Source organism: Bradyrhizobium sp. USDA 4011 (assembly GCF_054063415.1).
The window spans coordinates 6344173-6574858 of record NZ_JBSSGG010000001.1 but is presented as its reverse complement, the minus strand read 5'-3'; the positions used below and the strand labels follow the sequence as shown (position 1 = coordinate 6574858).

Sequence of the window (230686 nt, the reverse complement as noted above, 5' to 3'; positions counted from 1 at the left end):
GCGTCATCTTCACGCTCGGCCGTTTCACGGGAGTGAAGGGCCCGGGGCTCATCATCCTGATTCCGGTGGTGCAGCAGCTGGTGAAGGTCGATCTCAGGGTGGTGGTGCAGGTGGTGCCGCCGCAGGACGTGATTTCGCGCGACAACGTCTCGGTCAAGGTCAACGCCGTGCTCTATTTCCGCATCGTCGATCCCGAGCGCGCCATCATCAAGGTCAGCGACTACATGGCCGCGACCAGCCAGCTTGCCCAGACCACGCTGCGCTCGGTGCTCGGCAAGCACGAGCTCGACGAGATGCTGGCGGAACGCGACCGGCTCAACGCCGATATCCAGGAGACGCTGGACAAGCAGACCGACGTCTGGGGCATCAAGGTCACCGCGGTCGAGATCAAGGACATCGATCTCAATGAGACCATGGTGCGGGCGATCGCCAAGCAGGCCGAGGCCGAACGGCTGCGGCGCGCCAAGGTGATCAACGCGATGGGCGAGCAGCAGGCCGCCGAGAAACTTGTTGAAGCCGGCCGGATCCTCGCCCAGGAGCCGCAGGCGATGCAGCTACGTTACTTCGCGGCGCTCCATGACATCGCCGGCGAGCGCTCCTCGACCGTGGTCTTCCCGCTGCCGATGAACCTGCTCGATCATCTGACGCGCCGAAGCGAAGCGACTTGACCCGTCAGATGCTTGGCCCGCCACGCAGGGCCCGGGCCGCGCATATAGTGCGCCTCGGGCCGGTAGCCGCCGATCGGCTCCTCGCCGATCCAGGCGAGGAATTTGAGCAGTCCTTCGGCGGCACGGCGCGGCAAGGCCGCGATGAATGAGACCGCGCGCATCTCAATAATCCCACTTCTCGCCGAGCACGACCGGTGCCCGCGGATATCTCTCGGCATCGCCGCCGAACATGCCGGCATCGAGATGGGTCCGCGCCCAGTCCTCGTGCCCGCGATGCAGCAGCAGTTCGTTGCGCAGCCGGTGGATTTTTGCCGCGGCGATGGCGCGGTGAAGCGTTCTGCAGGCGAGGCCGATCCGCCGGATGGTCCGCCGCAGCGCCAAAGGCGTCGCACCGGCCGAACCATGCGGCCGGACATCGTGTACATGGAGCAAGGTCATGTCCCACCTTCCTGTTGGCGGCGCGCGAGCGCACCGCGTCACGGCACAAGATGCTGGATGGGCCGTAGGAATTCGAGAGGACGCGCCGCGGTGCGGCATAGGAGCCGCATAAAGGTCGTCGACCGGCCACAGACCCGGGCTGCTCCCTCCCGACGAGCCGGAACGCAACGCCGCGGCCCGTGTTGACCAGCGTCCATTCGGTGCTAGCCTTTCGGCAAGCAATCGCGTCAAGCGGGTTCGATAACCGAGGGTGCAGACCATGAACCTCGTATCGCCAACTGTCGCAACCGCGGGATCCGTCGCTTCCGATGGCGTGGTCGCGGCGGGCGTCTATGTCGACGGACGGCGTATCGCCAATATCGCGATCGACGAGGCCGCGAGCTGGCGCAACAAGCCGGATCACGTGGTGTGGATCGGCCTGCACGAGCCCGACATGACGCTGCTGAGCAGCCTGCAGCGCCAATTCCAGCTGCACGACCTCGCGATCGAAGACGCCGATCACGCGCATCAGCGGCCGAAGATCGAGCAATATGGCGATGCGCTGTTCATCGTGGCACGCACCGCCCAGCTCGACGGCGAGAGCATCGCGTTCGGCGAGACGCATCTGTTCGTCGGCGAGGGATACATCGTCTCGGTGCGGCACGGCGCCTCGACGTCCTACGCGCCGGTCCGCGAACGCTGCGAGAGTTGCCCGCGCGCGCTTGCCCGGGGCGAGGACTACATCCTCTATGCCATTCTCGATTTCATCGTCGACAACTACTCCCCGGTGCTCGAGACGATCCAGGAGGAGGTCGAGGCGATGGAGGCGGAGGTGCTGGCGAGCGCGATGACGCGGGCGCAGATCGAGCGGATGTACCTGCTGCGGCGTGACCTGCTGCGGCTGCGCAACGCGGTCGGGCCGCTGGTGGAGGTCTGCCGCAGGCTGGAGCGCGACGACCTGCCGATGGTGCGCGCAACCATGCGCCCGCTGTTCCGCGACGTCACCGACCACGTCCGCACCATCCAGGAACGCATCGATTCGCTGCGCGAGGTGCTCGCCTTTGCCTTTGAAGCAAGCCTGCTGGTCGGTCAGGCGCAGGAAACGGCGATCTCCAAGAAGCTCGCCTCATGGCTTGCGATCGTTGCCGTGCCGACCGCGGTAGCCGGCATCTACGGCATGAATTTCAAGTACATACCGGAGTTGCAATGGGAATACGGCTATTTCGTCGTGATGGGCCTGATGCTGCTCGCATGCGGCGGGCTGTTCTGGCAATTCAGGCGTTCCGGCTGGCTGTAGGCCGCGATCACGACATCACGTCCTTCTGATCCGACGCAGAATGTGGCGGCGCATCGCGGCCATGCCGCAAGCCACGAGATTTCGGACAATTTTACCCTCGACCGGCGGCACGAGGGGCCGGTTTACGGTCGGCGGCAAGACCGGTAACGTTGCCCGTCAATGCGACGTGGAGACTGCCGATGCGGCCCAAGGATCAGACCAACTGGATGCTGACGGATGCGATCGAGGCGCTCGCCCGCGCCGAGCGGTTGCACCAGAGCTTCCTCAATTTGCACCCGCGCGGGGAGGGCAGCGAGCCGAGCTGGGAACCGCCAATGGACGTGATCGAGACCGAGGAGGAAATCCTGATCCTGGTCGCGCTGCCGGGGGTCGATCCCGACGAGGTCGAGGCCGCGCTCGACGGCGGCACGCTGGTGATCTCCGGCCGCCGCATCCTGCCCGCCGAGCTCCGCAACGCCCGCATCCTGCGCCTCGAGCTGCCGCAGGGCCGGTTCGAGCGCCGCATCGCGCTGCCGACCGGCCGCTACACCATCAGCCGCTTTGCCGCGCATGGCTGCGTCGGTCTGCGGCTCGGAAAATCGAGCTGAGGGACTTCGACATGGCTGCTTCAGGCGTTTCAAATCCGGCGAGTTCGGCGCCGATCCCGAGCGACGCAACGATCATCGTCCCGGTGCGCAACACCGTGCTGTTTCCGGACGTCATCATCCCGATCACGATCGCGCGCGCGACCTCGATTGCCGCCGCCCAGCAGGCGGTGCGCGAGCAGCGGCCGATCGGCATCCTGCTGCAGCGTGATCCCGAGACCAACGATCCCGGCCCCGACGGGCTCTACCGCGTCGGCACCATCGCCAACATCGTGCGCTACATCACCGGCGCCGACGACAGCCATCACCTGGTCTGCCAGGGCGTGCAGCGCATGCGCGTGCTCGACTATCTGCCCGGCACGCCGTTCCTGGCGGCGCGCGTGCTGCAGATTCCGGAGCCGACCACCACCTCGCCCGAGATCGAGGCGCGCTTCCTCAATCTGCAGCGCCAGGCGCTGGAGGCCGCGCAATTGCTGCCGCAGACGCCGCCCGAGCTGATCGCCGCGCTGCAGGGCGCGACCTCGCCGGCGACACTGGCTGATCTTGCGACCTCCTACATGGACATCAAGCCGGCGGAGAAGCAGGACATCCTGGAAACCGTCGATCTCGTGGCGCGGATGGACAAGGTCTCGCGGCATCTTGCCGAGCGCATCGAGGTGCTCAGGCTGAGTCAGGAGATCGGGCAGAAGACCAAGGCGGTGTTCGACGAGCGGCAGCGCGAAGCGATCCTGCGCGAGCAGATGGCGACCATCCAGCGCCAGCTCGGCGAGGGCGACGGCAAGGCCGCCGAGGTCGCCGAGCTGACCAAGGCAATTGCGGACGCCAAGATGCCGCCGGAGGCCGAGAGCCAGGCGCAGAAGGAATTGCGCCGCTACGAGCGGATGCCGGAGGCGGCGGCCGAATCCGGCATGGTGCGCAGCTATCTCGACTGGCTGATCGACCTGCCCTGGAGCATCCCCGAGGAGAAGCCGATCGACATCGCCGAGGCGCGCAAGATCCTCGACCATGACCATTATGGCCTGGAGAAGATCAAGAGCCGCATCATCGAATATCTCGCGGTGCGCAAGCTCGCGCCCGGCGGCAAGGCGCCGATCCTCTGCTTCCTCGGGCCGCCCGGCGTCGGCAAGACCTCGCTCGGCCAATCGATCGCGCGCGCGATGTCGCGGCCGTTCGTCCGCGTCTCGCTCGGCGGCGTGCATGACGAGGCCGAGATCCGCGGCCATCGCCGCACCTATATCGGCGCGCTGCCCGGCAACATCATCCAGGCGATCAAGAAGGCCGGCGCGCGCAATTGCGTGATGATGCTGGACGAGATCGACAAGATGGGCCGCGGCATCCAGGGCGATCCGTCGGCCGCGATGCTCGAAGTGCTCGACCCCGAGCAGAACGGCACCTTCCGCGACAATTACCTCGGCGTGCCGTTCGACCTCTCGCGCGTCGTCTTCATCGCCACCGCCAACATGCTTGACGGCGTCCCCGGACCGCTGCTCGACCGCATGGAGCTGATCAGCCTTCCCGGCTACACCGAGGACGAGAAGCTCGAGATCGCCAAGCGCTATCTGGTACGCCGCCAGCTCGAGGCCAACGGGATCAAGGCCGAGCAGGTCGAGATCGATCCGGACGCGCTGCGGCTGATCATCAAGAGCTACACCCGCGAGGCCGGCGTCCGCAATCTGGAGCGCGAAATCGGCAAGGTGCTGCGCAACGTCGCAGTGCAGATCGCCGATGGCAGCGCCAGCCATGTCACCATCGCACCGAAGGACATCGTGTCGCTGCTCGGCCAGCCGAGGTTCGAGAACGAGATCGCGATGCGCACCAGCATTCCGGGCGTCGCAACCGGGCTCGCCTGGACGCCGGTCGGCGGCGACATCCTGTTCATCGAGGCCTCGCGCACGCCGGGCCGCGGCACGCTGATGATCACCGGACAGCTCGGCGACGTGATGCGCGAGAGCGTGCAGGCCGCGCTGACGCTGGTGAAGAGCCGCGCCTCCCAACTCGGCATCGACCCCGCCGTGTTCGAGAAGAGCGACATCCACGTCCACGTTCCCGCCGGCGCCACGCCGAAGGACGGCCCGAGCGCGGGTGTCGCGATGTTCACCGCCCTCACCTCGCTCCTGACCGATCGCACCGTGCGCAGCGACACCGCGATGACCGGCGAGATCTCGCTGCGCGGCCTCGTGCTGCCGGTCGGCGGCATCAAGGAGAAGGTGGTCGCCGCCGCGGCCGCGGGCCTGACACGCGTGATGCTGCCGGCGCGCAACAAGCGCGACTACGACGACATCCCCGCCGGCGCCCGCGCCAAGCTCGAGTTCATCTGGCTGGAGCGCGTCGACGATGCGATTGCGGCAGCGCTCGGGCCCGCCAAGGCGACGCCGGCTGCAGCGGAGTGATTGCTTCCCAACAGCAAAAGGGGCGTGCAGCGACCGCTGTCACGCCCCTTTTGCTCCGTGCAACATGGGCTGATACAGCCCCAACCACGTCATTGCGAGCGCAGCGAAGCATCCATTTCGCCGCGGGCACGGAACGATGGATTGCTTCGTCGCTATCGCTCCTCGCAATGACGGGTTGCATACATATGCGCGCTCAGGTCTTGGCCATGCAGTCCGAGATATAGAACCAGCGATCATCGCCGGTCAGCCCCTTCCGCTTCACCTCTTTGCGGCAGGCCTTGAGCTTGGGCTTGTTGGCGCGCCACTGCTCCTTCATGGCCTTCAATTTCTCCATCGTCAGCTTGATCTTCGACGGCTTGGCCGTGGTGGTGGCGGCTGGTGCCGGCGCGGTCGGCGCCGCGGTCTGGGCTGACGCAGCATGAAGCCCTACGGCGAGCAGCGCGGCGGCAAGGCAAATCCGGGTGCGAAACATTGAAATCCCCCAATCCGATTTCTGTTCAAGGAATAGAGCCAATGCCGCGGGCGCCGGGAATCGGCGGCCCGCGGCGATGATCGTCGCAATCAGAGGATTTTGACCGCGCTAAGCAGCGTCATGTAAATGCCCCAAGCCAGCGGAATGCAGACGAACAGCCAGAACAGCGCCGCCCTGCCGTCCAGACCGCCCTTGCCGATGCCGAACGATCCGGTCGCGCCGTTGCCGCCGGTCGCCGTCGCCGCCTGCAGCTTGGCCACCTCGGCGTCGCTCATGTGCCACTTCGGATCGACCGGCTTGATCAGATAGTTGCAGACGAAGCCGGCGACCAGCATGCCGCACAGGATGTACATCGTGGTGTTGTAGAGCTGGTCGCGCGGCACGCCGGCGGCGAGCTGGAATTCGCGAAGGTAATTCACCACGACCGGACCGATGATGCCCGCGGTCGACCACGCCGTCAGCAGACGGCCATGGATCGCACCGACGAACTGGGTGCCGAACATGTCGGCGAGATAGGCCGGCACGGTGGCGAAGCCGCCGCCATACATCGACAGGATGATGCCGAAACCGAGCACGAACAAGAGCTTCGAGCCCATCGCTGCGAAGGTCGGCGCCAGCGCGTATAGCACGATGCCGAGCACGAAGAACGTGTAATAGGTGTTCTTGCGGCCGATCTTGTCCGACAGCGAGGCCCAGAAGAAGCGGCCGCCGATGTTGAACAGCGACAGCAGGCCGGCGAAGCCGGCAGCGATCGCCGCGATCTGCGCCTTCTGCGACGCGTCGAGCGCGTTGAAGCCGACATTGGGCAGCCCGATCAGCTTGCCGGCGAAGATCTCCTGCAGCATCGGCGAGGCCATGCCGATCACGCCGATACCCGCCGACACGTTCAAGCACAGCACCCACCAGATCAGCCAGAATTGCGGCGTCTTGTGCGCGTTGTCGAGATGGACGTTCTTGGTCGAGATCATCGCGTTGGTCTTGGAGGGCGGTGTCCAGCCGTCCGGCTGCCAGCCGCTCGGCGGCAGGCGATAGCGGAAGGCGCCGATCATCATGAAGACGAAGTAGATCGCACCCATGACGAGGAAGGTCTCCCAGACACCGACCGAGGTCGGGGTCTTGAAGTAGTTCATCAGCTTGTCAGCGAGCGGCGCACCGATCATCGCGCCGCCGCCGAAGCCCATGATGGCCATGCCGGTCGCCATGCCGCGGCGGTCGGGGAACCACTTGACCAGCGTCGACACCGGCGAGATGTAGCCGAGGCCGAGACCGACGCCGCCGATCACGCCGGAGCCGAGCCACATAAGCCAGAGCTGGTGCGTGTAGACGCCCAGCGCGCCGATCACGAGACCGCCGGCCCAGCACAACGCCGCGACGAAGCCTGCCTTGCGCGGACCGACCTTCTCGAGCCAGCCGCCCCAGATCGCGGCGGAGACGCCGAGCAACACGAAGAACAGAGTGTACATCCACCCCAGGCTCGCGACCCTCCAGTCGCAAGTCGTCGTAAACAATTCCTGGACCAGCGAGATATCGGGGCACGCCTTCGGCGCGGTCAGCCCGATCGCCCGCGACAGCGGCAGCCAGAACACCGAGAAGCCATAGGCCATGCCGATGCACAAATGGATGCACAGCGCCGCCGGCGGCACCAGCCAGCGGTTGAAGCCGGCGGTCGCGATCGTGTGTTCCTTGTCGAGGAAACCTGCACCTGCCGCGGATACGCGTGCGGCGCTGCTCACTGAGGTCATTGACTCCTCCCCTGCAGCCGCCGTTGTCAGGCGCGTCTGCGTCTTCGATCCCGTCTCAGCCCGGTCTCAGCCCTTTGCGGCCACCGTCAGGCGGCTGCTCCGCACATTTCCTCGATGCGCCGGGACCAACCACGCGCATTCCGCAAATGCTAACCCCCAATACGACCGGATATGCCAGCCGTGCAGTCCCTGATCTGGACGCAGGCCGGCCGTCGCCCGTCGATGTGCCCCTCATCCGGGCACAGCTGCATCTCCGCAACCCGGCGGAGATTATCAATTCGCGCAGAATGGAAAATAGGTGTCGATAGACAAAAGGTAGATATCAAGCCGGATCTAGCGCGTACGCGGCGCTGCAGCATTTGAATTCTCTATCATTCCATTCGCCTTCTCGATCAGGAAAACGATCCGGACGTCGCTTCGCTCGGTGATCTCGACCCTGTCGCCGGTCTCCTGGATAAGGGCCGGAATATCGATCACCGAAAGCGGATCGGTGCAGTGCACTTCGAGGAAATCTCCCGCCGTCACGCTCTTCAGGGCCTTGCGCGTCTTCAGCGCAGGCAGCGGGCATTTCAGGCCGGTGAGGTCGAGCTTTGTCGTGGTCATGGTTCGACCATGGCGAAGCCGTTACGCATCGTCAACGGCGGCACCTTCTCACCCTGTCAGCTTTCCGCCGCAGCCGAAGCGAGCACATCGTCGACCGGAATGGCGGAGCGCAGCATCAATTCGGCGACGTCCTCGATGTCGTCGAGATGCGCGACCGGCAGCCTGGTTTCGACCGCGACGTCGCTGGCGATCCCGACCACGCGCGGGTCGTCGGGGAACAGCAGCGGCTTGCCGTTGGCGGCGCGATACACCTCGATCTTGTTGACCGGCTCGCGCTTGAAGCCCTCGACCACCACCAGATCGACCTGCGCCATCTTGGCGAGCAGTTCCGGCAGCCGCGGCTCGCTGGCGCCGCGCAGCTCGTGCATCAGCGCCCAGCGCCGGGTCGAGGACACCAGCACCTCGGTCGCGCCGGCCTGCCGGTGCACCCAGGAGTCCTTGCCGGGAATGTCGACATCGAATTCGTGATGGGCGTGCTTGATCACGGAGACGCGCAAGGCCCGACCCAGCAGATAGGGGATCACCCGCGACAGCAGCGTGGTCTTGCCGGCACCGCTCCAGCCCGCGAGGCCTATCACTTTCATGCGCAATCTCCGCAGACATATAACGTCCAATGCTGCTTATATCAGCCTTGACGCAATGTCATGCCAGCCCCGCCGGCGCATGGCGATCGATCAGGCCCCAAGGGGATCGCCTTCGGAAGCCCCTGGAGCAGCTGCGCCCGCGGCAGCGCGGACGCGACCGGGCCGCCCCATAAGGGCAATATTAACGGCATTTGCCGTACCAGTTCTCCCGATCAATGGGAGGCCTGTCCAGTGCCCAATCGTGATGGTGTTAGAGACGCCATAAGCCTGAAGAACAGGGTTTTGGTCACGGCGATCTTCCTGGCATCGGGCGCGGCATCCCTGATCCTCCAGGTTCTCTGGTTCAAGCAACTGCAATTCGTGCTGGGAAGCGCGACCGTCTCCGTAAGCGTTACGGTGGCGAGCTTCTTTTTCGGTCTCTCCCTGGGCAGCGCTTTCGGGGGCCAGATCGCCGACACCGTCAGCCGCCCCCTGAAAATCTACGGCTTTCTCGAACTCGCGCTCGCCGTCATTTCCCTGGCGGTGACGGCATTCCTGTCGCACTGGTCGACATGGGTGGGCTGGCTGTCGCCCATGTTGGACCTGGAGTCCCCATTCCGGTTGCCTCTCGTGGTCGCGCTGTCGCTCGCCATCCTGTCGCTGCCGACGATGCTGATGGGCGCAACCCTGCCCTTCCTCGTGAAATTCCTGACCCGCTCGCAAACCGACCTGGCCAATCGCATCGGTCTGCTCTACGGGTTCAACACCCTCGGCGCCGCCATCGGCACCCTGGCTGTCGGCTTTGTCCTGATGGGCCTCTGGGGGATCACCGGATCGAGCCTGGTCGCAGCAGGCCTGTATGTCTGCGTCGGCGGCGTCGCCCTGCTCCTCGCGCGCGGCGCAAGCCCGCTGTCGCCGGTCACGGCGGAAGCGCCGGTGCAAACCGCCGGGCCGGGGCATCGCGGGACGTCCATCCTCATCGCGATCTTCGCGTGCTCCGGCTTCGTGTCCATCGCCTATGAAGTCGTCTGGTTCCGCTTCCTGACCAATGTCAGCACCTCGAGTGTTTACGCCTTCTCCGGCATGCTCGGCGTTTACCTGCTGGGCCTGGTGATCGGCGCCCTGATCTGCGCGAGGCTGCTCGCACCCCGCAAGGATCAACTGCTGCGGTACTTCGCCGTAACACAGCTGCTCATCGCGGTTGCGGCCACGCTGACCATCGGGATACTCGGCAAGGCGCGCACCGTAGAAGCCGCGCTGTCTCCCATCGTATCGGGCCTGGTTCCAGTCCCGGCGCAGGAGCTCTTGGGAGGTGATGTTTCATTCTTCCTGATCTGTGCCGTTGCCCTGTTGCTGCCGACCACGCTGATCGGCATCAGTTTTCCCCTGGCCAGCGAACTGACCGTGATGCAGATGAGCGCGCTCGGCCGCCGGATCGGCACGCTCTACGCCTTGAACACGATTGGCGGCGTGGTGGGCTCCCTGTCGGCAGGGTTTCTTCTGATCCCCTATCTAGGCAGCCAGGGGGCACTCACCGCCCTGATCGTTCTGAACGTCCTGCTCTTTGTCGCGACGGCCGTATCGCAACCGGGCCTTCTGAAAGAAAGCAGCCTCTGGCGGCAAGGGGCAGTCGCCGCAAGCATCATCGCTGCAGCGCTCCTGCTCTTCACCCCACACTATCTGGAACGGGTCCTGACCGCGATCGAAGGCGGCAATGTCCTCGAGCTGCGCGAGACCAAACAAGCAACATTTGCGGTGGTCGAGTATCGCGAGAAGGCGGCGGGCACCTATCAGCAATTGGTGGTGAATTCGAAGAGCTATGCCAACAACCGTCCGGAGGGCCGACGCTACATGGCCGCGATGGGGCACTATCCCATTCTGCTGCACCCGGGCCCGGTTGAAACGGCTGTCGTGATCTGCATCGGGACCGGCACCACCGTGGGTGCGGTCAGCACCCATCAGGAATTGCAATCCATCGACGCGGTCGATCTGGCCTCGACGGTTTTCGAGTTTGCGCCCCGCTTCGTGCCGATCAACAAGCAGTTCTATCAAAATCCCAAGGTCCATCAGATCGTCGCGGACGGGCGCCACTTCCTGCTGGGAACAAACGAGACATTCGACGTCATCACCCTCGAGCCCCCGCCGCCCCATGACGCCGGCGTCATCAACCTCTACACAGAGGAATTCTATGCGCTGGCAAAGCAGAAGATGCGCCCCGGCGCCGATCTCGCGCAATGGGTGCCGCTGGATTTCAACCGCGGCATTCTTCCGAAGATGATCCTCAAGGCGATGATGGGCCAGTTCAAGCACGTCTCCCTGTGGTTGCCGTCCAGAATGGAAGGCGTGGCCATCGCCTCCGATGAACCGCTGAAAATGGATGCTCGCGTGCTCGCCATGCGCATGTCGAAGCCTGGGGTGGCCGAAGACCTGACAGCCAACGGCCTGCGCTCGCCCGAAGATTTCCTGGCGACGTTCATCGCCGCTGATGAAGAGCTCGCGGCCTTTGTCAGGGATGTGCCGAGCCTCACGGATGATCGGCCGCGTCTCGAATATTACAACTGGTATCCGCTGAATTCGGTCAGCGTGGACGAACTGAAGCGCCTCCGCGAGCCCGTGGAAACTTACCTTGCCGACCAATCCATCGACGAGGCCCGTCTCGACACCGCGCGCACGGTAGCCAATGCGATTCTGGATGAGCACCAAGCCACGGCTGAGGGTGACAAGTCCGCCGCCCGTGCCGCGCTTCGCCTGGCCGTCAAACTGGATCCAGATAATTCCTATGTCGGCTTCCTGGACCGCAAGCTGCGTGAGTGATCGGGCGACCTCCTGGAGGATCGCCCTCGGAAACACCTGGAGCAGTTGCGCCCACAGCAGCGCGAACGCGATCAGGCCATGGTCGTGATATCCCCGAAGCAGTTCACGGGCCGCTGCCCGGCCCGGGCTCACCCCGCGTGGGCTCGTTATCCTGCAGGATCAGTAGGTCCGTGACCGACAGGTCGCCCCGGCTTGGCAAGCCTTACCGGTCGGCTCTCTCTCGGGGGCTGGCTACGCACCCGGAACCGCTTTCGCGGGCGCTGCGTCTCGACCGACAGCACCTCTTCCAACGTTGTGTTCCTAAAGCGAAGCCTTCTTAACATCGCACCGCTCCCTGAGCGGGTGGGAGCCCCATTGGTAGCTCAGTGACCGACGCCTTCGACAGGGCTCATGTCGGTGACGGAAGATAACCAACGACCGCACGCTTTGCTCCAAAAGAACCATTGCACCTTCGTCGCACATCAGGCGCCATCCGACTATCCAGCGGATATACCTCGAAGTTTCCAATGCACGGGGCGACCGGAACACGATAATGTGCGGTGCTGGAGCACCAGCCATGCCTCGCTCGCCTTCGATCGTGCCACACCAAATCGACCACGACACCTATCTGGTGCTGAACGATTTTGGCCGGCTTGGCCGCGCCTGGTGCGAAACCGATGAAGAAGGCAGCGACCGGAAGACGCTGATCCGCCGCCTGCTGGATGACCATTACAGCCATCCGGTCCGCATCGTGGCCTTCAATACCAGCGAAGGATGGTCGCGCGACGTCACGACCGATATTGCCGACGAGCTTCGGCGCCGCTTCGTCGAATACGATGAGGTCCCGCGCTCCGTGCTGGAGTTCGTCGAGACGGCCATGCGGCACTGAACCGGATCCGCTGTCGCACCGAGACCTGCGGCAACACAACCCGACGGGCAACTCAGCAAAAACCTGCCAATCCTCGCACGCATCGGTCCCGGCCTTCGCCGGGACGACAGCGGTGATGTCTGCAGCGTTCTTGAATCTACCATGCAGACGCCAACAATCGCCGCTACGCCGGCCTGAACCCTGCCGCCGTCAACGCGGCGCGGCCCTCATCCGATGCCAGCGCGTCCAGAAAGGCCTGCACCGCCGGCCGCTGCTTGCGCGCAGTCACCAGCGCGAAGTCGTAATGCTCTTCGGCAAGCGGAATAAAACCGAGCCCGGACGCGCGCGCGACCGGCGCGATGGTCATGCCCCAGTCGGCGCGATGCTGCGCCACCGCGGCCGCGACCGCATTGTGCGAGCGCGGCTGATTCCAGTAGCCGTCGGGCCGGCTGCCTGCCAGCAGGCGGTCGATCAGGATGCGGGTGCCGGCGCCCTGGTTGCGGTTGACCATGATGCAGGCGGGATCGGCGAGCGCGGCGCGCACCGCCTCTTCTGCACTCAAACCGGCAAAGCGCGTGTCGTCCTTGCGGAACACGATGCCCTGCATGCGCCGCCAGCCCGGCACGAGTTCGAGGCCGTCGGACAGATACGGCGTGTTGTAGGTCTCGGTCTTGTCGTCGAACAGATGGATCGGGGCGAGATCGCATTCGCCACGCCTGGCGGCGGCGAGCCCGCCGAGGCTGCCGACCGCGATCGAACGCACCACAAGGCCGGCCTGCGCCAGCGGCGCGGTGACGAGATCGAGCCCGGTGCAATGGCTGCCGACGATGACGAGATCGGGCACCCGCACATGCGGCGTGAACAGCGTCACCTCGGCGTCACTGCCGGCCGGCAGCTGGTCGGCGAGCGCTTCGATCTTCAGGAAGCCGTCGGCCTGGGCGAACGAGGTGATCGCGCCCGAGCCCTTGCCGCTGGGATAGGCGATCAGGCCGTCGGCGCCTTCGACCAACGACACCATCACGAACTCGGTACGCCCGAGTTCGGAGGCGATCCGCACCGGCACTTTCGCCGCCACCCTGGCATCCGAGCGCGGCGGCAGGCCGGCCATCCGCCGCAGCACCGGCACGATCATGTCGTGGAAGGTGAACATCGCCGAGGTCGGAAAGCCCGGCAGGATGACCACCGGCTTGCCGTCGCAGACCGCAAGGCACAGCGGCTTGCCCGGCTTCAGCGCCACGCCATGCGCGATGATGCCGGGCTTGCCGAGCCTTGCGATGATCCGGTGCGAGACGTCGCCTGCGCCCTTGGAGGTGCCGCCCGACAGCACCAGCATGTCGCTGTCCGCCAGCGCCTTGCGCATCGCAGCTTCGAGCATCGCCTCGTTGTCCGCGATCGCGCCGAGGAACGCCGCATCACCGCCATTCTCGGCAATCGCCGCGGTGACGATCGCGCCATTGGTGTCGTAGATCGCGGCCGGCCGCAGCGTCTCACCCGGCTGCACCAGTTCATCGCCAGTGGAGAGGATCGCAACGCGCGGACGGCGCACCACCTGAACGTCGGCAATGCCACAGGCCGCGAGCATGCCGATCTCGCGCGACCCGACCATCGTTCCCGCGCGCAACAGCGCCTCGCCGCGCGCGATGTCGGAGCCGGCATAGGACACGAACTGCCCGGGCGACGCCGCGCGGCGGACCTCGACGGCGCCACTGCCGGCGGGTTGGGTGTGCTCGACCATCACGATCGCATCGGCGCCGCGCGGCACCGGACCGCCGGTCGCAATCGCGGTCGCGGTGCCCGGCAGCACCGGCCGGGTCGGCGCGGTGCCGCACGAAATGATCTCGTCGTTCAGCGCGAGTTGCACCGGCGCGCCCTCGCCTGCACTTGCGAGATCGGCGGAGCGCACGGCAAAGCCGTCGACATTGGAGCGATCGAACGGCGGCACGTCGATCGGCGCCACCACGTCCTCCGCCAGCGCACGGCCGAGCGCGTCAGCCAGCGGCCGCGTCTCGGACGGCAATTGCCGCGGGAACAGCGCCGCCTCGAAGCGCGCGATCGCCTCCTCGCGCGACAGGATGGTCAGGAACTGATCCTGCTCGACGGATGGGTTGGGTTTCGGCGTGAACGTGTTGGTCATCTCGGGAACTCACTCCCGCAACATATAGGCATCGACAACCGCGCCGGCAGCGAACCCCTCGGCGGCGCCAGGCACGATCAGAAGGGCTTCGGCGCGCGCGATGGCATCGAGCGACAGGTCCCCGATCGCAAGCACCGCCCAAAAACCCTGTTGAGAACTCTGTCGAGAATCCTGCCGACGCGTCAGCAGCACGACCTCGGCGATGCCGACGCCGGAGGCGATCTTGCGTTCCAGCGGCAGGGCAAGCGATTTGCGCGGGCGCCGGCCCGACAGGCGATCGAGCACCGGAAGCGCAATCGCCCACCAGGCCGCGAAAGCCTGATCCGGCGCGCCCGGCAAGGCGATGACCGGCGTTGCATCGATCCGGCCGACCGCCGCGGTGCGCCCGGGCTGCAGGGCAATGCCGTGCGCGATCAGCGTGCCTCGCGTCGCCAGCGCATTGACCGCCGCGTCGGTATGGCCAACGCCGGTGCCACCGATCGTGATGATCAGGTCGCAGCCAGCGGTCTCGAGCGCGTTTGCAATCGCCCCCACATCGGGCGCCGCCTCGGCATAGGCGACCTCAGTTCCCGCGAGGCGCGCGACGTCAGCGACCAGTTGCGCGGTCAGCTGACCATTGCAGACGTTGACGATGCGAAGCCGAGGCCGCCGGACGCGCAACGACTCCAGTCCGGCCGCGCGCGCGAGCAGCAGGCCGCGCGGCAGCAGCGGCTCGCCGGCTGCGATCACGGCACGCCCGACCGCAATGTCGCGGCCGGCACGCCGGACGCCCTGCCCCGGGATGGCTTCGGCGAGCACCTGCGGAAGCGGACCGGAGGTGTCGACGGCGTCGGCATCGACCACGCAGTCGGTGCCGTCGGGCATCGCTGCGCCGGCCGCGACCCAGACCGGGAGTGCGGCCAGCGGCAGCGGCGCATAGGACGACGCGCCGACCAAATCATTGGCGCGCATCGCCCAGCCATCGCTGACGGCGACATCGTGCGGCGGATAGGCGCGCAAGGCCGGCATCTCGGCCGCAATGCAATGCAAGGCATCGGCCGGCGGCAACTCGATCGGCTGGACCGGCGCGAGGTCGCGCAGCACGGCAGCCAGCGCCGCATCGAGCGGGGTGAGCGAAGCCGGAAGGCGCTGGGCGGTGATCATGGCCCGCTATGGACTGAATCGGCCCCGAAAGAAACCGGCTTGCGCCGTGCTGGGGCATCGCCATTAGACCGATGGCGCGTTGACGCGGACCCCAAAGTAGTTGCAAAAGAAACCAATATGACCGGGTTCCAGAAGGCCCGGCACAACCATAATGGCCAATGCGCCAATTCAGGAGGGAGACAGAATGATCGCCACCAGACTAGCCATGTTCGGGACGCTCGCAGCCGCGCTGCTGGCCTCCTCGGCCGTATCGGCACAGGTATCCGACGACATCGTCAAGATCGGCGTGCTGACCGACATGAACGGCCCGGCCTCGACGCCGACCGGACAGGGCTCGGTCACCGCCGCGCAGATGGCGGTCGACGATTTCGGCGGCAAGGTGCTTGACAAGCCGATCTCGGTGATCGTCGGCGATCACCAGCTCAAGCCTGACATCGGCGCGACCATCGCGCGGCGCTGGTATGACATCGATCAGGTCGACCTGATCGTCGACGTGCCGGTGTCGGCGGTCGGGCTCGCCGTGCAGAACATCGCCAACGAGAAGAAGAAGCTGTTCATCACGCATTCGACCGGCGCGACCGACTTCCATGGCAAGTTCTGCTCGCCCTATGCGATGCAATGGGTGTTCGACACCCGCGCGCTCGCGGTCGGCACCGCCCAGGAGGTAGTGAAGCGCGGCGGCGACAGCTGGTTCTTCATCACCGACGACTACGCGTTCGGCCATTCGCTGGAGAAGGACGCCTCCGCGATCGTGACCAAGAACGGCGGCAAGGTGCTCGGCGCGGTGCGACCGCCATTTGCGACGCCCGATCTGTCGTCCTTCATCCTGCAGGCACAGGCCTCGAAGGCCAAGATCATCGGCATTGCCGGCGGACCGCCCAACAACACCAACGAGATCAAGACCGCCGCCGAGTTCGGCGTCTTCGCCGGCGGGCAGCAGATGGCGGCGCTGCTGGCCTTGATCACCGACGTCCACTCGATCGGGTTGTCGGCCGCGCAGGGCCTGTTGCTGACCACCTCGTTCTACTGGGACATGGATGACAAGACACGTGAATGGTCGAAGCGCTATTTCGCCAAGATGAACCGGATGCCGACGATGTGGCAGGCCGGCGTCTACTCCTCGGTGACCGCCTATCTGAACGCGATCAAGGACAGCGGCACCGACGATCCGCTCAAGGTTGCGGCCAAGATGCGCGAAAAGCCGGTCGAGGATTTCTTCGCCCGCAACGGTAGACTGCGCGAGGATAATCTGATGGTGCACGATCTCTGGCTCGTACAGGTCAAGACCCCGGCCGAGTCAAAGTATCCGTGGGACTACTACAAGATCCTGGCCAAGATCTCGGGCGAGGACGCGTTCGGCCCGCCGGACCCGGCGTGTCCGCTGATCAAGAAGTGACTGCGCAAGCAGTCATTCCGGGGCGCGCAACGCGCGAACCCGGAATCTCGAGATTCCCCGATGCACAATTGTGCATCTGAGGTCTCGTCCTTCGGACCATCCCGGAATGACCTTTGCGGAGACGCGATAACGTCTCCGCAAAGATCACTTCGTCACCCCGATCTCGCGGAAATATCTGAGCACGCCGGGGTGGATCAGATTGATATCCGGCGCGGCGGCGACGGTGTTCGCCGCCGTGGTCTCGCAGGCCTGGGCAAGCTTCTTGCAGAACGTCGCCTCGACGCCGTGCAGCGTCTTCGCCAGCCGATAGGCGACATCGTCGGGCAGGCTCTCGCGCACCAGGATGTAGCTCCAGGAGCCGACCGAGGAAATCGCCGCGGTCTGCTTCGGATAGCTGCCGGCCGGGATCGTCAGCGGCTTCAGGAAGGTGTGCTTGGCGCGGATGCGGGCGATCTCGTCCGCGGTCGGCGCGATGAAGCGGGCACCGGTCGTGCTCTCGGCCATCTTGCTGAAACCGGGCCAGCCGATGCCGGCGCCCCACAGCGCGGCGGCGCGGCCGTCCTCGACCATCGCAGGCCCATCGCCGGCGCGATCGAGATAGATCGACTTGAAGTCCTCGTCCTGCTTCAGCCCGATGCCGTCGAGGATGTAGCGCGACAGGATCGGCAGGCCGGAGCCCTTGGCGCCGAACGCGACGGGCTGGCCGACCAGGTCTTGGATCGTCCTGTAGGGGCTGTCGGCACGCACCACGAACATGCCCGGGCTCGAATACATCGCGGTGAGGATCTTCAGCTTGGTGGCCTTCGGCCGGCCGATGCCCATGAAGGCCTCATAGGACGGCTCGCCGGCAACGGTTGCAATGTCGACGCTGCCGGTCTCGAGCAGCGGAATGTTCTCGTTGGAGCCCTTGGTGTTACGCGGCTCGATCGACAGCGTCGCATCGGCCGCGTTCATCACTTCGGCGAAGGCATTGCCATAGAGCGGAAAGCCGCCGCCCGGCGTCGCCGTGGCGAAACTGATCGTGGTTTTGGAAATGGTCTTGCTCCCCTCTTGCGCCGCCGCGCCGCCCGCGAGCAGCAGCGCGCCGGCGTAAATCATAACAGCGAATTTCATCCCGAGCCTCAAGCATTGCACATGAGCGCGACTATCGTCGCACGGGCGGGGTCGTAGGCAAAGGCGGCGATTTGTGAAACCATGATGGCGACAGTCACAAGAAAATGACGGGAGAGACGATGTTCCGGTTCGCACGTGCCGCGTTGCTCGGTTTGATCTGTTGCCTTGGCTCCGTTGCCTCCTCCTCCGCATCCGACTATCCGAACCGCCCGGTGCGCTGGCTGATCGGCTTTGCCGCCGGCGGCCCGGTCGACATCGTGGCGCGCATCATGAGCCAGTGGCTTTCGGATCATCTCGGCCAGCAATTCGTGGTCGAGAACCGCGCCGGCTCCGGCGGCAACATCGCAGCCGCCGCCGCGATCAATTCGCCGGCGGACGGCTATACGCTCTTGTTCGTCGCGCCCAACAACGCGATCTCGACCTCGCTCTACAAGAAGCTGCCTTACGATTTCCTGCGCGACACCACCCCGGTCGCCAGCATCATGCAGCTCACCAACATGCTGGTGGTCTCGAACGCGATGCCGGTGAAGACGGTTCAGGAGTTCATCGACTACTGCAAGGCCAATCCGGGCAAGATCGCCTACGCCTCGTCCGGCAACGGCACCTCGGTGCATATGTCGGCCGAACTGTTCAAGGCGATGACCAAGTGCGACATGCAGCACGTGCCGTATCGGGGATCCGCGATCGCTTTCCCCGACATCATCTCCAACAAGGTGCAGCTGATCTTCGACAATCTGCCGTCGGCGCTGGAGCAGTCGCGCGGCGGCAGCGTCCGTGCGCTCGGCGTGACCTCGCCGCAGCGCTGGCCGGGCGTGCCTGACGTGCCGGCGATCGCCGAGACCGTGCCGGGCTTCGAGGCGGTCGGCTTCTACGGCATATCAGCGCCGAAGGGCACGCCGCCGGAAGTCGTCGATACCCTCAACAAGGCGGTCGGCGAGGCCCTGAAGGACCCCAAGCTGGTGGCGCGTCTCGCCGAGGTCGGCGGCATCCCGAAGGTTCGAAGAGCCGATGACCCCGGCCGAATTCGGCAGACTGGTCGCCGACGAGACGGAGAAGTGGCGCAAGGTGGTGGAGTTCGCCGGCGTCTCGGTGGACTGAGGCGCCGATCGTGGAGCGCGCCGGATGGTCACGGTAGATGGCTGCCGGGCCGGTGTTCCGGCGATGCCGTCCGTGCGACGTGGCGGCACGACCGCGATGGCGCAGGGCCCGGGGGTGGCATTGCCGAAACCCCACGCACCCTGTAAACGGAGCCCGCACCGTTGCCGGCCGCGCCCCGCGGCCCGCAAGGCGGCGGGGCCTGTAGCTCAATGGTTAGAGCCGGCCGCTCATAACGGTCTGGTTGCAGGTTCGAGTCCTGCCGGGCCCACCATTCGAATCAAAGCCGGTCGTCGCGGCGAAGATGACGGCGGAGGAGTTCGGCAACAGCATCGGCGGCACGCCGGTCGAGAACGGCGGCGGCAAGGTGATCGGCGAGCTGCGCCACCCGCTCAACACCGCCGACTTCAGTTCGGTGCTGCTGCAGGCGCAGGCGTCCGGCGCCAAGGTGATCGCGCTGGCCAACGCCGGCGCCGACATGACCAACGCGGTGAAGCAGGCGGCCGAGTTCGGCATCACCCGCGGGCAGGCACTGGTGGCGCCGACCGTGTTCCTCACCGACGTCGACGCGATGGGCCTCGCGGCCGCGCAGAACCTGCAGTTCGTCACCGCATACTATTGGGACCGCGATGCCGAGTCGCGGGCGTGGGCCAACAAGTTCTTTGAGAAGACTGGGCGGATGCCGACCCTGATCCAGGCCGGCGTCTAATCGGCCGTGCGGCACTACTTGCGTGCGGTGCAGGCCGCAAATTCCGATGATGGCCTTGCTGTCGCAGCCAAGATACGCGAACTGCCGGTTGCCGATTCGTTTGCTCGCGGCACGGTCCGCGCGGATGGCCAGTTCGTGCACGACATGTATCTGGCGCGCGTCAAGACGCCGGCGGCCTCGAGCCGACGATGGGACTACTACGACTTCGTCGCGACGATTCCCGCCGGGCAGGCCTTCCGCCCGCTCGGCAAGGGCGGCTGCGAGCTGGTCTCGCAGTGACGACGCAGGCGGACGGTGGCAAACACCATCGTCCGCCATCGCCCATGACGGCCTGTATGCAGGTTGGCGAGCGACGTCTTTTGGGCTGCGTCAGGCGGACTTTCGCCGCGGAAGGTTGAAATCGCTCGACCGCTCGCCGGCATTCAACTGCCGAAATCAGTTGCGCGCTTCCCGCCGAAGAAATTGAGCAATCGGCATCAAGGCGTCGATCGAGGGCAAACCTGCGCACGCTTCACCGTATGACGACCAGGGATAGGGGATAGCCGAAAGCCATTGCAGGACGGGCGTCTGATAGACAGCCAGCAGCACACACATGAACTCAATCTTGATGAGCAGCCGCTTGACGCGACCGTCGCCGGCGGCATCAAACTCCCAAGTGTACTCGCCGCAACCGACGCGAACGTCGCCGTCGGACTTGTTCGACATCCCCACCAGCCAGTCGCATTGAAACCGTGGAAGGCGATTGGACTCAGGGCGCGAGAGGCAGAAGGTGCGCACATTCCCATACTGCGATCCGAAGTTTCGTACGAGAACGTCGGTGACGCTCTCCAATCCATGAGCGGAGCTTGGAAAAGAGATTGCGTCGGTCAGGAGTTGCATCTGGAGCTCACACTCCTGCACGAACGCACGCTTCATGAGCTGTGGCAGGTTTCGGTCCTTTGCCTCGATGTACGTGCTGATCGCCTCGGCTGCCGTGATCGATTGGGTCTGAATCAAGTATTCTCTCCAGAGTTGCGCGACCAGATGCCGGGTGACAGCGGCGCCAACGACACCGCAGGAAACAACAAGATGGGTGCCGCCAAACCGGGCCCCACAATATACCGCAAGCCAGATTCCTTCACCCGCACGCCGCTGCGGAAGACGACCGCGATCAGGCTGCCGGAAACGCCGAGCACCGATCTGCCTGAATGGCAATGCCGACAGGCGCCCCCATTGGCCAGCGCAGAATGGCCTGCTCGCCCGGGGATCGCACCAGCAGGCGGTCCCCGGCGCACTCGATCTGAAGATCGACGTGGCCACCCTGGTAGATCTGAGCAACAACGCTGCCCTTGATGGCGCACGGCTCCTCGGGCGCCACAATGCTGAACTGCTCGGGACGGACGAACAGGTCAACCGCCGCGGACTTCTCGAGCCCGGACAGGCTCTCGCCCGGCACCTTCACCAGGGCATCGCCGAGCGCGACGGTCGCTTGCTTGGCCTGCATACCGACAAGCTGGCCACGCAGCCTGTTGTTGTCGCCGACAAAGCCGGCCACGAACGGATCCGCCGGGCTGCGGTAGACGTCGACAGGGCTTCCGAGTTGCCTGATACGGCCCTCGGACATGACAGCCACACGATCGGACATGCTCAAAGCCTCGCCCTGGTCATGCGTCACAAAGATCGTGGTCAGACCCAGCTTGCGCTGAATTTCCCGCAGCTCCACCTGCATCGAGGTCCGCAGGCTTTTGTCGAGCGCCGAGAACGGCTCGTCGAGCAGCAGGACGGTCGGATTGATGACGAGAGCACGCGCGAGCGCAACGCGCTGCTGCTGACCGCCGGACAATTGCCGCGGTTTGCGGTTCTCCATGCCCTTCAGCTTGACCAGCGCTAGCGCATCGGCGACGCGCTTGTCCCGCTCGACCCTGGGGACCCGCCGCGTCCTCAGACCATAGGCGACGTTTTCCGCCACACTCATGTGCGGAAACAGCGCGTAGTTCTGAAACATCATGCCGATGCCGCGCTGGTAGGTTGGAATGTCATTCACGCGCTTGCCTTCGATCGAGATCGAACCGCCGTCCGGCCCCAGAAAGCCCGCGGCCAGCTTGAGCAGCGTGGTCTTGCCGCATCCCGATGGACCAAGCAGCGTCACGAACTCGCTGCGGCCAACGCCGAGCGTAACGGCGTTCAGGGCCACGACATCGTCAAATCGCTTGGTCACGGCGTCGAAATGGACCGCCGCTTGTTCCCCTTCAACATTCGCAGACGGCTTCAAGATCCGTGCTCCCTAGTGAGACTGCTCGATATTGAGGACCTTGCCGAGGCCCAGGAACGCATTGGCAAAGGCGATCAAGGCGGCGGTGCCGACGATATACATGACCGACAATGCCGCCATCGACGGATCGGCGAACTCGCGCACGTAATTGTACATCGCGACAGGAAGCGTCTGGGTCCGCTGCGAAGTCACGAACAGCGAGGCCGTGAACTCGTTGAACGAGAGGATCGCCGCGAACAGCCAGCCGCTGACGAGCCCGGGCAGCAGCAGCGGCAGGGTGACGGTGGTCAGGACGCGAAGCGGTCCGGCGCCGAGGCTCGATGCAGCGTGTTCGTAGCTCTGATCGAGATTCCTCAGCGAGACATACACGCTGCGCAGCACGAACGGCAGCACCAGGATAACGTGGCAGATCACGACGACCGCAAAACCGCGGCTCAGGCCGACTTGCGCCGCGAGGATGAGAAAGCCGAGCCCGACCGTGAAGTGCGGAATCACCAACGGCGAAATCAGTATTCTTTCGATGGCGGACTTGAGCGGAAACTTGTACCGGTCGATGACAAAAGCGAACATGCCGCCAACGCACAGCGCGATCGTCGAGCTCCAGGCCGTGACGATCAGGCCGTTGAAGAGCCCTCGCCGGAAGTCTTCATAGGCGAGGGCCCGACCAAACCATCGCCACGACCAGGTCTGCGGCGGGAATGACAGGATAGGCTTGTCGTTGAACGCGGCGATCGTTACGACTGCCGCAGGCAGCACAAGAAAAGCGATGATGACGAGCACCGTCAACAATCCGACCCAGCCGAGCACTCTCTGATAGGTCGAGCGCGGAATCATCAGTGCACCTCGATCTTCTGAAGCGGTCGGGAGGCAAGCTGAAGCAGTCCAAGCACCAGGGCGGTCAAAGCCAGCCCGGCCACGCACAATGTCGCGGCGAAGGGAAAGTTGAAGCTTGAAAATCCAAGCTGGTAGACCAGATTGGAGATCATATTGACGCGGCCGCCGCCGATCAGCTGCGGCGTGGCGAATGCCGAGAACGTCCAGGCGAATGCCGTCGTGGTGCCCGCGACCACGCCGGGCAAGGACAGCGGCAATGTCACGGTCAGGAACACGCGAATCGGACCGGCCCCCAGGCTTTCAGCCGCCCGGGAATAGTCGCGGTCGATATGGGACAATCCGGCAGCCAGCATGATGACCATGACCGGCAGCGTGACATGCACGAGAGCAACCACAACGCCGAATGGCGTGAACATCAGCTGCAGCGGCTTGCCGATGAAGCCGAGCGACATCAGCAAGGAATTGATGAAACCATTGTTGCCCAGGACGATGATCCACGCATAGGTGCGAACGACCTCGCCCAGAAACAGCGGCGTCACGACAATCACGAGGAGAATGGAGCGGAGGATCGGCTGTTCGACGCGCACAAGCGCATAGGCCAGCGGATATCCGACGACCAGCGTCACGACAGCGGTCATCGCGCACACGACGACGGTATCGAGAAACACGCGCGCGTAGAGCGGTTTGAGAAGGTCGGCGAAATTCCCCAGCGTAAATCCGCCAGGGTCGAGCGATCCCGGCACGTAGGCCCTGAGGCTGTATTGCAGAACCGCAACCATCGCCGCGAGGAACCCGATCGCACAGAGCGTCGCCGGCGCCGTGAAGATGCGCAGAAATGGCTGCTGCTGATTCATGATGCGGGGCCGATCTGGCAACGGATCAGTTCATGATGTTTTCGGCGAACCATTTGCGCCATTCCGCCGTCTTGTTGGCGCGCAGCTTGGCGTCGATGTTGATCTGCTGCTTCCATTGCTCCGCCGACGTGAAGACGCCCGGTAGCTTGGCGATCTCAGGATCGATCTTCGCGTTGAGGACTGCCGGGCTCCCTTTCTTCTGCTTCGAGATCTCGGCCTGGATGTCGGGGTCGTAGAGCGCGTTGATGAACTTGTACGCGAGGTCAACCTTCTTCGACCCCTTCATGACCGCGACGGTGTCGATTCCCAGCACCGCGCCCTCTTTCGGCATCGCGAGCGTGATCGGAATGCCCTGCCCGATCATGTAGTAGGCGTTCATCGAAAGCACGATCTGCACCGGCGTCTCGCCGCTCGCGAGCAGTTGCTGGCTGTTGGCGTCATTGGTGTAGAACGCCTTGAAGTTCGGCTTGAGCGCCTTGAGCTTCTCCTCGCCTTTTTCCCAATGGGCCGGGTCGGCGCCGGCAAGAATGGCGGCGACCGCAATGATGTGACCGGGATCGAAATCCGGAGCGGCAAGCTTGTCCTTCAGCTCCGGTTTCCAGAGATCATTCCAGCTCTCGAACTTGGTGTCCTTGATGAGATCGGGGCGGTAGCCGATCGTGTAGACATAGGCCCAGGCGCCGAGGTGGTAGGGACTGATCCGCGCCTCGTCCGCGAGGTTCTTCGCATTGGGGATCTTCGAGGTATCGATCGTCTCGAACAGCCCGTCATTGGCATAGAGCCATCCGACATGCGACGTCGTGAACGTCACGTCGCTTTCGGGATTTCCCTTGGCGAGCTTTTCTTTGTTCAGCCGATCGATGGTGCCGCCGGTGATGAATTCGACAGCGACGCCAGTTTCGGCGGTGAATTTCCTGGCAACCGTCTCGGCCACCAGATCGCGCCAACTGCCGCCCCAGATACTGACAACGAGCTTGTCTTGTGCGTGAGCCGGCAATGCAATCAGAACAACGATCAACGCGAACCAAAGGCGAAGCATATCTGCAGTCTCCCTCTAGCGAGGGAATGCAGCGCCCGGCTCCAGCTGCAATCCTCGGTCATGAAATTAAACTTATCATCTGCTTAATAGTACCTTTTATCAGGCACCTCACCGACCCGCAATAGATTTGTCTTATCGACAATAGTACCTTTTGCGATTAGCCTGCGCGCCACGTTGGTTGAAATCATGGAGGCAGTCGATGACGACATCGACGGAAGTTTTAGAGGCCCATCGGCCGTCTGCCGTTCTCGATACGCTCAAGCGTCTCGGTTTCGGCACCGTCGTCTCCGTCCCCGACAGCTGGCTCGGCGAAATCCTTATTCGCATCGACCAGGAGCCGGGCATGACGCTGGTGCGCGCAACGCATGAAGAGGAGGCGCTTGCGATCGCTTGTGGAAGCCGGCTCGGTGGCGTTCGCACCGCCCTGCTTGTGCAGAATGCCGGCGTGCTCAGCATGGGTGCGGGCATGGTGTCGCTCGCACAGCGTTATCAATTTCCGCTTCTAATGCTGGTGTCCTACCGCGGCACGCCCGATGATCCGGTCTTCTATCATGTGCCGAAGGGCCGAGCGACGGAGCCGGTCTTCCGCGGCATCGGCCTCGCCCATGCCTGCACCGACCGATACCGCCCGATCGGTCCCCAGGTCGAACATGCCGCAACCTATGCGGAAGAAGCCTCATGTCCGTTTGCCCTGCTCATGGGTCGGGAGGATATCCAGTGGTGACCAATGCACGACCGACCCGGGCGGATTACTACAGAGCGCTTGCCGGCAGTCTGCCGTCCCGCGCGCTCGTCGTGACGTCGCTCGGCAATGCTTCGTATTTGTGGGCATCGCTGCATCACGCGCCCGAAAACTTCTACTTCGAAGACGCCATGGGACTGACACTCCCCCTGGCGCTGGGCCTGGCGCTCGCTCAACCGGATCGTCCGGTCATTGCTGTCGAAGGCGATGGCGCCCTGCTCATGCATATGGGCGCGCTCGTCACGATTGGTGCGATGAACCCGTCAAATCTCACCATTCTCCTGATCCAGAACGGCGTTCACGCAGCTTCAGGTGGCCAAGCCTTGACCAACGCGACGCTCGATCTGGCACAGCTGGCGCGCGCCTCGGCAATCAAGCACGCCGAGAACCTGAATGCGCCGAGCGCACTCGCCGCCGGCATCGCCGCGGCCGAAAGGCGCGATGGCGTCGGAGTCCTGGTTCTGGCGACGGTGCCCGACATCGAAGTCGTGCGGCCGCCGATCCCACTCGATCCGGTCGCGACAAAACATCGCTTCATGGCTGCGATCGAGGCACCACGTTACATCCCGACGCTGTTCGGCGGCGGGAAGCTCGAGCGCCCCTAGTCGACCAGCACTTCCCTTGCACAGATCCATGGCGGTCGGCTTCGTTGCCGAAGCGGGCTGCTCTTTTCAGCGGTCCGACATACCACTAGGCCGTCGGACGACGCTGCGATCTTAGGCACGGGACGTCGAAACTTTGATCTTGTCGGTCGTCCATCACATAGTGTGATGTATAGGACCATGGAGTATTTGCTGGTTTGCTCGCTCTTGATGAGGACGACGACAACGATGCATCGCAACCAGGACACATTGCGGATCGATGTGGCCGCGTCGATTTCCGTCGGCATCGTTATTCATTTCAATGACGACGGCTCCCCGGTCCAGCCGAATAAGTTTGGTGAGACAGCGGCTGTAAATCATCCGCAACACGGCGAGCGTCGAATGCCAGTGCCTCAGGCCTTGCTGATGTGGATTTGCTCGTCATCCGGTGAGGCATGGCCGTCCCTCGAGCTCATCCTGGGCGGCACGCTGTCGCCGCGGGACCCGGTCGGGTCTGGCGCTTCATAGGTCATCTGCTTCCGGCTTAGCCAATCGCAAGGCCCTGACACAGGTTGGCGCCATTCGCCGAGTGCCTTACATCGCCTTGACGATGTTCTCGGTGACTTTCTTGGCGTCGCCGAGCAGCATCATGGTGTTGTCGCGATAGAACAGCGGGTTGTCGATGCCGGCATAGCCGGAGGCCAGCGAGCGCTTGATGAACATCACGGTGCCGGCCTTCCAGACCTGCAGCACCGGCATGCCGTAGATCGGCGAGGTCTTGTCCTCTTCCGCGGCCGGGTTGGTGACGTCGTTGGCGCCGATCACGAACGCGATGTCGGCCTGGGCGAACTCCGAGTTGATGTCCTCGAGCTCGAACACCTCGTCATAGGGCACGTTGGCTTCGGCCAGCAGCACGTTCATGTGGCCGGGCATGCGGCCCGCCACCGGGTGAATGGCGTATTTCACCTCGACGCCTTCCTTCTTCAGGAGGTCGGCCATCTCGCGCAGCGCGTGCTGGGCCTGCGCCACCGCCATGCCGTAGCCCGGCACGATGATGACCTTGGAGGCGTTCTTCATGATGAAGGCCGCATCGTCCGCCGAGCCGAGCTTGGCCGGCTTCTGCTCGCCCGAGCCGCCGCCGGCCGCCGCGGTCTCGCCGCCGAAGCCGCCGAGGATCACCGAGATGAACGAGCGGTTCATCGCGTGGCACATGATGTAGGACAGGATCGCACCCGACGAGCCGACCAGCGCGCCGGTGATGATCAGCGCCGAGTTGCCGAGCGTGAAGCCGATGCCGGCCGCGGCCCAGCCGGAGTACGAGTTCAGCATCGAGATCACGACCGGCATGTCGGCGCCGCCGATCGGGATGATCATCAAGACGCCGAGCGCCAGCGCGATGATGGTGATCAGCCAGAAGTCGAGCGCGCTGCCCGACATCACCAGGCCGACGATGAAGAACACCAGCGCCAGCGCCAGCACGATGTTGATGACGTGGCGGAACGGCAGGATAATCGGCGCGCCGCTCATCCGGGCCGACAGCTTCAGGAACGCGATCACCGAGCCGGTGAAGGTCAGGGCGCCGATCGCAACCCCGAGCGACATCTCGACCAGGCTCTGCGGATGGATGTTGCCGGGCGTGCCGATGTCGAACGCCTCGGGCGCGTAGAACGCGCCGGCCGCGACCAGCACCGCGGCCATGCCGACCAGCGAGTGGAACGCGGCGACCAGCTCGGGCATCGAGGTCATCGGCACCCGGCGCGCGATGACAGCGCCGATGCTGCCGCCGATCGCGATCGCGACGATCACCAGCAGCCAGGCGATGCCATCGGCCGGCGGATGGCTCGCCAGCGTGGTGGCGACCGCGATCGCCATGCCGATCATGCCGAAGAAATTGCCCTGGCGCGACGATGCCGGGCTCGACAGGCCGCGCAGCGACAGGATGAACAGCACCCCCGCCACGAGATACAGAACAGCAGCCAGATTGGCGTTCATCTCAGGTCCCCCTTTGTCTTCGTCACCCCGAGGTGCACGCCGCTCACTTGGCTTTCTTCTTGTACATCGCCAGCATGCGCTGGGTGACCAGGAAGCCGCCGAAGATGTTCACGCAGGCGAAGATCAGCGCCACGAAGCCGAAGCCGCGGGCCCAGCCCGATCCGCTCGACACCATGCCGACGCCGACCGCGAGCAGCGCGCCGACCACGATCACCGAGGAGATCGCGTTGGTCACGCTCATCAGCGGGGTATGCAGCGCGGGGGTCACCGACCACACCACGAAATAGCCGACGAGCACGGCAAGAACGAAGATCGACAGCCGGAACACGAATGGATCGACGGCCTGCGCGAGATGCTCCATGGCTTCTCTCCTTACTTCGGCTGGAAGTTGGGATGGATGACGGCGCCGTCTTTGGTCAGCGCGGTGGCCTTCACCAGCTCGTCGTCCCAATTGACCGCGAGCGCCTTGCTGGCCTTGTCGACCATCGTCTCGATGAACGAGAACAGATTGCGCGCATACAGGCTCGAGGCCGAGGCGGCGACCCGGCCGGCGACGTTGGTGTAGCCGACGATCTTGATGCCGTCGGTCTCGACCACCTCGCCGGGCCTCGCGCCCTCGACATTGCCGCCGCGCTCGACCGCGAGATCGACCAGCACCGAGCCCGGCTTCATCGATTTGACCATCTCGCCGCTGACGAGCTTCGGCGCCGGACGGCCCGGGATCAGCGCGGTGGTGATCACGATGTCCTGCTTCTTGATGTGCTCGGCGGTCAGCGCGGCCTGCTTGGCCTGGTACTCTTTCGACATCTCCTTGGCGTAGCCGCCGGCGGTCTGCGCGTTCTTGAACTCCTCGTCCTCGACGGCGAGGAATTTCGCGCCCAAGCTCTCCACCTGCTCCTTGGTGGCGGGGCGCACGTCGGTCGCGGTGACGACGGCCCCGAGCCGCCGCGCGGTCGCGATCGCCTGCAGGCCGGCGACGCCGACCCCCATCACGAACACTTTGGCGGCCGGAATGGTGCCGGCGGCGGTCATCATCATCGGGAAGGCGCGGCCAAAGGCTTCGGCGCCCTCGATCACCGCCCGGTAGCCGGCGAGGTTGGCCTGCGAGGACAGCACGTCCATCACCTGGGCGCGGGTGATGCGCGGCATCAATTCCATCGCAAACGCCGACACGCCGGCGTCGGCCATCGCCTTCAGCGCGGCCTCGTTGCCGTAGGGGTCCATGATCGCGATCACGAGCGCACCGCGCTTGTACTTCGCCAGCTCGGAGGCCTCCGGCCGCTTCACCTTGATGACGATGTCGGCGTCCTTCAGCGCATCGGCGCTGACGGTGGCGCCCGCGGCCGCGAGCTCCGAATCGGGCAGCCCCGACTTGACGCCCGCGCCCGGCTCGACCGCGACCTCGGCGCCCAGCGCCTTGAACTTCTTGATGGTATCGGGCGAAACCGCAACCCGCGGCTCGGACGCATCGATTTCCTTGGCAACGGCGATCTTCACACTCACAGCACCACTCTTGAGAACCAACGAGGTCATTCACCAAATCCGCGATGCAAGCACGGCATATCCCAGAGGATCGTCCTCGATCCCAGGGTGGCCGCCCGCGTCGCAGGATTTTCCGGCTTGGCAACGCCGACGCATCAATCGCGCGGCGTCTCCAGCCCAAAGGAGACAATTCCGCCGGGCTCGAAGTCGGCTCATCGTTGCGCAAACTTGACGATCTCAGCACGAGCCTTTCGATCCCGCACCCTCATGAACGACGCGAGAAGCACCAGGCATTCGTCGGAACCCACCTCGTCCCTCGCTCGCGCCGCACCGCCCATGAGAGTCTCGTCATTCCTGCTCACCTGCCGTCATCCACCCAAGTAGGCAGATCGCACATGTTCATCGTCGATGAGATCCTTGCCGCTCCCGGAAAGAACGATCGAACCGGTCTCCAGAAGGTAGGCGTAGTCGCACATCTCAAGCGCCGAGTAGGCGTTCTGTTCGACCATCAAGACCGTCGTCCCGGATTTCCTGATGCTATCGATGATCGAGAACACCTGTTCGACGATGTTGGGCGCAAGGCCGAGCGATGGCTCGTCGAACATCATGAGCCTGGGCTTGGACATGATCGCGCGCCCGATCGCCAGCATCTGCTGCTCGCCGCCGGATAGTGTTCCCGCCACCTGATGCCGGCGTTCGGCCAATCGCGGAAACATCCCGAAGATCCGCTCCCGATCCGCCGCGATCTCCCGACGGTCGGAGCGCAGATACGCGCCCATGTCGAGATTTTCGTCGACGGTCATGTCGGGGAATACCCGCCGCCCTTCGGGGCAATGGGCGATTCCCTTGCTCAGGATTTCCCGCGCCGAGCACTTCGTAATGTCGTGGCCGTCGAACGTAATCCGTCCGGCCGCCGAAGGCAGGATTCCCGAGATCGCCCGCAACGTCGTGCTCTTGCCCGCACCGTTCGCTCCGATCAGAGCGACCAGCTGCCCCTGCCCGATCGACAAGGTGACGCCCTTGAGCGCCTCGACCTTACCGTATCGGCAAACAAGACCATTAATGTGCAGCATGCCGGCTGGCTCCTTCACCGAGATAGGCACGAATGACCTCGGGATTGCCGCGGATCGCCGCAGGCGGCCCTTCGGCGATGATGCGGCCGTAGTTGAGCACGACGATGCGATCGGAGACGCCCATGACCATGGGCACATCGTGTTCCACCAGCAGGATCGACATGCCGCGGCGGTGCAGCTTGTTGAGCAGTTCCATGAACCGGGCGGTTTCCGTCGCGTTCATGCCCGACACCGGCTCATCCAGCAAAAGCATTGATGGGTCTGTAGCCAGGGCAAGCGCAACGCCGAGCAGACGCTGGTCGCCGTAAGACAGCGACCCGGCGATCTCGTCGGCACGGCGCGCGATCCCGACGATCTCGAGCAGCTCATGCGCAAGATTCCTCAACTCCGCCTCCGCGCGCCCTTCGCGCGGTAGCGCGAGGAGCGTGTCCAGCAGCGTCGACCGGCTCCGTCGGTGCAAGCCGATCATCACGTTCTCGAAGACGGTCACGTTCTGGAACACGCTGGTGCGCTGGAAGGTCCGCGCCAGGCCGAGCGACGTGACTTCATGCGGCTTGAGGTTGCTGAGCGAGGTATTCTTGTAGCGCACCTCGCCCTTGGTCGGCCGCAGAAAGCCGGTGATGACGTTGAAGGCCGTCGTCTTGCCGGCGCCGTTTGGTCCAATCAGGCTGACAATCTCGCCCTGGTTGACGACGAAACTCATATCGGTGATCGCCGTCAGGCCGCCGAAGTGCACGGCGATATGTTCAACGGACAGAACCGGCTGCGGATCGGTGGAAGGCATGGTGTTCATGGCGTGTCGTGCATCTTGGCTTGGAGAGGCTCCGGATCGGCGCGGGTGCTAGGCGCTGCGAACCACTTCTCGACGGCAGGGACAATGCCCTTCGGCAACACGAAGACGATGGTGATCATCAGCAGGCCATAGAGGATCCACTGAATCTCGGGGGTAGCGAAAGAACGGGCGGCGACGGGAATGAAGCCGAAGATGAGCCCGCCGACGATGGGTCCCGCGAGGGTGCCCTTGCCGCCCGAGATCACCATGATCACCATCGTGACCGTGTAGAGAAACGCAAACACGTCGGGGTCGATGATCTTGAGGTAATGGGCGTAAAGGCTGCCGGCGGCCCCCGCGATGCCGGCCGAAAAGACCGCGGCCAGCACCAAATAGCGGGTGACGTCGATGCCGACCGAAACCGCGAGCGACTCGTTCTCCTTGAGCGCGATCATTGCGCGCCCGACGCGGGAATGAACCAGACGCTGGATGACGATGTAGGACACCACGAGCACAGCAAGCACGAGATAGTAGTTGGATTGCTTGCTGTAGAAGTCGAGATAGCCAATTCCGGGCACCCCCAGCGTCATCGGTGGGATCGAGGTCAAGGCGAGCGGCCCTTGGGTCAACTCGACCCAGTTTAGCGCGACCAGCCGGACGACTTCCGCAAAGCTGATGGTCACTATGACAAAGTAGGCACCCCGCACCTTGAAGGACAGCTTCCCGACGGCGTAGCCGCAGAGCGCTGCAACCAGGGTTCCGATCACAAACCCGGTCCAGACCGGCCAGGGCTCGTGAACCACACGGATACCGCCGATCAACTCGACATCGAAGCCCAGCGATACGAGAGCGCTGGTATAGGCTCCAATTCCAAAGAACGCGACGTGACCAAGGCTCAGCTGTCCGGTGTACCCGAGCAGGAGATTGAGGCTCATCGCCGCGACAATGAGGATACCCGTCGTGATGAAGGCGTTCAGCAAATACGGATCGTGCAGCCAAAGCGGGACGGATGCGAATGCGGCGAGCGCGATATAGGGGATCAATCGCTTCATCCGATCCGCTCCGCGCGTGCAAAGAGGCCGGTCGGCTTGAAGAGAAGAACGACGATGATGATCAGAAAGCCCATGGCATCGCGGTAGCCCGACGAAACGTATCCGGCACCAAGCTCCTCTGCCAACGCCAGCAAGAAGCCGCCGATGGTGGCCCCGCCGATGCTGCCGAGACCGCCCAGGATGACGATGGCGAAAGCCTTCAGCGAAGCGAGATTGCCCATTTGCGGGGAGATGACGTAGACGGGCCCGAGCAATGCACCCGCCGCTGCCGCGAGGCTCGATCCGATTGCGAACGTAGCCATGTAGATGAACTGGATGTTGACGCCCATGAGCGAAGCAGCATCACGATCCTGGAAGGTGGCACGCATCGCCTTGCCGAGTTTTGTGCGGTTGATCAGGAGATAGGACACGCCGATCAGGGCAAGGGCAGCGCAGAAGACGAACAGGCGCAACCAGGACACCGAAATCGAACCAATGACGAGCGGAAGTTCCGGGAACGGCGTCGAAACTGACTTCGCGACACCACCCCAGATGAACTGCTCACCGTTCTGCATCACGATCATGGCGCCGATCATGACCAGCATGGTCGTATCGATGTCCGCGCCACGCATCGGGCGCAGCAAGACGACCTCGATCAGCGCACCGGCAAAGCAGCCCAGCACGACGGCCACGATCAGCGCAAGGAAGAAGTTCAGGCCGAGCATAACGCCGACGAAATACAGCGCATAGGCTCCGAAGGAGTAGAGCTCACCGTGCGCGAAATTGACCACGCGCATGATGCCAAAGATGAGCGTGAGCCCAATGCCCAGCAGCGCGTAGGTGCTGCCCAGAATGAGCGTGTTGACGATGTGTTGCAGAAGCTCGGTCATGCTGATTTTTTCGGCCGAAAGGCCGCTGATCCTCTCTTCGGAGCATGTTTAATGGACGAGGCAATGCCAAGGCGCCACCAATTATGGTGGCGCCTTCCGCGATCGTCGAGCTCAGGAGCCCGACAGGATGATCTTTTCGTTCTCGATCTTGATCAGATAGAGGTTGGGCATGCTCTGGCCGCTTTCCTTGCCGGTCGGCCCTTGCTTCTGGAACTTGATCTGACCATTCAGGCCGGGAAAGTCGGTCGTCCAAAGCGCATCGGTGATCGCCGCGGGCTCTGCCTTGCCGGCCCGCTGGATCGCATTGGCGATCGTGCGAATTCCGTCGTAGCCGCGGAAGCTCTCGGTCGCGCCGGCGGTCGCATAGCCACGCTTTTTCCACTCGCCGAGGAAATACTTGGTTGCTGCCGGATCCGGGGTCTTGTCCGGATACCAGGGCGCGAAGGTCGTCAGATGCATGGAGCCGTTCGCTGCGGCACCCGCCTGCTCGATCAGCTGATCCGGATTCTGCGAACCACCGGTGGTGACGATGCGCTTGGTGATGCCGAGCGCTGCGGCCTGCTTCAACACCAGGGTGAGCTGCTCGACCGCGGTCGTGACCATGATCGTGTCCGAGTCGGTTGCCTTGATCTTGGCAAGCTGCGCGCTCATGTCCTGTGCGGCCTGATCCATGATCTCCACGAGGCCGACCTGAATGTTCTGGGCCTTCATGATCTTGCCGAAGTCCTCGGCTGATCCACGGCCCCAGTCATTGTTGATGACGAGGAAGTCGGCCTTCTTGATGCCGAGCGACGGCATGATGGACTTGAACTCGGTCGCCTCGACCGACGACGGCGGCGAGATACGGAAGATGTAGGAATTGCCCGACGTCGTGATCTTGCTCGAGGAGGAGGTCTCCACCACCATCGGGACCTTGTATTCCATGAGCTTCGGCATCACCGCGAGCGTCAGGCTCGAGCCCCAGGCGCCCATGATCACAGGCACCTTGTCGCCGGTGATCAGCTTCTCGGCGACGGCCGCGGCCTCCGTCGGATTGCTCTTGTTGTCTTCGATGACCAGCTCGATCTTGCGACCGAGCAAGCCCCCCTTGGCATTGATTTCGTCGGCGGCAATCTTTGCGCCATTCACGACATAGGTACCGGAAGCGGCGAACGGACCGGTGAGCGGCTCATTGACACCGATCTTGATGGTCTGCGCCGCCGCGCCCGTCGCCAGGGCGGTCGACATCGCCGCGGCGAGGGCCGCGCCCTTAATCAATCCGTGTGCTCGCTTCATCTTTCCTCCTGTGCTCGCATGAGCCATGCCTAGGGAACGAAACACCAGTGCAGCGCGCCAGCTTATGGGTGCTGGCCATTCGTCACCGCCAGGATGATCCTATCATCCTATTCTTAGTATCTTAAAGATACTTCTAATCCGTCGTCAAGCAGGCGCCCTGCTGTATTTTTGTTTTCGCGGTGCCCTCATTTGACGCAGCCGCTCATCATTTGCGCGATTGCTTTCGCCTAGACCAATTTCGAAGCTCCTTCGACGGACACGATGCCGCGCGTGTCGATCAAGCGTTCGCCAAATTCGCTTCCTTGTTGAACTCGATGGTGAGTTGATCCCATTCGCCCAGACTGTCCTGAATTTTGCTCCAGAAGGACTGCGAACGGCGCCGCTCGAAATCGGCGACTGAAACCCCCTGCTGCTCGACCCAGGTGTAGTAGCCGAGGTTGAAGACGGCCCGGCGCGAATGCTCCGTCAGCTCAACGACATTGTCGGAGGCGGCGCCGAGCAGGCAGGCGCCGAAGATTTCGGCGGCGTTCACCTGATCAAGGCCACGCGCGTAGTGCTTCTCTTCGAACTGCCTGCGTTCGCTGCCGTACATGGAAGCGCTGTCCGTCGCCACGGTGACAATGGCCTTCTCGGGCCCGTAGTTCATCTGCTTGGCCAGCTTGATCGAGGCGATGATGTTGGCGAGCCCGGAGATGCCGATATGGTCAAAGGCGCGCATAAGCGCGGGTTCGAGACCGCGGCGCGTCTCGAGATAATCCCGGCCCGCTCGCGAGCCGAACAGCAGGTTGAGCTGGTCTGTGGTTAGGTCCGAGACCCCGACGACGAAGTCGAGGTTCATGACATTGTGAATGAGCGGAATGTGCTTGTCGCCGATCCCCTGAATGTTGTGCTCGCCATAGCCATTGTTGAGCATCGTCGGACACTCAAGCGCCTCGACCGCTACGACTTTCGAGCCCCAGCGTCTCTTGAGAAAATCACCCGCGGCGATCGTTCCCGACGATCCGGTTGCCGAGACGAAAGCCGCCAATTCGTGATTGTCGTCCTGGTTGAACGCCTTGAAGGCATCTTCCGCCGCCCGCCCCGTGCATTCATAATGGATGAGGTAGTTCGAGAACGACGAGAACTGGTTGAGAATGACGTTGCTGTCGTCGCGCCTGAGCTCCGCGCACTTGTCGTAGATCTCCTTGACGTTGCTCTCGGTGCCGGGTGTCCGGATGATATCGCCTGGGTCCGTCACCCACTTCTCGAGCCACTCGAAGCGCTCGCGACTCATCCCTTCTGGTAAGACGGCAACGCCGCGACAGCCGAGGATCCGCGAAACGGCGACGCCGCCGCGGCAATAATTGCCGGTGGAGGGCCAGACAGCCTTCTGTTTGGATGGATCGAAGCGCCCCGTCACGAGCTGCTCGATCAAGGCGGCATACGCCGGCAGGACCTTGTGCGCGCCGATCATCGGAAAGCGATCGCCGAGCAACACGATGATCTTGGCATCGACGCCCGATATCTCCTTTGGCAGCACGATATGGCCCGGTACCAGGTCCCTGCCCCTGCGGTCTTCCGCATTGTACCAGTGCATGCGCCAGAGGTTCGCGGCGCTCGGCTCATCCGGCCCGACCGCCGCAATGTCCTCCCATACCCTGGCTGACGGAAGCGGCGGGTGCGCGAGCTGCGAGAAGGTCGGCAGCTTCAGGTTAAGTTTGCGCGCTTGCGCCGCGGCTTGCCGCCAGCCCTTCCTGTCGACAACATTCGGCTCGATTACAAACGCCATTTCCAGTCATCCCTGTTAATCTCACCGCCTCGCCCGGGTCCTTTAGCACCCGCGGATCGCATGCCCGTGCCGGTCTGCCGCTCATGGACCGCGTCAAATGAACGCTGCCTCCGAACGTCATCCGCGACGCCATACGTCGTCGTGCGCTGAAGCGGCACACGGCCTGCCGAAATGATGATCGATTCGAGCGCCTGCGGCGTCATTTCCTGGCCGTGCGAGGCGCCGGCCGACCGCGAGATACTCTCGTCCATCAGCGTGCCGCCGAGGTCGTTAACACCGGCCGAAAGGCAGTGCCGCAGCCCCTCCGGTCCCATCTTGACCCAGGACGCCTGGATATTGGTGATGTGCGGGTTGAGGACGAGGCGCGACACCGCATGCATCAAGATCGCCTCGCGGAATGTCGGCCCCGGTCGCGCCCGGCCCTTGAGATAGACCGGCGCTTCCATGTGAACGAACGGCAACGGCACGAGCTCGGTAAATCCGCCGGTCTCCGCCTGCAAGCGCCGCAGCCGGAGCAGGTGCCTCGCCCAATGGTCGTAACGCTCGATATGGCCGAACATGATGGTGGCCGTCGATCGGAGCCCGATCGAGTGCGCCGTGCGCATGACGTCGAGCCACTGCTGGGTCCTGATCTTGTCCGCGCAGAGCGTCTCGCGTACCTCATCGTCGAGGATCTCGGCGGCCGTTCCCGGCAGCGTGCCCAGGCCGGCCGCCTTCAGCTCCTGCAGGAATTCGGCAACCGAAATGCCCAGCGTGTGCGCGCCTTGATGGATCTCGAGCGGCGAGAACGCATGGAGGTGCATGGACGGGACGGCGCCCTTCACGGCCCGACAGATATCCAGATACTTCTGCCCCGTATAGGAAGGATGGATGCCGCCCTGCATGCACACCTCGGACGCGCCGCGGTCCCAGGCCTCGGTGACCCGCTGCGCAACTTCGGACATCTCGAGGTCGTAGGGACGCCCGCGCAGATTCTCGCTCATCTTGCCCTTCGAGAAGGCGCAGAACTGGCATTTGAAGGAGCAGATGTTGGTGTAGTTGATGTTGCGACATACGACGTAGGACACCACGTCGCCGTTGACGCTGCGCCGCAGTTCGTCGGCCGCCCGGCAAATGCCGGTGAAGTCGTTCTCGTGAGCGCGGAACAGCCCGACGATCTCGCCCTCCGAAAGCTCATCGCCGCGCTGGGCCTTGGCAACGACTGACGTGACCTCGCTGCCGTGCGCGCTGCGCGGAGCGGATTTCAGCCACCCGAGCTCGCGCGATGGAAGCCCACCGATGTGCCCGGGGTGCCAGTCGTCGCTGCGAGGAAATCCATCGCCATCGATGCGATCGAGGACCGACTTCAGCAGCTTGTTGTCGAGCCAGCGCGACGGATAGCGCGCGAAGCTCGGATAGATCGGCAGCCGCTTCTCGAGCCGCTTGCCGGTTGACCGCGTTGCAGCCTCCAGGAGCCGCAGATGCGGCCACGGTGCTTCGGGATTGACGTGGTCCGGCGTAACGGGCGACACGCCGCCCCAATCGTTGATCCCTGCCGCAACGACGCGTCCCAGGGCCGCCGGGCTCAAGTTCGGCGGCGCCTGAATGTTCATCTCCGGCTCGAATATCAGGCGGGCGACAGCGATGGTCCAGAGATGATCGTCCACGGATGGCGCCGGCGCATTAGCCATGCGCGTCCCAACCTTCGGCCGGAAGTTCTGGACGATGATCTCCTGCAGATGCCGATGCGCATCGTTCAGGTCCCGCAGCGCGAGCAATGCATCGATCCGTTCGGCCCTGGTCTCCCCGATGCCGATCAGGATTCCGGATGTGAGCGGAATGGCCTGCTCACCGGCAGTCTTGATCGTCTGAAGCCTGACGGCGGGCACCTTGTCCGGCGATCCGAAGTGGGGGCCGCCCTTCGCGCAAAGCCGATCGGACGCGGACTCCAGCATGATCCCCTGCGAGACCGATACCTTGCGCAGCATGGCCAGGTCGAGCTCGCTCATGATCCCGGGATTGACGTGAGGGAGCAGGCCGGTTTGCTCGAAGACGGCCCTGGCGACTTCGGCGAGATACGACAGCGAGGATTCGTGGCCCAGCCTTGTCAGCTCCTCACGCGCGACGCGGTAGCGAAGCTCGGGCTTGTCGCCGAGCGTAAACAGCGCCTCGTGACAGCCGGCCTCCTTGCCCGCCTTGGCGATGGCGACCGCCTCCTCGATCGAGAGATACGGCTTCACGTTCGAACGCGGCGCGTGGGCGAACGTGCAGTAGTGACAGACATCGCGGCAAAGCTGGGTGAGCGGGATGAACACCTTGGGCGAATAGGTGATGACATCGCCGTGCGCGGCATCCCTTCGCCTGGCGGCGGCCATTAGGAGTTCATCAATGTCAGCAAGATCGATCAGCTCGTAGGCTTCGCTTCGGGACAGGCGGCGGTCGAACGGGAGATTCAAGACGGACGTCATCAGAACAGCCTCACGGGAACGGGATGGTCGTCGATGCCGAAGCGCTCGGCAATTTTGAGCTCATCAAGAAACGAACCTGTCGTTCCGAGGTCTTGCGACGAGACCAGATACGGACCAAAATCGATTGGGCAGTCGATGTCCTTGCCGATGCCATGCGACTTGAACACGCTGCAGCTCAGTTGTCGCTGCCGCGCCAGAGCACGGTGCGCGCGGAAACTGTCTTCGCCAAATCGAGGCTCCAGCATGTCGGGTGACCGCATCGCCAGGGCATTTGTGCCGCCGTCGTAAAGTGCGGGTACGAGCACGATCGGCGTGTGGTCCAGCAACCGGATGACGTGGTCGAAGTCCTCCGGACGGGCGAACGGAATATCGGCGGGGACGACAAGAACCCGCCGCCCGCATGGTTGCAACGCATCGAGGCCACGTCGCACCGCGGCATTGACGCCGGTCTCGACCTCATCAAAGATCATGGCCGCGCCGAAGCGCTTGGCGATCGCAAACGCTTCCGGATCGGCGCTCACCACGGCGATGCCGGCCAGCGAGCGCGTATCCCGCAGGTTTCCGAGAACATCGCACAACATGGCTTGCGCCAGCTGTGTGCGCTCGGTCGCCACCAGGATGTCGCCCAGCCTGCTCTTTGCTTGACTGAACCGCTTGACAGGCACCAGGGCCCAGGTTACCGAATCGTCCATCGCTTCGCTCAGCTGTTTAGTCGATCAAGAAATCCGAGACACTGCCGTGCCAGCTCAACGCGCTCATCCTTCGAGTGCATGATCGCGTTCGTCACATGCACGGGAATGCCCATCGCATCGGCGTCGGCCTGGTCTTCGCGATCCATCACCAGACCATCGAGGAAGCCATAGTGCCTGACAATCGAGGCGCAGTTGGTCGCGACGCCGAGCTCGCTCATGATCTTTGCGGTCGGTCCCTTGATGGCGCGGCCGCCGACCAGCGGCGAGATTGCAACGATGGGAGCCTTCGCCGCGTCCAAGGCTGCCCGGATGCCGGGTACAGCCAGGATCGGATCGATGCTGAGATACGGGTTCGACGGACAGACAATGACGGCATCGGCGGCACCGATGGCCCGCAATGCGGCGTTGGTCGCCGTTCCACCGCTCGGGCTCTGGAATTCGATCTTCCGCACTTCGGGCCGCGCTTGGAGCTCGACGAAATAGCGTTGAAACGCGAGCTTCTGATCGGCCGTCACGACGATCGTCGCAAACGGATCGTCGGTCATCGGCAGGATGCTCGCCTCAATGCCGAGATGCGATGCAATCCTGCCGGTGAAATCGGTCAAGGTCACGCCGGCGCTCAGCGCGCGGGAGCGCAGGACGTGCATGGCAAGATCGCGGTCTCCTAAACGAAACCATGTCTCGCCCTTCAGGCCGCCAAGCGCCTCCATGAAGTTCCAGCTTTCGCCGGCTCGCCCCCAGCCACGCTCTTCGTCGGCAAGCTCGCCCAGCGTATAGACGACCGTGTCGATGTCCGGCGAGATCGTGAGACCAAGATGCTCGAAATCGTCGCCGGTGTTGACGATGACGGCGAGCTTGGCGCCCAGCAGGCGATTGAGACCATGGGCAAGCTTGGCGCCCCCGACCCCGCCGCAAAGCGCAACAACGTTGAGGTCAGCGCCACTCATCGAAACATGTCCTGGCTCTTGGGTCGCGCGAGCGCGGCCGCGGGTGAGACCGGACCATCAAGCGTGAGGCCACGGACGAGAATGATCGGCATCCCTTCGCCCGCCTGCCCCATCAGGAGCGAGGCCGCGCCGGCGATCTCATCGGCGATGGCGATCTCGGTGACTCGCATCGCCCGGCCGAACATGTCAGGGACGCCGATTTGGCTCAGCAGCGAGGGAATGCCGGCGGCGCCGATCGCCACGCCGACGACACCATTGCGCCAGGGACGGCCAAAGCTGTCGTTGATGATGATTCCAAGATTGAGGTCGCCCGCGGCGTCCAGCGCGACCTTCAGCCTCTGCGCGGATCCGTCCGGATCTTTGGGCAGCAGCAGGACGCGCTCCTCGCCTTCACGGTGTTCGATGTTCGATTGATCGATGCCAGCGTTGGCCATGACGAAGCCGAGCCGGTGCGCGGCGATGACGACGTTCGGCCGCGTCTTGACGACCTCGGAGGATTCGCGCAGCACGACCTCGAGGAAGCGCGGATCCTTGCCGACCGTCGCCGCGAGTTCGAGCGCCGCCGGGGAAGGTTCGACGTCGTTCAGCCGAACGTACCGCCCTTCCGATTTCGAGACGATCTTCTGCGCAATGACGAGGATGTCGCCCCGCTGCAGCTCAAGCGACATCCCGGCGAGACCCTGACTGATGAGCGCGGCAAGATCCTCGCCCGGCTCGACGCGCCGAATGTCCTGCAGGGCGATGTATTCGACTCGCGCGTCCACAGGCATGGATCAGGTACCCGGGCGAGCGGACAGGCCGGTGATGCGGATGCCGGCGCCGGGCACCTTGTAGCGCCGATTGATCCCGATCAGCACGGATGTGAGCGCCTCGGCCGCCGCCGAGTTCGCCAGCACGCCGCCGTCGATGCCGGCGGATGCAACTTCGTTCGCGAGACCAATGACGACGTCGCGTGCCGCCTTGTCGTCGCCAAAGACCAGAACGTCGCAATCCGCCCGGCTGCCCTGGTGCAGCTTGGTCGCGCCCACATTGTGGAAGGCGGAGACGACCCGCACGCCGGGTCCGAGCAACTGCTGCGCGATCTGCGCGGCCGAGCCGGCGGACGGAAGCTGGACGACGGACACTTTCGGCGGCACCAGCGGGACCGCGGCATCCACGACGATCTTGCCCTGGACCACGTCCTTGACTTCGTTCAGCGTCGCGTCATGGCTCGCGAACGGCACGGCAACGACCACGATGTCGGCAGCCCGCGCGGCGGCGGAATTGTCGTCACCCGCGACGTCGCCGGTCATGGTCTGGGCCGCGCTCCTCGCTTTCTCCGCGGAGCGTGAACCGAGAATGACTTTGTAACCGGCCGCAAGCCAGCATTTCGCGAGGCCGGATCCCAAGTCACCGGTTCCTCCAAGGATGGCAATCGTCGGTTTCGTGTTCATGTCTCGGTGGCCTTTCCGGGATTAGTCGAGGGGCATTTCGGTGAGTGGCACGAGCTTGACGCCGGCCTTCTCGAGGCCTTCCCGCACCGCACGGGCCGTGGCGACGCCGGTGGGCTCGTCGCCATGGACGCACAGCGAGTGGACCTTGCATTTGATCTTCTTGCCGTTGCGGGAGGTGATTGTGTTGTTCAGCACCATATCGAGCACCTGCCGGGTGGCGACCGCCGCATCCTTGATGACCGAGCCCGCGATCTTGCGCGATGTCAGATTGCCGTCGTCGTCGTACTGGCGATCGCAGAAGCCTTCGATTGCGACGGGAAGCCCCAGCTTGCGGCCGGCCTTCTCCATCTCGGACCCCGCGAGAGCCACATAGATGATGCGCGGATCGACGGCCTTGATGGCGCGGCCGATGGCGAGCGCGTATTCGGCGTCTTCGGCCGCCATGTTGTTGAGCGCGCCGTGCGGCTTGAGGTGGGTGACCCGCTCGCCTTCGTAAGCCGCCATCGCCTGCAGCGCGCCAATTTGATATGCGACCATGTATTCGAGGTCATCGGGGCGCATATCGATGCGCCTGCGCCCGAAGCCCCAGAGATCGTTGAAACCGGGATGAGCACCGATCGTGACACCGAGGCGCCTGGCTTCGCGCACGACGTTGCGCATCACCCGCGGGTCACCGGCGTGAAAGCCGCAGGCGATATTGGCCGATCCGATGATCTTGAGGATTCCGGCATCGTCACCGACGTCGTAGGCGCCGAACCCTTCGGCCATGTCGGCGTTCAAGTTGATCGATATGGTCATCCGTCACCTCGTCTGCTTGAGCTATAACGTACTATCGTTAGGATGACAATCTGTTTCGCAAGCAATACTTCCCGTTTTTCCGAAGATCGGCTGGAGCGACGACAGGAGGCGATCGTCTCACAGATCGCCGTTGAACTATCATCCCAATGATAGTATGTATCTTCAATCCTGGCAAGCTACGCTGCCCCGATGGCGACACGTCCGATCAGCGGCGGCAACTCCCATCAAACAACTCATCGCGAAGGCCGGTTCGAATGTTCCTGTCGAATACAAGTTCATCTCACGACCAACCGCTCGACCCGGCGGATGCCGCCACGCTGGCGCGTGAAGAAGCGAGCGAAGTCGAGCGCTTTCTCACCTTCCGACCGAACCACGCGGAAACGCCGCTGCGATCGCTGCCGGCGCTCGCCCGCGAATTCGAGGTGAAGTCCATCCATATCAAGGACGAATCGCATCGGCTCGGCCTCGGCAGCTTCAAGGCTCTGGGCGGATCTTACGCCGTCGTCAGGCTACTGCTGGAGCATGCCAGCAACAAGCTGGGCCGCGCGGTGGATATCAGCGAGATCGGGACGCCTGCGATACGCGAGATCGCGCGCGGCCTGACGGTCGGCTGCGCCACCGACGGAAATCATGGTCGATCGGTCGCGGCCGGCGCGCAGATGGTCGGAGCCAAGGCGGTCATCTTCGTGCATTCCGGGGTCACGGATGAGCGCGTGCAGGCGATTGCCCGCTTCGGCGCGGAAATCGTGCGGGTGCCCGGCACCTACGACGACTCCGTCGCGGTCGCCGACAAGGTCTGCCAGGACAATCATTGGATCGTCGTCTCGGATACGTCCTGGCCCGGCTATGAGCGCATCCCCGGACTGGTCATGCAGGGTTATACGGCGATGTTGAACGAGATCCTTCGGCAGCAGCCGGAGGCGCCCACCCACGTCTTCATCCAGGCCGGCGTCGGCGGCCTCGCGGCCGCGGTCGCCGGTTACTTTGATGTCGTCTTTGGCAAGAGCCGGCCGACATTCGTGGTCGTCGAGCCCGAACGGGCCGCATGCCTCTATCAAAGCGCCGTCGCGGGCGCGCCGATCAAGATCGCCCATGGCGAGCCGACGATCATGGCCATGCTGGAATGCTACGAGCCTTCTCTTGTTGCCTGGCGTATCCTGTCGCGGAAGGCGGACGCGTTCATGATGGTCGGCGAAGAGGGGGCCGCAGCAGCGATGCGCCGCCTCGCGCGCCCGACCGGCGACGATCCGGCCATCGTGGCCGGCGAAAGTGGCGCTGCAGGATTGGCCGGCCTTTGGCGTGCCGCCAAGAGCAGCGCCGCGCGTGAATCGCTGGGCTTGAACCAGGCGTCGCGCGTGCTGCTGATCAACACTGAAGGTGCGACCGACCAGAAGCGCTACACGGAGATCGTGGGCGCTTCGCCGGCCAGCATCCTCGCCTAGCGCGGATTCGGAACGAGCCTTACGCCCGCTCCTTGTCAGGCCTTCGTTCGCTTCTTCGACTTTTCGAGAAGATCGGAGCGGAGCGCGAAGCAACTGCGGTGATAATGGATATTGGCGACATAGACGGCGATGCCGTTGCTGTCGACCAACACCAGGCGACAATCGGCGGTTGGCTCGCCGAGGCCGATCTTGAGCAGTTCGGCCGTTTCGGGATCGGCCACGCCGATCGTCACGACCTGATAAGCATGGGCGAGCGTTATGTCGTCCATCTCCATGATTTTCGTCAGCGCGGCCGTGTGGGTGAAGCGCCTGCGGTCCTTGAGATAGAGGTTGCGCGCCAGATGGAGGTTGACGACCGAAAACGGCTCGTCCTCGTTGTATTGCACGCTTCTGAGAAAAGCGTAGCCGGCGGCGGGACGGCCTTCATGCGCGGCGAGCCGGGGCGGATCCGCATTCTCCTCGACATAGACGCGCTTAAGGACGTTGTTCCTGACGGAATCGACCATCGACTCGAAATCATTGGCCAGGTTCAGCCAGTGACGATTCTTGGGTCTTCCAGACACGAACGTCCCGCGTCCCTGCTGTGCGTCGAGGAGCCCCTCGTTGCGCAACATCTCGATCGCCTGCCGGATCGTGACGCGCGCGACGCCGAATTCGGTTTCGAGCTCCTCGATGGTCGAGATCTTGTCGCCCTCTTGCCATCGCCCGGACTCGACCCGTTGGCGCATGACCGATGCAACCTGCACGTAGAGGGGGACCCGGCTGCGCTCGTAATTTGGGACTACCTTATTCATGATAGTAAGATAGTCCATTTCATCGCCAAAGGCGAGTTTTTATCGCCGAACAACTAGGATCGTCGCAAGAGCCATCGAAGCGCTCGTCTCACATAATCCAACGCCATCGATCGCATGAGCGCGCCGGCGTCGAATTCCCTAACCATAGCCGGCTCGCCCTCGCCCCCACCCGATCGATGGGAGAGCCGCGTCTCGAGGTTCTGGACAAAGACAGCGATGATTCGTCCGGCCACATCCTGGATCAAGCCAGAGCGGCTGAACTGCGCCAGGGCCCCGGTCAAGGTGAAGCCAATGCTGAGATCGACCCTGGTTTGGTTCTCCACGTCACCCGGCTTGACGGCATAGCCGATCAAACCGCGGGTTGAGGAGTTGCTGCGCCTGTCCTTGCCTGCGCCGACAATCGTGCCCGTGCGGGTCGCATCATCGCGGGTCACATCGGCGACGCCTTGGAATTCGGCAGAGATCGGCCCGACCTTGATCTTGATCTGGCCGTCGACGTGACCGTCCACCGGCTCTCCGGCCAGCGATGCGCCCGGCAGACAGGCTGCGACCGCGCCGATGTCGGAGAAGAAATTCCAGACGTCATCGACCGGATGTCCGACGGTGAAGCTCTGCGTCAAGGTCGTTTGCGGCTTCCAGCTCGTATCCCTGAGCGAGGCTGCCGCCGCTGCCGGGGCTTCGGCCGTTTTCGCCGCTGGTGCGACGTTTGCCTTGGGCCGAACGGAGGCCGCGGCAACCGCGGTCGCGTTGCCGGAGCCCGAAGGCCCAAGACGCGTCCGGTTTCCGTTTGGAATCGCCGCGATCCCTCGCGCCCTGCGATCTGCGATCACACCCTGGATGGCACGGACGATGCCGACATAGCCGGTGCAGCGACAAAGGTTTCCGCTCATGGCCACACGAATATCGCGCTCGCTGGGGTCCTGCATGCGCAGCACGACATCGCGCGCCGACACAACCATTCCCGGCGTGCAATAGCCGCATTGCAGGCCGTGCTCCCTCGTGAAGGCCGCGCGCAGCTCGCGCGTGATCTCGTCGTCGTCGAGTCCCTCGATCGTCGTGACGTCAGCCTCCTGGCAAGCCAACGCGAAGGTGATGCAGGAGCGCGTGGGCACACCATCGACAAGCAGCGTGCATGCGCCGCAGACGCCGTGCTCGCAGCCCAGATGGGTGCCGGTCAGATTGAGCTTCTCGCGGAGAAAGTCCGCAAGATGCGTCCGCGGCTGGATCTCCGCGCTGACGGCGCTCCCGTTGACGTTGAGGTTGCAGGTGCTCATTGCGGCCGTGCCTGCTCGATCGCGCGGCGCAGCGCGGCGACATGGGTTTGCTTGTCCAGGGGATCGACCATCCCTGCCTTCTCCAGAATCTCGCCGACGGCCCCGCCGTCGAAACTGTCGCTCGGACGCGGCGCGCGGCCGTCGCCGATCACATTGCTCGCCTTGGCAATGACGATCGGACGGCTCTCCGTCGCGCCGATCACCGCGCGGCTGATGCCGCGATCGGGGTCGGTCATGAAGGCGCCGATCGCATGGGCAAATTCGCCCGTCTTGCGGCAGCTCTTGTAATAGCCCCAGCGCGCCGATTTGCTCAGTCGCGGCACCATGACGCGAACGAGAACTTCGCCAGGACGCAGGTCGGCCTCGAGGGCGCCGACCATGTAGTCCTCGACGGCCACGGTGCGCTCTCCGGCCGGGCCGCGCAGCACGACTTTCGCCCCAACCGCGGCGAGGATCGAGTGCCAGTCGGCCGACGGATCGGCATGCGTCAAGCTTCCGCCGATGGTGCCGCGATTGCGCACCGCACGATAAGCGATGCCGTTGGCCACCGTCGGCAGCGCACCGCGCGTGACGTCGGTGACACGGAGGTCCTCGATATCGGCATGCGTGACGCACGCCCCGATCGAGATTTCGTCCGCGCCGTCACTGAAACAGCGGAGCTCTTCGATCCCGGTGAGGTCGACGATCAGATCGGGCTGCACGAGCCTGAGGTTCAACATCGGCCCGAGCGACTGGCTCCCCGCCATCATCTTGACGGTTCTGCTATCGTCCGCGATGAGCCTGATCACCGCATCGACCACATCGGGACGTGCATAGTCGAAATTGACAGGTTTCACGCCGGCAACCCTTCCGCCAGTTCGGGCGCCTTCTCCTTGCGGCTCTCGGCTGCGGCCCGAATGGCCTCGAGAACACGCCGTGGCGTCATTGGCGTGTGCAAGACCTGCGCACCGAGAGGCCGCAATGCGTCATTGACCGCATTGCCGATTGCTCCGGGAGGCGCAATAGCACCGCCCTCGCCGATGCCTTTGACACCGAACTCCGTATACGGCGCCAACGTCTCCATGTGGCCAAGCTTGGGCGCGGGCACCTCGGTCGGGCCCGGCAGCAGATAGTCGGCAAAGGTCGACGCGAGCGGCTGCCCCGACGTATCAAAATTCATCTCTTCATACATTGCGGTGCCGATGCCTTGCGCCAGCCCGCCATAGATTTGCCCATCGACAACCATCGGGTTGATCAGCTGACCACCATCTTCGACGACGACGTAGTCGATCAGCTCGATATCGCCCAACTCCGGATCGACCGCGACCACCGCAATATGGGTCGCGTAGCTGAACGTGCCTGAATCACGCGCCGGCTTGTAGCCGATGGTGACCTCCAGGCCCCTCGGATCGACGGTTGCCGGCAGATCCTGCGGCCGGCGATACCAGGTGTGCGCGATTTCATCGATCTTCACGCTGTTGGATGGACCAACCACCGCGCCGTTCTCGAGCTTGACGTTCTCGACCTCGGTCTGCAGCAGATGCGCGCCGATGCCCTTGATGAGCTTGGCGAGTTCACGCGAGGCCGTCGCAACGGCGCCGCCGGACATCACCGCGCAGCGCGATCCCCAGCTGCCCGTCGAGTACGGCGTGTACTCGGTGTCGCCGTGAACCAGCTTGATGCGCGCGACGTCGATGCCAAGGATCTCGTGCGCGACCTGCGGAAGCGTGGTCTCCATGCTCTGGCCATGCGAATGCGCGCCGATGCGCAGCTCGAGGCCGCCGTCGGGGGTCATGCGGGCGGTCGCCTGCTCGTGTCCCGGAACCATCGGGATGCCCCAGCCTGCGTAGACCGACGTGCCGTGCGCGCCCTGCTCGCAATAGACTGAAAGGCCGACGCCGATCAACCGACCGTCCGGCTCGCCCTTCTTTTGGCGTGCGCGGAGACCGGCCAGATCAATCTTTGCCAGAGCCTGCCGCAGCGATTCCGGATAATTTCCGCTGTCGAAGTGCTTCTTGGTGATGTTGTCGAACGGCATCTGCTCCGGCCGCACCAGGTTCTTGAGCCTCACCTCGTACGGCTCGAGACCGCATTCGTGGGCGATGGCATCCATCATCAGTTCGATCGCATAGCAAACCCCGGTTCGGGCAACGCCGCGGTAAGGCAGGATCGGGCACTTGTTGGTGGACACCGACCAGGTGCGGCAGCGATAGGATGGAAAGTCGTACGGGCCGGGCAGGATGCTGGCGATCTGCGCGGCCTCCAGGCATGCCGAAAACGGATAGGACGAGTAGGCGCCGGAATCGACCGAGGCCTCGCACTCGACACCGCGCAACTTCCCGTCGCGATCGGCATAGACGGTGATGTTATAATGATGCTCGCGGCAGTTCGCGCCCGCCGTCAAATGCTCGCGACGATCCTCGATCCAACGCACGGGATAGCCGCAGCGCATGGCGAGCCAACCCAGACAAACATCCTCCGTCAGCACGATACCCTTGTAGCCGAAGCCGCCGCCGACATCGGGCGAGACGATGCGGATCTTCAGCTGCTCGAGATTGAGGCATTCCGACAGGCCGTTGCGCACGATGTGCGGTTGCTGATTGCCGGTGTAGAGGACGAGCTGGTCCACCCGCTTGTGCCACACCGCAACCGTGCCGCGGCCCTCCATCGGCGCCATGCTCTGCCGCGCGGTCGATATCTCGCGCGTGATCTTGATCGGAGCGTCGTAGGCCGCTTCCATGTTGATGTCGACAAACGTCTCGAGGAAGACGTTGTCGCCCCACTCTTCGTGCACCAGGGCGGAGCCCGGACGCCGCGCCAGCAGCATGTCGTGCACGGCCGGCAATTCCTCGAAATCAACTTCGACCGCGGCCGCAATGTCCTCGGCTTCCGCGCGGGTATCGGCGACGCACATCGCGATCAATTCGCCGACTTGACGGACCTTCTCGAATGCGAGGATCGGCTGGTCGGAAGGCTTGAAGCCCGGCAGTCCGGACACCGCGCGAATAGGCCGCGTATCGGCCGCGATATCTGACGCAATGAACACGCTTCTGCGGAGATGCGGCGGGATGCGAATGTCCTTGATCCGCGCATGTGCAAGCGGACTACGGACGAACGCAACGTCGCGCATGCCGGGCAAGCGAATATCGCCGACATATTCGCCCCGTCCGCGGAGAAAGCGATCATCTTCCTTTCGGGAAATGGAAGCTCCAACGCCCTGCTTTGCCACTCCGTCTCCCCTCTTGTCGTCCGTGTCCGGAGCGATCGACGGCTCGAACAATCATTCTATTATCGCAACGATAGCATCACTAGGATTAAGCGTCGAGTCTCGAGAACTCTTCCGCATGCGACAATAGCGAGTTCGCACCACCGACGCCGCCAAAAAAGGAGGGGCCCAAACCATGGGCCCCTTCCAGATCGAGCCGGCCCTCGATTACTTGGTTGGGGCGGAATTGCACCAGTCGTGGATGCTGAGCGCCATGACCTTGATGGCCGTCAGATAGTCATCGATCGACACATACTCGTCGTTCGCATGCATGACCGCCGTCGAGCCTGGTCCGAAGATCACGGTTGGCGTGTTCGCGTACTTGTTCAAGAACCGCGTGTCCGCCGCACCCTGACGCCCCGAGATCGTCGGCTTCTTGCCGGTCACTTCCGTATAGACGTCGCAGACGGTCTGCACGATCGGATGCTGGACCGGAATCTCCGAAGCTTCGGCGTCGTAGCCGACGAACTTCACCACGGGAGGATGGTCCTTCATCCAGGGATCCTGAGCCGCAACCTCGGCGATCTTCTTGACGAGACTCTGCTTGACGCCCTCGTGGTCCTCGCTCGGAACCGTGCCGATCGATCCCTTCAGGACGGCGCTCGCCGGGAAGGCGCTCGGATAATTGCCGGCCTGGAAGCTGCCGATGATGCAGGGCAAGGAATCGATGGCGCTCGGGTAGAGCGCGTGCTTGACGTTCGCGACGCGCTCGTCTTCCAGCTCCTGCACGGCCTTCACGATCTTGTTGCCGAGCTCAATGGCGCTGATGCCAAGGTAGCGCTGCTGGATACCGGCGGGCTTGCCTTCGATGTCGATCTGGAACCAGATGCGCCCGATGCAGGCCGGCTGGACGAACAGGTCGCTGGTTTCGCCGGAAATACCGGCATCCGCCTTGTATCCGCGGATGACGGTGTCGAGCGTGCCGTGGCCGCTGACTTCCTCGTCGATGACGATGTTGATCATGACATCACCCTTCGGAGTGAGCCCAAGCTCCTTCAAGTACTGGACCGCGAGCACGTGGCTGGCGACGCCGCTCTTCATGTCGCACGAACCTCGGCCATAGATGCGCCCGTTCTTGATGGAAGCGGACCACGGATTGTCGCTCCATCCCTCGCCGTTGCCGACGGGAATCACGTCGGTGTGACCGTTGAGAAGCAGCGAGCGGCCGCCGCCGGTGCCCTTCAGGGTGGCAACGATATTGGGACGATTCTCATAGCCGCGATCGACCGGGCGGTAGCCGGGATGCTTCTTGAGCTCGTCCCAATTGGTCTCCCACATGTCGACCTCCAGACCGACCTCGGTCAGGTAGCCGTGCATGTGCTTCTGGATCGCGGCTTCGTCGCCGGTCACGCTCGGGATCGCGACCATATCCTGGAGGAACTTGATCGCGTGATCCTTCGAAGCGTCGACCTTGTCGAGGATCTTCTTGCGTATGGGGTCAGTCATCTGGTTGTCGCCTGTGTTGAGCGTTTTCCGGTTTCGTTACTTGGCGCGCAGGCGCGGGATGATCTCACGCGCGATGGTCTCGACCTGGTCCGCCTGATACTTGTACGGGACGAAGATGATCTTCTGGACGCCCAGCGCGATGTGCTCGCGAAGCTGGGCGACGCATTCATCAACCGAGCCCATGATGGCGCTCTCGCGGCTGCAATCGCTGTGAGCCGGGAAATCCCACTCCTTGTTGAGCCAGTCCATCATGTCGGCTTCGACCGCCTGCCGCGATTTGCCGATCATGATCGGCAATTGCGAGGCATTCTTCAAAGTCGACGGATCCTTGCCGCCCTCCTTGGCGAAGTTGATGATCTTGTCCCAGGACTTCTTGAAGTCGGCTGGACGATAGAAGTAAGTGAGCCAGCCATCCCCATTCAAAGCCGCACGCTTCAGCACCGGATCGGCGTATCCGCCGATCAGCAGCGGAATTTGCGGCTGCGCCGGCTTGGGGTACATCACGGCCTTGGAAATGTTGTGGCGCATGTATTCGCCGGTAACCGACTCTTCGGTCCACAGCCGACGCATGATCTCGAGATTTTCATCCATGATCTTGCCGCGCTTCTCGAAGGGAATGCCGAGCGCGTCGAACTCGCGCTTGTACCATCCGGACGCCATGCCCATGATCAGCCGGCCCTCGGACAACTGATCCATGCTCGAGAGCTGCTTGGCGAGCGCCACGGCGTTGCGGAGCGGCAGAACCAGGATGCCGGTGCCCATCTTGATCCGCTTGGTGCGCGTGGCGATGCCCGTCAGCGTCGTCAACGAATCGATGATCGGGAAGTTCGGATCGACGCCGAGAAGCATGTGATCCCAGACCCAGACCGAGTCGTAGCCGAGCTCCTCGACCCGAACGCCGTACTCGACGAGCGCCCTGGCGTTGGGCATTTCGGGATAAGCGGTGAAGTTGCGCGCGGCAATACCAAACGTGTTGGCGAGCGTGGTCATCAATAGATCTCCGGACTTGGTGTAGCTTTAAGCGGTGAAGAGACGGTCGGGATCGAGCATCCGCAGCGTCTCGAGTTCGTAATCGGTCGGTGGCGACGTGACGTGGAGGTTCTCGTCGAAGTCGAGCCTGAAGCCGGTATTGTCCTGCACTTCCTCACGGCTGACGCCGGGATTGAGCGCCAGCACCTTGATGCGCCGGGTCCTGTCGTCGAAGCCGAACACGGCGAGCTCGGTAATCACGCGCCACATGCCGCCGCTGGGCAGCCCGGAGTCGCGTCGGCTGGTGCCGCCACGGATGAACCCGGGGCTGGTGATGAAGTCGACCTTTTCGACGAAGCGCCGCTTCTCGTGCTTCATCGCGACGATCATGTTGGTCAGGCTGGAGATGTCATTGCCGCCGCCGGTACCCGGCAGGCGCGTCTTCGGCTTCGCCGGGTCGCCGATGAACGACGAGTTCAGATTGCCGAACTGATCGATCTGGGCGCCGCCCATAAAGCCGACATCGACGTATCCGCGCTGCAGCAGCAGCAAGACATCGGCGCTGCCGAGGACCATGTTGGCGCGCTTGGTGCAGCGCTGGTCGTTGGTCGAGGGCGGCAATTTGCCCGGCTCGACGAAGGCGCCGACCACGCCGCCCTCGAACAGAATGGTCAGGGCTGGACAGCGGGTGCGCTGGGCCAAGGTTGCAGCGAGCAGCGGCACGCCGATGCCGGCGAAGACCACCTGCCCGTCCTGCAGCTGGCGCGCGCTCAAGATCGCGAGGATTTCGCTTGCGGTGTAGCGCTGCGCCTCAGTCATTATAGATGCTCCTGCCCTTCTGCGTTGCCTCCAACACCTCATCCATGCCGATCAGCGAGAGATATTCGTTCCAGGACTTCGGGCTGTAAAAATAGCGGTCGAGATATTCCTGCATGCCCTTCACGGGATCGGCATTGACCTGCGCGACATAGGCTTCCATGTGCCGCATCATCGGCTCATAGAGGCCGTAGCACTCGTGCGGCGCCGATCCGTAGGGAACCTCGACCACGGCGTCGACGCAGAAGAACGGGATCTTGGTCTGGTCCGGCGCGCGCCGGATCTGGTCGTTCGACACGATCCGCTCGGTCGTGAGGATCACGCTGTTGGCGGCGAGCGCGAGATCGATGTCCATGAATTGCAGGCCGTCGATCTGGGCGTTGCCGTAGGGGTCGCAGCGCTGGACGTGGATCAGCGCGACGTCGGGGTTGAGCGCGGGGACCAGCAGCAGCTTCTCGCCGGTGAACGGACAATCGATCTGCTTGGCCTCGGGGCGCTGCCCGACGATATCCGACCCCAGCATGGCGCGGGTCGGCAGGAACGGAACCCCCATGCCGCCGGCGCGAAAGCGCATGCCGACGGCCATGTGGCTCCATTCCTCATAGCGCTTGCCGCCATTTTCCACGTGATGCCGCATCACCTTGGACAGGCCCCAGAGAATCCCCTGGGCGAACCAGCTGGTGACGACGTGGTTCGCGATGCCGGATCCGAACACGAGGTCGCCGTCCGTCGAGACGATGCAGCGCGAAATCGAAAGGTCCTTGCGATGCTGGCGGATCAGTTCCCAGAGCAGCGCCATCGGCGTGCGGGACATGGTTGACCCGCCAATACCCACTTTCATGCCATCTTGGACGAAGCCTGCCGCTTCCTCGAGCGACACCACCTTTTCGCGCAGGCTGCGGTCGCGCTGCGCCATCTTCTCTCTGAGCCGCGTGTACGGCTCCACCAGGGTATCCGGCAAAACATCCTCCTTGTCGGCAATCGGCAGCGGCTGAGGAGCGAACCGCAGGCCCTTCCTGCCAATTGGACCTATCGTACTAATGTTAGTCCCATACGTCTAGCAGAATTTTCGCGACTGCCAATCCTGACGGATTCGGCAGCCGCGAGATGACGACCATGGCGAAGTAAGCGGCCATCGAAGGAACGCAGCAGTCCTTGCGGCGGGAGATGAGCTATTGCGTCCGGCGACAATTGCTCGGCGCGTCATCGCCCGCCTCCTTTGGCCGGATGGTTGAGAACATCCGAATCACCAGGCAGCTCGGCAAGGCCGATCATTCCTTGACTCGAAACAGGAAGAAGCACTTGAAATAGCGTTGCGACATCATTGTGCCGCTTGGCGATCGCAAATCATGAGTCGAACGCGCGAGCTCGCTCATGTCTCAGATGATCCGTGATGGAAGACCACAGGTCGGCTGCACGTGAGACGAGCAGCGCGCACTATTCCAACTTGACGGTCCCGCCCATCACGGTTCCGGCCATCCGCTGCGCGAGCGGACGGAACTGCCACATGGTTGACCTGGCCAGCTCAAAATGTCGGCTCGAAGCGGGGGGTACTAGGGCTATAAGGCGATAGATAGGATGTTCCACCCAGCATCACGGCTCTTGGCACAGATCGTGCTTTTGAGCCAACGTCACTTTCGAAAGCCTCGCCATGCAGCGCCCTGCTTCCATCACCCCGTTGAAGTGGCCGCTTGGTGCCGCAGCGGGCGCGGAGGCGCCAACAAGAACCAATGAGAAAGGACGGACCGTGGAGCATTATCTTACCTCGACACCAGATCATCTTCATTGGGGACTGTGGGATGATCGGCTCAGTCCCGTGATCAGAATTGCGCCTGGTGATCGGGTGACGATCGAAACGCTATCGGCCGAGCCGGATGAAGCGTTCGATCTTGTGAGTGACCTGGCCGAACCGCTTGGCTGCAGCGACATCCCGGCGTCCCACGGAGCCGCACCGCGGCTATTGACCGGACCGATCCACATCGAGGGCGCCGAACCGGGTGACGTGCTCGAGGTTCGTGTCCTCGATGTCCGCCTGCGATCGGACTGGGGTTGGAATATGAGAGCCCCGACAAGCGTTGCGCGGGAAACCTCGTTGGACTTTTGCTGCCGGCATGTCCCGCTCGATCGCGCGCGCAATATCGCGCGCCTGCCCTGGGGACGGGAGCTGAGGTTATCGCCGTGCTTTGGCAACTTTGGTGTCGCGCCGCCGGCGAACTGGGACCCCCGCAAGCCGAACGAAGCGAACGGTTTCAGCGGGCGCATCGACGACAGGGATCTCGGCGCCGGATGCATCGCCTATTTTCCAATTTTCGTCGCGGGCGCACTGTTCTCGGCGGGTCATGGCCATGCGTTGCTCGACGATGGAGCTGCCCACCTCTCCGCCATCGAAACGGCGCTCGCCGGTACGTTCGAATTTCACATTCGCCGCAATCTGCATCTTGCGACCGCTCGGGTCGAGACCACATCCGCGTCGGCTGGCTCATCGATCGTCGATGCGCATGCACCGCAAGGCCGCAGCCGACACACGAACTAGCGCTGCACGCCGCGCGCAGCGCCTTGGCTCATCGCCGCCGGCGCGATGACACTACCGTCTATTGCTGCTGCAACGCCTGCTCGACGATAGCCACGGCTTCCGCAGGAGCCTTGGCCTTCCACATTGCGATTGGTGCCGACGCACCTTGCTTGAGCGCGGCGAGAACGGGAGCCGGCGCCGGCTCTGCGATCTCAACCCCGTTGGCGCGCATGCGCGCATAATTCTCGGCCGCGCGATTGGCCAGAAGCTGGAACTGGCTTTGTTCCGTCTCGGCAGCCACCTGCATCACCTGGCGTTGAACCGATTCCGGGAGCGCTTCAAAGGCATCTGTCCTTACAAAGGCAAGCGAGATCGGGATCGCGTAATTGATCGCCGTGAAATGGGGCAGATCCTGCCAGAGCTTTCGGCCGGCCCCGCCATCGCCCGACGTCAGGATGGCATTCAGCCCATGGCTTCTTACCTTGGCGATTGCCTCGTTGAACGGAAGGTACTCCGCCGTTGCACCGACCGCACGCATCACCTCGGCCGAATTGTAGTCATAGGTCCGTGCGGCAATGGATCGCAGGTCCGCCGGCGTCGAGATTGGCTGGACACTCCAGAGGCCGGTGGACGGCCAAATGGTGATGTACAGGAGCTTGAGGCCCTGCGCGGCTAAGGCCTTCTCATAGAGTGGCCGCGCTCGTGCGTTGATGGTCCGCGCCGCCTCGATGGACTGGACGACAAACGGCAGCGACGGCAGACCAAATACCGGATCGGACGCTTCGAGCGGCCCCGCGAATGCGTCGCCACCGGCAATCCGTCCCTCTCGGGCCGCACGCAACATTTCGCCGGAGCTGATCTTCAACTCGTTGTCGAACGCATTGCTGACCGTAACGTATCCGCTCGTCTGCGCGGACACGAGCTCCGCGAATTTTGCCAAGCCAACTCCCGAGATATTGCTTCGAGGATATTCCGTCGCCATCTGCCACGCCACTTGAGCGGACGCAGGTAGGCTGGAGATGACCGTCGACACGATGAGAAGCGCCGCCATGGCAGAGCGCAGACCTGCCCAACGGGTCGGCGAAGGCAAAGCAGAATCCAGATTGAGCACCGGAAATGTCCCGCAGGCACAGTTTGACTGCGATCAGTCTTGCCTATGCTGACTGGGCCGTCAAATGGCCCAGCTGTCTGCAACTTGTCTTGCACCCGCTCCGTTCAATCAGCCAGGCTTCTCGCTTCCCTGCACATGCCGTCCTAAACCGGCGAGTGCCCGTCATCGCTTGCTGCTGCGCCGTTTCTCGGCGCGGCGCGGTGCCGCCGTTGCCGTCGCACGGGCGGCCTTGTTCGGCGTTGGCGCCTGCAACCCGTAGGCGGAGAACCCCTTCGCGGTGTCGGCGATCTCCTCGTCGCTCAGGATGATCCGCGAGTCGAGCGCAAGCGAGAGGTAGTATTGCCGCGCGAGGCTCTCGAGCTCGACCGCGAGCCACATCGCCTTATCGAGATTGGCGCCGAGCGCGATCATGCCATGATTGGCGAGCAGGCAACCATTGCGGCCTTCGAGCGCGGCAATCGCATGATCGGACAGTTCCTTGGTGCCGTAGCGCGCGTAGTCGGCGCAGCGGATGTCGGTGCCGCCGAATGCCGCTATCATGTAGTGGCAGGCCGGGATCGGTTTGCGCGCGATCGCAAGCACGGTTGCATAGGTCGAGTGGGTGTGGACGATGGCGCCGACATCGGGCCGGGCGCGCGTGATGTCGAGATGAAAGCGCCATTCGGTGGACGGCTGCAGCGGCCCCTCCCACGTGCCATAGTCGCCCTCGATCGGCATCGACGCGATCATCTCCGGTTTCATCGAATCATACGGGGTCGCCGAGGGCGTGATCAGCATCCTGTCCTTGTAGCGGGCGGAGATGTTGCCTGATGTCCCCTGGTTGAGACCCGACGCATTCATCCATCGGCACTTGGCAATGATCGCCTCGCGCAATTGTCGTTCCTCACGGGTCATACGAACTGCCTTTCTCTTCAGCACGGATTGCGTGACGGCTCGCCGATGTCTTGCACCGCCAACCGTCCTCTCTACTCTGGACCGGCAGAGGACCTCGCCGCTTCATCTCTTCTCGGCGGAGAGGAACAGGCGATAGGCCGGATTCTCGCTCTCGTTCCAGTAGGGGTAGCCGAGCGCGTTGAGCGCCTGAACGAACCGGGCGCGCTCGGAAGGCTTGACCTCGATGCCTGCAAGGATGCGTCCGTAGTCGGCGCCGTGATTTCGGTAATGGAAGAGCGAAATGTTCCAGTCGGGCGCCAGGCTCTCGAGGAATTTCAGCAACGCGCCGGGACGCTCCGGAAACTCGAAGCGGTAGATCACCTCGTCCTTGAGAAGCGGCGCGCGGCCGCCCACCATGTAGCGCACATGGTCCTTGGCCATCTCGTTCTCGCTCAGATCCAGGATCGGATAGCCCTCGCGCCGGAGCAGCTCCATGACTTCCCGCTTCTCGGCCTCGCCGCGACTCAGCGCGATGCCGACGAACAGCTGCGCCGGCGCCGTCGTCTCGGCGAAGCGATAGTTGAATTCCGTGATGGCCCGCGAACCGAGGATACGGATGAAGTGCCGATAGCTGCCCGGCTTCTCCGGCACCGTGACCGCAAGCAGCGCTTCCCGATGTTCGCCGACCTCGGCGCGATCGGCGATGGTGCGCAGCCGGTCGAAATTCAGATTGGCGCCGCTGTTGACCGCAATCAGGCTCCCGTCGCTCAGTGCGCCGCGCTCGGCATAGGCCTTGAGGCCGGCGAGCGCCAATGCGCCGGAGGGCTCGGCCACGGATCGGACGTCATCGAAGATATCCTTGATGGCCGCGCACATGGCGTCGGTATCCACTGTCACGACCTCGTCAAGCAGGTCGCGGCAGAGCCGGAACGTCTCGGCTCCGACCTTGCGGACGGCGACGCCGTCGGCGAACAGTCCGACCTGGTCCAGCGCGACGACGCTGCCCTTGGCGAGCGCGGCGGCCATCGACGCGGCGTCTGCCGGCTCCACGCCGACGACCTTGATCGACGGATTCAGGAATTTCACGAAGGCGGCGACGCCGGCCGCCAGCCCGCCCCCGCCGATCGGCACGAAGATCGCCTCGATCGGATCGGGATGCTGGCGCAGGATTTCCATCCCGACGGTCCCCTGGCCGGCAATCACATCAGGATCGTCGAACGGATGCACGAAGGTCAGGCCGCGCGCGACCTCGATCTCCCTGGCCTTGGTTTGCGCATCGTCGAACGTGTCGCCATGCAGCACAACGTCACCGCCCAAACGCCGGACGGCTTCGACCTTGATGGCGGGCGTCGTCCTCGGCATCACGATCGTGGCGGGAATGCCGAGCTCGCGCGCCGCCAGCGCCACACCCTGCGCATGGTTGCCCGCCGACGCGCAGATGACGCCCTGTCTTCGCTGCGCGTCCGGTAGCCTGACGATCTTGTTGTAGGCGCCGCGAAGCTTGAAGGAGAAGATCGGCTGGAAGTCCTCCCGCTTCAGCAAGACGGCGCGCGACAAGCGCTCCGAGAGCCGCGGCATCGGATCGAGCGGCGTCTCGACCGCCACGTCGTAGACACGGGCGGTCAGGATGCGTTGGGCGTAGTCGCGGAGCGCGTTGGCGGCAGTGGTCATCAGGTCGCTTCTGTCGATGGGGAGGCAATCCGTATCGGTTGCACCTGCCCATCGTCGGCGCCGACCTGGCGAGCAGACGGCACGGAGCCGGCCGCTGCATCCTGGTCGAACCTTCGCATGACCGGAGGCTGGAGTGAAGCAAAGACCGCCGGATCAATCGCCTGGCCGAGCGCACATGAAGTCATCGGGCCGTCGCAGGCGGCGCCGCCAAAATATCGAAAACAACCCCATGCAAAGTAGCCGGCGGCGGCCGGCGTCGACCGGGCGACTTGACACGTCGGGCAACTCAGGGATATATTTCTATTGTTCCGAAATTGCCGGCGAACGCCTCCAGCACTGCAGCTGAATCGGTGCCCCAGCCAAAAATGCCGCCGTGGCGTTGACCGCTTCACGCCATGAGACGCGGCGAATTCCATTCCCTGCCGTGGTCGCCGGGCGCTTCCCAGCCCGACTCGGAGACGATCAGCGTGTCCTCGAGCTTGATGTAGCCGCGCGCCGGATGCAGCAGCGCGGTTTCGATCGAGATCACCATCCCGCATTCGAGCGGCCGGTCGGCGTCATAGGGCGCGTAAGGCACCGGGCCGGTCGCGGCGAGGCGCGGCGCTTCGTGGCTGACAAGCCCAATACCGTGTGCGGTGAAGTCGAGCACGGCGCGATGCGGAGAGCCTTTCACGGCTGCCTCGCCCGCCGCAATGATGTCGCCGCCCATGGCGCCCGGCCGGATCGCGCGCCGGGCCACCTGCTGGATGTCCTCGACCTGTTGCAGCAACTCGCGCAGCTCGCTCTCGGGCTCGCCCAGAATACCCATGCGGCTGAGGTCGCCGATATAGCCCCGGTAGTTCCCGCCGGAATCGATCGAGATCACGTCGCCCTCTTCAAGATACTGGGTCGACGGCGCACGGTTATGGCTCTTGCCCGCGGCAATCAGGCAATATTCGAAGACGAGATCACGCTGCTGCTCCTCACGACGCAGACGGGCGACGACGTCGTTCTTGGTCATGCCCGGCGCGCAGCCCTTGAACGTCGCCATCATCGCATCGACGACCCGTTCGGAAGCCTCCCTGATCAGATCCAGTTCGGCACGAGATTTTACGGCACGAAGCCGTTCCAGCGTGAAATGGGCCTCGCGGATCTCGACATGGCCAAGACCGGCACGCAGATGATCCCTGGCATCGGCCGGCAGGAAGCCGGCCTCGATGCCGACGCGCTTGGCGGATACCCCGAGCTTTCTCACATGATCAGTGGCGAGGCCGATCGCATCGATCGTTCCCCATGCGCTCGCTTTAACGATCGGCGCCGATATCCGACCGAGTTCATGCTCGAACTTTTCCATGCGGTTGCCGATGTAGACGGAATTTTCAGGGTGCCCTTTCTGGTAGACGAAGACAGGCAGATAGCGGCTGGTACCGATCGCCTCCATGACGTAGAAGAAGAAGAAGCGATATCCGCCGAGCAGGTACTGCACATTATGACGCGAGGTGACGACCAGGATGTCGAGCCCCGCCTCATCCATCAGCCGATCGAGCTTTGCGGTATCGAACGGCGCCGCCGTTGCGATCGTGTCAGGTGCATGGTCCATCGTAAAACCTTCCGTCTTTCACATTGCGGTTTTCGCGGCCAGTGACTTCGATGCCCTGCTCGCGCCTGCGTTTTCGCCAAATAGAGCCACCGGGCGTCCGTGCGGCTCGACGCCGAGGAACGTAAAGGCGAGTCCAATCAAGAGACCCGCGCCGGCAAGAAAGAGAAACGCCGGCATCACCGCCGAGGCGGTCGCGCTGGGATGCACGACATTATCCGCGCCGGCGATCAATGCGAGGCACAGCGGCCCGACGATCTTGCCGACCCCGTTCGAGAGCTGGGCAAGGCCGACCGCGCGCCCCGACAGCTGAACCGGGAAGATCTCCGCGGGATAGGGCCCGATGTTCGAAAATCCACCGTCGAAGAACACGGCACCAATGATCAGGAAGACCAGAAACAGCGGGACCGAGCCGGCAAAATCGGCGTGAAAATAGGCCGCCAGCGCCAGCGAGATCGCGGTGCCATAGCCCATCAACTGGCCACACGGCTTGCGGCCGATCCGGTGCGCCAGAAACGCAAAGCCGGTCCGGCCAACAACGCCGGCGAGGCTGACATAAATGAACATCTTCGCCGCGTCCTGGGGCGCGACGCCAAGAAGCAGCGCCACGATCGTCGGTCCCCACAGGAAGACACCGTAATTCGCCGTGCTGGCGCCGAACCAGATCAGGACTGTCAGCCAGAAGCGCCGCTGCTCGGCAAACAGATCGGCGAATGTCACCGGGTTCGTCGGCGGCAGCGTGGGCAGGACAAATGACTCGCCGCCGATCTGATAGAGCTTTCGGATATTCGCCTCCGCCTCGCGCACGCGGCCCTTGCTGATCAGCCAGCGCGGCGATTCCGGCATGATGATCATGGTCAGAATTCCGAGGATGATCGGCAGGAATCCGACCGCCGCCAATCCGCGCCAACCGACCAGCGGCAACAGGAAGCTCGCCGTCACCGACGCCGACAGCACGCCGAAGGCGACGGGGACGACCACGAGGCTCGTGACCAGCGTGCGGTGGCGGGTCGGTGCGAATTCGACGATGGCAGGAACTGCCGCCGCCGCGCCCGCGGCAAGGCCGAAGCCAACGAAAAAGCGCAGGATCGCAAACGCAATCCAGCCGTCTTCCGGAATGAACGCGATCGCGCCCGAGGTCAGGCCACAAAGCAGAACGCCGGCCACCGCCAGCGGCTTGCGCCCGAAACGATCCGCGAGGATCCCCGCGGCGAACGCGCCCAGCATTGCTCCGATGCCGGCGCTCATCAGCATGATCGAGGTTTGCCCAAACGTCAGGTGCCATTTCGGCGCCAGCACCGAGACCAGAAACCCGACCACAAAGAAATCGAAGAAATCGACCACGCCGGAGATGGCGAAGATGATGATCGATAGCCAATAGCGCGTCGTCACCGGCGCTTCGTCGAACGGCACCGCGCTCGCTTGCTCAGCCATGGTCTCCCCCTGTTGTTGTCAAGCCGCCTTCTTTTTCGAATTCAGAAATGCCGTCACCGCCTCCGCCACCCGCTCGGGGGCCTGGATCGACGCGACATGGCCGACGTCCGCGATCGTCTTGGTCTCGACGCACACAAGATCGCGGGCGAGCGCAAATGTCTCCGCATTCGGGATCAGCCGGTCGTCAGCACCCGCCAGCAGCAGCGTCGGGCGATCAAAGCCTGTCAGATCGGCGGCGACGGGCTGCGCGAGCAAAGCGCCGCGTCGCGCCTTCTGGCCTTCGTCGCGGTTCGAGCCACGGAAGATGTCGATCAGTTCGGGCCGCGCGCGCAGGTAATCCGGCGGAAAGAAGAACTCCGCGATCTTCGGCGCATTGCTTGCGGTGTCCGCGCGGTACGAAGCGAGTGTGCGGAAGACATCCGCATTGACGTCCAGCGGGCTCCTGTTGACCTTCCAGGTGCTGCTCAGGATCAGGCGGTCGATGCGACCGGGATGGCGGGCTGCCAGCACTTGCGCGATCAGGCCGCCGAGCGAGGTCCCGAAGACATGGGTACGATCGTAGCCGAGCCCTCCGATCAAGGCCGCGGCATCATCAGCCAGATCGGCCAGCGAATAGGACGACGAAGGATTTCTGGTGGCGCCGGAATCGCGCTGGTCATACGCGATCACGGTGAAATGCGCCGCCAGCGCGGGCGCGAGGCCGCCAAACATCGAATGATCGGCTTCGCCGCCATGCAGCAGCACGATCGGCTCGCCGCGTCCGGTCTTCTCAAACGCCGTGACGACGCCATCGGATTCGAACGATTGCATGGGAGGTCCCGCTATTGCAGCAGCGTTGAAAGCGCACCGGCCAATTCCTTCGCCGGATCCGACGGCACCCACGGCATCCGCCACGCCACATGTCCATCAGGGCGCACCAGAACGGCGCCGCGCATCCCCAACTGGAATCCGTCCGCCGGGTCGGCTGACGGCAATTGCTTGAGCGAGAGCGGCAGGCGGGTCTTCTCCGATACCTGCTTCCCCGCCTCCAGCCACTCGCTGCCGAGCGGACCCGTGACGACGGTGAGTTCCTTGTCGAACCAGTCGAGCGTCGATTTCTTGCGCGAAGGCTCGAGCCACATATGCGGAAAGCGCGCGCGCCGGGACGGTCCGTCGGCGTGTAGTAGCGGGAGTTCAGCACCTTCGCGACCGTGCCATCGGGGATCACCGCGCCCTCCTCGTAATTGTGCCCGAGGTTCTGCCCGATGCTGTGCAGATGATTGTCCATATCGTTGATCCAGAACTTGATCCGGTCCGGATTGCGCGATCGTACGGCGTCGTCGGTCAGCCCAAATCGCAGCCTGTTGCCGTAGCTGAAATTGGCATTGGATTGCGCGATCGGGCGGCGCTCGCTGGAATAGCTGTCGAGCAGCTTTTCGTCGGCGCGGCCCTTCAACACGAAGGCCAGCTTCCAGGCGAGATTATGCGCGTCCTGAACGCCGGAGTTCAGGCCGAAACCGCCGGTCGGCGGAAAGCGGTGGGCGCAGTCGCCGACCAGAAACACCCGGCCCTTTCGAAAGGTCTCGGCCACCTGCATGCTGACGCGCCAGATCGAGCGATTCAGAAGCGTGACATCGAGGTCCGGAATGCCGACATGGCCGCGCGCAATCTCGATGAACTCCTGGTCGGTCCACGGCCGGTCGCGATCGTCCTTGGTCAGGCCGATTTGCGTCACGGTGAGCCAGCGATCCCGGCCATTGGTGTTCAGGATGCCGGCGCGCGGCAGATCGGGCTTGTCCGGGACGATGATGAAGCCGGCGGCCTCGCGCGCGATCGGCAATCGCGACAGATCGGCACGCCAATACTCGTTCGACATCACCGCTAGCGTGGAGGGGCCGACCATGTCGATCCCGGCGCTACGCCGCGTCTGGCTGCCCGCCCCATCGGCGGCGATCAGGTAAGCCGCCGTCCACTGCGTCACCGCACCGGTTTTTTCGCAACGCGTCGTGACGTTGACGCCGCTGTTGGTCTCCTCGAACGATTCACAGGCCGTGTTGAACAGGACCGTGGCGTGTTTCGACTTCTCGACCACGCGCAGGATTTCCTCCTCGACGGCGTCCTGGGCGACCAGGCTCTTCCAGGCGGGGGTATGCCCGACATTCGGTTCGGGACGGGTGCGGCCGAACTCGTGACCCGCGATGCTGTCGAGGAACACGAACATGTCGGAGTTGTCCTGCAGGCCGCGGTCGCGGATCGCCTGCTCGATGCCCCACTGCCGGAAGATCTCCATGGTGCGGACCCAGCAGCCGCGCGACTTCGGATGATCTGTCGTCGTCGGGCTCTTCTCGACCACGACGCAGTCGATGCCGAAGCGATCGAGCAGCAGCGACATCGCAAGGCCGACCGGCCCGCCGCCGGCGATGAATACGGACGTCTGGCGTGCCTCATCGGTGGCGATGCCCATCCTCATCTCTCCTCCGTTTGATCGTTGGGAAGGAGACTGCTCCTTTCTTGGTATCTCACAAGAATATGTTTGATATGGTATCGATCTCGAATCGAGATGGAGCGCCCGTCATGGACCTGCGGCAGATCCGTTATTTCGTCGCCGTCGCCGAGCGTGGCGGCTTTGCCGCCGCCGCGAGCACGCTGAACGTCGCCCAGTCGGCGCTCAGCCGCCACGTCAAGGAACTCGAAGACGAATTGGGCGGCGCCTTGCTCGAACGTGGCGCGCGCGGCGTCTCGGTCACGGAATCCGGCAAGGTGCTGCTCGCGCGCGGGCGCTGGCTGCTTGGAACGATCGACGACATCAAGGCCGAGGTGCGCACGGAAAATCGGGAGCCCAGCGGTACGGTGCGGATGGGCGCGCCGCCAAGCCTCGGCGATATCCTCTACCCGCCGCTTGCCCAGACATTCGTGAAGCAATTTCCGCGCGTGCGGCTCGAGCTCAGCGAAGTCTTGACGGAAAACGCATCCGAACGCCTGCTGCGCGGTGAGCTCGATCTGGCGATCGTGACGACGCCGCCCCCCAACGATCACCTCGACTATGAAATGCTCATGGTCGAGCAGGTGTTCCTGATCGGGCCGCCGCGCGATCCGCTGTTGAAGCGCGGCAGACTGACCCGCAAGGAGTTCGACGCCCTGCCATCCGCCGTGGGCCCGCTCAGCCGCAACCCGTTCCCATCGACAATGCTCTGCGCGGTTCGGGTCGACAACAGCACGCCGATGAAGCGCATGGTGGCATCGGGCCTCGGCTATGCCCTGCTGCCCTTCTCCGGCATTCACCAGGAAGTGGCTGCCGGCGCGCTATCGGCAGCGCTGTTGCCGTGGATGCGCGCCGACCGCGTCCTGGCATTGCCGCGTGGACGGCCGGGCAACGCGTGAAGCGATTGCAACCTTGAAGAAGATCTGCCGCGCCCTGATCGATGAGGGAATCATCCTGACTGCGCCGGCGCGCAAGACCTGAACACGTCATTCCCCTCCAAACGATCTGTTGATTCCGCGCTGTAAGCCTAGGCGCGAGCCATCGGTTTGCTGGTGGTAGCAGGCGTTCTCCTCGTCGCGGCAGCCCTGGTCTTGATCATGTGCTCTCACCTCGTGAAAGAATGAAAAATCGGACTGCACCAAGTGCACCAAAATCCCCGACGCGCGCTCCGCTCTGCACGCGGGCGCGCTTTCGCCGGTCAGGCTCATTGCGAAGCGGCGATAGCCAACCGGCGCCTGAAGGCGGCAGGCCGGGAAGGCGGCGATCGCGCGGATCGAAATTCGAGTCACGGTGCGGTGAGTGCACCAAGGAACCGGGCGTAATTTAGGTTTCAGTAAGCAAGTTGCAGCTAGGATCGATCAGTGAGTTGCGTATAGGAGACTTCCAGTGATCGACTTTGACGAACTTCGTAGTATCGCCGCGGATGTTCGTATCTTTATCGATGCTTCGGAAGACAAGGGTGGCGCATTGAAGGCCATCGTCGACGCCTACGATGTCGTCCTCGGCATCTTCCCCGCCGGCCCCGGAATGGACCTTCACGTGGTCAAGGGCACCGAGGTCCTCAACCATATCGCGCAGACCCAGGCCTCGTCGGGCTTCACCCATACCGCCATCGCTTTCCAGACCCGCGAGCAGGCTGTTGCGCTTGAGCAACTGATGGCGGCCTAACCACCGGCGCAGAGCCGCTGACGACCGCGCAATTTGCTTTGAGATCAAGCGATTGTCCGCCATCCGGCGGGGACGATATGCACTTTGTGCCAGTCTCGTTCCCAAGGCATCCGGTCCGACAACACGACGTCCCGACCCATCAATTCCGCGCCCTCGTCCACGTTGCCTTCCCGGGCAAAACCGGCAAAAATCCCGCCCACGATTCCGCCGTGGGACGCATGGATATGGGCCAGCACCTGACGGTTCACAGCGGCGAGCTTGACGGCTTCGAGGGACTCCACGACGCCGTCAAAGGCTCGCATGTCGAGGTCATGCAGCTTGAGCGCGGCAAGCTGCGCGGGACGTTGTCCCATGTCGGGATCGGCGATTTCTCGCTCAGCATCGGCGCATTCAATGTCGGGGTCCGCACCCAGCGTACTTCGGCCGATGACAAGCTGATCATCGGAATGCTGCTGAACGCCACCGATCGCGTCACGCATTGGGCATTCGACATGCAGCCGGCCGACGTGCTGGTGATCCCTCCGTCGGTCGAGCATGACGGCGTCTTTCACAAGGCCTCGTCCTATGCCGCAATTCGCTTCGACATGGCCGATCTGCCCGACATCTTCGGCGATGAGCCGCGGCTCGCCGATGCCGAAACATGGCAAGCAAAGAACCACTTTCGCGCCGACCCCACGCTTGGCATGGCCGGGGCGATCAGGCTGCCGCAGATCGTCTCACATCTCGCCCGGTATCCGGACGCGCTGTCGGAGGCGTCGTCCGAGTTCTGGAAGCGCGCGATCATCGATTGCGTCAGGCCGACGGCCATCACGTCCCTGCCGCCAGACGGAACCAGCTACCTGCCGTCGGCGATGAAGCTGGTGCGCGACGTCGAGGACTATCTGCACGCCGCGGGCGCCCGCCCAGTCCATGTCTCGGAAATCTGCACCGAGCTTCGGCTGTCGCGCCGCAGCCTGCACCGCGCCTTCCACGAGGTGTTCGGCGTCGGCCCGGTGACGTTCCTGCGCTACAAGCGGCTCTGCATGATCCGTTCGATCCTGCGCGAAAGCACGCCGGAGCAGACCACCGTTTCCAAGGTTGCGATCGAACAGGGCTTCATCGAGCTCGGGCGCTTCTCGCAATACTACCGCGCGATGTTCGGGGAGTACCCGTCGCAGACGCTCGGCTACGCCGGTTGGAGCGCGCAAGCTCATTTCGATCGTGCCGGATCGCCATTGCCGGACAGCACCTGCGCGGCGCCGCCGACGCCGCGCCGGAAGGCCTCATCGAAGGTGACGCCGCGAAACCGCCATGTGTAGTCCCTGCCGCGCCACGCCATCCGCCATTGCGTGGCCCAGCCGAGATCCTTGTCATCCCAGACCAGCCGTCCGACCAGGATGGCCTCGCCCGGCGCCACGGTCGCACTCAACTGCGCGGGCGGAGTCTTCAGGAGCCCGGCGGCCGTGACATTGGCGCTTACCAGAGCGGCCGTCTCGGGCAGCACGACGCGCATGCCACGCTTGCCGGCCGCAGCCGCGAGTGCATCGCGCTGCAAATCGGACTGCGTCCCGTCAGAGGTGACGATAAAGTCCTTCGGGCCGTGCAGCATCTCGACGAAGACGCCGAGCGTCGGCCGCTGCGATCGCCACGGCTTGAGGCCGAGCTTGGCGAGAATGCTGCCGATCTTGTCCTGGTCGAAAGCCACCGTCAGGTCGTAAGGCCGGTCGCGGGTGCCCTGCTCGTCATGATGCGGCTTGCCGGCATACTGGTCGTGATAGTCGTAACTGCTGACGAACTCCCTGGCCTTCGCTTTGTATGCGGCAAGCCGGCGGTCGCTTGCCAGCATGGGCTGGCCGGAGACTTTGATCAGGACGTCCTCCAGACATGCACCGAAGCCGATGACGCGGTTCGGCTCGCCCTGGCCGGTGACGACGGTCTGCGCGCGGTAGAGGTTGTCATCCGCCGCTATCGCACCACTGCACCAGATCAATGCAACGGCAAGCAACGCGCCGACCACACCACGTGTGAACGCGGCGATCGGATTGCGTTTCGTCTCAAGCAAGGCAGCCATCGTCACCTCCGCTCGGTCATGTCATCGACGGCACATTGGCGGTATTTTTCGGAAGCGCCAACACGTTCGGACATGGGCGCCATTCCATCGGCCGCAACGCGCGCTATGGCCAGGTGCGGCAGGCCTGACATATGCTCGGTGGATGCGCGGCGGCGCCCGGAGTGCCGCCGACGACGAGAACAGCCAGCAGGAGACGTCCCGTGAAATGCTATGAGTTGCAAGGCCCCGGCGGCGTCGACGCGCTTGCGCTGGTCGACAAGCCGGTTCCACAGGCCGGCCCCGGCGAGGTGCTGGTGCGGCTGAAGGCGGCAACGCTGAACTATCGCGACCTTCTCACCGTCAAGGGCGGCTATGGCGCGCGCCAGAAATTTCCGCTGGTGCCGGTCTCCGACGGCGCCGGTATCATTGAGGCGGTCGGCGCCGGGGTCGGGAATTTCGTACCCGGCGATCGCGTGATCGGCAGCTTCTTCGAAAGCTGGCTCGGCGGCGAGCCCAGCGAGGCGCGGATGCGCGCGGCACTTGGCGGCAGCGTCGACGGCGTGCTGACCGAATACCGCGTGTTCCCGGCGCACGCGCTGGTGCGCACGCCGGACCATCTCAGCGACATCGAGGCCGCGGCGTTGCCCTGCGCCGGCCTCACGGCGTGGAGCGCGGTGGTCAAGCTCGGCGACATCAAGCCGGGACAGACCGTGCTGACCCAGGGCACCGGCGGCGTCTCGCTGTTCGCGCTGCAATTCGCCAAGATGTGCGGCGCGCGCGTCATCGCGACCTCTTCCAGCGACGCCAAGATCGTTCGGCTGAAGCAGCTCGGCGCCGATGTGACGCTTAACTACAAGACCACGCCCGACTGGGGCAAGAAGGCGCGCGAGCTGACCGGGCGCGGTGTCGATCTCGTCGTCGAGGTCGGCGGCGTCGGCACGCTGAACGAGTCGATCCGCGCGACGAAAATCGGCGGCACCATCGCCTTCATCGGCGTGCTCGCCGGTCCCGCCTCGTCCGACACCAGGCTGCCGCTGATGGTGATGCAGCAGCAGCGACTGCAAGGCGTCACCGTCGGCTCGATCGAGGATCTGCAGGCGCTGTGCGACGGCATCAGCATGCACGGCGTCAAGCCCGTGATCGACAAGGTGTTCGCGTTCGACCAGGTCAAGGACGCGTTCGCCCACATGGCGAGCGGCGCGCATTTCGGCAAGATCGCGATTGCGATCGGCTGACTTGCACACCATCTCGCTCTATCGTCCCGTGAACTGGGCCTTGCGCTTCTCGACGAATGCCTTGCGGCCTTCCTGCGCGTCGGCGCTTTCGCGGATCACCATCTGCAGCTCGATTTCGCGGCGGAACTGATCGGCGTAGCTTGCGTGCTCGCTCTCCTCGAGCAGCTGCCGGGTCGCGACCAGCGCGCGCGTCGGGCCGTCGGCGAGGCGGCCGGCGAGCGCTTTCGCCTCGTCGAGCAGCCTTGCGTCGTCGACCACGTCGCGCACCAGTCCCCACTCCTTGGCCCGCTCGGCCGACAATGGCTCGTTCAGCAGCATCAGGTCGAGCGCGCGCTGGCGCCCGACCAGCCGAGGCAAGAGCCAGGTCGAGCCGAGATCGGGCACCAGGCCGATCCGGCTGAACACCTGGATGAAGCTCGCCGAGCGCGCGGCCAGGATGATGTCGCCGGACATCGCAAGGCTGAAGCCGCCGCCGGCCGCGACGCCGTTGACCGCGACCACCACCGGCGTCCGGCACTCGCGCAAGGCCTGCATCGCCGGCCAATAATGCTTCATCACGCCGGTATAGATATTGTCGCCGAGCGAGTTGAACGCCTTGAGATTCTGCCCGGAGCAGAAGCCGCGTCCCTCCCCGGTCAGGATCAGCGCGCGGATGCCGGGATCGACGCCCATTTCGCCTATGGCGCGCGCGAGATCGCCGAGCAGCTCCGGCGTCATGGCGTTCAGGGTGGCGGGATCGTTCAGCGTCAGAATACCGACCTTGCCGTCCCGTTCACGCTTCACGCTGCTCATTTTCCGCTCCCTGAAACCGGTTCTTGTTGCACTGACAGTGCCATGCTTGGCATGCTACGCCAACGTGACCCGCCCGCAACAAGAACAGCGAAAGCAACGCCATGTCCGACCAGTTCTCCAACTCGCAAGTGATCCGCAAGCCGGCCGTCAGCGCCAAGGGCGGCATCGTCGCCGCGCAATCGCGCAAGGCGGCCGAAGTCGGCGCGGAGGTATTGGCCGCGGGCGGCGATTGCGTCGACGCCGTGATTGCAACCACCTTTGCGCTGGGCGTGCTGGAGCCGTGGATGAGCGGTGCCGGCGGCGGCGGCGCGATGGTGCTGTATCGCGCCAAGGAGAACCGCGTCGAGGTGATCGACTGCGGCATGCGCGCGCCCGACGGCCTGCGCCTGGAGGATTATCCGTTGACCGGCGGGGCCGCCTCCGACCTGTTCCCCTGGGCGCGGGTCAAGGACGACCGCAATCTGCACGGCCCGGGCTCGATCGCGGTACCCGGTGTCGTCGCCGGCATGGAGGAGGCGCATCGCCGCCACGCCAGAATGCCGTGGAAGGACCTGCTGGCGCCGAGCGTCAAGCTTGCCGGCGAAGGCCTGCTGGTGGATTGGTGGACCACCGACATGATCGCAAGCTCGGCCGCGGATCTGCGGCGCTATCCGGCCAGCGCCGCGGCGTATCTGCTGGATGGCCTGCCGCCGAATGCGCAATGGGGCATCAAGTCGGTGGTCCGCATGCCGCAGGACAGGCTGAAGGCGACGATGGCGCAGCTTGCCGCGGCCGGCCCGCGCGATTTCTACGAGGGCGATCTGGCGCGCAGCATCGCCGACGATATCCAGGCCGCCGGCGGCGCGCTGTCGGTGCGCGATCTCGCCGCCTTCCGCGCCCATCTGCGCGAACCGCTCAAGATTCCCTATCGCGGCGGCACGGTCTACGCGACGCCGGAGCTGACCGCGGGTCCGACCATGGCGCGTACGCTCGGCCTGCTGCAGAAGGCGTTCGCGCCCGCACATGGCGGTCCGGATGCGGCCGCCTATACTGCCTACGCCGAGGCGCTGCAGGCCGCCTATCGCGAGCGGCTGAAGGACATGGGCGACGTCGACGGCCGCCGTGCGCTCGGCGCGGAGGCGATCGCCCCAAGCTGCACCACACATTTCTCCGCTGTCGACCGCGACGGCAACATGGCGGCGGTGACGCAGACGCTGCTGTCGACCTTCGGCTCCAAATTCGTGACGCCGAACACCGGCCTCACCATGAACAACGGCATCATGTGGTTCGATCCGACGCAAGGCGCGCCGAACTCGCTCGCGCCCGGGAAGCGCTGCCTAACCAATTACACGCCCGTGGTGGCGGAAGCGGCCGACGGCCGCCGTCTTGCCGCCGGCGCATCGGGTGGCCGCCGCATCCTGCCCGCGGTGTCGCAACTGCTCTCCTTCGTGATGGACTTCGGCATGGATCTCGACGCCGCGATCCATCAGCCACGCATCGACGCCAGCGAAGGCAATGTGGTGATCGGCGATGTCCGCCTGCCGCAAGCCGTGCGTGAGGTGCTGCGCGGCAGCTTCGACTACGAGGAGGCACGCATCCAGACCCAGCCGAAGAAGTTCGCCTGCCCCAGCATCGTGCTACGCGATGGCACCACAAACAGCGGCGCCACCGAGCCGTTTCATCCGTGGAGCGATGCAATCGCGGAGGCGTGACGGCAGGGACGGCGCATCAAAGCTGTCGTCCCGGCGCCGATCAAAACGACTTGCAGTTGGTTGCAGACTCTCATGCAAAACAATCACGGTGTCATCACCCGCGAACGCGGGTGATCCAGTATTCCAGAGACGCCTGTGCATGAGCCGAGAGGCCGCGGCGTACTGGATCGCCCGGTCAAGCCGGGCGATGACAGTGTGAGTGGGACGCAGCTTTCATTCTCGCGGCGTGATTGCCCGAGCTTTGCTCTTCGTTCCGCCCTCTCTCTCTTCGTGATGGCATCTCGCGTGCCGGCAAGCCGGGAACCCACGAGGCCACCGGGCATGGTCCGAGGTATCCGGAACGTGAGCCGTGTTTCGGCAGCAGAGGACGATGGCGCGCCGAGGGACATTGCAGGACGCAAATGGGCTGATACATTTCGGCCCGACAACGAACAATGGTGACCGGCTTGAGCGATGCAAGCGCAGACGTGCCGCCCGGCGCTCAGCTCCTGGGACGCGAGTGGCTAGGGTTCGACGGCGAAATCGCCTCGATGCGCTTTGTGGCGCAACCCCTGTTCACCAACCGGCACGGAACGATCCAGGGCGGCTTCCTTGCGGCGATGTTGGATTCGGCCACGGGTCTCGGCGCTCTCGCTGCGCTCCCGTCCACCAGGACCGTGGTGACCAGAACCCTCACCACGCGGTTTCTCAAGCCGGCGCGCGTCGGTCCGATCACGGCCAAGGCCAAGGTCGTCTCGCAGACCGACCGCGACATGATCGTCGAGGCCGATCTGATCGACGCCGACAATTTGACGGTTGCCAGCGCCACGGCCGAATTGCGGATTCTGGACAAGCGATAGCCATGCGTTGTGCTCCCTTCGCGTTGTCAGCCCTGTTGCTGCTCGCGGTCTCGGCGGCGCAGGCGGCTGGGCTCCGGCACTTCGACGTTCCCGCCGGTCCCGACGGACCCGCGATCAGAGGGGTGGCCTGGCACCCTTGCGCCGAGCCCCCGCACGAGATCGACGCCCGCGGCGGCAGAACGTTCTTCGGCGTCAACGACTGCCCGATCGTGGGAGACAAGCTGCCGCTGATCGTGATCTCGCATGGAAGGCGCGGCTGGCTCGGCGGCCACCATGACACGGCCGCAGCGCTTGCGGATGCCGGCTTCATCGTCGTGACGATCAATCATCCGACCGATACCGAGCGCGACACCAGCGGCACCGATAGCCTTGCCGTCACGGTCGAGCGGCCCGCCGACATCAAGCGCACGATCGACTATGCGCTCAGAGGCTGGCCCGATGCAGCTCGCATCGATGCCGGACGCATCGGTCTCTTTGGTTTCTCCTGGGGCGGCTATACGGGCCTCGCGGCGATTGGCGGTGAGCCCGATCTCCGCAAGGGCCTGCCGAGCTGCCAGACGTCGAGCTTGCGGGCCTGCAAGGAGCTCGAAGGCGGAGAAAAGCCGAGCGGACCGGTCGTCCACGATCCGCGGATCAAGGCCGCGATCATCGTCGATCCCTTTCCTGTGCTGTTCTTTGCCGCCGAGAATCTGGAAGCCGCGACGATCCCGATTCAATTGTGGAGCTCGGACCCCGCGCAGAATGGCGACGGTCTCTCCGGGTGCTGTGCTGCTGCGATCAGCGACCGGCTTCCGTCCAAACCGGACTTTCACCTGGTGAAGGATGCCAAGCACTTCTCCTTCCTCGCGACCTGCACGCCGGAGGAGACAGCGAAGATGGCTGCCATCTGCACCGATGCGCCGGGCTTCGATCGCCTCGCCTTTCATCAGCGCTTCCACGCCGCGGCCATCGCGTTCTTCAGAACGCATCTGGGTGATACCGGGACGCGCTAACGCCCCCAGAGCCGGCGGTGACGCCGCCCCGCCGGAATGCATGCAATTGGAGGAGGATCGAGTCTGCCCGACATCGAAGCCTCCTCGCATCGGATTCGCCTAGGCGGCTTTCTGCTCCAGAGCCGCATCGAATCCGACCCTCGGGAAGTGAAGATTCACCTTGCCGACCGAGGGGTCTTCGTGCCGGATCACAATCTCATCTTGTGTCCATGCGAGAATGTTTCCATGGACGGGATTGCCGTAGTCATCGGGAGTGACGCTGACCCAGTCGCCGCGCAGAATTCCGACATTCTGCGCTTCCGATGACCAGCCATCAGGTTCGCTCGGTTGATGGACACGTGCGACCTCGATTGCCTCGTCGGGCGTCATGTCGGCGTGCTTGCCGTGCCCGAGAGCCGCAACGCGCGCATACCAGGGGTCAACAACATCAGCGAAAGCAATCAGCCGCGCGATCTCCGGGCCGCCATTCTGCCGTGCGAACCAAATCGGATGATAAGCCGATAGATCGGCCGCGGAAGGGGCGCTTCCGAGGACAAACTTGCGGCCGTCGGCGAGAACTTCGGCAACCCAGGCAAGATGGGCATTGAGCCGCTGCAAATACACCGCCCGTTTCGGAAGCAGCACGTCCGGATCCAGATTGACACGGAACAGGGGGCGCCGCTCGTCGACCAGCTCTTGCGGGATTTTCCCGCCCATGTTGCCGATGGTGAGGCACACCGCGTTCAGAAAGGAGCCCTTCTCGATCCACCAGCCGAAGGCCTTGGCAAAGCCTTCCTGTCCATTGGGATAAAGTGCGGGCGAGCCTCCCAACTGCTCGATGACCTGAAGAATGAGCAGCGTATCGCAATAGAACTCTGCTCCGATCTGGAGGATCGGCGTGCGCCGGTAGCCTCCCGTCATCGGCGTGAGCTTGGGACGCGGCGTCCACACCGGGATCTCGACCGAGCGCCAGCTCTGGCCCTTGAGGCCCAGCGCCAGGCGCGTCTTCTCCGAATAAGGCGAGAGCTGGTAGTGGTGCAGGATGATTTCTGACATGGGTTTCTCCCTGGGATTTACCTTGCGCCGACCTGCTTCTGCGGCGCAGGCAGCTCGACGCCGAGAAACTCGAACGCGGTGTCGCCATTGGTCCAGCCATGCAGCGTATTCGGCTGAAAGACGATCACGTCGTCCGGCTTGTAGGCGACTTCACCGATCTGCCCGCCGCCCTTGTCGTTCAAGGACAGCTTGCCGCTCCCGCTGATGACATAGAGGATGTAGGGCAGCGCGCCGTCGTGAACGGCAATCGAGCCTTTTGCGTCCACGTGTCCGCGCATGACGTGGGTGGCCGCCCCGGGCAGGTCATAGAGCATTCCATAGTTGAAGCCCTGGTTCTGCTTGCCGTTGGGCATCACCGGCACCGCGGCAAGCGCGGACGCCTCCTTCTTGACGGCGACCGGGTTGTTTCCCTGACCGTTCTCGATGACATAGATTCCGCCGGCGCATGCTGGAACCGAAGCGGCAATCACAACCAGTGACGCCGCAGCACAAAATAGACCACGCATCTCGTCCTCCCTGTTGATCGCTTGTTTAAAGTCATGAATCGAACGCGGCTCCGGGCCGCTGCCAGGCAACGGCCCGCCGATGCTGTGGATGGGGCGCCGGCTCAGCCGCCGGTGCGCGCATCCAGGAAGAGTTGCGTGAACGGCTTGGCCAGAACGGGCTCGAGCTTCGGCACGATCGCCTTGATGTCGGGCGTGACCATGTGGGCGTCGAGCGCCGCCTTGTCCTTCCAGCGCTCGAAGGTCAGGAAGCGGCCCGGCTCGCCGATGACCTCCATCAGGGTGTAGACGATGCATCCGGGCTCCTTGGCCGAGATTTCGGCGAAGGGCACAAGCAAGGCGCGGAGATCATCCGCTCTATCCTTCTTGGATACGATTTCCGCGATCACGAAATAGCCGCTCTGGCCTGCGGCCTCTGCGGATGAAGTAGCGAGAACCGCGGCCGCCACAGAACCAACGGCGACAGTTCCCACGAACGCACGACGATCCATCTCGGACATGCAATTCCTCCCCTCCTGGTTTGTTTTCATTTGCAAATCCGGCCGTTGAACGCGCGCGCGGCCGGACGCCTCATATTTATGAGGTACAAATAGTTTGCACACAAAATAATAAGAATCAATGCTTTGCGGTATGATATGCTGTAACGGCAGAAAATTGCGCCCGTTCGGCTTGGCTGGCGCGACGGCTAACGATAGGATTTGGCTCAACGATTTGTTGTGCCAGCGGACTGACAGGAATGAAGACCCGAACGACGAACGCGCGACGCGAACCAAGGAATCGCCCTTCACAGGGCTCCATCGCACCGGTCGAGATGCCGGGCCTCGACAGTCACCTTTGCTTTGCGCTCTACAGTGCAAGCAACCACATGACGCGGCTGTTCGTCCCGTTCCTGAAGAAGCTTGGCGTTACCTATCCGCAATATCTGGTTCTGGTCGTGCTTTGGGAGCGCGGGGCGCGAGGCGTCGGAGATCTGGCCTCGGCGCTGCAAATGGACCTCGGCTCGCTCTCGCCGATGCTCAAGCGCCTCGAGGCCAAGGGATTGGTGACACGGCGGCGGCAGCCCAACGATGAGCGGCGCGTGCTGGTCGATCTAACTGCCAAGGGCGTGTCGCTTCGCCAGCGAACCGAGCAAATGCTGGGCGAGTTCTACTGCTTCCTGAATATGCCCCTGGATGAGCTTTTCGACCTGAAGGACCGGCTGCGCCACTTCGTGAACTCGGCAGGGCCCAAGGAGACCACGCCGCGGCCCGTCAAGCTCACGGAGCCGGCGCTTTGAAAGCGCCGCAGACGTTCTCTCTTACACCCCAAGCTTGTCCCGCACCCGCCCGGTCAACACCGCGGCGGTGACGCCGACGCGCCAGAAGGCGTGCATCGGGATCGGCTTGATGCCGGTCACGGGCATGTCGATCTCCGCCTTTGCACCTCCGATCAGGCGCCGGGCGAGTTGCGCGCCCATCGCGGTCGAGAGCGCGACGCCGCGGCCGTTGCAGCCGATCGACATCAGCAAGTCCTCCGCGGGCGCATGAACATGCGGATAGTGATCGGCGGTGATGGCGAGGCGGCTGTTCCAGCCATGGGTCCAGTTGACGCCCTTGAGCTGCGGCCACAGCCGCTCGGCGTAGCGCATCAGATAAGCGACGTCGGTCGGCTTGCTGATCCAGCGCATCGGGCCCCGGCCGCCCATCAGCAGCCGGTTGTGCTGGTCGATGCGGTAATAGACCGTGATATGGCCGCTCTCGTACAACACCGGACGCGTTGGCATGATCGAACGCGCGACCTCGTCGGACAGCGGCGCGGTCGCCGCGATCGACGAGAACACCGGCACGATGCTGCGGCGAAGCGCCGGCCAGAGATCATCGGTAAAGCCATTGGTCGCGAGCAGCACCTTGTCGGCATGCACGATGGCGCGCGGTGTCTCGATCCGCCAGCTTCTGCCGTCACGGCGCAGCGACACCGCCGGCGTCTCGCCATGGACGGCAACGCCGGCACCGATCGCGGCGCGTGCCAGGCCCCGCGCGTAATTCAACGGATGCAGATCGCCGCCGCGCGCATCCAGCATGGCGCAGAGGTAACGGTCGCCGCCGATCATCTCGCGCAGTTCGGCGGCATTCAGCAGCTTGACCGGCATGCCGCGCCGGATGCACTGCTTCGCCGTGGTCTCGATCGCGGTCGCGCTGGCTTCATTGTAGGCGGCACGCAACGTGCCGTTCTGCCGCGCCTCGCAAGGAATCTGGTAGCGGCGGATCAGGTCATGCGTAAAATTCGTGGTGCCGTACGAGAATTCGATCATGCGGCGGCCGAGGTCGGCGCCGAAATCCTGTTCGATCTGATCGGGGTCGTGCTTCAGCCCGGGATTGGTCTGGCCGCCGTTGTTGCCGGACGCGCCCCAGCCCGGCTCCTGCGCCTCCAGCACGGTCGCGAGCACGCCCCGCTCGGCGAGGTGCAGCGCGGTCGACAGGCCGGTGAAGCCGCCGCCGATGATCGCGACCGGCACGCTCTTGTCCGTCGTAAGTGGCGGCGTGGGCGTCGCTTCCACCGCGGTGTCGGCATAAAGACTCGGGGGCAGTGGCAGGCGTGTTGGCGCGTTCATAGCGAGTACCGGATCACAGCGGATGCAGCACGCGGCGCAGGAAATCCTGGGTGCGCGGGTGCTGCGGTTGGTTGAGGACGGATTTGGCGGCGCCCTGCTCGACGATGACGCCGCCGTCGATGAACAGCACGCGGTCGGCGACGTCGCGGGCAAAGCCCATCTCGTGCGTGACGACGACCATGGTCATGCCATCGTCGGCGAGCTTGCGCATCACCGAGAGCACCTCGCCGACCAGTTCGGGATCGAGTGCGGAGGTCGGCTCGTCGAACAGGATCGCCTTCGGCTGCATCGCCAGCGCCCGCGCGATCGCGACGCGCTGCTGCTGGCCGCCGGAGAGCTTTGGCGGATGTACCTCGGCCTTGTCGGCGAGGCCGACCTGCGCGAGCAGCGCGCGGCCGCGCGCGATCGCCGCCTCGCGCGGCTCCTTCTTCACATAGAGCGGCCCCTCGATGACGTTCTCGAGCGCGGTGCGATGCGGAAACAGGTTGAAGCGCTGGAACACCATCGAGACCTGGGTGCGGATCGCCACGATCGAGCGGTCGCCCTGATCGACCCGCGCGCCTTCGACGCTGATCTCGCCGCGGTCGTAGCTCTCGAGCCCGTTGATGCAGCGCAGGATGGTCGACTTGCCGGAGCCCGACGGGCCGATGATGCAGACCACCTCGCTCTTGGCGACCGAGGCAGTGATGCCCTTCAGCACCTCGACCTTGCCAAAGCTCTTGTGGACGTCGTTGAGCTCGATCATTTGCGGTTCGCCTTGTTCTCGAAGTGCCGAACCAGCAGGATAAGCGGGATGCTCATGGTGAGGTACATCAGCGCCACCAAGGTGAACACGCTGGTGTTCTTGAAGGTCGAGGAGGCGATCAGCTTGCCCTGCAGCGCGAGCTCGGCGACCGTGATGGTGGAGGCTTGCGAGGAGTCCTTCAGCATCATGATCATGATGTTGCCGTAGGGCGGCAGGATGATCCTGACCGCCTGCGGCAGCACCACGCGGCGCATGGTGAGCCACCAGCCCATCCCAATGGTCTGCGCCGCCTCGATCTGCCCCTTGTCGATCGCCTCGATGCCGGCGCGGAAGTTTTCCGCCTGATAGGCCGAATAGGCAATGCCGAGCCCGATGATCGCGGCCTGCAGCGCCGACAGCGCGATGCCGAAATCGGGCATCACGAAATAGATGTAGAACAGCAGCACGATGATCGGGATGCCGCGGATCACGTTGATCAGCGCGGCGCTGAGGCCTGTGAGGATGCGAATTCCCGACACCCGCATCAACGCCCACACCAGCCCGAGCACGGTCGACAGCAAGAGCGAGCCGATCGTGACGACGATGGTCAGCCAGACACCCTGCAACAGGATCGGCACGAACTCGACGGCGTCATGGAAGAATTTTTGCATCGGTAGAATGTATCCAGTCCCTCGAATACGTCCCCGTCATCCTGAGGAGCGGCGCCTTCGCCGCGTCTCGAAGGATGAATCGGACCGGCTGGTGGCCGTCGACCCTTCGAGACGCGCTACGCGCTCCTCAGGGTGACGGGTCAACTGATCTCACCTAGCCCAGACGGAGTGAAGCAACACTCTCACGACGCGCTGGCCTTCTGGCCCCATTTCTCCAGGATCTTCGCGATCGTGCCGTTGGCCTTCAGCTTCGCCAGCGAGGCGTTGATCTTCGCCAATAGCTCGGTGTCGCTCTTGCGGATGCCGATCGCGACGGTGCCTACAGTGACGGGCTTGTAACCGTCGACCAACCGGACGTCGGCGAAATTGCCCTGCTGCAGATTGTAGGCGAGGATCGGATAGTCGGCGAAGCCGGCCTTGAGGCGGCCGGCATTCACGTCGCGCAGGATGTCGGGAATGGTGTCGTAGACCTTCACCTCGCTGAACAGCCCGGTCTTCTTCAGCGCGTCGACGAACGCGGTGCCGACCTGGGCGCCGACCACGGTGCCCTTCAGATCCTCCTGCGAGGCGTAAGCCTTGGTGTCTGCCTTCGGCACCACGAGGCCTTCGCCATAGGTGTAGACCGGCTCGGAGAAATCGATCACCTCCTTGCGCGCGGCGGTGGCGAACATCGCGGCCGCGATGATGTCGATCTTGTTCGCGGTCAGCGAGGGGATCAGCGCCGAGAACTGCATCGGCTCGATCTGCACCGAGAAGCCGGCATCCTTGCCGATCTCGGTGGCGAGATCGACCATGATGCCCTGGATCGAATTGGTCTTGGTGTCGAGGAAGGTGAAGGGGATGCCGGTCGGCGTCGAGCCGACCTTGAGCACCTGCTGCGCGCCTGACGGCGCGCTCAAGGCAAGGGCAAGCGCCGCAACCGCGGCCTGAACGAGACGCTGAAAGGACATCGCAACACCTCCCGAAGCTGGCCTTGGCGCCGCATCGCCCTGCTTTTCGAGCTAGATGTTGCGGGCGACGCCGTTCCGGCCTATTTTCACCAATATGAAATTGTGGTCACGAAACCGCGGCCAATGCAAGCGGTTTTCATGCACATGAAGGAAGCGGACTGACGTGAGCGGCGGCAAGAGAATGCGCAAAGGCGCGGCAGCGAAGCCCGTGACAGCACGCCGCGTCGCCAGAAAACCGGCCAGGAAGCCGGCCGAACCCGCAATGGATCTTGCGGTCGGCCGCCGCATCCGCGACCTGCGCCGCACCAGGCAGATGTCGCTGGAGGTGGTCGCAGCGCGTACCGACCTGTCGATCGGCTTCATCAGCCAGATCGAGCGCGGCCTGTCATCGCCCTCGCTGCGCGTGCTGGCGACGCTGGCCGACGTGCTCGGCGTCGGCATCGCCGCGCTGTTCGGCGCGACACCCAGGGACGACAGCGCCGGCGGCGTCGTGACCCGCGAGGTGCAGCGCGCCGAGCTGAAACTGTGGCGCACGGGGATTTCAAAGCAGCTGCTCAGTCCGGCGGGCAGCGAGAGCCGGCTCAATCTGTTCCTGGTTCATCTCGAGCCCGGCGGCAACACCGGCGACGAGTTCTATACCCATGACGGCGAAGAGGCCGGCCTCGTGCTGTCAGGCGAGATGACGCTGACGGTCGACACCGAGACCTGGACGCTGAAGCAGGGCGACAGCTTCCGCTTCGCCAGCCGCCGCCCGCACCGCTTCTCCAACCCGGCACATGATGCCAGGGCCGTGGTGCTGTGGGTGAATTGCGTGACGGCGGCGGGGTGACGTTCCGAGCGTGCGCTGCCACCCTCCCCTGGAGGGGGAGGGTCGGGTCGCGGTCCTAACCGGCTACATAGGTAACAGAATAGACCGGCGACATGGGTAACAGGTCAACTGGTCGGCGAGGGGGACCTTGCCGATGGGGTGGATGGAGACCTGTGCAGTGGATGAACGGATGCGGTTTGTGGTGGCGGCGCAAGCGCACGAGGAGTCATTTGCGGCGGTGTGCCGGCGGTTCGGAGTGAGCCGCCGGGTGGGCTACAAATGGCTGGCGCGGTTTGAGAAGGAAGGAGCAGGCGGGCTGTTCAATCGGTCGCGGGCTCCGCTGCATCATCCGCAGGGTATAGCCGAGGGGATCGCCGCGCGCTGCCTTGAGGTGCGGCGGGCGCATCCGACCTGGGGACCGATCAAGGTGCTCGCCTTTCTTGAACGGAAGTCACCTCGAACGGCCTGGCCTGCGGCGAGCACGATCGGGGAGCTGTTCGATCGTGAGGGGCTGACGGTGAAGCGCAAGCTGCGCCGTCGCAGCCCGCCCTCGAGCACACCCTTTGCCGGATACGAGGCAGCCAACGATGTGTGGTGCATCGACTTCAAGGGCTGGTTCCTGACCGGGGACGGCATGCGCTGCGAGCCCCTGACGATCACCGATGCCTACAGCCGTTATCTGCTGCGCTGCCAGGCTCTGGCCCGAACCGACACAGATCATGTCTGGCCGGTGCTGGACGCGGCGTTCCGCGAGTTTGGGTTGCCGCACGCCATGCGCTCGGACAACGGCTCGCCGTTTGCCTCGCGCGGCGCCGGAGGATTGTCGCGGCTGTCGGTCAGGCTGATCAAAGCGGGGGTGACACCGGAGCGCATTGCGCCTGGCAAACCTCAGCAGAACGGCCGCCATGAGCGCATGCATCTGACCTTGCTGCAGGATGTTGCCAGTCCGCCAGCTCCCACCATGCGCGAGCAGCTCAAGCGCCTGCACAGCTTCCAGCATCTCTACAACGAAGAGCGTCCGCACCAGTCGCTCGACAACGCCACACCGGCCGATCGTTACCAGGCCTCCTCGCGCCGCTTCCACGGTGTCTTGCGTGCGCCGGACTACGCTGATGATCAGCAGGTTCGCTTGGTTCGGCACAACGGAGAGATCAGGTGGCTGGGCAACACGATCTATATCAGCGAAGCGCTGATCGGTGAGCCCATCGGTCTGGCCGAGGACCACGACGGCTGGACCGTCAGCTATGGTCCGATCGTGCTCGGCACGATCGCTCATCGCGGTGACCGGCTCCGCAAACCTAAACGCAAAGCAAAAGGCTGTGGACTTGAGAACAACGCTGCGCGTTGCCCTCAGGGTCCACAGCCTCAACAACAACAGACCTGAACGAAACGAGAATTGTGTTACCTATGTCGTCGGTCTGAACTGTTACCTATGTCGCCGGTTGCTCATCGCGTTGAGCGCAGCGAAATGCGAGCCGGGGTGGGGTGATCTCTCACCACAGGCAGCGCTCGTGTGGAGTGACCGTCACCCCACCCCGCTAAGCATCTTGCTTCGCGCGATGCTTATCGACCCTCCCCCTCCAGGGGAGGGTGAAGCTGCTAGCCTCCCAACCCCATCACGATCTCCTCGATCTTGATCGGGAAATTCCGCACCCGGATGCCGGTGGCGTGGAAGACGGCATTGGCGACTGCGCCGGCGCTGCCGGTGATGCCGATCTCGCCGACACCCTTGATGCCGAGCGGGTTGACGTGCGGATCGTGCTCGTCGACCGTGATGACCTCCATCGGCGGCACGTCGGCATTCACGGGCACATGATACTCGGCGAGGTTCGCATTCAGGATGCGCCCCGAACGATGGTCCATCACCGCCTCCTCGTGCAGCGCGAAGGAGAGGCCCCAGATCATGCCGCCGTAGAGCTGGCTCCGCACCATCAGCGGATTGATGATGCGTCCGGCCGCGAATGCGCCGACCAGCCGCGTGGCGCGGATCTGGCCGAGCTCCGGATCGACCTTGACCTCGGCAAACACAGCGCCATGCGCGTGCATCGCATATTGCGACTGCGCCGCCGCATCGGCGGCACCAGTGCCGCTGGCCTCGACCTCGGCAATGCCGGCACGCGCCAGGATATCGGCGTAGCTTTCGCTGCGCGCGTCATCGTCGCGGCGATGCAGCCGGCCGGCCCGCGCCACCACGCCGGCGTTGCCGGCGCCGAACAGCGGCGAGCGCTCATCCGAGGTCGCGAGCTCGGCGAGCTTTGCGATCACGGCCGCACCGGCATTGTGGATCGCGGCACCGACGGTTGCGGTATGCCCCGAGCCGCCGGCAATGCCGGCATCGGGCAGATCGGAGCTGCCGGAGCGGAACGTCAGCTGATCGAAATCGAGCCCGAGCGCGTCGGCCGAGATCTGCGCCAGCGCGGTCCAGGCGCCCTGCCCCATATCATGCGCGCCGGTCTCCATCACGCCTCTGCCGTCGGCGCGGATCACCGCGCGCGCATTGCCCTGGAACATGATGGCCGGGAAGGTCGCGGTCCCCATGCCCCAGCCGACCAGAAAGCCGTTCTCGTCACGCATCTGCTTGGGCTGCAACGGACGACCCGCCCAGCCGAAGCGTTCGGCGGCTGTTGCATAGCACTGGCGCAGCGCCTTGGATGAAAACGGCTTGCCGGTGGTCGGTTCGACCTCGGCATAGTTCTTCAGCCGAAATTCCAGCGGATCGATGCCGCAGGCGAACGCCGCCTCGTCGATCGCGCTTTCCAGCACGATCGATCCGGTGGCCTCGCCCGGCGCGCGCATGAACAGCGGCGTGCCGGTGTCGACGCGCACCGCCTCGTGCGCGGTGCGGATCGCAGGGCTCGCATAGAGCGTGTGCGAGGCGTCGGCGGCGGGCTCGTAGAAATCGTCGAAGCTCGACGTGGTGACGCGCGCCTCATGATTGATCACGGTCAGCTGGCCGGCATCGTCGGTGCCGATCCGGATGCGCTGGCGGGTCGGCGGACGATGGCCGACCGGCCCATACATCTGGCTGCGGCGCAGCACGAGCTTGACCGGACGGCCGATCAGCCTGGCGGCCATGATGCCGAGCACCTGCGGCCCGGAGATCAACCCCTTGGAGCCGAAGCCGCCGCCGAGAAACGGGCTGTTGATATGGATGTTCGCCGGCGGAATGCCGAACAGGCCGGCGATGCGCATCTGGGCGAACCCCATGCCCTGGCTCGGCGTGTCGATGAACAGGCGGTCGCCGTCCCACACCGCGACGATCGCATGCGGCTCCATCGCGTTGTGATACTGCGCCGGCGTCTCGTAGGTCGAATCTGTCAGCTTCGCGGCCGCGGCCATGCCGGCATCGATATCGCCGTGGCGGACTTCGGCGGGATTGCCGATGCCGACCACCGGTGGCGCATAGGCCTCGCCGGCGTCGAGGCCGACGCGCGCGATCTCGACCTGGTAGCGCGGCGACAGCAGCGCCGCGCCTTCGGTCGCGGCTTCCAGCGTCTCGGCGATCACGACCGCGATCGCCTGGTTGGCGTAGCGCACCTCCTCGCTCTGCAACAGCTCCATGCGGAAGGCGAACGGGTTGCCCTTGGCGTCGGGATCTTCCGCGAGCTCGGGCTTGTGCGCCGGCGTCATCACGTCGATGACGCCGGGATGGCGCTTGGCGGCGGCGACGTCGAGCGCGGTGACACGGCCGCGTGCGATGCAGCTGGTTGCGATCACGGCATAGACCATGCCGGGCGGATGATTGTCCGCGGCATAGCGGGCCTTGCCGGTGACCTTCAGCACGCCGTCGGTGCGGGTCATCGGCTGGCCGATGTTCGAGCCGTGCCTGAGATGGGCGGGGTCGCGGGTCAGACTGAGTTCAACCGTCATGCGTTACGCTCCTGCAACGGATGAGAAGGGAGAGCCGGGCAGCGCGGCAATACGGTCCGGCGTGCCTGCGGCAGCAAGGGTGAGCGCGCGCAGGACGATGCGCTGCGCGAGCTCGATCTTGAAGGCGTTGTCGCCTGACGGCTTTGCGCCAGCGAGCGCGGCGCGCGCCGCCTCGCGATAGACCGCCGCATCGGGCGCGGCGCCTGCGAGCACCTGCTCGGCCTCGCGCGCCCGCCACGGCTTTGCCGCGACGCCGCCGAGCGCGAGCCGCGCCGCACGGACCTTGCCATCCTCGATGCGCAAGGCCGCCGCGGCCGAGACCACGGCGAAGGCATAGGACGTGCGCTCGCGCACCTTGATGTAGCGGGCATGCCTGGCGAAACTTTGCGCCTCAGTCGGCAGCCGCAGCGCGACGATCAGGTCGCCGCGCTCCAGCGCGGTCTCGCGCTCCGGCGTCTCACCGGGCAGACGATGCAGCGCCTCGAGCGGCAGCTCGCGCCGGCCGCCCTTGCCCTCGATCTCGACGATTGCATCGAGCGCGACCAGCGGCACGCAGAAATCGGACGGATGCGTGGCGATGCAGCCCTCGCTCCAGCCGAGCACCGCGTGCAAGCGGTTCTCGCCCTTCAACGCGTCGCAACCGGCACCCGGCCAGCGCCGGTTGCAGGCGCTGCCGGCGTCGTAGAAATAGGCGCAGCGTGTCCGCTGCATCAGATTGCCGCCGACGGTCGCGGCATTGCGCAGCTGGGCGGACGCGCCCGACAGCAGCGCCTCGGCGATCGCGGGATAGTTGCGCGCGAACGCGGCGTCATGGGCGAGATCGGCGTTGCGCACCAGCGCGCCGATGCGCAAGCTGCCGTCGGAGAGATGCTCGATACGATCGAGCCCGGGCAGCCGCGTGACATCGACGAGGCGGCTCGGCCGGCTGACACCGCCCTTCATCAGGTCGAGCAGGTTGGTACCGGAGGCGAGATAGCTCGCGCCCTTCTCGGAAGCCGCCGCGATCGCGTCCGCGACGTTGGCCGGCCTGACATAATCGAAGTTCATCATGCGGAGCGCCTCTGCTTGCTGGCGGTCATGTTGGATTGTGCCTCGAGCACGGCTTCCGTGATCCCCGGATAGGCGCCGCAACGGCACAGATTGCCGCTCATGCACTCACGCACGCGCTCCGGATCGTCGCCGGCCTGCCCCTCCTGGATCAGGCCGATGCCGCTCATGATCTGGCCCGGCGTGCAGAAGCCGCACTGAAAACCGTCATGGGCGATGAAGGCGGCCTGCACCGGATGCAACTCGCCGCCGCGCCCGACGCCTTCGATGGTGGTGATCTCGGCGCCGTCGTGGCTGACGGCGAGCGCGAGGCAGGAATTGATGCGGCGGCCGTCGACCAGGATGGTGCACGCGCCGCACTGGCCGCGGTCGCATCCCTTCTTGGTTCCGGTGAGGTCGAGTCGCTCGCGCAGCAGGTCGAGCAGGGTGACGCGGGGGTCGTCGAGGGCAATGTCCCGTCGAACGCCGTTGATGGTGAGACTGAGTGGGAGATTCATGCAGGGCTCCGATCCGTGTATGGTCGGGTTGAATCGAGGCAACGCGAACCCGTGGCCGCCGACGCATGATCGGCGCGCCTTGTCAGGCCCGGTGCTGGTCGCCATATACGGAGGCATCCTCCGTTTACAAGGGAGGGTAAAAAGAAAAAGCAATGGCCGCTTCATCACCAGAAATTGTCCGCAAGCCGCGCGCCGACGCCGTGCGCAATCGCGAGCGCGTGCTGGAAGCGGCCAAGGCCGTGTTCTCGGCGGGTGGCAGCGAGGCGAGCCTCGAGGCGGTGGCGCGCCATGCCGGCGTCGGCATCGGCACGCTGTATCGCCACTTCCCGACCCGGGAGGCGTTGTATGAGGCGGTGTATCGCCGCGAGGTCGAGCAACTCGGCGATCTTGCCGAGCAATTGGTGAACGCGCCCGAGCCGGTCGAGGCGCTGCGGCGCTGGCTGCGCGCCAATGTGGAGTTCGTCGCCACCAAGAAGGGCATGGTGGCAGCCCTTGCGCTGGTCGCGCACGGCTCGACCGAGTTGCATGCCTATTCGTTCGACCGCCTGACCAAGGCGATCGGCACCCTGCTGGCGCGCGCCGTCGCGGCCGGCGCCATTCGCGACGACGTCAGCGCCGAGGACGTGCTGCGTGCGCTGATCGGCATGTGCTACATGCACGACCAGCCGGGCTGGCAGACCACGGCACTCAGGCTGTTGGATGTGTTCGTGGACGGGCTGCGGCTGCAGCCGGCGGCCAAGGCGGCATCCACGGGGAAACCCGCGAAGAAGAAGGCCGGCCGGCGGCGCTCGCCGTAGCTGCTACAAACATATCGTAATCAGAAATACTCCGCACGAAGGCCACGTGTTGGGCGTGCGAATGCCGGCCATTGAACGAAGGTCGAATGAGCGATCCGGTGTTTCCATTCGCGCGCCGTCCGCGGGAATGACTATGCTGGCAAAAAACAGGTAGACGCGAAGGCCAACTTCGCGATCCGCCGACTGGCCATGGCGAGGAAACGCGCGTTCGCGCTCGAGCTTTTCGAGGGCGAGTCCCGGCATTCGGGAAAAGATGCGCCTGCCGTTCATTTGGATTGCCGAAATGGACGAGAGCATCTCATCTCCGTTTATCCGCTACCCGATCGGCACCTCGCTGCTGATGGCCGGCATTCTGTTCGTCGGCATGGTCGCCTATCCATTGCTGCCGGTCGCGCCACTTCCGCAGGTCGACTTTCCGACCATCCAGATCTCGGCAAGCCTGCCGGGCGCTAGCCCCGAAACCATGGCCTCCTCCGTTGCGCAGCCGCTGGAGCGGCAATTCGCGCAGATTCCCGGCATTGCCCAGATGACCTCGACGAGCTCGCTCGGGTCGACCGCGGTCACCATTCAGTTCGATTTGAACCGCAACATCGACGGCGCCGCCAACGACATCCAGGCCGCGATCAACGCCGCCGGCGGCCAGCTGCCCAAGAACCTGCCGTCGCCGCCGACCTATCGCAAGGTCAACCCGGCGGACTCGCCGATCCTGCTGTTGTCGGCGACCTCCGACACCCTGCCGCTGATCAGGGTGAGCGATGCAGTCGACGCCCAGCTCGGGCAGCAGATCAGTCAGATTTCCGGCGTCGCTCAGGTGTTCATCGGCGGACAGCAGAAGCCCGCGATCCGCGTGCAGATCGATCCCGCCAAGCTGGTCGCCAAGGGGCTCTCGCTGGAAGATATCCGCAGCCAGATCGCCATCGCGACGGTCGACAGCCCGAAGGGCAACATCGACGGCGCCAGCCGCGCCTACACGATCTACGCCAACGATCAGCTCCCGGATGCCAAGGACTGGAATGACGTCATCGTCGCCTACCGCAACGGCGGCCCGTTGCGGATTCGCGACATCGGCCAGGCCGTCGCCGGGCCGGAAGACATGAAGCAGGCCGCCTGGGCGGACGGCAAGCGCGGCGTCTTCCTCGTCATCTTCAAGCAACCCGGCGCCAATGTCATCGGGACGGTCGACAGGATCAAGGCGCAGCTTCCGAGACTGATTGCCGCGATTCCGCCCGCCATCAAGATCAAGATCATCAGCGACCGGACATTGACCATCCGCGCCGCCGTCGAGGACGTGCAGATCACGCTGCTGATCACCATCGTTCTGGTCGTCATGGTGATCTTCATCTTCCTGCGCAGCTTCTGGGCCACGGTGATTCCCGCCGTCACGGTGCCGCTCGCTCTGCTCGGCGCCTGCGCGCTGATGTGGGTGTTCGGCTATACGCTCGACAACCTTTCGCTGATGGCGCTGACGATTGCGGTCGGCTTCGTGGTCGACGACGCCATCGTCATGCTGGAGAACATCACGCGATACGTCGAGCAGGGCGAGCGGCCGCTTGCCGCGGCGCTGCGGGGCGCCGGCGAGATCGGATTCACGATCCTGTCGATCAGCATTTCACTGGTCGCGGTGCTGATCCCGTTGCTGCTGATGGGGGGCGTTATCGGCCGGCTGTTCCGCGAGTTTGCGGTGACCCTGGCGATGGCGATCTTCGTCTCGCTGGTGGTGTCGCTGACGCTGACGCCGATGATGGCATCGCGCTTCCTGCGGGCGCATGGCGAAACCAGGCACGGCCGGCTCTACCAATGGAGCGAGGCGGCATTCGACCGGATGCTGCATGGCTATGAGCGCGGCCTCGATCTGGCGCTGAGCTGGAGCCGGACCACGCTCTGCATCTTCTTCGCGACGCTGGCGCTGTCGGTCTATTTGTTCGTGATCATACCGAAGGGATTTTTCCCGCAACAGGACAACGGCTTCCTGAACGCCGTGTCGGAGATGGCCCAGGACATCTCGTTTGCCGACATGAAGCAGCATCAGGAAGAACTCAGCCGGATCGTCCGGGCCGATCCCGCGGTCGACAGCATGGCCGAGTTCATCGGCGGCGGCGGCACCGCGCTGAATTCCGGCCGCATGTACATCACGCTGAAGCCGCACGAGGAGCGCGACGCGGATGCGCAGCAGATCATCGCGCGGTTGCGGCCGAAGCTCGAGGCGGTCGAAGGTGCACGCCTCTACATGCAAGCTTCCCAGGACGTCCGGCTCGGCGGCCGCGCCACCCGGACGCAGTTCGAGTACACGCTGCAGGATGCGAACCTGGCCGAACTGAACGAATGGGCACCGAAGATCCTGGCCAAGATGAAGACGCTGCCGCAATTGCGCGACGTCGCGACCGACCAGCAGACCGAGGGAACGACGCTGACGATGACCTTCGATCGTGACACCGCGTCGCGCTTCGGCATCCAGCCGCAATTGATCGACGATACGCTGTACGACGCGTTCGGCCAGCGCCAGGTGACCCAATATTTCACCCAGCTCAACAGCTATCACGTCATCCTCGAGATCCTCCCCGAATTGCAGGGCAAGCTCGATACGCTGAACAAGCTCTACATCAAGTCGCCGACGACGGGCGACGAGGTGCCGCTCTCGGTGTTCTGCAAGTGGACGACAGTGCCGGTGCGCCCGCTCGCAATCGCCCACCAGGGGCAGTTTCCGGCGACCACGATCAGCTTCAACCTCGCGCAAGGGGTGGCGCTCGGCCAGGCCACCGATGCGATCCAGAACGCCGTCGCCAATCTGGGGGCTCCGGCCACGCTCAGTTCGAGCTTCCAGGGCACCGCGCAGGCTTTCCAGCAATCACTGAGCTCGGTGCCACTGCTGATCCTGGCTGCGCTGGTGGTGGTCTATCTGATCCTCGGCATGCTCTATGAAAGCTACATCCATCCGCTCACGATCCTGTCCACGCTGCCGTCGGCCGGCGTCGGTGCGCTGGCGATCCTGATGGCGTTCGGGTTCGATTTCAGCCTGATCGCGCTGATCGGCATCATCCTCCTGATCGGGATCGTGAAGAAGAACGGCATCATGATGGTCGACTTCGCGATCGCTGCCGAACGCGAGGAGCATTTGTCGCCGCGTGAATCGATCCGGAAGGCGGCGCTGTTACGTTTCCGCCCGATCATGATGACAACGATGGCCGCCCTGCTCGGCGGCGTGCCGCTGATGCTGGGTACTGGAACAGGAGCGGAAATTCGTCAGCCGCTCGGCTATGCGATGGTTGGCGGCCTGATCGTGAGCCAGGCGCTGACGCTGTTCACGACGCCGGTCGTGTATCTCTATCTCGACCGGCTTTCAAACGCGCTTTCGAACTGGACGGCGACGAAACGAGACGACGATGATGAGCCATCGATGAAGAACGCCGCCGAATAGCCTTCGCTCGCGGCGATGAAGCCTAGCCGAAGCGGTGATCATAGCGCTTGATCGACAACTCCTTGGTGTCGATCTCGGGCTTTTTCCCGGAGAGCATGTCGGCCAGCACCCGGCCCGAGCCGCAGGCCATGGTCCAGCCGAGCGTGCCGTGGCCGGTGTTGAGGTGCAGATTCGCAAACCGCGTCGCGCCGATCACCGGCGGGCCGTCCGGCGTCATCGGGCGCAGGCCGCACCAGAAAGTGGCCTTGGGCAGGTCGCCGCCGCGCGGAAACAGGTCGGTCAGCGAATGGTCCAGCGTCGCGCGCCGCGCGTCGTACAGCTTGGTCGAATAGCCCGAGATCTCGGCGGTGCCGCCGACCCGAATGCGGTCGCCGAGCCGGGTGATCGCGACCTTGTAACTCTCGTCCATCACGGTGGACTCAGGCGCGCCGCTCGCGTCCTTGATCGGCACCGTGATCGAATAGCCCTTCACCGGATAGACCGGCAGCGAGATGCCGAGCGGCCGCACCAGATGCGGCGAGTAGCTGCCGAGCGCCAGCACATAGGCATCGGCCGTCATCAGACCAGCGCTGGTCGCAACACCGGTGATGCGGGTGGCATCCGCGTTCAGTCCGTCGATGCCGACATTGAAGTTGAAACGCACGCCGATCTTCTCGGCCTCCAGCGCCAGCGCCTGCGTGAACATGTGGCAGTCGCCGGTCTCGTCATGCGGCAACCGCAGCCCACCGGCGAATTTCTGCTTCACGCCGGCCAGCGCCGGCTCGGCTTTGATGCAGCCGTCACGGTCGAGCACCTCGAACGGCACGCCGTATTGCTTCAGCACCGCGATGTCGTCGCCGGTGTGATCGAGCTGGGCCTGCTCGCGAAACAGCTGCAATGTGCCCTGCGCACGTTCGTCGTAGCGGATGCCGATATCATTGCGCAGCGCCTGCAGGCAGTCGCGGCTGTATTCCGCGATCGGAATCATCCGGCTCTTGTTCACCGCGTAGCGCGAGGTGGTGCAGTTGCGCAGCATCTTCAGAAGCCAGAGCCACATCACGGGATCGAGCTTCGGGCGGATCACCAGCGGGCCGTGCTTCATCAGCAGCCACTTCACCGCCTTCACCGGCACGCCGGGGCCGGCCCAGGGCGACGAGTAACCCGGCGAGACTTCGCCGGCATTGGCAAAGGAAGTTTCGAGCGCAGGCTTCGGCTGACGGTCGATCACCGTCACCTCATGGCCGGCACGCGCAAGGTAATAGGCCGAGGTGACGCCGATCACGCCACTGCCGAGAACAAGGACCTTCACTTTTCCTCACATCCTGCAGCGAAAACGCAATCGCCGCTGCGAAACCACTCTGCTTCGCAACGGCGACAGCAATTTGTAGAGCTAGCTAGAATCCAGCCAGCAATTATCAGGCCACGCGCTTGATCGCGTCGCCGAGGATCGAGACGATGTCGTCGATATGCGACTTCTCGACTATCAAGGGCGGCGACAGCGCGAGCGAGTCGCCGCTCATGCGGAAGTAGAGGCCGGTGTTGAAGCAATCGACCATCACGTCGTAGCCGCGCGCGCCGACCGCGCCGTCACGCGGCGAGAGCTCGACCGCGCCCATCAGGCCCTGATTGCGGATGTCGACGACATTCGGCAGACCCTTCAGCGAATGCAGCGCATCGCGCCAATAGTCGGCGATCGAGGCGCCGCGGGTCAGGAGACCCTCGTCCTTGTAGATGTCGAGCGTGGCAAGACCTGCGGCGCAGGCCACCGGATGCGCCGAATAGGTGTAGCCGTGGAACAGCTCCATGGCGTTGTCCGGGCCGACCATCAGCCCGTCATGGACCTGGCGGCTGGCGAACACCGCGCCGCACGGCACGGTGCCGTTGGTGATGCCCTTGGCGGTCGTCATCATGTCCGGCGTCACGCCGTAGAAGTTGGCGGCGAACGGCGTGCCGAGGCGGCCGAAGCCGGTGATGACCTCGTCGAAGATCAGGAGGATGCCGTGCTTGGTGCAGAGCTCGCGCAGGCGCTGCAGATAGCCCTTCGGCGCCGGCAGCACCGCGGTGGAGCCCGGCACCGGCTCGACGATCACGGCCGCGATGGTGTCCGCGCCATGCAGCGCGACCATCCGCTCGACATCGTCGGCGAGCTCGGCGCCATGGTCCGGCTGGTCCTTGGCGAAGGCATTGCGGGCGAGATCATGGGTATGGCGGATGTGGTCGACACCCGGCAGATGGGTCGCGAACTGGCGGCGGTTGGCGACCATGCCGCCGACCGACATGCCGCCGAAGCCGACGCCGTGGTAGCCGCGCTCACGGCCGATCAGGCGGGTGCGGGTCGCCTGGCCGGCGGCGCGATGATAGGCCAGCGCGATCTTCAGCGCGGTATCGACCGATTCAGAGCCCGAGTTGGTGAAGAAGATCCGATCCAGTCCCTTCGGGGCGATCTCGGCGAGGCGCTCGGCGAAATCGAACGCCAGCGGGTGGCCCATGTTGAAGGAGGGCGCGAAGTCCAGCGTGGACAGCTGGCGCTCGACAGCGGCCGCGATCTGCGGGCGACCATGGCCGGCGTTGACGCACCAGAGACCGGCGGAGCCGTCGATCACCTGCCGGCCGTCGACCGAGGTGTAGTACATGCCCTTGGCGGAGGAGAACAGCCGGGGCGCTTTCTTGAACTGCCGGTTGGCCGTGAAGGGCATCCAGAACGAATCGGTCTTGATGGTGTTCGGAATCTGATGAACGGTCACGGCGGCGCTCCATTGCTGACTGCGTCTAGTCGGACCACTCTTCACGACACTCAACAAGTCCTTTTCTGTCGCACCGCAAGCCATTGATCTTATTGAGGCGGTCTGCGACTATTTGTTCGATCCGCAACACCTGCAACAGGGATCTCTCATGAGCGTCGACATCGGCGGCCGGCTTCGATTCATTCGCGCGCGGCACAAGCTGTCGCAGCGCGAGCTCGCCAAGCGCTCCGGCGTCACCAACTCGACGATTTCGCTGATCGAATCCAATCAGATGAACCCGTCGGTCGGCGCGCTCAAGCGCATCCTCGACGGCATCCCGATGGGGCTTGCGGAATTCTTCGCGATCGAGCCGGAGCGGCCGCGTAAGGCGTTCTACCGCGCCGATGAGCTGACCGAGATCGGCAAGAAGCCGATCTCCTACCTCCAGATCGGCGACAGCCTGTTCGGACGGGCGTTGCAGATCCTGAAAGAGCGCTACGAGCCGGGCAGCGACACCGGCCGGGTGCCGCTGGTGCATGAGGGCGAGGAAGGCGGCATCGTGGTCTCGGGCCGGCTCGAGGTCACGGTCGACGACGAGCGGCGGGTGCTCAACGCCGGCGACGCTTATTACTTCGAAAGTCGCCGCCCGCACCGCTTCCGCTGCATCGGCGCCAAGCCGTGCGAGGTGATTTCGGCCTGTACACCGCCGACATTTTGAACCCGGCGCCGACGCTGCGCGACCCAAGCCGCAAGGGCCGTATGTCGCGGCCGGCCCGTCCCTCGCCCGATATCGACAGTTTCAAGGACTCGATCAGGTAGCGGCGCGGCCGGACCGCTGCACCATTACAGATTGCGGGTCTGGTGGTCGCCATAGGCGATCACGAACGCGACCGTCGCGAACATCATGGTCACGGCGATGACGACGAGAATGGTATCCAGGGTCATGACGGTCCTCCAAGATTGGCAAAACAAGGGTTAGTGCGCCGGCCGGAGCAAGCCTTGCGGCAGATCAATTTTCCGACGGGAATCGATCGCGGGTGAAACCACGCCGGATTTGCCGCGTAAGCTCAAGGATCGAGCAGGGAGCCTTCCGATGCGCGCGATCGCCCTCATTGCCGCCATTCTGTTCGCCATCGTCGCGCCGGCCATGGCCGACGATGTCGGCGCCGCGCAGGACGTGATCCGCGCCCAGGAGCAGGCCTTCGGCCGCGACGACGCCGCGGCGGCCTATTCCTATGCCGCCCCCGCGATCCGCCAGATCTTTCCGCAGGCCGATATCTTCATGTCGATGGTGCAGAACCAATACGCGCCGGTCTATCGCCACAGGAGCTTCGAGTTCGGCGAGGCACAGAGCGCGGGCGACCGGATCGCGCAACGCGTTCACATCGTCGACGCCAATGGCGAGGCGTGGGACGCGCTCTATACGCTGGAGCGGCAGGCCGACGGCAGTTTGAAGATCACCGGCTGCTCATTGCTGAAGGCCGGTCAGGCGGTGTGATCGAGGGTCAGGCCATGGCGAGCCGCTGCCGCGACCGCATCAGCAGCAGCAGGATGATGCTGACGTTGAGCAGGTTCCAGGCGAGGCCATTGGCGAAGGCCGCGGCATAGGAGCCGGTGGCGTCGAAGATCACGCCCGAGATCCAACCGCCAAAGGACATGCCGAACACCGAGGCGAAGATCACGATGCCGATCCGGGTCGCGGCCTCCGAGGCCGGCATCGCCTCGCGCACGATGATGGCGTAGCTCGGCACGATGCCGCCCTGGAACAGGCCGAACATCGCCGAGATGATGTAGAGCGAGGTCAGGCCGTCGAAGAACAGATAGAACAGCAGCGCCGCGCCCTGCGCGATCGAGCCGATCAGCAGCGTGCGGATACCGCCGATCCTGTCGGCGAGGAAGCCGGAGCCGATCCGGCTGATGATGCCGAAGCCCAGCATCAGCGACAGCATCTCGGCGCCGCGCGCCACGCCGTAGCCGAGATCGCCGCAATAGGCGACGATGTGAACCTGCGGCATCGACATCGCCACGCAGCAGGAGATCGACGCGAGCGACAGGATCGCGGTGAGTGCGTTGGTGGAGAGCCGCATGTCGACCCGCGGCGGCGCGGCGTTGACATGGCTGCGCCGGGTCGCAGCCCCCATCAACAGACGCAGCACCACGAGCGCAAGCGCCATCGCGATCGCGGTGAAGATGCCGATCGCGATATGGGTGGTGCGCCAGCCGATGCTCTGCATCCCGAAATTGACCAGCGGCGGCCACACCGTGCCGCCGACATAATTGCCGCTCGCGGCGATCGCGACCGCGAGGCCGCGGTAGCGCTCGAACCAGTGCGAGGCCTCCGCCATCAGAGGGCCGAAGGTCGCGGCCGACGACAGGCCGATCGCGAAATGCAGCAGGATGAAGGCCCAGATCGACGGCGCGTAGCCGGCGCAGATATAGCCGAGGCCAAGAATGCCGATCCCGGCGCCGATCGCCGCGACGATGCCGTGGCGATCGCTGATCTTGCCGGTCACGACCTGGCCGAGGCCGAAGCCGAGCATCACCATCGTGAAGGCGAGCGAGGCCGTTCCACGGGTCGCGCCGAAGTCGGTCTGCACTGCCGGCAACGCCACCACGACCGACCACATGCCGACGCTGCCGAGCGAGCCGATCACCACGGCGACGGCAAGACGCAGCCATGCCCGGCGCGAGTCGGGAATGAACAATGCGGCTTCAGGGGAAAATTCAGAAGAAATTACCACGGCACGCGGAACTTCCTCGGCATTTGCCTCCGGGTCAAGCCACGTTGCCGAGAGATTAGGCATGCGCCAGCAAGGGGACGCATTGCCTTCACCGGCGCGTGAGGCGGCTCAATTGCCGTAGTTCGGATCCTGCGCCTGGAACGCACCGCACTTCGCACCGATGCCGAAGCGCTGATCGAAATCCACGGTGCCGCCGCCGACCGGTATGCGGGTCGGCGGCAAGCCGCGCGTGTACTGGTCGACGGTCACAGACTTCTTGTCCGCGCTCATCGTCACATGCACCGGCTCGAGGTCCTTGCCCTTGTTGAGCTCGGTCAGATCAAGCGTGTAGTAACCGTCCGCCGTCTTGCCCGCGGCCATGCCGCCACGCGGCGCGAAGACGGCGGATTGCGGCAGGTAGACCTCCATCAGGACGCCGTTTCCCTTGCAGGCGATCATGCGGATCATCCAGGCCCGGTCGTCCGGCAGCGTCACGGCGGACGCCGGCACCGACAGCAGCGCGATCGCGGCAGCAAAGGCTGCTGTCATGGTTCGACCTGCCCGGTTCGACATGGATGCCTCTTGCGGCTGAGTGGCGTTGCTGGCGTTTGGTCGAAGGCCGGGCCGCGAAAGTTCAATCCGCATCGTGCACCGCAGCGGACCCGGCCGGGAATATCGTCCGTCGAACCGTGATCCATGCGATGAGAAAAACTGCTACAATGCGAACCGGTTCACATTGGCGGCTCGCCGTCCAGACCTATCATCCCGCCCGGATGGCGCGCAGCTCGCAAGGTAAAGGAAGCGCATATCGTCGGAGGATCGTCATGCATTCGTCGTCAGCAGAGTGGTTACCCGTTGCGTCAGCGCCGTCGGACCGGGAGCTCGAGGTCTGTGTCCTCGACTATGACGGCATGGTCCACGCACTGATGTTCCCGTGCCACCGGGACGGCGCCGAATGGGTCGATCACGCCGGCGGCAGGCATCTCGACATCCAGCCGACGCATTGGCGCAGATGGATGCTCTCAGCCAATTGACGCCGCCATGATCGGTCTCGGCCAGCCGACGCCGATCTCGCGCCAATCCGGATATTGGGCTAGACTTGCCACGTGAGGTTCAAGGGTGGGCCAGGAGGCTCGTCATGGAATCACACGTGATCCCCTTCGAAAATCGCTGGACCAACGCCAAGCATGCCTGGGAGTGGCATTGCGAGCTCGAGCGGCTGGGCGTGCCCACGGTCCGGACGATGTATTGCGAGCATGAGACGCACCATCGCGACGAGCTTGCCGTGGTGTTCGACATTCCCGCGGGTTTCGTTCGCGACTGGCTGGCCTTTCATGACCAGCGCGCCGCCCGGCAGCAATTGCTGTGGCGCGCCAGCGTCATCGCGCTCTGCCTCATCGCCGCATCGGGCGTCGTGCTCGGCGCGCTCAGATAGAGGCTGCGAACCCGCCGCCGGAACGGCCGGGCGGTCCCACCACCCCACGCGGCCGAAAATCCCGCAGGCCCGGCGGCCTGCGACGACCCGCGCCCCCCGCAAAACGCACTTATTAACCCTTTGCTAACCATACACCCGGCAAGAATTGCCCAGTGAAGTCGAGTGTCGTCGAACGCGTCTAACGGGCGGAGATCCCCGTGAACGCCAGCGCGGTGCCTCACTTTCGGAACGGCGGCCCTGCGGCCGTCGCGCAGACGCTTGGCGGCCGCGGCCGCCAGTCGCGAGGGAGAGCGGCTACCATGGTCGACGTCACGGCGGGTCAGGGCACGGCAGGCAAGAGCGGATTGCCGAGCCTCGGCGAGATCGGCGACATCCTCAAGCGCGGCGATCTCGCGCTGGCGCTCGGCGTCCTCACCATCCTGGTGGTGCTGATCCTGCCGCTGCCGTCGATCGTGCTCGACCTGTTTCTGGCAGTCTCGATCACGATCTCGATCCTGATCCTGATGACCTCGCTGTTCATCCAGGCGCCGCTGGAATTCTCGTCGTTTCCGACCATCCTGCTGATCTCGACCATGATGCGGCTGTCGCTGAACATGGCCTCGACCCGGCTGATCCTGAGCCACGGCCACGAGGGCACGGCGGCTGCCGGGCACGTCATCGAGGCCTTCGGCAACTTCGTGATGGGCGGCAACTTCGTGATCGGCATCATCGTGTTCGCGATCCTGGTGATCGTGAACTTCGTGGTCATCACCAAGGGTTCGGGCCGTATCGCCGAAGTCGCGGCGCGCTTCCAATTGGACTCGATGCCTGGCAAGCAGATGGCGATCGACGCCGACCTGTCCGCCGGCCTGATCGACGAGAAGGCGGCCAAGGAGCGCCGCAAGGCGCTGGAAGACGAGAGCGGCTTCTTCGGCGCGATGGACGGCGCCTCGAAATTCGTCCGCGGCGACGCCATCGCCGGGCTTCTGATCGTCGGCATCAACATCGTCGGCGGCATCATCATCGGCGTCGCCCAGCAGGGCCTTTCTTTCGGTGAAGCCGCCCGCACCTACACCGTGCTGACGGTCGGCGACGGCCTCGTCACCCAGGTGCCGGCGCTGATCGTCTCGACCGCAGCCGGCCTGCTGGTCTCCAAGGCCGGCATCACCGGCGCCGCCGACAAGGCGCTGATGCGTCAGCTCTCCGGCTATCCGCAGGCGCTCGGCATGTCGGCCGGCGTCATGCTGGTGCTGGCGCTGCTGCCGGGCATTCCGACCCTGCCGTTCCTGGCGCTCGGCTCCGGCGCCGCCGCGCTGGCCTGGAACGCGCGCAAGAAGAAGCGGGTCGCCAACGCCGCCGAGGCCGCCGCCGCAGCCGCCCCCGCTGCAGCCGCGGCGGCCGCCGCTGCCGCCGCGGAAGAGCCGATCGCTGCCGCGCTGAAGATCGACGACCTCAAGATCGAGCTCGGCTACGCGCTGCTGCCGCTGGTCAACGGCCCCGACGGCACCGACCGCCTCACCGAGCAGATCAAGGCGTTGCGCCGGTCGCTCGCGATCGAGATGGGCTTCGTGATGCCGGCGGTGCGCATCCTCGACAATGTGCAGCTCGAGGCCAACAGCTACGTCATCAAGATCAAGGAAGTCGACGCCGGCACCGGCAAGATCTGGCCGAGCCAGTTCATGGTCATGGACCCCGCCGGCAACCAGGTGCAGCTGCCCGGCATCCACACCATCGAGCCCACTTTCGGCCTGCCGGCGACCTGGGTCGATGCCGGCCTGAAGGAAGAGGCCGCGCTGAAAGGCTACACCGTGGTCGACGCCGCGACCGTGCTGTCGACGCACCTGACCGAGCTGCTCAAGACCAATATGGCGGACTTGCTGTCCTACGGCGAGGTGCAGAAGCTGCTGAAGGACCTGCCGAAGGAGCAGGGCGAGCTGATCAAGGATATCGTGCCGAGCCAGGTCACGATGTCGGGCATCCAGCGCGTGCTGCAATTGCTGCTCGCCGAGCGGATTTCCATCCGCGACCTTTCCACCATCCTCGAGGGCATCGCCGACGCGCTGGCGTTCTCGCGCAATCCGGCCACCATGGTCGAGCATGTCCGCGCCCGGCTGGCACGCCAGATCTGCGCCCAGAACACCTCGCCGAACGGCTATCTGCCGCTGATCGCGCTGTCGGCGCGCTGGGAACAGGCGTTCGCCGAGTCGATCGTCGGCCAGGGCGACGACCGCAGCCTGGCGATGCAGCCCTCCAAGCTGTCGGAATTCATGACCGCAGTGCGCAACGCGTTCGAGCAGGCGGCGCGCGAGGGCGAGGCACCGGTGCTGGTGACCTCGGCCGCGATCCGGCCGTTCGTTCGCTCGCTGGTGGAGCGGTTCCGCTCGCAGACCACCGTTTTGTCGCAGGCCGAGATCCATCCCCGGGCCCGGCTGAAGACCGTCGGCAGCGTGTAGAGCTTCCTGTTTGGACGCGTTTTCTTCACGCGGACCGGCGTCCACTTCGCTCGAAAACGCTCTAGCCGTCGCAAATCATTTGCGTTTTCGCCTGTGCTTTCTCGCCACAGGCAACTGATTTATGCGGAATGGTCCGGAACGGCCCCATCTAGGGTAACATGATCCGGCATCCGAGCAAGCTACTGATATTACGTCAAGTTAATGTGGGTTTTGGCAGCCGGAGACGGTTTTGATCGCGCCCGATCACGTCTAATCACGCCCTTGTGATGACCCCTAGGGAACGGAATCGACAAATCCTACGTTGGAGAGGCACGAGACGTTGAACCGGACAACAGACCGAACCGACAAATTTGCAGAGAGCTGGAAGGCGGCAGGAGACTTCCATGAACCACTCGATCTACAGCGCTGATCGAACGACGCACCTGAAGATTGTGGTCGTGGCTTTGGTGGCCGGTATCCTGGTCGCTGGTTTCGGCATCACCGCGCACAATTCGTCGGACGAGGGTTACACCCAGACGGCACGTGTCATGAAGGCCGGCAAGCCGGTCGCGATCACGAGCACGAGCAACTCGCTGGTCCGCTAACAGGAGAGTTTCACGAATTCACGTAGTGTTCTTTACAGCCCCCCAAAGTCGCTGCGTGGATATTTAAGACCCCCAACTACCCCAAGTTGACTATCGAAAACGCCCGCTCCCCACGGGCGTTTTCTTTTTTGTGCGGGTGGTGGGCTTAAACGCCGGTGCCGACTGACAGCGCGCACCGCCCTCGCCACGTCATTGCGAGCGAAGCGAAGCAATCCACCTTTCCGCACGTGCGGAAAGATGGATTGCTTCGTCGCTCCGCTCCTCGCAACGACCGTGCTCACCGCTTCCGACAAAGTCTGCAACGATGAGGCGCGCTGGCCTACCGTGGCGGCGTGTTCGACGCAGGCGGCACGGTCTCGATCAGCTTGCCGGTGAAGATCGGCGCCGAAGTCGGCTGGCCATTCGGCGAACCGCCGGCCTGCTCGACGGTCACCGCGTAGGTGGCGCCGTTGATCACGTCGGGATCGTAGCCCGACAGCACGGGGCGAGCGGTGAAATCACCATCCCCGATCACGCCGAGCGAGCGCGGCTGCGGCAGCTTGTCGGAGATCAGCCAGAGCTCAAAGCTCTTGCCGGGCTCGGACGGAGCGCCGACCTTGCGCACGGTGAAATTCTTGGTCGCGCCGTCGATGGTCATGATGAAGGCCGGCCCGCCATTCTGTCCCTGCAACAGCGCGACATATTGCGCCGACGGCGCGAGCGCCGGCGCCGGCGTCTTCACTTCCACGGTCTGGATGCGCGGATTCGGCCGGATCGCATTCGGCAAGGCGTCGGGCCGGTAAATCTGCAGGCCGAGCGTGACCAGCAGCGCGGCCGCAATCGCGGTCGCGACTGAGGCGATGCCGCGCCAGCGTTTCACGCGGCTCGCAAGCGCGACGACGTTGCTGTCGCCCGCGCCAATCGGTGGCTGGACCGGTAGCTGCCGGATCTCCGCCGGCCGACGTATCTCGGATGGCTGCGGGGGCTCCGGATCGAACGCCGAGCCGAATTCGGGATCGTCGGTTATCGGTAGCGGCGGTGTCACCGTCGCGGCCGGCGTCTCGGGCAGCACCAGCGGCGCCTGCGGCGCGCCGGCATGGCCGATCGCCGCCTTGATGTTTTCCCAGACCACCGGGCGCGGCTCGACCAGGCCGACCATCTGGTTCAGCGGCCCGAGCCTGAACTCCCAGGCCTGCACGAGCGCGGCAAACTCGGTGTCGACGGCCATCATGGTCTCGACCTGCGTGCGCTCGTCGGCATCGAGCGTACCGAGCGCATATTCCGCGGCGAGCGCGATATGGTCTTCGCTATAGGCCATCAATCAGAGTCCAAGACACTCCCGGATATCCATCAGGCTGCGGCGCAGCCAGGTCTTCACCGTGTTCACCGGTGTCCCGAACTTTGCGGCGAGTTGCTCACGGCTCCAGCCGTTGTAATAGGCGAGCAGCACGAGCTTCTGACGATCGGGTTCCAGACGACCGACGCACTCCAGCAACCGCTTCAACTCTTCCGTCATTTCCCGTCGCGCCAGCGGATCGGGCGAGTCGGCGGCGACTTCCATCGCCGCAGGCTCATCTTCCAGCGAGGACTCGCCTCGCTTGCGCACGACATCGATGGCGCGGTTGCGCGCGATCGACGCCATCCACGTGATCGGGGACGACAGGGCCGGGTTGAACTGCCCGGCGCTGTTCCAGATCTTGACGTAAGCCTCCTGAATGACCTCCTCGGCGAGGTCCTGACGCCGCAAGATACGGAGCACGACGCCAAAGAGTTTCGAGCGGGTTGCGGCGTACAGCCGCTCAAAGGCGTCCTGATCCCCCTTCGCGACGGCGGCGATCAGCCAGACGAGCTCAGCCGGCGTCAGCATTCAGCGCCCTCCAAGCCTGCATCCCCCATCGCCCCACTGCCACCGCGCCGCCGATCATCATCTGGTCTGGACCGGTGGTAGCATATTTTGGGACAGCACGATCCGCCAAGTGGCCGACGAGAGGCCGGCTTGTGGACAGCGCCCAGCAAAAAGCCCGGGCGATCGGCCCGGGCTCTCAAGATGGTCAGCGGAGGGAGCGAGGTATCAGGCGATGACGCCGAGCCGGGCTCGCATCAGGCCGATCGAATCCATGTCGGCTTGCTCGCGGGCGCTCTCCTCCGCGCGTTCGCGCGCCTGGTCGCGCTCATCGAGCAGTTCGACCTTCTTCAGCTCCTCGAACGCCTCCGACAGCAGCGCCTTGGCGTCGTCGAGCTGGGCGCGCAGCTCGTCGGCCGAACGGGTCAGATTCTCCCGGCGCTGGATCGCGGCCTTGGCGTAAGTCGGATAGGCGAAGTGCGTGGGGTCGTTGATCCCGGCGCGCTCCTGCTCGGTCTGGATCTCGCGCTCGAGCTCGACGGACATGCGCTGGAAGTCGGCGATCATGCCTTCGATCTGGGTAACCCGACGGCGCTTTTCATCGACCTGAAACTTCTTCAGGCGGATCAGCGTTTCACGTGACTTCATCGACTCATACTCCCCAGAAGTCCCAAATCTGAACGCGGGACAGAACCGGCTCCCCCCTGGGCCCCGCCGGCATAGCTATGGTGTGCCGAGGATGATGGCCTGACAAAGTTAGCGTTCCGTTTCCAAACCCGACAGGATTTGAGCGAGTTGCCGGTAGCCGTCGCCCAGGCTGGTCGCCTCGTCCTTGGCCTGGCGCAGGAAGCTCTCCAGCGGCTCGTGCAGCCGGATCGCCTCGTCGACCTCGGGGCTGGAACCCGGCCGGTAGGCGCCGAGCCGGATCAGTTCCTCCATGTCGGCATAGGTCGCCATCACCTGCCGCGCCTTGTTGATGAAGGGCAGGAAGTCGGGGTCGGCGGACCGCGGCATGGTGCGCGAGACCGATTTGAGGATGTTGACCGCGGGATAGCGGCCGCGCTCGGCGATCGCGCGCTGCATCACAATGTGTCCGTCGAGGATGCCGCGCACCGCGTCCGCGATCGGCTCATTGTGATCGTCGCCGTCGACCAGCACGGTGAAGATCGCGGTGATGGTGCCGACGCCGGTGCCCGGCCCTGCCCGCTCCAGCAGCTTCGGCAATTCAGTGAACACGGTCGGCGTGTAGCCCTTGGCGGTCGGCGGCTCGCCGGCCGAGAGGCCGATCTCGCGCTGCGCCATCGCAAAGCGCGTCACCGAGTCCATCAGGCACAGCACGTCCTGGTCCTCGTCGCGGAAATACTCGGCGATGGCGAGCGTCAGATACGCAGCCTGACGCCGCATCAGCGCCGGCTCGTCGGAGGTGGCGACCACCACGACCGAGCGCGCCAGCCCCTCCTCGCCGAGATCCTCCTGGAGGAATTCCTGCACCTCGCGGCCGCGTTCGCCGATCAGCCCGATCACCGAGATCGCGGCATCGACATTGCGCGCCAGCATCGACAGCAGCACCGACTTGCCGACGCCGGAGCCGGCGAAGATGCCGAGCCGCTGGCCGCGGCAGCAGGTCAGGAAAGTATTGAGACCGCGCACGCCGAGATCGAGCGGCAGACCGACCCGCATGCGCGAATGCGCCGGCGGCGGCGAGTTGCGGTAGGACATCGGCGAGGCGCCCTGTTGTAGCGGCCCCTTGCCGTCGATCGGCTCGCCCATCGCGTTGACGACGCGGCCGAGCCAGGCCGGCGACGGCCGCACCTGGCTGGCCGCATTGGCGATCACGGCGCGGCACCCGCGCCTGACGCCCTCGAGCCCGCCGAACGGCATCACCACCGCGTTCTCGCCGGAGAAGCCGATCACCTCGGCCGGGATGAAGCGGCCGGCGCCGACGTCGATCACGATGCGGGCGCCGACCGACATCGCGTGAATGGGGCCGGCGATCTCGACCATGAGCCCGCGGACGCCGACCACACGGCCATAAATGTTGACGCCGTCGATGTCGCCGATCTGCTCCGCAAGCGCCTTCATTGCGAAAACCTTAAGTTTCCGCAATTTTGCGCCGGCCGCTTAACTTCGTGTTTACCCGCATCATTAATCATTGCGTCACTGTCTTTGGTGACTGAGGTCGCTCGCCCATCAGAAGAAGGGCGAGTCGCGAGAGTCGGTTAAGCCCGGCTCTTAATGTGGAAACTGAACGAGCGCGGTTAGGAAAAGCTTCTTCTACGCAATATCTTAGGGCGATTCGACAAAAATTGCACGGTTAGAGCTTGCGTCGAGGAATCAGTTTTTGTTAACCATATCTCGTCAGGATCCGAATCAGTTGTTCAAAGGCGTTTTGTGAGTGCCGCAAGTGCGGCCGACCTGACGCCCGGAGCGGCGACTATAGGGGACTGGCATGCGCGTTTTGCTGATTGAAGATGATAGCGCCGTCGCGCAGTCGATCGAATTGATGCTCAAATCCGAGAGTTTCAACGTCTACACGACGGATCTCGGTGAAGAAGGCGTCGATCTCGGCAAGCTTTACGACTACGACATCATCCTGCTCGACCTCAACCTGCCCGACATGTCCGGCTACGACGTGCTCAAGCAGCTCCGGGTTTCGAAGATCAAGACTCCCATTCTGATCCTCTCCGGCCTCGCCGGCATCGAGGACAAGGTCAAGGGTCTCGGCGTCGGCGCCGACGACTACATGACCAAACCCTTCCACAAGGACGAGCTGGTCGCCCGCATCCATGCGATCGTGCGCCGTTCCAAGGGTCACGCCCAGTCGGTCATCCAGACCGGCGATCTCGTGGTCAATCTGGACACCAAGACGGTCGAGGTCGGCGGTCAGCGTGTGCACCTCACCGGCAAGGAATACCAGATGCTGGAGCTGCTCTCGCTCCGCAAGGGCACGACGCTCACCAAGGAAATGTTCCTCAACCATCTCTACGGCGGCATGGATGAGCCGGAGCTGAAGATCATCGACGTCTTCATCTGCAAGCTCCGCAAGAAGCTCGCCAACGCCTCCGAAGGCCGCAATTTCATCGAGACCGTGTGGGGCCGCGGCTACGTGCTGCGCGAGCCGCACGAGGCCGACGAGCGCATCCCCGCCTGACCTTCTGGCCCGCCGCGTTCCGACTTCGCTTTCGACTTGAACCCCGCCGCAAATGGCGGGGTTTCTGTTTTTAGGGCTTACGCCACCGGGATCGCGGTCAAAGCGGCGAGAATATCCGCGCCCTTCGGAACGCCGAGCCCGGTGCAGGCGCTCCAGCCGGGGCCGGCATCGTAGCCCTTGCCGCCGACGCGGTTGTTGCCCTGCTCGACTACACGGAATGCGCCGGGGTTGGAATAGAGCGCAGCGTTGAGAAAGCCGATCTGCTCGCCGCGCGCGGCGATCGCAATCGCGACCAGTGCGGCCCATAGCGGTGTCGCAGCACTGGTCCCGCTCATTGCCATCGCCTGTCCGTTGACGATGATGCGGTAGCCCGGGCTTGCTGCGGCCGCGCAGGCGACATCCGGGACGCCGCGCCTGATAGCGCCGTCGTTCTGCGATTTCGGCAGCGTCAAATGCGACTGATAATCGGGGACCGGAAACGCGTCGCTGATGCCGCCGCCGGTGCCGACCGCACCGGCATTCCAGACCGCCTCCGCTGCGGCCGGCCCATTGCCCGCGGCAGGCACGGGCTGGGTGCCGCCGCAGCTCGTCGCATAGGGGCTCGAGGCGGGAAACCAGACATGGAGCTTGCCGTCGGTCAGGCCGCTCGTCGCGAGTTGATCACCAGAGGCGAACAGCACGCTGACGCGCAGCCGCGCGGCATCGGCCAGCACCGCTTGCATCGCGTCGCGCCCCGGCTCGGTCCAGTATTTCTCGGCACTGCCCCAGCTGACGGAGACCACCTGAGGCGCATGCTCTTCATCGAACACCGCCTGATGGATCGCGTCCGTCAGACCAGCGGCGGAGTTCTCGGCAAAGTAGACCACGATCTTGCTCTTCGGCAGCAGGCCGGCGAGCACCTGGAGATCGAGCGCGATCTCCTGATCGGCGACATCGTTGCTGCCGAAACCGCCATTGCCGGTCGGCGGCACATTGACGACAACCGGTGGCGGCCGGTTCATGCCGGCCACCGCCATGGCGAGATCGCTCGCGAGATAGCCGCCGCCGAGAGCGATGATGCCGACGCAGATCGACGACACGTCGCGATCCAGCGGAATGCCGTAAAGAGCCGCGATGTCGGTCGGCCACAGCCCGCTGCCGCTGCCCATGTCGGCCTGGGCCTGCGCAAGCGGAGTCCTGGTCCGCAGCGGCCGCTGATCGAAGCCGAGAATGGCGCGGGTCCATGGCGCGATCTCGGCCGGCACCGTCAGGCCGCCGACGCGCGCGCGAAACGTGCGCTCGCCGTCGCGGTAGGTGCGAAGCGTCGCGCCGAAGATCTCGGCCATCTGCCGCGCGGTGCCTTCCAGCTCGACCGTGCGCGCGACAGGATCGCTGTGGCCGACGGTCAAGCCCCGCGCTGCCGCCAGCCGCACCACGCGGGCGACGGCACGGGCATGGCTGCGATGGCGCTGCGTCGCGAGCTGGTGCCGCGTGATCGGCCTGGCGAGCCGGGCGAGATCCCCGGCGCTGCCGGGCAGAAACTTGTCGGGGGTGCGTCGCTTGACATAGACCACGATGGGGATCCGCTCGTCGGGATCGACATCGCCGACCAGCGTCGCGCCGACAGGCGCGGCGCGGTTGCTGCCGGCAAGCGGAACCCTGCGCTCGGAGGTGGCCGCCATCGATGCGATCTCACTTGCCGCTACATGGCGTCGGCTGCACCGGAGTTTGCGTATCGTCGTAGGCGCAGAACGGGATCGACCACACGAAATCGGCCGCGGTCGCGATGCGCGTGAGACCGGGCTTGCCTTCGAAGATCGGCGGCTGGCCGGAGACCTTCCAGTACCATTCCGGCAGCAGCGGCCCGAGCGGAGCGATCGGGCCATTCGGGCCGAACGACAGGAATCCCGCCTGCGAAGACGGCGTCCCGTCCGCCTTGAAGGCCGCGCGGCCGTGGCAGGTGATGCAGGACGACGTCGCGACGAAGCCGTCCTCGGTGATGGAATTGCCGACCCTGATGTCGAGCCCGACACTGTCGACGAAATCGGCCTGTGATCCCTTCAAACAATAGTTGCTGTAGACCGGATCGATGTCCGCGCTCGACAGCATCGCCGTCAATGCAGCCGTCTTCATGCAATCCGGATAGCCCTGGCCGGCAGTCCGGTTCGACGGCACGAACGCGCTCTGCGCGCCGAAATTGTCACGACAGCCGATGATGTCGCAGCGACCCGGATTGAACCGGTGCTCGAACGTCGCCCAGGTCCAGTTCGGCACCTGCTTGCTGATCACGTGCATCGAGACCAGGGCGTACTGCACGCCGGCCGCGCTGTTGACATGATAGAGCTGCGGCACCTGCGCCACTGTCACCTTGTTGTTGGTGAATTGCGGAATGTCGCTGACCGGCAGCCAATTCCCCTTCACCTCGACGGAATCGACCGGGAACGACAGCGCCTTGCCGAATGCGGCCTTCACGCCCGAGCGCTTGTAGAGATTGTTCTGGACGATGAAGTCGAACGTCGGCTTGTTATGACGCGTTTCCTCCATCTGCCCCTGCGCCGCGCCGGGCGGCAGCGCCGGCAGCAAACCACCGCTCTCCTGCACACCTTCTCGCGCCACCTGGGGGAGGATCGGCGGGCGCAGCGACGGCGGCGTCGCGGCGGCCGGAAACTGCGGATTGGGCTGGAACAGATCGGTATCGCTCGCCCAGGTCTCGAACGTCGAATTGCTGCCGCCGGCGCGGGTATTGGCCTGGATGAAGAGCTGCCAGGCGACCTGATCCGGCGCGGTCATCGCGGGATTCGGCGACGACTGCGCCGCGGCGGGCAGCGCGGGAAGCACGAGCAGACCACAGACGAGCAGCGTATCGATCGACCTTCTCATCTTGCTCTCCACATCGGGTTCGTGGTTGGAATCCGTTCAAGGTTGGAATCCGTCCCCCATCCAGTGCGCATAGACATCGAGCGCGTCCTGCGACCATCGCTGACCGGGCGGCATGAAGCCGGACGACAGCGCAGCGAAGACGCGGCGTGCATTGGCGTGATCGGCAAAGTCATCATTGCCGGCCAGGTCGCAGATCCAGCCGACGTCGCCGAGCCGAACGCCCTTGGGGGTCATGCAGGCGATGTCGCCCGGTCGAAACATCGGCAGGATGTCGTTGCCAAAGCTGGTCGTCATCGGGGTCACCGAACCCTTTCGCGACTTGCACTTCTGGTTGCATATCGTATAGGCGACTATCCCAGCAGCCGCTGTGAAGCGGCTCACACCCTTGCGCAGCAATTTTCCGGCGGCTATCCGCGGCCACCGGAGACCACAGGCTGGATCGAACCGAAGCTTCGCGAACCGCGACCAATCAGCTATAGGATGACCATCTAGGGCCGTTCGGGCGCATCACATGATCCTGCAATCCCTCGCCGGCCTGCCGGCGTTCCTGGTCTATTTCTGCACGGCGCTGATCGCCGTGGTCGCCTACCTCTTCGTCTACACCCGCGTCACCCCGCATGACGAATTCCAGCTGATCCGCGACAACGATCCGGCGGCGGCGATTGCGCTGGGCCTCAGCCTGCTCGGCTTCGTGCTACCGGTGGTCAGCGCCATCGCCCATTCCGCCAATGTGGTGGACTGCCTGATCTGGAGCATCATCGCACTGATCGTGCAGATCATCGTCTATTACATCGTGAAGATCCCGGTGCCGAACCTGTCGGCTCGGATCGCCTCCGGCGAGATGGCGGCGGCGATCTGGCTCGGGCTGTCCTCGCTGGCCGCAGGCGCACTGAACGCCGCCTGCATGATCTACTGAGCCATAGAGCTAACCATGGCGCGCAAACCCAACCCGGAATTCGGCAAACGACGACCGGTGGTGCCGGCGGTGCCGCCGCGGCCGGATCCGCCTTCCAAGCGCTCCAGCCATGTCGCGCTGCTCATGATGGGCACGCTCGCGGTCGGCGGCAGCGCCTACGCGCTGATGCCGCGGCAGAATTGCCAGCCGATCCAGCCGACGCCACCGGGCGTGACCGCGCCGGCCCCCCTGCAACCCGGCGCCGATTGCGCGCCGCGCAGTTCGTCGTCCGGGTCGGGCGGCAGCGGCGGCGGCTCGTCACACAGCAACTTCTACAGCGGCAGCTCATCGTCGGGCGGCTCTTCATCCTCGTCCGGTTCATCGTCAAGCTCGTCAGTGAGCCGCGGCGGCTTCGGCTCGTTCGCGCATGCGTTCGGGTTCGGCGGCGGCTGACAAGCACTTTGCCGTGTCGTCATGCGCTTTCGCTTGCCCGGCGATCGGAGCTGATGGAGACTCGGCGCCGCTCGCAGACGACAAGACAGAACGCAAGGATTGCGTCCATGAAACGCTCGCGACGGGTCTGGCTGAAATTGATGGGAAGCGTCGCGATCGGGACGGCCTCGATGGGCCTGGCACCAGGCCATGCCCGCATTCACCACCGTCATCCGGAGCACACGAAGCGAAAGCCCGAGCAAATGTCACCTTCCGGCGGCTTCGGCGGCGCGCCGCGCGCCATCGCCCACTACGACAACGGTCCCTCGCATGGCGGCGGCTGACGCCGAGCCGACACCCATCGTCTGAAGATCACGGACCCCTTCATGCAACGCATCGTATGTTCCGAGCGCGACGATTGGCAGGCAACCGCCGAAAGCGCCGGCTTCACCTTCCACACCATCGACGGCGAACGCTACTGGGACGAGCGCGCCTATTACGCCTTCACGCTCGACGAGATCGAGCGCGATATCGAGGCGCCGACCGGCGAGATCGACGCGATGTGCCTCGAGCTCGCCGGACGCGCGGTCAGGGATGAACAATATTTGCGCCGGCTGAAGATACCGGAAGCGTTCTGGGATCTGATCGCGGCGAGCTGGCGCCGCAAGGAGCCGAGCCTCTACGGCCGGCTCGACCTCAAATTCAGCGGCAACGGCCCGGCCAAGCTGCTCGAATACAATGCCGACACGCCGACCTCGATCTTCGAGGCGGCGGTGTTTCAATGGACCTGGCTCGAACAGGCAATCGAACGCAACATCATTCCGAAGCGCGCCGACCAGTTCAACTCGATCCACGAGGCGCTGATCGAGGCCTGGAAGACGATCGGCGCGACCCATCCGCTGCATCTCACCGGGCTGACCGGCAACGCCGAGGACGCCGGCACGCTCGCCTATCTCGAGGACACCGCGGCGCAGGCCGGGCTGAAGACCACGCTGCTCGACATCGAACAGATCGGACTGCGCAATGACGGCCAGTTCGTCGACCTCGACGAAAGCCCGATCGTGCTCGCGTTCAAGCTCTATCCATGGGAATGGATGTTCCACGACGCGTTCGGCAAGAACCTCGCGACGGCGCCGACACAATGGATCGAGCCGCCCTGGAAGGCGATCCTGTCCAACAAGGGCATCCTGCCGCTGCTGTGGGAGATGTTCCCGAACCACCCCAACCTGCTGCCGGCCTATTTCGAGGACGACCCGCAGGTCGCGCAGCTCGGCACCTCGTTCGTGCGCAAGCCGATCTATTCGCGCGAAGGCGCCAATGTCGAACTGGTCAGCGCCGGCATCACCCTGGTCGCGGAGCAGGGCCCCTACGGCGCCGAGGGCTTCATCCGGCAGGCCCTCGCGCCGCTGCCGAATTTCTCCGGGCAGTACCCCGTGCTCGGCAGCTGGCTGGTCGACCACACGCCCTGCGGGCTATCGATCCGCGAGGACGAGAACCCGATCACCGGCAACACATCGCGCTTCCTGCCGCACGCGATTTTGTAGAGCGTCGACGCGGTTGGGGTTTCATCCGTCATCCTGAGGAGCGCGTAGCGCGTCTCGAAGGATGAACGGCCCGGCTGGTTGCCGTCGATCCTTCGAGACGGCCGCGTTGCGGCCTCCTCAGGATGACGGACCAAGCAGTATCGCGCAGACAATCGGAGAACTTCAGCTAGCGCGCAGCGGAAGCCACGGCCTTCAGCACATGCGCGGCGCCGGCGCGCGCGACCGGCGCGGTGCTGGGCTGATAGAGCCCGCGGCGGTCCGGATAGGGCCTGAACAGATTGGTGATGCCGACCACGGATTCCGCCGCGCCAAGCGCCAGCACGCCGTCGGGCTCGAGCATCCGGGAGATCTTGCCGAAGATGCCTGCCTTGGTCTGCTGATCGAAATAGATCAGCACGTTGCGGCAGAAGATCACGTCGAAGGTGCCGAGATGCGAAATGTCCTGCAGCAGATTGAGCTGGCGGTGCTGCACCATGCCGCGGATATCGGCGTTGAGCTGCCAGAGCTCGCCCTTCTGCACGAAGTGCTTGACCAGCAGCTGGATCGGCAGGCCGCGCTGCACCTCGAACTGGCTGAACAGGCCGGCCTTCGACTTTTCCAGCACCGCCTGCGACAGGTCGGTGGCGATGATTTCGATGCGCCAGCCGGCGAACAGCGCAGTCATTTCCTTCAGCAGCATCGCGATCGAATAGGGCTCCTGCCCGGTCGACGAGGCCGCGCACCAGATGCGCAAACTGCGGCGCGCGGCGCGCGCCTGCGCCAGCGCCGGCAGCACCGCCTCCTTCAGATGGTCGAACGGGATCTTGTCGCGAAAGAAGAACGTCTCGTTGGTGGTCATCGCCTCGACCACCTCCGACGTCAGCATCTCGGCGCCGCCCTTCATCTTCTGGACGAGCTCGGGAATGCCGGCGAGGTTCGACCGGCGCGCCAATGGCAGCAGGCGGCTCTCGACGAGATATTGCTTGTCGGCCGACAGATCGAGGCCGGAACGTTCTTTCAGCAGCTTACGCAGATACTCATAGTCCAGCGGCGTCACGAACGGTCTCCGGCAAACACGCGAACAAGCTTCGATGCGATCTGATTGAGCGGCAGCACGGCGGCGCAGATGCCGGCATGGACCGCGGCACCGGGCATGCCCCACACCACGCTGCTTGCTTCGTCCTGGGCGATCACGCTGCCGCCGGCGGCAACGATGTCCTTGCCGCCGCGCATGCCGTCGGAGCCCATGCCGGTCAGGATCACCGACATGATGCTGCCCTGCCAGACATCGATCGCGGAGGTGAACATCGGATCCACCGCGGGTTTGCAGAAATTGACCGGCGGCCCGTCGTCGAGCGCGATCGTGGCATCGATGCCGTGGCGGGCGATCCGCATGTGGCGTCCGCCCGGCGCCAGATAGATCCGGCCCGGTTTGATGCTCTCGCCGTCGATCCCCTCATGCGCCGGCCGCTTGCTGGTGCGCGCCAGATGCTCGGCGAGAATGGTGGTGAAGGTCGGCGGCATGTGCTGGGTGATCAGCACCGGGACGCGATCGATCACGGGACCGATCTCTGCGACCAGCGCCATCAGCGCCTGCGGGCCGCCGGTGGAGGAGCCGATCAGCAGCACCTTGGGCTGCAGCAGGCCGAACGAACGACGCGCGACCTGGGCGGGCGCGGCGGCCGGAGGCAGCCCCGGGCGCGGCTTGTCGTGTCCGGGCGCGAGCGGCGGGCTCACCGCCGTATGCACCGTGCTGCGCCGCGCCTTGGCGCCGAGATGACGGATCTTCTGGATCAGGTCGTGGCGGAAGGTTTCCGCGGCGGTCGCCTCACGCGTGCTCTCCGGCTTCGGAATGTAGTCGGACGCGCCGAGCGAGAGCGCCTTCAGGCTGATCTCCGCGTTGCGGCGGGTGAGCGTCGAAGCCATGATAATGACGAGGTCGCGCTTCTTCGCCAGCAGCTGCGGCAGCGCCGAGATGCCGTCGAGGTCGGGCATCTCGATATCGAGCACCGCGACGTCCGGGTTGATGCGCTCGAGCTGGTTGACGGCGTCGAGGCCGGTGCGCAGCGAGGCCACGACCTCCATGTCGGGTTCGGCGCCGATCCAGCGCGAGATCATCCCTCGGATGACCACGGAATCGTCGACGACCATCACCCGCACCTTGTCGGAACGGGTCGATGTCGGGACCGCAGTACTTGTCAACGCAACACTCATGACTTCACCAGCGACGCAACACGACGCACAACAACCGTTGAGCCGAAGGCTTCTGCCGCCGGATCGAACGTAGAGTTAAATCAAACCGACTTCCTGGAACTTCGCGGTGACGATGTCCCGGTCGAACGGCTTCATGATGTACTCGTTGGCACCGGCATGCAGCGCGCGTGCGATATGCGCGACGTCATTCTCGGTGGTGCAGAACACGACCTTGGGCTGATCGCCGCCGGGCATGCGGCGGAGATTGCCGAGGAACTCGTAGCCGTCCATCACAGGCATGTTCCAGTCGAGCAGCACGGCCTCGGGCATCGCGCGCTTGCAGGCCTCGAGCGCCTTGGCGCCGTCCTCGGCCTCGACGATCTGGAAATCGAGACCTTCCAGGATACGGCGGGCAACCTTGCGAATGACGCTTGAGTCATCGACAACAAGACACGTTCTCATCTCCGACCTCACGTTCCTCATCCCCGGTGGGATGTTTCAGTTTCTTCGATTCAGTCGGCCCGTCTCAGGCCGCTTTGGCATCAGGCACCAGTTCGAGCACGCGATCGACATCGAGGACGACCATGAGCTGGCCGTCGAGGCGGTGAACGCCGCCGGCGAGCCTCGCCATGCGGGGATCGAGGTTGACCGGGTTGTCCTGGCGGCTGTCGTCGGGCAGCCGCAGCACCTCGCCGATCTGGTCGATCAAGAGGCCGTAGGATTCGCCGCGCTGGTCGACGCCGACCGCCATCGGCGGCGTGCCGTCGTCGGCCTTCGGCAGGCCGAGCCGGGCCCGCATGTCGACCACGGTGACGATGCGGCCGCGCAAATTGAGCACGCCTGCGATCTCGCTGGAGGCCAGCGGCACCCGCGTCAGCCGCTCCGGCATGAACACGTCCTGCACCCGCGAGATCGGCAGGCCGAACAGCTGCCCGCCGATCACCGCGGTGACGTATTCGGCCATCGCGCCTTCACTGGTCTCGGTCTTGCTGCTCATCGAAGCTGTTTCCCTGGGTTCCGTCATGCCGCCCGCCGGATCTCGGCGGTCTGCTCTTTCAGCGCCGCGATCAGCCCGGGACGATCGAACTTGGCGACATAGTCGTGGAAGCCGGCCTGGCGGCCGCGCTCGATCGCCGCCGGCGACACCATCGCCGACAGCGCGATGATCGGCAGCCCGACGAGGTTGTGGTCAGAGCGGATGTTCTCGGCGAACTCGAAGCCGTTCATCTCGGGCATCTCGATGTCGGTCAGCACGACGTCGAAGGCCTGCCCCGAGCGCAGCGCGGTGAGCCCTTCCTGAGCGCCTCCCGCGGTCCGCACCTTGTAGCCGGCGGCCTTGAGCACCGGCGCCAGCATGTTGCGGAAGAACGCCGAGTCGTCGACCAGCAGCACCGACTGCGCCGTGGCCGACGGGCGCATCTCCTTGCGCGAGAACCAGTCGGCGAACGCCATCGGGAGGAAGTGGCCGACGTCGATCACCTCGGTGGCCTGGCCCTTGATCACGGCCGAGCCCAGAATGCCGTCCTGCGAGCCCGCGACCTCGATGTTGAGCCGCTCCTCGACGATGTCGATGATCTCGTCGACCACGAGCCCCATCGAGCGGCCGTCGTCGGCGAACACCAGGATCGGCTGCGCGCCTTGGGTCCGCACCTCGACGCCTGCCATCTGCACCAGCGGCATCAGCTGCTCGCGGTACTGCACCATGTAGCGGCCGTTCGAGAGCTCGATCTTGTCGGTTGCGATCTCCTCCAGCCGGGTGACGAGGCCGAGCGGCACCGCCTTGGGCTGGCTCGAACCGGCGCGGAACACCAAAAGCGAAGTCAGCTGCTCGCCGCTCGAGGCATGCGCCGCGGCATTGTCGTCGGCCATGTCATGGGCCGCCGCGCTGGAGGCGCCGAGCGCCTTGGCGATGCCATTGGGGTCGATGATCATGATGACAGCGCCATCGCCCAAAATGGTGTTGCCGGAGAACATGTCGATGTGCCGCAGCTTGGTCGACATCGGCTTGACCACGATCTCCTCGGTGTGGAACACGCCGTCGACCACGATGCCGAAGGTCTGGCTGCCCACTTGCGTGACCACGATGAAGCCGTTCTCGGCATCGCTGGTCGCGCCGTCGTCGATCTTCAGCAGCTTCTTCAGATGGATCAGCGGCAGCAGCTTGTTGCGCAGCCGCAGCACTGCCGTGTCCTTGATCCGCTCGATGCGGTGCTCGGAGTTGGCGCGCGCCCGCACCAGTTCGACCACCGACAATTGGGGAATGGCAAAACGGTCGCCGCCGGCTTCCACGATCAGGGCGGAGACGATCGCCAGCGTCAGCGGGATCTTGATGGTGACGGAGGCGCCCTCGCCGGCCACGCTCTTGATGTCGATGGTGCCGCCGATCTGGTCGATATTGGTGCGCACCACGTCCATGCCGACGCCGCGGCCGGACACCGAGGTCACCTGCGCGGCGGTCGAGAAGCCCGGCGCGAAGATGAACTTGTGGATCTGGGCCTCGGTCATCTTCTCCAGTTCGGCCTCGGTGACGAGACCGTTCTGGAGCGCCTTGGCCTTGATCCGCTCGGTGTTGAGCCCGCGGCCATTGTCGGCAATGCAGATGATGATGTGGCCGCCCTCGTGATAGGCGCTGAGGCGAATGGTGCCCTGCTCGGGCTTGCCGGCAGCGACCCGCTCGGCGGTGGTCTCCAGGCCGTGATCGGCGGAGTTGCGCACCATGTGCGTCAACGGATCCTTGATCAGGTCGAGCACCTGGCGGTCGAGCTCGGTGTCGGCGCCGTGCATCTCCAGCTCGATCTGCTTGCCGAGTTCGCCGGAGAGATCGCGGACGATGCGCGGCAGCTTCTGCCAGGCATTGCCGATCGGCTGCATGCGCGTCTTCATGACGCCTTCCTGCAGCTCGGCGGTGACGTTGGAGAGCCGCTGCAGCGGCACCTTGAACTCGGTGTCCTCGTTGCGCCTGCTAATCTCGAGCAGCTGGTTGCGGGTCAGCACCAGCTCGGAGACCATGGTCATGAGGTGTTCGAGGGTGTCGACATTGACCCGGATCGACTGGTTGGCGATCTTGTCGCCTTCCTGGACGTCCTCGGTGGCGGCCTTGCGGGCCGGCTTCTTCGCAGCCTCGGCCGGCTCGGCTGCGGGAGCAGCGGCGACGGGCTTCGCAACAGGCGCCGGCGCGGGCGCAGCGACTTCCATCTCGGTCTCGCGGAAGGCGCGCTCGAGCTCGTCGAGCGAGACCTCGCCCGGGCGCAGCGGACGCTCCAGCGTCTGCACCACCAGCGTGCCTTCGGTCATTGCTGCCTGCAGTGCCGGCGCTTCGACGACGGGCACATCTTCTTCAGCATCCTCGCCGGCTGCCATAGCGGCCATGCCGTGCTCGACCATCGCCTCGAGCTGATCGATCAGGTCGCGGTCGTTGCCCTCGGGCTCGGCCTCGGTCGCCTCGAGCCCGCCAAGGATCTCCTTGATGCGGTCGATCGAGGACAGGATCAGCGTCACGGCTTCCGCCTTCACCGGCATGCCGTCACGGAATTTGCCCATCAGGGTCTCGCCGGCATGCGCCAGCGCTTCCAGCCGCGGCAGCCCGAGGAAGCCGCAGGTCCCCTTGATGGTGTGCACAAGCCGGAAAATGTTATCCAGGATCTTCGCGTTGTTCGGATCCTGCTCGAACTGCACCAGCTGGTTGTCGACCGTATCCAGGCTCTCGCTGCTCTCCGTCAGGAACTCGCGCAACAGATCGTCCATGAAACCAACCTTCGAAAAACGCCGAAAACGCTGCGGCGCGCGACATCGACGCGCCGGCCGGAACTTAGGTCAGCTTGTCCGCAAAGCGTTTAAGTTTGGTTGAGTAATTGGAAAAGAACGGGATCAACAAAGAGATAAGGCCGCACGATCGAATCGCGCGGCCGGTCGTAACCTTTGCTTAATGATGTTCCCGCGGCCGCGTTCAGGACGCTGCGATAATGACCTTGTCGCCGTCGAGCGCGAGCGTCACTTTCAACCCGCAGGCTTCGGCCAAGAGGCGCGTGTAATGCGGCTGCACGGCATGCGCATCGACCGTGTTCGACGAGCTTGCATTGAGCAGGTCGACGATGTTCTGCGGCACCCGCGCATTGAGGCCCGCGGCCAGGATGCGGAAGCTCATCGTCTCACCCTCGCCGACCGGATCGATGGTGAGCGTGCCGCCGCGCGGGATGGTTTGCTGCGCGATGACCAGCATGTTCAACAGCAGCTTGACCCGGTTCTTGGGCAGCAGCAGCCGCGGCAAATTCCAGGTCAGCGTCACCTTGCCGTCCTCGATATGCCCCTTCGCCATGTTCTGGGCATCGCCGAGGTCGATCTGCGCGCCGGAGGAACCCGCGGCACCGAACGCCAGCCGGCAGAACTGCAGCCGCGCCGAAGCGGTCTTGGCGCTCTTGCGGATCAGATCGAGCGCGAAGTCGCGGTCTTCCGGCTTGGGATTGTCGTCAAGGACCTCAAGCCCATTGACGATCGCGCCGACCGGGCTGATGAGATCGTGACAGACCCGCGAGCACAACAGCGCCGCGAGTTCGAGTGCATCGGGGGCGGGACCGGGAGACGAAGTGCCAGACATCAATTGTTTCCTGGAAAGCCGCACGCCGCGGGAGGAGTGCGAATCACGCATGCCTGTCGGCTTGATACACCGCGCAGACGGATGCTGCCAGCTTGCGGCGGGACTGATAAGGCATGATCCGGAAAAGTGGAAACCGGTCTTCCGAAAAGATCATGCTCAAACAAGGGGATGAGATCATGATGCGATGCCTTGTCATCGCATCATGATCTCAGGGAACACAAACAGGATATGAGACCCGCCCATGAATAAGGCACAGCCGTCCCTGATCGGCTGCGAAGCCGCCGCCACGCTGCTCGAATCGCTGACCGAACTGGTGATCCAGGCCGGCGAGGCGATTCTTGCGGTCAACCGATCCGCCATGAACGTCACGGGCAAGAGTGACGGATCGCCTGTCACCGAGGCCGATCTCGCCGCCGACCACATCATCGTCGAAGGGCTGACGCGCCTGACGCCGCATGTGTTGCTGCTGTCGGAGGAGCGCGTCCAACTGGCGACGCCGCCCTACAAGGACAGTTTCTTCCTGATCGATCCGCTCGACGGCACCAAGGAATTCGTCGCCGGCCGCAATGAATTCACCGTCAATGTGGCGCTGGTCACGCACGGCGTGCCGCTGCTCGGCATCATCGGTGCGCCCGCGCTGGGGCTGATCTGGCGCGGCATCGTCGGCAAGGGCGCCGAGCGGTTGACGCTGCAGAATGGCGCGGTTTCGCAGGCAGTGCCGATCAAGACCCGTCCCTGCCCGCCGCGCGGCGCGCCCTGGACCGTTGCGGTCAGCCGCTCACACGGCGATGCGCGCACCGAGGCCTTCATCGACGAACGCGGTGGCGCGGTCCGCGCCGTACTGGGCTCGGCCGTCAAGTTCGGCCGCGTCGCCGAGGGTGCCGTCGATATCTACCCCCGCCTCTCGCCGACGTCCGAATGGGATGTAGCGGCCGGTCACGCGGTCGTGGTCGCGGCCGGCGGCAAGGTGACCGATTCGAAGGGGAGCCAATTGCATTTCGGGCTCGGCCGCCAAGACTTTCTGGTGCCCGAATTCATTGCGTGGGGTGACCCGGCCGCAGCATTGTGATTACTGCGCGAGACTTTCTTCCAATTCCGGCCAGCGCGCCGCGGCTTCCTTCAGGAAGCGCGCGGGATCGGCAGCGAAGGCGTCGCGGCTGTGTTCCCGGTTGAACAGATAAAGCCTGTTGCCGACGACGGCCCAGAACCGCGGATTGCCCGCGCAGGTCACGCCCCGCACCAGATCGGTCGGATCGTAACCGCCGAACTGCGGGCCATAGATTTCAGGATGCGCCAGGAACGAGGCGCGGTTGCCTTCGTTGCGGAAACGCCAGACCACGCCGCTTTCGGCAGCCTCGAATTCCGGCCGCCCCTGGGTGGCGGCGGCATCGGTGAAATAGGCGACGGGATCGAATCCCTCGATCGCGAGGCCAGAGTAGCGGTTCGTCACCACGCGCTCGGTCGTCGTGGCCTGAACAGGTAAAGAGGGCCAGATGGCCGCCAAAATGCCCGCCAACAGGCCGAAAAACGCCATGCCCCGGCACGATCCATATCTTTCCTGCCGTTGTGCCGTCATAGTTGATACCGATAACATCCGAGTCGAGGGGACACCGGGCGCAACCTAGAGCCGTGCCTGTTGGCATCAGGTTAAAGGGCAACGCCCGGATTTCGATAGCAGGGGTTCTTAATGACTTTCGCATCACGCCTTGCCGCGGTCGCGTTTGCCGCGCTGATGTGCTGGAGCGCAGGGGCGTCCGCGCAGCAGCCCCCGCCACCGCAATATCCGCCGCCGCAGCGTGAACCGACACCGTATACTTACGGGCCCGACGAACTGGTCGGCGCCGGACACAAGTTCTTCGGCAACGTCTCGCGCGGGCTCGCCTCGGTGATCGAGCGCGCGGTCAGCCAATGGGGCCTGCCCAACGGGTACGTGCTCGGCGAGGAAGGCTCCGGCGCGTTCGTGGCCGGGCTGCGCTATGGCGAAGGCACGCTCTACACCAAGAACGCCGGCGACCTCCGGGTCTATTGGCAGGGTCCTTCGGTCGGCTTCGACTGGGGCGGCGACGGCGCCCGCACCATGACGCTGGTCTACAACCTGCCCTCGACGCAGGCGATCTATCAGCGCTTCGTCGGCATCGACGGCTCGGCCTATATCGTCGGCGGCTTCGGCATGACGGCGCTGACCGCCAACAACATCGTGCTGGTGCCGATTCGCTCCGGCATCGGCTTGCGGCTCGGCGCCAGCGTCGGCTATCTCAAATTCACCCCGCGCGCGACCTGGAACCCGTTCTAGGTCGCTGCGCCGATCGGGTGATTGTGCCGGGCGCTCCGGGACGGTTAGCGATTCAGGTTAACGCGGCAAACGGGCTGGCCTTCGGCCGGCCCGCCGTGGCATTGTGATTAACAAATTCCTTCTTTCCTTGGAGTGACCCTTCATGATCGAGCCGATCATGTACGCGGCGATCGGTTTCCTGATCTCGATGCTGTGCGGCCTGATGATCGTGCCGCTGGTGCATAACCGGGCGGTGCGGCTGACCACGCGCCGCATGGAGGCGGCCACCCCGCTGTCGATGGCCGAGATCCAGGCCGACAAGGACCAGCTCCGCGCCGAATTCGCGATGTCGGCCCGCCGGCTCGAGATGAGCGTCGACCAGCTCAAGAGCAAGACCACCAGCCAGCTCGCCGAGCTCGGCAAGAAGACCGATGCGATCAACCGCATGAAGATCGAGCTCGGCGAGAAGAACGCCGCGATCTTCGCGCTGGAAGCGCGCGAAAAGGCGATGAAGGAGCAGCTTCGCGCCACCGAGGAAGAGTTTTCCGCCAAGACCGAGCTGCTGCGCAACGCCGAGCAGGCGCTGACCGACAAGCAGAGCGAGCTCGGCAAGATCAACGCCGCGCTCAACGACCGCTCGATGACGGCGGACAGCCGCCAGATCGAACTGGTCGCGGTGCGGACCCAGGTCGAGGAGTTGAAGAACCGTGTCGGCGATGCCGCCAGGGAGTTTGCCGCAACCGAGGCCCGCCTTGCCCAGGAGCGCAGCCAGTCGGAAACCGTCACCCGCGAGCTCGCCGACGCGCGCGGGCGGGTCGAGAATCTGAGCCAGCGGGTCACCGATCTCGACCGCCAGCTGATCGTCCAGGTCAAGGAAGCCGAGATGCTCGGCAACCGCGTCACCGACCTCGAGACCCGGCTTGCGACCCAGGGCAAGCTGCTCGCCGAACGCGAATTCGAGAACGGCCAGCTCAAGCAGGCCAACGCCGCTGCCGAGCGGACCGTGCAGGAGCTGCGCGAGGAGATCGCTGCCGCCGGCGGCGGCAAATCGTCCGTGCTCGAGAAGCTGCGCCAGGAGAAGGCAGCGCTCGAGGAGCAGCTGCGCATTATCAGCGACGAACGCGGCAAGCTGCAGCGCGACATCAACGCGATCCAGCAGCAGGCCGAGAACTCCTGGGCGACCGAGCGGATGGAGAACGCGCTGCTGCGCGAGCGCATCAACGACATCGCGGCCGAAGTGGCCAAGCTCGCGATCCAGCTCGAGGGCCCCAATTCGGCGATCGAGGCCATGCTGGCGGCGGAGCCGACCGTGCCGGCCAAGGCTACTGCCAAGCCCGCCAACGATGCCGCAAATGGCGTCCCGCCGGGCAGCGGGATGCCGGAAGGCGGCGGCACGCTCGCCGAGCGCATCCGGGCACTGCAGTCGCACGCCTCCCGCGCCCGCCAGCAAGGCGCCTGACTCCCACAGGGTTTGGCTTGACACCCATACCCGGCACTTCGTAAATCGCACGCTCGAAGCGCCACCATCGACCGGCCGCCGACCAGCGGCCATTGGCACGTCACATCCCGGACGCATAGCTCAGCGGGAGAGCGTTCCCTTCACACGGGAGAGGTCCAAGGTTCGATCCCTTGTGCGTCCACCATTTAGCTCCAGATTTCAAAGATTTAATAGATTGATTCCCTTAGCGTGTGCCCCAGAGGAGTCGGGGCACAACGGGGGCACATCGCTTGCGGCACGGCTAGCAAAGAATCGCTTCCTGTCCGGCCGCTGCGATTTCGAGGCTGATCAATGCGCTTGGCTGATCCGAATACCATCGTAGGCGGACCCCTTGGCTGCACCTACGAGCCTGCCAGCAGCGTCTTCGCTGCTGTTGCTCAGGTGCCACGCGCGACGAACTGGGTTTTCGCGCGACAGGCGAACTGACGCCGGGGCGACGGGAAGAGCCCGCCCGGCGTTCGAAGGATTCGATTCCACGGACGACAGGAAGCCGGAAACCGGGTGCGAGCGGTCCCGCCGGCGGTCCGGTTCCGGATCCGCTCCGATTTCCAATCCTTGGAATGCGGGTTCCGAGGATGGCTTCGCGCCGACGCCGGACCAAAGATTCCGGCCGGCCGACAAGGCGCCTCCGACGCCCGGCGCGCCGGTCAGGAATCGGCGCATGTGCGCCAAACAGCGTCTTCGCAAGGAGATCGTGAGGAACGCAGGCGATTGTCGAAGCAGCCGAGAAATCTAGCGGAAAGGACGCTGACCACGAGGATTGAATAGCGCGTGTCGCGAGCTGATCGTTCGCTGGCGCGGTCTCACCGCCTCGCCTTCTTGGGCGGGGATCAACCGGTGGAAAACGACTCGGAAAATACCAGCCACCCAGCCTGCTGATCGGCGCGCCCCGGCCACTCGTCCTCCGCAGATAGGCCTCCCAAACTCGTCACTCTGGATCTTGCCTGACGAAGACCTGCTGTCCTTTGGGACGGACGTCGAACATCGGATGCCCCATGGCAATGCGGAATGTCGTGCGGTCTACACCCATCGCCGCAAAGCAGTCCTCAAGCGTAGTGTTACCATCGACGGCATGGTGCATTGCGGACTCTGAAACTCCCGCGCGCATTGCGTGCCTTAGCAGCTTGAGGACTTCGTCATCGCCTTCCGAGCAGTAAAATTTCAAGCGCATCCTGCCGCGGACGAGATAACAGCCCTTCATCCCGGGCTCCCGATCCTCGCCGCGCTCTACCACGGCGTATCTTGGAATGTCCCGAATGTCCGGAGGCAACCGCTCGCCGTCCTCAGACGGGGAGCCGACGCCATCTGAACCGCGTCCGAGACGCGCCAGAAACCGAACTTCTCGATCCAATCGGAGAATGCATTGGCCCAACCCGGGCCGAGCGGCCCGTCGGGCCAAGCCTTGTGTTCCCATATGCCGCGCAATTGGCGCGCCGCAGCCCGCCATTCCGGGTTGGATGCCATAGTCGTTCGCCCGTGGACAGACAGTTCGAATCGTGTGGAGTCCTAAGCCCCGGTGGCTCTCGCGAACCAGCTATGTCCATGCGGATATTGGTAGAAAGATATTTGTTGGGACGGGCCAGCGACTCTTGGATCGGATCGGTGAATTGCGGGGAAAGCGATTCGACAAACCCACCGGACCAAACGTAACAGACCGACAGGCGGCGCCCTATCCATCCCAGCCACGTCTATCTTTCAGGAAGATCATCCCGTCGAACGCGGCCAGTTTGGCCTTCGCTTCGGATTCATATCGCCGTCTCGCCGTAACGAAGCGTCCTGCGGCTTTTTCGGTGAGCTTGCCGCCCCATGAACCATCCCCGTTCTGGAAGATGGTGATGTTGTGTTCATCGGTATTGACGAAGCTGTTGCCAAGCGACGAGATCCTCCAGCGGCGGTCGAGCCAACGGCTCTTGCGTCCAGCGGCCCCTCTCAGTGCACGCTCGCGTCGCCCCGGCTCGCAATCATGCCCGTGAGGCACCGCCGTATTCTCTGCTCTCAGCAAGCCGCTGTTGTAGATGCCAAGTTGAGAATATGGCTCGGGCAACGGGCAGCAGTTCAAGGAAACCCAGACGTTCAGAGCGACGAATAAAACCGAGCTACCGGTACACCCGGACTTGCCGCTTGGTCCATCACAATTGCCTTGCTCAGCCTGAAGTGCGTGAGGGGGTGCGATCATCAGCCGGCCGGGCGACGAGCAAGGCGGCTCGATCCAATGTGGAACCTCTACGGAGCGACTGAAACTGGCAGTTTTCTAGCATACTGACCTGGGTTTATCTCGACGACCTCCAACGGAGAACCTTCATGTACATACCACCCCACTTTCGAGATGACGACCTGGAGAACATTCGAGCGACAATCCGCTGCGCCCGATTGGCCAACCTGATCACGGCCACATCAGACGGGCCCCTTGCGACGCCTCTTCCGCTCTTTCTCGATGAGAGCGAAGGCGAACACGGCGCGCTGTACGGCCACCTAGCGAAGGGCAATCCGCAATGGCGCACGCCCCCGATCGGAGAAGCTCTCGCGATCTTCGCTGGCGCAGAGGCTTATGTGACGCCATCCTGGTATCCCAGCAAACGACAATCTGAACGTGTGGTGCCGACATGGAATTACATCGCGGTCCACGCCCATGGGCCGACCGAGTTCTTCGAGGATCCCGATCGCCTGCTTGAAATCGTGACGCGTCTGACGAATATCCATGAGACGTCACGTGCGACGCCTTGGGCCGTCAGCGATGCTCCCGCGGATTTCATCGCCGCCCAGTTGCGTGAGATCGTCGGCGTGCGCATCCCCATCACCAGGGTCGAAGGCAAGCGCAAGATGAGTCAAAACCGCCCCGCTCCTGACCGCCTTGGTGTCGCCACCGGCTTGGCGGCGAGCAAACTGCCACGGGATCAGGAAGTTGCAGCTCTTATCCTGATTCAGGGCTGAGGCTACAATGCGCAGGACTGGCGCCAACAGGGCCGGTCGACAGAGAGCGAGCCTACATCTGCAGCTCTCACGGGCTCCAGCGGCATTAGTCTTGCCGTGACGCCGGTCCAGGCATTGCGGATTGGCTGCAGCGGCGTCCTCTCAGTCGAAAGTTGTTCAACACCCCGGAGCTTCGACTTAGTATTCCGAGTACTGAGAACCCAATTTGCCTCACTAGAATGAACCGGTCTCGGAGAGATCAACCTGGCCCATCGATTGACTCGCGGAATTCACTTACAGAACGGTCAGCTCGAATTTACCGCACCGTGTAGACTCTTGTCCGTATTCTGACAGAGATGCAATGTCGTGTCAGGTCCAGTGCAGCGCGCATAGTAAGCGTTGAGACCTTCCAAAGTCCTTCCGGCCTTATTGCATGCCAACGCTGGCTGGCACGGCCATTGCTTCAACTAAATCGATCCAGAAACAGAGCTAAAGAAGCAGCAATGCTCACGCTCTCCACCCGCCCTCTCGCCTCGGAAGAACAGTCCGCCCGTTCAGCTCCCTGGTGCACGTTGCATCCGTGACGACTCTGTTCGAACCGCGACGATCACCCCAGACATGTAGACCAGTAAATATCTAAGCCTCGAACACATTCTATCGCACGACCACATTTGCCTTAGGTTTATGCATGAAATCCGCGATTATTTTCGACTGGAATGGCACGCTGCTCGATGATGCCAACGCGGTGCTGCAAACCATCAATGCAATTTTGAGCCGCTTCGGTCGCGCAGCTGTGGATATGCACAAGCTTCGAGAGAAGTTCGAACTTCCTCCTTCGGTTCTTTTCCGCAACCTGGACATGTCGAAAGATGAAATCGAATCGTACAGAGCAACGACAACGCCATTTTTCACGACACTTATGAGTTCCTGGCGCGCAACGCGGCCTTACGTAAAGGGCTCGAAATGTTTTGCTCGCCGCTGATCAGCGAGCCATCCAAACCGTCATTGTCAGCAACCACATTGTTGGACCAATTCGCACACAATTGCGAAGACTTGGGATCAAGACTCACGTCACCGACATCTTGGCATTTGAGAGCCGCGCAACTCAGTTTATGAGCATGAGCAAGCAAGAACGGCTGCGCTTGTATATGCAGGCTAATGATCTATCCCCAGAAAGAACTGTCATCGTGGGCGATATGCCAGTTGAGACCGAGATTGCCCGCAATCTTGGCCTTATCAACGTATCAATCGTGGGTGGATATGTTTCCGAAGGGCGCTTACGCGCGGCAGGGCCCGACTACATGATTTATGATCATCATGAATTATTACCAATCTTACGGAAGCATTGCCTTTTTGAGGGCAGTTGAGTGATTGCAATAACATAACTGAATGTCTTCCGTCGGCTGCCGCTCTCTTTGCACCATATTCGGTGGGTGAGGTCGACGATCGAGCTTCTTTGTCGCTCGGTCGAATCATCGGTTGGTCCGAGAACTCGCGCCAAATAGCGCAATTCGTTGCCATGGGGGCTACATGTTCTTCTTTCGCCTGGCACGTTGCTTGCTGAAGATCATTCGCCTCGAAAAGCAGAAACTTCAAGGGCTTGGAAAAACAACATGAGCACAACGGCTTTGATCGGTGACGTCATTCCGGGCGCCGATGTTCTGAAACGTGCAGCGCGCATCGGTGCCGAAGTCAAAAATATCGAGCTATCGGGCGATCTACCGGACCGCACGATCGCTGCGATCAACAGCTTGCTGCTCGAGCACAAGGTGATCTTCTTCCGCAACCAACGACATCTCAATGACGTTGAACAGGAGCGCTTTGCTGCTCGTCTTGGAAAGCTAACGCCGCATCCGATGCTCGGCGCCGCCAGGGGGACGGCCTCGCTCCTCGAACTGGACTCCACTCGCGGCGGCGGTCGCGCCGATGTTTGGCATGCGGATGGGACCTTCGCCGATGCCTATCCCAAGATTTTAGTCCTGCGGGCCGTAGTAATGCCAGCTTTCGGAGGCGACACCGTGTGGTCGAACACAGCTTCCGCGTATCTCGATCTGCCGCCGCCGCTACAACGGCTTGCCGAGGAGCTATGGGCCGTTCACAGCAACGTTTTCGATTACGCCGGGATCGCGCGTGTCCGCGAGGTGGACAAGAAACACTTCGACGAGGTATTCACCAGAACGGTTTTTGAGACCGAGCATCCCGTCGTGCGCGTCCACCCCGAAACAGGCGAGCGGACGCTAGTGCTCGGCGCTTTGGTGAAGCACTTTGTTGGGATCTCCAAATACGACGGACAAAAGCTCTTCGATCTGTTCCAGTCTCATATCACCGCGCCCGAAAACACTGTGCGCTGGAACTGGTTAGTGGGCGATATCGCGATATGGGATAACCGCGCAACGCAGCATTACGCCGTCAACGATTACGGGGACGGGCATCGCGTCGTACGTCGGGCGACAATCGAGGGCGACGTGCCTATCAGCGTCGATGGCCGGAGCAGTGTACCGCGCTTGAAGGTGACCGAATAAATGCCCATCGACGCCAGGCGCTCTTGCGTCTGAAGACAGTGAAAGCCGGGGCAATCAGAGTTATTTCGGGGCAGACGCAGGAACACGCTTTCCGACACGATATCTTAGCTCACGGGCCAAACCCGGCAGCGTCTCGGTTGATGCATCGTAGTGTTAGCTTTGACTGGCAACTTCGAGAAGCCTTGAGCATCACTGTCATTCGCCGGCGACCGGTACGCGGCCGCCACGTTTCAATTTAGAAAATCCTCGATCCGTGGCCATAAAGCGCGCCAACATGGGAGCGATGAGCTTAGTCGGTTCGACCACTTGACCACCTTGACGCGTAAGGGCTTCTGCATATGCAATGAGATCGCGATGCACGGCCGCCGGCAGCTCCGCGCTCACTTTGACCGGCTTGTCATCTGGAAGCTCTCCTATTTTGAGCTTTGGCATGTTGTCACCCTCTATACGGCGTAAGTATGAGGTCACGATTGACAAGAACACGAACCGGGAAACCAGGTCGTACGGTCAAAGTAGGCTGGATGTTGAGACTGCGTCGAACCACCTGCTGTCCGGTTTCGTTTAGTGAGTCGGAGGCACCGTGTCGTAATGCCTGGATGATGGCGCTGTCGTTGCTGTTGGTGTCCGAGCCGGCCCCCAGTTCAGTCCCGACCGCCAGAAACGTCGATAGTGCCGCAGCCTTGAACAGCTCGCCCCAGTGATTATCGACCTGATCTTCGAGGCCTGCATATCCGGCAGCCTCAGCGCCAGGTTGTCGCTCGAGAACGATGGAACGTCCATTCGGCATGATCAGCCGGGTCCAGACGAGTAGGACGCGTGACTGGCCGAAAGTGACCTGGCTGTCGTAGACCCCGATCAGACGCGCGCCCTGCGGCACTAACAAGAATCGACCGGTGGGTGTGTCGTACACGTTTTCTGTCACCTGCGCGGTGATTTGGCCTGGAAGATCCGATCTAATCCCCGTAATCAGAGCTCCCGGAATCACAGTTCCAGCCTGTACGATGTAGGGTGAAGCCGGCCGGGTAATGCGGTCAGGGCTTACCGTGCGACGATCCACAGAGGCGTTCACGAAGGCAAGCTTGCGGTCCTGGCCGTTCTGCGCAGATCCATCGTCGCCAGTGCTCGTTGCGTTCGGTAGCACGGCGCGGTCGCTTCCAACCGTCGCAGCGGTGGGCGCACGCACTCCTCCTCCATTGGTCGAAGCGAATAGATGACTGATGCGGGCTGCCTCGGACTCTTGATCTCGGCGCTGCTGGTCCGGATCAGCGCCGATCGCCGGCGGCTGGCCTTGGGCGGCAAGGATCGGTCGACCGAGATCCCCGGGGAGCGGCGGACCAAGCTGTGGGACGGGTTGGCGCGGAACGCCAGCATAGTCCTTCGGCAGCGTCGTAATGCCGTCCGCAACATTGTGGTGGTCGGTACTGTAAAGCTCATCGGCCGTTTGATTACGGGAGCGATTGCTCTGTAGCGACCACAACACAGTTCCGCCGATGACGAGCAATGCAACGGCGCTTCCGCCGGCCAAGACCTTCCGCGACAACCGCGTGACGCGCGGATGGTCAGCTCTCAAGCGGAAGCTTTCGGACGGCTCGCCTTGTGTCGCCGGCGGAACTGCTTGCTCGTGATCGTTTCCATTGTTCATGACGACGGCCTCCCGTCGGTCCTGACAATACGGACCTTCTGCTGGTGCTCGCCGCCGAGTCGCAGTTCGGCGGCTGCAAAGAGTCGATCGACAATCAATACGTTGCCGTAAGCGCGATAGTTGACGAGTTCGGTCTTGCCATCTGGACCGATGACAAAGAGCGGAGGCATCTCGCCTTGCACGATGCCTTGCGGGAATTCGACATAGACCTTGCGGCCATCGTCATATGCGGCGAGCGGCCGCCAGGGAGGACTGTCCCCCTCGATGGCATAGCGGGAGATGCGCTGCGCCGGACCCGGAAGAACGGGCTTCAGCGCAGCTGAACGCGACCGTTCGCGTACCGCCTCTGGATAGTACCAGGCAACAGACGGCATGTATGGTCGCTCGCGGGAGCGGAGTTCGATCAGGTAAGTGCGCCGGTCAGTATTGACCACCAGGTTGGTCTCAATCGAAGCTCGGGTCGGCTTGACCAGGATATGGACGCGCCGTGTGTCGCCGCTCCCGCTCTCGGTATCGCCCACGACCCAGCGTACGGTATCTCCGGCCGCGATCGGCCCTGCTCCCGTCAACTGTTCTCCTTCCTCGAGCGCGATATCCGTGATCTGCCCGGGCGCGGCGTAAACCTGATAGAGTGCGCCAGGACTGTAAGCGTAGATTTGCGCCGCGTTGAAATACCCACGTTTGCGCGGTTCGACCCTCGCTGCGCTGTTTGCCGTCTCAACCCGGCTCACGGGTTCGGGCTTTTCCTTCTCGGCCGATTTGCCGCCGAGAGTTGGCTTCCAGAGCGGTGGAACGTGAAGCGGCCGCGAGCTGTCGTCCAGTGCCACTGGAGCTGCCGGCAGCGGCGGGACCTCCGCGTCATAGCTGATCTCCGGCGGTACGTAGGTCGCGCACCCGCCGAGCGCCGACAAACAAAGCAAGAGCGCCGACAGGAGCGCTTGCTTTGAGGTCACAAACTCGGGCCGAGGCACATTGAGCTTGCTGTGCAGGAGGAAACGCTTCGAATGAACGTCAGACGGCGTCTTGGTCACTGACTCAACTCCTTTGACCAGTTGATGGCGCGGACGTAGACGCCAAGGGGATTCTTGCGCAGGCGTTCGGCATCGCGCGGCGTTTCGATCACGATCGTAAGAATCGCGGTCCAACGCTCCGTCGAGCTCAACGATCCGTTGTCGTAGGTGCGCTGAGTCCATGCGACCCGGAAGCTTTCCGACGACGCACGAATGACGCTCGAGACGTCGACAGAAATTTGCGCCTTACCCAGCTTGGCAAAGGGGTCATTGTTGCGCGCATAGTCGTTCAGCGCAGCGGCGCCACGATCCGTCGTAAAATCATAGGCCCGGAGCCAGTTTTGGCGCAGAACGATGCCGTCGGCGGGCAGGCCTCTAACATCCTCGATAAAGCGCGCCAGATGGTAGGCTATCTGAGCGTCGTTGGGTTGATAGTCGATGTTGGCCGGCGCAACCCTTTGTGTCTGGCCGAGTTGATCGACTTCGACCACCCAGGGCGTGATCGAGCCTTGGCTCGATTGCCAAACAAGGCTACCTGCGAGACCGGCTGATAACGTCAAGCAACCGAACGCCATCAAGCGCCAGTTCTTGGCCTGCACGCGGGCAGATCCAATGCGTTCGTCCCAAACTTGGGCTGCCTTTTGATAAGGCGTGATCGGTTCGGGCATGCGCCCGTAGTGAACTGATGGTCGTTTGAACATCGATGTTTGCCCCTGCGATCAAGTGATCGGTTTCAAGTCGTGCGAGGGAAGGGTTTGAGGTGCTGCTCTGCGTTGGGGTGCAGTGGTGCGTCTCAGCGCTCTCCTTCAGACAAATCGACGGAGGAGCCGCTGCCGCCGTGATCGCCTGAGCGAACCGCGTGGCCGGCGGCCGATGCGCCGTGCCGAATAGTCTCGGCACGCTTCATGCGCCGCGCCCAATCGGGCTGACCTTCGGCCGAGGTGCTCGCGGCCTGTGCGCCGGCTTCCCCACTTCCGCCGAGCGCAGCCGCCGCACGACGTAACGGACTCATGGCAGCCGAAGTGCCAGCCTCCGCGACGCCGGCAAGGCCGCCGCTGCGATAGGCGGCTGATACTCCGCTTATGACAGCGCCGCCACCGCGCGCGGCGCCTGCAATCGCCCCACCAGCGAGGCCAGCGCCACCGGCAACAACACCTGCGCCTGCCGCAACAATGCCGCCGGCAGCAAGGCCTGTTCCAATCGCGGCACCCGCGCCGAGCTGAGGTCCGCCCGACACCAGGCCGTTTGCGATACCCGGACCGAAGATACCGAGCCCCAGCAAGGAGAGCGCCGCGAGCACCAGTGTCATCGCGTCTTCAATGGTCGGCTGTGCGCCGCCGAAACCAGAGGTGAACTGAGAGAACAGGGTCGAGCCGATGCCTACGATGACGGCCAGGACCAGAACCTTGATCCCTGAAGATATGACATTGCCCAAAACCCGCTCCGCCGCAAAGGCGGTCTTGCCAAACAGACCAAATGGAATGAGCACGAAGCCGGCCAGTGTCGTAAGCTTGAACTCAATCAGGGTGACAAAGAGCTGAATCGCCAAAATGAAGAAGGCGAGCAACACTACGACCCAGGCGAACAGGAGGATGATGATCTGGACGAAATTCTCGAAGAAACTGATGTAGCCCATCAGGTTGGAGATCGAATCGAGCAACGGTCGGCCGGCATCGAGTCCGACTTGAGCGATCTTTCCCGGTCTCAGAAAGTCGGATGCGGACAGGCTTGCGCCCGATGCTTTCAGCCCAAGACCCGCAAAACTCTCGAAAACAATGCGCGCCAAGCCATTCCAGTTGCCGATGAGGTAAGCAAAGACGCCGACGAAAAGCGTCTTCTTGACGAGACGTGCGATGATGTCCTCGTCCGTTCCCCAACTCCAGAACAAGGCGGCGAGTGTGACGTCGATCGCGGCAAGAGTCGTCGCGAGATAACCGACGTCACTTCCCAGCAACCCGAATCCGGTATCGATATAACGCGTGAATGTTTCCAGAAACTGGTCAATGATCCCGGTACCAGTCATGGCTTGCTCACCTCAGGTGTCGCAAGGTTGGGATATCCCTGAGGGATCCGACTTTGATCCTTTAAGACAGCTATCGAACTGGTTGGCTCATCGTGGCCGGAAGCTGCGGCGCTGTCCTTTTTGCCAAAGAAACGGCGCCGATTTTCGTCCCAAACGCGCCTACAATGCCGATAGCCCGCTGCTTCCTCCCGAGTGACGCCGCGGCAGCGTGCGAGATCGGAGGCGGTTGCATCGGTCGTCTGCTCCGCCTTCGATGCCGGCGGAGAATCGTCTCCGCCACGCAGTTGAATCGTGCAGGCAGCGACGGCCACCAGGCCGATTGTCGTAAGCAGCGATAGCGCCTTGAATGCCTTTACGTCGGTCATCAGTGAAACATCTGCACGTTGGAGGATTGATAGCCCTGCCCCGGTGTCAGGAACCGCCGAAGCTGTTCTCGTCCTTGATCTTGAGCCGAGGCGCGCTGAGCAGCTTCTAGGCTCTGCGCCCTGCCCTGCGCCGTCACGACAGCTGTAAGATCGGCGAGCTGCTGTACATTCAGCGCAAGGATCTGATTGCCAGCCTGCGTTGCCTGCAGCGCGCCGCTGGCACCCTGGCTTGATGTTACGAGTGTGGATGTCTGGATACGATTGGTGTCGAGGTTGCCGACGATGCCGGCCTGGACGCGAAGGGCGTCCTGAGTTGCCGAGTAAGTATTTTGCCAGCGCGATTGAGCGTTGGAGATCAGTAGCTGGTTCGACTGGCTGCCGGTCGCTGGCGCGTAGCTCGTCGAGAAGGCGCGGTCGATCTGCTGGACGTCGTAGGTGATGCGCTGGGCCTGTGCCAGCAATTGCTGAGTCCGCTGGATCGAGGCTTGCAGTTGCTGCAGCGACGAATACGGCAAATTTGCAAGGTTCTTTGCCTGATTGATCAGCATCTGCGCCTCGTTCTGCAACGAGGTGATCTGATTATTGATCTGCTGGAGTTCTCGCGCGGCCGTCAGGACATTCTGGACGTAGTTGTTGGGATCAAAGACGATCAGCGCCTTCGCGGGCACCGCAACACCAAATACCAGAGCGAAGGCGGCCGTGGTCGCCAATAGGCCAAGAGCTCTCATAGCGATTTCTCCAGATTGACGAGATTGGGGATCAGATCGTTCGCCCAGGCGACGCCACGTTGCTCGAGCCAGGCAGGCACGAAGCCGTCGGGTCCACGCTCGGCGATGAGCTGCGTAATCGCGACCTGGTCTGTCCTGGAAGAGGCTGCGGTGAATGCGAGCGCAATCTCACCAAGGCCAAGTTCGAACATCCGGTTGCCGCGACGAGACTGGCAATAGTAGTCGCGCTTTGACGTTGCCCGGCTCAGAAGTTCGATCTGGCGGTCATTGAGGCCGAAACGGCGATAGATGGCAGTGATCTGCGGTTCGATCGCCCGTTCGTTCGGCAGCAACAGGCGCGTTGGGCAGCTTTCGATGATGGCCGGCGCGATCGCAGAGCCATCAATGTCCGAAAGCGACTGGGTGGCGAAGATGACGGACGCATTCTTCTTGCGAAGCGTCTTGAGCCACTCCCGGAGCTGGCCGGCGAAATCCTCGTCATCGAGGGCAAGCCACCCCTCGTCGACAATCAGGAGTGTCGGCCGGCCATCGAGACGATCACCAATACGATGGAAGAGGTACGCCAGCACGGCCGGCGCCGCACTCGTTCCGATCAAGCCTTCGGTCTCAAACGCCTGGACCGACGCCTCGCCGAGACGCTCGAATTCGGCATCAAGCAAGCGCCCGGAAGGTCCGCCCAGGCAATATGGTTGCAGGGCGCGCTTCAGGGAGTTCAATTGAAGAAGGACTGACAGGCCCGTCAAGGTCCGTTCCTGCCTCGGCGCCGAAGCGAGAGATGTCAGCGCCGACCACAGATGATCCTTGACCTCCGGGGTGATCTCGACCTTTTCCCGTGCCAAGATCGCGCCGATCCATTCCGTCGCCCATCCGCGCTCGGAAGGATCATCAATCCAGGCCAGCGGCTGCAGCGCAACGGGTTGATCGCCTCCGTCAGACAAGGCGCCGCCCAAATCATGCCAGTCACCACCCATGGCGAGCGCGGCTGCCCGAATTGAGCCGCCGAAATCGAACGCAAAGACCTGAGAGTTCGGATAACGGCGGAATTGCAACGCCATCAGAGCTAGCAACACGGATTTGCCGGCACCGGTCGGGCCCACCACGAGGGTATGACCGACGTCGCCGACGTGGAGGGAGAAGCGGAACGGCGTTGATCCCTCCGTCTTGCCGAACAACAGAGGCGGACCCCTAAAGTGCAGATCCCTCGCCTCGCCGGCCCACACGGCCGACATCGGAATCATATGGGCGAGGTTGAGAGTCGAAATCGGTGGCTGCCGCACATTGGCGTAGACATGTCCCGGCAGACTGCCGAGCCAGGCTTCGACGGCGTTCACCGTCTCGATCATGCAGGTGAAATCGCGGCCCTGAATGACCTTCTCGACCAGCCGCAGCTTTTCGTCCGCTGCACCAGGATCGCCGTCCCACACCGTGATTGTCGCTGTGACAAAGGCTTGCCCGATCTGATCCGAACCCAATTCTTGCAGCGCCGCGTCGGCGTCCAACGCCTTGTTGTTGGCGTCGGTATCGAGCAGCGTCGATGCCTCGTTGGTCATGACCTCCTTGAGAATTGCGCCAATCGACTTTCTCTTCGCGAACCACTGGCGGCGAATCTTGGTCAGCAGTTTGGTGGCATCGGTCTTGTCGAGCATGATCGCTCGGGTCGACCAACGATACGAGAATGGCAGGCGATTCAGGTCGTCCAGGATTCCAGGCGTCGTCGCGCCCGGGAACCCGACAATCGTCAGAACCCGCAAATTGGCGGCACCCAGCATCGGCTCGAGGCCGCCGGTCAGCGGCTGGTCGGCCAACAGCGCATCGATGTACATGGGAATTTCGGGCACCCGAACGCGGTGGCGTTTGGTCGAAATCGTCGAGTGCAGGTAGGTCAGCGTGTCCTGATCATCGAGCCAGGCGCATTCGGGCATGAATCCTTCAACAAGCTGCAACACGCGGTTGGTTTGATCGATGAACCCGCGGAGCACCTCGCGCGCGTCAGCCCCAACGGTGCGGTCGCGGCCCTCATAGAGCAATCGCTCTGCCCTCGCGGCTCCCTCTTCCGGCGGCAGATAGAGGAGGGTCAGGAAATAGCTGGATTCATAATGGGCGCCGGCCTCCTCGAACTGAGCTCTGCGTTCGGCATCGACCAGAGCGGATGCGACATCCGGAAACGTGCTTGGCGGGTAGCTACCGGCAAAATGGCGCTGCGCCTCGACGAACACGGCCCAGCCTGATCCTAGGCGGCGAAGTGCGTTGTTCAGACGACCGGCGACGGCGACGAGTTCGGCCGGCACCGCGCTATCAAGGTCAGGTCCCCGGAACTTGGCCGTCCGTTGGAAGGAGCCATCCTTGTTCAGAATGATTCCCTCGTCGACCAGAGCTGCCCAAGGCAGGAAGTCGGCAAGACGGGCATTGGAATGACGATATTCAGCGAGGTTCATCATGACCGAGAGCTCAGGCGTTGAGATGGCCGGAAATGCGCAGGTGTCGGCGCACGACATCGACGAAAGCGGGATCGCGCTTGGCGGCCCAGACGGCGGCTATGTGGCCGATGAACCAGAGGACGAGACCCGCGATCCAGAGCCGCAGTCCAAGTCCAAGGGCTGCCGCAAGCGTGCCGTTGACAATCGCGACCGACCGCGGCGCGCCCCCCATTAGGATTGGTTCAGTGAGCGCGCGGTGAACGGGCACGACAAAACCTGCGACCGGGTCATCCATTAGATCACCACGCCGCCGCCAAACGAGAAGAACGACAGGAAGAAGCTCGAGGCCGCGAACGCGATCGACAGACCGAACACGATCTGGATCAGCCTCCGGAAACCGCCCGATGAATCGCCGAACGCGAGCGTGAGCCCGGTCACGACGATGATGATGACGGCGATGATCTTGGCGACCGGCCCCTCGACCGACTGCAGAATCTGATTGAGTGGCTGCTCCCACGGCATGTTCGAGCCCGCCGCCCATGCCGGCGCCGTCGTCAGAACAACCGTACCGGAAGCAATAAGTGATGCGACTTGCCGAAGAAAACCAGAGTTCGAACACATGTCAGTCTCCTGCTGGTGAAAGGCTGTCGTCGCCGGCGGCGCCAAGCCCTGTGACGAGGGCGAGCTCAGCGAGGCGCCGGTCAGCGCCGCGGCCCGCAAGGACGGCAATGACGTTGATGGTTTCGGCGATTAGGGCGCGCGGAACCGTGATGACGGCTTCCTGGATGAGTTGCTCGAGCCGCCGCAGCGCACCGAGTGCGGTGCCCGCATGAATGGTCCCGATGCCACCTGGATGCCCAGTGCCCCAAGCCTTGAGCAGATCCAGTGCTTCGGCGCCACGGACCTCGCCGACCGGGATACGATCCGGGCGCAGCCGCAGCGAGGAGCGAACGAGATCCGATAGCGTCGCCACGCCATCTTTGGTCCGCAACGCCACAAGATTGGGCGCCGTGCACTGCAGTTCATGGGTATCTTCGATCAATACGACACGGTCGGAGGTCTTTGCCACCTCGGACAACAGCGCATTCGTCAGCGTTGTTTTGCCGGTCGATGTCCCACCGGCGACGAGGATGTTCTTCCGTGCGGCGACAGAGTTCTTCAGGATCTTTGCCTGCTCCGACGTCATGATCTCCCTTGCGACGTAGTCGTCGAGCGTAAACACGGCGACCGCGGGTTTGCGAATCGCGAACGCCGGCGCTGCAACGACGGGAGGCAAGAGCCCCTCGAAGCGCTCGCCGGTCCCAGGCAGTTCTGCCGAAACCCGTGGTGCACCGGCGTGAACCTCGGCGCCCACGTGATGCGCTACTAAGCGGACAATGCGCTCGCCATCGGCCGCAGACAGAGTTTCGCCAGTGTCGACCAAACCATTTGACAGGCGATCGATCCACAGCCGCCCGTCCGGATTGAGCATGACCTCGATGACCGCCTCATCTTCGAGGTAGCCGGCAATCGCGGCGCCAAGCGCGCTTCGCAGCATTCGCGCGCCGCGCGAATTCACCTCCGATTGAAAGGATTGGATTGCCACCGCCGCTCCCCGAATGAGGACGGGTAAAGAGACGTCCTCAGATGGGGATGATTAGAAAAGCCACCGATCGATTTTGAGCAACAAGCGCTTACGGTGATCGTAGGACGGCGTAGAAAAAGAAAGACTTAGAAAAGAAATTTGAGGCCTGCTCGATGGTGTCAGTTCGCTAGTGCTCACCACTCCGCTTCCTCATCCGCGAGCACGATCGACGCCTCATACAAACCGACTGACTCGACTGATTCGGAAACGTCAGCCGGCATGAAGAAAGCCGTTAAACTCATCAAGTAAGCGATAGATCGAAGCCAAGGGAACGCGAACCACGCCAGCGCCGCGATCTGGAGGGCCACGTTGAGGCCGAACGCGACTTGATAGGCCACAACGGACCTGTGGCCGTCTTCCGAGGGCCACTGCTCCAATACCAGGCCCGTCGTGTACTGGGCCAGAAATGCCCAACCGAAGTGCAGAACGTTCAAGGCACCATTAGCACGGCCGGCAAGCTCCGGCGGAAAGTAATCCGCTATCACCGCGAAGCTGACCACGGTTGCCGTTCCGACAATTGCGACAACGGACCAGGGCAAGATGGACGGCAAGGGTGCTCGCAGGATCAAGACTGACTCGGCTGCGATCAACAGCACTGCAACCATCGCTAATATCGTCTCCGCCCCGCGTCCTCTTCGTTTGATGAAGTGGATCGTCATGCCGAACAACCAGGCGCCGCCGCTCAATACGATGGACATAATGAAAAGCTGTCCGACCACAGTTGTGCGATCGATACCCTCTACGTCCATCAGCCACGGCGATACCCACAATCCCTGAAGAGACCAGGCCGATCCAACGCAAGTCGCCGACATTGGGGCAATACGCCAGAAACGCCTGTCGCGGAAAACGGAGCTGAGGGCCACAGGAATTGATGCTGTTGATGGGATGATGACGCGTTCAGGCACCACGATGTAAATGAGCATGGCCGTGACACCGGTCGCGGCCGCCAGGATCTCAAAGAGCCGTCGCCAGCCGATCCAGGCTAGAAGATATTCAGCGGGAGCCGTAGCGGTCACCGCTCCCAGCGATCCCAGCATGATCATGTAGCCGTTCATCAAGGCAACTCGTTCCCTGGGGAACCAAATGATGATCGACTTCAGTCCTGCCGTCAGCGCCGCCGCTACACCAAGCCCGATCATTGCGCGCGCGATCAAAAGTGGCAGGAAGCCAGTCGAATTCGCGAACAGTCCGGCGCCAACTGCTGCAAGCAAGAGCAGAACACTCTGGACACGGCGCGGGCCGAACCGGTCCAACAAGATGCCGACGGGGATCTGAGCCGCCGCGAAAACCAGAAAATAGACTGACGTAAGCAGTCCGAGGTCGGCGGTTCCAAGCCCGGTATCCAAGCTGAGATGACTGGCGATCAAAGCGTTAATCGATCGAAACAGATACGAAAGATAGTATGCAGCAGCAAAAGGGAGAAAAACGCGCGCGACTCGACGACATGCTACTGAGATTTGCATGCTGGCCCTTGTTGCTCCTCAGCTCATTCGAGCCGATAGCGCGTCCAGCTTTTTGTGAGTTTGGCTAAATCGCAGCGGTCGTACGCTGGCGTAGAAAAAGGAAAGGCCGGCGCGGTCGCCTATCCAAGACGCTCAGTCAGGTTTCGTCGGCAGGTTCCTGACGGCGGATATCTTCCGGAATCTCGCGGAGAAAGCTTTGCCCTTTTTGCAAGCGGCGCCCAAGCGCCTCGACAAATCCTTCAAAGCGCTCCCTGCCCTTGATCTGCGCGGCAGCCTGCGCATCGTTGGGCAACGGTGGCGTGATCGTTAGCCAGAAACGAATGAAGAGGGCCAAAGTCTCGGCCGTCAAACCGACGTCGCGCTCTAGCCTCTGCATCTGACGCGACAGCCGATCGAGGCGACGGGTGAATGCCGCCTCCCGCCTGTCCGCACCATCGGGTGACAGAAACGAAGCGACCGCCGCTTCCACGATCGCAGAACGGGAAAGCTTCTTGCGATCGGCAAGCTCTGAGATCTGCTTCAGGAGCTCCGGCGGGAAGTACACGTTCATCCGGTCGCGCATATCGCCTCAGAGCTCCATACCGTCATTCGGGTCCATGGCGAGCTGTCGCGCGACGCCCCGCATCTGCTGGCGCATGAGGCGGGACTGACGGACCGCGTCCTCGTCATCATCAAGAACGACGGTAAATTCCTCGGCTGGCGTCAGCTCGGTTGTTTCCTTGACGATCGCGACGTGATCGGGGAGTTCGGGTTCGCGACGGAGACCGCTGTTCGCCGTGTCTTCCTCTCCTTGCCCCCCGTCGGTTGGAAGCGGCGCCGGCTTCAGCGGTCCAAGGGTTGACCATCCGTCCGTCCGCAATGATCGATCGGACGCCGCCGGATCGGGGGGCGGCAGGACCCGCTCGGTAAACCGCTGATCCTCGTAATAGCGGACCTTTTTCGCCCGGATCGGCGGCGTCCCCGCCGCCATGACGATCTCGTCCATCGGCGGAAGCTGCATGACTTCGCCAGGGGTCAAGAGCGGCCTTGCCGTCTCTTGCCGCGAGACCATCAGGTGTCCCAGCCATGGGTTCAACCGGTGCCCCGCGTAGTTCTTCATCGCCCGCATCTCGGTCGCCGTCCCCAGCGCGTCGGACACCCGTTTGGCCGTCCGCTCGTCATTGGTCGCGAAGCTGACCCGGACGTGACAGTTGTCCAGAATGGCGTTGTTGGGCCCGTAGGCCTTCTCGATCTGATTGAGCGATTGCGCGATCAGGAAACTCTTGATGCCGTATCCCGCCATGAAGGCCAGCGCGGACTCGAAGAAATCAAGCCGCCCCAGCGCCGGGAACTCGTCGAGCATCATCAGGATCCGATGCCGGCGGTCGCGGGCGTGCAAGTCCTCGGTCAGGCGCCGGCCGATCTGGTTCAGCACCAGGCGGATCAACGGCTTGGTCCGGGAGATGTCGGAGGGCGGCACCACGAGGTAGAGTGTGGTGGGGCGGCTATCTGCAATCAGATCGGCAATCCGCCAGTCGCAGCGGCAGGTCACCCGCGCTACGACGGGATCGCGGTAGAGCCCGAGGAACGACATCGCCGTGGACAGGACGCCTGAACGCTCATTCTCGGATTTGTTGAGGAGCTCGCGCGCGGTCGACGCGACCACCGGATGAGCGCCCTCCTCGCCGAGGTGTGGTGTCGTCATCATCGCCTTCAGCGTCGCTTCGATCGGCCGCTTCGGGTCGGACAGGAATGCGGCGACGCCAGCCAAGGTCTTGTCTGCCTCGGCATACAGGACGTGGAGAATGGCGCCGACCAGCAGCGAATGACTGGTCTTCTCCCAATGGTTCCGCTTGTCGAGGGAGCCCTCGGGGTCGACCAGGACGTCGGCCACGTTCTGGACGTCGCGAACTTCCCACTCTCCGCGCCGGACCTCAAGCAGTGGATTGTAGGCGGATGATTTCGGATTGGTCGGGTCGAACAACAGGACGCGGCCGTGCAGCGAGCGGAAGCCGGCGGTTAGTTGCCAGTTCTCACCCTTGATGTCGTGAACGATGGCCGAGCCTGGCCAAGCCAACAACGAGGGAACGACGAGGCCAACACCTTTGCCCGACCGGGTGGGGGCAAAACACAGCACGTGCTCCGGTCCGTCATGGCGAAGGTAGTCGCGATCGAACTTGCCGAGCACCACGCCATCCGAACCGAGAAGTCCGGCTGCTCGAACCTCTTCCGCGCCGGCCCAGCGCGCCGAGCCATAGGTCTCGACATTCTTGGCTTCGCGCGCGCGCCAGACCGACATGCTGATCGCTGCCGCGATCGAAACGAGGGTCCCCGAAGCTGCGATGAATGCCCCCTCGACAAAGACCTGAGGTGCATAGGCGTCGTAGACGAACCACCACCAGAAGAAGACTGGCGGGTAATAGATTTTGAAGCCCAACAACTCGAACCAGGGCCGCCCAAGCTCGGGTTGATAGGCGAGCCGCCAAGCCGTCCACTCGGTTGCTCCCCAGATGGCCAGCAAGACGATCAGGCCGACAACGATCACCTGTCCCCAGAGGATTTTGGTTCCGGACATCCCGATGGTCCTTTGCGAAATTATTAAGCGAGCTCAAGCTAGAGGCCGAGGTCGCGCTTCCGACCAAAGCCCCATTCGATGCCACCGCCGTCCTTCACGACGCCGGTGACGTGCTGGCCGAGCCTCTTTTCGAGTTCGCGCGACCAGGGCACAAGTTGGAAGCCAAGACCATTGTCGATCATGGCAAAGCGTCCCGAGGCGAGCGTCAGCCGCTGGCGATACGTGCCCATCACATGCTCACCGGAGGCAGCCTTCACGTCAGGCACGCCCGTGTCGGCCGAGACTTTTGCGGCCACCTCGTCCAGTTCACGTCGGCGCAACGTGTTCAGGAGGTCGCGCTGCAAGATGATGCGTTGACCCTGCCGCCGCGCCAAACCTTCCTGAACCAGATGCTCGGCGCGCGCTTCCATAGCATCGCGGGTCTCACGACCAAATCCGCCCATGGCAAGCGGCGTGGGGTCGCGTTCGACCAGCCGATGGTCAAGCCAAGTCGCTCCCTTAGCAGTGACCTGCCCACCCAGATCGAGATCTGAACGGATCGCTAGCACGAGGGTAGGACGCGGATCGCCGCCTTGACCGAAGCGTCGGACTTCAACGATGCCGCCGAGCGGCGGCGCATGTTCGAAGGCCTCGATTCCACGAAAACGAACGTGGTGCGCGCGTCCGTCTGTTCCGTCGATCAGGGCGTAGGCTTCGCCAGTCAGCTCATCATGCAGCCCCCGATCGACCAGCCGTCCGACAATCTGGGACGTTGATTGTCCACCTTCGATGACGAAATCGGCAACCCCGCGCGCTTCCCCGCGCTCGGTAAAGACGCGATGCATGGTCTTGATGATGTCGCCGCGCATACCGAGATCGCGCAAGCTACGCTCAGCCTCGAGCGCAACCATCCATTCCCCCGGCGCGGCGGATGCAGCAAGGCCCATCTTCTCCAGATGCTGAAGACGACCGACCATCAGGCGGCGGATCTCGGGATCTGACTTGGCGGGATGCTCTGGGCGAAGATCGATATAGCCGGTCTCATCTGCCGCCAGCCGGATCTCCCGATCGAGCCGCGTCCATCGCTCTGCCGTGACTTCCCTCTCCAGCGAATTGCGGATCTCATGCTCCGGCTTTGGCCCCAGTTCGATGGCGACCAGTTCCTCGGCGCGGGAGCGCAGGCCCTGGCTGATGTAGTCACGCGAGATCACGAGATCGGCTCCCTCCGCATCGACGCCGCGAACGAGAAGATGGACGTGAGGGTTGTCGGTGTTCCAGTGATCGACGGCCACCCAGTCGAGCCGCGTGCCGAGATCGATCTCCATCTGCCTGGCGAGATCTCGGGTGAAGGCCTTCAGGTCCGTCATGTCGCCAGCATCCTCTGGCGAGACAATGAACCTAAAATGATGCCTGTCGTCCTTGCACCGTTCTGCGAAAGCCGCTCCGTCAGCGCGATCGCTGCCGGCATCGAACATCTCGGCCCTCTCACTGCTTCGGGTCACGCCATCGCGCTTCAGGTATAGAAGATGAGCGGTCAATGGCGCCGAGCGGAAGGCTCGCCCCTTGTGTCGGGCAACACGCGCCTTCACAACCACGCGGCGTGAGGGGCTGAACAACCGGCTGCGACTAAACGAGAGCCGGCCGCGGCCAAACGTCGAACGCCCGTAGGCAGCGGAACGCCTGCCAGCCGCAGCCTGACCCGTGGTGTGTCCAGCTTTCTTTGCCGCGCGCAGCACCTGGTTGATGAAGCTCTTTTGCTTCGGCGCGCGTGTGCTACGGATGCGCCCAGGCCGAATGCGCAGGTCGCTGTCGCGGACGCTCACGGCAGGGCCTCCGAACCATCAAAAGCGCGCAAGGTGCCGTAAACGCCCTTGATTGCGTTCGTGAAAATGCAAGGCGCGGCACGCGCCCCGACCGACCGGCACGCCAGAACCCAAGCCATGCCAATGGCTTGCGGTTCGACCGGCGAGCCTCTTTTATCTCGCCTTCCTAATCGGGCGTTCAAAGTCAACTCATTCCTACGCTTTTCTTCGACTCGTCGCACTTTAACCATGACGGACTCCCTGCATCGACAACGCACAAACGTCACCACACCGCGCTTGCGGTCGCATTCACCAGGCGTGGTCCATGCGTTCCTTCGCGTTCAGCACTGAGGCCGTCGCATGCTCTTCATCAGGTTCGTAAACAGGGCTGTCCAAGCAGTTTTGCGCTCTCGTCCCCGAAGGGCGGCAGCAGGCAAGAGATAGCGGACATTCCCCGTTTCGCGGCCCCGCCAGGGGAACGCTCACCGCGCGCGCGGATCTCTAATTTCGCTCCTCCTCAGCATGCTGGGCGTACCCCCAACGCCTTCTCTGCTCGTCTGTGCAGCGGCTACTGGGCTGGCTTTAGACGCAGCCGCTGCGCGATCTTAGCGCCGAATCCGACGTGGAAATCGGTCTCGCTGACCCACATCCGGTGCAGAATGCATGCGAGCTTCCGTGCGACCGCGGCAATCGCACACAGCATGCTCGACCGCCTAGCGATCCGCAGGCCCCAGGCCCGCAACGCGGACCATTTCCTGACCCGCAGCAGAAGGCTTGCGGCCGCCTCGCAGAGCGCCTCGCGAACCGCGACGTCGCCCTGCTTGGTAATTCGGCCTTCATAGTCGATCGAGGTTCCAGACTGGTGTCGCCTTGGTGTCAGGCCAAAATGCGCGCCAACCGTTCGAGATCGCGCAAAACGGAGAGGGTCATCAACACCAACCTTGAACGAAAGAGCCGCAACGGGACCGACGCCGGGTACGGTCATTAGCCGGCGACAAATCGCATCATGTTGGACCACCTGCAGGAGCACCTTGTGCAATCGTTCGTAGCCCTCGAAGATTGCTCGGCGTACGTCCAACATAGCCTCAATCATCATGGAAAATACCGGATCGCTGTGCTCGATCAGCTCGTGGACCCGCGCTTCGTATTCCCCGCGGCCGACTGCGCCAACCATCAGACCGTACGCCCTCAGCGTGCCACGAATGTGGTTCTCAAGGTCGATCAGCTTGCGCTTGAGCAGCTTCCTGTTCGCCAGCAGCGAGCGCATTTTCTGCATCTCGATGTTCTTGACATGGACCGCTCGGCACCAGCCCAGCCGCATCATCTGCGCGATGCCGCGCGCATCGTTGCGGTCGGTCTTGTTGCGCATTGTCGATAGCGAAACGCGCATATGGCGCGCTTCCACGACAATCATCGGAAGCCCGGCTGGCTGCAATTCGCGATACAGCCAGATGCCTAGCGATGACGCCTCGACGCCCACTCTATCGAGGCGATCCGCGTAGCCCTCTACAGCGGAGCGGATCGCCTCTGGCTCCGTGCTGACCTTGACTTCGCGAACCGTGAGACCCTGGCCATCGACGATGCAAAGGCTGGTTTCTTCAAGACCGACATCCAATCCAACATACAGTTTCATTGGAGCTCTCCGTAGTGTGAACGACGTTCTAAGTCGTCGCACCAGGCTCCGGATTCGGCCACGATCGCGTTATCCCCGTGCACCGGTATCTCGAAGCCCGATTTGAAGAGCCTTCCTAATCGGTCGGGTGGTCGTGTTGTCGCTCTGATCTCAGCCATTCTCGCTTCCTTTCCTTTCTTCGACAAGGTCCTCCGCGCCACGCTGCAACGCGATGCGCCACCACAACAGCGAGTCCCGGTGCGCCGTGCACTCTTCCGCGCTCATCGACGGCAAAATGTCGCAGCAAGGCAGCGCGGACGCCGTCGCGGCGCATCTTTCCATCGGCATGACGGAGCCACATCACAGGCACTCCGGCGTGGTCCACATTGCACCTCAGGTGCGTGGCCACGGGCAAGATAGCGTGCGTTCCGTCGTCGTTGATCTGCACCAGGTCTCTTCCGCTGTCGCGGAGCTCCGTGTTCAAGATGTTGCGCTCATCGGTTCATCGATCTGCCACCGGTTCGGGCTGGTCAGGCATGGGCACCGAGCAGTCTGCGGTCCTTGGCCGCATTGCGCGCGTCGATATCCGCCTCCGATGCCGACGGATCGCCGCAGTAGAATGTGTCGCCCGTCCACATCGCGTGCATGATCACGGCAAGCTTGCGGGCCACCGCAACGGTCGCCTTGCGGTGGCTCGAGCGTTTGGCGATCGCCATGCCCCAGGTCTTGATCCTGTCCTTGCGCTTGAAGCGGGTCAGCAGCGCGCTGGCCGCCTCATAGAGCGCCCGCCGCACGTCGGCATCGCCCGCCTCGCTGATCCGCCCCTGCACGTCGATCAAGCTGCCGGACTGCCAGCGCCGCGAGGTCAGGCCAAAATACGCCGCCACGTCGCGCGACCTCTTGAAGCGCGAGGGATCATCGACTGCGGTCATAAAACTCAGCGCCGCGACCGGGCCGACGCCAGAAACCGTCATCAGGCGCCGCCACACATCATCACACTGGACGACCTGGAGCAGCACACGGTGCAGCCAGTCGTACCCCTCCAGGATGGCGCGACGCACATCCAACATGGTCCCGATGGTCATTACGAAGATCGGATCGCTGCGCTCGAAAAGCTCGCGGACGCGGGCCTCAAAGGCGCCACGGGCGATCGTTCGAACGCGCAAAGCATAGGCCCGCAGCGCACCACGAATGTGGTTCTCGAGGTCGATTAGTTTGCGCTTGAGCAGCCTTCGGCTGGTGAGCAGCGTACACATCTTTTCTGCATGTCGATGTTCTTGACATGAACGGCGCGATACCAGCCCAACCGCATCATCCGCCCGATGCCACGCGTCATTCTGGTCGGTCTTGTTACGCATTGTCGACAGCGAAACGCACATGTGACGCGCTTCGACGACAATGATCGGGCGCCCGCTGTCTGCAGTTCGCGATGCAGCCAGGTGCCAAGCGATGACGCCTCGCCCCCCGCTCTCTCTAGGCGATCCGCGCAACCCTCTACTGCGGAAGGGATCGCAGCTGCCTCGATCATAATGTTGACCTCGCGAACGGCGAGACCCTCGCCATCGACGATGCAAAGACTGGTCTCCACAAGACCAATGCCCGACCCAACGAAAAGCAGCATCGGAGCTCTCCTATGGGGCAACGACCAGCTAAGTCGTTGCACCGGGCTGTCGGATTCGCCCACACGGCGGCTATCCCTGTGCACCGGTTTCTCGAAGCCCGATTTGAAGGGCCGCTCTGCCATCAAGTTCCGTAGGCAATCGCAATAGTCATTTATTGCGATGACGTTGCCTGACGGTTCACAATTGCGATGCGGTGAGTCTAAAGAGGTGACGCGGTCTTCCCGCGATGAGTTGAATGCCAACCTGCTCTCCGAAGCCATTGCGGTGCTTCGCGAGATGGTCTCACGCGCGCGAGACGCCGCAGACGAGTCGTACGATGACGGCAATTCGGTTGATACTTGGAAGAGCGGGGAATTCCGCGCCGCGATCGAGCGCGCCGAAGCAGTGATCGCGAAGGCGGCAGCTGCCATGGCAGGGCCCCGCACAGAGTAGGAGCTGGCCGAGTCGACGCATTGCCGGCCGAGGCCGCTAGTCTCGTCAAGACGTGACGTCCTGTGCAGCCCCCGGACGCACATGTCCTGCCTGCCCACTGCTCTCGCTCCTCCGCTGATTGCTTGCTGAAGCAAGCCATTGCTGGTCATCGTAATGCCCTCGAGTCCGATCGAGCTACAAAAACGCCAGTACGCCTGGGGGCCATCTGCGTAACATCGCGCGGCGAAATTGCGATCGTTGCGTAGTGCGAGAGCGCTGTCGGCCTTCGGCGGGCTTCCATCTGGTCAGCTTGCTCAACGAACAGCGTCGCAGCTGCTGATGACCTCCAGCTCGCGGCACACGACGGCGGCGGTTGCACGCTAAGCAAATTTGCAAGCTTTGCCACATATGCTCGCGTCTCGTCTGGCAAAGGGGCTCCCGCGAGATGTTCTTCATAGCGAGTTGGTCCCGCGTTGTACGCAGCAAAAACGCCGCGCGAACCGTAGCGGTCGAGCAGTTCACGGAGATACGCCGCGCCGGCCAGAATGTTGTCACGCGGATCGTACGGATCGCTTCCCAGATCATAGCGTTGGCGTAGTTCCGCCCAAGTCGCCGGCATGATCTGCATCAGTCCCATTGCGCCCTTGGGCGACCTAGCATGCATGTCTCCAGCAGTTTCGATGCTCAATACCGAGCATATCCACCGCGCCGGGATCGCAAAGCGTCGTGAGGCTTCTTCGATGAAGGCCGGAAGCGTGTAGTTGGTTCGACAGATCGCTGGGAGCGCGGCGGACCCGTTTTGAGCTAGAGCGGTAGTGTCCGATGCGGTCAGAGCAAGCAGCAGCGACACGACCACCCAAACAGGCACACCTGACCGAGCCAAGTCTGCTATCGTGCTCGCGCCCGTGAGGCGTAGAGCCGCTTCGCGCTGATCATTTGGACCACCGCTGCGCCCGCCAGGCTTGCGAACGTCGGCTGGGACTGAGGAATGGTCCCGCAACCGATCCAACTGAGGAATGGCGGGATAAACACGTAGAACACGCACGGTCACTCCTCCCAGGTCCAGACCGGGAGCGCACAGCCAATCACCGCCGACGCCGGAAGAAAGCCAAAATATCGGCCGTCCATGGAGTCGTCCGACTGCCAATTCATGAGAAAGAGCTCGCCCTCGCCGACGACGCGGCAGCCCTGCCATTTGGGCAGCGGCCGGCCGCGTCCGTCGCGGTCCTTCGCCTCGCCCACCGCAACATCATCCACCGAAATCGTGAGCCCGCTTCTGCAGACCGTCTGCCCGGGCAGTGCCAAGACCCGCTTTAGCATGGGGATCCCGACCGGCAGATAGCCGTTCAAATCGAGGAGGGTCGCAAGCGGCTCCGGCGGCTGAACGGCGACCAGCTCGGTGACATGGAAGCGCTTCGTCGGTCGTATGCTGTAGAGACCGATTGGCACGCTTGCCGATGCATTCCAAATGTAGAGTGGAAGTGGCTCCAGGACGATCGTCGCGATGAGCGCGGCAGCCACCGCAAACGTCGTGGTCAGCGTCATCAGGCGGCTCGTCATCGCATCACTCTGCGACGATGGAGCCAGGCCTGGTGGCGTGTTTTGGTGTATGGACGCGGGTTTTCGTTGACGGACAGACGGTTATGAACGTGATGCCAATGATCGGGTGCGACGTCAGCCGGATCGATTCCAAGCGCCTCGACGGCATCGATCATCTGCAACACGCGCTCGACCTTCGGCCAGCCAGAGAGCCGCAGCACGATCTCTCCGCCGGGCCTCACATAGGGGACGGTCGAGCAGCGCTGTCCCGGTGCGACCGCGCGCAAGATGTCGATCCGCGAGATGATCGTGCCAAAGTCGTTGGATGTCCAACGAACGAAGGCAAAGATGCTGCCCGGTGCAAATGATAGGACACGCCGGTGACGATCAAGCTTTCGTTCCTTGACAACACGACCGAACCGAATGCGGTTTTCGATACGCTTCTCGAGCCACAAGACTTCCACTTCCGTGAGATCGTTCATGCCGCCGCGCCCTGACGCTCGAATCGGGAACGGTTTGATTTGGGCTGAGCGAGGCGCGTGGGCCTCTTCTGAAGGTGAGCAGGCCTGGCGGCCTGACGTTGCCAGTCAGTTCCCATGAATATTGAGGCCTGGTCCGCCAGGAAGAAGCCCAAGTATTTATGGCTAGCAGCAGTACTGGGTTGTGCCCCCTTGCATGCCACGCTACGGCGACGTTGCCGCGCAACGATTCGCGGCTGGAGCGCGCCGCGCATTCCAGCCGTCGGCGACGAAGTCGAAGGATGGACTTGCACGCAGGGTTCGACGGGTCGCTGGATCCGAGACGATCTAGGAAATCGACCAACATCCGGGCCGATTTCGGATTGGCGCCACGGCGCCATCAATCCGGACAAACCGGTCGCATCGGGAGCATCCCCAATTGCGGCGACGAACTGACGCGGGCTATGCAGCACAAGGCGGCCACCACGATCCTGACGAGCATTCCCGACAATTTCAAGCCGGGTCTCGGGAGCCCGTAGCTCGCCGGGAACAAGGATCTGAAGTGCGCCGCGACACCGGCGGCGGTGCGCTGAGGATTTGCTAACGGACATGGCCTAGCGCCGCTCTTTGCCCGCATAGGGAATTGGAGCACGCCGTTTTGCGGGCAGTACGGTGCCGACACCAGGATCCGAGGTTGACTTCTTCTTGCCGAGTTTGGCCCATGCAGTCAGGTCAGCTACTGAATAGACCACGCGTCCGCCAATCTTGTGATACTCGGGACCGGTTCCGTAGGTTCGGTGTTTCTCCAAGGTGCGGCCGGACAAACTCAAGAAGCGCGCGGCTTCGGACGTGCGTAAGTAACGCGGCGGCTTATCCGTGTTCGGATCGGACATTTGAAAAGCTCCGTGCTCCTTGGGAGCGCGTACGAGGTTCGCCGCGCGTCGACTGCCACGATCGCGGAGTAGAGGTGCTTAGGGGGATGCCGAAGATGATGCGGTGATTTTCGATACCCCATCGAAGGCACTCGCCGCAGAAGCCTTTCAATGGCCGCCGATCTGTCAGAGCGAGGCTCCGCCCCCTCGGATCATGCGATTGCGAGGAACCGTGTCTTCTGAGCGCGGTCGGAATGCGTTTTGTCGAGCAGTGCTCCGGCGATGATTCGATGGACGCCATCGGGCAGCAATGCGCGGCGGGCGCTCGGACATCCGCGACCCGTTGCGGAGGGCGAGCTGCCGCTATGGGAGCGTCTACCGTCTGACCGTTATTCGGCGAAGTGGGCCTCGACGTGCGCTTTCAAAATCGATGGATATCCGATCTGAAGGGTGCTTCGATCATCGCCTTCAGCTGCGATCGCCACATCGTCCCTTGCAAGAACATGGCTTGCTCTCCCGCCGACAACTCCGCCCAAAACCCGTCGATTGCGGCAACAAATGATTTGCCTGACTCTGCTGTGATTTTGTTTACCTCAGCCGGAATGAATTCCCTCGCTCGGAAGCTTCGTGGCAGTCGGTTCCGGGCAGGACTCCTGACGATTTCGTCAAACGGAACGTCACCCATCGGATTGGCCAGCGTATGGGGCTTGGTGAACCAATGGACCGCGCCGTTTTGCTCGCGGCTTCCTAACAAGCAATCGTCAGCGTGCAGAACGAGCGCCGTCCCTGTGTTCGGTATATGGGCGAGCACGTAGCACGCGCTGTCCCGCGGAAATCGCCGAGATAAACTGAGATGAGTGCGGCGCAATTGCGCGCTGAGGCATTCTGCCGTTGCGGCTTGGTTTGTCGCGACGTACCAGTCTACATCGCGGATAATCTGGCGAGCAAGGTCACCGCTTGTCGGGCCAGAGGTTGAACTGTCGAGAAGGAGACATAACACGGCATCGGCGCGCACTCCGACTCCTCGCGGCTATCGCGCGTCCTCTTTCCTTGCTCACTGCGCCAGTTGATCTCCATTCCCCTCTCGCTCGCCAGCATCGCTCTGGCTTATGGCGACAAACCGCTCTCGCACAATATGGACCCGGCCTTCAGGTCCCTTGATATTGCCATCGAGAAAATAATCAAAATCCTCATGACCTAAGAGCGCTTTGAACTTCTCTGCAATGTAGCAACGAATATCATCGTCTGCGTTTTGGATTTCAGCCACGAGTTCCTCTCGACCGTCAACGACGAGAAGGATGTCCTCGATGTCACGGCTGCCTAAGAGATCATCGTTGCCGCGGCCGAGATATGCTTCCAACTTTGTCGCCACGAACAGTTCGGGCGTTTCGATGCCTTTGGCGTACCAGCGATTGCTAAAGCCGAGAATGCTTTGATCATCCGGCATGAAATCGACTTGGAGGTCGCCGAGCCTCATGCGGCAAATGACCTCGTCTTCGGGAGATTCCACGAACCCCTTCTGACGCAACTGGTCTTGCAGTTGAGCCCATTGCGCATGTCCAACGAGATCAACGATGAGATCCACGTCATCGGTTGCCCGAACCCCTTCGAGCACGATCTCATCAGTAATGAAAAGGGCTGTTGTGCACCGCCGACAAACACGAGCCGCTCGCGCAGTTCGTCTCCCAGAGACTGCGCGACCGTTTCCAACATGTGAAGCAATTGGCCTTTGATGGTGGTCATTTCTTGAGAAGCCTTTCCGATAGACGCTCGGCCGCGAGCCCAGCCTCCCTTTGATTTCCAAGCCTGACACCATCAATAAGGGCGAGATACTCATACAGGCGATCGTCTTTTTGGATGGCTTGTGGCACGCTTTTGAACAGCGGGTCTACCGCCTGCCCCATGTCTTTGCCTTTGGCGTACGGCCAAACGTAGATGTACTCGCCAGCGCTGATCAGAAGGTTCTTGAGTGGGGCGGCCGCAAAGGCGGTGGGGATGCCCCGGGTCATCGCACCCGGTTTTGCCGGGAAAACGAACTTTAGTCCGTGCACGACGAAATTATAGAGATTGCGGCGGTTGGGCTTGGCCTGACCGGCTTCCCGATCTTTGACTGCAAGTCCCGACGAAACGCTCCGCTTGATCGAGGCATTAACCTCTGTCTTGCTGATACCCAGGGCCGATTCCAACCCGCGTACTGAGTACGGGTCATCGTGATGGGCAACCTCTCCGGGATGCGCATTGTCCTCATTTTTGGCCTGCTCGAGGCTCACGAGCTTCAACAATATAACAAGGTCTTGACTTTTCATGTAAATTCGCCGTCGTCCGCCGTCCTAGGACTGCGGACAGTCAACCACAGAGCGGTCGTTTCGATCAAGAATAGAATGTGTGGCGCTACGAACGACGGGAGGCCTATTTATCAACTGATAGCGGCACATTTGATCATTAGCGACTTCAAATTGTTGATACTTCAAGCTTGCCATTGCTGACCAGCCGAATTCGTATAAGCGCCACGTGCCAGATATTCTATCGATCGCGGCCGAAGACATGCTGACCACCAAGTGGAAAACTGCGAGTTGAGCAGCGGGACCAAAGGTCGGTTGAAAGCCCGATTTGCTGCTGTCCGTGTGCGCACCGCCGACGAACCTCCTCAGCGAATATGGGACAAGGGTCAACAGCATCTGCCAGGCGACGAAGCTTGGCTCATCGACCAGCAACGCGCGTCCGGGGACAAAAAATACTATCGCGCCAACCTGCCCGCGACAGATCTGCGGACACTAGCCGCCACCATCAAGGCACGATGGATTTGCGAACAGGCCCATCAGCAGCTGAAAGAAGAACTCAAACTTGATCACTTCGAGGGACGATCCTGGCAAGGTCTTCATCGCCACGCGCTGATGACCATGATCGCCTATCTGCACGGAATCCCTCGTTGACCTTCAACGAAGTTGACTTGAAACGGCTGGCGAGTTCATCAAGTCCGAATGGCTTGCGAATGACCAGGTTGTCTGCAACGACCTCTGCACCGGAAGGGTCGACCGCGTGATGTTCGTGGCATCGCTCTAATCAGACAATACTAATCCACAGTCAAAATGGGGGAGCCTTGATTAGCGCTGCTTGCACAGCAATTCGTGGGGTGATGCGGCCGGTGCTGCAGTGCTTCGCAAATCTTCGAGAAGACTACAGCAGGCCAAGCGTCTACTCCACCTCGGGATGCGGATGTTCACCACTATCGGCATAACGCAGCGACCACGTCATTCAAGCGGCGGGCGTCGACCATTGCTTGTCTTGATGGAGCAGAGCGAAAATGTGATCCTCCGCGACCGGGCGACCGATGAGATATCCTTGCACTTCATCACAATTGGTTTGACGCAAATAGTCGAGTTGCTCGGTTGTTTCGACGCCTTCGGCGACCACGCCGATCCGCAGGTCCCGCGTCAGTGCGATGATCGATTTTACGATCGCCGCATTATCCGGTCGCCTCAGCATGTCCCGTATGAAAGACTGATCGATCTTGATGCGAGTGTAAGGCAGTTTCAGCAAATAAGTCAGCGACGAATATCCCGTTCCGAAATCGTCAAGTGCCACCGTCACTCCCAATTGCAGGAGTGACGTCAGGATCGATGACGCCGGCGCGTACTTCGAGATCAGCATCGACTCGGTTATTTCGATTTCGAGACGATGAGGAGCAACTCTGGCTTGGGAGAGAGCCTGCACGATTGTCTGCAGGATGCTGGTGTTATGGAATTGAGCCGCCGAGAAATTCACGGCGACCCTGAGGTCCGACGGCCAGTTCGATAGCGTCGCGCAGGCGCGTCGGACCACCCACTCACCGATTCCGTGGATCAGTCCGATTTCTTCGGCGATTGGGATGAACTCAGTCGGGGAAATTATTCCACGGACGGGATGCCGCCAGCGGAGCAACGCCTCAAAGCCGGTGACCCGGTTCGCGTGAATATCAAAGAACGGTTGATAGAGGAGGAACAGTTCGTCTCTGTCGATCGCGAGCTCCAGATCCCGCTGCAGCGCCCTGCGCTCGTGCGCTGATTTGTCGTCGTTGATCTCAAAGAAGCAGATCGTTCCCGGCCCCGCTTGCTTGGCACGATAGAGCGCAATGTCGGCATTCCTCAGGAGCACATGAGGTACGTCGCCGTCGCGCGGGGCCACTGCGATTCCGACGCTGGTCGCCCCCGCGATCTCGCATTTTTCGATCGCGAATGGTTCGGCGAAGGCGCCGACAAACCGCTCGGCGACTTCCAAGGCGTCCTCCACCTTGGTCAGATTGGTCATAACAAGCGCAAATTCATCACCGCCGATGCGCGCAACGGTATCGGTCTGCCGTACGCATCGCTGTAGTCTCACCGCCGCCTGCACGAGAAATTCATCGCCAGCGAGGTGGCCGAATTTGTCGTTCACGTCCTTGAAGCGATCGAGGTCGAGAAGAAGAACCGCGAATTCCTCGCCCGTGCGGGCGAGCCTGTTGAGGGCATCTTCTAGGCTCTCATTGAAGGCAAAACGGTTCGGAAGTTGGGTCAGGGTATCCCGTCGGCCCCTCCTTTCGGCCTCCAGTTGAGCAATGGCGCGTCTGGTAAATTCGAAGGAATGGGCGAAAACGCCGCGCAGGAGCACGAAGCCATAGGCCACGACCAGGATAGCGACGAGCAGATAGGCGAAATCGTCGTTTCTGCCGAGGCAAATTGCCGTACCCACAAAGATCGGAGCCGTGAACGCGACTGCCGCCACCGGAATCGTGGCGAAGGCGAATGCGCCACCTGCAAGCATTCCAGAGCAGAGACATGTAATGACGAGCTGCCCGCCATTGGAGGCGTTCGCGAAGAAAGCCACCGGCACAATTGCCCAGGCGGTTCCGAGAACCAGCGCATTCCGTACCAGCCGGTGCATGGCCTGGCGCGACACGAACTGAGGCTTCGTCATCAGTCGTGATGAACGCGCTTTCAGGCCTATCGATAGCGCGCCGCAGACGACAATCGCCGCCCAGATCAGGGCAAAGTTTCTGTCGGGCGAATGCCAAAGCGCAATTGCGAGCACGGTCGCATTGCAGGCGTTGGCCAGCATGATGCCCAGCGAATAACCAAGCACGAGGGAGATCTGCTCGGCACGAATGTAGCCTGCAACCGCTTCATCGGTGACCGGCCCGCCAAATGCCGCCAAATCTCCGGCTAGGAGCTTCGAAAGCCAGGAGTTCAGATATGCCCTCATTCCGGGACCCTGCAGGACTGGTTGTAGCGTTGGCGCCAGCTCTGGAAGGTCGCGGCAAATCTTTGACAAAAGATAAACTCTTGATTGTACCAACCGCCTCGCGACACCTCACGGCGCGCCGGATTCATTGTTGAGGCTTGGACCGGTTAAAATTGAAGACGAACTCCGTTCGTTTCGTACAGAACCATTGTTTTATCGGATCGCAAATCAGAGCTTACTCGCATGCGGAAAGTCTCAGCACCGCCGAATAGAACGGCTGGGTGCGAGATCGATCGGGCCTGACGAAGGGATGGCGGCCGCGCGCATTCCGCGGTTGGGGGCGCGTGCTCCGACGACTTTCTCTTTGCGTGCCTCGCGGTTCGCTGTCCTGCTGCACGGCACGCCAGCCACTAAAAGGGGCGATCTTTCGGCAAAGGTGCCAACGATTTTCAACGTGTCAAAATCGCACTGCAGCTCTCTTACCCTGGGGCGCAACCTGCCGGCAGACCGCAATCTGCGCTGATTGCCGCGCTGGTGTTTGGCGGGCCTCACGACTGGCATGCCAATCAATAAAAATAAGTTGCCGCCAGCACGCGAGATCTCAGCCCTGAGTTTCGATGGCCATGCGGCGATCAATCCTTGATATCCTCTCCGCGCTCGGGACAATGCGCGCTGCAATCGAGCAGCCGACGACCGACGCGCCCTTGGCGCGGCTGAGTTGACGCAGATTGGAAAAGGATTGCCATCAGCGCGGGCGCCACCCATGCTCGAAAGCATAGGTGGGATTGATAGCGCAATGTGCGTACGTGCCCGATGCAGTGGCCTGGCACTGTCTATAGGTTGAGAACTGGCAATTGCCTGGATAGCCCCAGCTGCGCCCTTGCAGACAGTAAAGGTCTGGCGGGGGCGGCGCTATGTGCTTCGCGCGGTTTCGTGCGGCTGCGGTCGCTCCCGATGCGAGGCCGACCAGGACGGAAAAGGTGACAACAACTATGAACGGAAGGAACCGCATACGGTCTTTTGACCCCCGCCATGGATTCTTTCCGATAGCACGATCAACCTCAGAACAACCTGTTTGCGTCAACAGACCGCGCAGCGACCAGTGTAGTCTAGCCCGACGGGCAATGAGTCAAAGCGCGATGTCTGCACGAAACGTACGAACCGCACCTGTGATCGCTTACCCGCCGAGCGGACGCCTTCATGGAACTCTGCGCAGGTCTCCCCAGCCGATTGCGTCCTAACGCCACATCGTAGGTGCACTGGCCAATGCCGCTCGGCCAATTTTCCTGAGAGCATCGACCGACGTCTCTCCGCGGCTGGCGGCTTCCAGGAGTTTGCAGGCGACATGAGTTCGAGCGCCATTCTCGTGACGCGATACATCTTCGCACACTTCGTCCAGAACCGCTCGCAACTGGGCAGCCAATTCGGAATCGACCATACGAAATGCCCTCAATCCCTCGACAAGGATCATGTGTCAGCGTGTATCGGGATAGATATCAGGTTGAGTGAACCTCAGGGCCGGTCTACGCTTTCGTTCACTCCTGTAGGGCTTAGCGCAATAGTATAACGAGTATAGGACGAGCACCGACGCAAGTCACCGGGCTTCCACTTGCACCGCTGATGCCGCCGACGGTTTGCGCGAAAGCGCGGACCAGTCGCCCGGCACCCGCGCGTCAGCTTTTTGACAGCTTGGCTGTCTAACATTCTTCAGCCTGAACTCCATGCGACAAAAATGTCGCCGACAAGAGTACGACTTGCGATGCATAACCGAACTATCAGCACGTCGGGTAGCGAATCTCTCTCGCATGCACAGGATGTTGATGAAATCAGGCACTCAGCAAACAGCGACATGCGACCTGATACAGGAACCCACAGGTTTGCGGACGTGCTTGCAGGCATTCAGTCGACACCGAATTCGAACGCTAGTTCGTCTTCGGCGGTAGCACCGTCGTACTCCCTAGTTCGCCGAACTCCTGTGATTGAGATCACAAGGTTTCAATACAAGCAAAAGATGAAGGATTTTCATGGCGCTGAAATCAAGCATATCGCGGCGAACCCACAAGAGTACTCGCCTTTCGTATCCTCAAAAGCTGCGCGCACAGCAAGTCTGGCTGAGGGCACCGGTACAGCCAGAAGACATACCGACGACGCCCGATATTTTAGCTATGAGTTGGGCAACGAAAGCGTCGGGCTTCTAAGAACAGAATCCGGATTTCGCATGAGTGAGGTGTTCGAAGGCGAAAAGTGGCGGGAACTGTTTCCCGGGCGAACTGACATCACGTCCACCACAGTTCTTCGGGTTACTCATCCGCTCGTCGACAACGCAGGTGATATTCTGCTGGAACATCAGCTTCGGCTCGATGGCGAACGACCATTGATCAATTCCACTCCAGTCAGCCTAGAAGCGCAATCCCGTCTCGCGGCGATGGGTTTTGTTGAGGTGGATCAAGCGAACATGGTTCTTGACCCTGCCCAGCATCCCGAAAAGTGGACTAAGAATGGTGACGGTGAATGGCAACGCGCAGATAAACCTGCACTGTATCTTTCTAAAGCTCGGGACACCAAGGACAGCGATGCCGAGAGTGTAACAAGCATCTCGACCGATTCGTGCGACAATAACGTTGATGTTGACAAACTCACTGAAGCGCTCGACGAGCTCCTCGCCGAACAATAGGCAGTTTGTCCAATGCTCCCGGCAGCAGCCATTCTGCTTCCAGAGGTGGCTGCCATAGACCCATTGCTGAAGGTCATTGGCTTCTTGCGAACTTTGACGAACACCGACCCAAATTGTGGGCGCGGCTGCAGAGAAGCCAACGTGTATCAGACTTCGTCGGGACTCTTCCTCCGGAAGTCGTTCTTGATTACGAAACGTTCTCGGTCGGACGCTTAGCCGGCCAACCTCTAGCACAGGTTGTAGGCCGATGACTTCGCATTGGTCGGTCGAGGCACAGCCGTCCTTCGGGCAGATCCATCGATCGAAGAGGTCGTTTCGTGCGCTCGATCCAAACAGAGCTGACATCAAGGACAACGCGGCGACGCCGAGTCCCGCTGAGAAGCCGGCCCAACGAATTCAGTGGTGATTGGCTCTTTGTGCTGCCAGGCGCAGATTTATGATTCCGCGATCACGCCCTCGGCCCCACGCCCCGCTCACGATGGTCGCCGGCCGTATCTGTGGTCCCCCGCGATTTGGTCGATCGCTCACAACAATCGCCACTTATCTGCCTCCCTGCGACATTCAAGCCGCGATGCTTGCGCTGCTCTGAGTGACGCATCAAAGACGAGGACGGCGAGAGCTCCAGCTGCGTGATTCAGTCAACCTCACTCGACGTGACGTTATCAGCCCATCGCCGAACCGTTGCCCCGCGGGTCCGGGCGCGGTCACTCGCAGGGCTCCGCATCGACAAATCCGGCCAGAGCGTGGCCACTCAAACAATGGCAGCGGCCGGGCGAGCGATCACCTGGCCGAAAACACGCAATTCCCTGCGGCCTGTGCCACGTGCGCATTCTGTCGGAATACAAGCGCGCTTCATGTCTGAAACCCGCCTCCGACTGTCTTCGAAAGCCACATTGCGTAAAAACGACGCCGGAGCGCCCCTTGAATAGTGCTGGCCCAAATCCTGCACCGGCTCTCTGCGCCAGGAAGTTTAACGACGGCAACAAGATGGGAGTCGCGTTTGGGCCTCGATCCGTCAATCGACAATGCGGTTGCCGCACCCGAGGTCGTTTGTCTGCACCACGCTGGGAGAACGCAAGACGTTCCTGCTTGCCACGACCTCGCGCGGCATCGGTCATGCGACCGGAAAATTGCGTTCAGAAGAGGGCCGGCGCATGTTCACTTTCACGCGGCACCCCTTCGGTGGTGGGCGATGTCGGTGGGATTCGGAGACAGACAACCATGTCCGTGTAGATCCAAGCATTCGTCGGACGGTGCGGTGGGCCACCGTCAAGGTCGCGGAACGGCTTGCCGGCGCGCCGCTACACTTATTGAGCCGCGACGCCGGCATTTCGTCATCGACACCGGACCGTACCCGGCAGATGCCGTTAATGGCTTCATTCGAAAGCTGGATGAGGCTGCTCCATGTCAATCTGCCTGGCCTAACCCTCGTCCCGCGAAACCTCTTTCCCGCGATCAATGCGGCCTCGGTAATGATCGCCGACATGGCTCGATCAGCAACCTGGCCGCGGAACCCCCAGCACCGCCATTGCCTCCCGCGTCAAGGCTGACGGTTGCCTGCTCGCCCTGAAGCAAGGCGTCAATACATGATTGATGAACTGGATCTGCGAACCTTCACGCGACATCCGCAACGCGACGCTGTGCTCGGCGAAGTGCACGCGCGCCCTTTCACGCGCCTGGTTTCGCCCTTCAGCGTGATCCACTTCGCTTTTCTTGCACAGGGCGAAGCGGCCACGAGCGATCGCTGCCGCTTTATCGATTTTTGCCTCGAGCGCAATCTTACGCCGCCTGAGCAATCGGCGAAACTTCATCAGATTGTCATTGGTCCCGCTACGCTACGCTGGGAGCAGCATTCGGAATTCACAACATTCACCTGGATCTGGACTAATGCAGATCGTTCTGCCGCAGACCAATTTGACAAAGTTGATGGTACCGTCCGATCGCTGATCCGCGCGTTGCGTCAGACCGGACAGTTGCTGGTCGCGATCAGGCTAGAAGTGGAGCAGGACGCCTCGCCGACCAGGCGGGCCGAACAGATTTTTGACAAGAACAGCCTGGCCATGGTTGCCACAAAGAGCGGCGCAGGCGTAGCGGCCTCAGACTTCCGCGTAGACGAAAAAGGCTTCACGAAAATCCTCGTCTGCGACCTCGGGTTGACGTCGCACGATCTCGGAGCGTTGGTGCAACGGCTCCTGGAAATCGAGACCTACCGTCCATTGGCGCTTCTTGGCCTGTCGACGGCCCTTGAGCTTGCACCATCCGTCGATCGCATCGACCGGCGTCTTGTCGAGGCACTCGAGAAAATGCAAAGCGGTGAAGGGCTGCAGTTCAACAACCATCTGCTTGCCGAGCTGACGGCGCTGGCCGCATCTTTCGAAAGAGGCGCGACCGGCAGCCTGTTTCGCTTCGGCGCCAGCAGGGCCTATAACGAGCTGGTCCAATCGCGACTGTCCATCATTGAGGGCAACGATGTCTCGGGCTATCCAACCTGGTCGTCGTTTCTGGCGCGCCGCATGGCGCCGGCGATGCGAACCTGCGCGACCGTGGAGGATCGTCAGGCGACTCTCTCGGTCAAGCTCGCGCGTGCCGCCGATCTGTTGCGAACTCGGGTCGACGTCGAAATCGAACGACAGAATCGTGACCTGTTGCAGGCCATCAACGAGCGCGCGAGACAGCAACTTCGGCTGCAGTGCACGGTCGAAGGATTGTCGGTCGCGGCGATAGGATATTATGTGGTCAGCCTGTTTAGCTATCTTGCCAAGGGCGCGCATGATGTCGGACTGCGAGTAGAGCCCTCGTTCCTGACCGCAACCTTCGTGCCGATCGCGGTCGGCGTCATCTGGCTGGTGAGTTACAATGTCCGAAAGCGACACCTCAAGCACGACGACGCGCCCTCGGGTACTTACGACTAGAGTTCCTTGAGGGGATTGGTACGTCCGTCCGGCGAAGCTCGCATGGTCGTGGTGCGACGCTGCCGCAAGATCGCGGCCGCCCCCCTGCGCAGGGTAATGCCCCGCCCGGACCAGCCGGGCGAGGCATCGTGGATCGGGTCAGTCGCCGTTGCGACGGCTGGGACGGGACCAGATCAGGCTGAAGCCATCGCCTTCCTCGTCGGCGAAGAGGTTGGCAAAGATCGGAGCGGTGAAGCTCGGATCGTCGAGCTTGAGGCTCAGATAGTCGCGACCCTCGTTGGAGCGCTTGGACCAGCCGGCCCCGATCTCGGCCCGGCCCACGTAGATGCGGTGGCTCGGAGCGTTGTCGTTGGAGCGGTTGGTCTCGGCGACGATACGGACGCCCTTGGCTTGCAGGCTCAGGGTGACAATCTCGCCCTGGAAATCGTTGCCCACCTTCTTGAAAGAACCGATGTTAGCCATGTCACTTCTCCTGTTGTGTTTCGAGCCCGCGACCACCGCGGCCTCGATGGCGATCTAAAGGCCGAGGACGATCGGCGACGCACCCCTGGCGGGCCGGAGCGCAGCGGAGGACGCCGTTGTGGCGACTTTCTTGGCTCGCGAGGAATGGGCGAAGCCCAGGGGAAGAAAGTCGCATCAACGGCGTTGCGGCTCAGACGATCGAGGCGGAGCCGGTCTTCGGCCAGATCAAGCCATCTAAGAGGCCACGTGCGTCCGCGGGCTGGATCGCAGGCTCGGGAGAAGACTTGGCAAATCTCGGTTGGGCTGCACAAGAGGTTGGAACGACTCGGCGAACAAAGAGAAACAACCTGCCGCAAAGGGCGATGTCGTGATGAGAGAACAATCGAGAACGACTGACCGTGCCAAGCCACGAGGTGGGCCGGGCCGAGATCGGCGCAGCATGTTCGAAGCGTTCCGAAGAGGGCCGCGATATCTCTCACTCCAGTCACTTGCCCCCCGTTCAATATGGCAATCCTGCGCAACCTGTTCGATGAGGAAGGTGGCGATGGATCATCATTCGCGCGTTGTGGCCATGAGAAAGGTTGAGACTGTTGCCCCACCAGTTCAGCCGGCTCCAACAGGCGGGTCTTCGCAAGCAGGAACAGTCACCTGCGTCCATGTCGCGCCGCCAACGCAAAACGCGTCAGCAGCCCGATCCGCGCAAGCGTGAGCACCAGGTGCGACGGAAAAGGCCAGGCCGCCACTGACCGCACTAAGGCCGCCCGGCATAACAAGCCAATGCGTGGTGTGGTAAGAACAAGACCAGGCGCGAGCATGGTGGCGGCTTCATTCGGATGGATTAGGAAGGCGTCTTCCACCATCGTCACAAGCCGCGACTTTGGAGCCAAAGCTGGACGCGCCGGAGTGACAGGCGTCCAGCTCCGCTCGATAGTTTGGAAAAGACGGCGCTCACGCGCCGCCGAATTTCCAGACGGGGATGCCGAAACGCCTCGCCTTGTCGGCGAGGTTGTCCTGGATTCCCGTACCCGGAAAATGCATGACGCCGATCGGCAAGAGTCCAAGCATGGCATCATTGCGCTTGAAGGGTGCTGCCTTGGCGTGCTTCGTCCAGTCGGGCTTGAATGCGATCTGGGTCACCTTGCGGCTCGTCGCCCATTTGGAAGCGATCAGTTCGGCCCCTTTGGGTGAGCCGCCATGGAGCAGGACCATGTCGGGATGCTTGGCGTGAACCTTGTCGAGGCGATCCCAGATGAGGCGGTGGTCGTTGAAGTCGAGCCCGCCGGTGAGTGCGATCTTCGGTCCTGACGGCAACATGACCTCGGTCTGGAAGCGGCGCTTGGCGGCGATGAAGTCGCGGGAGTCGATCATGGCTGCCGTGAGCGTGCGGTGGCTCACCAGCGAGCCCGACCGAGGACGCCAGGACGAGCCGGTGTGAACCTCAAACTGCTCCATCGCCTGGTCGCGGAAGAGTTCCAGGCAATTTCGGCGCTCGATCAGGGTGATGCCCTCCGCCGTCAGGCGCTCGAGCTCGACCGATCGCACCTCTGACCCATTCTGCTCCCGCTGGCTTTTGTGCTGCGCTTGTTCATTGTCGTCGAGCTGGCGTTCGATACGATCGACGGCCCGGTGGAACAGGTTGACGGTTGACCAGAGGAGTTCGCTGAGATCGGGTTCAAGCCGCGTATTGCTCAGCGTGGCGACCAGCACGTCGAACATATCGACGATGGTACCGGCGATCATCCGGCTCTCGGGAAGAGGTCTTGGATCTGGCTGGTCGTCGAAGGGGCGATAGCCGAAGAGCTGCAATTCGGTGAGGACGTGTTCGCTCGGAGACGGGGCATGCGTCGGTTCGATGTCGTCGTGGTCGGTCATCGCAAGAGATCCTTTTGGCGGAGCGGCCGCGCCCATCGCGGCCTTCGTGGCGATCACTCAGACGGCGGGCGGAACGGGCCAGAACCCGGAGCGGCTTGTCCGCCCAGGCCCGCAGGGCGTGGGCGGAAGCGAAGGGCCGAAGCGGCAGCGGAGGATGGCGAAGACCGGCTATTTTGCTTCGCGATGCAAAGCGCGCTCGCCAAATCGCGATCGTGTCTTCTCATTGCCTGCGCGTGGCGGAAAATGGCCGGACGCAGCCATTGCCGGCCCGGGCCGCTTGCCGTCCGATCGCCCGCTAGAAGGCCGAAGGTCGCGTCCTCTCCGCCAATTGGGTTCGGCTATGACCGATCTTTCGCCATCGGTCGAATTACCGCGACTACCCGGCCTCGATCGTGGACGAGCGCAGGAAGCGGGCGGCATCGTCAGGAACAAGTTGAAGCCGCAACGCTGCCCGGAGAACCTCAAGGCCGAAGACATGCAGATCTTCATTGAAGTCGCCGAGCCGAGGCAACAGCGAGATCGCTTCAACGCCGGCGTCCTCCGCGCGCCGGGTAAGGATGGCTTGTACGGCGTCTCCGGCGGCATCGGCGTCACGGGCGATATAGAGCCGACGCAAGCCAGCCGGCAGCAACATGGCTGAGAGATGATTGGCCGAAAGCGCAGCAGCCATCGGCAAGGTCGGCAGGACGCAGCGCAGCGACAGCATGGTCTCGATGCCCTCGCCGGCAGCGAGCACATCATCCACCAGGCCGAAACGAACAGCGTTACCGAGCAAGTCGCCCATGGCGCGCCGTGGGGTGTCGATGGGAGCCTTGCCGAGCCGGATGCGATCAAAGCCGTCCGGATCGAGCCAGGTGCGATGCACGCCGCATATCCGCCCATCAAGATTCGTGACGCTTGCTATCATCGCTGGCCATGTTTCCATCGGCAAATGCTCGTCCGGTCGATAGTAGCAACGTGGATGGAAGCGCAAGCTGCCGCTATGGTGGATACTGACTATTCCGCGACGCCGCAAATAAGCTTCGACCACCGTACCGTCGATGGAGCTGGACATTGCAAACAGGCGACGGGCGGCTTGCGGCGAACCGGCTCGCGCCGCTGGACCGTCGGCTTTCGGGGCGGCTTGCTGCTCGCAACGAGGTAGCGTTAGAAAGCGTCTCGCCTCCTCGGTCACCTTGCGAAAATCGCGTAAAGCCATACTTTCGCGGATGATGTCGAGCAGGTCCCCATGTTCTCCGGTGGCGGCATCGGTCCACTTTCCGGCGGGCCCCTTTGTCGATTCCTGGAGCCGTACGAACAACGAGCGTCCTGGCGTATTGCGAACGTCGCCAACCACCCAGTACCGCCCCACCCGCTTGCCATTGGACAGATAGTGTCGGCATACGCCCTCGGCCTCGCGTGCGAGGCGGCGTACCAATTCTGAGACATCAAAGACCATCACGCGCCCTCCCGCTCAACGAAGGGCTCAAGTTGAGTTTGCTTAAGAGGATGTCGCGCGACGGCGACGGCTTGATCTTCCAAACGGCGCTTGCCATGTCAGCTTCTCCGAACCGGGCGGCCGGGAGCCTCTCTCTCGGCCTCCAACCCGTTCGCGGACAAGCCTGTCCAGCTCTCGCTCTGGCTTTCGGCGGCAAATGGCGTTCGTTGGCGTGTGCCGCGCTATCGGAAAAAACCAGGTCGCGCCGTCACATGGCGGATCGGATGAAGCTCAAATGGCCGCCGGCGGTGGCAGAGGCGGTTATGTTGACTGCCCCTGAGCCAAGACGTTGGGGCGAACACGAAGCTGAACGCACGGAAGTGGGTTCGTGGCAGCGATTGTATGAATCAGCCGATCGTGTCGACGCGAGAAGCCAGAGATTCCGATGTAGTCGTCGCAATCCCATGCGCGGGTCTCGATCCCGCAAGAATTCTAAACTGTCCGGTCCTGTCAGTCCGCGATGGACATGACGGCGAGAGAGCAGCGCCCATCATCCCTGAACGTAAAGGGTAGGCGTACCAGGCCGGAGACCAGGATCTCCGGCCTGGCTGACATTACGCCGCCCGGTCGAGCAACTTCTTGGCCTTGGTCTCCATGTCCAGGCGGACATCTTGATGCGGCTTGTCACGCGCGACGGCGGTGATGCCCTGCACGAAGTCGAAGATGCTTTCAGGCGGGCGGCCCTCCTCCACCAGCACCGCGTCTATCACCTTGCCTGTCTCGGCCTTGGAGAAGCCGCGGCGGCGCAAGAACTCGGTGCGATCCTCGTCACTGCGTGCCACGATCCGCTCGCGAGCGGCCTTGATGCCAGTGACGAAAGGCATGGGTGAAGAGTTGGCGAAGCTCGACAACGCCGGGGCTGCCTCGTGAGCAAAGCGTGCGGCTGCGTATTTGGAATGGCGGATTGTGATCTCCTCGAAATCTTCCACGCCCCACAGATTGCGATTCTGGCAAACCGCACGAAGATAGAAGCTCGCCATGCCGAGGGTCTTCGCGCCAACTTCCGAGTTCCAACAATAGAAGCCTCGGAAATAGAGGTCGGGCGAGCCGTCACGAAGACGACCGGCTTCGATCGGATTCAGATCATCGACCAGAAAGATGAAAACGTCCCTGTCTGATGCATACAGGGTCGTCGTGGCCTTGGAAATGTCGACACGGGGATCGTAGATGCCGCTCGACCAGTCGAGTACACCGGGCACCTTCCACCTTGTATCGCCTGTGCCATTGCCGGCAATGCGCTGGACGGCCTCGACCAGCTCGTGGTCGTAGATCCGGCCATAATCGGGGCCGGTGACGGCGCGAAGCTCCACACGGCTATCCTCGGTCTCGAGCGTTTTGATCTGCTCGAGACGATTGGCGTTCAAGCCATATTGCAGGTTGATGGCCGCGAGTGACGCAGGGAGCTGCCGCAGGTAAGCGGCCGGAGCGCCAACCTGGCTTGCGAGCTGACCGAAGCTCCAATGCGTCGGCGCCACCGGGGTGTCGGAGCCGGGCAACATCAAGGCCAGCCGCTCGGGGTCGGCACGGCTTGCGTTGACATGGATGAGCGCGCTTTCGACCACGCGCGTCCGGCTGCGGTTCGCCCGATCGTGCACCGTGCGGGCCAGCTCATCGAGCGACAGGTAACGCTGATCTGCCGGGCGGGAAAACCACTCCGAGGACACCCGACCGACGCGCTCGCCGCGACTCACATCCACTTTGTATCCGCCGCTCGCAACGCGGCCGGCATCAACAATCTGCGTATTCATGGCAGCAATCTCCATGACGGGCGCGGAAGACTCTCCTCCGACCCTCAACCCGTCATGGCCATGGCCACCCCACTCTGCCTCTCCCTTTTTACGGCCGCCCCGAGGCCCAAGACATTCCGCGCCGCCGCAGCTACCGTCAGGGATGGAAGCCCGAAGGGTGAAAACCCGGCGCAAGCCGGGGTTTCAGCGTGAGCCGACAGCCCGCTCCCGGAGGGAGACGGCAATGAACCCGGGACCTACGGTCCATGGATGCACACGGCGTGACGATGCCAGATTGCGGCGGCGGAACATACCGATTACGGAAAAGGCGAATGTCCCGCGCCCCTCCGGCCCCCGCACGACTGTATAGGCCACACTATTGATCTTGATGGTCGTCTGTCGCTGGTTCTAACTCGGTAGTGAGCCGTGCTGACGTAACTGAAGAATCAGGGAAGCAGGGGCCGGTTGATCGCGATGGACCCAGTTCGGCCCGACAACAGGGCCGAAGTCCAGATGCCCGGAGCCATTCATTGGCCCTGTTGTTGCGCGATCCAGTCGCTGGTGATGGCGTGAAGTCTCGGCGGAAGACGAAGGTCCGGCGGCTTCTTGATTCTGAAAGCCGAGTTCGCGGAACGGTCCCACGACAGACGGCTCGGCTTGATGGCCGCGCTGCATCGCGAATGCGTGGGCGACTTCGCGTACCGTTGAGTCGTCGCTGCGTACTCTGTCTCGGGGCGGCACCGGTCGAGTCAACTCGAGGATGGCGCGCCGGCGACGCAGGTCCTCCTCTGAAGCAGTGAAACCCGCGCTGTCGGTGGTGTCGTCTCGGCTCTCGATGAAGTTATCGAAAGTGTCGACGCTCTCGTGGCGACGCCCCAGGTCTGGGCCCCTTAATGACGCACAGGCTCGACGGGAAATGACGAGGCGGCCTGCTGACCCGGAACGGTCGGTTCACAGGCGCTATCATGCCGCACAAAGCGACAATCGTCGGGCAACCCAAGCGCCAACCGCTCCGCCGATGCTCCCTGCCTGCCGACGTCCAACCGCGCAAGGCACCACTGCCGATATTCGTTAATATCCGCCCTCGGAGGCAATACCGCCCGAGCTATCTAAATCCGTTGCGGTCGACGATCCCCGTAAGGCCGTCAGTAGGGCGGCTCTGCGACGGCTCTCGCACAAAGCGAGGACCACCGCGCAACGCAGACTCACGATAAGGACGAGCGAGACTCCCGGCGACGTTCAATCCTGGCCAGCACCGCACGAAACTCCTGCGACATACTGCCCAGCGAATTGTCGCCCGCATTCGATGATCCGAATCTTCGCGTCGCGACAGTTTGCTGGCGAAATCCGTTGGATCGGCTGATGGAAAGGCTTTCATACTCATTTTCGGTGATTGTTGGCATAGCGTGCAGACAAAGCTCGCTCGATAGAGTCCATACCTAATCTCCCGTTGAGAACCGCCAAAGCTGGCTTTCGGGGTGCGGTAGACTGCCCAGCTTAGCTTACAGGATGCTGACAAGCTCGACGACGAAAGCGGTGCCTGCCGTTAGAAGACTCCAGACGTGAGAACTTCAAAGCCGCCAGTCGCGCGCGTCTATCTCCCCCGCCGGGGACTCCGGCCACTTCAGCAGCGCAGATCTTGCACTCGTCCATCCAGTCGTGAGCAGGGTACGACGATACGAATGTCGTATCGCCACAGGTAAGACAACAACTTCGCGAATTTACCCCAAATCTCCTAAACGATGACCACACAAGAGAGATTAGATGAAGCCGCGCTGCACGTACGCTTAACGCGACGCAAGCGGCGCAGGCGGGCGGCGCGGCGTCGAGCCAAACTCGCTCCGTCAAGCAACTCGATCCAGGAGACGTGAATGAAATTGGTGAAGACCTCTGTACTGGCATGCGGCCTTGCGGCTTTCCTTGCTTACCCAGTCATTGCGCAAAGCCTTGCCGCAGATGCCAAGGCTCGCAAAGGCGAAGGATCAAGCGTACAGAGCGGGATAAGCGATGATGAGGACTCGTCGCCTAAGCTCAGGGCCGCTGGCGCAAAAGCGGGCAGGAAGTCGACCAAGGGCGCAAAGAATGCAGCCGACGGCAACGCGTCCGACAATGAGGCAGTTGACGACCCTGCGCCGATAAGCAGCAAGCGGCACTGACGCGAAGCCCTGTTGGGGTCAACCTCCGGTCGCGCCCTGCGGCCGGAGGTTCAGCGGACGCGCCGCAACATGGATAGCTAGATTGTGATGGTCGCCTGCCTCCAGCAAGACGGCGAAAGAAGGAAGGGTCCAGGCGTGAACTTCCGCGGCTGTCCCGGACGGACGCCCAGGCCCTGACCAACCGCGGCGCAACGGCGGCAATCCTCAATAGTGCGAACAGCTAGATGATCTCGAAGTACCGCCGACGTTCAAAGTCAGTTACCCGATGTTGAACAGCCTCCCACTCCCAGCGCCGGGAGCAGGAAAAGGCCTCGACAAACCTTTCTCCGAACACATCATTGGCCGCCGGCGACTGTGCAAACCGATATGTTGCCTCTGCCAGGCTTTGAGGCAGCCTTCCGGAGCGAGGACACGTTTCCATGCTTGCGTCACCAACGATCGAAGCCGGCAAGTCCGCATCGGTCTCGACGCCCAGCACACCCGAACCGATAGCACATGAGAGAGCGAGATATGGGTTCATGTCTGCACCAGCCAGCCTGTACTCGAGGCGATGTGAAGACGGCTCTCCCGGAATGGCCCGCACCGCGCAGGAGCGGTTGTCAATTCCCCAGCTTGGGCAGACCGGCGCCCAGTAGCCGGGGACCAATCTCTTGTAGCTATTGAAGTTCGGCGCGGCGAGGACACAGAACTCATTCATGTAATTCAGTTGTCCGCCGACAAATTGCCTCATGATCTTTGAGACGTTGCCAAACGCGTTACTATCGTAAAACGCATTCTGGCCGTCCGAGAACACCGAGATGTGAATATGGCCCGACTGGCCGGGCCAATCCTCACAAACCTTGGCCATGAATGTTGCCATCATGCCTTTCGTCTGCGCCCAGGCTTTTATCATTGCCTTGAAGATGATCGCTCGATCCGCAGCTTCCAGGGCATCACAATGATGAAGTGATGCTTCAATCACGCCCGGCCCTGTCTCGAAGTGCAAGCCGCTGAGAGGTATTCTGGCCTTCTCACAAAGCGCCAATATCTCGCCGAACAGCTCCTGGTGCGCGACAGAGCGCGCAATCGAGTAACCGAAAGGCCCTCGCGTGAACGGAGCCCATTGGCCGAACGGTTTGTCCTCAATTGTGTCAGCGTTCTCATTGAACAGCATGAACTCGAACTCGAACCCGGCCGTGCAGCCGTATCCGTGATCAGCTGCCCTTTTCAGGACTTTGCGCAGGATACCTCGCGGGCAGATGTCCTCATGTGCGCCCATAAACTCGGCAAGGTAGAGATCCTGATCGCCGAGATAAGACACCAAACGGCCGGTGCCAGACAGAACACGCAGATCGGCATCTCCGAATGCTGAGAGTGGCTTTTGCGTGTATCCTTCGGGAATGACCCGGTCCGCACAATCCCACGCCAGCACCGCTTCAGAGAACTTGACGATCTTGTCTCCATCCGAGAGATCTTCACCCAGGACGTGCTTACCTCGAAGGATACCGTCAAAGTCGCTCACGCCAATCATCGCCGCACGAGCTGAGTTCGTGCGCGCCACACGGATGTCGGTCATTCGCCGCCTTCCTGCGCCATCAGATCGAACACCTGGTTCATCCGCAGCGCACGCAATTGGCGATAGTCATCCTCAAGCTGTACCAGGTCGTTATTGACGAGGTACACGATGCCTGGTGTGGACACCAGGTCGATCGTCGGGACCAGCTTTTGGCCTATGGGAACGAATGCGATGGCATCCGCAAAGCTCGAGAGGTTGCGGATTGCATCCAATCCGGAGTAACCAGCAACGACACCGCTCATATCGGAAATCAACGAGACGCACAGTGCATGAGCCTGTCGCTTGTAGGCCCCACGCAACCTCATACACTCACCAAATTCCTTGGGATTTGCGTATCGCCAGGCCGTCAGCGACATATGATTGTCACCCAACGCCATGGTCCTGGCCTTTGCCGACATGGTTCCTTGCAGTCTCGCTCCGAAGTCGACTAAAACCGGTCCGCGATCATCGACGATGATCTCCGCATGCGCTGGTCCGTTCACGATCTGCAGCGCCTGCAACGCACGCACAAGATAATCGGACAGCTCCAGAACGATGGGCTCCCTGGATCCGAGCAACCACTCGCGTGAGCAGACCGACGATGCGCCCTCGACGGGAACGGTCTCATAAGTCCAGGCCTCGGTGATGAACGCTTCTCCATCGATCGAGACGGCATTTACGGTATATTGCTGACCGTTTATTTTCTCCTGTGCAAGCGCCAGTTCATTGAACGCTCCGACCCGGTTCGTCTTTCCGACGATGGCAGTCAGAGCGCGCTCGACATCCGCATCAGCCGAGCAGAAGAACACGTCCTCCGTGCCTGTGCTATTTAGTGGCTTGATCACGATCTCATCGAAGTTCTCTTGACGTTTCCAGCTAGCGATCTCAACGGCATTGTCAGACACGACCTGCCTGATCGATCGCACGCCTGCTGCGGCCAACGCTTCGGACATCCGCGATTTATCACGCCGGGCGGCTGACAAAGCCGTGCCATTCGAGGGCAGGCCCAGTCGCTCCGAGATGGAGTCGGCGAGCTCAACCCCGGTCTCGGACCCCGCAATAACGAACTCCAGCTCCCTGCCGTGGAGCGCCTGAAGATGAAATTCAAGGATCTCGTCGCGCGCCATGCATTCGCGGGGACGAATGACTTCATCATACAGGTCCGCGTTGAAGTGCGACTGGAAGATGGCTGGGATCTGTGCAGCCGACATCACGTGCACCGTTCCAATTCCGTACCGCTTGAACTCTTCAGGTAGAAATCGGCCAGTCGAATATGCGTCGACGATTACACATTTGCGTTCGTTCATGCGGTCCTCCGATACTGCGAGTAGACGTTGCCGACAGCGACAATCGTGATGAGAACATTTCCAACGAACGTATGTAGCGAAGGCACGATGCGAGAATCGAAGTACTGGAACAGGAACGTGATGACAGGGGCGGTGGACAGCACCATGTTGACGGTGAAAGGCTCGACCCGTCGGATACCCTCCTGGATCAAGAGCAAAGGAACAATGATCGTGGATAGCCCGATCGCCGCGATCGCAGGCCAATGCTGCGAGATCTCAAGCACCATGGAGGAATAGTCGACCAGTCCCAGCAATAGGAGAATCGTTCCATAGAACCGGTGCGCCAACACCTGTCGGCCGGAAAATCCGTGGTCGAACAGCAGTTTGACCAGTATATTTGTAAGCGCCAGCGACAGGCCGGCCACGATTGCGAGGACGATGCCCAAGGACGATCGAGGCCCCCACTGCACGCCCGCATTGCCGCTGACCGAGATCCAGATCATGTAGCCGCCAATCATCGCAATCGTGGCGCTCACGACGATGTCGGATGCTGGAGGGATACCCTTCCGCCTGATCACCGCGTTCAACCACACTGTTGCGGCGGGTCCTAGCGCCACCATGAACGCGACGACGATCGCAGGTTCGGTGTATTTCAGGCCGACAAACAATCCTATCCAGCTGATCGCGGTCACGAGATTGAGCGACACAAAAGCCACGAGCGCTGGCTTCGTCACTCGTGCCCTGCCCGTCCCGTGACCAGCCAGCAGATTGAACGACAGACATACGGCGGCAAAGGACACCAACAGCGCAACGAACAGGTCTGCCTGCTGAAAATACGATGCCGCATACACCTCGCCGGCCGCGCTCAGGACGACGTAAAGCGCCACAAAGAGAACTCCCAGAGCGAAGCGGCTTGTCGATCGCCCGCCGTTGGTCCGAGGCTGTCGCGGCGCAGCGCGCACCCCGAACCATGCCGGCGCGTCGGTTCCGGTGAACTCCCCTTTGGATCTGGGCGGACCGCGTTTGGTTTGAAATGTCACTGTCCACCTCTCGTGCTTCTTTGTTCGGCGTACGCGAGACACGCCTCTCCGAATGCCGTGAATAGTCGCTTGCTCAGCAGATCGGTTGAGGCGTGCCATTCGGGGTGCCATTGCACGGCGATCTGCAGCGTCGGCGCGCCCACGACCGAAACCGCTTCGACCAGGCCGTCAGGCGCCCACGCCTCCCGTCTTAGCGCACTGGCCAGCACCTCTATGCCTTGATTGTGAAGGGAGTTGACCTGTGCTTCGACGGTGCGCGCGATCGGAAAGAGCGCACCTTCCGGACATACCCTGATACTATGCGCGACATCGTACTGGCGATCTCTCGGGCGGTCTGTCTTCTCGGCGTGCATCTGGCCACTTCCCAGACTCCACTCGCTAAGGGATGAGCGAAGCGTGCCGCCGAAATGGACGTTGAGCTCCTGCAGACCGCGGCAAATGCCCAGGATCGGCATTCCCTGCGCAATGGCGTTCCTGATCGCTGCCCCGGATAGCCTGTCCCGGGGACGATCACGGATTCCATTCTCGCTGTCTTGCTGATCAGGTGCCGGACAGGACGCAGGCGCCCTCAGAACGGCAGGATCGACGTTGGATTCGTCTCCTGTCAACACGAGCCCGTCGAGAGTCCGCATGAACGCCCGTGCGGTCTCAACCGGCGCATCTTCAGCGTCGATCGTCGGCAATATGACGCACGCCACGCCCGCATGATGAAGCAGGGCCTTGACGTACTTGCGCCGCAACCAATCGCGATGCACACCATCGACCAACAGACGGTTCGAGGTGATGCCGACCACGGCGCGGGCTTTGTGTGGCCGTTGCAACGTCACGCGGGTTGTCCGCTCGTGTTGGCACCGCGCATAGATTGCTCATACAGACGCCGGTTTCGCTCCTTCAACTGAGTGATGACGCTCGGCTGACCTTGCGGCCCCTTGACGAAGAGCCCTCCCCAGCTTGCGGCAACCTTTGCGTAAGCCGGATCTTGCATCCTGATTTTCTGGGCTTTGTGCAACAGCCAGAACGGGATGCCGGGCGAGAGGTGATGCTCGAGGTGATATTCATCCAGGTTTTGCCCAAGGATAGCCCGCTCCAGGAAATTCCCTTTGCGATTCCTTGTCAGATAGACGTTCTGCGTCTCGGTCTCGCACATCGGTGAGTGCTCGGCGAGTTCAACAAACCAGCCAAGCACCTGGAACGTGGTGAGATAGGGCACGATCCAGAACAGGATCACGATGTGGAGCAGCCCAAGGGCATATGATCCGCCCAGGATGCAGATCCAGAAGAGATAGAAGCCATATTTGTCGATAAGTATGCCCGAGCGGCTCTCGTCCTCGGCATCTCTAATCGAAAACCGGTTGGTCCAGAGATACTTCAGGTACGACACCGTCGCACCGCCAAATATCGGCTTCCAGATCAGGTTGAACGCGTATCGCTCAGGCGGCTGCACGTCGTAAACACCGTTGGCCAGGAAGAACTTCAGGTCAGGATCCTTGTCCGGGTCGCCGAGGTATGGATGATGCAAATAGACGTGTGAGATCCGGTAGGCCCAGTGGCGCTGGAACAGCGGATAGGCAGCGAACAGAATCCCGAGGACGTAGTTCCAGGTGGTGTTCTTCGCGAGCGTGCGGTGAGCCGCATCGTGCGCGATCGTCGTCAATCCGCGCTGGTAGGCGCCGATCAAAAGAACCGCGAGTGGATACAACCACCATGAGACCGACACGGTCGCGAGCGTGCACGCCGCGATCACGGTGTAGTCTTTCGCGATATAGGCAGCACCCGTTATGTTATCGGGCCTCAGCTCGGAGAGCTGCTTATTGATCTCGCGGCTGAATGGAACGGCCTCATAGCGTGACGACTTCAGTTTCCAAGCTTCTGGCTGATTCATGGGAATCCCTTCCTGATCATTTTCCAGGTTGTCAGATTGCGGAGAGCGCCTTGTGCAGATCGCGGACAATGTCGTCGACGTCCTCGATGCCGACGCAAAGCCGGATCGAACCGCCGAATATGCCGGCGGCCTCGCGCTTTTCCCGTGGAACGGTTGTGTGTGTCGTGGAAACGGGATGCGTCACCAGCGTGCGGGCATCTCCCACATTCGAAACGTGATACATCAAGTCGACGTTCTGGATGAACTTGCGTCCGGCCAGCTCGTCCTCCACCTCGAACATGACCATTGCGCCGTGCCCGTATGCCGGATTGAGCGTCTGATCGACGGTTTCCCGATCCGCTCCTTCGAAAAGCCCCGGATAGAAGACACGGCGTACCTTTGGATGCTCCTTGAGAGCGTCTGCGACGACCTTGGCGTTGGCGCAGTGCTGCTTCATGCGAAGCGGCAGCGTCTCAAGCCCCTGGATCAGTTGGAAGCTCGCAAACGGAGCGATCGCAGCCCCCGTATCGCGCAACCAAGTCATGCGGGCCTTCAGCAGAAACTCGCTCTTTCCAAGATCGTCGACATCTTGCAGCGCGCTGCGCCAGATGATCCCGCCATGCGCCTCGTCAGGACCGTTGAACAACGGAAAGCGGGAGGCTCCGCGGTAGCTGAACTTGCCGTTGTCGACAATCAGTCCGCCCAGTGTGGTGCCATGGCCGCATATGTATTTCGTCGCGGAGTACGTCGTGATCGCAGCACCGAGATCTGACGGCCGGCATACCAGTGGCGTCGTCGTATTATCCACCACCAGGGGAACGCCGTACTTCCGACCGATCTCCGCCAGCTGCTTGACCGGAAGCGGAATCAGACAGGGGTTCGAAATCACCTCTCCGAACAGGCATATCGTGCGATCATCGATGGCACGTTCGAACGTCTCGGGCCTTCGAGGATCCGCCGTCCTGACGCTGATGCCAAGACGCTTCAGCGTGTTATGGAGCAGGTTCCAGGTATTGCCATACAGATATGGCGAGGCGACGACATTATCCCCGACCTGCCCGCTTGCCAGGTTGACGATGGCAAGGAAGGTTGCCGCTTGCCCTGATGCGACGGCGAGCGAATCCCTTCCCGTATCGACCGCCGCATACCTTCTTTCCAGCGCGCGGGTCGTCGGATTGATGATCCTTGTATAGGTGAACCCATCAGCCTTTACGTTGTAGACATCGGCAATGTGGTTCAGATCGCCATCGAGTTCATAAGCCGTGTTCTGATATATCGGCACGGCCACAGCCTTCGTCACCGGGTCGCGACGGTAACCCGCGTGCAGAACGGCAGTCTCGGGGGACCATGGCACCTGCGCGCCCGCTGCCACGCGAGGCGGCACCTTGACGAGGGCCTGGGATGTCTCCTGGGCGGATATTGGTCGCGCTGCCGCACCCTGTCCAGGGCGGAAGTATGTCCGGAAGGCGCAACCCAACTGCTGAATCCAACCGGATTGAATTTCCCCGATGCAGCCGATCCGGAAACTCCGCGTCGCAATGTGCAGCTTGGAGTAGATGTAAAGGTTGTGGCTCGCCAGGTGGCGATACAGCCCGTCAAATGCTGCCTGATCCGCCATCCCCGACGGCGCAACGAACGCAACGCAGACCGGCGACTGCACGTTGGCGGCTAGCAGCGGGGAGACCACTCCCTCGAGTTCCTTGAGGAGATCGTCCCTGACCTTCTCATACCTGCGGCGACGGGCAGGAATGCTCTCTTCCTCCAGGATCTCCAATGCCCTGGTCGTTGCCTGAACGATATGGGTGGGAGGTGTCGAACGCCATTCACCTGTGCGCTCCAGCGAGAACCATTGGTCTCTCACGTCGAGCACAAATGACCTCGGCTCTTGAACCGCTTTCTCCAACAGTTCGCGAGAGGCGATGACAAACGCTACGCCCGGAGGCCCCTCTATGCACTTGTTGCTCGACGTGACTAGGACGTCAGGGCCACCCTTGCTCAGGTCAATATCGATGCCGCCAAAAGAACTCATCCCGTCGACGATCGTCTTCACGCCACGCCGCCTCGCCTCCTCCACGATCGCATTCAGCGGATTGACGATGCCGGTCGTGGTCTCGCAATGAACGAAACACAGGTGCGTAACGCCGGGATTTCGGTTCAGATGCTCGCCGATCTCCTGAGGATCCAAAGGGTCGGTCGCCCGCTTGGCAAGCGTCTGCGCTTCGACACCCCATAGCCGCAGCATCTTGTATATGCGCTCGCCATAGATGCCGTTTATGCAAACGAGTGGTTTGTGGGCTGAAGACACGAATGTTGACAGAGCGGCTTCCATCGCAAAAGAGCCGCCTCCCTGAATCGGGACCACCGAATAGTCGTCGGCATTTGCCAGCAAATTGAGGATCAGCCGCCGCATGCGGGCGGTCACTTCCTTGAACTCGCAATCGCGCGATGCAAGGTCAAGCTGCATTTGGCTCCTGACATCCAGCGATAACGACAATGGACCAGGCGTCAGCAAAGAACGCTGTCTTGTCACACTATTCCCCCTCAGTTGTATTCATCGATGCATCTGGAGCAAAGCCGCCCCAGCAAAGAGACGGCGAGCGCCGTTCAAGAGCTTTGAGCCCTGCGCGATAGAACCCGGGTGCGCTTCGGATCGGCAGTCGAAGAAGCTGCCCAGGGACAACCTGCACATCCAGTCGCGGATGCGAAGTGATGTCCCGCAAGGCTCTTGAGCGATGTCCTTCAGATCTCCCAACAGTTCGCATTATGACCGCCCCGCGAGCCCCATTTGGCGCGACGCGCCACTCTGATCCGGCCATACGCATCCCGCAGATTTCAGCGCGAGTGTCGGCTTGTCGCCGCGCGTCGACAGTCCAACCGGACGGCTTACGCGCGCCACTCCGGCAATATTGAAATCGGATCAGCAGTGCGCGTCGGACCGTGGCGGCCGACCCGGATCCCGGCACGGCGCATTTGATGATTGCCGCTTCCTGCGTGAGCCTAAGACTTGAGACATTCGCACACTGTCGCTCGTTGGAGGTTTTGACGACCCTCGCCGTCTATTTTTCAGATCGTACAACTTGACGTTAGGTGCGTTTCAACCCTCTCCGGACTTTTCTCGTGTGAATTTTTCCTGACGTACGCGTCCACCTTCGGGAGACAAGACGACCTGTGCGGAGATTCTCGGACGAGCTCCGTAGTCGCCTGGAGTTCAATGACGCTGTCGGAATTCACCTGAGCTCGATGGCCACGGACAGGTGAGCTAGCCTGCTCCGCCCGCTGTTGCGTGCGCGGCGCTTTGCCACATCGGCAAACAGATACACGGGGTCTGTTTGCGCTGCGTGTCCGTTAGACAGGTCGCGCCCGGTTCTGCAGTTCTTTGACCTTGAGCCGATCACATAATTCAACTCGTGCCCGGCCGGCGCGGTGGGAGGCCTCCCGCTCAGCTTATGGTTGGGTCATGGCGGTCCAGCCGGTCCTTTTGCAGGCTGTCGGACAAACAATGACGCAGCTGGAAGACAATGGAGGACGCCCGCTGCTTTCTCGCGTCGCTCCTTCCGATCAGATGATCGCTCATGCTCCGATGCTCGTTGATGCGCGAACGGCGGCCAGCAAGCCAAGGTGACGCTATCGAGCAACTTGCAGCTCTTTGCGTCAGCTTGGGGTGGTCCTCGCAGGTGACCTAGCATTGACGACGCGGTGTTTGCGAGTTCCTAAGACCATTCGATTGTGTTCGCGAAACTCCGGGTGCGGTACCGTCATCTCGTGCAATGTTGCGCGGATTATGCCACCCGTGTGGTGAAAGCTCACCCTTTTTCCGGTCGAGACACTTGCCGCTGGGATCGGGTTTCCAGGACGCTCGATGGAGCGTGCGGAAATCAGACTTTGGAACGGAACGATGAGCGCATGTCCAACAAAGAGTAATCAGCTCGCGGGTTCGACGGCAGGCTTTTCTGACAGAACGATGATGGTCCAGAACGCGGGTCGCTGAGGACGTCGCTTGTTGATTAAACCTCCTGAGTGCCGCACGTTTGGATCGCAAGTCGTGCGCGGTCTGTCAGCAACCGGCCGCACGATTTTCCGTCGTGTCTGCCTGGCCGCTGCGCTCTGTCGAGTACCGCCTCTGTTTGTGTATACTCTTGCATCGTGACCCGCTTGGCACATGAATTGCTGAGAACCTCATCGGCTTGGCTGTTTATCTTCACGCCCCCCAAGGCGGCCAAGCTGGCGAAGCAAACTTAGCGCGGGTGGCTCCTCCAAGCACCCGCGTCTTTTTCCGAAGCGCAGTAAACCGGGGGATTTCGGCACCAGACTCTGAGAAGATCGAGTCATGGCCCGTAAGAGCCATTAAAGAATGCATGCCGGTTTTGGGTGGTCGAAAGGACAAATCGAAGCTCGCCTGGTAGTTGCGGCGAATAAAACCTTGCTTCATGAGCCAGCGCCTCACGATCACTTCACCGAAGTGTGCCGCAAGGCACGGGCTCAAATTCATTTCGGCTCTCCAGGAAGACGCTCTGCCAATTCCGAGAAGCGCGTCACGCCCGCCCAGCGTGTGAGCGCGCATCAGATGGCGTCGGCCAGCTTACTGCTTGCCTGATCAAGCCGAATTTTGTTCACAGCCATTTTTGGAATGCGTCGTCTAGCGGCCGGACTACGACAATCCACGCCTTGATCGGCGAGAGACCGCCCCTTGTGCTCTGTCCCGTAGCATCAACGACATTATGTTTGTACGAAGGCGGCCTTGCTCCTGACCAGGCCTGGTATCGGCCTTATTTCATCAGCGCTTCGACCTCTGCTCGAAACGCGTGGCGCGAGGCATCTCGTGAATAGAACATGTGGCCGCCCGGAAACACAACAAGTTTGACGCGCGGTGTGGAGGCAAATGGCGGCAGTTGATCGAGCACGATCTGTGATCCGAAATATGGCGTGGCGAGGTCAAATAGCCCGTGCGCCACCAGCAATTTCATGTTCCGGTCCGTCGCCAAGATCTTGCGCAGCTCCGAAACTGACTCCGGAGGGCTGCGGCCGAAATCCCAGGCCTCCCTGACCTTGCGATTGGCCAGTTCATAGGAGCCCTCCGGCCGCCAGCCAAGCTTGCGCGTAAGGAGATCGACAGTGGCGCTGGTCAGAGGCGCCGCCAGCGTATCGCTTGAGGGATCGCCTGAAAGCTGGAAATCGGAATCCGGATATGGATCGAGGCCACGCACAGAGGCATCATACCTGCCGATTAACTTGCCATTCTTGCGGTCGAACTCGCGGCGGAATTCGGCGACTTCGAAACGGCCGGCGAGCCGTCTGCTGACCGCTTGGTCGATGCCGGTCAGCACCGCGACCTTGTTGGCCAGACGCGTAGTTGCTTCCTTGTCGGCCTGGCCTTTGATGAGATCGACCAGAAACTCGCCGCGCGCATAAGCTTCCACGTCGGCGAGATCGGCTCGGTTTACCGAACCTTCGGCTTCACGCAGGGTCGCGACATAGCTGGGCAGCGTGGCGACGTACTGCAGCACGCTCCTGGCGGCGCTGTAGTCGAACACTGGCGAGACCATGATCAGGCCCCTGACGCCTACGCCCTGCCGCATCTGCAGCTGGTCGACGACCTTTGGCCCACGAATGCCGCCATAACTTTCACCCGCGATGTACTTCGGCGACAACAGCCGGTCATGCTTTTCGAGCCAGCGACGGATCACCAGCGCGAGCGCGTTGACGTCGCCCTCAACGGAATAGAGCCACTTGCGCGCGTCATCGCCGGTCGCCGCGAAACGGCTATAGCCGGTGCCTACAGGATCAAGAAACACCAGATCAGTGAAATCGAGCCACGTTTCCGCGTTTGGACTCACCTCGGGAAAGGTCGATGGCGTGACCTCGTCAGCATTGATCGGCAGCCGCCACGGTCCGGCATTGCCAAGCTGCAGCCAAGCCGATGATGAGCCTGGTCCGCCGTTGAAGAAGAATGTCACCGGGCGCGTGCCGAGATCAGCGCCTTCAAGCTGATAGGAGGTATAGACGATATCGGCCTGCGGCTCACCCTTATCGTCGAACAGGCGGATGGAACCGACGGTCGCGACGAAAGAAAGCGTCCGCCCAGGCAGCTCAAGCGTGTGCCTGGTGCTGGAGTCCGGCGGCAGGCGATGCTGCTCGGTCAGCGACGACATGCCCAGGTTTTGGCCCGCCACCACCCTTCTGGCCGGCCGGTATTGTGACCTGGGCGGGCGACGGATTGTTGGCCCAAGCGCTCCCCATCGCCCCAGAGGCAAACAGGATCAGCGCAAGAGAGGTGAGACCCGGAGCGGTCAATTTCATCGCGTTTCCCCTGCCCGGCGCGGCCCTTGGTGCGCGAGGCGTGTCTGTCAAAACGGCCCTAACCACTAGCTCATGCGGCTGAACGACAAAGCTACCGGATCGAGTAGTCGTCCCCCTCGCCCGAGGCGCAAAAACTCGTCATTCCACACACTTCCACGAAGTACGCGTCACGGTTTAGCAAAGCGCCTCCAGAGGGCGATGGTCATGCCCGTGGACATTGCGCACAAAGCGAGGCTGTGGCTCTAGATTGACGATGGGCAGAGCAACTACTTCGAGAATAGTTCGAGAGTAACGCGACATCAGTGAAGCGCATTGTAGATCTGCCTGCTCAAGGGCAATCGCAGTATCCGGCCGTTGGATGCCAATCAGCTCGCTGATTTACGAGTGGGATGTCGGCGCCGCGTCACGCCATCAGGGCAATGTTGCGTGGACGGCCACGATCCCAGACAAGTCAGCAGCGACCCAGACTGCCTGCATCTCGACCGGATGAGCGGCCCGATGACTGGGCGCGGGAACTCTTCCACCGTGGCAAGCCAATGGGGATCAGCAGCAGCTGAGGAATATCGGTCGAGTTCCATGCCTAGGCAAGCGCGGACGCCGCCGAGCACCGGCCACATTGCTCGGCATCCACAGTGCTCTTGCATTGGCGTCAGCGCCCTCGACTACCTCGGCGCGCGTTTGGGACTGCCGCCACAAGCCGCAACCTCCGCCCAACAATCGGCAGTCTCATAAATCCGCACACTCGCGCAATTGGGAATGCGATCAAAGAACCAACGGGCGATGATCTCGGCGGTGGGGTTCTCCAGTCCGTCGACATCGTTGAGCAGTCGGTGATCGACGAGCTTCAGCAGCGGCTCCAGCTCGGCATCCATTTCAGCGAAATCCCTCACGAATCCCCTCGCGTCTACCTGTCCGCGCATCACCACTTCCATACGGTAGTTGTGGCCGTGTAGGTTCTTGCATTTGTGGCCATCGGGGAGATTGGGAAGGCGATGAGCTGATTCAAAACTATAGGTGCGGCCAATGAGCGTGATCACTCCATCATCGTCGTTCATTCCGTAAGTCCCTCGCGCCAACGATTTGCTCCGCAGAAAAGGGCCTGCTAACTCTCGCCGGCCCTTCCTTATCAGATTGACGGAGCAATGCCAGGCCGAGCAAGGCCGAGAGAGCAGAGCCGAGGCCCGGCAGTATCAGCGTGACCGCGTAACCTAATCTTGCCACGGCAAACCCACTCGCCGCGAAGCCCACCAACGCTGACGCCGACATTACCGAAGTCAGAAACGTGACATCTGTGCCCGCCTTGCCCGGCCGGGCGAGCCCGAGAAACCAGTTCGTGAACGTGACATGTTGAACAGCGAGTGCCGCGAACACGATACCGACGCTCACGACGGCGCTTACGCGAACGCTGACGTAGCGATCAACCATCGCAAGTGCGCCGAAACTTATCGCCATGACTGCGCAGCCCCCGATCAAGCCTCGCTGCGGTGCCATTCGGCCGATGATGGCGCTGGTCAGCGGCGCTACCAGCGTGTACGTCAATACGTTCGAAAGCGCTCCGATCCATCCAATGTCTACCGCGGCGAAGCCGAGGTCAACGAGCCGTAACTGAACCGTCGCGAACGCCACAGCGATCCCGATAACCGCCGGCGATCAATGCGGCCGTCGTCCACAGGTCATGGTAGCGAAAGATCGCGGAGATCGAGAGGCGCTGCGTCGAGCTGCATCGGTCGCTGCGTTGGAGCGGTTCAGAAATAGCGAACACCCAACCAGCGAAAACGGCTAGCAGCATCGCCAAACCCAACAAAGCTGGACGCCAGCCGACCATCTCGATCAATTGGAGGCAGACGGCGCCGCCGATGACATGGCCGATGGCCCGGCCCCAACCCAGCAGCGCTGCGCCGAGCGGCCGTTCGCTGGAATCGAGAGCTTCGGCTATATAGCCCAAAGTCGCGATCCGCTGCGTGGCGGCGATGGTCGCAAGTACCAGGGAGACAAGAAAAAGCGACACAAAATCGGTCTTCGGGTTCAAGAATGCCATTGCTGCCAGCACAATGGTACTGGCGAATTGGGTCAACAGGATCCACGAACGTCTCAGCCCGAGACGATTGAGGCTCCATCGATCCACCACCGGGGCCCAAAGGAAGTTAACGGTGAATGCAAAGAAAGCGGTGCCGTAGAGGCCGACTAGTTCCAGGCTGGCACCGTTGCCCCGAAGGATCACAGGAATGGCCGAATAGATGAACGCGATCGCCAGATACTGCTGACTAGCCAACGCAACCATCCCAATGAGTGGCACGTAACGATTTCCCATCTGCCTATTCCTCCCGAAATCGATTGCGCACGTACCTTAAGAGAACGGTTTGAAAAGACAGCGGCTAGCCGTTATCAGTTCGGATCAGGCCATACTCGATGAATGCACACCGCGCCTGCCCTTCATCTTGTTGCGCCCAGTTGCCTTCCCAGTAGACGGCACTGTCGACGTCACATTGACAAGCAAGGCTCTCAGTCGCAACCATCGCCGACCCAGCGCGTCTCCAGCTCCTCAGGGAGGTCGACAGCGTCATCGCTGGTTAAAAATCCACGGTCCGAGGAGAAAGCTGCACTTGCCCGTGGCGTTATATCCTCTCCAAGGGTCGCGCTTGCCGGCGGCAAGGCCAGCGCAGCAGCGACAACTGTTCCTGCCCGCATCATCACGTCTTCACCACGCGTTCGTGCAATCGGGTAATGGCGTCGAGCGCCGACAGGATCGCTCCCTCCTGCCATGGCAGCTGCGAGGCGTGCTCGCCTGCCAGCGCGATGCGGCCGTCGATCTGGCACAGATTGCGGTAGTGCTGTGCGCGGGCGGCCTCGGTCCACTGGCCGGCGGCAGCCGAGCGTGAACGGCACGCGATGCCAAGCCACCGCGACGCCGTGCTCGAATTCGTTCCTGTATTGCGGATGGATTGCGGCACCGAACTCGACCGCGCTGGCGACCCGCTCGGCCGGTGTCATGGCGGTGAACTCGAACGAATTGGCGCCCCCATGCATGTAAGCGCCGAGCAGGATGCCGCGGCCGCCACTGTTGAAGCCAGTATTCGGATAGGCGATCTGCTGGATCGGCAGGTCGGTGTAACTGATACCGCCATAGATCGCCTCGTCCTCTTCCCAGAACCGGCGTTTGAACTGCAGCCCGATTTTCACCGAGGCGACGTAGGGCACGGAATCGATCGCATTTTTCATCGGCCGGCCGACATCGATCGGCAACTGGCTCAGGATCGACAACGGGATGGTGCAGATGCACCAATCGGCGGTCGCCTGCTGCACGACGGATGGACTGGTCGTGTCGACATAGCTAACAGTGACGCGGGAGCTGCTCTGCTGGATCTGCGTCACCTTGGCGTTATAGCGGATGAGATCGCCGACCTCGCGCGCGAACGCCTTGCCGATCATGTCCATGCCGCCGACCGGCTGGAGCATCGTGGTCTGAAAATCATAGCGCGCATAGCTCTGCAAATAGCGCCACATCTGCGATCGCAACAGCTCCTGCAGCGAGACCGGATCGCTGGGCAACGGATCGCCCATCAAGCCGCCGCCGGGATCGCGGGCATAACCGCGGAACTCGGCGGAGACGAGGTTGGCGTTGTACTTGTAGTCGCGATCCAGCGCGCCCCAGTCGCGCAGCGCCTGCAGCAGAATCTCCTGATCTTCCGTGGTGACGAAATCGTCGAGCCTGCCCTGCTGGCTGACTTTCGCCAGCAGCTCCGCCACGCCGCCCTGGAAATCGGCCTTGATGCTGCGACAGCGCTGCGGCTTGCCGTCGAATGCGCGCGTCGCGTGCAGATAGGCATTGTGGTTGAGCTGGATGAAGGGTTCCAGCGTCACATTGAGCCGGCGGCAATAATCGAGCAGCGCGCGGTGGTGACCAGGAATCCGCCACGGGCCGGGATTGAGATAGAGCCCCTGCTCGAACTGGCAGGTCTGCTTGAAGCCGCCGAGCTCGGTAAAGCTGTCCCCGCCGCGGATCGACCAGTTGCGGCCGCCGGCGCGATTGTTGAATTCGAGGATCTGGACCTTGTAGCCGGCCTTGCGCAGTTCCAGCGCCGCCGTCATGCCGGCAAGCCCCGCGCCGAGAATCAGCACCGAAGCGCCCTTGACATCGCCCGCGAGCTTGAGCGGCCCCTTGTAGGCGGACTCGGATGCGAAGCCGAGGCTCGTCATCGCCTGATACATCGCCGAACTGCCGGCGATGGTGCCGATCAGCGCCAGCAGATCCCGCCGCCTGATCACAGATTCATTCTGCACCGGCGTTCACCCCTCCGGCTCGTGCGATCAGTTTCGAGAAAGTGCGCAGGCTGCAGCGCAGACTGGTGGCGCTGCCGCGGTGCGCCTCCGAGATCGTCTTCGATTGTCCCATTCCCACATTGGTCGTGTACCGCGTCGATCGTCGTCGATAAAAAAATAGCTATCTATCCGCAGTCCTGAGGTAGGCAGGCCGATCCGCGGTCGCTTCAATGCAGGAGCTGGTCAGTACACCTGAGTTGATGAACCAACGTCCAGTCACCTCTAGCGACGATTAGCGAGCCGTCGATCAGAGCTCGACGCGTCGAAGACGCAAACGTTTCGTTCCTCGAGGCGCTTGCCGGACGTGTAAAGCCGTTCGACGGAAAACGAAGCAGTTGATCACGCGGCACGAGCCCCTTGAGCGACTTCTTAAGCATTCGACTGAGTCTGTTGTGCACCAGCAAGAGCGATGCCAACATTGCACGACATCGAAAGGCGGAGAAGCGGACTAGCCCAGATGTGCGGCAGGCCAGACGATGACTGATGTCCTCGGAGGTGTTGCCGCTCTTTTATTGGCGATTTTCGAGCTCAATTTTCGGAGGTTTCTGGTTCTGGTCGCAGAACCAAGCCACCCCGCCAGCGATTGCGGACAAAGCAAACCAGTAGAGCACCGGGACTAACCGCGCTTGGCCATGGAGCGCAAATGCAGTTTTGAACGCCTGCAATCGGCCATTTCGATGTCGCTTGGGCCGGTGGTATTGAACCCGACATTGTTCGATGTCAGACGCACGGAGCTAATGACGCCGAAGACGCGCGATAATTAGCTCGATCTTGTCCATCACGTGCAACGATAGTCGCGTCGGCCGAACGCGGACCGTCGCAGTTGCCCTCTTGCATCGGACCGCTGAGGATTGCGGCATTGGCATGCCCGCCTTCTTGGACAGCCACGGCTTCGGTCGCGCCGGCGACGCCAGTCACGCAGCTTGTGTGCTTGAAGCCGTTTGTCATAGCCATTTTTCTTTATGGCGACCGTCACGACCCAACCATCTACCTTGCTGGGCTTTGGAACGCGCATCCGCCTGATGTCGTTTGTACCGGTGCCCCTGCAGCTCGGGAGCCACCAGACATAATGTCTGCTATCAACGATGAGGGACAGCTGTGGCATTCGTTGAGCCAAATGGCCTCCGCCGGACCTGGCGTGGCTCAGTTCAGCCCCGCTTGTAGCGACAATCCTATTCCCACAAAACTGTCAAGTCTGAGACTAGAGGGATGAATCATGCAGGAGCTCCCCATGCCGAGCGGAGACTCGTCGACCGAGATGCTTTCGCGCATCAGATCGCGCATAAGCTTGGAGGCTTCCGCGGGCCGAAGCTCATTTGGTTGTATGAGTTCACCCCGGCTTGAGCGGCTTTTCAAGTCCTTGCCAGCGATAGATCGCAAATGACAGCGCCCAACTGGCCAGGAAGATGCCGACCACGAGATAGCCGAAATTGGCCAAGCTCCCGTTGAGATCGTCCACTGCGCTCCAGAAGGTGCCTTCAAGCGCCAATTTGTTGGCGAGCAGGCCGAGTGCCTCGATGCCGCCGATCAGCAGCGCCACGACGACTGAGATGGCCGTAATGGTCAGATTGTACCAGATCTTGCGGATCGGATTGAGGAAAGCCCAGCCATACGCGCCGACCATCAAGACGCTGTCGGTCGTATCAACGAGCATCATGCCGGCGGTGAAGAGAGCCGGAAATATCATTACCGTGCTGAAGTCCAGCCCTCCCGAAGCCTGCCCGGCTGCGACGGTGAAAAGGCTGATTTCCGTCGCGGTATCGAATCCGAGGCCGAACAACAGACCGATCGCGAACATCTGCCAGCTTGCCGTCACCATGCGAAACAGCGGGCGCAAGAGCCGGGACAGCAAACCACGACCGGACAGAAGCAGATCGAACTCATGCTCTCCGATGTGTTCGCCACGCCGCGCACGCTGAAAGCTCCGCCAGACATCCCGTAGGATCACAAGGTTGATGGCGGCAATCGTCAGCAAGAAGAAGGCCGATGCACCGGTGCCGATGATGCTGCCAACCGCCCGGAACTCCTGGAAACCGCTTTGCAGCGCGAGCGCCGCAGCTGCGATCGCGGCGACCGCCACTGCAACCGACAAGGAATGACCAAGGGCGAAGAAAAGTCCGACCGCGAGGGGGTGTCTGCCATCCTGCATCAGCTTGCGAACGACATTGTCGATGGTCGCGATATGATCGGCATCGACGGCGTGCCGAAGGCCGAGCACATAGGCCAGCAACGCTGTCGCCAGCAGCGTCGGCCGCTCTGACAGCGCCACGATGGCCCAAGTCCAGGCGAAGCAATTGATGGCCAACAAGAAGGCATAGAGCGAGATGATTCGACTACGCGAGGCAACCGATGCGTCGTCTATGGCAAGCTTTAGATATGCGAACATGATCTTGCCTCGGCAGCGCATCCAAGGATGAGTTCGACCATGAACGTCCTTCGCTTCATAAGTGCCGCGCGCGTCAAAGCCGGTTCGTTCAGGCTGAAGACGAACCGACGGATACAGCATCCGATGATCATCACCATTCGCAGCACGAAATGGACAATCGCGCTGGTCGCAACGGCAGTGGAGTTGAGTGGCATTTCCTATCTCAGGGCTGGTGCCCCCTCGCGATGCAGGTTTTGTGCCGCTCTGCTGGGCTAACGTGCTGGGCCGCTTCGTGCGGCTTCTGTCCCGCCGTCAGCCGACGTCGCGCGACTCGTTGGCGAAGATCGTGAGACACAGTGGCTCAGGAAAAAGAGGTAGCTTTGCCTCTCAATCCCGGATTGCGGACGAGATCGAGGCGCCAGGACACTGCGGCTCCGCTGCACGAGAACCTGGCGCGGCGCTAGCCGCGCACGCAAAAAAAAGGTCGGTTGAAACACTCAGGCGACTGGAAGGCTGACTTCCTCTCTGTCCTTCGTCATGGCGTCATAGACTCTGACCTGGAGCATGGGACGGCGCTTCTTGAGCTCTTGCGCTCCTGCCCAGGCTCCGTCTCTTGTCGCGAATTCGGTTTTCAATTGACCGTCGACTTCGAGCACATAGCCGGAAGCAGGCAATCGACGAGTGGATGCAACCATCTTAATCCTTCAGCATCGACGAATCCGATCGATGCTCCCACTTAACCCGAGTCGCCTTTGCCAGACCAGTAGGCTGGTGAGCGGCGTCCGCGACGACGAAGCGACAGGTTTATCGCTGCTCATCGCAGAGGAGTGCGCGCCATCACGGCGTCGACGACGACTTCCGCGGCTTGCTCTGGGGCCTGCTCCATCGTCCTGAGATGAATTTCCGGCCTTATCGGAGCCTCGTAGGACGCATCGATGCCTGTGAAGTTCTTGATCTCACCGGCTTTTGCCTTTGAGTAGAGACCCTTTGGATCCCGCCTTGCGCATTCCTCGATTGGCGTATCGACAAAGACTTCGATGAACTCGTCCTTGCCGATCAGGCTGCGAACCATGTCTCGTTCGGACCTGTAGGGGGAGATGAACGAGCAGATCACGATCAATCCGCTGTCCAGCATCAACTTGGCGACGTGTCCGACGCGCCGAATGTTCTCCACCCGCTCAGGCTTCGAGAAGCCTAGGTCCGCGTTCAATCCGTTTCGGAGGTCGTCACCATCCAGCAGCATGGCATGCCGCGACATTGCGAACAGCTTCTGATCAACCATGTTGGCGATCGTCGACTTTCCCGCCCCCGACAGACCGGTGAACCAGACGACGCAAGGCTTCTGATCCTTGAGCGCGGCGCGCTCACCCCTGCTCACCGAAAGCGTCTGCCAGGGAACATTGCTGGCCCGCCGCAGCGGAAACGCAATCATGCCGGCACCGACCGTGCGATTGGTGCAACGATCAATGACGATAAATGAACCGGTTTTCCGGTTGACGTCGTAAGGATCGAATGCGGCGGGCAGTGCAGTCGCAACATTGCAGAACGCGATCTCATTGAGAGAAAGCGTCTCGGCCGCCAGGTGCTCACATGTGTTGACATCGATCCGATGCCTGATTGCGGTAATGCCGCCGGCAACCGTCTGCGAGCCAATCCGCAGGATGTAATTTCGCCCGGGAGCGAGCGGCTCGCTGTCCATCCAGATCAGATAAGCGGCGAATTGGTCGGCGACGCTGGGGCGTTCGGTTGGCCGCGACAGAAGATCGCCACGGCCGATATCGATCTCGTCTTCCAGCGTAATGGTGACGGCATCGCCGGCTTCGGCGTCGACAAGGTCGCCGTCCTGGGTCACGATCCGCTTGATGCGGGTGGTCCGTCCGGATGCGGCGACAACGACATCGTCGCCTGCCGAGATCCTGCCGGAAGCCACCGATCCGGCGTAGCCGCGAAAATCCGGATCGGGCCGGTTCACCCATTGGACTGGAAAGCGGAAAGCCTGGCTTGCCGTGTCGGACTGGATATCAATGCTCTCCAAATGCTCCATCAGGCAAGGACCATGATACCACTTGGTATGAGCGGACCGATCGACGACGTTGTCGCCGTGACGGGCAGAGATCGGAATCGGAACAATCGAGCTAAAGCCAAGGCCGGCGGCAAAGGCCAGATAGTCGGCGACGATCCGATCGAAAGCAACCTTGCTGTATGCGACAAGGTCGATCTTGTTCACTGCCAGCACAACATGGCGAATGCCAAGCAGCGAACAGATAAAGGAGTGGCGGCGGGTCTGAACCAACACACCCTTGCGGGTATCGATCAGGATGATTGCGAGCTGCGCATTCGAGGCACCGGTTGCCATGTTGCGGGTGTACTGCTCGTGACCGGGAGTGTCAGCCACCATGAAAGAGCGCCGCGGCGTCGTGAAGAAGCGGTAAGCGACGTCGATCGTGATGCCCTGCTCCCGTTCGGCCTCGAGCCCATCCACGAGCAGCGCGAAGTCGATGTCGGCGCTGCCGTGCCTGATGCTGTCGCGTCTCACTGCCGCAAGCTGATCTTGGTAGATCATCTTGCTGTCGTGCAGCAACCGGCCGATCAGGGTCGATTTTCCATCGTCCACCGAGCCGCACGTTATGAATCGCAGCTGGTCCCTTGCACGAGGGTGGACAGGTTTCGATATTGCTATGGAAGTCATCAGAAGTAACCTTCCCGCTTCTTCTTCTCCATAGAAGCGGCTTCATCGGTATCAATCAGGCGTCCCTGACGCTCCGACACCGACGCAGTCTGCATTTCTGCGACGACGTCTTCGATCGTCGTCGCATCGGATTCAATGGCCCCGCTCAAGGGATAACATCCCAGCGTGCGAAAACGGATCATGCGCATTTGCGGCGTCTCATCGCAGTTGAGCGGCAATCGCCTGTCGTCGACCATGATCGTCGCGCCGTTTCGGCGCACCGTCGGTCTTTGCTTTGCGAAGTAAAGCGGGACGACCGGGATTTTTTCGAGCATGATATATTCCCATACGTCGAGCTCGGTCCAGTTTGACATCGCAAACACGCGCATGCTTTCGCCCTGGCGTATCCGCGTGTTGAACAGGCTCCAGAGCTCCGGCCGCTGGTTGCGGGGGTCCCATACGTGTCCGGCCGAACGGAAGGACAGTATCCGTTCCTTGGCGCGGCTCTTTTCCTCGTCACGCCTGGCTCCGCCAAGCGCGGCATCAAATCCGTAAAGCTCGAGCGCCTGCTTCAGGGCGTCGGTCTTCATCACCTGGGTATGAAGCGCCGAGCCGGAGTCGATCGGATTGATGCCGCGTGCAATGCCCTCCTCATTCACATGGACGATCAGCTCGACGCCGAGCCGCTTGGCCGTCGCGTCCCGAAAGCTGATCATCTCGCGGAACTTCCAGGTCGTGTCGACGTGAAGCAGGGGGAAAGGCAATTTTGCCGGATAGAACGCCTTGATTGCGATGTGCAGCAAAACGCTCGAGTCTTTTCCGATCGAGTAAAGCATGACCGGCCTTTTGAACTCGGCGGCCACCTCACGCATGATTTCGATCGATTCAGCTTCAAGCCGGCGCAGATGTTTTGGCAGCATATGTGTTCTTTTCGATGCAGGATCCCGGTTCCGCAGCCCCGGCCCAGAGGAGGAATGTCGGGTGCGAGCTCGCCGGTGCGTCGCTATCCAAGCGATCAACTGCCGGTTGGGCAGCGGACTGACTGACACTCTCGGGGCATGTCGCATTCCACCGTGGTGCCGCCGGCGCCTGCCTCACACGTTATTGGCGCAGATCAACTCGTTGAGTGGTAGGGAGTCTGGCTAAATCAGCCAGCGTGTTTTGATCGCAAGCATCCATCACCCTAAGCCATATTGACGATCTGCTCAAGCCGAGCGACCTCGCCTCGCAATATCTCGATAGCCGCGTCGCGAGTCCGAATAGCATCGAGCCCTGCAGCTCGATCAGCTTCTGACGCCAACAGTGCCTGTTGCAGCTGCGCTTTCATTGGATCGGCCAGCAGCAAATTTTCGGCAAAGCCGGGGGCGGACAAGTCTTGCGCCTGCATCACGGACATGTCGCACGTGGCACGAAAGTTCTCTGGAAGCTGCCGAGCAGTGTGGACTTGCTGGGATTGAGATGGCCCAGACGATGCTGCCGCCTTGCCAGCTCGCAAATCCCACCAGGTTCGGAATATCTGTCGATAGAGTTCAGTTAGATGAGGTCCCCTATCGACAACTCCGGCTTGCTGTGCAAGCAGCAGTTCCCCCTCATAGCCGAGTTCTGTCAAAAGCTTGGTGCCGACCAGGTCGGTCACGGTTTGCATCTCTTCGACGCTTAGTTGGGATTGCCATGTCTTGAGAGAGCGTTGATCGACCGCGTTTCGTTCCAGGATCTTTCGATCTCCGAAGCTGCTGGATCGAAGATAATCTACTTGTCCCATGCTCGCATATGCGGCGGCCGCCGGATCACAGCCGAGTCCCAATAGCAGGCGCCGAATCTCTTGGTCCGGATGCGCCACCAGGAGTTCATATCGCACCAGCTGTGTCTGCGCGCGCGTGCGGTGCGCTGCCAGCCTGGGAAAGCCCAGAACCAAATCGGCAAGTGAAGATATGATGACATCGGGCAGCCGGAGCATGAGATCGGCGAGGCTGGAGACGCTGACCGAATAGGAGCTCTCGGCCCGAAGCGGGATGCCCCACGTGGATTTCAGTGAAGCCGCGATGGCATAAGGATTGCGCAGCAAAAGGATGTGTGGCGCTTCTGGATAGACACGTTCAAGGAATTCGAGCGCCGTCCAATAGCGTGGCGTTTTGTCTATGATGATCCGCTTGCCCGCTGCTGTCAGGTACTGACCGTATGCGGCATCGGCGAAAGCCCGGATGGCAATCGTCCGATCGATGCGCCCCAGGAATTCGGAGGTTGCGACCTCAATCAACGAGGGTCCTGCCGGGTGGCGTTGATCCACCCTTCCAAAAGCTTCAAGTGCCAACATCAACCAGGGTTCAGGCGGAGCCAGGACGTCTGGATGGCGTTGGAGCAGGTGCGCCAGGAGTGTCGTCCCGGCTCGTGGAAGTCCGAGGAGAAAGCAGACCGCAGGCGAACGGCCAGAAGCACTACTCATAATTCAGGTCCCTCTTGAAGAGCGAGCCGCGTTCGATTGAGCGAAATAAAGCCGGCCGTAGCCTCAGTTGAGGCGTCCGCTCGCATACCAAGCGTTACTGCTACGAGGATTTCGCCTGCCACTCATGATTTGAGAGCCGTTAAGTTCAATCGGTTGGGCGGGGATCGCAGAAGCGTTTGACAGCTGCGATCGACCCCGATTGCTCCACAGTTAGGGCGAAGTCAAGGACCAGCGCAACTGCACGAAGGTCTGCTTCGCATATGGGAAAGATGGAATGAACTATACGGAAGTTTACCGGGCAACGACCGCGGGGCATGGGGCGATATCAGATACAGTCGACGCGATGCTGCTTGCCAGCCCATTGAAGACGTAAATGCAACATGCACTTCCCCGGTGCTCGGCGTACACCGGAGAAGTTCGACAAATAGAGCGGACCGGCCGGCGAGCGGGACAAAGAATGAGGGCATCTCAAATGGCAGGTCGGATCAAATCTTTTCAGCGCGCGATATCGGTCCCGGCGCAACTGCCTGCCGCTGCTCGGCCAACACAATGAGCGTTTTGCACGTCTACCAACCTGCCCGTCGCAAGTCTCCCATCTGTCCGAACTGTACCAACTATCTGACTTGCTTGTTCTTGCGGCGTTGTCCCGATTTCTAATCCGCGCTAATGGAAGTCTGTAAAGGATGGAACCCTGGCCCACGATGCCGCCGGATTTACCTAGTCCAGCAACCGCGCCTTATCGTATCTCCACTGACGGACAGGAGATATTCCGGCCGTTCATGTGGGAGATCAGATCGATCAATGCCTGCCTCGAAGAACTCGCCAAATTTCGTGCCGATGTGCTTGGCATCACTGGGCCACAGTGGATGATCCTGATGGCAGTGGACTATCTGGGCAGAGAAAAAGGTGTGTCCGTCAACCTGGTGTCACGCTTGATGCACGTCGATCCTTCCTTCGTCACGACCCACTCAAAAATCTTGGAGAAGAAGGAGTTCTTGCGGCGCAAGCCATCCACAGCCGATGCGCGAGTAGTTGAGATGTCGCTGACCGCCAAAACGCGCAAGCATCTCGCAAGGTTGACGCCTCGAGAAGAGGCGCTGGATGTGCAGGCTTTTGACGAATTCGGTCGCGACAAATCAAGCGAGTTCATTACCGGGCTGGCCGCAGTGAGGCACCGCTTGGAGAAGGCCCGCTCTGGCATCCGGAAGACCAAAACGAGCAATCGTCAGAAATGAAGCTGGCTAACCATCCGACTCTCCCGGCCTTCGAATATTTCGTGAGGCGGCGCGGTCGAAGGTGGTTATGGTCCCTTCACACCGCCGAAGGCGTGCAGGTGATGATGGGTTCAGCACGCAATCGCTCCACCGCCGTCTATCAAGCCAACAGAGCGCTTTTTCAGTTGCTGCTGAGCGCGCCTTATCGCTTGGCAGCTCAAGTTCCTCAACAGGGTCCGCGGCCACCGCTTACGCCAAAGCTTTAGCCTAGCACGAGCTTCGACAGCGGCGGCGCAGGTGTCAAGACTTGCAGCGATGCGGCTTGCTAGTTGGAGCTCCCCTTCTCGCCGTCACCGAGGACAATCGTGGCCCTTAACAGCGATCCCTCACATTCTTTCAACCCTTAATGGAAACGAGCGACCATCGAAACCTTTCCAGTCTGGAAACATTCGAAGCAGGACCGGTCGTCAGATTGTCTTCGCTCTCGATCGTGAAGAGCAAAGCGGCCTTCGCGGTCGTACTCCTTTAACCTCGAAGATGACGAAGCACTGGAGTGACAAAGGAAGCGCGTGAAAAGCTCTATCCACAGCAATTGGCAGACCCTGCAAAACAATTTCAACGGCCGTAAAGGGCGGCCTGCGAGCCGCCCTACTGTGCCGGCTACCAGCCTGCTAAGTAGGCTATCGCTGATGTCCGAGCCCTATTCCGAGATTTAGCGCCTTCTGGCGCAACGCACCGACGCTGCGTTTGGTCATTTTTGCGATTTTTATGACGGGGGTCCGAGCCTTCGAATGGACCTTGAGCTCCTTGATATCTGCCTTGGTCCACTCGCGCCGCTTAACGCGTTTCTTGGTTGCTTTTTTCACAGTGAATGCTCCTTTTGAGAGGAGCGGCTTGTAGCATAGTTTTTTCGGAGCGACGATTGTAAAAAAGAGGCAATCATAGGAACTCGCGCCATCATATGTGTTCAGGAGACAAAGCACCTCAACTATTGTAATCCTAGTAACAGATGCCGTCCTGAGAGGCTTCGCTTGGTTATTCGAAGCTATGCCCGCAGACCAACATGTTGCTGGAAGGACGTGAGCAAGCAGGCACGGTAAGCTTGAACAAACTCCAAATCAGGCATGTTCGTGATTTGTATTGAGCGTGCAGGCTCAACGCTCGAGGACCGTGAAACATCGTAGCAATCTCTACCACGGTCGGCCTACTAGGCTTGGCGCGCTGCGCTGTCTAGACTGTCAGACCTGCGCCGAGCCGACAGGCCCGCCGATCAGCAGGTCGCCTGACCTTCGCGCGATGCCATCCATGGAGCTCGCCGTGCCCGCGTTCATGCGTCGATCAGGTGGTCTCGTCGTCTGCGTACTCAGTTCTTCAAGTGAGACACTATGATGCTTTGCGAACACACCGATTGCGGATTTTCGATCGGCGCGAAGCGCATTTACAGGCGCGCGCCCTGTTCAGCTGAAGCCGACACCAGCGCCTAGTCTGTCCCGCAGTGCCGGTCGACTGATGACAAGATCGGTGAGGTCCAGGTCCGGCCGTCTTGCTGCCAATCGTCTTACAAGTTCACGGGTGCCGTCCACGACAAAGACGCCGCAGTCATAACCGTTCTGCTGCTGTCTTATCGGGGCCTGTTGCAGGTTAGCGTCGAGCCGTCCTGCGAGTTCCGCTGCCGGCCTGTCATTGTATCCCTGGGTGGAGTCATAGTGATAGGCGGCCGGTCCGCCCCAATTGCGGCGATCAACCAACAGCAGCGACCAGTGACTGCCGCGCTGATGTCTATCCGTATTGCTGGCATCGCTTACCGGCAGAAACAGGAAGTCGGCAGTATCATGACGAACCCACCCTAATGCTCGTTCGGCTACCTCCTTGGAGGGGGATCGCAACATTTGGGCTATCAGGGGATCCACGAACCGAGTCCGGGCGGCGAGATCCGGATTGTTCTGCAGCAACTCCTGCGCCAGGAGCTCATAGTCCCGGTGGATATGCTCGTCACCCAGCCACTGCGTGGGGCCCAGCACGGCTTCGCTACGCTGGCCGGAAGAGGCAACGGTAGCCGAGGGGCCGATCTGAGCACCCGGGACGGGAGACGGGCGAGGATGATGGATGACCTGCGCACCGCGGCGTCCTAGCGACCCCAATGGGATCGAGCGGGTCTCACCATTGACGGAGATCTGGGTTGGGCCGCTGGACTGGGGCGGCGGGACCCCGATGTTATCCCGGACATTGCGAAAGAAATCCGGCACCGGCTGACGCCCATCCTGCCAATCCGCGTCGACTCGGTGTCCGATGTCCTCAAGCGCCTGACGTACGCCCGGCCGCCCGACGAGGAACGCGGGTTTATCGGCAGGGCTGAGCACCGGCGCTGACTGAGCATCGTCGCGCATCTGCTGCGGCGTGTAGGGCAGGTCAACGAAAGACTGAAGACCGCGGAAGGTATCTCCCGATTGAGCTGGCGCGTCCGATGGTGCGGTGAAGAGCGGCGGCTTGGCGGCGATCCCACCCACCGGCGCTGACTGAGCATCGTCAAGCATCTGCTGCGGCGTGTACGGCAGATCAACAAAAGACTGAAGACCGCGGAAGGTGTCTGCCGACTGAGCTGGCCCGTCCGATGGTCCGGTGAAGAGCGGCGGTTTGGCGGCAGCCACGCCCGCCGGCGCTGACTGAGCATCGTCAAGCATCTGCTGCGGCGTGTACGGCAGATCAACGAAAGACTGAAGACCGCGGAAGGTGTCTGCCGACTGAGCTGGCCCGTCCGATGGTCCGGTGAAGAGCGGCGGTTTGGCGGCAGCCACGCCCGCCGGCGCTGACTGAGCATCGTCAAGCATCTGCTGCGGCGTGTACGGCAGATCAACGAAAGACTGAAGACCGCGGAAGGTGTCTGCCGACTGAGCTGGCCCGTCCGATGGTCCGGTGAAGAGCGGCGGTTTGGCGGCAGCCACGCCCGCCGGCGCTGACTGAGCATCGTCAAGCATCTGCTGCGGCGTGTACGGCAGATCAACGAAAGACTGAAGACCGCGGAAGGTGTCTGCCGACTGAGCCGGCGCGTCCGATGGTCCGATGAAGAGCGGCGGTCTGGCGGCAGCCCCACCCACCGGCGCTGACTGAGCATCGTCTCTCACTTCCGGCGACGTGTATGGCAGGTCAACGAAAGAGTCGAGGCCTCGGTAGATCGCCGACGACCCCTCTGGTACCGCTTCCGGCGTCGGCCACTCAAAATCGTGAGGCAGGTGCGGCGACCACGTTGAGCTCGACTCCTCACGCCGCGGCTCCCCACCCGCCTGCTCAGGGGAGACGCCCAGCGCTGCGTTCGCCTTGACGAGCCATAGGTAGCTCCGAAGACGATCGAAGCCCATGTCAGCGTTTCGACTGGCTTTTTTAAAGTCCGTGTGATCGTCGTTCAACGACTTTTGCTGCTCACTGGTGCCGGTGAGCCGGCTCACTATGCTCCCTCGCCCGTTCCTCTGGAGCCAAGCACCGAATCTTCGTTGGTTGCCGGCCAGATCTTGAACAACTTTTCTCCGGCTCGTATCCTCGGGTTTGAGCAGGCTCAGCTCTGCCTTTTCCAGGCTATCAATGATGTGGGCGTCATCGGGATAAAGATGCAATGTGGGGGACGGGACAGCATGACCGCGGGGTTTCCGAGACGCACGCGCTCCGGAAACGTGCTCGGCATCGCCGACCTTGCTTAACGCGAACAATAGATGCTCGTCCTTCGGGAACAACTTCTGAGCAAATTCAATGCGCGCAGCGTGGTCTAGCCCGGATATCGAGTAGCCCGCAAGTTTAAGCGCATTGGAAAATCTGCGAAGACTACGATCATGACGAGCAGCGCTGCCCGACGTCATGCCGCTGGCATTAAGCCGCTCTGAGAGGGGCGCGTCTTCCGCTGAGGGGATCGTGCGCGGCCGCCCGCCAGAAGCTCCATAGCTCGGATCATGATACGAACGAAGGATATTCAACCCCTTCTTCATGTCCTCGTCCTTTGGGAAGTAAGTCTTGACGTGACGGACCAAGGACTCGTGGTCCCCCAGAACAATCGTTAGGCGATGAGCGCCAAGATGATTTCCAAGTCGGCGAAGCGCCTGAGTATAGCGCTTAACCGTCTTCGGGTTTGGCTTTTTCTGATCCGCATATTGGGCAATCGCCTTATCGATAGTGCCCCGATGTTCTGCAGAGAGATGGGGATGGTGGTTGCGGCCGCCACCGGAGACAGGACCCGGATCCGGTGGGCGCGCCTCGGCCAAGTGCTGCTCAAAGCCCGCTTGCCCGGCATGGCCGCCCTGGTGCTCTTCCAAGACGGCGTGCTGCACCTGGGACCAAGCGGTTACATTGGATGGATCGGAATTATACGGGTCCACGCCAGCCTCACGTCCAAGAAATCAATTGAGCTGATCTTATCTGGATAGGCTTTCCAGAAGCTGACGAGGCCGTCGCTTGTGGAACAATGCATCGCCACACCCGCAGAGTGAAAATCCCCCCGCGGCTCTCAATCGTCGCAAGCTTCATGGGTTTCAGGACCTACCTTTCTCGCGGTCAATGAAGCTTCCGGGGCATGGGAGCCGAGGACTCGTCATTGCTCTCGTTGCAAAAGCGGCATACGGCGGCGCCACAGGAGCCTTTCCGCGATTCCTTCCTCCTTCATTCGCTCTCTCATCAGCTATCCAAAGTGAGGGTATTGCTCGTGACATCGAGGAGCGCATTGCCTCACTAAAAGTGTTACCGGACGACTTCCCTGTCGTGCCGTATCTCGACGCCGGTTACCGTCGCATGGGTTGGCTAAGAGGTTTATCGGTAAGCGGATAACAATTTGGCAGCGCATTGATCGGGGTGAGATAACGGAACTGCAGAGACTGAGCGATGACAAGAAAGCGAAGGAAGACTGGCATGCGGCCGAGCGATTGTTGGAGAGCGCACTGCCCTTCGAGGTCGTGACACCTCTGAATTACATGCTCAGGCGCTGGCACGATTTCGCCCGCGTCCTCGACGGAGGCAGGATCTGCTTGACCACGGATGGTGTTGAGAAGTCCTTACCTTCAGTTCGTGGCAACTTTTTTTGGTTTTTCCTTCCAGGCAGCCACCATGCGTTCGTAGGCCTGCTCGACGCGTGCGACGTAACCAGCTTCCCGTTCGCGGATTTCTTTGATCCAATAGTCCCGGCCCGGGCCAGCCTTGCCGTAGGCACGGGGAGCCCCAGCCTTCAGAGCCACCTTCCGAAGTTTCATCGCGGTGAACGCTGGCCGCGCGTAAGCGTAGTCCTTCCCGGTCGTCAGGACGTGCCAGATCATGACTGCGAGCTTGCGCGCCGTCGCGACGGCTGCGACCCCGGCCCCGTGCTTTTTCTGCGTGCGGTTTAAAGAATGCTCGCAACGGACCCGGCGCCGTCTTGGCTGACCACGCCGCCTCAACCAGCATCTTGCGGGCGTCACGGTTGCCCTGCATCGAGATCCGGCCATGCCGTGCCGAGTGCTCGCCTGACTGCCGAACCCGCGGAGTCAACCCGAAATAGCTGCTGAGCTTATCCGGCGACGGGAAGCGTGCGATGTCGCCGATGGAGGCCAGTACACTCGATGCGACAACCGAACTCACGCCGGGGATCGTCATCAGCTTGAGAGCCCGTGGATCGTCCAGAGCCTGCTGGGCCACGACTTTGTCGATCCCGCCAGTTGCTTCGTCACGCGTTCGAGTTCCGCGATCAGACGCGGAGCATTGCACGCTCCTCCGAGGAAGAGGCAGACTGTCCAGCCAATGCTGTCCGCGCTTGCCGAAGAGATAGCCCTTGTAGGGCGGAATGAGGTTGGCATGCAGGATAGCCTTCATGCGTCCTTTAATCCGGATGATCTGCGCCAGGACGCCAGCGCGCTCGGCCATCTGGCGCCGGCGGCTGTAGGTGCCCTCGTCAGCAACCCAGACCTCCGGCAAGAAGCCGGCAGCATGCAACTTTGCCAGGGTCGCAGCATCGACCTTGTCCGTTTTGACTCGCGCATAGGCGATCGCCCGAACGAGCCTCGGATTGGCGACCGCCACGCGCTTAACGTGCGGGCGCAGAAGACGTTCGACCGCCGCGCTGTTGCCCGTCACCTCGATGACCACCTCATCCTCGAGGCTGAGTGTCTTGGCGAAGGCGACAAGCCGATCGTGGATGAGATCTACGCGGAGCTGTCGGATTATTGTTCCGTCCTCCAGGATCGCCACCTGGGCGAACGATCGATGGATGTCCATACCAACGATTTGCATGCTTGGTTCTCCTTTGTCTTAGGAGCCAGTGGCTTGCACGACATCTACGGATCCGCGCTCGCAGCGCGGCCGGGCAAGTCGTAGGGGGCGGCCAAGTAACAAAGCGAGCTCACAGCTCATGGTCATGGCGGCCCGCCACCGTTTCGTGCTCCAGCGCCCCTATCCCGGCTTCGACAGACTAATCCGGACGACCAGTCCTCTCCACCGGGTTTGAGCGCTGAAAACATCATGCCCTTTAACAATTGTGCAGAGCGTGCATTGAGAGGCATCGTTTTGGGAAGGTGGAACTGGACCTTCGCCGGCAGCCAGCGCTGCGCCAACCGGGCCGCCATCATGTTGACGGCGATCACGACCTGTCGCCTCAAGAGGTCACCCCCAAGGCTTGGTTCGACCACGTCCTCGCCCGTATCGCCAATCTTCCCGCATCGCGTCTGCACGAATTGCCCTGATCGACAAGTTGTCACTGCATGTCTTTGCAACCGTGCGTCTCTCAGCTGCGCCGCGGACCACCGGAACGGCCAAGATAGCACTTCTCCTCAGAGCGGAGACCGTCGCAATCACGCTGGCCCATCTGCACTATTTGGACCGGCGCCTCGTCGGGCTCGTCATCGGCGAGGGCGCGCCAAGCCGCGCCATCGAGATCGTCATACTGACCACTGTTTAGCGACCACAGAAAGCCGAGCAGGCCAACGAAGCCCAGTGCAAGAGCGAGTGGAACCAGATAGAGTAGGACCTCCATCAGGTTGCCTCGCTCCTTCGCGCCCGCAGCGCATTGAGCATGACCAGCACCGACGAACCTGACATCGCCGCGGCGGCAATCAGCGGCGTCACCAGACCGGCGATCGCAACCGGCACCGCCAGGACATTGTAGACGACAGCGAGCCATAGGTTCTGCCGCATCAGCCGCAGCGCCTCGCGCGAGGTCATAACTGCCGTCATCACGGGCCGAAGACGCTCACCGAGAAAGACCGCATCAGCGACCGCCTGGCTCATGTGAGTGGCCGTAACAGGCGACATCGAGGCATGAGCCGTTGCAAGCGCGGGTGCATCGTTCAAGCCATCGCCGACCATCAGTACCTTGTATCCCTCACCTGTCAGGCTTTCGACCCGGGCGACCTTATCCGTCGGTGAGACGCCGGCGCGCCAATTTTGAATGCCGAGCGTCGCGGCCGTGCGCCGAACTGCTGCCTCGCGATCTCCCGACACGATCTCTACTTCTATCCCAAGGCTCGCGAGGGCTGCGACGACCTCGGGCGCGTCTGGCCGCATGCGTTGGCGGACGGCGAAGACATGCTTGCTGTCGCCGTGGCTAAAGGCGACGATAGAAGCCTCTGGATCACGGCAAAGAGTCTCCTCAACGAGGATGTCAGCGAAACAGAAGGACGGGCGGCCGAGCCGGATCTCCGATCCTTGATAGTACCCCCTAACACCCTGCCCCGGCTCCTCTTCGATATCGGCCAGCGGCTCGCTTGCGCCGGCAGCTCGCGCCACGGCAGCGGCGACCGGATGGCGGCTCGATAATGCAAGCCGGCCCGCCAATTGGACGACATCGTCGGGAATGCTGGCGAAATTGGCGACATCGAGCTCCGGCAATGTCAGCGTTCCGGTCTTGTCGAAGACCACCCGGTTCACTTCCGCTATACGCTCAATCGCATCCCCGGCGTTGAGCAGCACCCCGGACCGGAACAGCGCGCCGGAGGCTACCGTCTGTACCGCGGGTATAGCCAAACCCAGCGCGCAAGGGCAGGTGATAATCAAGACGGCGACCGCCGTGACGATCGCATCATGGAAGGTTGCGCCAGAGGCAAGCCAACCGAGCAACGTCAGGAAGGCAGTTGCATGGACGATCGGTGCATAGAGCCGCGACGCGCGCTCGGCCAGGCGCAGGTAGCGCGAGCGCGCCTGCAGGGCATGATCAAGTAGCCGAGAATTCTCGGCGAGCAGCGTGTCCTCCGAGGTAGCCACCGCGCGGACGCGCAAGGTGCCCGATCGCACCAATGTACCGGCGAACACTGCGCTGCCGGGCGCCACGAGCGCGGGCGAGGTCTCACCCGTAATGAGGCTTTGATCGACCTCAGAGCGGCCCTCGATCACGTCGCCATCGACGGTACAGCATTCGCCGGGTCGCACCAGCACGACGTCCCCCGGTTTGATCGTTGATGCCGGAACTGTTCTGATCTCCGTCGGGCCTATGAACTTCGCGGCGGTCTCCGCCTTGAGCGCGGCAAGATTCCCGGCGAAGGCGCGGGTGCGCCGTCTCATGTTCTGGTCGAGATAGCGGCCTGCGAGCAGGAAGGCGATCAACATGATCGCCGCGTCAAAATATGCATGCTCGGCATGAGCGACAGTCTCGATCAGCGAAGTCGCCAACGCGAGCAAGATGCCGATGCTGATCGGCACGTCCATATTGGCCCGGCGAGCCCGTAGCGCGGTAAAGGCTGAGGAGAGGAACGGCTGCGCCGAATAAGCCGCGGCCGGCAGCACGATCAGCGCGGAGAGCCAGTGAAAGAAGTCGCGCTGCTCGGGCAGCATGTCCGAGACATTGCCGGACCATACCGGGATCGAGAGCATCATCACGTTCATCGCGGCAAAAGCAGCCACGCCCAGCCGCCGCAGCAAGTCCCGCGCCCGCTCCGATTCCAGTGTCTCCGCGTCGTCCCGCTGAAAGGGATATGCCCGATAGCCCAGTTCAGCGAGCCGTTTGATGAACAGCGCTGGATCGAGCGCGCCTGCTTTCCATTCCAGCGCCAGTCGGTTGTCGGCGAGATTCACGCGCGCCGAGATCACGTCCGGAATGCTCGATAGATTGCGCTCGATCTTGCCCATGCAGCCCGCGCAATTGATCCCTTCTACCGCGAGGTCGAGTTGGATGAAGCCCGTTCCTGTCCTCTTCAAATAGTGCGAAAAGTCGACGTCATCCTGCATGCTCATATGCCCTCAGTCCAAGACGATGCGATTTTTCGAAAAAAACATGCGGCGGCCGTCAGTGCCGCCTTCGATCACGAGATCCCACTGCCCGATAGCGACCCCCTCGACGTCCCCGCGGTAGGTTCCAGCACTGCCCTCCGCCACATTGATCGCGCGATCGGCCCGGCGGTCCACCGGCCGCTCGAGCCGGGCCAGGAAATTCATTCCTACGAGAGGCGCGCCTGCGCGATCGCGTGCCTCGATCGCAAGCACCGCCCGGCCATCGGACTGCCGTTGGACATGTACCTGCACCTGCCAGCTTCGCTCGTTCTGCTCCCGCGCCGCCAAGATTTCACGCTGATAGGCGAGGCTCGCGCTGTAGGCGCTGTCAACCTCTGTTCCCGGCAGCGTCGTGATGGCAAAACGCATCATGATCAAATTGGCGCCAATCACGACCGAAAAGAAAGCGAGCATGGCGATCAGGACAAAGCGTCCGGTGATGGGCCGCGCGACTGGAATTGATGCGGTCATTGGCAAGATCCCGTCGGTAATCTTAGGGGAACACGAAGTGGTCCGTTGCGGAGGCGACCTCACCGAGGCCAATGTCAGTGACCCGAAATGTGACCGGCATCGACCGTTCCGACGTGTCGTCGGCCGGGGCGGTCACCAATAAACGCAATTCTGTCGTAGTATCGCGAGCCAAGACAATCGTCGGTCGTTCCACGGTCACAGAATCTACGCCGACGACGTGCACGGACGTTTGAGGTGGCCCATCGATGTCGATTGCAATGACGCGGTCGAAGGCGAGCTTGTTAAGCACGCGTACCGTGTAGCCGTTGCGAATCGAACCATCGCTCAGCCTGACCGCCATCGGATTACGATCGTGCAGCACGTTGACGTCGAGCAGTGTTCTGGACAACAACCCATAAAGCATCATCGCACAGACGACCGAGATCAAAGACGCATATACGATCGTCCGCGGGCGTACCGGCTTGAAGAGCTCCGACTTGCCTTCCATGCGGCGCCTGATATTGATGTCGTTGTCGTAACCGATCAGGCGACCTGCGCGCCCGATCTTCTTCATGACGGCATCGCAGGCGTCGATGCATAGCCCGCACTGGATGCAGGCGAGCTGGGCGCCGTTGCGAATATCGACGCCGGTCGGACAGACCGCCGCGCATTGATTGCAGTCGATGCAGTCTCCGATCTTTTCGCCCCGCGCGCGCAGATCGAATGACTTCTTCAATGAGCAGCGCTGTTCGCCGCGATCGTATTTGTAGGTGACATTGAGTGCCCACTCGTCGGTGAGCGCGGCCTGGATGCGCGGCCAAGGGCACATATACACGCAAACCTGTTCGCGCATGTAGCCGGCCAACAAGTATGTCGTGACGGTCAGAATCCCGATCCAGATATAGGCGATCGCGGGCGCCTGGAATGTCGCCAGATCGCGCACCAATGTATGCGCGTCGACAAAGTAGAGCACCCAGGCACCAGCGGTCCACCAAGCGATCATCAACCAGACCACGTGCTTTAGCACGCGCTTTGCCGCCCGCTCCACTGTCATCGGGCGTGCAGCGGCCCTCAGCCGGTCGCGACGGTCGCCCTCGACCCAGCGCTCTACCGCATAGAACAGATCGGTCCATGCCGTTTGCGGACAGAGATAGCCGCACCAAATACGTCCGCCCAGAGCGTTCATCAAGAATAGTGCCAGCGCGGCAAGCACGAGCAGCCCGGTGACGTAATAAAGCTCCTGCGGCCACAGCTCGATGAAGAAAAAGTAGAACCGCCGGTTCGGAAAATCGAGCAACACCGCCTGGTCGGGGGCGCCTAAGCCACGACGCCAACGCACGAACGGCAGCAAATAGTAGATGCCGAGACACACCACCATCAGCCGCCATTTGATGGTGCGGAAAGTGCCGCAGACGCTCTGCGGATGGACCTTCTTATGAGCCGTATAGAGAGGCCCATCTTCGCCGATCGGCGGATCATCGCGCGAACCAGTCTTGTCCAGGGCTAGCTTCATGGCCGACCTTACATCTGGCACGGGTGACTGACTTAGCCTCGTCGATGGGCCGGTGGCTTCTCGGCTCATCTCATCTATTGTCCACCACCGAGCGAGTGCACATAGACCGCAAGCGCCTTGATCGTGATGGGATCGAACCGCCCGCTCCAGGCCGGCATGATGCCCGCGCGGCCATAGCTGATCGTCTCGATCAGCGTCTCCTCGTCCGAGCCGTACAACCAAATGTGGTCCGTCAGATTCGGCGCGCCGAGCTCCTGGTTGCCTTTGGCGTTCTCGCCATGGCAGGCCGCACAATTGTCGGCAAAGATCCTTGCGCCGGCCGCGGCATCGAAATTGGCGACTGTTGACAGGCCAGACAGCGATCGCACGTAATTCGCTACCGTTGCGATCTCATCTTTCCTGAGGATGCCGTCGCGGCCGAACGCCAGCATTTGCCCCTCATGGGCCTGGGCATGCCCGGACCGTGCGCCGAACTGGATGGTCTGCTGGATCTGATCGAGCGATCCGCCCCACAACCAGTCATCGTCGTTGAGATTGGGATAACCCTTGGCACCCGCGCCGCCGCTGCCATGGCATGGCGCGCAATTGTCTGCGAACACCGTCTTGCCCCGGGCACGGGCCAGTGCCAGCAGGGCCGGGTCCGTCTCGATCTCTGTCAGAGACACTTTGCCGAGAACCGCCATCTTCTCGCCCCGCAGCCTCTCGAGCCCGGCAAGATCGTTGGCGACGCTCGCTCGGGCCGAATAATGAAATACGCCGGTCGTGTAGCTAGAGAGGAGCGGCCAAGCCGGATAGACGACCCAATAGGCGATCGCCCAAAGAATGGTGGCGTAGAAGGTCGAGATCCACCAGCGCGGCAGCGGCGTGTTGAGCTCCTTTATGCCATCCCATTCGTGTCCCGTCGTCGAGCGGCCGGAGATTCGATCGAAGTCATTGCGGTCAGTCATGGTCTGTCAATCCCGGCACAGCGGCAGCGCCGCAGAGTCAAAACGCCGCTTGTTGCTGGGACACAGCGCATAAACAACAACGGCCATGAAGATGCCGACGAACAACGGTGTCCAGAGGGTCACGACGACGCTTGACGCCAGGTTCTCGATGGAAATGACGGCCTTCATCACAAGATCCTTCAGCGCAGATTGGCTTTTTCGTCGTAGATCTTGAAATCGATCAGTGTACCGAGCATCTGCAGGTAGGCGATGAGCGCATCGAGTTCGGTCGGATTGCCAACGGTTCCGTCGAAATTGCGCACAGCCGCCTTCGGATAGCGTTTCTGGAACGAGGCGAGGTCCGCGCTGTCAGGATCGAGCTGGGTCTTCAAGTCAGTGACCGCGTTCTTGATCTGATCTTCGGTATAGGGGACACCGACCGCCCGGCTGGTGCGCAGATGTGCGGCCATGTCGGTCAGGTCGAGCTCGGTGTGCGCCAGCGTCGGGTATCCGGGCATGACCGACCGCGGGACGATGGCCCGGGGATTGGTCAGATGCGTGACGTGCCATTCATCGGAATATTTCGCGCCGACGCGTGCGAGGTCCGGGCCGGTACGCTTCGAGCCCCATTGAAACGGGTGATCATACATGCTCTCGGCGGCCAGCGAGTAATGTCCGTAGCGCTCGACCTCGTCACGCAATGGCCGGATCATCTGCGAGTGACAAACATAGCAGCCTTCGCGTACGTAGATGTTGCGGCCTGCAAGCTCAAGCGGGGTATAAGGTCGTACGCCCTCCACGACTTCGATCGTACTCTTGAGGTAGAACAGCGGCGTGATCTCGACCAGTCCCCCAATCGCGATCACGGCAAGGATGCCTGCGATCAGGATGATCGAGTTCTTCTCAAAGATCTTGTGTCGGTTCCAAAGAGACATGCGATGGCCTATTCCGCGACTTGGAGCGCTCCAGTGTCCTGGATTTGATCGGTTTGCTTTGCATTCACGGTCATCCAGAGATTGGCGGCCATGATCAGCGCACCAATCAGGAACATTGCGCCCCCCACGGCGCGGATGATGTAGAAGGGATGCATAGCCTCGACCGACTCGATGAATGAGTATTCGAGGAAACCTAACGAGGTATAGGCGCGCCACATCAGGCCCTGCAGGACACCAGACACCCACATCGCCGAGATGTAGAGCACGATCCCGATCGAGGCGATCCAGAAGTGCCAGTTGACGAGCTTGAGGCTGTACAGCTCGCGATTCCAAAGCCAGGGAATCAGGCAATAGAGCGCGCCGAACGATACAAATCCTACCCAACCCAGCGCGCCGGAATGCACGTGGCCGACGGTCCAGTCGGTGTAATGACTGAGCGAATTGACGACCTTGATTGCCATGGTCGGGCCCTCAAACGTCGACATGCCATAAAAGGCAACGGAGACCACGAGCATGCGGAGCACCGGGTCTGTGCGCAGCTTGTCCCACGCACCCGAGAGCGTCATCAGGCCGTTGATCATGCCGCCCCATGAAGGCATCCACAGCATGATCGAGAACGTCATGCCCAGAGTCTGCGTCCAATCCGGCAGCGCGGTGTAATGTAGATGGTGAGGGCCCGCCCAGATGTAGAGGAAGATCAGGGCCCAGAAGTGAATGATCGAGAGGCGGTAGGAATAGACCGGGCGCTCGGCTCTCTTCGGAATGAAGTAGTACATGATCGCCAGAAAGCCGGCGGTCAGGAAGAAACCGACCGCATTGTGACCGTACCACCACTGAAACATGGCGTCCTGCACACCGCCCCAGGCGACGTAGGATTTCGAACCGAACACGGAGACCGGTAATGCGGGATTGTTGCCCAGGTGGAGCACCGCAATGGTGAGGATGAAAGCGAGATAGAACCAGTTGGCGACGAAAATGTGCGGCTCTTTCCTTTTCACCAATGTCGCCAGGAACACAATGAGATAAGTGACCCAGACGATGGTGAGCCAGAGATCGGCGTACCATTCGGGCTCGGCGTATTCCTTCGACTGGGTAGCGCCGAGCAAATAGCCGGTGCCCGCGATCAAGATGAAAAAATTATAGCCAACTACCACGAACCACGGCGCAAGATCGCCGGCGAGGCGCGTGCGACAGGTCTTCTGCACGACGTAGAAGGAGGTCGCGATAAGCACGTTTCCGCCGAACGCAAAGATCACGGCCGATGTATGCAGCGGGCGGAGTCGGCCGAAGCTCGTCCAAGGCAGATCAAAATTCAGTGCGGGCCATGCAAGTTGCGAGGCGATAAAAACGCCGACCGAAAAGCCTGCGATGCCCCAGAACATCGCCATCACTGAGGCGAATTTGATCGGAGCGAGATTGTAATTCGGCCTCCCGTTGATCTGCGCCGGCGGCAATAGCGCCGGGCGTTCATAGTAGCGATTGAGGATAACGCTTGCGGCGGCCAGACTGGCGGCGGAAGCGAGCAATGCGTGGAAGCTAAATGCAGAATCGTGCCCCATCGCCCCCGCGAAATAGCAAACATAGGCAGAAACAGCGAATACCGACATTAGGCCTGCTTCACCCATGGTCATGGATTTCGAGGCGAGGGATGGGCTTGTCATGTCTTGGCCTTTTTTGAAAGCGGCGCTTGCCAGGAGATCACATTTTCCGGGGACGGGGCGATCGAGCGCGATCAGTTGCCCAAACGCTGCGGAACGCTGCCGATCTCACGCGCGAGCGCGCGCAGAGTATGTTCGTTAGGACAGCCTTTGAGGGGATTTACAGACTTATGCCGCTCGAGGTCGGCCGCGCAGCGGATCTTGGTCTGACACAGGCCGCATACCCGCTGCAAATCGCGCAACACGTCTCCATGGCAGGCGGCCAGCGCACTCTCGGAAAAGCCGGCAAGTGCGAGGCGCTTGTTTAAGAGTTCAGGAGAGCCCGGACTTTGCGCCATCTTTCGAAAGTCGGACGTGGATAGATTAAGTTCACGCGCGATCGCGTCGAGGTCGTGCGCACCCAAATAGGCCAGTTCGGCTGTCCGGGACAGGTTCGCCCGCAACCGGGTGAGCAAATTCTTGAACCCCCAAGGGCGACCGACAAATCCAGATTGGCTAACCATGTGTCATACCCCTCAAAGCAGCCATAGCTGCCGGCGGCAGACTTGTTTTTGACATGCATCAAATAGGACCCGTCCGTGGGAGAAAATCGTCGATCCAGATCGCCCCTGCTGGACGACGATGCGCTGCAACGAGCCCGCAGCGCCGCAGGCCGGCAAATGTCGGGGAAGTCTACAAGGGTGTCGCGGACAAGAGGGCCGCCTGCTCAATTGGCGACAACATCGCGAGCTATTTTTCTCGATCGACGCTCGAAGACGCTTGTAAGAATCGTGCCTGGATTGGCGGATTGTCTCTACGATCAAAATTCGCGGACTTCCCAGGCCGAGCTCAGGCTAACCACCCCACGCCGGGGGCAATGCAGGCGGGGTTCGAAGCTCCATCGCATCAGCGAAGATGGTCCAATCACGGACACCTTTTTGCTTGCAGAAATCGGTTTCGGCCTGCTGTGCAGCAGCACTCAGCGAGGCTGCATGCACCCGGAACGCAGCCTGACAGGCACGATGCTCGTGGCCGGTATCGTCGCAAACGGTCTTGATGAACCGAACGTTAAATGAAGGCATGATACTCTCTTCCTGTCGTTTGCTTATCTTGCATTCTGCCATCCGTGCCAGGCGAGTGTTTGATTTGTCTCAAGTGGCACCCAAAAAAAGATTGTCGCTCCATCGAGATGCGAGCGCTTTTTCGTCCCGGAGAAGCTGCAAATCACCAAGCGTCCAGGCTTGCCGGATCACATCTGGTTGAGGTGGCTCAGGAACAGCAGCTTCTCGTCTTCTCATGCCTTGGGCCGGCAGAGTTGGAGGCGCTGATCCAGAAAATTCTCAAGAGACGGTTGGGGGCAGAATGGACCGCTACGCCTGCGATGGCGATTATCGATCAATTCCAACTTCAATCGCCGGCAATGTGGAAGCTTGTGAAGCCGCGAACGTTGCATGATGCTAGGTGGCTCACAAGGCATTCCCGACAGCTCTGGCTGATTGCGAGGCAGCAGGCAAAGGCATTTCTGACCAGCGCCGGCGACCGAGGCTACCGGCGGCGAGAACTGGCCCCACGTAAGCAAATGAGGCGAACCGGCCTCATCTCGCTCCTGATGGTCCACCCTGCCGCCGCAACGGCAAAGCCGATGGTCAGGATGGCCCCAGCCAGGGTTTCGATAAGCCCAGGGTTAGAGACTTGTGCGCCATAGCCGATGGCTGCGATCAGCGTGGGCAAGACCAACGATAATGTGAGGCGAGCAATCAACTTACCATCTCCATCGCGATTCTCGCAGCTCAAAGACACGCGTTGTCATGGTGCAATGCCCGTGCGCTGCGCACATTGCGCGTCCTACATTTTGATTTCCATCAAACCCGCTACACGCTGGCGTGTTGTGTGGATCGCGCGGCCCTGCCGAATGACCCGGTTTAGCACGTTTTACCGGCAACGCACTGGCAGCGGCCTCTCGCCCTCGCCCCGTTCTAGACGCGCATCAGCTTCCTTTTGACCTGCATCAATACTGCGGTGGCCGCTTGCGGATAGAAACGACCTTCCAGTCAAGCTCAGACACATGGCAGATAGAAAGACTTGGCGCCCCATCAACTTTTCGTACCCAAATACCGCCGAGTGAGCTCAAGGACTGCTGGCGGACGCACCCGAGCGAGTTGCACCCGGTCACCTGCGCCGCGTGTGACGCTGGCCACTTCATCGACCCGCGAATCGGCGCGATGCACGGGCCGAGCACAGCTGGCCCATCTGAATGCCATCAAGCGAATTCCGCCGTCATACCGTTCCCACAGGGACTCGCCAGACTCACAAGAGCGCACTCGACGGCATCAAGACTCCGCGCCCCACGCTGACTTCGTAGGACGGGGAAACTTCCGACCGACAAAGGATATCCGACATGACAGACCACGGCGACAAATGTCCCGCCGCGGGCACGCTTGCAGGAACGGCAGTCCCCTCCGGCTGCTCTCCAACAGCAATCAATACCAACCGGCGCTGGCTTCAACTGGCCCGGTTCGACTCGACCGGATCCCGGGGGCTGTTTCGCAGCCCTAATACTTCGGTAGGCGATCGGATCACCTCCCAGCACGACCCGATCGGCAGCGCCACGCCCCCAAGCACCTGGACCGCAACGGGCGTGATCGAGACCATGCGCCGCTCGGGCGAGATCAGCCTGAGCCTTTTGGCGCAGAGCGATCTCGCCCGTAGTATTCGAAAGGTTGCCTGATTTTGTCAGTCAGCGGCGATGATGACCGTCCAGGATCTATTGGCGACTTGACGTGGGAGCGCATTGAAACGGCGCCCTTTGACCGGGAGTTGGAGATCGCGGTGATCGAGGGTAGTGCCATTCACCGGTTGGTCTTTCCCTGCCGCCGGATCTTCGGCGGCTGGATCAAGGCCACGACCGGAGAGCACGTCGCTGTGCAGCCCACGCACTGGCGCATCTGGCCGAGATAGCGGCGGCTGCCTTGCACAACAGGTAGCGCAACGAAACGCGGCTGCATCCGGTCGCCTCACATAGACAAACTATGTACAGTCGATCGAATGAGAGGTTTGCCAGGAAACATGTCCGACCACATCTGGTACCGCTATGGTTCAGCCGCGGCGGCCGCCGCGCTGGCGCTTGTGCTTCGCGGGGCGCTGGATCCGTATCTTCAGGACCGCACATTCACGATCATCTACCTTCCAGTCATCATTTTTGCCGCTTTCGCTGGCGGCCGCGGAGCGGCCATCTTCGCTACACTGCTTTGCCTCATCATCAGCGCGGCATGTCTTGGGAAAAACCTCATCTCCGATCCTGCAAACATGATCGAAATAGCCGGATTCGCGGTACTTGGCCCCGTGCTCGGCTTCATGGGCGATCGGCTGCGGCGAGAATCAAAGCAGGCGCGGTACCGGCAAGCCCATCTGCAGTCGATCCTGGACACCGTACCAGAAGCCATGATCGTGATTGACGAGAAGGGACTCATTCGCTCGTTCAGCGCCGCGGCAGTGCGTTTATTCGGTTGGTCTCCGGACGAAGTGGTCGGAGCGAATGTATCCAGGTTGATGCCACAGCCCTACCGTGCCGAGCATGACCGCTACATTGAACGCTATCTGACTACCGGAGGGCGGCGCATCATCGGCATCGACCGTATCGTGGTCGGCGAGCGAAGCGACGGCTCGACCTTTCCGATGGAGCTCGCCGTCGGTGAGGCCAAAGTGCGCGGCGAACGATTCTTTACCGGTTTCATCCGAGACCTCACCGAACGGCGAGCGCAGGAACGCCGATTGCAGGAACTGCAATCTGAGCTCGTGCACGTCTCGCGGTTGACCGCCATGGGTGAGATGGCCTCGTCTATTGCCCACGAGATCAACCAACCGCTCTCCGCAATCACAAACTACATGCGCGGCGCCAAGATGCTGCTGGCGTCAGACAAGCCGGACGCCAACCGTATTGGTGATGCCATCGAACATGCCACCCAGCAAGCTCTGCGTGCCGGCGATATCATCAAGCGCCTGCGAGAATTCGTCGCCAAAGGCGAGACGGAGCACACAATGGAGAATCCGCTCACCCTGCTTGAAGAGGCGGTCGCTCTGGCCTTGCTCGGCGCCAAGGAGCAAGGCGTGCGGGTGACGATCCGCAGCGATCGCGATCTGCCATCGATGATCGTGGACAAGATCCAGATCCAGCAGGTCGCGCTGAACCTGATACGAAACGCGATCGAGGCGATGGCCTCCAGCCCGCGTCGCGAATTGACCGTCGGAGTTGCCAAAGTCGACGGCCTCGCCAGGTTTACCGTTGCCGATACGGGCTCTGGCATCAGCCCTGATATAGCCGACCGCCTGTTCCAGCCCTTCGTCACGACCAAAGAGCATGGCATGGGTGTGGGACTATCAATCTGCCGGACGATCATCGAGTCCCATGGCGGCCACATCGCTGTGGAAGCCAACCCGCGCGGCGGCACGGTTTTTCAGTTTACCCTGCCGTTTGCGGAAGCTAATGAAGAAGCATGACCATGCGGCGCATTCTTGTGATCGACGATGACGCCGCGATGCGGGACTCGCTCGCGTTTCTGCTTGATGTTAGAGGCTTCTGCGTGGCACCCTATGAGACGGCGAGCGGCTTTCTCAGTGACGCCGCGAGCGGTCCGGTTGACTGCATTGTGTCGGACATCCGCATGCCGGGCATGAGCGGCCTGGAACTGGTCCGCAAACTGAAGGCCGATCGCGTCGACTGTCCCGTCATCCTGATAACTGGTCATGGCGACGTAACGCTGGCAGTCGAAGCGATGAAAGCGGGTGCGGTCGACTTCATCGAGAAGCCCTTCGAAGACGAGGTGCTATTGCGTGCGATCAATAGCGCCTTGGAAGCAAGGCCAACCGAGCTAGCGGACGATGCGGCGAAACTGCGGGCGGAAGCCCGCCTGGCAGAACTCTCGTCGCGCGAGCGTGATGTCCTGCAGGGACTACTGGCCGGCAAGATCAACAAGGTGATCGCCCATGATCTTGGTATCAGCCCGAGAACGGTCGAGGTTTACCGGGCGAACGTCATGGCCAAGACCAATGTTCGCAGCATGTCTGAGTTGATGCGAATAGCCATCGCCGCCGGACTCTAGAACATCGCAAGGGACGGAACGTCCTATCAAGCATCGAGCTGTCCGCTTCAACTGAACAGATCGCACGAGCAGGTCATGTTCCTGATGCGCAGGAGCTTCAAATCGACTGCCGATTCTTTGCAGGGTGTAAATTGTGCAACACAGGCGAGTACTATTCCTGGCCGTGGACTATCATGAGGCCCGCTTCTTGCCAGTTTGATCGTGCTCAAGAACGTTCAGCGGCGGTATATGAAGCGGATCATTTGAGGTCTCGGATTCTCCGAGGCGCAGGTCTTTGACTTCGGAGAACGACAATGCTCGGGAACATACTGGTCCACCTTCCGACGGAGCTCCCGGTGCGGGCTGCAATCAACGGATCGATTTCGTTCGCGCTGAGCACCGGCGCGCATCTTGACGTTGTAGCCATCGGCTACGAGAGAACCATTATTCCGCTTCTTGCAATGGGCGTAACGGCAGTTACTGCTGTTTTCGATGTCGAGCAGGCGCGTGCGTTGGAGCGGGCCGAAGCAGCACTTCATATCTTCGACATACAGGCGCGGACTGCCGGCATTTCCTATACGAGTCGTGCGCTGAGCGCGATTCCAGCAGACGCGCGCCGCATCATCTGCGCAAGCGCGCGAGTCCACGACATGACCATCGTTACACAGCCTCAGAGCGGCTACGATAGTTACGACAATTTTATACCTAGCGAGATTCTTTTCCAGGCTGGTGGGCCAGTTCTGTACCTGCCACCTACTTTCCACGGCGCCTTCTCGATCAGACGAGTAGGGATTTGCTGGGACGGCAGCCGCCGTGCGGCGCGTGCGCTGCACGACGCGAGGCCACTTTTGTGTAAAGCCGATGCCCTCACCATCATTGCGACCACCGCTCCGGACAAGGTCCCGGCAGAGAGTTCCACCGCGCATCTGGGAGAGTACCTTGCAAAATCGGGACTTCCTGCGAAGGTCGTGTCACTTCCGACAACGCGAGCAGCGCGGCGCGCCCTCCTGTCGCTTGCGGCCGACGAAGGCCTCGACCTGTTGGTAATGGGGGGATATGGTCGCTCTCGGCTGCAGGAGAGGCTGCTTGGCGCCTCCATGCGGCATATGCTTCGTGCGATCAGCATCCCAGTCCTGATGTCACATTGAGAGCAAAAGGATCGAACGGGCGCATGTTGCCGGGATGCGGAATGCCGTCTCGACGGCGTCACCGGCATTCGACAGCCGCCCGAGCTCAACTTCAGGTTGAATCGCGGTCTCCTCCAACTGTAAAATTGCAGAAGTGCGGCAAGACCGGATGTTGAGCCGTTGAGCTGTATGATCCCCCCAATTGCAGTCCACATGCGCATATCAAGTGATGACGGGCGCCTCGTCCGGGCCATCGAGCGTACATCGATTGGATCACCTCGCCTTGTCAGATTCCCCGGTCGACCGGTCCTGGGTCAGCGTCACCGTGACGAAAGAAACTTTCGGCTGCGGGCCGAAACTTGCGTCGCGCAATCAGGAGGCCGCCGGCGCCCGTTTCAAGACAATCTTCGTATAGCTACGTGTAAATACGTAGGGGTTGTTACTTAGGTAAAACATCCGGATTTCACAATTCGTCCGGAGCGACCAATCTATCTCATCGACATTCGACGCATAGAGTTCGCCATGTACGCCCCGGCTGCCAGCTTTACTGAGAACAGCCCCCATCCGAACAGCGACTTGCGTGGGCAATCTGACGTTCGTGGACCGTTTGGTATGATTGCTACACCGATGAAGTTCACTCGCAATAGCGAGATCTACGGCGAGGACGAAGCAGCCGAATACCTTTATCAGGTAGTGTCGGGTGCTGTGCGAACCTACAAGGTTTCCGAAGACGGTCGTCGTCAAATCGGCGCTTTTTATCTGCCCGGTGAGATCTTTGGCTTTGAGGCCGAAGAATGCCACATCTCTTCGGCTGAAGCGATCTGCGAGACGCAACTGCTGATGGTGAAGCGTACCGCTGTCATTTTTCGCGGCAGTCACGAGAGGGATCTCGCAAGGCAACTTTGGGAGGCGATGGCGCTTGAGCTACGCCGTTTTCAGGAACATTCGATGCTCCTGATCAGCAGCGCAGAAGAGCGGGTTACCACGTTCCTTCTCGATATATCTCGCCGCACGACGAAGAACGCTGCCATCGAGTTGCCCATGTCGCGGCAGGATGTTGCAGATTACCTTGGCTTGACGATTGAGACCGTGTCGCGCACCTTTACCCAGCTTGAGCAGAACGGAGCGATCGTGCTGCGGAGTTCACGCCGAGTCGAGCTCAAAGACAAACTGTCCATCCGCTTTGCGCAGAGCTTCGGCTAAGGCGATTTGCGCCAGCTTTCGACGGCGCACTCCTTCTATACGCCGAGCAGTGTCGGCAAATACAGCGCAGAAAGAGCTCGAAGTGCGGCTTGGGCGATCTGGCACAAATCGCCGCTAGCTTACATTTCCTCCATGGAGCACCGCAATGGTCATCGATCGCCTGCTTCGAGAGCATCGCAATATTGATCTGCTTCTGATCGCCCTTCAACGCGAATTGGAGATTTTTGAGCAAGGACATCGTCCGGACTATGAGGTGATCCGCGCGATTATCAGCTATTTCGAGGTTTACCCGGCGGTGTATCATCATCCGCAGGAAGACTTGATCTTTTCCAGGCTCAAGACGCGCGCCCCGGATGCGGCTGCAATGGTGGGTGATCTTGCCCATGAGCATCAGGAAGTCATCGACCGCTTGCACCACTTCGCTCGGGCCATTGATGGCGTCCTGGCCGACCGCGAAGTCCTTCGACAAGACGTCGGCAACATCGTGCGCGACTTTATAGTACGCGAGCGGCACCACATGATGTGGGAAGAACGAGACTTCTTCCCTGCCGCCGTTGCGGCTTTATCGGCTCAGGATTGGAGCGAAGTCGCCTCCGCACTCACCGATCACGGTGATCCGCTATTTTGCGAGACAGCTGAAGCAGCGTCAGACGCGCTAAGAGCGCATATTCTACAATTGGAAAAAGAAGCTGAGGCCGAACGGAGCGCACTTGCGTTTTCGAGCGCGTTGGCCGGCAACCCGCGACACAATGCGGAGAGGGATGGACCACATTGATCGCTGCCGCTTTTCGGCAGGAAAGTGGACATCATTTCATGGGACTCGAAAATGAAGATCGTCTCGCCGGCTCTCAGGTTACGAACAGGCGATCTGCCTCTGAGCCCAACGATCGTTTGTTTCAACTGGTGGCACAAGCGGCATGGCCGAACCTTAAAACGGTCAGATTCAAACGTAATCGGCAGTGATCGTAACAGGCTCGACCATACCGCATTGGTATCGCGCGAAACGGGCATTTCTCATCTCTGCGAGCCGATGGAGACGCGCGATAGCGGCCAGGCGGGTGCGGCGAAACAATCTCCCTCCGCAAGCCTTGCCTGCACGGGCTGAATTCGTGGGCTCGGGGCCGGTTCGGATCGCGGCACGCCGTCGCGAGATACCGCAGATCCCGGAACGTTCGCTCTGAACAGCAGAGCTTGGGGATGTCAATTTCGATAAAGATCCGTTTGCTGCTTCGTTTCGTCTCGTTCTCGCTCGATTTGACCATGATGAGCCATGGGAGGTGCATTGCCAAGGAGGTTCATTCCTGCAGTGCGACCGCTTCATCACAATTCAAAGCATGATGTATGCGCGGCGGGCATGACCTACCGGCCGGCCCATAAGTAACTGCGATATTTGAGGCAGCGCAAAGCTTACCATGCATCTGTCTGATAATCGGGCGCCCAGAGAGCGAGAGAGGCATCCCAATGCGACCGGACCTAGCACAATCCTACGGGCAGCACCGACTACCGCGCTACACCAGCTATCCGAGCGCCCCTCATTTCTCAGCGTCAGTTCGGGAGGTCGACTATCAAGCTTGGCTCAAGTCTCTCGACGGCCGACGGTCCGCCTCGATCTACGTGCACGTGCCATTTTGCCGAAGCATGTGTTGGTACTGCGGCTGCCATACATCTGTCACGAAACGCGACGATCCGATCGCGATCTATGCAGCTGGACTGCGCACTGAAGCCTACCTCGTTGCAGAGGTCATTGGCCAACGACAGCCAATCTCTCATATCCACTTCGGCGGTGGCACGCCAACGATCATGACACCTGAAACATTCGCCGATTTGGTCGGTTCGTTGCGTTATTCGTTCGCCGTCCTGCCTGATGCCGAGATCGCCGTGGAGATCGACCCCCGCATGTTAAGCAATCCGATGGCGGAAGCCCTGGGCTATAGCGGGGTCAACCGGGCAAGCCTTGGCGTGCAGAGCTTCGACCCGGTCGTCCAGCAGGCCATCAACCGCCCGCAGAGCTTCGAACAGACCGCAATTTCGGTCGAGCGGTTACGCCACGCCGGCATTTGCCGGATCAATTTCGACCTGCTGTATGGGCTGCCCCGACAGACGGTCGATTCGTGCCTGGATACCGTCGGCAAATGCCTCGAGTTGCATCCGGACCGGTTTTCCGCCTTTGGTTACGCACACGTTCCGACCTTCAAGAAGCATCAACGCAAGATCGACGAATCCACTCTGCCCGACAGCGTCGAGCGCTACCTCCAATCCGAAATGGTAGCTCACACTTTGCTTGACGCTGGGTACGTACGTGTAGGCCTCGATCACTTCGCCCTGCCGCATGATAATCTCGCTGTGGCGGCGAAGCAAAGCAGGTTGCGCCGCAATTTCCAGGGATATACTGACGATTGCGCAGGCGCCCTTATTGGCCTCGGTGCCACCGCCATCGGCCGCCTGCAGCAGGGGTTCGTCGCGAATGCTATCTCGACAGGGGATTACCTCGCTCGCATCACCGAGGATCGGCTCGCGACGGCGAAGGGCTATTTACTGACCGATGATGATCGCTACCGGGCGGAGATCATCGAGCGAATTATGTGCGACATGACAATCGATCTCTCGGAGACGTCTCGCCGTCACGGCATGGATCCGGATTCGGCCGTTGTCGATCATTCCCGGCTTGACAGCCTTATCGCAGATGGCGCCGTCGTGGTCGACAATGGCCGGCTTTCCGTAGTCGACGGCGCCCGGTTCCTGGTCCGGTGCGTCGCCTCAGCCTTCGACGCTCACCTTGCTCGGTGCGGGGCTACGCACAGCCCGGCGGTCTGATCGTGTGAACGGCGGACTTACCACTCCAGCGCCCCCGCACTTCGGTCACCAGTGAACTGGCTTATGCGCGGTTCGGACCGCCCCCCGTGATCGTGGAGCGTCCGATTTGTCCGCCACTTTCACGGTCGCGCGTCGATCCGCTTCTGTAATCCGATCCCGGCCGTCAAGCCCCCGCTGGGTGGCTCAGACTTTCTTTTTTGGGCTGACCGCCGCGGGCGCTAAAGCCTGAACGACTCGGCATTCGGCGATGCGCCCACCCTTGCAGGAGGCCAGCGTGTCGCGCAGCTCCCGGCGCAGTCGCCTTAGGGCTTTGATTTTTCGTTCAGTTGTCTCCAGGTGGCGCGCCACGAGCTGGTCCACTTCTTCGCACGGCCGCTCACCATGGGCGGCCAGCTTCAGGAGTTCGCGCACTTCCTCGATCGAGAATCCGAGCTCCCGCGTGCGACGGATGAAGCCAAGCCGTCGCAGGTGCTCGGCCGCATAGCTGCGGTAATTGCCCGTCGTTCGGCTTGGTTCGGGCAGAAGACCAATCTTCTCGTAGTACCGGATCGTTTCGATCTTCGTATCGGTGGCTCTGCCCAATTGCCCTATCGTCAGCGTATCCATGCCTTGACCCTATAGCGACTACAGGGTCCAAATATAAGCCAGACACCCATTGAACGACAGGCCAATCATGAGCGCGCATTGTTGTGGACATCATCACGAAGACCCGGGCGCTAATCCGCTCCAGCAAGCTATGTACCGGCGGGTTTTGTGGTTGGTGCTGGCAATCAACGCCGCGATGTTCAGCGTCGAGATCGGCGCCGGGCTTGCCGCCGGTTCAACCGCGCTCCAGGCCGATGCGGTGGACTTCCTTGGCGACGCCGCCAACTACGCGATCAGCCTGTTCGTGGTCGGCATGGCCTTGCGCTACAGGGCAATCGCGGCGCTCGCGAAAGGCGCGACGATGGCACTCTTCGGAACCTGGGTGCTCGGGACTACGGCGTGGCATGTCTACGCCGGCACGCTTCCACATGCCCTTACCATGGGCGGCGTCGGACTGGCCGCGCTCGTCGCCAATGCTGCCTCCTTCTGGTTGCTATGGCAGCACCGTATGGGCGACGCCAACATGCGCTCGGCTTGGATCTGCACGCGCAACGATGTTCTTGGCAATCTGGCGGTACTCATCGCAGCGGCCGGCGTCTTCGGGACCGGCACTGGATGGCCGGATGTAATGGTGGCCGCGGTGATGGCTATGCTCGCTCTGCAAGGGGCTGTGACGGTTATTCGACAGGCCCAGTCCGAGCTTCGGTCTACCCCCAAATGGTCACCGTTGACGGTTATCCGGCGCTGACAAGACGTTCGGTTTTGCTCAGGGAGACGAAGCATGGGTTGGCGACACACCTCAGTGTTCATTCTGGTGACGTTGCTGTTCGCGGCAAATGCTCGGGCCGGAGACAAAGAGCCGACCGCGATCATTGAACTTGGCCCCGTTGGCGAATGGGGGCTGCCAGGCCCATCCACCTACGGCCCGTCGCTTGCCGTCGAGTTTACGCCCATCAAGGACTGGCTCGAGATCGAAGTCGGCGCTGCTCGCATGTTCCACGGTGGCCGTGGCGAATGGGATACGGACATTCTCTTCAAGAAGCCCTTCACTCTGTCCGACAAGGTCGAGTTCATGGTAGGCGTCGGACCCCAATGGACGTTCTCACGGGAGGGCACCCAGACTGGCGTTGAGTTCGCACTTGACTTTATGTTCTGGCCCACCGCGGATCGAAAGTTTGGCTGGTTCGTCGAGCCTGCCTACAGCTACTCCTTCAGCCGCGGGCACGAGCAATCGCTCAGCACCACCGTCGGATTGCTGATTCCGATACCTTGATCAAAGAGGGGTGTTTTCAGGCGGCCCCGCCCTTCGGTTGGTCACGATCTACTCGCGGGCACGTGCCCGCGACCGGAGCCACGAAGCGTCTCCGCCCTTCGGGGTGACGATCGTTGCCGCTTACTGCGTCTGCCTGGTCCACGCTTCTGTCCGGAGTCGACCGGGAACGGCACGCTCCATGATGGGGTCCGGCGAGGTGAGGTCGTCCAAGCTCACAGCGCGTGCTGAATGCGAACATCGCACAGGGATCGAAACGGACTGACCTTCCCCACGTCCTTGGCAGAGCAGAATGCTACGCCGGAACGATCTCTACGCTAGTACTGCGGTTGGCGATTGGCCGAATCTGAAGTTCGTACCGTCAGCCCACATTCGGTGCATGATGATAGCCAACTTCCGGGCTACCGCCACGCATGCCTTCTTCGCGCCGACTTTCTTGGCGAGCTTTACGCTCCACGCTCGCAGTACGGACCACTTTTTGGCAATCCGCAGATGCGAGTTCGCCGCCTCGTAGAGGGCGTGCCGCATCAGCTTATCTCCGCACTTGCTGACATGACCCGAACGGTCGATCTCTCCAGACTGATAGACACGAGGCGTCAAACCGAGATGTGCGGCCACCGACCTTGGAATCCTTAAATCGCTTCGGATCGTCTATGGTGGCTTTGAAAGAAAGGCTCACGATCGGTCCTACGCCGGAGACGGTCATCAAACGACTGCAGACATCATCCTTGCGCGCCAGGAGCAAAGCTGACGGTCCAGCAAGGCCTTCATTGTCCGCATCGTGTTTCGTGCCTCGAGCAGCGGCGCAATGGCCATTTGAAATTCTGGCGCATCAGCCAGCAGGGCTTCGACCTTCGCGGTGAAACGCGCGCGATGGATGAGGCCAAGCTTGAGGCCGTGGACCTGCAACAATCCGCGAATGGTGCCTTCAATTGCCAACATATGATCGACGAACTTGCGGCGTGCAATCAATGTGGTCCTGAGTATCTGCGATGCCCTGCTTTTGACATGCACCGGCCTGTAGTGTCCGATCCGCATCATATCGGCGATACCACGCGCGTCGCTACGATCAACTTTATTCGGTCGCGAAGACAAAAATCTCTGCGCATGGCGGGTCTCAATGCAGATCATCCGAAAACCAGTCTCGACCAGCGCGCCATAAGCCATTCGGACAACGGGCAGGCTTCGATGCCGACGAGCGTAATACGCTCTTGCCATCGTGTCAGGGCTTTCACTATCGCTGCTGGTTCGGTCTCGGTTTTTGCTTCCCAGACCGCCGAGCCATCAGCCTCGACGACACAAATCGAAGTGGTCTTCAGCGAAACATCCAGTCCAACAAATAGGGCCATCGCGCTTCTCCTTTGCTGGATCGAATCAATCCCAACACAGTGTATCGAGAGGCCGGGATCGGACTACCCAGCTCATGCATTCCAAACAGAGTTCCAAACCTGCGCCATTGAGTGGAACCGGACAGCGACTGCCTGCGCAGTGATCAACAAGAAGCCACTCATGCATTGGCTGCTTGAGTAATTTTTGCGGTCGCGTTTGCTCGTATGGTCGCGCCGATCCAGCGGCGAGAAACCGTTAATTGCACTTCGCCTCGGTCGGTACGAGACGGCCGGGCGTCGCCATCAGCAGTCTTTGCTCGGCTCGGCAAACCCTTGTGAAGGTGCTCATCGCAGGCAAACCTCGGTTTAGTCTTCCGATACTCGACTACATCGGTCGCATACCACAGCATGATTGAGCTATGCTGAGCCGTGCTTTAACTCGGGTTCAGATTTACGGCGAATGTCCTCGCCGGCAATCGGACCATCGGCTGTCCTCCCTCCGCCGATGGAAGTCGGCGATGTTCAGCGTCGCTCCTCTCAGACTTAACTTTCGCCCGGCCTGCTAGGCCGGGCTTTTTTCTGTCGTGCAAGCTCGGTCGAGATGATCGAAAGCGCAACGCCCTATGAGCGGATCAGCGCCCTGGAGGAGAGAGCCAAGCGCAGGATCAACGACTTGGCCGATCAGATGCCGCGCGCAGTTGCCGGGCGGCGGCGACCATGTTGATCAGCGCCGGGCGAACCTCCTCCCATTTGCGCGTCTTCAGGCCACAGTCCGGATTGACCCAGAGCTGCGAATCCTGCAACCGCTGCCGAGCCAATGCCATCAGCTCCTTCATTTCCCCTACCTCGGGAATGCGTGGAGAATGGATGTCGTACACGCCCGGCCCGATCTGATTGGGATATTTGTAGTTCCTGAACGCGTCGAGCAGTTCCATCTTCGAACGCGACGTCTCGATCGAGATGACATCCGCATCCATTGCAGCAATGGCGTCGATGATGTCATTGAACTCAGAATAGCACATATGCGTATGAATCTGGGTTTGATCTGCAACGCCTGATGAGCAAATGCGGAAGCTGTCGACGGCCCATTGAAGGTAGGCCGCCCACTCCGATCGACGCAACGGCAATCCTTCGCGGAGGGCAGCTTCGTCGATCTGGATCATGCTCGCACCGGCTATCTCGAGATCGCGGACTTCGTCGCGTATCGCCAGTGCGATCTGCCGGCAGACCTCGCCTCTTGGAATATCATCGCGAACAAACGACCAGTTCAAGATCGTTACTGGCCCGGTCAACATCGCCTTCACCGGCTTGCTGGTCAGTGATTGCGCGTAGAGCCACCAATCCACAGTGATCGGTTTTGGCCGCGAAACATCTCCGAATAGGATCGGTGGCCTGACACAGCGCGAGCCATAGGATTGCACCCAACCATTCCTGGTGAATGCGAATCCGGCGAGTTTCTCGCCGAAGTACTGCACCATGTCATTGCGCTCAAACTCGCCGTGCACGAGCACGTCCAGACCAATATCCTCCTGCCAACGCAGAGCGCGCGCAGTCTCCTCCTTGAGGAATTTGTCGTACTTCTCGTCGCTCATGGCGCCTTGCGAATGTGTCGCGCGGGCATTACGGACCTCTGGGGTTTGCGGGAAGGATCCGATCGTCGTGGTGGGAAAGGCAGGTAGTCTAAAGCGCTTGCGTTGGATCTCGGCTCGACGGACAAATGGGCTGGCGCGCCGGCGCATGGCCTCGTCGATCGCTCGCATCCGCACCGCAAGATTGGCATCACGGATCTTTGGTGAAGTCCGACGGCCAGTCACGGCCGACTGCGATTCAGCAAGACTTTGAGCAACATTCTGATCACCCGCGAGTGCCCGCGCCAGGATCGCAAGCTCACGCATCTTCTGTACCGAAAAGGCAAGCCAACTCTTGAGATCGGATGCAAGTCCGGTCTCGAGTTCAACATCGACGGGCACATGGAGCAGCGAGCAGGACGGAGCGATCTGAACACGATCCCTGCCTAGCTTCGCAATGGCGGGATCCAGTTGCTGGCGGAGCGCCGACAGGTTCGACCGCCAAACATTTCGTCCGTCGACGACGCCGAGGGACATGACGAGATCACTTCGCCGAGCAGCAATGATCCGGTCCAACAGGTTCGGTGCGCGAACCAAATCCACGTGCAGTCCGGCAACGGGCATGTTCAAAGCTGTGTCCAGATTATCGCCGAGATCGCCGAAATAGGTCGCGACCATAATCTTGACGTTTGGTACTTCCCTGGCGAGCCGATCATAGACGTGCAGCAAAGATCTTCGCGTCCCCTCCTCCAGATCCAGGACCAGGCAGGGCTCGTCGCATTGAACCCAGTTTGCTCCCCTTTTGCCTAGTTCTTGCAGAACCTCGATGTAGACCGGTAATAGCTCATCCAGGAGTGACAGCGGCTGGAACGCAGGATCCGGACTCTTGCCAAGCTTCAAGAATGTGACCGGCCCGATCAGGACAGGGCGCGTCTGGAACCCCAGGGCCTTGGCTTCCTCATACTCCTCGATAGGCTTGCGAGAGGATAGGCGGAACGTCTGTCCCCGATGAAATTCAGGAACCATGTAGTGGTAGTTGGTGTCGAACCACTTGGTCATCTCCTGTGCGGGCGCGCCAAATCCGCCCGATCCGTGGCTGCAACTGGTATTCTGGCGATCGCATTGTGAACCGCGCGCCATGTCGAAGTACGTCTTGAGCGAAACCGATTCGATTTCCGACGCGTAGACTTCCGGGATGGCACCAACCATGACAGAGGTGTCGAGCACTTGGTCGTACAACGAAAAATCGTTGGACGGAATGACGGTGACACCGAGGGATTTTTGGCGAGCCCAGTTCGCAGCACGCAGGCCAGCTGCGTCCTCGAGCAATTGCTGTTCGCTGATTGCGCCGGTCCAGTAACTTTCAAGCGCGCGTTTGAGCTCGCGTCTCGGACCGATCCGAGGCGTTCCAAGCGTGGCAACCGGAAGGGAGAGAAGAGACATAGCGCTAACCCCGTAGTTGGGGGCAAAGGCGTTGGCGGACGCAAGCAGGATCGCCCCAGCGGCGGCGGCTTGGCGCACCACCGGGACACCCCGCCCGTGGACGTATATGTGGTCGAGGCAGGTCTCCTGGCTCGCGGGTCATCGCTGCTGTCCGGCCTTCCCGAAGCTGTACGGGCTTCAGTGACTTTGTTGGACAGCGGCTCGTCGCTTACAGTTGCGGGGGCAGCGCCGGCATGTTCACCGGCTTCCCTCTTAGCTCCGAATCCAGCGGGAGCGGAGAACCTCTACGATTTGGATTATCGGCAAGAGACCTCTTCCGTCAACCTCTAAGATGACTCTCTCACGTCACTGCCGCCATCATCAGTGATTCAAATGACCATTTAACGTCGAAAGTTGACCACGGTTGGAAGCCCCTCCAATAGATGCACTCTCCAATGTATGTGACGAAAGAATTGTCGAAGGCGCAAGTCACGGCGCTTCGAGTGGCATTTCGGTCTCTCGGCAGTCAAGAACCGCGCCAGGGACAAAACACCTGCGAAAACTCCATCGGGCATACCGGGCGCGCATATTGATCTGCGAACCAACCAATCCTGGTAGGCGATTTGCGGTCTCTGATGCCGATAATACTCGGGCATGCATATCGATTCACCTCAACGAACACCGGGATGCCCGCAATGACAACGGCTGTTCGGAGCGCCGTCGGCGTCCTTGCTGTCACCGCCTTTGCGGTCGGCCCGTTCGGGTGGCCTGGTAAGAGCGTTCATGAATCAATCCGTCAGACAGATGCTCTCGAGAATGTTGAGCAACTCGAGAGAAAGCTAGCGTGACTTGATCGTTTCTCGCTTGCCGGCTGTCGCGACTGGAAACGGCTCATCCAACCATGAATGCGGCGCCGAGGCAGCTGGATTGAGCAGACCGCAACATCGTGCGCGTAGGTAGAAACGCGCGCACCCTATCATCCGCCTGCCTGAGAACGCGCTTCTGACGATTCCACACGCCCGGCGGTGATGAGCGATTTTTGCTTATCATCAAATTACGAGCCGATAGCGATCGCAGGCGTTCGGGTGACCACACCGAACCAGACGGTTCAACAGCCCTCCAAAGTGCTTCCCGATTTCTCATCCGTAAATCGGCAGCGGCCTTCACTTGGCCCTCGAAGATCGGCGCGACAAAAACTGAACAAGCCCGAGCGGATCGGCTGAATGGAAACATAGAAACGAGCGTAGGTCGGAAAGCCGACAAACACTGCACGAATCTGGCGCGATTTGCCGGCTATTTCCTGGCACGAAGGATGCAAGCTCAAGGGTGCCCAGGCTTCTCCCCCTGGGCAGGTCCAGCACGGCAAATTGGGGTTGTAGCTGGCCCACTGAAGTTAGCGGCGCGTGACTCGAGTGGACAGACAGCGCCTGCTCGCGCGGGACATCGGCGGTGCCCGCGCCACGTTGCCGCTAACTTCTTCAATCGAGCATAGCATCGAGGGCTGCCGCTTTGACGTGTGGATGAAAAACCGATGGTCCGGCCGTTATGAAGAGAATGTCTGCAAGAGGCGTGCTTTGTCTCTGTCAATCGCTAGTTTTCCTTGCTGGGCTGGTTGCGACGGGCAACACTGCGCGAGCCGGCGAAAGCGCGCTTGTCGAACGAGTCAAGTCAACCTGGCGAGCGCGAGACGGTGAGACAATCGAGCACATTGTCTCCAAAGTTTCGAAAGTGGCGCAATTCGTCCCTCGAAACTGGGGAATCGCCGAAGGCATCGACCACACTGAGTATGTTTACCTTTCCTGGACCAGGCATCAGGATAACAGATCAGACGAACATTACGTTATTACATGGAAGGTCGGGACCGACGGAAAGATTGAAGTTGCGTCTCCCTATGCAAAGGCTATCGAATTCGGCTGGCGCGCCCTGGCGCTTTCACTCATCGCCAGTGAAGTCACCGACGGCGAAAAAGACGCAAACCTTCGTTTTCTGCATGATCCGGTCAATTTCAACTTTGTCACGACCGCGCAAGGCAAGCTCGGCGATCTGCTCCGACGCGGCCGCTGTCACATCATCGAACCTGTAGTCGTGGATTACGTTGAGGCGGCGAATGACAAGCCGACCGAGAAAGCGGACCGGTGGCGCGTTCTGCTGTTGGTGAACTGCAACATACCAGGCCCCCGCCACTTCACCCAAAATGGGGTCATCACCTTCGACAAGCGCGAGGGACACGATTGGGAGCCGCAATCTTTCCTTGCCAAAAGGATTGCGACTTTTCCTCCGGCGTCCTGGTTCCATCATATAGATCAAAATGAACGGTCACATAGATCAAAATGAAGACGCCTTTGGAAGGGGGTGCGAAGGGCCTCGACAACTGATCAGGATGGTAGCGGTACTCATGAGCGCTGAGCGCCTCGGCCGCACAGCAAGATCCATCCGCCGGAAAATTTACGCGTCCCAGCTATGCCAGTAGGAGGCGGGTGCTCTCCGGCCCGCAAGCCGCAATGGGGACAGCCAGGCATCAGGATGCCTCTTGCCCCAACAGTAGCCGCGATAGTAGTCGCGGCGGAACTGGTGCAAAAAGATACATCCGCGCTCTCGCCGGCGCACCACGTGTTATCCTTCACGGATCAGGCGAGGAGATGCTGAGGCCAGGCCCGATCCGGCGAGCGCGCAGCGCATCGCGCGACCAACAAGAACCCGTGGGAGCGAGTGCAGCGACGAGACCGGTTTAAGAGGCCCCCCCGGGAACGGGGCAGTGATAGCGACGCCGGCATCCTCGATGGCGGCGGGACCCTTTCCCGAGTGCCCCCGGCGAGGAGTTCCGCAGCCTTGCTGCGAGGATCGAAGATCGAATTGAGCCTGATCTAAACTTCCTCGCGCGCATTCGTCTGCACGTCATAGATCTTGATTTGAAGCGTGGGAAAACGCTTCTTTAGTTCTGCTCCACCAGCCCGGGCGCCGTCCCTGGTTGCGAATTCGGCTTTGAGTCGGCCGTCCACTTCAAGCGCGTAAGAAGAGACCAGCAATTCAGGAGTGGCCATCACCATTTCAGTCCCATTGTCAGCGAGGCGGTTGAACATGATGACTAGCGTGAGTCGCCTAAGCCCTGCCAGAGCTAACTGCCGCAATGCCCTGAGTGCCGACACTTGCTGTGGATTGATTCATCGCTCTGAAATGGCATGCAGATCGCCACTCGCAACAATGCGGGGACGCCTCGGCACCGCAAGCCCGCAAAGCCGGCTGTCATTCCGCACGGTCGCGATTCTGCCGAGCTTTGCGCTTTCTTCATTCATCGAAGGCCAGCTAGGCGTTGTGGAAGTCATTTCGCGCGCAGCGTTTCGGGGCGGATATAAGGTCGCGGAGACGGGCCACCGTGTGAGTGAAGCATGGTGGCCTTGTACCGTAGGACCAAGCGGGGAGCCCGATCTCTTTTGAGCAGTCACTTTTATCGTGCCTTGTCCAGACTTCCGCTTTCCTCACCATGATGAACCGCGCACAGTCCTGTCGAACGATAGCAATCAAAAGAGGCTTAGCAACGCCGCTTCTTCCGCTCGGCGGCGAAGGCGACCACCCGCCCCGCTTCTTCCGAGCCTTTAGAGGTATGGCGTGCCAAGCGCCGTATTCCTGGTCGCGAGTCGAGGGCTGAAATATGCGGGATCTCTTCCTCAGGTCCAGAGCGGGAGACACGTCCGGGGAGAGGGAAGTGAACTGGAGATGCCAGAAGCACATCGAAAAATGCTCCCAAAGAAAACTCTTGAATCTCACCCAACGTCAGGTCGTAGGCTGAACTATATGCAAGCTTCCACAAAAGCATCGTCGAACGATGCAGACCAGATGACGTATCTGTGCAGTCAAGCAGTCGGCTGTGACGACACCGGATCGCTGCGATTTTGTGAGTCGATGAACCAAGAGCGAAAGGATATTAGGATGAAGTACCGCGTAATGATGGCAGCATTGCTCGCTATCATCGCGTCTCCTGTTTGCGCGGCGAAACTGAGCGGTGCTCCCCAGATCCTCGACGCCAATACGATAGAGATCGAGCAAACGCGAATTCGGCTCTCGGGTATCGAGGCCCCCGAGACTGATCAGATTTGCCTGGATGCTCATGGCCGGAAATGGGCCTGCGGGGTAGCGGCTCGCGACGCCCTTATCGACTACTCGAAAGGACGAATATGGGATTGTCAGACCGCAGGAGTAGACAAGTACGGCAGGTCTCTCGGCAGTTGCTTCATCGAGGGCCAGGACGTGAACGCCTGGATGGTAAGCTCCGGTTGGGCACTGTCATCCAAGCCATCCGCCCATGTTTACGTCATCAATGAGGTGGCGGCGAGCAATGCCTTTGCCGGCCTGTGGTCGGGGGCATTCATCACCCCCTGGGACTGGCGCCGCCGCAACAAGAGCACGATCATTGTCGGCGTGAGCTCGGTGCCGAACGAGGCCCAGGAACTCCTGCTCGGATCCGCTCTGCTATCTGACCCACCCTCGCCCGACTGTCTGATAAAGGGCACCGTCGACCGTAACGGCGAGCGCACGTATCACTCTCCTGGGCAACTCAGCTACGGACAAATCGACATGACGAAGAAACCGGCTGAACGCTGGTTCTGCAGCGAAAACGAGGCCGAAGCCATCGGGTGGCATAGATCCGCGCGATAGAGGTCCTCCCCATGCATGCAAACCACTCACAGGGCACTCCCTATCCGACCGAGGTCGCGCCTTCGCGCCGCTCGCTGTTGCTGTTCGCTATTTCGGCATTTGTCGTGCCGTTTGCCGGCAACATTGTCGACGCGAAGCAAGCAACAACGCCGCCGAAGCCGGATAACCGGCTCTCGCCCGATGCTGCGCTGAAGCGGCTGATGGAGGGTAACGATCGTTATGTGCAGAGCGTGTCGCGAATGCGCGATCTGGAACGGGAGCGCCGACTTTTAGTCGATGGCCAGAATCCATATGCGGCGGTTCTGAGCTGCGCCGATTCGCGAGTAGCGCCCGAGCTTGCCTTCGACAGCGGACTTGGTGATTTATTCGTATGCCGCCTCGCCGGTAACTTCGTCAACGATGACACGCTAGCTAGCCTGGAGTATGCGGTTGCCGTACTGAACACGCCGTTGATCCTGGTACTCGGTCACGATCGCTGCGGCGCGATAGACGCCACGATCAACTCGCTTGACGAAGGCAAGCCGGCGCCGGGACATATTCGCTCCATCGTCAGCGCGCTCGCGCCTGCCGTAAGAGGGTCGCGCCACAAACCAGGTGACAGCTCTGCCGATGTGATCCAGCAGAATGTGATCGATAACGTCAATAAGCTCAAATCCGCCAGCCCGATCCTGAACCCGGCTGTTGAGCAGAAAACACTAAAGATCGTCGGCGGTCTATATCGTCTCGAAACGGGCAGGGTCGACGTATTGGGCTGACGCTGGTCCGTTCGCGCGATCGCCCAGCCGGTCTGCCCTGCCCCCCTCAATCGACTGACACAACATTCGCAGGTCCATCGGGCGCATCAAGTACACCGGACGTGATCCGCTTCACGATTGTCATAGCTTCGGGATAATGTTTTGCGCGGTCTCCTGATATTGGTCACATTCTTCGTACGTATGTTGGCAACGCGCGGTCCAGCACCAGGAATCTCGATATCGCGGCCGATGTTGATCATTATCGCTGTCTGGAACAGCGTTGCGACGGCCACTCAGATTCAGCCGCTGCCATCGCCGCCCGTGGAGAGGCTATCCTTCGCGTAAATGTTTTTGTGGCCTTATGGTGCGTTCGAAGACGATGCCGACGGCGATTTCACGGAACTGGTCCATGCCGACGCTTCGGCGGCTCCTGACGCCGCGATCCGCCTGGGGCCGATGCTGTCCACCCGCTGGCGGCACGCGACAGCCCATTGCTGAGCTATGAACAGTCGACATAGTTGGAACCGAATGACCGCAAGACTGTAGCGGCCGGCTCCGCTGGTTCTATCCCGGCGTCTCTCATCCAACCCGCCTGAGCCTAACGAACCCTCGCTCCATTAATTCTGCATTGTAAGCTCGGCCATTGAGGGCAATGGTTGTTATGTTGTTTGGACTAGGCATGAAGCCCGTTTCCTGCAGCTTCTCGATTAGGGCTGGGGGCGGCCACTGCTCCGGAATCGGGAAACCTCTACGCGACGTCTCGAAGATAAATGCTCCGAAATCTGGTAGCCCCGCCGGCTCGGCTCCAATATTTTGGTCCTCCGGAGGGTTATGAATGAAACGCACGCCGCTAAAGGGGTCCATCGCGGCCGTATGGCGATGCCCTTTGATCTCATAGGTCATACTCGGCTGGTCGGCGTCAGGCAGGAGACCCAAGTGGTTCAGTCTCTCGACATTTGCCGCGGAGGGGATTGGGTGCCGTGGGAAAACTTGTGGGGAACGGCGAATGAGACATCGTATGCCGTCTCCTCCGGCACGGCGGACGATGGCCCGGGTTCATTGATGATCCGACTAAACAGATCATGATCCTCTTGTGTCCAGGCGTACTCTCCTGGAGACCCTGGGGATCCGCCGCCGTTGATCTCAATGAAATCCATACAGCTCTCCTCTGTCTTAATCTCTTGCAGATCCGCCCCGTGCCACCGGTTCCGTCTAGGCGGCTCGGCATCGAGAGAGAAAGTCTATGCTAAGAGGCTTTGGCTTTCGAGAAGCTGGCGAGTTTCGGGGAGATTGAGCGCACCGGCACACGCGGCGGTCGTGGATCACAGGAAAGGTGATGTCTCGGGTCCAGGCCCGAGCTTAGGTCGATAAGTCCAAGCGAACGACCTACAATCATCGACCTTAGG

At 62.1% G+C, this 230686-nt stretch carries 197 protein-coding genes, 2 tRNA genes, 10 pseudogenes and 1 riboswitch (1 of these 210 cut by a window edge); of the genes and pseudogenes, 67 read left to right on the top strand and 142 right to left on the bottom strand.

The genetic code is table 11. The features are described from left to right. Positions 1 to 668, top strand: partial view of a slipin family protein gene (locus ACVW1C_RS30990; protein WP_456761509.1) — the 3' portion only. The gene continues 94 nt to the left of window position 1, outside the view; 668 of the gene's 762 nt are visible here — the last part of the coding sequence; its start codon lies off the left edge, out of view; it ends in the stop codon at positions 666 to 668. Here ACVW1C_RS30990 and ACVW1C_RS30985 read toward each other — a convergent pair. Beyond that, positions 638 to 829: a hypothetical protein gene (locus tag ACVW1C_RS30985; protein WP_456761508.1), complete on the bottom strand. Its 192-nt coding sequence runs from the start codon at positions 827 to 829 to the stop codon at positions 638 to 640. The genes ACVW1C_RS30990 and ACVW1C_RS30985 overlap by 31 nt on opposite strands. A gap of 1 nt (position 830) precedes the next feature. After that, positions 831 to 1106, bottom strand: coding sequence for a hypothetical protein (locus tag ACVW1C_RS30980; RefSeq protein ID WP_456761507.1), 276 nt, complete (start codon positions 1104 to 1106; stop codon positions 831 to 833). A 259-nt stretch (positions 1107 to 1365) separates the two neighbouring features. Between ACVW1C_RS30980 and corA the strand changes: the two genes are divergently transcribed. From corA to lon, 3 genes are all read left to right on the top strand, one after another. Continuing rightward, positions 1366 to 2382, top strand: coding sequence for a magnesium/cobalt transporter CorA (corA, locus tag ACVW1C_RS30975; protein ID WP_456761506.1), 1017 nt, complete (start codon positions 1366 to 1368; stop codon positions 2380 to 2382). A gap of 179 nt (positions 2383 to 2561) precedes the next feature. Then, positions 2562 to 2969 carry an Hsp20/alpha crystallin family protein gene (locus ACVW1C_RS30970; protein WP_092116215.1) on the top strand — a complete coding sequence of 136 codons (408 nt, stop codon included), beginning with the start codon at positions 2562 to 2564 and terminating at the stop codon, positions 2967 to 2969. 11 nt (positions 2970 to 2980) lie between these two features. Continuing rightward, entirely contained in the window at positions 2981 to 5356 is a 2376-nt protein-coding gene (lon, locus tag ACVW1C_RS30965) for an endopeptidase La (RefSeq protein ID WP_456761505.1), read from the top strand. A 193-nt stretch (positions 5357 to 5549) separates the two neighbouring features. Here the strand turns inward: lon and ACVW1C_RS30960 are convergent, their stop codons facing one another. The 4 genes from ACVW1C_RS30960 to mobB all read right to left on the bottom strand — a co-directional run bounded on the left by ACVW1C_RS30960 (position 5550) and on the right by mobB (position 8757). Beyond that, on the bottom strand, positions 5550 to 5828 hold the full coding sequence (locus tag ACVW1C_RS30960) for a hypothetical protein (RefSeq protein WP_456761504.1): 279 nt from the start codon (positions 5826 to 5828) through the stop codon (positions 5550 to 5552). Positions 5829 to 5917: 89 nt separating this feature from the next. Then, on the bottom strand, positions 5918 to 7570 hold the full coding sequence (locus tag ACVW1C_RS30955; protein ID WP_456761503.1) for an OFA family MFS transporter: 1653 nt from the start codon (positions 7568 to 7570) through the stop codon (positions 5918 to 5920). A gap of 333 nt (positions 7571 to 7903) precedes the next feature. After that, positions 7904 to 8173 carry a sulfurtransferase TusA family protein gene (locus ACVW1C_RS30950; protein ID WP_456761502.1) on the bottom strand — a complete coding sequence of 90 codons (270 nt, stop codon included), beginning with the start codon at positions 8171 to 8173 and terminating at the stop codon, positions 7904 to 7906. A 56-nt stretch (positions 8174 to 8229) separates the two neighbouring features. Next, entirely contained in the window at positions 8230 to 8757 is a 528-nt protein-coding gene (gene mobB / locus ACVW1C_RS30945; protein WP_092116225.1) for a molybdopterin-guanine dinucleotide biosynthesis protein B, read from the bottom strand. A gap of 231 nt (positions 8758 to 8988) precedes the next feature. On the opposite strand from mobB, the gene ACVW1C_RS30940 reads away from it, so the two are divergent. Together ACVW1C_RS30940 and ACVW1C_RS30935 are read left to right on the top strand one after the other, a co-directional pair. Then, positions 8989 to 11550, top strand: a complete 2562-nt coding sequence (locus ACVW1C_RS30940) for a fused MFS/spermidine synthase (RefSeq protein WP_456761501.1) — start codon at positions 8989 to 8991, stop codon at positions 11548 to 11550. 532 nt (positions 11551 to 12082) lie between these two features. Beyond that, positions 12083 to 12418: a hypothetical protein gene (locus ACVW1C_RS30935; protein WP_224943467.1), complete on the top strand. Its 336-nt coding sequence runs from the start codon at positions 12083 to 12085 to the stop codon at positions 12416 to 12418. A 163-nt stretch (positions 12419 to 12581) separates the two neighbouring features. On the opposite strand, the gene ACVW1C_RS30930 is transcribed toward ACVW1C_RS30935, so the two are convergent. Both ACVW1C_RS30930 and ACVW1C_RS30925 read right to left on the bottom strand, forming a co-directional pair. After that, a complete protein-coding gene (locus tag ACVW1C_RS30930; protein ID WP_456761500.1) occupies positions 12582 to 14531 on the bottom strand; it encodes a molybdopterin biosynthesis protein in 1950 nt (649 codons plus the stop codon). 9 nt (positions 14532 to 14540) lie between these two features. Beyond that, a complete protein-coding gene (locus tag ACVW1C_RS30925) occupies positions 14541 to 15674 on the bottom strand; it encodes a molybdopterin-binding protein (protein ID WP_456761499.1) in 1134 nt (377 codons plus the stop codon). Between the two features lie 184 nt (positions 15675 to 15858). On the opposite strand from ACVW1C_RS30925, the gene ACVW1C_RS30920 reads away from it, so the two are divergent. Then, positions 15859 to 17070 (top strand): ABC transporter substrate-binding protein, encoded by a 1212-nt coding sequence (locus tag ACVW1C_RS30920; protein WP_456761498.1) that lies wholly within the window; start codon positions 15859 to 15861, stop codon positions 17068 to 17070. A 144-nt stretch (positions 17071 to 17214) separates the two neighbouring features. On the opposite strand, the gene ACVW1C_RS30915 is transcribed toward ACVW1C_RS30920, so the two are convergent. Then, positions 17215 to 18183, bottom strand: a complete 969-nt coding sequence (locus tag ACVW1C_RS30915) for a TAXI family TRAP transporter solute-binding subunit (RefSeq protein ID WP_456761497.1) — start codon at positions 18181 to 18183, stop codon at positions 17215 to 17217. Between the two features lie 104 nt (positions 18184 to 18287). Between ACVW1C_RS30915 and ACVW1C_RS30910 the strand changes: the two are divergent. From ACVW1C_RS30910 to ACVW1C_RS30900, 3 genes and pseudogenes are all read left to right on the top strand, one after another. Next, positions 18288 to 19281 (top strand): annotated as a pseudogene (locus tag ACVW1C_RS30910) (Bug family tripartite tricarboxylate transporter substrate binding protein). A gap of 195 nt (positions 19282 to 19476) precedes the next feature. Then, positions 19477 to 19552: transfer RNA gene (locus ACVW1C_RS30905), tRNA-Ile, on the top strand. A 30-nt stretch (positions 19553 to 19582) separates the two neighbouring features. After that, positions 19583 to 20266, top strand: a pseudogene (locus ACVW1C_RS30900) (ABC transporter substrate-binding protein). A 156-nt stretch (positions 20267 to 20422) separates the two neighbouring features. On the opposite strand, the gene ACVW1C_RS30895 reads toward ACVW1C_RS30900, so the two are convergent. The 5 genes from ACVW1C_RS30895 to ACVW1C_RS30875 all read right to left on the bottom strand — a co-directional run bounded on the left by ACVW1C_RS30895 (position 20423) and on the right by ACVW1C_RS30875 (position 24965). Beyond that, positions 20423 to 20983, bottom strand: a complete 561-nt coding sequence (locus ACVW1C_RS30895) for a hypothetical protein (RefSeq protein ID WP_456761496.1) — start codon at positions 20981 to 20983, stop codon at positions 20423 to 20425. 154 nt (positions 20984 to 21137) lie between these two features. Next, a complete protein-coding gene (locus tag ACVW1C_RS30890) occupies positions 21138 to 22238 on the bottom strand; it encodes an ABC transporter ATP-binding protein (RefSeq protein WP_456761495.1) in 1101 nt (366 codons plus the stop codon). A gap of 12 nt (positions 22239 to 22250) precedes the next feature. Next, the gene (locus tag ACVW1C_RS30885) at positions 22251 to 23072 is read right to left on the bottom strand and encodes an ABC transporter permease (RefSeq protein WP_456761494.1); all 822 of its coding nucleotides are present in this window, start codon (positions 23070 to 23072) and stop codon (positions 22251 to 22253) included. After that, the gene (locus tag ACVW1C_RS30880; protein ID WP_456761493.1) at positions 23072 to 23926 is read right to left on the bottom strand and encodes an ABC transporter permease; all 855 of its coding nucleotides are present in this window, start codon (positions 23924 to 23926) and stop codon (positions 23072 to 23074) included. Before ACVW1C_RS30880 ends, ACVW1C_RS30885 begins: the two co-directional genes overlap by 1 nt. A gap of 25 nt (positions 23927 to 23951) precedes the next feature. After that, positions 23952 to 24965, bottom strand: a complete 1014-nt coding sequence (locus ACVW1C_RS30875) for an ABC transporter substrate-binding protein (RefSeq protein WP_456761492.1) — start codon at positions 24963 to 24965, stop codon at positions 23952 to 23954. Between the two features lie 199 nt (positions 24966 to 25164). On the opposite strand from ACVW1C_RS30875, the gene ACVW1C_RS30870 reads away from it, so the two are divergent. The 3 genes from ACVW1C_RS30870 to ACVW1C_RS30860 all read left to right on the top strand — a co-directional run bounded on the left by ACVW1C_RS30870 (position 25165) and on the right by ACVW1C_RS30860 (position 26816). Continuing rightward, positions 25165 to 25689 (top strand): thiamine pyrophosphate-binding protein, encoded by a 525-nt coding sequence (locus ACVW1C_RS30870; protein WP_456761491.1) that lies wholly within the window; start codon positions 25165 to 25167, stop codon positions 25687 to 25689. A 71-nt stretch (positions 25690 to 25760) separates the two neighbouring features. Then, a complete protein-coding gene (locus tag ACVW1C_RS30865; protein WP_456761490.1) occupies positions 25761 to 26312 on the top strand; it encodes a thiamine pyrophosphate-dependent enzyme in 552 nt (183 codons plus the stop codon). Positions 26313 to 26489: 177 nt separating this feature from the next. Beyond that, positions 26490 to 26816, top strand: coding sequence for a hypothetical protein (locus ACVW1C_RS30860; protein WP_456761489.1), 327 nt, complete (start codon positions 26490 to 26492; stop codon positions 26814 to 26816). Between the two features lie 66 nt (positions 26817 to 26882). Here the strand turns inward: ACVW1C_RS30860 and ACVW1C_RS30855 are convergent, their stop codons facing one another. The 15 genes from ACVW1C_RS30855 to ACVW1C_RS30785 all read right to left on the bottom strand — a co-directional run bounded on the left by ACVW1C_RS30855 (position 26883) and on the right by ACVW1C_RS30785 (position 42888). Next, entirely contained in the window at positions 26883 to 28280 is a 1398-nt protein-coding gene (locus ACVW1C_RS30855; RefSeq protein WP_456721429.1) for an NAD(P)(+) transhydrogenase (Re/Si-specific) subunit beta, read from the bottom strand. Between the two features lie 43 nt (positions 28281 to 28323). Beyond that, the gene (locus tag ACVW1C_RS30850; protein ID WP_456761488.1) at positions 28324 to 28641 is read right to left on the bottom strand and encodes a proton-translocating transhydrogenase family protein; all 318 of its coding nucleotides are present in this window, start codon (positions 28639 to 28641) and stop codon (positions 28324 to 28326) included. Between the two features lie 11 nt (positions 28642 to 28652). Continuing rightward, a complete protein-coding gene (locus ACVW1C_RS30845; RefSeq protein ID WP_456763221.1) occupies positions 28653 to 29777 on the bottom strand; it encodes a Re/Si-specific NAD(P)(+) transhydrogenase subunit alpha in 1125 nt (374 codons plus the stop codon). A 353-nt stretch (positions 29778 to 30130) separates the two neighbouring features. Beyond that, complete coding sequence (locus ACVW1C_RS30840; RefSeq protein WP_176529642.1) at positions 30131 to 30835, bottom strand: ABC transporter ATP-binding protein; 705 nt, start codon at positions 30833 to 30835, stop codon at positions 30131 to 30133. Then, entirely contained in the window at positions 30822 to 31628 is an 807-nt protein-coding gene (locus ACVW1C_RS30835; RefSeq protein WP_456761487.1) for an ABC transporter ATP-binding protein, read from the bottom strand. Before ACVW1C_RS30835 ends, ACVW1C_RS30840 begins: the two co-directional genes overlap by 14 nt. After that, complete coding sequence (locus ACVW1C_RS30830) at positions 31625 to 32659, bottom strand: branched-chain amino acid ABC transporter permease (protein ID WP_456761486.1); 1035 nt, start codon at positions 32657 to 32659, stop codon at positions 31625 to 31627. Before ACVW1C_RS30830 ends, ACVW1C_RS30835 begins: the two co-directional genes overlap by 4 nt. Beyond that, positions 32656 to 33528 (bottom strand): branched-chain amino acid ABC transporter permease, encoded by an 873-nt coding sequence (locus tag ACVW1C_RS30825; protein WP_456656969.1) that lies wholly within the window; start codon positions 33526 to 33528, stop codon positions 32656 to 32658. The genes ACVW1C_RS30830 and ACVW1C_RS30825 overlap by 4 nt, the downstream gene beginning before the upstream one ends. A gap of 111 nt (positions 33529 to 33639) precedes the next feature. Next, the gene (locus ACVW1C_RS30820; protein WP_456761485.1) at positions 33640 to 34803 is read right to left on the bottom strand and encodes an ABC transporter substrate-binding protein; all 1164 of its coding nucleotides are present in this window, start codon (positions 34801 to 34803) and stop codon (positions 33640 to 33642) included. Between the two features lie 277 nt (positions 34804 to 35080). Next, positions 35081 to 36571 (bottom strand): pyridoxal-phosphate dependent enzyme, encoded by a 1491-nt coding sequence (locus tag ACVW1C_RS30815; RefSeq protein WP_456761484.1) that lies wholly within the window; start codon positions 36569 to 36571, stop codon positions 35081 to 35083. Then, positions 36559 to 39018 carry a 5-amino-6-(D-ribitylamino)uracil--L-tyrosine 4-hydroxyphenyl transferase CofH gene (gene cofH, locus ACVW1C_RS30810; RefSeq protein WP_456761483.1) on the bottom strand — a complete coding sequence of 820 codons (2460 nt, stop codon included), beginning with the start codon at positions 39016 to 39018 and terminating at the stop codon, positions 36559 to 36561. Before cofH ends, ACVW1C_RS30815 begins: the two co-directional genes overlap by 13 nt. Beyond that, a complete protein-coding gene (gene cofC / locus ACVW1C_RS30805; RefSeq protein ID WP_456761482.1) occupies positions 39018 to 39710 on the bottom strand; it encodes a 2-phospho-L-lactate guanylyltransferase in 693 nt (230 codons plus the stop codon). The genes cofH and cofC overlap by 1 nt, the downstream gene beginning before the upstream one ends. Positions 39711 to 39718: 8 nt before the next feature. Next, positions 39719 to 40657: a 2-phospho-L-lactate transferase gene (gene cofD, locus ACVW1C_RS30800; RefSeq protein ID WP_456761481.1), complete on the bottom strand. Its 939-nt coding sequence runs from the start codon at positions 40655 to 40657 to the stop codon at positions 39719 to 39721. Next, positions 40654 to 41427, bottom strand: a complete 774-nt coding sequence (cofE, locus tag ACVW1C_RS30795) for a coenzyme F420-0:L-glutamate ligase (protein WP_456761480.1) — start codon at positions 41425 to 41427, stop codon at positions 40654 to 40656. The genes cofD and cofE overlap by 4 nt, the downstream gene beginning before the upstream one ends. Before the next feature lie 3 nt (positions 41428 to 41430). After that, on the bottom strand, positions 41431 to 42090 hold the full coding sequence (gene npdG / locus ACVW1C_RS30790; protein WP_456761479.1) for an NADPH-dependent F420 reductase: 660 nt from the start codon (positions 42088 to 42090) through the stop codon (positions 41431 to 41433). Between the two features lie 21 nt (positions 42091 to 42111). Beyond that, entirely contained in the window at positions 42112 to 42888 is a 777-nt protein-coding gene (locus ACVW1C_RS30785) for a LamB/YcsF family protein (protein WP_456761478.1), read from the bottom strand. A 254-nt stretch (positions 42889 to 43142) separates the two neighbouring features. Between ACVW1C_RS30785 and ACVW1C_RS30780 the strand changes: the two genes are divergently transcribed. Further along, a complete protein-coding gene (locus tag ACVW1C_RS30780; RefSeq protein ID WP_456761477.1) occupies positions 43143 to 44330 on the top strand; it encodes a diaminopropionate ammonia-lyase in 1188 nt (395 codons plus the stop codon). A 35-nt stretch (positions 44331 to 44365) separates the two neighbouring features. On the opposite strand, the gene ACVW1C_RS30775 is transcribed toward ACVW1C_RS30780, so the two are convergent. The 8 genes from ACVW1C_RS30775 to ACVW1C_RS30740 form a co-directional block, all read right to left on the bottom strand. Beyond that, the gene (locus tag ACVW1C_RS30775) at positions 44366 to 45124 is read right to left on the bottom strand and encodes a GntR family transcriptional regulator (RefSeq protein WP_456761476.1); all 759 of its coding nucleotides are present in this window, start codon (positions 45122 to 45124) and stop codon (positions 44366 to 44368) included. Between the two features lie 53 nt (positions 45125 to 45177). Next, positions 45178 to 46398 (bottom strand): xanthine dehydrogenase family Fe-S subunit, encoded by a 1221-nt coding sequence (locus ACVW1C_RS30770; RefSeq protein ID WP_456761475.1) that lies wholly within the window; start codon positions 46396 to 46398, stop codon positions 45178 to 45180. Beyond that, the gene (locus tag ACVW1C_RS30765) at positions 46395 to 47234 is read right to left on the bottom strand and encodes an FAD binding domain-containing protein (RefSeq protein ID WP_456761474.1); all 840 of its coding nucleotides are present in this window, start codon (positions 47232 to 47234) and stop codon (positions 46395 to 46397) included. Before ACVW1C_RS30765 ends, ACVW1C_RS30770 begins: the two co-directional genes overlap by 4 nt. Beyond that, positions 47231 to 49606: a xanthine dehydrogenase family protein molybdopterin-binding subunit gene (locus ACVW1C_RS30760; RefSeq protein WP_456761473.1), complete on the bottom strand. Its 2376-nt coding sequence runs from the start codon at positions 49604 to 49606 to the stop codon at positions 47231 to 47233. The genes ACVW1C_RS30765 and ACVW1C_RS30760 overlap by 4 nt, the downstream gene beginning before the upstream one ends. Positions 49607 to 49810: 204 nt before the next feature. Next, on the bottom strand, positions 49811 to 51088 hold the full coding sequence (locus tag ACVW1C_RS30755) for an ArgE/DapE family deacylase (RefSeq protein ID WP_456761472.1): 1278 nt from the start codon (positions 51086 to 51088) through the stop codon (positions 49811 to 49813). A 36-nt stretch (positions 51089 to 51124) separates the two neighbouring features. Beyond that, positions 51125 to 52078, bottom strand: a complete 954-nt coding sequence (locus ACVW1C_RS30750) for an LLM class flavin-dependent oxidoreductase (protein WP_456761471.1) — start codon at positions 52076 to 52078, stop codon at positions 51125 to 51127. Positions 52079 to 52105: 27 nt separating this feature from the next. After that, a complete protein-coding gene (locus ACVW1C_RS30745; protein WP_456761470.1) occupies positions 52106 to 52876 on the bottom strand; it encodes a CoA-transferase subunit beta in 771 nt (256 codons plus the stop codon). Continuing rightward, on the bottom strand, positions 52869 to 53789 hold the full coding sequence (locus tag ACVW1C_RS30740; RefSeq protein ID WP_456763220.1) for a CoA transferase subunit A: 921 nt from the start codon (positions 53787 to 53789) through the stop codon (positions 52869 to 52871). The genes ACVW1C_RS30745 and ACVW1C_RS30740 overlap by 8 nt, the downstream gene beginning before the upstream one ends. Positions 53790 to 54524: 735 nt before the next feature. Between ACVW1C_RS30740 and ACVW1C_RS30735 the strand changes: the two genes are divergently transcribed. After that, positions 54525 to 55406, top strand: coding sequence for an acetamidase/formamidase family protein (locus tag ACVW1C_RS30735; RefSeq protein WP_456761469.1), 882 nt, complete (start codon positions 54525 to 54527; stop codon positions 55404 to 55406). Positions 55407 to 55464: 58 nt separating this feature from the next. Here the strand turns inward: ACVW1C_RS30735 and ACVW1C_RS30730 are convergent, their stop codons facing one another. The 8 genes and pseudogenes from ACVW1C_RS30730 to ACVW1C_RS30695 form a co-directional block, all read right to left on the bottom strand. Beyond that, a complete protein-coding gene (locus ACVW1C_RS30730) occupies positions 55465 to 56436 on the bottom strand; it encodes a TRAP transporter substrate-binding protein (protein ID WP_456763219.1) in 972 nt (323 codons plus the stop codon). A 222-nt stretch (positions 56437 to 56658) separates the two neighbouring features. Then, positions 56659 to 57390, bottom strand: coding sequence for a class II aldolase/adducin family protein (locus ACVW1C_RS30725; RefSeq protein ID WP_456761468.1), 732 nt, complete (start codon positions 57388 to 57390; stop codon positions 56659 to 56661). A gap of 102 nt (positions 57391 to 57492) precedes the next feature. Beyond that, positions 57493 to 59040: a threonine ammonia-lyase, biosynthetic gene (ilvA, locus tag ACVW1C_RS30720; RefSeq protein WP_456761467.1), complete on the bottom strand. Its 1548-nt coding sequence runs from the start codon at positions 59038 to 59040 to the stop codon at positions 57493 to 57495. 388 nt (positions 59041 to 59428) lie between these two features. Beyond that, complete coding sequence (locus ACVW1C_RS30715) at positions 59429 to 60619, bottom strand: M24 family metallopeptidase (RefSeq protein ID WP_456761466.1); 1191 nt, start codon at positions 60617 to 60619, stop codon at positions 59429 to 59431. 18 nt (positions 60620 to 60637) lie between these two features. Next, a complete protein-coding gene (locus ACVW1C_RS30710) occupies positions 60638 to 62050 on the bottom strand; it encodes an MFS transporter (RefSeq protein WP_456761465.1) in 1413 nt (470 codons plus the stop codon). An 18-nt stretch (positions 62051 to 62068) separates the two neighbouring features. After that, on the bottom strand, positions 62069 to 62860 hold the full coding sequence (locus ACVW1C_RS30705; protein ID WP_456761464.1) for an alpha/beta fold hydrolase: 792 nt from the start codon (positions 62858 to 62860) through the stop codon (positions 62069 to 62071). An 11-nt stretch (positions 62861 to 62871) separates the two neighbouring features. Continuing rightward, complete coding sequence (locus ACVW1C_RS30700; protein ID WP_456763218.1) at positions 62872 to 63171, bottom strand: aromatic-ring hydroxylase C-terminal domain-containing protein; 300 nt, start codon at positions 63169 to 63171, stop codon at positions 62872 to 62874. A 245-nt stretch (positions 63172 to 63416) separates the two neighbouring features. Further along, positions 63417 to 64493: pseudogene (locus ACVW1C_RS30695) on the bottom strand (FAD-dependent monooxygenase); the annotation flags it as partial. A 110-nt stretch (positions 64494 to 64603) separates the two neighbouring features. On the opposite strand from ACVW1C_RS30695, the gene ACVW1C_RS30690 reads away from it, so the two are divergent. From ACVW1C_RS30690 to ACVW1C_RS30680, 3 genes are all read left to right on the top strand, one after another. Further along, positions 64604 to 65410 carry a LysR family transcriptional regulator gene (locus ACVW1C_RS30690; RefSeq protein WP_456761463.1) on the top strand — a complete coding sequence of 269 codons (807 nt, stop codon included), beginning with the start codon at positions 64604 to 64606 and terminating at the stop codon, positions 65408 to 65410. Positions 65411 to 65897: 487 nt separating this feature from the next. Continuing rightward, positions 65898 to 66179 carry a hypothetical protein gene (locus ACVW1C_RS30685; protein WP_456761462.1) on the top strand — a complete coding sequence of 94 codons (282 nt, stop codon included), beginning with the start codon at positions 65898 to 65900 and terminating at the stop codon, positions 66177 to 66179. 224 nt (positions 66180 to 66403) lie between these two features. Beyond that, a complete protein-coding gene (locus ACVW1C_RS30680; protein ID WP_456763217.1) occupies positions 66404 to 67477 on the top strand; it encodes a helix-turn-helix domain-containing protein in 1074 nt (357 codons plus the stop codon). Here ACVW1C_RS30680 and ACVW1C_RS30675 read toward each other — a convergent pair. Beyond that, positions 67369 to 68229 (bottom strand): DUF2066 domain-containing protein, encoded by an 861-nt coding sequence (locus tag ACVW1C_RS30675; protein WP_456761461.1) that lies wholly within the window; start codon positions 68227 to 68229, stop codon positions 67369 to 67371. The genes ACVW1C_RS30680 and ACVW1C_RS30675 overlap by 109 nt on opposite strands. A gap of 200 nt (positions 68230 to 68429) precedes the next feature. Here ACVW1C_RS30675 and ACVW1C_RS30670 point away from each other — a divergent pair, with 200 nt between their 5' ends. Next, entirely contained in the window at positions 68430 to 69443 is a 1014-nt protein-coding gene (locus ACVW1C_RS30670) for a zinc-dependent alcohol dehydrogenase family protein (RefSeq protein ID WP_456761460.1), read from the top strand. A gap of 18 nt (positions 69444 to 69461) precedes the next feature. Here the strand turns inward: ACVW1C_RS30670 and ACVW1C_RS30665 are convergent, their stop codons facing one another. After that, the gene (locus ACVW1C_RS30665; protein WP_456761459.1) at positions 69462 to 70235 is read right to left on the bottom strand and encodes an enoyl-CoA hydratase-related protein; all 774 of its coding nucleotides are present in this window, start codon (positions 70233 to 70235) and stop codon (positions 69462 to 69464) included. A gap of 101 nt (positions 70236 to 70336) precedes the next feature. On the opposite strand from ACVW1C_RS30665, the gene ACVW1C_RS30660 reads away from it, so the two are divergent. The 3 genes from ACVW1C_RS30660 to ACVW1C_RS30650 all read left to right on the top strand — a co-directional run bounded on the left by ACVW1C_RS30660 (position 70337) and on the right by ACVW1C_RS30650 (position 73757). Then, positions 70337 to 71926 (top strand): gamma-glutamyltransferase, encoded by a 1590-nt coding sequence (locus ACVW1C_RS30660; protein WP_456761458.1) that lies wholly within the window; start codon positions 70337 to 70339, stop codon positions 71924 to 71926. Between the two features lie 446 nt (positions 71927 to 72372). Beyond that, complete coding sequence (locus ACVW1C_RS30655; protein WP_456761457.1) at positions 72373 to 72765, top strand: PaaI family thioesterase; 393 nt, start codon at positions 72373 to 72375, stop codon at positions 72763 to 72765. Positions 72766 to 72767: 2 nt separating this feature from the next. Further along, complete coding sequence (locus ACVW1C_RS30650; protein WP_456761456.1) at positions 72768 to 73757, top strand: alpha/beta hydrolase family protein; 990 nt, start codon at positions 72768 to 72770, stop codon at positions 73755 to 73757. A gap of 99 nt (positions 73758 to 73856) precedes the next feature. Here ACVW1C_RS30650 and ACVW1C_RS30645 read toward each other — a convergent pair whose 3' ends face one another. From ACVW1C_RS30645 to ACVW1C_RS30635, 3 genes are read right to left on the bottom strand one after another with little or no spacing between them, the layout of a single operon-like run. Then, complete coding sequence (locus ACVW1C_RS30645; protein ID WP_456761455.1) at positions 73857 to 74792, bottom strand: glutathione S-transferase family protein; 936 nt, start codon at positions 74790 to 74792, stop codon at positions 73857 to 73859. Positions 74793 to 74809: 17 nt separating this feature from the next. Beyond that, on the bottom strand, positions 74810 to 75367 hold the full coding sequence (locus ACVW1C_RS30640) for a cupin domain-containing protein (protein ID WP_456761454.1): 558 nt from the start codon (positions 75365 to 75367) through the stop codon (positions 74810 to 74812). Positions 75368 to 75399: 32 nt separating this feature from the next. Continuing rightward, the gene (locus ACVW1C_RS30635; RefSeq protein WP_456761453.1) at positions 75400 to 76083 is read right to left on the bottom strand and encodes a putative quinol monooxygenase; all 684 of its coding nucleotides are present in this window, start codon (positions 76081 to 76083) and stop codon (positions 75400 to 75402) included. Positions 76084 to 76160: 77 nt separating this feature from the next. Between ACVW1C_RS30635 and ACVW1C_RS30630 the strand changes: the two genes are divergently transcribed. After that, on the top strand, positions 76161 to 76571 hold the full coding sequence (locus ACVW1C_RS30630) for a MarR family winged helix-turn-helix transcriptional regulator (protein ID WP_244549576.1): 411 nt from the start codon (positions 76161 to 76163) through the stop codon (positions 76569 to 76571). A gap of 21 nt (positions 76572 to 76592) precedes the next feature. On the opposite strand, the gene ACVW1C_RS30625 is transcribed toward ACVW1C_RS30630, so the two are convergent. From ACVW1C_RS30625 to ACVW1C_RS30610, 4 genes are all read right to left on the bottom strand, one after another. Next, on the bottom strand, positions 76593 to 77885 hold the full coding sequence (locus tag ACVW1C_RS30625; RefSeq protein WP_456761452.1) for an NAD(P)/FAD-dependent oxidoreductase: 1293 nt from the start codon (positions 77883 to 77885) through the stop codon (positions 76593 to 76595). A gap of 13 nt (positions 77886 to 77898) precedes the next feature. Next, positions 77899 to 78630: an amino acid ABC transporter ATP-binding protein gene (locus ACVW1C_RS30620; RefSeq protein WP_456761451.1), complete on the bottom strand. Its 732-nt coding sequence runs from the start codon at positions 78628 to 78630 to the stop codon at positions 77899 to 77901. Beyond that, positions 78627 to 79280: an amino acid ABC transporter permease gene (locus tag ACVW1C_RS30615; protein WP_207832157.1), complete on the bottom strand. Its 654-nt coding sequence runs from the start codon at positions 79278 to 79280 to the stop codon at positions 78627 to 78629. Before ACVW1C_RS30615 ends, ACVW1C_RS30620 begins: the two co-directional genes overlap by 4 nt. Before the next feature lie 182 nt (positions 79281 to 79462). Further along, positions 79463 to 80230, bottom strand: coding sequence for an ABC transporter substrate-binding protein (locus ACVW1C_RS30610; RefSeq protein WP_456761450.1), 768 nt, complete (start codon positions 80228 to 80230; stop codon positions 79463 to 79465). Between the two features lie 181 nt (positions 80231 to 80411). Between ACVW1C_RS30610 and ACVW1C_RS30605 the strand changes: the two genes are divergently transcribed. Then, a complete protein-coding gene (locus ACVW1C_RS30605; RefSeq protein ID WP_456761449.1) occupies positions 80412 to 81059 on the top strand; it encodes a helix-turn-helix domain-containing protein in 648 nt (215 codons plus the stop codon). 133 nt (positions 81060 to 81192) lie between these two features. Then, positions 81193 to 82308 (top strand): annotated as a pseudogene (locus ACVW1C_RS30600) (integrase core domain-containing protein); the annotation flags it as partial. Positions 82309 to 82637: 329 nt separating this feature from the next. Here the strand turns inward: ACVW1C_RS30600 and ACVW1C_RS30595 are convergent. From ACVW1C_RS30595 to ACVW1C_RS30585, 3 genes are read right to left on the bottom strand one after another with little or no spacing between them, the layout of a single operon-like run. Further along, positions 82638 to 84908: a xanthine dehydrogenase family protein molybdopterin-binding subunit gene (locus ACVW1C_RS30595; RefSeq protein WP_456761448.1), complete on the bottom strand. Its 2271-nt coding sequence runs from the start codon at positions 84906 to 84908 to the stop codon at positions 82638 to 82640. Positions 84909 to 84911: 3 nt separating this feature from the next. Continuing rightward, positions 84912 to 85958: an FAD binding domain-containing protein gene (locus tag ACVW1C_RS30590; protein WP_456761447.1), complete on the bottom strand. Its 1047-nt coding sequence runs from the start codon at positions 85956 to 85958 to the stop codon at positions 84912 to 84914. Continuing rightward, positions 85955 to 86452: a (2Fe-2S)-binding protein gene (locus ACVW1C_RS30585; protein ID WP_456761446.1), complete on the bottom strand. Its 498-nt coding sequence runs from the start codon at positions 86450 to 86452 to the stop codon at positions 85955 to 85957. The genes ACVW1C_RS30590 and ACVW1C_RS30585 overlap by 4 nt, the downstream gene beginning before the upstream one ends. Before the next feature lie 152 nt (positions 86453 to 86604). Here ACVW1C_RS30585 and ACVW1C_RS30580 point away from each other — a divergent pair, with 152 nt between their 5' ends. Further along, positions 86605 to 87249 carry a TetR/AcrR family transcriptional regulator gene (locus ACVW1C_RS30580; RefSeq protein WP_456761445.1) on the top strand — a complete coding sequence of 215 codons (645 nt, stop codon included), beginning with the start codon at positions 86605 to 86607 and terminating at the stop codon, positions 87247 to 87249. Positions 87250 to 87252: 3 nt separating this feature from the next. On the opposite strand, the gene ACVW1C_RS30575 is transcribed toward ACVW1C_RS30580, so the two are convergent. After that, positions 87253 to 87546, bottom strand: a complete 294-nt coding sequence (locus ACVW1C_RS30575; RefSeq protein ID WP_456761444.1) for a hypothetical protein — start codon at positions 87544 to 87546, stop codon at positions 87253 to 87255. On the opposite strand from ACVW1C_RS30575, the gene ACVW1C_RS30570 reads away from it, so the two are divergent. Beyond that, positions 87533 to 90664, top strand: coding sequence for a multidrug efflux RND transporter permease subunit (locus ACVW1C_RS30570; protein ID WP_456761443.1), 3132 nt, complete (start codon positions 87533 to 87535; stop codon positions 90662 to 90664). The genes ACVW1C_RS30575 and ACVW1C_RS30570 overlap by 14 nt on opposite strands. Before the next feature lie 22 nt (positions 90665 to 90686). On the opposite strand, the gene ACVW1C_RS30565 is transcribed toward ACVW1C_RS30570, so the two are convergent. Both ACVW1C_RS30565 and ACVW1C_RS30560 read right to left on the bottom strand, forming a co-directional pair. Beyond that, positions 90687 to 91952 (bottom strand): D-amino acid dehydrogenase, encoded by a 1266-nt coding sequence (locus ACVW1C_RS30565; protein WP_456761442.1) that lies wholly within the window; start codon positions 91950 to 91952, stop codon positions 90687 to 90689. A gap of 106 nt (positions 91953 to 92058) precedes the next feature. Further along, positions 92059 to 93387 (bottom strand): aminotransferase class III-fold pyridoxal phosphate-dependent enzyme, encoded by a 1329-nt coding sequence (locus ACVW1C_RS30560; RefSeq protein ID WP_456761441.1) that lies wholly within the window; start codon positions 93385 to 93387, stop codon positions 92059 to 92061. Positions 93388 to 93535: 148 nt separating this feature from the next. Between ACVW1C_RS30560 and ACVW1C_RS30555 the strand changes: the two genes are divergently transcribed. Then, positions 93536 to 94084, top strand: coding sequence for a cupin domain-containing protein (locus ACVW1C_RS30555; RefSeq protein ID WP_018273259.1), 549 nt, complete (start codon positions 93536 to 93538; stop codon positions 94082 to 94084). Between the two features lie 375 nt (positions 94085 to 94459). Continuing rightward, complete coding sequence (locus ACVW1C_RS30550; protein ID WP_456761440.1) at positions 94460 to 94864, top strand: DUF4864 domain-containing protein; 405 nt, start codon at positions 94460 to 94462, stop codon at positions 94862 to 94864. A 7-nt stretch (positions 94865 to 94871) separates the two neighbouring features. Here ACVW1C_RS30550 and ACVW1C_RS30545 read toward each other — a convergent pair whose 3' ends face one another. Further along, positions 94872 to 96071, bottom strand: coding sequence for an MFS transporter (locus ACVW1C_RS30545; protein ID WP_456761439.1), 1200 nt, complete (start codon positions 96069 to 96071; stop codon positions 94872 to 94874). A gap of 144 nt (positions 96072 to 96215) precedes the next feature. Next, the gene (locus ACVW1C_RS30540) at positions 96216 to 96635 is read right to left on the bottom strand and encodes a hypothetical protein (RefSeq protein ID WP_456761438.1); all 420 of its coding nucleotides are present in this window, start codon (positions 96633 to 96635) and stop codon (positions 96216 to 96218) included. 275 nt (positions 96636 to 96910) lie between these two features. Between ACVW1C_RS30540 and ACVW1C_RS30535 the strand changes: the two genes are divergently transcribed. From ACVW1C_RS30535 to ACVW1C_RS30520, 4 genes are all read left to right on the top strand, one after another. After that, positions 96911 to 97120: a hypothetical protein gene (locus ACVW1C_RS30535; RefSeq protein WP_456761437.1), complete on the top strand. Its 210-nt coding sequence runs from the start codon at positions 96911 to 96913 to the stop codon at positions 97118 to 97120. A 104-nt stretch (positions 97121 to 97224) separates the two neighbouring features. Next, positions 97225 to 97521: a hypothetical protein gene (locus tag ACVW1C_RS30530; protein WP_456761436.1), complete on the top strand. Its 297-nt coding sequence runs from the start codon at positions 97225 to 97227 to the stop codon at positions 97519 to 97521. Positions 97522 to 97820: 299 nt separating this feature from the next. Next, complete coding sequence (gene flhA, locus ACVW1C_RS30525) at positions 97821 to 99953, top strand: flagellar biosynthesis protein FlhA (protein WP_456761435.1); 2133 nt, start codon at positions 97821 to 97823, stop codon at positions 99951 to 99953. A gap of 383 nt (positions 99954 to 100336) precedes the next feature. Next, complete coding sequence (locus ACVW1C_RS30520) at positions 100337 to 100537, top strand: hypothetical protein (RefSeq protein ID WP_092116406.1); 201 nt, start codon at positions 100337 to 100339, stop codon at positions 100535 to 100537. A 319-nt stretch (positions 100538 to 100856) separates the two neighbouring features. Here the strand turns inward: ACVW1C_RS30520 and ACVW1C_RS30515 are convergent, their stop codons facing one another. From ACVW1C_RS30515 to fliI, 4 genes are all read right to left on the bottom strand, one after another. Next, a complete protein-coding gene (locus tag ACVW1C_RS30515) occupies positions 100857 to 101834 on the bottom strand; it encodes an anti-sigma factor (protein ID WP_456761434.1) in 978 nt (325 codons plus the stop codon). Positions 101835 to 101837: 3 nt separating this feature from the next. Beyond that, a complete protein-coding gene (locus tag ACVW1C_RS30510; protein WP_456761433.1) occupies positions 101838 to 102383 on the bottom strand; it encodes a sigma-70 family RNA polymerase sigma factor in 546 nt (181 codons plus the stop codon). Positions 102384 to 102587: 204 nt separating this feature from the next. Next, positions 102588 to 103007 carry a flagellar export protein FliJ gene (gene fliJ, locus ACVW1C_RS30505; protein ID WP_016848565.1) on the bottom strand — a complete coding sequence of 140 codons (420 nt, stop codon included), beginning with the start codon at positions 103005 to 103007 and terminating at the stop codon, positions 102588 to 102590. Positions 103008 to 103115: 108 nt separating this feature from the next. Continuing rightward, the gene (gene fliI / locus ACVW1C_RS30500; RefSeq protein WP_456761432.1) at positions 103116 to 104441 is read right to left on the bottom strand and encodes a flagellar protein export ATPase FliI; all 1326 of its coding nucleotides are present in this window, start codon (positions 104439 to 104441) and stop codon (positions 103116 to 103118) included. A 367-nt stretch (positions 104442 to 104808) separates the two neighbouring features. Between fliI and ctrA the strand changes: the two genes are divergently transcribed. Continuing rightward, complete coding sequence (ctrA, locus tag ACVW1C_RS30495) at positions 104809 to 105510, top strand: response regulator transcription factor CtrA (protein ID WP_016848562.1); 702 nt, start codon at positions 104809 to 104811, stop codon at positions 105508 to 105510. Positions 105511 to 105587: 77 nt separating this feature from the next. Here ctrA and ACVW1C_RS30490 read toward each other — a convergent pair whose 3' ends face one another. From ACVW1C_RS30490 to ACVW1C_RS30480, 3 genes are read right to left on the bottom strand one after another with little or no spacing between them, the layout of a single operon-like run. Next, positions 105588 to 107171, bottom strand: coding sequence for a S53 family peptidase (locus ACVW1C_RS30490; RefSeq protein ID WP_456761431.1), 1584 nt, complete (start codon positions 107169 to 107171; stop codon positions 105588 to 105590). 10 nt (positions 107172 to 107181) lie between these two features. Then, positions 107182 to 108369, bottom strand: a complete 1188-nt coding sequence (locus ACVW1C_RS30485; RefSeq protein ID WP_456761430.1) for a hypothetical protein — start codon at positions 108367 to 108369, stop codon at positions 107182 to 107184. 36 nt (positions 108370 to 108405) lie between these two features. Beyond that, positions 108406 to 108663 (bottom strand): hypothetical protein, encoded by a 258-nt coding sequence (locus tag ACVW1C_RS30480; RefSeq protein ID WP_456761429.1) that lies wholly within the window; start codon positions 108661 to 108663, stop codon positions 108406 to 108408. A gap of 217 nt (positions 108664 to 108880) precedes the next feature. Between ACVW1C_RS30480 and ACVW1C_RS30475 the strand changes: the two genes are divergently transcribed. The 4 genes from ACVW1C_RS30475 to ACVW1C_RS30460 all read left to right on the top strand — a co-directional run bounded on the left by ACVW1C_RS30475 (position 108881) and on the right by ACVW1C_RS30460 (position 111240). Next, positions 108881 to 109285, top strand: coding sequence for a DUF350 domain-containing protein (locus ACVW1C_RS30475; RefSeq protein WP_024583958.1), 405 nt, complete (start codon positions 108881 to 108883; stop codon positions 109283 to 109285). Between the two features lie 15 nt (positions 109286 to 109300). Further along, positions 109301 to 109717, top strand: coding sequence for a hypothetical protein (locus ACVW1C_RS30470; protein ID WP_456761428.1), 417 nt, complete (start codon positions 109301 to 109303; stop codon positions 109715 to 109717). Positions 109718 to 109824: 107 nt separating this feature from the next. Then, positions 109825 to 110040 (top strand): hypothetical protein, encoded by a 216-nt coding sequence (locus ACVW1C_RS30465; RefSeq protein WP_456761427.1) that lies wholly within the window; start codon positions 109825 to 109827, stop codon positions 110038 to 110040. 42 nt (positions 110041 to 110082) lie between these two features. Next, positions 110083 to 111240 (top strand): glutathionylspermidine synthase family protein, encoded by a 1158-nt coding sequence (locus ACVW1C_RS30460; protein ID WP_456761426.1) that lies wholly within the window; start codon positions 110083 to 110085, stop codon positions 111238 to 111240. Positions 111241 to 111406: 166 nt separating this feature from the next. Here ACVW1C_RS30460 and ACVW1C_RS30455 read toward each other — a convergent pair whose 3' ends face one another. The 6 genes from ACVW1C_RS30455 to chpT form a co-directional block, all read right to left on the bottom strand. After that, a complete protein-coding gene (locus ACVW1C_RS30455; RefSeq protein ID WP_456761425.1) occupies positions 111407 to 112276 on the bottom strand; it encodes a CheR family methyltransferase in 870 nt (289 codons plus the stop codon). Further along, positions 112273 to 113433, bottom strand: coding sequence for a protein-glutamate methylesterase/protein-glutamine glutaminase (locus tag ACVW1C_RS30450; RefSeq protein WP_456761424.1), 1161 nt, complete (start codon positions 113431 to 113433; stop codon positions 112273 to 112275). The genes ACVW1C_RS30455 and ACVW1C_RS30450 overlap by 4 nt, the downstream gene beginning before the upstream one ends. A gap of 75 nt (positions 113434 to 113508) precedes the next feature. Continuing rightward, the gene (locus tag ACVW1C_RS30445; RefSeq protein WP_018273268.1) at positions 113509 to 113874 is read right to left on the bottom strand and encodes a response regulator; all 366 of its coding nucleotides are present in this window, start codon (positions 113872 to 113874) and stop codon (positions 113509 to 113511) included. A 64-nt stretch (positions 113875 to 113938) separates the two neighbouring features. Further along, positions 113939 to 114409, bottom strand: coding sequence for a chemotaxis protein CheW (locus tag ACVW1C_RS30440; protein ID WP_173638259.1), 471 nt, complete (start codon positions 114407 to 114409; stop codon positions 113939 to 113941). Between the two features lie 23 nt (positions 114410 to 114432). Further along, positions 114433 to 117156, bottom strand: coding sequence for a hybrid sensor histidine kinase/response regulator (locus ACVW1C_RS30435; RefSeq protein WP_456761423.1), 2724 nt, complete (start codon positions 117154 to 117156; stop codon positions 114433 to 114435). 202 nt (positions 117157 to 117358) lie between these two features. Further along, positions 117359 to 118006: a histidine phosphotransferase ChpT gene (chpT, locus tag ACVW1C_RS30430; protein ID WP_456761422.1), complete on the bottom strand. Its 648-nt coding sequence runs from the start codon at positions 118004 to 118006 to the stop codon at positions 117359 to 117361. A gap of 241 nt (positions 118007 to 118247) precedes the next feature. Between chpT and cysQ the strand changes: the two genes are divergently transcribed. Continuing rightward, entirely contained in the window at positions 118248 to 119075 is an 828-nt protein-coding gene (gene cysQ / locus ACVW1C_RS30425) for a 3'(2'),5'-bisphosphate nucleotidase CysQ (protein ID WP_456761421.1), read from the top strand. Here cysQ and ACVW1C_RS30420 read toward each other — a convergent pair whose 3' ends face one another. Then, entirely contained in the window at positions 119076 to 119540 is a 465-nt protein-coding gene (locus ACVW1C_RS30420; RefSeq protein WP_456761420.1) for a YHS domain-containing (seleno)protein, read from the bottom strand. A gap of 153 nt (positions 119541 to 119693) precedes the next feature. On the opposite strand from ACVW1C_RS30420, the gene ACVW1C_RS30415 reads away from it, so the two are divergent. From ACVW1C_RS30415 to ACVW1C_RS30405, 3 genes are all read left to right on the top strand, one after another. Further along, positions 119694 to 120299: a DUF1134 domain-containing protein gene (locus ACVW1C_RS30415; protein WP_097677239.1), complete on the top strand. Its 606-nt coding sequence runs from the start codon at positions 119694 to 119696 to the stop codon at positions 120297 to 120299. Between the two features lie 142 nt (positions 120300 to 120441). Beyond that, on the top strand, positions 120442 to 121737 hold the full coding sequence (locus ACVW1C_RS30410; RefSeq protein WP_456761419.1) for a hypothetical protein: 1296 nt from the start codon (positions 120442 to 120444) through the stop codon (positions 121735 to 121737). A gap of 109 nt (positions 121738 to 121846) precedes the next feature. Then, positions 121847 to 121921, top strand: a tRNA-Val gene (locus ACVW1C_RS30405). 783 nt (positions 121922 to 122704) lie between these two features. Here the strand turns inward: ACVW1C_RS30405 and ACVW1C_RS30400 are convergent. Together ACVW1C_RS30400 and ACVW1C_RS30395 are read right to left on the bottom strand one after the other, a co-directional pair. Beyond that, entirely contained in the window at positions 122705 to 122977 is a 273-nt protein-coding gene (locus ACVW1C_RS30400; protein WP_456761418.1) for a hypothetical protein, read from the bottom strand. A gap of 468 nt (positions 122978 to 123445) precedes the next feature. Further along, entirely contained in the window at positions 123446 to 123952 is a 507-nt protein-coding gene (locus tag ACVW1C_RS30395; protein ID WP_456761417.1) for a hypothetical protein, read from the bottom strand. Between the two features lie 125 nt (positions 123953 to 124077). On the opposite strand from ACVW1C_RS30395, the gene ACVW1C_RS30390 reads away from it, so the two are divergent. The 4 genes from ACVW1C_RS30390 (at position 124078) to ACVW1C_RS30375 (ending at position 127208) form a co-directional block, all read left to right on the top strand. Beyond that, entirely contained in the window at positions 124078 to 124707 is a 630-nt protein-coding gene (locus ACVW1C_RS30390) for an FMN-binding negative transcriptional regulator (protein WP_456727889.1), read from the top strand. Between the two features lie 667 nt (positions 124708 to 125374). Further along, positions 125375 to 125668 (top strand): HAD family hydrolase, encoded by a 294-nt coding sequence (locus ACVW1C_RS30385; protein WP_456761416.1) that lies wholly within the window; start codon positions 125375 to 125377, stop codon positions 125666 to 125668. Then, positions 125655 to 126053 carry an HAD family hydrolase gene (locus ACVW1C_RS30380; protein ID WP_456761415.1) on the top strand — a complete coding sequence of 133 codons (399 nt, stop codon included), beginning with the start codon at positions 125655 to 125657 and terminating at the stop codon, positions 126051 to 126053. The genes ACVW1C_RS30385 and ACVW1C_RS30380 overlap by 14 nt, the downstream gene beginning before the upstream one ends. 246 nt (positions 126054 to 126299) lie before the next feature. Then, positions 126300 to 127208 carry a TauD/TfdA dioxygenase family protein gene (locus ACVW1C_RS30375; RefSeq protein ID WP_456724630.1) on the top strand — a complete coding sequence of 303 codons (909 nt, stop codon included), beginning with the start codon at positions 126300 to 126302 and terminating at the stop codon, positions 127206 to 127208. Between the two features lie 195 nt (positions 127209 to 127403). Here the strand turns inward: ACVW1C_RS30375 and ACVW1C_RS30370 are convergent, their stop codons facing one another. The 17 genes from ACVW1C_RS30370 to ACVW1C_RS30290 all read right to left on the bottom strand — a co-directional run bounded on the left by ACVW1C_RS30370 (position 127404) and on the right by ACVW1C_RS30290 (position 145917). Beyond that, positions 127404 to 127640 carry a DUF2274 domain-containing protein gene (locus tag ACVW1C_RS30370; protein WP_050421574.1) on the bottom strand — a complete coding sequence of 79 codons (237 nt, stop codon included), beginning with the start codon at positions 127638 to 127640 and terminating at the stop codon, positions 127404 to 127406. Positions 127641 to 127644: 4 nt separating this feature from the next. Continuing rightward, complete coding sequence (locus tag ACVW1C_RS30365; RefSeq protein ID WP_456761414.1) at positions 127645 to 128850, bottom strand: TrbI/VirB10 family protein; 1206 nt, start codon at positions 128848 to 128850, stop codon at positions 127645 to 127647. After that, on the bottom strand, positions 128847 to 129881 hold the full coding sequence (gene trbG, locus ACVW1C_RS30360; RefSeq protein WP_456727892.1) for a P-type conjugative transfer protein TrbG: 1035 nt from the start codon (positions 129879 to 129881) through the stop codon (positions 128847 to 128849). The genes ACVW1C_RS30365 and trbG overlap by 4 nt, the downstream gene beginning before the upstream one ends. Then, positions 129878 to 130561, bottom strand: coding sequence for a conjugal transfer protein TrbF (gene trbF, locus ACVW1C_RS30355; RefSeq protein ID WP_050421571.1), 684 nt, complete (start codon positions 130559 to 130561; stop codon positions 129878 to 129880). The genes trbG and trbF overlap by 4 nt, the downstream gene beginning before the upstream one ends. Before the next feature lie 92 nt (positions 130562 to 130653). Further along, positions 130654 to 131883 carry a P-type conjugative transfer protein TrbL gene (gene trbL / locus ACVW1C_RS30350; RefSeq protein WP_456761413.1) on the bottom strand — a complete coding sequence of 410 codons (1230 nt, stop codon included), beginning with the start codon at positions 131881 to 131883 and terminating at the stop codon, positions 130654 to 130656. Continuing rightward, positions 131880 to 132248 carry a putative entry exclusion protein TrbK-alt gene (gene trbK-alt, locus ACVW1C_RS30345; RefSeq protein ID WP_456727895.1) on the bottom strand — a complete coding sequence of 123 codons (369 nt, stop codon included), beginning with the start codon at positions 132246 to 132248 and terminating at the stop codon, positions 131880 to 131882. The genes trbL and trbK-alt overlap by 4 nt, the downstream gene beginning before the upstream one ends. Next, positions 132248 to 132976: a P-type conjugative transfer protein TrbJ gene (gene trbJ, locus ACVW1C_RS30340; RefSeq protein ID WP_050421568.1), complete on the bottom strand. Its 729-nt coding sequence runs from the start codon at positions 132974 to 132976 to the stop codon at positions 132248 to 132250. Before trbJ ends, trbK-alt begins: the two co-directional genes overlap by 1 nt. Next, positions 132973 to 135414, bottom strand: a complete 2442-nt coding sequence (gene trbE, locus ACVW1C_RS30335; RefSeq protein WP_456761412.1) for a conjugal transfer protein TrbE — start codon at positions 135412 to 135414, stop codon at positions 132973 to 132975. Before trbE ends, trbJ begins: the two co-directional genes overlap by 4 nt. A gap of 10 nt (positions 135415 to 135424) precedes the next feature. Next, entirely contained in the window at positions 135425 to 135688 is a 264-nt protein-coding gene (locus ACVW1C_RS30330; RefSeq protein ID WP_456761411.1) for a VirB3 family type IV secretion system protein, read from the bottom strand. Beyond that, entirely contained in the window at positions 135688 to 136014 is a 327-nt protein-coding gene (locus ACVW1C_RS30325; protein WP_456724638.1) for a TrbC/VirB2 family protein, read from the bottom strand. Before ACVW1C_RS30325 ends, ACVW1C_RS30330 begins: the two co-directional genes overlap by 1 nt. Before the next feature lies 1 nt (position 136015). Continuing rightward, on the bottom strand, positions 136016 to 136930 hold the full coding sequence (trbB, locus tag ACVW1C_RS30320; protein ID WP_456763216.1) for a P-type conjugative transfer ATPase TrbB: 915 nt from the start codon (positions 136928 to 136930) through the stop codon (positions 136016 to 136018). A 221-nt stretch (positions 136931 to 137151) separates the two neighbouring features. Continuing rightward, positions 137152 to 138480, bottom strand: coding sequence for an MFS transporter (locus ACVW1C_RS30315; protein WP_456761410.1), 1329 nt, complete (start codon positions 138478 to 138480; stop codon positions 137152 to 137154). Positions 138481 to 138616: 136 nt separating this feature from the next. Beyond that, entirely contained in the window at positions 138617 to 139042 is a 426-nt protein-coding gene (locus ACVW1C_RS30310) for a ribbon-helix-helix domain-containing protein (RefSeq protein WP_456724641.1), read from the bottom strand. 6 nt (positions 139043 to 139048) lie between these two features. Then, positions 139049 to 141034, bottom strand: coding sequence for a conjugal transfer protein TraG (locus tag ACVW1C_RS30305; protein ID WP_456761409.1), 1986 nt, complete (start codon positions 141032 to 141034; stop codon positions 139049 to 139051). A gap of 38 nt (positions 141035 to 141072) precedes the next feature. Beyond that, on the bottom strand, positions 141073 to 142836 hold the full coding sequence (locus ACVW1C_RS30300; RefSeq protein WP_456761408.1) for a relaxase/mobilization nuclease domain-containing protein: 1764 nt from the start codon (positions 142834 to 142836) through the stop codon (positions 141073 to 141075). Between the two features lie 547 nt (positions 142837 to 143383). Next, positions 143384 to 144448, bottom strand: a complete 1065-nt coding sequence (locus ACVW1C_RS30295; RefSeq protein ID WP_456761407.1) for an IS110 family RNA-guided transposase — start codon at positions 144446 to 144448, stop codon at positions 143384 to 143386. 509 nt (positions 144449 to 144957) lie between these two features. Beyond that, the gene (locus tag ACVW1C_RS30290) at positions 144958 to 145917 is read right to left on the bottom strand and encodes an IS110 family RNA-guided transposase (protein ID WP_456761406.1); all 960 of its coding nucleotides are present in this window, start codon (positions 145915 to 145917) and stop codon (positions 144958 to 144960) included. Between the two features lie 291 nt (positions 145918 to 146208). Here ACVW1C_RS30290 and ACVW1C_RS30285 point away from each other — a divergent pair, with 291 nt between their 5' ends. Then, positions 146209 to 146481 (top strand): hypothetical protein, encoded by a 273-nt coding sequence (locus ACVW1C_RS30285; protein WP_456724645.1) that lies wholly within the window; start codon positions 146209 to 146211, stop codon positions 146479 to 146481. A gap of 145 nt (positions 146482 to 146626) precedes the next feature. On the opposite strand, the gene ACVW1C_RS30280 is transcribed toward ACVW1C_RS30285, so the two are convergent. From ACVW1C_RS30280 to ACVW1C_RS30270, 3 genes are all read right to left on the bottom strand, one after another. Next, complete coding sequence (locus ACVW1C_RS30280) at positions 146627 to 147310, bottom strand: lytic transglycosylase domain-containing protein (protein ID WP_456761405.1); 684 nt, start codon at positions 147308 to 147310, stop codon at positions 146627 to 146629. Between the two features lie 197 nt (positions 147311 to 147507). Further along, a complete protein-coding gene (locus ACVW1C_RS30275) occupies positions 147508 to 148020 on the bottom strand; it encodes a S26 family signal peptidase (RefSeq protein WP_456761404.1) in 513 nt (170 codons plus the stop codon). After that, complete coding sequence (locus ACVW1C_RS30270; protein WP_456724647.1) at positions 148017 to 148481, bottom strand: DUF2840 domain-containing protein; 465 nt, start codon at positions 148479 to 148481, stop codon at positions 148017 to 148019. Before ACVW1C_RS30270 ends, ACVW1C_RS30275 begins: the two co-directional genes overlap by 4 nt. Before the next feature lie 158 nt (positions 148482 to 148639). Between ACVW1C_RS30270 and ACVW1C_RS30265 the strand changes: the two genes are divergently transcribed. After that, positions 148640 to 148996 carry a transposase gene (locus ACVW1C_RS30265; RefSeq protein WP_456749324.1) on the top strand — a complete coding sequence of 119 codons (357 nt, stop codon included), beginning with the start codon at positions 148640 to 148642 and terminating at the stop codon, positions 148994 to 148996. A gap of 75 nt (positions 148997 to 149071) precedes the next feature. On the opposite strand, the gene ACVW1C_RS30260 is transcribed toward ACVW1C_RS30265, so the two are convergent. The 4 genes from ACVW1C_RS30260 to ACVW1C_RS30245 form a co-directional block, all read right to left on the bottom strand. After that, complete coding sequence (locus tag ACVW1C_RS30260) at positions 149072 to 149350, bottom strand: helix-turn-helix transcriptional regulator (RefSeq protein WP_083992262.1); 279 nt, start codon at positions 149348 to 149350, stop codon at positions 149072 to 149074. A gap of 400 nt (positions 149351 to 149750) precedes the next feature. Further along, a complete protein-coding gene (locus ACVW1C_RS30255) occupies positions 149751 to 150344 on the bottom strand; it encodes a hypothetical protein (RefSeq protein ID WP_456761403.1) in 594 nt (197 codons plus the stop codon). A 39-nt stretch (positions 150345 to 150383) separates the two neighbouring features. After that, positions 150384 to 150944, bottom strand: coding sequence for a hypothetical protein (locus tag ACVW1C_RS30250; RefSeq protein ID WP_456761402.1), 561 nt, complete (start codon positions 150942 to 150944; stop codon positions 150384 to 150386). 124 nt (positions 150945 to 151068) lie between these two features. Beyond that, a complete protein-coding gene (locus ACVW1C_RS30245) occupies positions 151069 to 151635 on the bottom strand; it encodes a hypothetical protein (RefSeq protein WP_456761401.1) in 567 nt (188 codons plus the stop codon). Positions 151636 to 151831: 196 nt separating this feature from the next. Between ACVW1C_RS30245 and ACVW1C_RS30240 the strand changes: the two are divergent. Then, positions 151832 to 152262: pseudogene (locus ACVW1C_RS30240) on the top strand (transposase); the annotation flags it as partial. Positions 152263 to 152584: 322 nt separating this feature from the next. Here the strand turns inward: ACVW1C_RS30240 and ACVW1C_RS30235 are convergent. Together ACVW1C_RS30235 and ACVW1C_RS30230 are read right to left on the bottom strand one after the other, a co-directional pair. Beyond that, positions 152585 to 154546, bottom strand: a complete 1962-nt coding sequence (locus tag ACVW1C_RS30235; protein ID WP_456761400.1) for a putative bifunctional diguanylate cyclase/phosphodiesterase — start codon at positions 154544 to 154546, stop codon at positions 152585 to 152587. A gap of 724 nt (positions 154547 to 155270) precedes the next feature. Then, positions 155271 to 155537 (bottom strand): DUF3551 domain-containing protein, encoded by a 267-nt coding sequence (locus ACVW1C_RS30230; RefSeq protein ID WP_128970849.1) that lies wholly within the window; start codon positions 155535 to 155537, stop codon positions 155271 to 155273. A 999-nt stretch (positions 155538 to 156536) separates the two neighbouring features. Here ACVW1C_RS30230 and ACVW1C_RS30225 point away from each other — a divergent pair. Then, positions 156537 to 157199, top strand: a complete 663-nt coding sequence (locus ACVW1C_RS30225; protein ID WP_456727914.1) for an effector protein NopP — start codon at positions 156537 to 156539, stop codon at positions 157197 to 157199. A gap of 1586 nt (positions 157200 to 158785) precedes the next feature. Next, positions 158786 to 160111 carry a DUF3422 family protein gene (locus tag ACVW1C_RS30220; RefSeq protein ID WP_456727915.1) on the top strand — a complete coding sequence of 442 codons (1326 nt, stop codon included), beginning with the start codon at positions 158786 to 158788 and terminating at the stop codon, positions 160109 to 160111. A gap of 138 nt (positions 160112 to 160249) precedes the next feature. On the opposite strand, the gene ACVW1C_RS30215 is transcribed toward ACVW1C_RS30220, so the two are convergent. From ACVW1C_RS30215 to ACVW1C_RS30200, 4 genes are all read right to left on the bottom strand, one after another. After that, the gene (locus tag ACVW1C_RS30215) at positions 160250 to 160573 is read right to left on the bottom strand and encodes a DUF736 domain-containing protein (RefSeq protein WP_456727916.1); all 324 of its coding nucleotides are present in this window, start codon (positions 160571 to 160573) and stop codon (positions 160250 to 160252) included. Between the two features lie 948 nt (positions 160574 to 161521). Continuing rightward, a complete protein-coding gene (locus ACVW1C_RS30210; RefSeq protein WP_456727917.1) occupies positions 161522 to 162445 on the bottom strand; it encodes a DUF2493 domain-containing protein in 924 nt (307 codons plus the stop codon). Between the two features lie 376 nt (positions 162446 to 162821). After that, positions 162822 to 163883 (bottom strand): DUF7146 domain-containing protein, encoded by a 1062-nt coding sequence (locus ACVW1C_RS30205; RefSeq protein WP_456727918.1) that lies wholly within the window; start codon positions 163881 to 163883, stop codon positions 162822 to 162824. A gap of 593 nt (positions 163884 to 164476) precedes the next feature. Further along, positions 164477 to 165670 (bottom strand): DUF932 domain-containing protein, encoded by a 1194-nt coding sequence (locus tag ACVW1C_RS30200; protein WP_456761399.1) that lies wholly within the window; start codon positions 165668 to 165670, stop codon positions 164477 to 164479. A gap of 1850 nt (positions 165671 to 167520) precedes the next feature. On the opposite strand from ACVW1C_RS30200, the gene ACVW1C_RS30195 reads away from it, so the two are divergent. Continuing rightward, the gene (locus tag ACVW1C_RS30195) at positions 167521 to 167805 is read left to right on the top strand and encodes a hypothetical protein (RefSeq protein WP_456761398.1); all 285 of its coding nucleotides are present in this window, start codon (positions 167521 to 167523) and stop codon (positions 167803 to 167805) included. A 220-nt stretch (positions 167806 to 168025) separates the two neighbouring features. On the opposite strand, the gene ACVW1C_RS30190 is transcribed toward ACVW1C_RS30195, so the two are convergent. From ACVW1C_RS30190 to noeE, 17 genes and pseudogenes are all read right to left on the bottom strand, one after another. Continuing rightward, positions 168026 to 169360 carry a glutamine synthetase family protein gene (locus tag ACVW1C_RS30190; RefSeq protein WP_456727921.1) on the bottom strand — a complete coding sequence of 445 codons (1335 nt, stop codon included), beginning with the start codon at positions 169358 to 169360 and terminating at the stop codon, positions 168026 to 168028. Further along, positions 169357 to 170646, bottom strand: a complete 1290-nt coding sequence (locus ACVW1C_RS30185) for an ATP-grasp domain-containing protein (protein ID WP_456727922.1) — start codon at positions 170644 to 170646, stop codon at positions 169357 to 169359. Before ACVW1C_RS30185 ends, ACVW1C_RS30190 begins: the two co-directional genes overlap by 4 nt. After that, complete coding sequence (locus tag ACVW1C_RS30180; protein WP_456761397.1) at positions 170643 to 171512, bottom strand: EamA family transporter; 870 nt, start codon at positions 171510 to 171512, stop codon at positions 170643 to 170645. The genes ACVW1C_RS30185 and ACVW1C_RS30180 overlap by 4 nt, the downstream gene beginning before the upstream one ends. 149 nt (positions 171513 to 171661) lie before the next feature. Beyond that, the gene (locus tag ACVW1C_RS30175) at positions 171662 to 172492 is read right to left on the bottom strand and encodes a gamma-glutamyl-gamma-aminobutyrate hydrolase family protein (RefSeq protein ID WP_456761396.1); all 831 of its coding nucleotides are present in this window, start codon (positions 172490 to 172492) and stop codon (positions 171662 to 171664) included. After that, the gene (rtxC, locus tag ACVW1C_RS30170; protein ID WP_456727925.1) at positions 172489 to 173547 is read right to left on the bottom strand and encodes a dhydrorhizobitoxine desaturase; all 1059 of its coding nucleotides are present in this window, start codon (positions 173545 to 173547) and stop codon (positions 172489 to 172491) included. The genes ACVW1C_RS30175 and rtxC overlap by 4 nt, the downstream gene beginning before the upstream one ends. 31 nt (positions 173548 to 173578) lie before the next feature. Continuing rightward, positions 173579 to 175990, bottom strand: a complete 2412-nt coding sequence (locus ACVW1C_RS30165; RefSeq protein ID WP_456761395.1) for a 2-aminoethylphosphonate--pyruvate transaminase — start codon at positions 175988 to 175990, stop codon at positions 173579 to 173581. A gap of 1734 nt (positions 175991 to 177724) precedes the next feature. Beyond that, positions 177725 to 178015 carry a hypothetical protein gene (locus ACVW1C_RS30160; protein ID WP_456761394.1) on the bottom strand — a complete coding sequence of 97 codons (291 nt, stop codon included), beginning with the start codon at positions 178013 to 178015 and terminating at the stop codon, positions 177725 to 177727. Between the two features lie 277 nt (positions 178016 to 178292). Then, positions 178293 to 179763: pseudogene (locus ACVW1C_RS30155) on the bottom strand (S10 family peptidase). A 722-nt stretch (positions 179764 to 180485) separates the two neighbouring features. Further along, positions 180486 to 180878, bottom strand: coding sequence for a 6-carboxytetrahydropterin synthase QueD (queD, locus tag ACVW1C_RS30150; RefSeq protein WP_456761393.1), 393 nt, complete (start codon positions 180876 to 180878; stop codon positions 180486 to 180488). Then, positions 180865 to 181449 (bottom strand): MFS transporter, encoded by a 585-nt coding sequence (locus ACVW1C_RS30145; protein ID WP_456761392.1) that lies wholly within the window; start codon positions 181447 to 181449, stop codon positions 180865 to 180867. The genes queD and ACVW1C_RS30145 overlap by 14 nt, the downstream gene beginning before the upstream one ends. Continuing rightward, entirely contained in the window at positions 181415 to 182134 is a 720-nt protein-coding gene (locus tag ACVW1C_RS30140; protein ID WP_456761391.1) for an MFS transporter, read from the bottom strand. The genes ACVW1C_RS30145 and ACVW1C_RS30140 overlap by 35 nt, the downstream gene beginning before the upstream one ends. A gap of 191 nt (positions 182135 to 182325) precedes the next feature. After that, entirely contained in the window at positions 182326 to 184104 is a 1779-nt protein-coding gene (locus ACVW1C_RS30135) for an FAD-dependent oxidoreductase (protein ID WP_456761390.1), read from the bottom strand. A gap of 1369 nt (positions 184105 to 185473) precedes the next feature. Further along, positions 185474 to 186529 carry a HoxN/HupN/NixA family nickel/cobalt transporter gene (locus ACVW1C_RS30130; protein ID WP_456763215.1) on the bottom strand — a complete coding sequence of 352 codons (1056 nt, stop codon included), beginning with the start codon at positions 186527 to 186529 and terminating at the stop codon, positions 185474 to 185476. A gap of 476 nt (positions 186530 to 187005) precedes the next feature. Continuing rightward, positions 187006 to 187203, bottom strand: coding sequence for a hypothetical protein (locus ACVW1C_RS30125; protein WP_076829230.1), 198 nt, complete (start codon positions 187201 to 187203; stop codon positions 187006 to 187008). Positions 187204 to 187322: 119 nt separating this feature from the next. Beyond that, positions 187323 to 189197, bottom strand: coding sequence for a sulfate adenylyltransferase subunit CysN (cysN, locus tag ACVW1C_RS30120; RefSeq protein WP_456761389.1), 1875 nt, complete (start codon positions 189195 to 189197; stop codon positions 187323 to 187325). Beyond that, complete coding sequence (gene cysD / locus ACVW1C_RS30115) at positions 189197 to 190096, bottom strand: sulfate adenylyltransferase subunit CysD (protein WP_456761388.1); 900 nt, start codon at positions 190094 to 190096, stop codon at positions 189197 to 189199. Before cysD ends, cysN begins: the two co-directional genes overlap by 1 nt. A gap of 263 nt (positions 190097 to 190359) precedes the next feature. Then, complete coding sequence (noeE, locus tag ACVW1C_RS30110; protein ID WP_456761387.1) at positions 190360 to 191619, bottom strand: nodulation protein NoeE; 1260 nt, start codon at positions 191617 to 191619, stop codon at positions 190360 to 190362. Positions 191620 to 192302: 683 nt separating this feature from the next. Here noeE and ACVW1C_RS30105 point away from each other — a divergent pair. Then, positions 192303 to 192854, top strand: coding sequence for a MarR family winged helix-turn-helix transcriptional regulator (locus ACVW1C_RS30105; protein ID WP_456761386.1), 552 nt, complete (start codon positions 192303 to 192305; stop codon positions 192852 to 192854). A 659-nt stretch (positions 192855 to 193513) separates the two neighbouring features. On the opposite strand, the gene ACVW1C_RS30100 is transcribed toward ACVW1C_RS30105, so the two are convergent. From ACVW1C_RS30100 to ACVW1C_RS30090, 3 genes and pseudogenes are all read right to left on the bottom strand, one after another. After that, positions 193514 to 193699: a hypothetical protein gene (locus tag ACVW1C_RS30100; RefSeq protein ID WP_076829490.1), complete on the bottom strand. Its 186-nt coding sequence runs from the start codon at positions 193697 to 193699 to the stop codon at positions 193514 to 193516. 591 nt (positions 193700 to 194290) lie between these two features. Beyond that, on the bottom strand, positions 194291 to 197194 hold the full coding sequence (locus ACVW1C_RS30095) for a Ulp1 family isopeptidase (RefSeq protein WP_456761385.1): 2904 nt from the start codon (positions 197192 to 197194) through the stop codon (positions 194291 to 194293). Between the two features lie 675 nt (positions 197195 to 197869). Beyond that, a pseudogene (locus tag ACVW1C_RS30090) lies at positions 197870 to 199055 on the bottom strand (IS110 family RNA-guided transposase). Positions 199056 to 199307: 252 nt separating this feature from the next. On the opposite strand from ACVW1C_RS30090, the pseudogene ACVW1C_RS30085 reads away from it, so the two are divergent. Beyond that, positions 199308 to 199519: pseudogene (locus ACVW1C_RS30085) on the top strand (transposase domain-containing protein); the annotation flags it as partial. Between the two features lie 131 nt (positions 199520 to 199650). Here ACVW1C_RS30085 and ccoS read toward each other — a convergent pair. From ccoS to ACVW1C_RS30035, 10 genes and pseudogenes are all read right to left on the bottom strand, one after another. Then, positions 199651 to 199809, bottom strand: a pseudogene (gene ccoS, locus ACVW1C_RS30080) (cbb3-type cytochrome oxidase assembly protein CcoS); the annotation flags it as partial. Continuing rightward, positions 199809 to 201995 carry a heavy metal translocating P-type ATPase gene (locus ACVW1C_RS30075; RefSeq protein WP_456763214.1) on the bottom strand — a complete coding sequence of 729 codons (2187 nt, stop codon included), beginning with the start codon at positions 201993 to 201995 and terminating at the stop codon, positions 199809 to 199811. The pseudogene ccoS and the gene ACVW1C_RS30075, both read right to left, overlap by 1 nt. Positions 201996 to 202007: 12 nt before the next feature. Further along, a complete protein-coding gene (locus ACVW1C_RS30070) occupies positions 202008 to 202508 on the bottom strand; it encodes a FixH family protein (protein ID WP_456727943.1) in 501 nt (166 codons plus the stop codon). Between the two features lie 22 nt (positions 202509 to 202530). Beyond that, complete coding sequence (gene ccoG / locus ACVW1C_RS30065) at positions 202531 to 204000, bottom strand: cytochrome c oxidase accessory protein CcoG (protein WP_456761384.1); 1470 nt, start codon at positions 203998 to 204000, stop codon at positions 202531 to 202533. A 74-nt stretch (positions 204001 to 204074) separates the two neighbouring features. After that, on the bottom strand, positions 204075 to 204947 hold the full coding sequence (gene ccoP, locus ACVW1C_RS30060; protein WP_456727945.1) for a cytochrome-c oxidase, cbb3-type subunit III: 873 nt from the start codon (positions 204945 to 204947) through the stop codon (positions 204075 to 204077). Between the two features lie 6 nt (positions 204948 to 204953). Further along, complete coding sequence (locus tag ACVW1C_RS30055) at positions 204954 to 205115, bottom strand: CcoQ/FixQ family Cbb3-type cytochrome c oxidase assembly chaperone (RefSeq protein ID WP_456761383.1); 162 nt, start codon at positions 205113 to 205115, stop codon at positions 204954 to 204956. Between the two features lie 11 nt (positions 205116 to 205126). Then, positions 205127 to 205861, bottom strand: coding sequence for a cytochrome-c oxidase, cbb3-type subunit II (gene ccoO / locus ACVW1C_RS30050; RefSeq protein ID WP_456761382.1), 735 nt, complete (start codon positions 205859 to 205861; stop codon positions 205127 to 205129). Between the two features lie 8 nt (positions 205862 to 205869). After that, positions 205870 to 207522, bottom strand: a complete 1653-nt coding sequence (ccoN, locus tag ACVW1C_RS30045) for a cytochrome-c oxidase, cbb3-type subunit I (RefSeq protein ID WP_456761381.1) — start codon at positions 207520 to 207522, stop codon at positions 205870 to 205872. Between the two features lie 71 nt (positions 207523 to 207593). Further along, positions 207594 to 208022: a hypothetical protein gene (locus ACVW1C_RS30040; RefSeq protein WP_456761380.1), complete on the bottom strand. Its 429-nt coding sequence runs from the start codon at positions 208020 to 208022 to the stop codon at positions 207594 to 207596. A gap of 330 nt (positions 208023 to 208352) precedes the next feature. Continuing rightward, entirely contained in the window at positions 208353 to 208580 is a 228-nt protein-coding gene (locus ACVW1C_RS30035) for a hypothetical protein (RefSeq protein ID WP_229158196.1), read from the bottom strand. 1316 nt (positions 208581 to 209896) lie between these two features. Here ACVW1C_RS30035 and ACVW1C_RS30030 point away from each other — a divergent pair. The 8 genes from ACVW1C_RS30030 to hemN all read left to right on the top strand — a co-directional run bounded on the left by ACVW1C_RS30030 (position 209897) and on the right by hemN (position 217720). After that, positions 209897 to 210226, top strand: coding sequence for a hypothetical protein (locus ACVW1C_RS30030; protein ID WP_456761379.1), 330 nt, complete (start codon positions 209897 to 209899; stop codon positions 210224 to 210226). A 338-nt stretch (positions 210227 to 210564) separates the two neighbouring features. After that, on the top strand, positions 210565 to 211995 hold the full coding sequence (locus ACVW1C_RS30025; RefSeq protein WP_456761378.1) for a sensor histidine kinase: 1431 nt from the start codon (positions 210565 to 210567) through the stop codon (positions 211993 to 211995). Beyond that, the gene (gene fixJ, locus ACVW1C_RS30020) at positions 211992 to 212597 is read left to right on the top strand and encodes a response regulator FixJ (protein ID WP_456761377.1); all 606 of its coding nucleotides are present in this window, start codon (positions 211992 to 211994) and stop codon (positions 212595 to 212597) included. The genes ACVW1C_RS30025 and fixJ overlap by 4 nt, the downstream gene beginning before the upstream one ends. A 335-nt stretch (positions 212598 to 212932) precedes the next feature. Further along, entirely contained in the window at positions 212933 to 213724 is a 792-nt protein-coding gene (locus ACVW1C_RS30015; RefSeq protein ID WP_456727951.1) for a universal stress protein, read from the top strand. Positions 213725 to 214225: 501 nt separating this feature from the next. Next, on the top strand, positions 214226 to 214906 hold the full coding sequence (locus tag ACVW1C_RS30010; RefSeq protein ID WP_456761376.1) for a helix-turn-helix domain-containing protein: 681 nt from the start codon (positions 214226 to 214228) through the stop codon (positions 214904 to 214906). A 145-nt stretch (positions 214907 to 215051) separates the two neighbouring features. Beyond that, on the top strand, positions 215052 to 215681 hold the full coding sequence (locus ACVW1C_RS30005; RefSeq protein ID WP_456761375.1) for a hemerythrin domain-containing protein: 630 nt from the start codon (positions 215052 to 215054) through the stop codon (positions 215679 to 215681). Positions 215682 to 215732: 51 nt separating this feature from the next. Further along, a complete protein-coding gene (locus tag ACVW1C_RS30000; protein WP_456761374.1) occupies positions 215733 to 216011 on the top strand; it encodes a hypothetical protein in 279 nt (92 codons plus the stop codon). Positions 216012 to 216367: 356 nt separating this feature from the next. After that, positions 216368 to 217720, top strand: a complete 1353-nt coding sequence (gene hemN, locus ACVW1C_RS29995) for an oxygen-independent coproporphyrinogen III oxidase (protein ID WP_456761373.1) — start codon at positions 216368 to 216370, stop codon at positions 217718 to 217720. 183 nt (positions 217721 to 217903) lie between these two features. On the opposite strand, the gene ACVW1C_RS29990 is transcribed toward hemN, so the two are convergent. Then, on the bottom strand, positions 217904 to 218326 hold the full coding sequence (locus tag ACVW1C_RS29990; RefSeq protein ID WP_456727955.1) for a MerR family transcriptional regulator: 423 nt from the start codon (positions 218324 to 218326) through the stop codon (positions 217904 to 217906). 67 nt (positions 218327 to 218393) lie between these two features. Here ACVW1C_RS29990 and ACVW1C_RS29985 point away from each other — a divergent pair, with 67 nt between their 5' ends. Beyond that, the gene (locus ACVW1C_RS29985; protein WP_456761372.1) at positions 218394 to 219053 is read left to right on the top strand and encodes a cation transporter; all 660 of its coding nucleotides are present in this window, start codon (positions 218394 to 218396) and stop codon (positions 219051 to 219053) included. Between the two features lie 33 nt (positions 219054 to 219086). Then, positions 219087 to 219578: a hypothetical protein gene (locus tag ACVW1C_RS29980; protein WP_456727957.1), complete on the top strand. Its 492-nt coding sequence runs from the start codon at positions 219087 to 219089 to the stop codon at positions 219576 to 219578. A gap of 309 nt (positions 219579 to 219887) precedes the next feature. On the opposite strand, the pseudogene ACVW1C_RS29975 reads toward ACVW1C_RS29980, so the two are convergent. Then, positions 219888 to 220924: pseudogene (locus ACVW1C_RS29975) on the bottom strand (IS110 family RNA-guided transposase). Positions 220925 to 221568: 644 nt separating this feature from the next. Beyond that, positions 221569 to 223914, bottom strand: a complete 2346-nt coding sequence (gene metE / locus ACVW1C_RS29970; RefSeq protein ID WP_456763213.1) for a 5-methyltetrahydropteroyltriglutamate--homocysteine S-methyltransferase — start codon at positions 223912 to 223914, stop codon at positions 221569 to 221571. A 99-nt stretch (positions 223915 to 224013) separates the two neighbouring features. Then, positions 224014 to 224215: riboswitch (cobalamin riboswitch) on the bottom strand. A 1406-nt stretch (positions 224216 to 225621) separates the two neighbouring features. On the opposite strand from metE, the gene ACVW1C_RS29965 reads away from it, so the two are divergent. Continuing rightward, positions 225622 to 226227, top strand: a complete 606-nt coding sequence (locus ACVW1C_RS29965; protein WP_456761371.1) for a nodulate formation efficiency C protein — start codon at positions 225622 to 225624, stop codon at positions 226225 to 226227. 530 nt (positions 226228 to 226757) lie between these two features. On the opposite strand, the gene ACVW1C_RS29960 is transcribed toward ACVW1C_RS29965, so the two are convergent. Then, positions 226758 to 226973 carry a hypothetical protein gene (locus tag ACVW1C_RS29960; RefSeq protein WP_456761370.1) on the bottom strand — a complete coding sequence of 72 codons (216 nt, stop codon included), beginning with the start codon at positions 226971 to 226973 and terminating at the stop codon, positions 226758 to 226760. Between the two features lie 847 nt (positions 226974 to 227820). Here ACVW1C_RS29960 and ACVW1C_RS29955 point away from each other — a divergent pair. Together ACVW1C_RS29955 and ACVW1C_RS29950 are read left to right on the top strand one after the other, a co-directional pair. Then, positions 227821 to 228546: a thermonuclease family protein gene (locus ACVW1C_RS29955; protein WP_456761369.1), complete on the top strand. Its 726-nt coding sequence runs from the start codon at positions 227821 to 227823 to the stop codon at positions 228544 to 228546. A gap of 11 nt (positions 228547 to 228557) precedes the next feature. Next, positions 228558 to 229301 carry a carbonic anhydrase gene (locus ACVW1C_RS29950; protein WP_456761368.1) on the top strand — a complete coding sequence of 248 codons (744 nt, stop codon included), beginning with the start codon at positions 228558 to 228560 and terminating at the stop codon, positions 229299 to 229301. The last annotated feature ends 1385 nt before the right edge of the window (positions 229302 to 230686 follow it).

Bases quoted from the DNA above. Each gene is read 5' to 3' on its own strand.
- ACVW1C_RS30950 (WP_456761502.1), bottom strand. From the start codon at position 8,173: ATGACCACGACAAAGCTCGACCTCACCGGCCTGAAATGCCCGCTGCCT.
- ACVW1C_RS29980 (WP_456727957.1), top strand. From the start codon at position 219,087: ATGGGTTGGCGACACACCTCAGTGTTCATTCTGGTGACGTTGCTGTTC.
- trbB (WP_456763216.1), bottom strand. From the start codon at position 136,930: ATGCTGCGAAGCGCGCTTGGCGCCGCGATTGCCGGCTACCTCGAAGAT.
- lon (WP_456761505.1), top strand. From the start codon at position 2,981: ATGGCTGCTTCAGGCGTTTCAAATCCGGCGAGTTCGGCGCCGATCCCG.
- ACVW1C_RS29960 (WP_456761370.1), bottom strand. From the start codon at position 226,973: ATGTTCAACCGCCTCGCTGACAATGGGACTGAAATGGTGATGGCCACT.
- cofD (WP_456761481.1), bottom strand. From the start codon at position 40,657: ATGAGTGGCGCTGACCTCAACGTTGTTGCGCTTTGCGGCGGGGTCGGG.
- hemN (WP_456761373.1), top strand. From the start codon at position 216,368: ATGCGACCGGACCTAGCACAATCCTACGGGCAGCACCGACTACCGCGC.
- ACVW1C_RS30825 (WP_456656969.1), bottom strand. From the start codon at position 33,528: ATGACCGAGCTTCTGCAACACATCGTCAACACGCTCATTCTGGGCAGC.
- trbL (WP_456761413.1), bottom strand. From the start codon at position 131,883: ATGACTGGTACCGGGATCATTGACCAGTTTCTGGAAACATTCACGCGT.
- ACVW1C_RS30275 (WP_456761404.1), bottom strand. From the start codon at position 148,020: ATGACGAGCCGCCTGATGACGCTGACCACGACGTTTGCGGTGGCTGCC.
- cofE (WP_456761480.1), bottom strand. From the start codon at position 41,427: ATGCCTGTGGACGCGCGAGTCGAATACATCGCCCTGCAGGACATTCGG.
- ACVW1C_RS30675 (WP_456761461.1), bottom strand. From the start codon at position 68,229: ATGGCTGCCTTGCTTGAGACGAAACGCAATCCGATCGCCGCGTTCACA.
- trbF (WP_050421571.1), bottom strand. From the start codon at position 130,561: ATGTTCAAACGACCATCAGTTCACTACGGGCGCATGCCCGAACCGATC.
- ACVW1C_RS30985 (WP_456761508.1), bottom strand. From the start codon at position 829: ATGCGCGCGGTCTCATTCATCGCGGCCTTGCCGCGCCGTGCCGCCGAA.
- ACVW1C_RS30055 (WP_456761383.1), bottom strand. From the start codon at position 205,115: ATGAAGGCCGTCATTTCCATCGAGAACCTGGCGTCAAGCGTCGTCGTG.
- ACVW1C_RS30550 (WP_456761440.1), top strand. From the start codon at position 94,460: ATGCGCGCGATCGCCCTCATTGCCGCCATTCTGTTCGCCATCGTCGCG.
- ACVW1C_RS30970 (WP_092116215.1), top strand. From the start codon at position 2,562: ATGCGGCCCAAGGATCAGACCAACTGGATGCTGACGGATGCGATCGAG.
- ACVW1C_RS30860 (WP_456761489.1), top strand. From the start codon at position 26,490: ATGGAGTATTTGCTGGTTTGCTCGCTCTTGATGAGGACGACGACAACG.
- ACVW1C_RS30650 (WP_456761456.1), top strand. From the start codon at position 72,768: ATGCGTTGTGCTCCCTTCGCGTTGTCAGCCCTGTTGCTGCTCGCGGTC.
- ACVW1C_RS30470 (WP_456761428.1), top strand. From the start codon at position 109,301: ATGGCGCGCAAACCCAACCCGGAATTCGGCAAACGACGACCGGTGGTG.
- ACVW1C_RS30400 (WP_456761418.1), bottom strand. From the start codon at position 122,977: ATGAAGGGCTGTTATCTCGTCCGCGGCAGGATGCGCTTGAAATTTTAC.
- ACVW1C_RS30530 (WP_456761436.1), top strand. From the start codon at position 97,225: ATGGAATCACACGTGATCCCCTTCGAAAATCGCTGGACCAACGCCAAG.
- ACVW1C_RS30735 (WP_456761469.1), top strand. From the start codon at position 54,525: ATGCAGCGCCCTGCTTCCATCACCCCGTTGAAGTGGCCGCTTGGTGCC.
- ACVW1C_RS30585 (WP_456761446.1), bottom strand. From the start codon at position 86,452: ATGAATCTCCCACTCAGTCTCACCATCAACGGCGTTCGACGGGACATT.
- ACVW1C_RS30620 (WP_456761451.1), bottom strand. From the start codon at position 78,630: ATGATCGAGCTCAACGACGTCCACAAGAGCTTTGGCAAGGTCGAGGTG.
- ACVW1C_RS30125 (WP_076829230.1), bottom strand. From the start codon at position 187,203: ATGGTTGCATCCACTCGTCGATTGCCTGCTTCCGGCTATGTGCTCGAA.
- fliI (WP_456761432.1), bottom strand. From the start codon at position 104,441: ATGAAGGCGCTTGCGGAGCAGATCGGCGACATCGACGGCGTCAACATT.
- cofH (WP_456761483.1), bottom strand. From the start codon at position 39,018: ATGACGTCCGTCTTGAATCTCCCGTTCGACCGCCGCCTGTCCCGAAGC.
- ACVW1C_RS30930 (WP_456761500.1), bottom strand. From the start codon at position 14,531: ATGACCAACACGTTCACGCCGAAACCCAACCCATCCGTCGAGCAGGAT.
- ACVW1C_RS30415 (WP_097677239.1), top strand. From the start codon at position 119,694: ATGACTTTCGCATCACGCCTTGCCGCGGTCGCGTTTGCCGCGCTGATG.
- ACVW1C_RS30605 (WP_456761449.1), top strand. From the start codon at position 80,412: ATGCGCAAAGGCGCGGCAGCGAAGCCCGTGACAGCACGCCGCGTCGCC.
- trbK-alt (WP_456727895.1), bottom strand. From the start codon at position 132,248: ATGACCGACGTAAAGGCATTCAAGGCGCTATCGCTGCTTACGACAATC.
- ACVW1C_RS30485 (WP_456761430.1), bottom strand. From the start codon at position 108,369: ATGAGAAGGTCGATCGATACGCTGCTCGTCTGTGGTCTGCTCGTGCTT.
- ccoN (WP_456761381.1), bottom strand. From the start codon at position 207,522: ATGACAAGCCCATCCCTCGCCTCGAAATCCATGACCATGGGTGAAGCA.
- ACVW1C_RS30005 (WP_456761375.1), top strand. From the start codon at position 215,052: ATGGTCATCGATCGCCTGCTTCGAGAGCATCGCAATATTGATCTGCTT.
- ACVW1C_RS30220 (WP_456727915.1), top strand. From the start codon at position 158,786: ATGATTGATGAACTGGATCTGCGAACCTTCACGCGACATCCGCAACGC.
- ACVW1C_RS30480 (WP_456761429.1), bottom strand. From the start codon at position 108,663: ATGACGACCAGCTTTGGCAACGACATCCTGCCGATGTTTCGACCGGGC.
- ACVW1C_RS30520 (WP_092116406.1), top strand. From the start codon at position 100,337: ATGAACCACTCGATCTACAGCGCTGATCGAACGACGCACCTGAAGATT.
- ACVW1C_RS30475 (WP_024583958.1), top strand. From the start codon at position 108,881: ATGATCCTGCAATCCCTCGCCGGCCTGCCGGCGTTCCTGGTCTATTTC.
- ACVW1C_RS30140 (WP_456761391.1), bottom strand. From the start codon at position 182,134: ATGGGAAATCGTTACGTGCCACTCATTGGGATGGTTGCGTTGGCTAGT.
- rtxC (WP_456727925.1), bottom strand. From the start codon at position 173,547: ATGAATCAGCCAGAAGCTTGGAAACTGAAGTCGTCACGCTATGAGGCC.
- ACVW1C_RS30850 (WP_456761488.1), bottom strand. From the start codon at position 28,641: ATGGAGCATCTCGCGCAGGCCGTCGATCCATTCGTGTTCCGGCTGTCG.
- ACVW1C_RS30435 (WP_456761423.1), bottom strand. From the start codon at position 117,156: ATGGACGATCTGTTGCGCGAGTTCCTGACGGAGAGCAGCGAGAGCCTG.
- trbJ (WP_050421568.1), bottom strand. From the start codon at position 132,976: ATGAGAGCTCTTGGCCTATTGGCGACCACGGCCGCCTTCGCTCTGGTA.
- ACVW1C_RS30935 (WP_224943467.1), top strand. From the start codon at position 12,083: ATGTGCGGTGCTGGAGCACCAGCCATGCCTCGCTCGCCTTCGATCGTG.
- ACVW1C_RS30070 (WP_456727943.1), bottom strand. From the start codon at position 202,508: ATGACCGCATCAATTCCAGTCGCGCGGCCCATCACCGGACGCTTTGTC.
- ACVW1C_RS30035 (WP_229158196.1), bottom strand. From the start codon at position 208,580: ATGCCTTCATTTAACGTTCGGTTCATCAAGACCGTTTGCGACGATACC.
- ACVW1C_RS30645 (WP_456761455.1), bottom strand. From the start codon at position 74,792: ATGTCAGAAATCATCCTGCACCACTACCAGCTCTCGCCTTATTCGGAG.
- ACVW1C_RS30725 (WP_456761468.1), bottom strand. From the start codon at position 57,390: ATGACCCGTGAGGAACGACAATTGCGCGAGGCGATCATTGCCAAGTGC.
- ACVW1C_RS30700 (WP_456763218.1), bottom strand. From the start codon at position 63,171: ATGTGGCTCGAGCCTTCGCGCAAGAAATCGACGCTCGACTGGTTCGAC.
- ACVW1C_RS30615 (WP_207832157.1), bottom strand. From the start codon at position 79,280: ATGCAAAAATTCTTCCATGACGCCGTCGAGTTCGTGCCGATCCTGTTG.
- ACVW1C_RS30030 (WP_456761379.1), top strand. From the start codon at position 209,897: ATGACAGACCACGGCGACAAATGTCCCGCCGCGGGCACGCTTGCAGGA.
- noeE (WP_456761387.1), bottom strand. From the start codon at position 191,619: ATGAGTAGTGCTTCTGGCCGTTCGCCTGCGGTCTGCTTTCTCCTCGGA.
- ACVW1C_RS30010 (WP_456761376.1), top strand. From the start codon at position 214,226: ATGTACGCCCCGGCTGCCAGCTTTACTGAGAACAGCCCCCATCCGAAC.
- ilvA (WP_456761467.1), bottom strand. From the start codon at position 59,040: ATGACCACTGCCGCCAACGCGCTCCGCGACTACGCCCAACGCATCCTG.
- ACVW1C_RS30885 (WP_456761494.1), bottom strand. From the start codon at position 23,072: ATGATTCCGCGCTCGACCTATCAGAGAGTGCTCGGCTGGGTCGGATTG.
- ACVW1C_RS30960 (WP_456761504.1), bottom strand. From the start codon at position 5,828: ATGTTTCGCACCCGGATTTGCCTTGCCGCCGCGCTGCTCGCCGTAGGG.
- ACVW1C_RS30285 (WP_456724645.1), top strand. From the start codon at position 146,209: ATGACGTTGCCTGACGGTTCACAATTGCGATGCGGTGAGTCTAAAGAG.
- ACVW1C_RS30265 (WP_456749324.1), top strand. From the start codon at position 148,640: ATGGCTAGCAGCAGTACTGGGTTGTGCCCCCTTGCATGCCACGCTACG.
- cysQ (WP_456761421.1), top strand. From the start codon at position 118,248: ATGAATAAGGCACAGCCGTCCCTGATCGGCTGCGAAGCCGCCGCCACG.
- ACVW1C_RS30330 (WP_456761411.1), bottom strand. From the start codon at position 135,688: ATGGATGACCCGGTCGCAGGTTTTGTCGTGCCCGTTCACCGCGCGCTC.
- ACVW1C_RS30420 (WP_456761420.1), bottom strand. From the start codon at position 119,540: ATGGCGTTTTTCGGCCTGTTGGCGGGCATTTTGGCGGCCATCTGGCCC.
- ACVW1C_RS30580 (WP_456761445.1), top strand. From the start codon at position 86,605: ATGGCCGCTTCATCACCAGAAATTGTCCGCAAGCCGCGCGCCGACGCC.
- ACVW1C_RS29985 (WP_456761372.1), top strand. From the start codon at position 218,394: ATGAGCGCGCATTGTTGTGGACATCATCACGAAGACCCGGGCGCTAAT.
- ACVW1C_RS30440 (WP_173638259.1), bottom strand. From the start codon at position 114,409: ATGAGCAGCAAGACCGAGACCAGTGAAGGCGCGATGGCCGAATACGTC.
- ACVW1C_RS30460 (WP_456761426.1), top strand. From the start codon at position 110,083: ATGCAACGCATCGTATGTTCCGAGCGCGACGATTGGCAGGCAACCGCC.
- ACVW1C_RS30515 (WP_456761434.1), bottom strand. From the start codon at position 101,834: ATGGCCTATAGCGAAGACCATATCGCGCTCGCCGCGGAATATGCGCTC.
- ACVW1C_RS30730 (WP_456763219.1), bottom strand. From the start codon at position 56,436: ATGGCGGCGCTTCTCATCGTGTCGACGGTCATCTCCAGCCTACCTGCG.
- ACVW1C_RS30245 (WP_456761401.1), bottom strand. From the start codon at position 151,635: ATGAAAAGTCAAGACCTTGTTATATTGTTGAAGCTCGTGAGCCTCGAG.
- ACVW1C_RS30325 (WP_456724638.1), bottom strand. From the start codon at position 136,014: ATGTGTTCGAACTCTGGTTTTCTTCGGCAAGTCGCATCACTTATTGCT.
- ACVW1C_RS30740 (WP_456763220.1), bottom strand. From the start codon at position 53,789: ATGGCGCAGCGCGACCGCAGCCTGCGCGAAAAGGTGGTGTCGCTCGAG.
- ACVW1C_RS30870 (WP_456761491.1), top strand. From the start codon at position 25,165: ATGACGACATCGACGGAAGTTTTAGAGGCCCATCGGCCGTCTGCCGTT.
- ACVW1C_RS30830 (WP_456761486.1), bottom strand. From the start codon at position 32,659: ATGAAGCGATTGATCCCCTATATCGCGCTCGCCGCATTCGCATCCGTC.
- ACVW1C_RS30815 (WP_456761484.1), bottom strand. From the start codon at position 36,571: ATGGCGTTTGTAATCGAGCCGAATGTTGTCGACAGGAAGGGCTGGCGG.
- ACVW1C_RS30000 (WP_456761374.1), top strand. From the start codon at position 215,733: ATGAAGATCGTCTCGCCGGCTCTCAGGTTACGAACAGGCGATCTGCCT.
- ACVW1C_RS30130 (WP_456763215.1), bottom strand. From the start codon at position 186,529: ATGTTCGCATATCTAAAGCTTGCCATAGACGACGCATCGGTTGCCTCG.
- ACVW1C_RS30665 (WP_456761459.1), bottom strand. From the start codon at position 70,235: ATGAGCAGCGTGAAGCGTGAACGGGACGGCAAGGTCGGTATTCTGACG.
- queD (WP_456761393.1), bottom strand. From the start codon at position 180,878: ATGAACGACGATGATGGAGTGATCACGCTCATTGGCCGCACCTATAGT.
- ACVW1C_RS30755 (WP_456761472.1), bottom strand. From the start codon at position 51,088: ATGACTGACCCCATACGCAAGAAGATCCTCGACAAGGTCGACGCTTCG.
- ACVW1C_RS30165 (WP_456761395.1), bottom strand. From the start codon at position 175,990: ATGCAGCTTGACCTTGCATCGCGCGATTGCGAGTTCAAGGAAGTGACC.
- ACVW1C_RS30075 (WP_456763214.1), bottom strand. From the start codon at position 201,995: ATGCAGGATGACGTCGACTTTTCGCACTATTTGAAGAGGACAGGAACG.
- ACVW1C_RS30535 (WP_456761437.1), top strand. From the start codon at position 96,911: ATGCATTCGTCGTCAGCAGAGTGGTTACCCGTTGCGTCAGCGCCGTCG.
- ACVW1C_RS30750 (WP_456761471.1), bottom strand. From the start codon at position 52,078: ATGACCACGCTCGCCAACACGTTTGGTATTGCCGCGCGCAACTTCACC.
- ACVW1C_RS29990 (WP_456727955.1), bottom strand. From the start codon at position 218,326: ATGGATACGCTGACGATAGGGCAATTGGGCAGAGCCACCGATACGAAG.
- ACVW1C_RS30785 (WP_456761478.1), bottom strand. From the start codon at position 42,888: ATGACCATATCGATCAACTTGAACGCCGACATGGCCGAAGGGTTCGGC.
- ACVW1C_RS30915 (WP_456761497.1), bottom strand. From the start codon at position 18,183: ATGAAATTCGCTGTTATGATTTACGCCGGCGCGCTGCTGCTCGCGGGC.
- trbE (WP_456761412.1), bottom strand. From the start codon at position 135,414: ATGATGAACCTCGCTGAATATCGTCATTCCAATGCCCGTCTTGCCGAC.
- ACVW1C_RS30190 (WP_456727921.1), bottom strand. From the start codon at position 169,360: ATGACCGACATCCGTGTGGCGCGCACGAACTCAGCTCGTGCGGCGATG.
- ACVW1C_RS30820 (WP_456761485.1), bottom strand. From the start codon at position 34,803: ATGAAGCGAGCACACGGATTGATTAAGGGCGCGGCCCTCGCCGCGGCG.
- ACVW1C_RS30105 (WP_456761386.1), top strand. From the start codon at position 192,303: ATGGAACCCTGGCCCACGATGCCGCCGGATTTACCTAGTCCAGCAACC.
- ACVW1C_RS30625 (WP_456761452.1), bottom strand. From the start codon at position 77,885: ATGAACGCGCCAACACGCCTGCCACTGCCCCCGAGTCTTTATGCCGAC.
- ACVW1C_RS30225 (WP_456727914.1), top strand. From the start codon at position 156,537: ATGAAGGATTTTCATGGCGCTGAAATCAAGCATATCGCGGCGAACCCA.
- ccoG (WP_456761384.1), bottom strand. From the start codon at position 204,000: ATGAAGCTAGCCCTGGACAAGACTGGTTCGCGCGATGATCCGCCGATC.
- ACVW1C_RS30375 (WP_456724630.1), top strand. From the start codon at position 126,300: ATGAGCACAACGGCTTTGATCGGTGACGTCATTCCGGGCGCCGATGTT.
- ACVW1C_RS30365 (WP_456761414.1), bottom strand. From the start codon at position 128,850: ATGAACAATGGAAACGATCACGAGCAAGCAGTTCCGCCGGCGACACAA.
- ACVW1C_RS30630 (WP_244549576.1), top strand. From the start codon at position 76,161: ATGACGCGGCTGTTCGTCCCGTTCCTGAAGAAGCTTGGCGTTACCTAT.
- flhA (WP_456761435.1), top strand. From the start codon at position 97,821: ATGGTCGACGTCACGGCGGGTCAGGGCACGGCAGGCAAGAGCGGATTG.
- ACVW1C_RS30200 (WP_456761399.1), bottom strand. From the start codon at position 165,670: ATGAATACGCAGATTGTTGATGCCGGCCGCGTTGCGAGCGGCGGATAC.
- ACVW1C_RS30210 (WP_456727917.1), bottom strand. From the start codon at position 162,445: ATGACCGACCACGACGACATCGAACCGACGCATGCCCCGTCTCCGAGC.
- ACVW1C_RS30555 (WP_018273259.1), top strand. From the start codon at position 93,536: ATGAGCGTCGACATCGGCGGCCGGCTTCGATTCATTCGCGCGCGGCAC.
- ccoP (WP_456727945.1), bottom strand. From the start codon at position 204,947: ATGACTGACCGCAATGACTTCGATCGAATCTCCGGCCGCTCGACGACG.
- ACVW1C_RS29950 (WP_456761368.1), top strand. From the start codon at position 228,558: ATGCATGCAAACCACTCACAGGGCACTCCCTATCCGACCGAGGTCGCG.
- ACVW1C_RS30540 (WP_456761438.1), bottom strand. From the start codon at position 96,635: ATGACAGCAGCCTTTGCTGCCGCGATCGCGCTGCTGTCGGTGCCGGCG.
- ACVW1C_RS30410 (WP_456761419.1), top strand. From the start codon at position 120,442: ATGATCGAGCCGATCATGTACGCGGCGATCGGTTTCCTGATCTCGATG.
- ACVW1C_RS30610 (WP_456761450.1), bottom strand. From the start codon at position 80,230: ATGTCCTTTCAGCGTCTCGTTCAGGCCGCGGTTGCGGCGCTTGCCCTT.
- ACVW1C_RS29955 (WP_456761369.1), top strand. From the start codon at position 227,821: ATGAAGTACCGCGTAATGATGGCAGCATTGCTCGCTATCATCGCGTCT.
- fixJ (WP_456761377.1), top strand. From the start codon at position 211,992: ATGACCATGCGGCGCATTCTTGTGATCGACGATGACGCCGCGATGCGG.
- ACVW1C_RS30315 (WP_456761410.1), bottom strand. From the start codon at position 138,480: ATGCAAATCTCAGTAGCATGTCGTCGAGTCGCGCGCGTTTTTCTCCCT.
- cofC (WP_456761482.1), bottom strand. From the start codon at position 39,710: ATGGACGATTCGGTAACCTGGGCCCTGGTGCCTGTCAAGCGGTTCAGT.
- ACVW1C_RS30510 (WP_456761433.1), bottom strand. From the start codon at position 102,383: ATGCTGACGCCGGCTGAGCTCGTCTGGCTGATCGCCGCCGTCGCGAAG.
- ACVW1C_RS30660 (WP_456761458.1), top strand. From the start codon at position 70,337: ATGTCCGACCAGTTCTCCAACTCGCAAGTGATCCGCAAGCCGGCCGTC.
- npdG (WP_456761479.1), bottom strand. From the start codon at position 42,090: ATGAACACGAAACCGACGATTGCCATCCTTGGAGGAACCGGTGACTTG.
- ccoO (WP_456761382.1), bottom strand. From the start codon at position 205,861: ATGTCTCTTTGGAACCGACACAAGATCTTTGAGAAGAACTCGATCATC.
- ACVW1C_RS30780 (WP_456761477.1), top strand. From the start codon at position 43,143: ATGTTCCTGTCGAATACAAGTTCATCTCACGACCAACCGCTCGACCCG.
- ACVW1C_RS30980 (WP_456761507.1), bottom strand. From the start codon at position 1,106: ATGACCTTGCTCCATGTACACGATGTCCGGCCGCATGGTTCGGCCGGT.
- metE (WP_456763213.1), bottom strand. From the start codon at position 223,914: ATGTCTCTTCTCTCCCTTCCGGTTGCCACGCTTGGAACGCCTCGGATC.
- ACVW1C_RS30770 (WP_456761475.1), bottom strand. From the start codon at position 46,398: ATGAGCACCTGCAACCTCAACGTCAACGGGAGCGCCGTCAGCGCGGAG.
- corA (WP_456761506.1), top strand. From the start codon at position 1,366: ATGAACCTCGTATCGCCAACTGTCGCAACCGCGGGATCCGTCGCTTCC.
- ACVW1C_RS30310 (WP_456724641.1), bottom strand. From the start codon at position 139,042: ATGCGCGACCGGATGAACGTGTACTTCCCGCCGGAGCTCCTGAAGCAG.
- ACVW1C_RS30705 (WP_456761464.1), bottom strand. From the start codon at position 62,860: ATGCAATCGTTCGAATCCGATGGCGTCGTCACGGCGTTTGAGAAGACC.
- ACVW1C_RS30920 (WP_456761498.1), top strand. From the start codon at position 15,859: ATGATCGCCACCAGACTAGCCATGTTCGGGACGCTCGCAGCCGCGCTG.
- ACVW1C_RS30390 (WP_456727889.1), top strand. From the start codon at position 124,078: ATGTACATACCACCCCACTTTCGAGATGACGACCTGGAGAACATTCGA.
- cysD (WP_456761388.1), bottom strand. From the start codon at position 190,096: ATGCTGCCAAAACATCTGCGCCGGCTTGAAGCTGAATCGATCGAAATC.
- ACVW1C_RS30450 (WP_456761424.1), bottom strand. From the start codon at position 113,433: ATGAGTGTTGCGTTGACAAGTACTGCGGTCCCGACATCGACCCGTTCC.
- ACVW1C_RS30595 (WP_456761448.1), bottom strand. From the start codon at position 84,908: ATGACGGTTGAACTCAGTCTGACCCGCGACCCCGCCCATCTCAGGCAC.
- ACVW1C_RS30445 (WP_018273268.1), bottom strand. From the start codon at position 113,874: ATGAGAACGTGTCTTGTTGTCGATGACTCAAGCGTCATTCGCAAGGTT.
- ACVW1C_RS30745 (WP_456761470.1), bottom strand. From the start codon at position 52,876: ATGACTGAGGCGCAGCGCTACACCGCAAGCGAAATCCTCGCGATCTTG.
- mobB (WP_092116225.1), bottom strand. From the start codon at position 8,757: ATGAAAGTGATAGGCCTCGCGGGCTGGAGCGGTGCCGGCAAGACCACG.
- ACVW1C_RS30195 (WP_456761398.1), top strand. From the start codon at position 167,521: ATGAAATTGGTGAAGACCTCTGTACTGGCATGCGGCCTTGCGGCTTTC.
- ACVW1C_RS30260 (WP_083992262.1), bottom strand. From the start codon at position 149,350: ATGTCCGATCCGAACACGGATAAGCCGCCGCGTTACTTACGCACGTCC.
- ACVW1C_RS30490 (WP_456761431.1), bottom strand. From the start codon at position 107,171: ATGGCGGCCACCTCCGAGCGCAGGGTTCCGCTTGCCGGCAGCAACCGC.
- ACVW1C_RS30305 (WP_456761409.1), bottom strand. From the start codon at position 141,034: ATGTCCGGAACCAAAATCCTCTGGGGACAGGTGATCGTTGTCGGCCTG.
- ACVW1C_RS30230 (WP_128970849.1), bottom strand. From the start codon at position 155,537: ATGCGGTTCCTTCCGTTCATAGTTGTTGTCACCTTTTCCGTCCTGGTC.
- ACVW1C_RS30385 (WP_456761416.1), top strand. From the start codon at position 125,375: ATGAAATCCGCGATTATTTTCGACTGGAATGGCACGCTGCTCGATGAT.
- fliJ (WP_016848565.1), bottom strand. From the start codon at position 103,007: ATGAAGTCACGTGAAACGCTGATCCGCCTGAAGAAGTTTCAGGTCGAT.
- ACVW1C_RS30690 (WP_456761463.1), top strand. From the start codon at position 64,604: ATGGACCTGCGGCAGATCCGTTATTTCGTCGCCGTCGCCGAGCGTGGC.
- ACVW1C_RS30840 (WP_176529642.1), bottom strand. From the start codon at position 30,835: ATGCTGCACATTAATGGTCTTGTTTGCCGATACGGTAAGGTCGAGGCG.
- ACVW1C_RS30370 (WP_050421574.1), bottom strand. From the start codon at position 127,640: ATGCCAAAGCTCAAAATAGGAGAGCTTCCAGATGACAAGCCGGTCAAA.
- ACVW1C_RS30270 (WP_456724647.1), bottom strand. From the start codon at position 148,481: ATGAACGATCTCACGGAAGTGGAAGTCTTGTGGCTCGAGAAGCGTATC.
- ACVW1C_RS30715 (WP_456761466.1), bottom strand. From the start codon at position 60,619: ATGGACCATGCACCTGACACGATCGCAACGGCGGCGCCGTTCGATACC.
- ACVW1C_RS30185 (WP_456727922.1), bottom strand. From the start codon at position 170,646: ATGAACGAACGCAAATGTGTAATCGTCGACGCATATTCGACTGGCCGA.
- ACVW1C_RS30775 (WP_456761476.1), bottom strand. From the start codon at position 45,124: ATGAATAAGGTAGTCCCAAATTACGAGCGCAGCCGGGTCCCCCTCTAC.
- ACVW1C_RS30590 (WP_456761447.1), bottom strand. From the start codon at position 85,958: ATGATGAACTTCGATTATGTCAGGCCGGCCAACGTCGCGGACGCGATC.
- ACVW1C_RS30680 (WP_456763217.1), top strand. From the start codon at position 66,404: ATGGGCCAGCACCTGACGGTTCACAGCGGCGAGCTTGACGGCTTCGAG.
- ACVW1C_RS30295 (WP_456761407.1), bottom strand. From the start codon at position 144,448: ATGAAACTGTATGTTGGATTGGATGTCGGTCTTGAAGAAACCAGCCTT.
- ACVW1C_RS30855 (WP_456721429.1), bottom strand. From the start codon at position 28,280: ATGAACGCCAATCTGGCTGCTGTTCTGTATCTCGTGGCGGGGGTGCTG.
- ACVW1C_RS30710 (WP_456761465.1), bottom strand. From the start codon at position 62,050: ATGGCTGAGCAAGCGAGCGCGGTGCCGTTCGACGAAGCGCCGGTGACG.
- ACVW1C_RS30875 (WP_456761492.1), bottom strand. From the start codon at position 24,965: ATGCTTCGCCTTTGGTTCGCGTTGATCGTTGTTCTGATTGCATTGCCG.
- ACVW1C_RS30395 (WP_456761417.1), bottom strand. From the start codon at position 123,952: ATGATCGCACCCCCTCACGCACTTCAGGCTGAGCAAGGCAATTGTGAT.
- ACVW1C_RS30925 (WP_456761499.1), bottom strand. From the start codon at position 15,674: ATGATCACCGCCCAGCGCCTTCCGGCTTCGCTCACCCCGCTCGATGCG.
- ctrA (WP_016848562.1), top strand. From the start codon at position 104,809: ATGCGCGTTTTGCTGATTGAAGATGATAGCGCCGTCGCGCAGTCGATC.
- ACVW1C_RS30160 (WP_456761394.1), bottom strand. From the start codon at position 178,015: ATGAATTTGAGCCCGTGCCTTGCGGCACACTTCGGTGAAGTGATCGTG.
- ACVW1C_RS30040 (WP_456761380.1), bottom strand. From the start codon at position 208,022: ATGGTTAGCCAATCTGGATTTGTCGGTCGCCCTTGGGGGTTCAAGAAT.
- ACVW1C_RS30025 (WP_456761378.1), top strand. From the start codon at position 210,565: ATGTCCGACCACATCTGGTACCGCTATGGTTCAGCCGCGGCGGCCGCC.
- ACVW1C_RS30955 (WP_456761503.1), bottom strand. From the start codon at position 7,570: ATGACCTCAGTGAGCAGCGCCGCACGCGTATCCGCGGCAGGTGCAGGT.
- ACVW1C_RS30880 (WP_456761493.1), bottom strand. From the start codon at position 23,926: ATGAATCAGCAGCAGCCATTTCTGCGCATCTTCACGGCGCCGGCGACG.
- ACVW1C_RS30575 (WP_456761444.1), bottom strand. From the start codon at position 87,546: ATGCTCTCGTCCATTTCGGCAATCCAAATGAACGGCAGGCGCATCTTT.
- ACVW1C_RS30465 (WP_456761427.1), top strand. From the start codon at position 109,825: ATGAAACGCTCGCGACGGGTCTGGCTGAAATTGATGGGAAGCGTCGCG.
- chpT (WP_456761422.1), bottom strand. From the start codon at position 118,006: ATGTCTGGCACTTCGTCTCCCGGTCCCGCCCCCGATGCACTCGAACTC.
- ACVW1C_RS30235 (WP_456761400.1), bottom strand. From the start codon at position 154,546: ATGAGGGCATATCTGAACTCCTGGCTTTCGAAGCTCCTAGCCGGAGAT.
- cysN (WP_456761389.1), bottom strand. From the start codon at position 189,197: ATGACTTCCATAGCAATATCGAAACCTGTCCACCCTCGTGCAAGGGAC.
- ACVW1C_RS30835 (WP_456761487.1), bottom strand. From the start codon at position 31,628: ATGAACACCATGCCTTCCACCGATCCGCAGCCGGTTCTGTCCGTTGAA.
- ACVW1C_RS30570 (WP_456761443.1), top strand. From the start codon at position 87,533: ATGGACGAGAGCATCTCATCTCCGTTTATCCGCTACCCGATCGGCACC.
- ACVW1C_RS30205 (WP_456727918.1), bottom strand. From the start codon at position 163,883: ATGGTCTTTGATGTCTCAGAATTGGTACGCCGCCTCGCACGCGAGGCC.
- ACVW1C_RS30215 (WP_456727916.1), bottom strand. From the start codon at position 160,573: ATGGCTAACATCGGTTCTTTCAAGAAGGTGGGCAACGATTTCCAGGGC.